The 230686-nt window shown below is 73.1% G+C and carries 202 protein-coding genes, 4 tRNA genes and 2 pseudogenes (2 of these 208 only partly in view); 114 read left to right on the top strand and 94 right to left on the bottom strand.

Going from position 1 to position 230686, the window contains the following annotated elements; translation table 11 throughout:
• Positions 1–572, top strand: partial view of a Na+/H+ antiporter gene (locus KLI87_RS35050; protein ID WP_156220465.1) — the end only. Its footprint begins 994 nt before the window's first position; only the last 572 of its 1566 coding nucleotides appear in the window; the start codon falls outside the window, past its left edge; it ends in the stop codon at positions 570–572.
• Between the two features lie 31 nt (positions 573–603).
• On the opposite strand, the gene KLI87_RS35045 is transcribed toward KLI87_RS35050, so the two are convergent.
• Positions 604–1176, bottom strand: a complete 573-nt coding sequence (locus KLI87_RS35045) for a hypothetical protein (protein ID WP_156220466.1) — start codon at positions 1174–1176, stop codon at positions 604–606.
• Positions 1177–1531: 355 nt separating this feature from the next.
• Between KLI87_RS35045 and KLI87_RS35040 the strand changes: the two genes are divergently transcribed.
• The 3 genes from KLI87_RS35040 (at position 1532) to KLI87_RS35030 (ending at position 1820) form a co-directional block, all read left to right on the top strand.
• Positions 1532–1603 (top strand) — tRNA-Trp (locus KLI87_RS35040).
• Positions 1604–1618: 15 nt separating this feature from the next.
• Positions 1619–1689: transfer RNA gene (locus KLI87_RS35035), tRNA-Ala, on the top strand.
• Positions 1690–1732: 43 nt separating this feature from the next.
• Positions 1733–1820, top strand: a tRNA-Ser gene (locus KLI87_RS35030).
• A 46-nt stretch (positions 1821–1866) separates the two neighbouring features.
• Here KLI87_RS35030 and KLI87_RS35025 read toward each other — a convergent pair.
• On the bottom strand, positions 1867–3198 hold the full coding sequence (locus KLI87_RS35025; RefSeq protein ID WP_214620451.1) for a pyridoxal phosphate-dependent aminotransferase: 1332 nt from the start codon (positions 3196–3198) through the stop codon (positions 1867–1869).
• A 143-nt stretch (positions 3199–3341) separates the two neighbouring features.
• On the opposite strand from KLI87_RS35025, the gene KLI87_RS35020 reads away from it, so the two are divergent.
• From KLI87_RS35020 to KLI87_RS35000, 5 genes are all read left to right on the top strand, one after another.
• Positions 3342–4316: a LysR family transcriptional regulator gene (locus KLI87_RS35020; protein WP_214620450.1), complete on the top strand. Its 975-nt coding sequence runs from the start codon at positions 3342–3344 to the stop codon at positions 4314–4316.
• Between the two features lie 227 nt (positions 4317–4543).
• Complete coding sequence (locus KLI87_RS35015; RefSeq protein ID WP_246250881.1) at positions 4544–5284, top strand: VC0807 family protein; 741 nt, start codon at positions 4544–4546, stop codon at positions 5282–5284.
• A gap of 136 nt (positions 5285–5420) precedes the next feature.
• Positions 5421–6593 carry an Ig-like domain-containing protein gene (locus KLI87_RS35010; protein ID WP_214620449.1) on the top strand — a complete coding sequence of 391 codons (1173 nt, stop codon included), beginning with the start codon at positions 5421–5423 and terminating at the stop codon, positions 6591–6593.
• Between the two features lie 173 nt (positions 6594–6766).
• The gene (locus KLI87_RS35005) at positions 6767–7993 is read left to right on the top strand and encodes an Ig-like domain-containing protein (protein ID WP_214620448.1); all 1227 of its coding nucleotides are present in this window, start codon (positions 6767–6769) and stop codon (positions 7991–7993) included.
• 277 nt (positions 7994–8270) lie between these two features.
• On the top strand, positions 8271–8657 hold the full coding sequence (locus KLI87_RS35000) for an STAS domain-containing protein (protein ID WP_156220470.1): 387 nt from the start codon (positions 8271–8273) through the stop codon (positions 8655–8657).
• Positions 8658–8694: 37 nt separating this feature from the next.
• Here the strand turns inward: KLI87_RS35000 and KLI87_RS34995 are convergent, their stop codons facing one another.
• Positions 8695–9204 carry a DUF664 domain-containing protein gene (locus KLI87_RS34995; protein ID WP_214620447.1) on the bottom strand — a complete coding sequence of 170 codons (510 nt, stop codon included), beginning with the start codon at positions 9202–9204 and terminating at the stop codon, positions 8695–8697.
• 158 nt (positions 9205–9362) lie between these two features.
• Between KLI87_RS34995 and KLI87_RS34990 the strand changes: the two genes are divergently transcribed.
• On the top strand, positions 9363–10439 hold the full coding sequence (locus KLI87_RS34990) for a DUF3533 domain-containing protein (RefSeq protein WP_214620446.1): 1077 nt from the start codon (positions 9363–9365) through the stop codon (positions 10437–10439).
• Here the strand turns inward: KLI87_RS34990 and KLI87_RS34985 are convergent.
• Complete coding sequence (locus tag KLI87_RS34985; protein ID WP_214620445.1) at positions 10436–11671, bottom strand: cell wall metabolism sensor histidine kinase WalK; 1236 nt, start codon at positions 11669–11671, stop codon at positions 10436–10438. The two genes, KLI87_RS34990 and KLI87_RS34985, sit on opposite strands and share 4 nt — an antisense overlap.
• On the bottom strand, positions 11668–12324 hold the full coding sequence (locus tag KLI87_RS34980) for a response regulator transcription factor (RefSeq protein ID WP_214620444.1): 657 nt from the start codon (positions 12322–12324) through the stop codon (positions 11668–11670). Before KLI87_RS34980 ends, KLI87_RS34985 begins: the two co-directional genes overlap by 4 nt.
• A 163-nt stretch (positions 12325–12487) precedes the next feature.
• On the opposite strand from KLI87_RS34980, the gene KLI87_RS34975 reads away from it, so the two are divergent.
• From KLI87_RS34975 to dinB, 7 genes are all read left to right on the top strand, one after another.
• Positions 12488–13030, top strand: a complete 543-nt coding sequence (locus KLI87_RS34975) for a hypothetical protein (protein WP_156220473.1) — start codon at positions 12488–12490, stop codon at positions 13028–13030.
• Positions 13027–14073, top strand: a complete 1047-nt coding sequence (locus tag KLI87_RS34970) for a peptidoglycan-binding protein (RefSeq protein ID WP_214620443.1) — start codon at positions 13027–13029, stop codon at positions 14071–14073. The genes KLI87_RS34975 and KLI87_RS34970 overlap by 4 nt, the downstream gene beginning before the upstream one ends.
• A complete protein-coding gene (locus KLI87_RS34965) occupies positions 14070–14783 on the top strand; it encodes an ABC transporter ATP-binding protein (protein WP_156220475.1) in 714 nt (237 codons plus the stop codon). The genes KLI87_RS34970 and KLI87_RS34965 overlap by 4 nt, the downstream gene beginning before the upstream one ends.
• Positions 14780–15973 (top strand): ABC transporter permease, encoded by a 1194-nt coding sequence (locus tag KLI87_RS34960; RefSeq protein ID WP_214620442.1) that lies wholly within the window; start codon positions 14780–14782, stop codon positions 15971–15973. Before KLI87_RS34965 ends, KLI87_RS34960 begins: the two co-directional genes overlap by 4 nt.
• 97 nt (positions 15974–16070) lie before the next feature.
• Positions 16071–16826: an SDR family NAD(P)-dependent oxidoreductase gene (locus KLI87_RS34955; protein ID WP_214620441.1), complete on the top strand. Its 756-nt coding sequence runs from the start codon at positions 16071–16073 to the stop codon at positions 16824–16826.
• A 30-nt stretch (positions 16827–16856) separates the two neighbouring features.
• On the top strand, positions 16857–17225 hold the full coding sequence (locus KLI87_RS34950; protein WP_156220691.1) for a MerR family transcriptional regulator: 369 nt from the start codon (positions 16857–16859) through the stop codon (positions 17223–17225).
• A gap of 19 nt (positions 17226–17244) precedes the next feature.
• A complete protein-coding gene (gene dinB / locus KLI87_RS34945) occupies positions 17245–18423 on the top strand; it encodes a DNA polymerase IV (RefSeq protein ID WP_156220477.1) in 1179 nt (392 codons plus the stop codon).
• A 4-nt stretch (positions 18424–18427) separates the two neighbouring features.
• On the opposite strand, the gene KLI87_RS34940 is transcribed toward dinB, so the two are convergent.
• Positions 18428–19258, bottom strand: coding sequence for an NAD(P)H-binding protein (locus KLI87_RS34940; RefSeq protein ID WP_214620439.1), 831 nt, complete (start codon positions 19256–19258; stop codon positions 18428–18430).
• A 185-nt stretch (positions 19259–19443) separates the two neighbouring features.
• Between KLI87_RS34940 and KLI87_RS34935 the strand changes: the two genes are divergently transcribed.
• Positions 19444–19833, top strand: coding sequence for a hypothetical protein (locus KLI87_RS34935; RefSeq protein ID WP_308166444.1), 390 nt, complete (start codon positions 19444–19446; stop codon positions 19831–19833).
• Positions 19834–19912: 79 nt separating this feature from the next.
• Here KLI87_RS34935 and hpaD read toward each other — a convergent pair whose 3' ends face one another.
• From hpaD to KLI87_RS34915, 4 genes are all read right to left on the bottom strand, one after another.
• Positions 19913–20926: a 3,4-dihydroxyphenylacetate 2,3-dioxygenase gene (gene hpaD / locus KLI87_RS34930; protein ID WP_214620438.1), complete on the bottom strand. Its 1014-nt coding sequence runs from the start codon at positions 20924–20926 to the stop codon at positions 19913–19915.
• 8 nt (positions 20927–20934) lie between these two features.
• Complete coding sequence (gene hpaE, locus KLI87_RS34925; protein ID WP_214620437.1) at positions 20935–22431, bottom strand: 5-carboxymethyl-2-hydroxymuconate semialdehyde dehydrogenase; 1497 nt, start codon at positions 22429–22431, stop codon at positions 20935–20937.
• A gap of 44 nt (positions 22432–22475) precedes the next feature.
• Complete coding sequence (gene dapA / locus KLI87_RS34920) at positions 22476–23396, bottom strand: 4-hydroxy-tetrahydrodipicolinate synthase (RefSeq protein WP_214620436.1); 921 nt, start codon at positions 23394–23396, stop codon at positions 22476–22478.
• A 106-nt stretch (positions 23397–23502) separates the two neighbouring features.
• On the bottom strand, positions 23503–24933 hold the full coding sequence (locus KLI87_RS34915; protein WP_308166438.1) for a fumarylacetoacetate hydrolase family protein: 1431 nt from the start codon (positions 24931–24933) through the stop codon (positions 23503–23505).
• Between the two features lie 203 nt (positions 24934–25136).
• Between KLI87_RS34915 and KLI87_RS34910 the strand changes: the two genes are divergently transcribed.
• Complete coding sequence (locus tag KLI87_RS34910; RefSeq protein WP_214620434.1) at positions 25137–25874, top strand: alpha/beta fold hydrolase; 738 nt, start codon at positions 25137–25139, stop codon at positions 25872–25874.
• Between the two features lie 49 nt (positions 25875–25923).
• Positions 25924–26616, top strand: coding sequence for a GntR family transcriptional regulator (locus KLI87_RS41750; protein ID WP_214620433.1), 693 nt, complete (start codon positions 25924–25926; stop codon positions 26614–26616).
• 93 nt (positions 26617–26709) lie between these two features.
• Here the strand turns inward: KLI87_RS41750 and KLI87_RS34900 are convergent, their stop codons facing one another.
• Both KLI87_RS34900 and KLI87_RS34895 read right to left on the bottom strand, forming a co-directional pair.
• On the bottom strand, positions 26710–27444 hold the full coding sequence (locus tag KLI87_RS34900) for an SDR family NAD(P)-dependent oxidoreductase (RefSeq protein ID WP_214620432.1): 735 nt from the start codon (positions 27442–27444) through the stop codon (positions 26710–26712).
• Positions 27441–28433: a methyltransferase gene (locus tag KLI87_RS34895; RefSeq protein WP_156220484.1), complete on the bottom strand. Its 993-nt coding sequence runs from the start codon at positions 28431–28433 to the stop codon at positions 27441–27443. Before KLI87_RS34895 ends, KLI87_RS34900 begins: the two co-directional genes overlap by 4 nt.
• A 105-nt stretch (positions 28434–28538) precedes the next feature.
• On the opposite strand from KLI87_RS34895, the gene KLI87_RS34890 reads away from it, so the two are divergent.
• Positions 28539–29531, top strand: a complete 993-nt coding sequence (locus tag KLI87_RS34890) for an aldo/keto reductase (protein WP_156220485.1) — start codon at positions 28539–28541, stop codon at positions 29529–29531.
• A gap of 37 nt (positions 29532–29568) precedes the next feature.
• On the opposite strand, the gene KLI87_RS34885 is transcribed toward KLI87_RS34890, so the two are convergent.
• Complete coding sequence (locus tag KLI87_RS34885) at positions 29569–30945, bottom strand: amidohydrolase (protein WP_214620431.1); 1377 nt, start codon at positions 30943–30945, stop codon at positions 29569–29571.
• Positions 30946–31062: 117 nt separating this feature from the next.
• Between KLI87_RS34885 and KLI87_RS34880 the strand changes: the two genes are divergently transcribed.
• From KLI87_RS34880 to KLI87_RS34850, 7 genes are all read left to right on the top strand, one after another.
• On the top strand, positions 31063–32010 hold the full coding sequence (locus KLI87_RS34880; RefSeq protein WP_214620430.1) for an alpha/beta hydrolase: 948 nt from the start codon (positions 31063–31065) through the stop codon (positions 32008–32010).
• Positions 32007–32804 carry an ABC transporter ATP-binding protein gene (locus KLI87_RS34875; protein WP_156220488.1) on the top strand — a complete coding sequence of 266 codons (798 nt, stop codon included), beginning with the start codon at positions 32007–32009 and terminating at the stop codon, positions 32802–32804. Before KLI87_RS34880 ends, KLI87_RS34875 begins: the two co-directional genes overlap by 4 nt.
• The gene (locus KLI87_RS34870; RefSeq protein ID WP_156220489.1) at positions 32801–34561 is read left to right on the top strand and encodes an ATP-binding cassette domain-containing protein; all 1761 of its coding nucleotides are present in this window, start codon (positions 32801–32803) and stop codon (positions 34559–34561) included. The genes KLI87_RS34875 and KLI87_RS34870 overlap by 4 nt, the downstream gene beginning before the upstream one ends.
• 57 nt (positions 34562–34618) lie before the next feature.
• A complete protein-coding gene (locus tag KLI87_RS34865) occupies positions 34619–35773 on the top strand; it encodes an ABC transporter substrate-binding protein (protein ID WP_156220490.1) in 1155 nt (384 codons plus the stop codon).
• Between the two features lie 61 nt (positions 35774–35834).
• Positions 35835–36707, top strand: a complete 873-nt coding sequence (locus tag KLI87_RS34860) for a branched-chain amino acid ABC transporter permease (protein ID WP_156220491.1) — start codon at positions 35835–35837, stop codon at positions 36705–36707.
• A gap of 19 nt (positions 36708–36726) precedes the next feature.
• Positions 36727–37833, top strand: coding sequence for a zinc-binding dehydrogenase (locus KLI87_RS34855; protein ID WP_214620429.1), 1107 nt, complete (start codon positions 36727–36729; stop codon positions 37831–37833).
• 8 nt (positions 37834–37841) lie between these two features.
• On the top strand, positions 37842–38801 hold the full coding sequence (locus KLI87_RS34850; RefSeq protein ID WP_308166437.1) for an aldo/keto reductase: 960 nt from the start codon (positions 37842–37844) through the stop codon (positions 38799–38801).
• Between the two features lie 74 nt (positions 38802–38875).
• Here the strand turns inward: KLI87_RS34850 and KLI87_RS34845 are convergent, their stop codons facing one another.
• Positions 38876–39583 (bottom strand): hypothetical protein, encoded by a 708-nt coding sequence (locus KLI87_RS34845; protein WP_214620427.1) that lies wholly within the window; start codon positions 39581–39583, stop codon positions 38876–38878.
• A 416-nt stretch (positions 39584–39999) separates the two neighbouring features.
• Here KLI87_RS34845 and KLI87_RS41745 point away from each other — a divergent pair, with 416 nt between their 5' ends.
• The 5 genes from KLI87_RS41745 (at position 40000) to KLI87_RS34820 (ending at position 45670) form a co-directional block, all read left to right on the top strand.
• Positions 40000–41769, top strand: a complete 1770-nt coding sequence (locus KLI87_RS41745; protein WP_173390953.1) for a histidine kinase — start codon at positions 40000–40002, stop codon at positions 41767–41769.
• Complete coding sequence (locus KLI87_RS34835; protein ID WP_156220495.1) at positions 41760–42431, top strand: response regulator transcription factor; 672 nt, start codon at positions 41760–41762, stop codon at positions 42429–42431. Before KLI87_RS41745 ends, KLI87_RS34835 begins: the two co-directional genes overlap by 10 nt.
• A 170-nt stretch (positions 42432–42601) precedes the next feature.
• On the top strand, positions 42602–44362 hold the full coding sequence (locus KLI87_RS34830) for a sensor histidine kinase (protein ID WP_214620426.1): 1761 nt from the start codon (positions 42602–42604) through the stop codon (positions 44360–44362).
• Entirely contained in the window at positions 44359–45354 is a 996-nt protein-coding gene (locus KLI87_RS34825; RefSeq protein ID WP_214620425.1) for a hypothetical protein, read from the top strand. Before KLI87_RS34830 ends, KLI87_RS34825 begins: the two co-directional genes overlap by 4 nt.
• Before the next feature lie 76 nt (positions 45355–45430).
• Positions 45431–45670, top strand: a complete 240-nt coding sequence (locus KLI87_RS34820) for a hypothetical protein (RefSeq protein WP_214620424.1) — start codon at positions 45431–45433, stop codon at positions 45668–45670.
• 89 nt (positions 45671–45759) lie between these two features.
• On the opposite strand, the gene KLI87_RS41740 is transcribed toward KLI87_RS34820, so the two are convergent.
• From KLI87_RS41740 to KLI87_RS34795, 5 genes are all read right to left on the bottom strand, one after another.
• A complete protein-coding gene (locus KLI87_RS41740) occupies positions 45760–48048 on the bottom strand; it encodes an FHA domain-containing protein (protein WP_214620423.1) in 2289 nt (762 codons plus the stop codon).
• Positions 48045–49865 (bottom strand): protein kinase, encoded by a 1821-nt coding sequence (locus KLI87_RS34810; protein ID WP_214620422.1) that lies wholly within the window; start codon positions 49863–49865, stop codon positions 48045–48047. The genes KLI87_RS41740 and KLI87_RS34810 overlap by 4 nt, the downstream gene beginning before the upstream one ends.
• A gap of 252 nt (positions 49866–50117) precedes the next feature.
• Positions 50118–51752 (bottom strand): ABC transporter permease, encoded by a 1635-nt coding sequence (locus KLI87_RS34805; RefSeq protein ID WP_214620421.1) that lies wholly within the window; start codon positions 51750–51752, stop codon positions 50118–50120.
• Entirely contained in the window at positions 51749–52702 is a 954-nt protein-coding gene (locus KLI87_RS34800; RefSeq protein WP_308166434.1) for an ABC transporter ATP-binding protein, read from the bottom strand. The genes KLI87_RS34805 and KLI87_RS34800 overlap by 4 nt, the downstream gene beginning before the upstream one ends.
• The gene (locus KLI87_RS34795) at positions 52671–53375 is read right to left on the bottom strand and encodes a TetR/AcrR family transcriptional regulator (RefSeq protein ID WP_214620420.1); all 705 of its coding nucleotides are present in this window, start codon (positions 53373–53375) and stop codon (positions 52671–52673) included. Before KLI87_RS34795 ends, KLI87_RS34800 begins: the two co-directional genes overlap by 32 nt.
• Positions 53376–53493: 118 nt before the next feature.
• Here KLI87_RS34795 and KLI87_RS34790 point away from each other — a divergent pair, with 118 nt between their 5' ends.
• The 4 genes from KLI87_RS34790 to KLI87_RS34775 are packed head-to-tail and all read left to right on the top strand — an operon-like array spanning position 53494 to position 59836.
• A complete protein-coding gene (locus KLI87_RS34790; RefSeq protein WP_308166433.1) occupies positions 53494–54564 on the top strand; it encodes an iron chelate uptake ABC transporter family permease subunit in 1071 nt (356 codons plus the stop codon).
• Positions 54561–55586 carry an iron chelate uptake ABC transporter family permease subunit gene (locus tag KLI87_RS34785; RefSeq protein WP_156220504.1) on the top strand — a complete coding sequence of 342 codons (1026 nt, stop codon included), beginning with the start codon at positions 54561–54563 and terminating at the stop codon, positions 55584–55586. The genes KLI87_RS34790 and KLI87_RS34785 overlap by 4 nt, the downstream gene beginning before the upstream one ends.
• Entirely contained in the window at positions 55583–56392 is an 810-nt protein-coding gene (locus KLI87_RS34780) for an ABC transporter ATP-binding protein (RefSeq protein ID WP_156220505.1), read from the top strand. The genes KLI87_RS34785 and KLI87_RS34780 overlap by 4 nt, the downstream gene beginning before the upstream one ends.
• 30 nt (positions 56393–56422) lie before the next feature.
• Entirely contained in the window at positions 56423–59836 is a 3414-nt protein-coding gene (locus KLI87_RS34775) for a non-ribosomal peptide synthetase (RefSeq protein ID WP_214620419.1), read from the top strand.
• Between the two features lie 10 nt (positions 59837–59846).
• On the opposite strand, the gene entS is transcribed toward KLI87_RS34775, so the two are convergent.
• Positions 59847–61100: an enterobactin transporter EntS gene (gene entS, locus KLI87_RS34770; RefSeq protein WP_214620418.1), complete on the bottom strand. Its 1254-nt coding sequence runs from the start codon at positions 61098–61100 to the stop codon at positions 59847–59849.
• A 77-nt stretch (positions 61101–61177) separates the two neighbouring features.
• Here entS and panD point away from each other — a divergent pair, with 77 nt between their 5' ends.
• Together panD and KLI87_RS34760 are read left to right on the top strand one after the other, a co-directional pair.
• Entirely contained in the window at positions 61178–61585 is a 408-nt protein-coding gene (gene panD, locus KLI87_RS34765) for an aspartate 1-decarboxylase (RefSeq protein WP_214620417.1), read from the top strand.
• Between the two features lie 2 nt (positions 61586–61587).
• Complete coding sequence (locus KLI87_RS34760; protein ID WP_214620475.1) at positions 61588–63150, top strand: AMP-binding protein; 1563 nt, start codon at positions 61588–61590, stop codon at positions 63148–63150.
• 52 nt (positions 63151–63202) lie between these two features.
• On the opposite strand, the gene KLI87_RS34755 is transcribed toward KLI87_RS34760, so the two are convergent.
• On the bottom strand, positions 63203–64528 hold the full coding sequence (locus KLI87_RS34755; RefSeq protein WP_250904561.1) for a salicylate synthase: 1326 nt from the start codon (positions 64526–64528) through the stop codon (positions 63203–63205).
• 122 nt (positions 64529–64650) lie between these two features.
• Between KLI87_RS34755 and KLI87_RS34750 the strand changes: the two genes are divergently transcribed.
• The 4 genes from KLI87_RS34750 (at position 64651) to KLI87_RS34735 (ending at position 79273) form a co-directional block, all read left to right on the top strand.
• Positions 64651–76638, top strand: coding sequence for a non-ribosomal peptide synthetase (locus KLI87_RS34750; protein WP_214620416.1), 11988 nt, complete (start codon positions 64651–64653; stop codon positions 76636–76638).
• Positions 76639–76738: 100 nt separating this feature from the next.
• Positions 76739–77758, top strand: coding sequence for an iron-siderophore ABC transporter substrate-binding protein (locus tag KLI87_RS34745; protein WP_214620415.1), 1020 nt, complete (start codon positions 76739–76741; stop codon positions 77756–77758).
• A gap of 49 nt (positions 77759–77807) precedes the next feature.
• Positions 77808–79076 carry a lysine N(6)-hydroxylase/L-ornithine N(5)-oxygenase family protein gene (locus KLI87_RS34740; protein WP_156220509.1) on the top strand — a complete coding sequence of 423 codons (1269 nt, stop codon included), beginning with the start codon at positions 77808–77810 and terminating at the stop codon, positions 79074–79076.
• Entirely contained in the window at positions 79076–79273 is a 198-nt protein-coding gene (locus KLI87_RS34735; protein ID WP_156220510.1) for an MbtH family protein, read from the top strand. Before KLI87_RS34740 ends, KLI87_RS34735 begins: the two co-directional genes overlap by 1 nt.
• A 15-nt stretch (positions 79274–79288) precedes the next feature.
• Here the strand turns inward: KLI87_RS34735 and KLI87_RS34730 are convergent, their stop codons facing one another.
• Positions 79289–79933, bottom strand: a complete 645-nt coding sequence (locus KLI87_RS34730; RefSeq protein ID WP_156220511.1) for a GNAT family N-acetyltransferase — start codon at positions 79931–79933, stop codon at positions 79289–79291.
• A 499-nt stretch (positions 79934–80432) separates the two neighbouring features.
• Here KLI87_RS34730 and KLI87_RS34725 point away from each other — a divergent pair, with 499 nt between their 5' ends.
• The 3 genes from KLI87_RS34725 to KLI87_RS34715 all read left to right on the top strand — a co-directional run bounded on the left by KLI87_RS34725 (position 80433) and on the right by KLI87_RS34715 (position 85903).
• On the top strand, positions 80433–81308 hold the full coding sequence (locus KLI87_RS34725; RefSeq protein WP_156220512.1) for a DMT family transporter: 876 nt from the start codon (positions 80433–80435) through the stop codon (positions 81306–81308).
• A 75-nt stretch (positions 81309–81383) separates the two neighbouring features.
• Positions 81384–83471, top strand: a complete 2088-nt coding sequence (gene ligA / locus KLI87_RS34720) for an NAD-dependent DNA ligase LigA (RefSeq protein WP_214620413.1) — start codon at positions 81384–81386, stop codon at positions 83469–83471.
• Positions 83472–83560: 89 nt separating this feature from the next.
• A complete protein-coding gene (locus KLI87_RS34715; RefSeq protein WP_214620412.1) occupies positions 83561–85903 on the top strand; it encodes an SCO7613 C-terminal domain-containing membrane protein in 2343 nt (780 codons plus the stop codon).
• Positions 85904–85927: 24 nt separating this feature from the next.
• Here the strand turns inward: KLI87_RS34715 and KLI87_RS34710 are convergent, their stop codons facing one another.
• Positions 85928–87181 (bottom strand): acyltransferase, encoded by a 1254-nt coding sequence (locus KLI87_RS34710; protein ID WP_214620411.1) that lies wholly within the window; start codon positions 87179–87181, stop codon positions 85928–85930.
• 53 nt (positions 87182–87234) lie between these two features.
• Positions 87235–88440 carry an MFS transporter gene (locus KLI87_RS34705; protein ID WP_214620410.1) on the bottom strand — a complete coding sequence of 402 codons (1206 nt, stop codon included), beginning with the start codon at positions 88438–88440 and terminating at the stop codon, positions 87235–87237.
• A 57-nt stretch (positions 88441–88497) separates the two neighbouring features.
• Here KLI87_RS34705 and KLI87_RS34700 point away from each other — a divergent pair, with 57 nt between their 5' ends.
• Positions 88498–89049 (top strand): CGNR zinc finger domain-containing protein, encoded by a 552-nt coding sequence (locus tag KLI87_RS34700; RefSeq protein WP_214620409.1) that lies wholly within the window; start codon positions 88498–88500, stop codon positions 89047–89049.
• Here the strand turns inward: KLI87_RS34700 and KLI87_RS34695 are convergent.
• The 3 genes from KLI87_RS34695 to KLI87_RS34685 form a co-directional block, all read right to left on the bottom strand.
• Positions 89046–89918: an SAM-dependent methyltransferase gene (locus tag KLI87_RS34695; protein WP_214620408.1), complete on the bottom strand. Its 873-nt coding sequence runs from the start codon at positions 89916–89918 to the stop codon at positions 89046–89048. The two genes, KLI87_RS34700 and KLI87_RS34695, sit on opposite strands and share 4 nt — an antisense overlap.
• A gap of 341 nt (positions 89919–90259) precedes the next feature.
• Positions 90260–90934: a GNAT family N-acetyltransferase gene (locus KLI87_RS34690; RefSeq protein WP_156220518.1), complete on the bottom strand. Its 675-nt coding sequence runs from the start codon at positions 90932–90934 to the stop codon at positions 90260–90262.
• A 111-nt stretch (positions 90935–91045) separates the two neighbouring features.
• On the bottom strand, positions 91046–91507 hold the full coding sequence (locus tag KLI87_RS34685; RefSeq protein ID WP_156220519.1) for a hypothetical protein: 462 nt from the start codon (positions 91505–91507) through the stop codon (positions 91046–91048).
• Between the two features lie 271 nt (positions 91508–91778).
• Between KLI87_RS34685 and KLI87_RS34680 the strand changes: the two genes are divergently transcribed.
• Positions 91779–92318: a hypothetical protein gene (locus tag KLI87_RS34680; protein ID WP_214620407.1), complete on the top strand. Its 540-nt coding sequence runs from the start codon at positions 91779–91781 to the stop codon at positions 92316–92318.
• On the opposite strand, the gene KLI87_RS34675 is transcribed toward KLI87_RS34680, so the two are convergent.
• Positions 92313–93218: a LysR family transcriptional regulator gene (locus KLI87_RS34675; RefSeq protein ID WP_214620406.1), complete on the bottom strand. Its 906-nt coding sequence runs from the start codon at positions 93216–93218 to the stop codon at positions 92313–92315. The genes KLI87_RS34680 and KLI87_RS34675 overlap by 6 nt on opposite strands.
• A 103-nt stretch (positions 93219–93321) precedes the next feature.
• On the opposite strand from KLI87_RS34675, the gene KLI87_RS34670 reads away from it, so the two are divergent.
• Positions 93322–94353, top strand: a complete 1032-nt coding sequence (locus KLI87_RS34670) for a DMT family transporter (RefSeq protein ID WP_374225496.1) — start codon at positions 93322–93324, stop codon at positions 94351–94353.
• On the opposite strand, the pseudogene KLI87_RS34665 reads toward KLI87_RS34670, so the two are convergent.
• From KLI87_RS34665 to KLI87_RS34650, 4 genes and pseudogenes are all read right to left on the bottom strand, one after another.
• Positions 94274–95155, bottom strand: a pseudogene (locus KLI87_RS34665) (anti-sigma factor RsbA family regulatory protein); the annotation flags it as partial. The gene KLI87_RS34670 and the pseudogene KLI87_RS34665 sit on opposite strands and share 80 nt — an antisense overlap.
• A 107-nt stretch (positions 95156–95262) precedes the next feature.
• The gene (locus tag KLI87_RS34660) at positions 95263–96366 is read right to left on the bottom strand and encodes a glutamate--cysteine ligase (protein ID WP_156220522.1); all 1104 of its coding nucleotides are present in this window, start codon (positions 96364–96366) and stop codon (positions 95263–95265) included.
• A gap of 152 nt (positions 96367–96518) precedes the next feature.
• Positions 96519–96692, bottom strand: coding sequence for a hypothetical protein (locus KLI87_RS34655; protein WP_156220523.1), 174 nt, complete (start codon positions 96690–96692; stop codon positions 96519–96521).
• Between the two features lie 2 nt (positions 96693–96694).
• Positions 96695–96904 (bottom strand): HGxxPAAW family protein, encoded by a 210-nt coding sequence (locus tag KLI87_RS34650; protein ID WP_156220524.1) that lies wholly within the window; start codon positions 96902–96904, stop codon positions 96695–96697.
• A gap of 134 nt (positions 96905–97038) precedes the next feature.
• Between KLI87_RS34650 and KLI87_RS34645 the strand changes: the two genes are divergently transcribed.
• The 8 genes from KLI87_RS34645 (at position 97039) to KLI87_RS34610 (ending at position 106048) form a co-directional block, all read left to right on the top strand.
• Positions 97039–98856, top strand: a complete 1818-nt coding sequence (locus tag KLI87_RS34645; protein WP_214620404.1) for a methylmalonyl-CoA mutase subunit beta — start codon at positions 97039–97041, stop codon at positions 98854–98856.
• A complete protein-coding gene (gene scpA, locus KLI87_RS34640) occupies positions 98853–101066 on the top strand; it encodes a methylmalonyl-CoA mutase (RefSeq protein WP_214620403.1) in 2214 nt (737 codons plus the stop codon). Before KLI87_RS34645 ends, scpA begins: the two co-directional genes overlap by 4 nt.
• On the top strand, positions 101063–102043 hold the full coding sequence (gene meaB, locus KLI87_RS34635) for a methylmalonyl Co-A mutase-associated GTPase MeaB (RefSeq protein WP_214620402.1): 981 nt from the start codon (positions 101063–101065) through the stop codon (positions 102041–102043). Before scpA ends, meaB begins: the two co-directional genes overlap by 4 nt.
• Before the next feature lie 78 nt (positions 102044–102121).
• On the top strand, positions 102122–103096 hold the full coding sequence (locus tag KLI87_RS34630; RefSeq protein WP_156220527.1) for a GNAT family N-acetyltransferase: 975 nt from the start codon (positions 102122–102124) through the stop codon (positions 103094–103096).
• 108 nt (positions 103097–103204) lie between these two features.
• Positions 103205–104095 carry a hypothetical protein gene (locus KLI87_RS34625; RefSeq protein WP_214620401.1) on the top strand — a complete coding sequence of 297 codons (891 nt, stop codon included), beginning with the start codon at positions 103205–103207 and terminating at the stop codon, positions 104093–104095.
• Between the two features lie 208 nt (positions 104096–104303).
• Positions 104304–104374, top strand: a tRNA-Asn gene (locus tag KLI87_RS34620).
• 26 nt (positions 104375–104400) lie between these two features.
• On the top strand, positions 104401–104841 hold the full coding sequence (locus KLI87_RS34615) for an HNH endonuclease (RefSeq protein ID WP_214620400.1): 441 nt from the start codon (positions 104401–104403) through the stop codon (positions 104839–104841).
• Between the two features lie 166 nt (positions 104842–105007).
• On the top strand, positions 105008–106048 hold the full coding sequence (locus KLI87_RS34610) for a hypothetical protein (RefSeq protein WP_214620399.1): 1041 nt from the start codon (positions 105008–105010) through the stop codon (positions 106046–106048).
• 37 nt (positions 106049–106085) lie between these two features.
• Here the strand turns inward: KLI87_RS34610 and KLI87_RS34605 are convergent, their stop codons facing one another.
• Positions 106086–107132, bottom strand: coding sequence for a Gfo/Idh/MocA family oxidoreductase (locus KLI87_RS34605; RefSeq protein WP_156220529.1), 1047 nt, complete (start codon positions 107130–107132; stop codon positions 106086–106088).
• A 104-nt stretch (positions 107133–107236) separates the two neighbouring features.
• Between KLI87_RS34605 and KLI87_RS34600 the strand changes: the two genes are divergently transcribed.
• Complete coding sequence (locus KLI87_RS34600; RefSeq protein WP_214620398.1) at positions 107237–108883, top strand: FAD-dependent oxidoreductase; 1647 nt, start codon at positions 107237–107239, stop codon at positions 108881–108883.
• On the top strand, positions 108880–110319 hold the full coding sequence (locus KLI87_RS34595) for an ATP-binding protein (protein WP_156220531.1): 1440 nt from the start codon (positions 108880–108882) through the stop codon (positions 110317–110319). Before KLI87_RS34600 ends, KLI87_RS34595 begins: the two co-directional genes overlap by 4 nt.
• A 22-nt stretch (positions 110320–110341) precedes the next feature.
• Here KLI87_RS34595 and KLI87_RS34590 read toward each other — a convergent pair whose 3' ends face one another.
• Complete coding sequence (locus KLI87_RS34590) at positions 110342–110743, bottom strand: VOC family protein (protein ID WP_214620397.1); 402 nt, start codon at positions 110741–110743, stop codon at positions 110342–110344.
• Positions 110744–110801: 58 nt separating this feature from the next.
• On the opposite strand from KLI87_RS34590, the gene KLI87_RS34585 reads away from it, so the two are divergent.
• Complete coding sequence (locus tag KLI87_RS34585; protein WP_156220533.1) at positions 110802–111350, top strand: MarR family winged helix-turn-helix transcriptional regulator; 549 nt, start codon at positions 110802–110804, stop codon at positions 111348–111350.
• Here the strand turns inward: KLI87_RS34585 and KLI87_RS34580 are convergent.
• Complete coding sequence (locus tag KLI87_RS34580; protein ID WP_156220534.1) at positions 111292–112086, bottom strand: class II aldolase/adducin family protein; 795 nt, start codon at positions 112084–112086, stop codon at positions 111292–111294. The genes KLI87_RS34585 and KLI87_RS34580 overlap by 59 nt on opposite strands.
• Before the next feature lie 127 nt (positions 112087–112213).
• Between KLI87_RS34580 and KLI87_RS34575 the strand changes: the two genes are divergently transcribed.
• Together KLI87_RS34575 and KLI87_RS34570 are read left to right on the top strand one after the other, a co-directional pair.
• Positions 112214–113341 (top strand): helix-turn-helix domain-containing protein, encoded by a 1128-nt coding sequence (locus tag KLI87_RS34575; RefSeq protein WP_214620396.1) that lies wholly within the window; start codon positions 112214–112216, stop codon positions 113339–113341.
• 105 nt (positions 113342–113446) lie between these two features.
• Positions 113447–113776 carry a multidrug efflux SMR transporter gene (locus KLI87_RS34570; RefSeq protein ID WP_214620395.1) on the top strand — a complete coding sequence of 110 codons (330 nt, stop codon included), beginning with the start codon at positions 113447–113449 and terminating at the stop codon, positions 113774–113776.
• 14 nt (positions 113777–113790) lie between these two features.
• On the opposite strand, the gene KLI87_RS34565 is transcribed toward KLI87_RS34570, so the two are convergent.
• A complete protein-coding gene (locus KLI87_RS34565; RefSeq protein WP_156220536.1) occupies positions 113791–114648 on the bottom strand; it encodes an AraC family transcriptional regulator in 858 nt (285 codons plus the stop codon).
• A gap of 115 nt (positions 114649–114763) precedes the next feature.
• Between KLI87_RS34565 and KLI87_RS34560 the strand changes: the two genes are divergently transcribed.
• Complete coding sequence (locus tag KLI87_RS34560) at positions 114764–116203, top strand: alpha/beta fold hydrolase (protein ID WP_214620394.1); 1440 nt, start codon at positions 114764–114766, stop codon at positions 116201–116203.
• Between the two features lie 80 nt (positions 116204–116283).
• Here KLI87_RS34560 and KLI87_RS34555 read toward each other — a convergent pair whose 3' ends face one another.
• The 3 genes from KLI87_RS34555 to KLI87_RS34545 all read right to left on the bottom strand — a co-directional run bounded on the left by KLI87_RS34555 (position 116284) and on the right by KLI87_RS34545 (position 119516).
• Positions 116284–116832: a hypothetical protein gene (locus KLI87_RS34555; protein WP_214620393.1), complete on the bottom strand. Its 549-nt coding sequence runs from the start codon at positions 116830–116832 to the stop codon at positions 116284–116286.
• A gap of 7 nt (positions 116833–116839) precedes the next feature.
• Positions 116840–117397 (bottom strand): hypothetical protein, encoded by a 558-nt coding sequence (locus KLI87_RS34550; RefSeq protein ID WP_156220539.1) that lies wholly within the window; start codon positions 117395–117397, stop codon positions 116840–116842.
• Positions 117398–117461: 64 nt separating this feature from the next.
• Positions 117462–119516, bottom strand: a complete 2055-nt coding sequence (locus KLI87_RS34545; protein ID WP_214620392.1) for a DUF6077 domain-containing protein — start codon at positions 119514–119516, stop codon at positions 117462–117464.
• Between the two features lie 347 nt (positions 119517–119863).
• Here KLI87_RS34545 and KLI87_RS34540 point away from each other — a divergent pair, with 347 nt between their 5' ends.
• Positions 119864–120337 (top strand): hypothetical protein, encoded by a 474-nt coding sequence (locus tag KLI87_RS34540; RefSeq protein ID WP_214620391.1) that lies wholly within the window; start codon positions 119864–119866, stop codon positions 120335–120337.
• Here the strand turns inward: KLI87_RS34540 and KLI87_RS34535 are convergent.
• The 5 genes from KLI87_RS34535 to aceA form a co-directional block, all read right to left on the bottom strand.
• Positions 120316–121368: an ATP-binding cassette domain-containing protein gene (locus tag KLI87_RS34535; protein WP_156220705.1), complete on the bottom strand. Its 1053-nt coding sequence runs from the start codon at positions 121366–121368 to the stop codon at positions 120316–120318. The genes KLI87_RS34540 and KLI87_RS34535 overlap by 22 nt on opposite strands.
• 11 nt (positions 121369–121379) lie before the next feature.
• Positions 121380–122204: an ABC-2 family transporter protein gene (locus tag KLI87_RS34530; RefSeq protein ID WP_308166428.1), complete on the bottom strand. Its 825-nt coding sequence runs from the start codon at positions 122202–122204 to the stop codon at positions 121380–121382.
• An 11-nt stretch (positions 122205–122215) separates the two neighbouring features.
• A complete protein-coding gene (locus tag KLI87_RS34525; RefSeq protein ID WP_214620390.1) occupies positions 122216–123004 on the bottom strand; it encodes an ABC-2 family transporter protein in 789 nt (262 codons plus the stop codon).
• A gap of 136 nt (positions 123005–123140) precedes the next feature.
• On the bottom strand, positions 123141–124652 hold the full coding sequence (locus tag KLI87_RS34520; protein WP_214620389.1) for a M1 family metallopeptidase: 1512 nt from the start codon (positions 124650–124652) through the stop codon (positions 123141–123143).
• 295 nt (positions 124653–124947) lie between these two features.
• Positions 124948–126231: an isocitrate lyase gene (aceA, locus tag KLI87_RS34515; RefSeq protein WP_214620388.1), complete on the bottom strand. Its 1284-nt coding sequence runs from the start codon at positions 126229–126231 to the stop codon at positions 124948–124950.
• Positions 126232–126379: 148 nt separating this feature from the next.
• On the opposite strand from aceA, the gene KLI87_RS34510 reads away from it, so the two are divergent.
• The 4 genes from KLI87_RS34510 (at position 126380) to KLI87_RS34495 (ending at position 131014) form a co-directional block, all read left to right on the top strand.
• Positions 126380–127816 (top strand): helix-turn-helix domain-containing protein, encoded by a 1437-nt coding sequence (locus KLI87_RS34510; RefSeq protein WP_156220542.1) that lies wholly within the window; start codon positions 126380–126382, stop codon positions 127814–127816.
• Positions 127817–127935: 119 nt separating this feature from the next.
• Complete coding sequence (locus KLI87_RS34505; protein WP_214620387.1) at positions 127936–128919, top strand: glucosyl-3-phosphoglycerate synthase; 984 nt, start codon at positions 127936–127938, stop codon at positions 128917–128919.
• Between the two features lie 67 nt (positions 128920–128986).
• Positions 128987–130216, top strand: coding sequence for an acyl-CoA dehydrogenase family protein (locus tag KLI87_RS34500; RefSeq protein WP_156220674.1), 1230 nt, complete (start codon positions 128987–128989; stop codon positions 130214–130216).
• Between the two features lie 588 nt (positions 130217–130804).
• Positions 130805–131014, top strand: coding sequence for a cadmium resistance transporter (locus tag KLI87_RS34495; RefSeq protein ID WP_308166442.1), 210 nt, complete (start codon positions 130805–130807; stop codon positions 131012–131014).
• A 215-nt stretch (positions 131015–131229) separates the two neighbouring features.
• Here KLI87_RS34495 and KLI87_RS34490 read toward each other — a convergent pair whose 3' ends face one another.
• Positions 131230–133356, bottom strand: coding sequence for a hypothetical protein (locus KLI87_RS34490; RefSeq protein WP_214620386.1), 2127 nt, complete (start codon positions 133354–133356; stop codon positions 131230–131232).
• A gap of 289 nt (positions 133357–133645) precedes the next feature.
• Between KLI87_RS34490 and KLI87_RS34485 the strand changes: the two genes are divergently transcribed.
• Positions 133646–133903, top strand: coding sequence for a hypothetical protein (locus KLI87_RS34485; RefSeq protein WP_214620385.1), 258 nt, complete (start codon positions 133646–133648; stop codon positions 133901–133903).
• 257 nt (positions 133904–134160) lie between these two features.
• Here the strand turns inward: KLI87_RS34485 and KLI87_RS34480 are convergent, their stop codons facing one another.
• Positions 134161–134697: a hypothetical protein gene (locus KLI87_RS34480; protein WP_214620384.1), complete on the bottom strand. Its 537-nt coding sequence runs from the start codon at positions 134695–134697 to the stop codon at positions 134161–134163.
• 455 nt (positions 134698–135152) lie between these two features.
• On the opposite strand from KLI87_RS34480, the gene KLI87_RS34475 reads away from it, so the two are divergent.
• From KLI87_RS34475 to KLI87_RS41290, 5 genes are all read left to right on the top strand, one after another.
• Positions 135153–135404 (top strand): hypothetical protein, encoded by a 252-nt coding sequence (locus KLI87_RS34475; protein WP_214620383.1) that lies wholly within the window; start codon positions 135153–135155, stop codon positions 135402–135404.
• Between the two features lie 87 nt (positions 135405–135491).
• On the top strand, positions 135492–135824 hold the full coding sequence (locus KLI87_RS34470; RefSeq protein WP_214620382.1) for a hypothetical protein: 333 nt from the start codon (positions 135492–135494) through the stop codon (positions 135822–135824).
• A gap of 567 nt (positions 135825–136391) precedes the next feature.
• Positions 136392–136757: an SH3 domain-containing protein gene (locus tag KLI87_RS34465; RefSeq protein WP_214620381.1), complete on the top strand. Its 366-nt coding sequence runs from the start codon at positions 136392–136394 to the stop codon at positions 136755–136757.
• A 464-nt stretch (positions 136758–137221) separates the two neighbouring features.
• Entirely contained in the window at positions 137222–139552 is a 2331-nt protein-coding gene (locus KLI87_RS34460; RefSeq protein WP_214620380.1) for an NACHT domain-containing protein, read from the top strand.
• Between the two features lie 484 nt (positions 139553–140036).
• A complete protein-coding gene (locus tag KLI87_RS41290) occupies positions 140037–140171 on the top strand; it encodes a hypothetical protein (protein ID WP_284734269.1) in 135 nt (44 codons plus the stop codon).
• A 63-nt stretch (positions 140172–140234) separates the two neighbouring features.
• On the opposite strand, the gene KLI87_RS34455 is transcribed toward KLI87_RS41290, so the two are convergent.
• Complete coding sequence (locus KLI87_RS34455) at positions 140235–140792, bottom strand: cysteine hydrolase family protein (RefSeq protein WP_214620379.1); 558 nt, start codon at positions 140790–140792, stop codon at positions 140235–140237.
• 77 nt (positions 140793–140869) lie between these two features.
• On the opposite strand from KLI87_RS34455, the pseudogene KLI87_RS41735 reads away from it, so the two are divergent.
• From KLI87_RS41735 to KLI87_RS34440, 3 genes and pseudogenes are all read left to right on the top strand, one after another.
• Positions 140870–141004: pseudogene (locus KLI87_RS41735) on the top strand (chorismate-binding protein); the annotation flags it as partial.
• Between the two features lie 635 nt (positions 141005–141639).
• Positions 141640–142323 (top strand): hypothetical protein, encoded by a 684-nt coding sequence (locus KLI87_RS34445; protein WP_308166445.1) that lies wholly within the window; start codon positions 141640–141642, stop codon positions 142321–142323.
• 80 nt (positions 142324–142403) lie between these two features.
• Positions 142404–142739, top strand: coding sequence for a hypothetical protein (locus KLI87_RS34440; RefSeq protein ID WP_214620376.1), 336 nt, complete (start codon positions 142404–142406; stop codon positions 142737–142739).
• On the opposite strand, the gene KLI87_RS34435 is transcribed toward KLI87_RS34440, so the two are convergent.
• Positions 142730–143917 carry an MFS transporter gene (locus KLI87_RS34435; RefSeq protein WP_214620375.1) on the bottom strand — a complete coding sequence of 396 codons (1188 nt, stop codon included), beginning with the start codon at positions 143915–143917 and terminating at the stop codon, positions 142730–142732. The two genes, KLI87_RS34440 and KLI87_RS34435, sit on opposite strands and share 10 nt — an antisense overlap.
• Positions 143918–144042: 125 nt before the next feature.
• On the opposite strand from KLI87_RS34435, the gene KLI87_RS34430 reads away from it, so the two are divergent.
• Entirely contained in the window at positions 144043–144384 is a 342-nt protein-coding gene (locus KLI87_RS34430; protein ID WP_214620374.1) for a helix-turn-helix transcriptional regulator, read from the top strand.
• Between the two features lie 881 nt (positions 144385–145265).
• On the opposite strand, the gene KLI87_RS34425 is transcribed toward KLI87_RS34430, so the two are convergent.
• The 5 genes from KLI87_RS34425 to KLI87_RS41285 form a co-directional block, all read right to left on the bottom strand.
• A complete protein-coding gene (locus KLI87_RS34425) occupies positions 145266–145940 on the bottom strand; it encodes a DUF6766 family protein (protein WP_156220797.1) in 675 nt (224 codons plus the stop codon).
• 88 nt (positions 145941–146028) lie between these two features.
• Positions 146029–146442, bottom strand: a complete 414-nt coding sequence (locus KLI87_RS34420) for a hypothetical protein (RefSeq protein WP_214620373.1) — start codon at positions 146440–146442, stop codon at positions 146029–146031.
• Between the two features lie 104 nt (positions 146443–146546).
• Entirely contained in the window at positions 146547–146921 is a 375-nt protein-coding gene (locus KLI87_RS34415; RefSeq protein WP_214620372.1) for a hypothetical protein, read from the bottom strand.
• Positions 146918–147907, bottom strand: coding sequence for a condensation domain-containing protein (locus tag KLI87_RS34410; RefSeq protein WP_214620371.1), 990 nt, complete (start codon positions 147905–147907; stop codon positions 146918–146920). Before KLI87_RS34410 ends, KLI87_RS34415 begins: the two co-directional genes overlap by 4 nt.
• Positions 147908–147913: 6 nt before the next feature.
• A complete protein-coding gene (locus tag KLI87_RS41285) occupies positions 147914–148045 on the bottom strand; it encodes a hypothetical protein (protein ID WP_284734268.1) in 132 nt (43 codons plus the stop codon).
• A gap of 35 nt (positions 148046–148080) precedes the next feature.
• Between KLI87_RS41285 and KLI87_RS34405 the strand changes: the two genes are divergently transcribed.
• Positions 148081–148512 (top strand): FAD-dependent oxidoreductase, encoded by a 432-nt coding sequence (locus KLI87_RS34405; protein ID WP_308166426.1) that lies wholly within the window; start codon positions 148081–148083, stop codon positions 148510–148512.
• A 28-nt stretch (positions 148513–148540) separates the two neighbouring features.
• Here KLI87_RS34405 and KLI87_RS34400 read toward each other — a convergent pair whose 3' ends face one another.
• Together KLI87_RS34400 and KLI87_RS34395 are read right to left on the bottom strand one after the other, a co-directional pair.
• The gene (locus tag KLI87_RS34400) at positions 148541–149434 is read right to left on the bottom strand and encodes an LLM class flavin-dependent oxidoreductase (RefSeq protein ID WP_214620369.1); all 894 of its coding nucleotides are present in this window, start codon (positions 149432–149434) and stop codon (positions 148541–148543) included.
• On the bottom strand, positions 149419–149991 hold the full coding sequence (locus KLI87_RS34395; protein WP_308166424.1) for a hypothetical protein: 573 nt from the start codon (positions 149989–149991) through the stop codon (positions 149419–149421). Before KLI87_RS34395 ends, KLI87_RS34400 begins: the two co-directional genes overlap by 16 nt.
• A gap of 72 nt (positions 149992–150063) precedes the next feature.
• Between KLI87_RS34395 and KLI87_RS34390 the strand changes: the two genes are divergently transcribed.
• The 4 genes from KLI87_RS34390 to KLI87_RS34380 all read left to right on the top strand — a co-directional run bounded on the left by KLI87_RS34390 (position 150064) and on the right by KLI87_RS34380 (position 153337).
• Positions 150064–150531, top strand: coding sequence for a MarR family winged helix-turn-helix transcriptional regulator (locus KLI87_RS34390; RefSeq protein ID WP_214620367.1), 468 nt, complete (start codon positions 150064–150066; stop codon positions 150529–150531).
• 275 nt (positions 150532–150806) lie between these two features.
• Positions 150807–150938, top strand: coding sequence for a hypothetical protein (locus KLI87_RS41280; RefSeq protein WP_284734279.1), 132 nt, complete (start codon positions 150807–150809; stop codon positions 150936–150938).
• A gap of 308 nt (positions 150939–151246) precedes the next feature.
• Positions 151247–151780 (top strand): ATP-binding protein, encoded by a 534-nt coding sequence (locus tag KLI87_RS34385; RefSeq protein ID WP_214620366.1) that lies wholly within the window; start codon positions 151247–151249, stop codon positions 151778–151780.
• A 1170-nt stretch (positions 151781–152950) separates the two neighbouring features.
• Complete coding sequence (locus tag KLI87_RS34380) at positions 152951–153337, top strand: hypothetical protein (RefSeq protein ID WP_214620365.1); 387 nt, start codon at positions 152951–152953, stop codon at positions 153335–153337.
• 439 nt (positions 153338–153776) lie between these two features.
• Here the strand turns inward: KLI87_RS34380 and KLI87_RS34375 are convergent, their stop codons facing one another.
• From KLI87_RS34375 to KLI87_RS34365, 3 genes are read right to left on the bottom strand one after another with little or no spacing between them, the layout of a single operon-like run.
• A complete protein-coding gene (locus KLI87_RS34375) occupies positions 153777–154328 on the bottom strand; it encodes an ATP/GTP-binding protein (protein WP_214620472.1) in 552 nt (183 codons plus the stop codon).
• A gap of 40 nt (positions 154329–154368) precedes the next feature.
• A complete protein-coding gene (locus KLI87_RS40680) occupies positions 154369–155181 on the bottom strand; it encodes a DUF742 domain-containing protein (protein ID WP_250904560.1) in 813 nt (270 codons plus the stop codon).
• Positions 155178–155849, bottom strand: a complete 672-nt coding sequence (locus KLI87_RS34365; protein WP_214620364.1) for an RNA polymerase sigma factor — start codon at positions 155847–155849, stop codon at positions 155178–155180. Before KLI87_RS34365 ends, KLI87_RS40680 begins: the two co-directional genes overlap by 4 nt.
• Before the next feature lie 234 nt (positions 155850–156083).
• Between KLI87_RS34365 and KLI87_RS34360 the strand changes: the two genes are divergently transcribed.
• Complete coding sequence (locus KLI87_RS34360; RefSeq protein WP_156220787.1) at positions 156084–156284, top strand: hypothetical protein; 201 nt, start codon at positions 156084–156086, stop codon at positions 156282–156284.
• A gap of 770 nt (positions 156285–157054) precedes the next feature.
• Here KLI87_RS34360 and KLI87_RS34355 read toward each other — a convergent pair.
• The 3 genes from KLI87_RS34355 to KLI87_RS34345 form a co-directional block, all read right to left on the bottom strand.
• Positions 157055–157489, bottom strand: coding sequence for a YdeI/OmpD-associated family protein (locus tag KLI87_RS34355; protein WP_214620363.1), 435 nt, complete (start codon positions 157487–157489; stop codon positions 157055–157057).
• 27 nt (positions 157490–157516) lie between these two features.
• On the bottom strand, positions 157517–157906 hold the full coding sequence (locus KLI87_RS34350) for a VOC family protein (protein WP_214620362.1): 390 nt from the start codon (positions 157904–157906) through the stop codon (positions 157517–157519).
• 124 nt (positions 157907–158030) lie between these two features.
• A complete protein-coding gene (locus KLI87_RS34345) occupies positions 158031–158444 on the bottom strand; it encodes a VOC family protein (protein WP_214620361.1) in 414 nt (137 codons plus the stop codon).
• A 137-nt stretch (positions 158445–158581) separates the two neighbouring features.
• On the opposite strand from KLI87_RS34345, the gene KLI87_RS34340 reads away from it, so the two are divergent.
• Both KLI87_RS34340 and KLI87_RS34335 read left to right on the top strand, forming a co-directional pair.
• Positions 158582–159454: a sigma-70 family RNA polymerase sigma factor gene (locus KLI87_RS34340; RefSeq protein ID WP_214620360.1), complete on the top strand. Its 873-nt coding sequence runs from the start codon at positions 158582–158584 to the stop codon at positions 159452–159454.
• Positions 159451–159927 carry a VOC family protein gene (locus KLI87_RS34335; protein ID WP_214620359.1) on the top strand — a complete coding sequence of 159 codons (477 nt, stop codon included), beginning with the start codon at positions 159451–159453 and terminating at the stop codon, positions 159925–159927. The genes KLI87_RS34340 and KLI87_RS34335 overlap by 4 nt, the downstream gene beginning before the upstream one ends.
• A 107-nt stretch (positions 159928–160034) precedes the next feature.
• Here the strand turns inward: KLI87_RS34335 and KLI87_RS34330 are convergent, their stop codons facing one another.
• Positions 160035–160406, bottom strand: coding sequence for a helix-turn-helix domain-containing protein (locus tag KLI87_RS34330; protein ID WP_156220784.1), 372 nt, complete (start codon positions 160404–160406; stop codon positions 160035–160037).
• A 78-nt stretch (positions 160407–160484) separates the two neighbouring features.
• Between KLI87_RS34330 and KLI87_RS34325 the strand changes: the two genes are divergently transcribed.
• Positions 160485–160895 carry a RidA family protein gene (locus tag KLI87_RS34325; RefSeq protein WP_156220783.1) on the top strand — a complete coding sequence of 137 codons (411 nt, stop codon included), beginning with the start codon at positions 160485–160487 and terminating at the stop codon, positions 160893–160895.
• 219 nt (positions 160896–161114) lie between these two features.
• Here the strand turns inward: KLI87_RS34325 and KLI87_RS34320 are convergent, their stop codons facing one another.
• Positions 161115–161426: a helix-turn-helix domain-containing protein gene (locus KLI87_RS34320; RefSeq protein ID WP_156220782.1), complete on the bottom strand. Its 312-nt coding sequence runs from the start codon at positions 161424–161426 to the stop codon at positions 161115–161117.
• Between the two features lie 187 nt (positions 161427–161613).
• Between KLI87_RS34320 and KLI87_RS34315 the strand changes: the two genes are divergently transcribed.
• Positions 161614–162102, top strand: a complete 489-nt coding sequence (locus KLI87_RS34315) for an STAS domain-containing protein (protein WP_214620358.1) — start codon at positions 161614–161616, stop codon at positions 162100–162102.
• An 869-nt stretch (positions 162103–162971) separates the two neighbouring features.
• Positions 162972–164150, top strand: a complete 1179-nt coding sequence (locus tag KLI87_RS34310; RefSeq protein WP_250904559.1) for an epoxide hydrolase family protein — start codon at positions 162972–162974, stop codon at positions 164148–164150.
• A 669-nt stretch (positions 164151–164819) separates the two neighbouring features.
• Here the strand turns inward: KLI87_RS34310 and KLI87_RS34305 are convergent.
• Positions 164820–165392, bottom strand: a complete 573-nt coding sequence (locus tag KLI87_RS34305; protein WP_214620357.1) for a hypothetical protein — start codon at positions 165390–165392, stop codon at positions 164820–164822.
• Positions 165393–166225: 833 nt separating this feature from the next.
• Positions 166226–166714 (bottom strand): Lrp/AsnC family transcriptional regulator, encoded by a 489-nt coding sequence (locus tag KLI87_RS34300; protein ID WP_156220779.1) that lies wholly within the window; start codon positions 166712–166714, stop codon positions 166226–166228.
• A gap of 128 nt (positions 166715–166842) precedes the next feature.
• On the opposite strand from KLI87_RS34300, the gene KLI87_RS34295 reads away from it, so the two are divergent.
• Complete coding sequence (locus KLI87_RS34295; RefSeq protein WP_214620356.1) at positions 166843–167583, top strand: aspartate/glutamate racemase family protein; 741 nt, start codon at positions 166843–166845, stop codon at positions 167581–167583.
• 355 nt (positions 167584–167938) lie between these two features.
• Here KLI87_RS34295 and KLI87_RS34290 read toward each other — a convergent pair whose 3' ends face one another.
• The 6 genes from KLI87_RS34290 to KLI87_RS34265 form a co-directional block, all read right to left on the bottom strand.
• Entirely contained in the window at positions 167939–168949 is a 1011-nt protein-coding gene (locus KLI87_RS34290) for a hypothetical protein (RefSeq protein WP_214620355.1), read from the bottom strand.
• 405 nt (positions 168950–169354) lie between these two features.
• On the bottom strand, positions 169355–170737 hold the full coding sequence (locus KLI87_RS34285; protein WP_214620470.1) for a rhamnulokinase family protein: 1383 nt from the start codon (positions 170735–170737) through the stop codon (positions 169355–169357).
• A gap of 50 nt (positions 170738–170787) precedes the next feature.
• Positions 170788–171408 carry a lactate utilization protein C gene (locus KLI87_RS34280; protein ID WP_214620354.1) on the bottom strand — a complete coding sequence of 207 codons (621 nt, stop codon included), beginning with the start codon at positions 171406–171408 and terminating at the stop codon, positions 170788–170790.
• Positions 171405–172841, bottom strand: coding sequence for a LutB/LldF family L-lactate oxidation iron-sulfur protein (locus tag KLI87_RS34275; RefSeq protein WP_156220776.1), 1437 nt, complete (start codon positions 172839–172841; stop codon positions 171405–171407). Before KLI87_RS34275 ends, KLI87_RS34280 begins: the two co-directional genes overlap by 4 nt.
• A complete protein-coding gene (locus KLI87_RS34270) occupies positions 172838–173551 on the bottom strand; it encodes a (Fe-S)-binding protein (protein WP_214620353.1) in 714 nt (237 codons plus the stop codon). Before KLI87_RS34270 ends, KLI87_RS34275 begins: the two co-directional genes overlap by 4 nt.
• Complete coding sequence (locus KLI87_RS34265) at positions 173548–174627, bottom strand: LacI family DNA-binding transcriptional regulator (RefSeq protein ID WP_250904558.1); 1080 nt, start codon at positions 174625–174627, stop codon at positions 173548–173550. The genes KLI87_RS34270 and KLI87_RS34265 overlap by 4 nt, the downstream gene beginning before the upstream one ends.
• Before the next feature lie 298 nt (positions 174628–174925).
• Here KLI87_RS34265 and KLI87_RS34260 point away from each other — a divergent pair, with 298 nt between their 5' ends.
• From KLI87_RS34260 to KLI87_RS34205, 12 genes are all read left to right on the top strand, one after another.
• The gene (locus KLI87_RS34260; RefSeq protein WP_156220774.1) at positions 174926–176464 is read left to right on the top strand and encodes a sugar ABC transporter ATP-binding protein; all 1539 of its coding nucleotides are present in this window, start codon (positions 174926–174928) and stop codon (positions 176462–176464) included.
• On the top strand, positions 176464–177531 hold the full coding sequence (locus KLI87_RS34255) for an ABC transporter permease (RefSeq protein ID WP_156220773.1): 1068 nt from the start codon (positions 176464–176466) through the stop codon (positions 177529–177531). The genes KLI87_RS34260 and KLI87_RS34255 overlap by 1 nt, the downstream gene beginning before the upstream one ends.
• Positions 177528–178523 (top strand): ABC transporter permease, encoded by a 996-nt coding sequence (locus tag KLI87_RS34250; protein WP_214620351.1) that lies wholly within the window; start codon positions 177528–177530, stop codon positions 178521–178523. Before KLI87_RS34255 ends, KLI87_RS34250 begins: the two co-directional genes overlap by 4 nt.
• A 63-nt stretch (positions 178524–178586) precedes the next feature.
• Entirely contained in the window at positions 178587–179669 is a 1083-nt protein-coding gene (gene rhaS / locus KLI87_RS34245) for a rhamnose ABC transporter substrate-binding protein (protein WP_214620350.1), read from the top strand.
• A gap of 2 nt (positions 179670–179671) precedes the next feature.
• On the top strand, positions 179672–179995 hold the full coding sequence (locus KLI87_RS34240; protein WP_214620349.1) for an L-rhamnose mutarotase: 324 nt from the start codon (positions 179672–179674) through the stop codon (positions 179993–179995).
• A 14-nt stretch (positions 179996–180009) separates the two neighbouring features.
• A complete protein-coding gene (gene rhaI, locus KLI87_RS34235; RefSeq protein ID WP_214620468.1) occupies positions 180010–181176 on the top strand; it encodes an L-rhamnose isomerase in 1167 nt (388 codons plus the stop codon).
• Complete coding sequence (locus tag KLI87_RS34230) at positions 181176–184283, top strand: alpha-L-rhamnosidase (RefSeq protein ID WP_214620348.1); 3108 nt, start codon at positions 181176–181178, stop codon at positions 184281–184283. Before rhaI ends, KLI87_RS34230 begins: the two co-directional genes overlap by 1 nt.
• Positions 184280–186331, top strand: coding sequence for a bifunctional aldolase/short-chain dehydrogenase (locus tag KLI87_RS34225; protein ID WP_214620347.1), 2052 nt, complete (start codon positions 184280–184282; stop codon positions 186329–186331). The genes KLI87_RS34230 and KLI87_RS34225 overlap by 4 nt, the downstream gene beginning before the upstream one ends.
• A 184-nt stretch (positions 186332–186515) precedes the next feature.
• The gene (locus KLI87_RS34220) at positions 186516–186653 is read left to right on the top strand and encodes a hypothetical protein (protein WP_214620479.1); all 138 of its coding nucleotides are present in this window, start codon (positions 186516–186518) and stop codon (positions 186651–186653) included.
• A 69-nt stretch (positions 186654–186722) separates the two neighbouring features.
• Positions 186723–189923: a family 78 glycoside hydrolase catalytic domain gene (locus tag KLI87_RS34215; RefSeq protein ID WP_214620346.1), complete on the top strand. Its 3201-nt coding sequence runs from the start codon at positions 186723–186725 to the stop codon at positions 189921–189923.
• 752 nt (positions 189924–190675) lie between these two features.
• Complete coding sequence (locus tag KLI87_RS34210) at positions 190676–194050, top strand: RHS repeat-associated core domain-containing protein (protein WP_214620345.1); 3375 nt, start codon at positions 190676–190678, stop codon at positions 194048–194050.
• A gap of 47 nt (positions 194051–194097) precedes the next feature.
• Positions 194098–194289: a hypothetical protein gene (locus tag KLI87_RS34205; RefSeq protein ID WP_156220764.1), complete on the top strand. Its 192-nt coding sequence runs from the start codon at positions 194098–194100 to the stop codon at positions 194287–194289.
• Positions 194290–194507: 218 nt separating this feature from the next.
• Here the strand turns inward: KLI87_RS34205 and KLI87_RS34200 are convergent, their stop codons facing one another.
• The 8 genes from KLI87_RS34200 to KLI87_RS34165 all read right to left on the bottom strand — a co-directional run bounded on the left by KLI87_RS34200 (position 194508) and on the right by KLI87_RS34165 (position 202466).
• Entirely contained in the window at positions 194508–194825 is a 318-nt protein-coding gene (locus KLI87_RS34200; protein ID WP_214620344.1) for an alpha/beta fold hydrolase, read from the bottom strand.
• Positions 194822–195631, bottom strand: coding sequence for an alpha/beta hydrolase (locus KLI87_RS34195; RefSeq protein ID WP_214620343.1), 810 nt, complete (start codon positions 195629–195631; stop codon positions 194822–194824). The genes KLI87_RS34200 and KLI87_RS34195 overlap by 4 nt, the downstream gene beginning before the upstream one ends.
• A 365-nt stretch (positions 195632–195996) precedes the next feature.
• Positions 195997–196863, bottom strand: coding sequence for an FAD-dependent monooxygenase (locus KLI87_RS41275; protein ID WP_214620342.1), 867 nt, complete (start codon positions 196861–196863; stop codon positions 195997–195999).
• Positions 196824–197537 carry an FAD-dependent monooxygenase gene (locus KLI87_RS34185; protein WP_214620341.1) on the bottom strand — a complete coding sequence of 238 codons (714 nt, stop codon included), beginning with the start codon at positions 197535–197537 and terminating at the stop codon, positions 196824–196826. The genes KLI87_RS41275 and KLI87_RS34185 overlap by 40 nt, the downstream gene beginning before the upstream one ends.
• A 29-nt stretch (positions 197538–197566) precedes the next feature.
• Entirely contained in the window at positions 197567–198259 is a 693-nt protein-coding gene (locus tag KLI87_RS34180) for a TetR/AcrR family transcriptional regulator (RefSeq protein ID WP_214620340.1), read from the bottom strand.
• Between the two features lie 716 nt (positions 198260–198975).
• Positions 198976–199734 carry a class I SAM-dependent methyltransferase gene (locus KLI87_RS34175; RefSeq protein WP_214620339.1) on the bottom strand — a complete coding sequence of 253 codons (759 nt, stop codon included), beginning with the start codon at positions 199732–199734 and terminating at the stop codon, positions 198976–198978.
• Positions 199735–200828: 1094 nt separating this feature from the next.
• Positions 200829–201800, bottom strand: a complete 972-nt coding sequence (locus KLI87_RS34170) for an alpha/beta fold hydrolase (protein ID WP_214620338.1) — start codon at positions 201798–201800, stop codon at positions 200829–200831.
• A gap of 105 nt (positions 201801–201905) precedes the next feature.
• Entirely contained in the window at positions 201906–202466 is a 561-nt protein-coding gene (locus tag KLI87_RS34165) for a MarR family winged helix-turn-helix transcriptional regulator (RefSeq protein WP_214620337.1), read from the bottom strand.
• Positions 202467–202546: 80 nt separating this feature from the next.
• On the opposite strand from KLI87_RS34165, the gene KLI87_RS34160 reads away from it, so the two are divergent.
• Positions 202547–203239 (top strand): hypothetical protein, encoded by a 693-nt coding sequence (locus tag KLI87_RS34160; RefSeq protein WP_214620336.1) that lies wholly within the window; start codon positions 202547–202549, stop codon positions 203237–203239.
• A 450-nt stretch (positions 203240–203689) separates the two neighbouring features.
• Here KLI87_RS34160 and KLI87_RS41270 read toward each other — a convergent pair whose 3' ends face one another.
• Entirely contained in the window at positions 203690–203815 is a 126-nt protein-coding gene (locus tag KLI87_RS41270; protein ID WP_284734267.1) for a hypothetical protein, read from the bottom strand.
• A gap of 203 nt (positions 203816–204018) precedes the next feature.
• Between KLI87_RS41270 and KLI87_RS34155 the strand changes: the two genes are divergently transcribed.
• Entirely contained in the window at positions 204019–205677 is a 1659-nt protein-coding gene (locus tag KLI87_RS34155; protein ID WP_214620335.1) for an amidase, read from the top strand.
• Positions 205678–206268: 591 nt separating this feature from the next.
• Positions 206269–206847, top strand: coding sequence for a hypothetical protein (locus KLI87_RS34150; RefSeq protein WP_214620334.1), 579 nt, complete (start codon positions 206269–206271; stop codon positions 206845–206847).
• Positions 206848–207256: 409 nt separating this feature from the next.
• On the opposite strand, the gene KLI87_RS34145 is transcribed toward KLI87_RS34150, so the two are convergent.
• Complete coding sequence (locus tag KLI87_RS34145; RefSeq protein WP_214620333.1) at positions 207257–207667, bottom strand: hypothetical protein; 411 nt, start codon at positions 207665–207667, stop codon at positions 207257–207259.
• A 367-nt stretch (positions 207668–208034) separates the two neighbouring features.
• Positions 208035–209321 (bottom strand): WD40 repeat domain-containing protein, encoded by a 1287-nt coding sequence (locus KLI87_RS34140; protein WP_214620332.1) that lies wholly within the window; start codon positions 209319–209321, stop codon positions 208035–208037.
• Between the two features lie 666 nt (positions 209322–209987).
• Here KLI87_RS34140 and KLI87_RS34135 point away from each other — a divergent pair.
• Entirely contained in the window at positions 209988–210968 is a 981-nt protein-coding gene (locus KLI87_RS34135; protein WP_214620331.1) for a hypothetical protein, read from the top strand.
• Between the two features lie 302 nt (positions 210969–211270).
• Here KLI87_RS34135 and KLI87_RS34130 read toward each other — a convergent pair whose 3' ends face one another.
• The gene (locus KLI87_RS34130) at positions 211271–211879 is read right to left on the bottom strand and encodes a hypothetical protein (RefSeq protein ID WP_214620330.1); all 609 of its coding nucleotides are present in this window, start codon (positions 211877–211879) and stop codon (positions 211271–211273) included.
• A 2-nt stretch (positions 211880–211881) separates the two neighbouring features.
• Entirely contained in the window at positions 211882–212454 is a 573-nt protein-coding gene (locus KLI87_RS34125) for an RNA polymerase sigma factor (RefSeq protein WP_156220756.1), read from the bottom strand.
• Between the two features lie 476 nt (positions 212455–212930).
• Here KLI87_RS34125 and KLI87_RS34120 point away from each other — a divergent pair, with 476 nt between their 5' ends.
• A complete protein-coding gene (locus KLI87_RS34120; RefSeq protein ID WP_214620329.1) occupies positions 212931–213542 on the top strand; it encodes a hypothetical protein in 612 nt (203 codons plus the stop codon).
• 355 nt (positions 213543–213897) lie between these two features.
• Here the strand turns inward: KLI87_RS34120 and KLI87_RS34115 are convergent, their stop codons facing one another.
• A complete protein-coding gene (locus KLI87_RS34115) occupies positions 213898–214296 on the bottom strand; it encodes a hypothetical protein (protein ID WP_156220755.1) in 399 nt (132 codons plus the stop codon).
• Positions 214297–214502: 206 nt separating this feature from the next.
• On the opposite strand from KLI87_RS34115, the gene KLI87_RS34110 reads away from it, so the two are divergent.
• A complete protein-coding gene (locus tag KLI87_RS34110; protein WP_214620328.1) occupies positions 214503–215435 on the top strand; it encodes a helix-turn-helix domain-containing protein in 933 nt (310 codons plus the stop codon).
• Between the two features lie 524 nt (positions 215436–215959).
• Here KLI87_RS34110 and KLI87_RS34105 read toward each other — a convergent pair.
• Positions 215960–216976 (bottom strand): GlxA family transcriptional regulator, encoded by a 1017-nt coding sequence (locus KLI87_RS34105; RefSeq protein ID WP_214620327.1) that lies wholly within the window; start codon positions 216974–216976, stop codon positions 215960–215962.
• A gap of 129 nt (positions 216977–217105) precedes the next feature.
• Between KLI87_RS34105 and KLI87_RS34100 the strand changes: the two genes are divergently transcribed.
• The gene (locus KLI87_RS34100) at positions 217106–218074 is read left to right on the top strand and encodes an NADP-dependent oxidoreductase (protein ID WP_250904557.1); all 969 of its coding nucleotides are present in this window, start codon (positions 217106–217108) and stop codon (positions 218072–218074) included.
• A gap of 138 nt (positions 218075–218212) precedes the next feature.
• Positions 218213–218833 (top strand): TetR family transcriptional regulator, encoded by a 621-nt coding sequence (locus KLI87_RS34095; protein ID WP_214620326.1) that lies wholly within the window; start codon positions 218213–218215, stop codon positions 218831–218833.
• Here the strand turns inward: KLI87_RS34095 and KLI87_RS34090 are convergent.
• From KLI87_RS34090 to KLI87_RS34065, 6 genes are all read right to left on the bottom strand, one after another.
• The gene (locus tag KLI87_RS34090) at positions 218805–219440 is read right to left on the bottom strand and encodes a hypothetical protein (protein ID WP_214620325.1); all 636 of its coding nucleotides are present in this window, start codon (positions 219438–219440) and stop codon (positions 218805–218807) included. The two genes, KLI87_RS34095 and KLI87_RS34090, sit on opposite strands and share 29 nt — an antisense overlap.
• A gap of 4 nt (positions 219441–219444) precedes the next feature.
• Positions 219445–219984, bottom strand: coding sequence for a SigE family RNA polymerase sigma factor (locus tag KLI87_RS34085; RefSeq protein ID WP_214620324.1), 540 nt, complete (start codon positions 219982–219984; stop codon positions 219445–219447).
• Positions 219968–221752 carry a glycosyl transferase gene (locus KLI87_RS34080; RefSeq protein ID WP_214620323.1) on the bottom strand — a complete coding sequence of 595 codons (1785 nt, stop codon included), beginning with the start codon at positions 221750–221752 and terminating at the stop codon, positions 219968–219970. The genes KLI87_RS34085 and KLI87_RS34080 overlap by 17 nt, the downstream gene beginning before the upstream one ends.
• Positions 221749–222552: a dolichyl-phosphate beta-glucosyltransferase gene (locus KLI87_RS34075; RefSeq protein WP_214620322.1), complete on the bottom strand. Its 804-nt coding sequence runs from the start codon at positions 222550–222552 to the stop codon at positions 221749–221751. Before KLI87_RS34075 ends, KLI87_RS34080 begins: the two co-directional genes overlap by 4 nt.
• Before the next feature lie 63 nt (positions 222553–222615).
• Entirely contained in the window at positions 222616–224226 is a 1611-nt protein-coding gene (gene mctP / locus KLI87_RS34070; protein WP_214620321.1) for a monocarboxylate uptake permease MctP, read from the bottom strand.
• 5 nt (positions 224227–224231) lie between these two features.
• On the bottom strand, positions 224232–224474 hold the full coding sequence (locus KLI87_RS34065) for a DUF3311 domain-containing protein (RefSeq protein ID WP_156220748.1): 243 nt from the start codon (positions 224472–224474) through the stop codon (positions 224232–224234).
• Positions 224475–224810: 336 nt separating this feature from the next.
• Here KLI87_RS34065 and KLI87_RS34060 point away from each other — a divergent pair, with 336 nt between their 5' ends.
• From KLI87_RS34060 to KLI87_RS34050, 3 genes are all read left to right on the top strand, one after another.
• On the top strand, positions 224811–226973 hold the full coding sequence (locus KLI87_RS34060; protein ID WP_308166419.1) for an anthranilate synthase component I: 2163 nt from the start codon (positions 224811–224813) through the stop codon (positions 226971–226973).
• Between the two features lie 278 nt (positions 226974–227251).
• The gene (locus KLI87_RS34055) at positions 227252–227398 is read left to right on the top strand and encodes a GPGG-motif small membrane protein (protein ID WP_173390966.1); all 147 of its coding nucleotides are present in this window, start codon (positions 227252–227254) and stop codon (positions 227396–227398) included.
• 80 nt (positions 227399–227478) lie between these two features.
• A complete protein-coding gene (locus KLI87_RS34050; protein WP_156220747.1) occupies positions 227479–228396 on the top strand; it encodes an SDR family oxidoreductase in 918 nt (305 codons plus the stop codon).
• Between the two features lie 19 nt (positions 228397–228415).
• Here the strand turns inward: KLI87_RS34050 and KLI87_RS34045 are convergent, their stop codons facing one another.
• Positions 228416–229378 carry a YafY family protein gene (locus KLI87_RS34045; protein ID WP_214620320.1) on the bottom strand — a complete coding sequence of 321 codons (963 nt, stop codon included), beginning with the start codon at positions 229376–229378 and terminating at the stop codon, positions 228416–228418.
• A 110-nt stretch (positions 229379–229488) separates the two neighbouring features.
• Here KLI87_RS34045 and add point away from each other — a divergent pair, with 110 nt between their 5' ends.
• Entirely contained in the window at positions 229489–230511 is a 1023-nt protein-coding gene (add, locus tag KLI87_RS34040) for an adenosine deaminase (RefSeq protein ID WP_214620319.1), read from the top strand.
• An 18-nt stretch (positions 230512–230529) separates the two neighbouring features.
• Here add and KLI87_RS34035 read toward each other — a convergent pair whose 3' ends face one another.
• Positions 230530–230686: the 3' end of a DUF1266 domain-containing protein gene (locus KLI87_RS34035; RefSeq protein WP_156220746.1), read on the bottom strand. It continues 1076 nt past the right edge of the window; 157 of the gene's 1233 nt are visible here — the last part of the coding sequence; its start codon lies off the right edge, out of view — the gene reads right to left on this strand; it ends in the stop codon at positions 230530–230532.

Below are 230686 nucleotides of genomic sequence, written 5' to 3'. Positions count from 1 at the left end.
CCGGCGGGCGGGAGCTCGGCCCCCGCCAGCGCGTCGTGATCGGCCTCGGCGGGATGCGCGGCGCGATCTCGCTCGCGATCGCGCTGTCGCTGCCCGCCGCCGTCGGGCCCGAGCGCGGCCTGCTCGTGCTGCTCACCGCGCTGGTGGTGCTGATCACGCTGATCGGCCAGGCGCCGCTGCTGCCGCTGCTGCTGCGCCGGCTCGGGCTGGCGGAGTCCGGACGGCGCAGGCACGAGTCGATGATCGCGCGCAGGGCCGGGCTGAAGGCCGCCCTCGCCCGGCTGGAGGAGCTGGCGGAGGAGGACGAGGTGGACGAGCAGACCGCCGAGGCGTTCCGGCAGATGCTGGAGGTCCGGCTGGAGCGCGTCCGCTACCTCCTCGACCGCGAGGAGGGCAAGGAGGAGAGGCGCCCGCCCAACAGCCGCCACGTCCGCGCCGAGCTGGTCGAGGCCCAGCGCGCGAAGCTGACCGCGCTCTACCGCAAGGGGCGGATCGGCGCGGCCACGCTCCGCGAGATCAGCCGGGAGCTGGACTTCGAGGACCCGTTCGTGGTCGGGAAGGCCCGCTCCTAGCGCGTTCCACCGGATCGCCGGGCGAGAGGGCTCAGCGTGCGTAGTGGGGGTCGGCGACCACGGGGTAGTAGGCGTCGGCGTGCTGGACGCGCATCGTGACGACCGGCCCGTCCATCACGTAGTCGGCCTTCACCTGGCGGAACATCGAGTCGCTCGCCCAGGGGTTGTAGAGCCGCCCGACGGTCGCGCCGTAGCGCAGGTGGACGACGTCGTAACCGCCGGAGGGCATCGCCTCCAGCGCCAGGCCGTCGGGGAGGGAGAGCGCGAAGCGGAACTCGGGCGGCGCCTCGGGCCCGTGGATGACCGTCAGCAGCCGGACCCCGTTGTCGGTCGTCTGCGCCACGATGTCGGTGTCGCGGTCCACACCGACGAAGACCCGGAGGCTGGGCCGCAGCACCTGGGCGACCGTGTCGGACGCGGCGACGTCGATGCCGATGTGCAGGCGCTGCCCGTCCCTGGTCGGCACCCAGACGCCGTCCCGTGCGCGCTGGCCCCACGCGACGTCGGGGTTCTCCAGCTCCTGGGGCTCGTTCTTGCCCCGCGCGACGAGAATCCTCGACGCCGCGTTCATCGCGGCGGCGGCCCCGTCCCGTGCATGCCTCATCGCGGGCCCTCTCGCCTTCTTCCACACTCACGTGACGACGCGCGCGTCCTGGTTTGCCACGGGGTGGCCCGGCTGGGCGCCCCATGCCTCGCGGTCGGTGAGTTCGTGACTTTCGCCCCGTGCGTTGTTGGACCTTACACCACCCTTATACGCGCCGGTCGGGCCCCTATCGGAGCCCGACCGACGCGGCCGCGCGGCGGACCGCGAGCAAATGATCAATGACCGGGGGATCGGCACGATCCGCGACTCGAACCCTCCGTACAGTGACCGCCCTCCGTCCGCCGCCGGCGAAAAACACTTTGCCGGAATTCGTCTCCCTCCAGCATCATCGAACACGTCGGGAACGACGGCCCGAAGGGGTGAGCCACCGGTTAGGCGGCTGGTCTCCAAAACCAGCGGAAAGTGGGTTCGACTCCCTCCGCCCCTGCTGAGCGTGATCAACGGGCCTGTGGTGTAACGGAAGCACGCTTCCCTTGCAAGGAAGCGATCAGGGTTCGATTCCCTGCTGGTCCACCCGGCGGCCTCGGCCGCCCGCCGTACGTTCCCGGCGCCGACTGGAGGGTTGGCCGAACGGTAAGGCAGCGGTCTCGAAAACCGGCGTCGAGGTGAAACTCGAAGGGGTTCGACTCCCTTACCCTCCGCCATTTCCGCCTTATGTGGAAAGGGTCTCCCGTATGCGTTGAAGCGCGGTCAGGCCGGGACGGGCTCACCCCTGTCCGCCGTTTCGGCGAGGTCGGCGAGCACCTCGGACAGCCGGTCCAGGCCGGCCGCGATCCAGGGCAGCGCCGCCGGGGCGGGAGAGGCGAGGGCGGCCAGGCGCTGCTCGTCGTCCTCCCCGTACAGCAGGCTCGGCGCCACCCGCATGCGCAGCGCTTCCGCCTCGTCGCCGAACGCGCTGCCGGGCAGGACGCCCACCCCGTAGCGCTCCAGCAGCAGCCCCGTGAGGTCGGCGGACGTCCGGACGCCGTGCCGTTCCGCCAGTTCGCCCCGGAGCGGCCCGAGGTCGGGGTAGACGTAGAAGGCCGCTTCCGGCCGGGCCACCCGCGCCCCGGCGGCGGCGAACCGGTCCGCGACGGCGCCGGTGACGGCCGCGTGGAGGCGGCGGCTCCGGTCGACGTGCTCGACCAGCTCCGGCGGCTCCGCGAAGGCGTAGGCGGCGGCGTGCTGCATGGGGGCGGGCGCGCTCGACCAGATCTCGCTCGCGACGCCGAGGACGCTGTCGCGCAGCGCCCGGCCGAACGGGCCGTCCGGCACTCGGGCGACGCCCAGCCGCCAGCCCCCGGCGGCCAGGCTCTTGCTGAGCGCGGTCGTCACCACCGTCCGCTCGGGCGCGAACCGGGCGGGGGAGGGCACCGCGCGGCCGGAGGCGTGCACCAGGTCGCGGTAGATCTCGTCCGAGACGACGACGAGGTCCAGCTCGCGCGCGGCCGAGCACAGGCGGCGGACGGTCTCCTCGGACGCGAGGGTCCCGGTCGGGTTGTCGGGCAGCGTCACGATCACCGCCCGGACGGTGCGTCCCCGGGCGCGCGCCCGCGCCACCGCGTCGGGGAGCAGGTCCGGGTCGGGCACGCCGCCCTCGCCCGCGACCGTGGGCACGCGGACCGCCTCGGCGCCGGTGAGCGACGCCTGCGCGGCGTAGGACACCCAGCTCGGCGCCGCGACCACCACGTCCCCGCCGAGCGCGGCCAGCAGCGCGAACAGCAGCGGCTTGCTCCCGGGCCCGGCGACGACCGCGGACGGGTCGGTGGGCAGCCCCCGCCGGCTCCAGTACCCGGCCGCGGCGGCGCGCAGCGCGGCGGACCCGGCGACCGGGCCGTAGGCGCCCCGGCCGGAGGCCGCCTCAAGCTCGCGGGTCAGCGCGGGGTGGATGGGGATGCCGGCCTCGCCGAAACCCAGCGGGAGGACGCGCACCCCCTGCCGTTTCTTGCGGGCGACGGCCTCGTTGACGGCGAGGGTCGCCGACAGCGGCACCGGGCGGGGCGCGAACTTCAGCGGCCGGGTGGTCGGGTTCAGGGCAGGCATCGAGAACTCCAGGCGTGACGGAACGACGGCGGACGGTGAGATGAGATCCCCGTGTGCGACCCCGGCCGGGTGTCGCTTCATGCTTTCCCGCTTCCAGCATCATCACAAGCGAGTCTCAGCGATGGTGACCGTAAGCTGGAGTGATGCTGGAGCTTCGCCGCCTGCGGCTTCTCGCCGAGTTCGCCCGGCGCGGCAGCATCGCCGCGACCGCCGCGTCCCTCGGCTACACGCCCTCGGCCGTCTCCCAGCAGCTCGCCGCGCTGGAGCGGGAGGCCCGCCTCCCGCTGCTGGACCGCACCGCCCGCAGCGCCGAGCTGACCGACGCCGGGCGGCGCCTCGCCGCCCGCGCCGAGGAGATCCTCACGCTGGTCGAGGCGGCCGAGACCGAGCTGTCGGCGCAGGCCGACACCCCCATGGGCCGCGTGGTGGTCACCGCGTTCCCCACCGCCGCCGTCGCGCTCGCCCCCGCGCTGGCGCAGAGCCTCGGCGACCATCCCGGCCTGACGTTCGTGCTGCGGCAGACCCGGCCCGGCGACGGGGTCCGGCAGGTGCAGAACGGCGAGGTGGACATCGCCCTCATCGACGACTGGACGGGCAAGGTCCCCGACCAGTCGCCCGCCGTGCTGGAGTTCTTCCACCTGCGCCGCGACCCGCTGGTGCTGGTGGTGCCGTCCTCGCACCGGCTGTCGGACCCGCGGCGTCCCGTCCGGCTGCACGAGCTGCGGGACGAGCCGTGGATGGCGGCGCCGCCGGGCGAGCCGTCCCGCCAGGCCGTCGAGCGGCTCCTGGACACCGTCGGCGGCGCCCGCCCCGTCCCGTGGGAGTTCGAGGGCCTGCACACGATCCTCAGCCTCGTCGCGCGCGGCATCGGCATCACCGCCGTGCCCGCGCTCGCGCTCGCGGCGGGCGACCAGGGTGTGGCGGTCCGGCGCATCCCCGAGTGCGCGCTCGCCCGCGAGGTGTACGCGGTCACGCGGAAGGCGAGCGTCCGCCGCCCGTCCGTGGCGGTCACGCTGCGTGCCGTGCACGCCGCCGCACGTGACGCCGAGCCCGCCCGCCCGGTGCCGGATCCGCCGCCGGAGCCGCCGTCCGGAGCGGGTCCCTCCGGCGGCGCCTGAGGACGGTTCGACCTGGTGGCCGAGCTGGGCGTTGTCCGGATCCGGTCGGGGCCCCCACCTTTACCGGAGCGTGGGCGGAGCAGCGAACAAATCGGGCGTTTCCCCGCCAAAGCGGGTGGACTCGCGGCCGGCATCACGTACCGTGGTGCGAATCGTGACCACGACCGAGTCCACGCACACCGTCGAGCACATCGTCCATGCACACCGATCGGGGAGCGCAGCACTCGATGGAACGACCGGCGAGCACGCCCGCGGACCCGCCCCCGGCGGCGTCCGAGCGGCCCCCTGAGCCGTCCGCAGGCGCCGGGCCGCAGGACACCGGGCACGGAGCCTTCGAGCTCCCCCAGGTCAAGGCACTGCTCCTGCACGCGCTGCCGCGTTTCCTCGAAGGCGTCATCGCGCCCGTCGCGGTCTTCTACGCCGCGCTCGTCCTCCTCGGGCTGAACGGCGCGCTCGTGGCCGCCGTCGCCTGGGTCTACGGCGGCATCGCCTACCGCTACCTGCGCGGCCACCAGGTGCCCGGGATGCTGCTGCTGGCCGCCGTCGGGGTCACGGTCCGCGCGGTGCTCGCCGCGGCCACCCACAGCGCCGTCGTGTACTTCCTGCAGCCGACCCTCGGCACGCTGATCGTGAGCATGTCCTTCCTGGCCTCGGTGCCGCTCGGCCGCCCGCTGGCCAAGAAGCTCGCCAAGGACATGGCGCCGATCCCCGAGGCGTTCCTGCGGCACGAGCGGGTCCACCAGTTCTTCCTGCGCATCTCGCTGCTGTGGTCGATGGTGCTGTTCGCCAACGTGATCATCAGCCTGTGGATGCTGTTCAACGAGTCGATCGGCATGTACCTGTGGTTCCGGACGGGCATCGTCGCCGGGCTCGGGGCGGTCGGTGTCGGCGTCTCGGTCTGGGGCTTCCGGCGCTGCCTCCGCCACGTCAACGCCGAGCCCGCGCGGGCCGGCTCGCCCTCCGCCTGACCCCGGCCCCCCGGGGCCGGGGAGGACCATGGAATTCGGCCCGGCCGACTCCGAACTTTCGGGTCGTACGGGGCGTCTCCCCTAGTCAGATAGGTTTTACCGATACGGGTGGAATCTTTGGACATGGGGGAGATCGGTGGGAGTCAAGGGGCGGTTCGGACTGGTGGCGACCGGTGGCGCGGGCGCGGTGGCGCTGCTCGCGGCCGGCTGCGGCGGCGGCGGGGTGGGCAGGCTCGCCTCCGGTGACTCCAAGACCACCGTGACGATCACACCGGCCAACGGGACCGCCCAGGTCAGGCCGGACGGCACGATCGAGGTGAAGGCGTCCGGCGGCAAGCTGGAGAAGGTCACCGTCCAGGGGAACCAGGGCGCCGCGATCACGGGCCGGCTGGCCGGTGACCGGAAGTCGTGGCGGTCCGGGCGGACGCTGACGCCCGGCGCGTCCTACACCGTCACCGCGCAGGCCCGCGGCGGCGGCAAGACCAGCACGGCGACCAGCGCGTTCACGACGCTGAAGCCCGCCAAGACCCTGTCGATCACCGACATCACGCCGAACCTCAGCGGCGAGAGGGTCGGCGTCGGCATGCCGATCATGCTGCGCTTCAACCGCCCGGTCACCGACAAGGCCGCCGTGGAGCGCGCCCTCCAGGTCACCCCGGACAAGCCGGTCGAGGGCGCCTGGAACTGGATCGCTCCCGACCAGGTCACCTACCGGACGAAGACGTACTGGCAGCCGCACCAGCGGGTCCGCTTCCAGGCGCGGCTGGCCGGTGTGAACGCGGGCGGCGGTGTCTACGGGGCCAAGGACGCCGAGCAGGTCATCACGATCGGCGCCGCGCAGATCACCACCGGCAGCATCGCCAAGCACCACATGACGGTGAAGCGCGACGGCCGCACGCTGCGGACCATCCCGTTCAGCGCGGGCAACGGCGAGACCCGCGAGTTCACCACGACCAGCGGCGTCCACCTGCTGATGGAGAAGGGGAACCCGGTCACGATGGTCTCCCCGGGCCGCCAGGAGGGCGACCCCGGCTACTACAAGCAGGTCGTCAACCACGCGGTCCGCTTCTCCAACAGCGGCGAGTACGTCCACGCCGCGCCGTGGTCGGTCGGGTCGCAGGGCTCGGCGAACGTCAGCCACGGCTGCCTCAACGTCAGCCCCTCCAACGCGAGCTGGTTCTACGACATCATGCAGCGGGGCGACGTCATCGACCTCACCGGCACGAGCCGGCAACTGGAGCCCGACAACGGCTGGGGCCAGTGGCAGATGTCGTTCGAGAAGTGGCGGCAGGGCAGCGCGCTCTCCTGACGGGGCGCCCGCCGTCCCCCGACCGGTGACCCGGCGCACAGGAGCGACGTCCGGTTGCAACGCTTTGATCTCGGAGAACGGCAAAACCCCGGGTCATGGCATGATCGTCGGCTTTTGTCGCTAATGTCTCCCTGATAGACGGTGGGGTTCTGGAGGTTGAGGTGCAGCGGAGCGTGTCCGCAGGTGTCAAGGCCGGCGCTGGAGTGGCGGGGGCCGTGCTGCTCCTCACCACGGCGGCCTGCTCCGGGGGAGAGAAGGACGACGGGGTCACCGTCGGGGGCAAGGCCGACGCGGCCGCACCGCAGGTGACGATCGACCCCGGCGACGGCAACGGCAAGGCCAGGCCGGAGGCGGGCGTGGTCGTGACGGCCACCGGCGGGAAGCTGGAGCAGGTCACAGTCGCGCTCAGGGGCAAGCCGGTCGACGGCGCGATGTCGGCCGACAAGACGAGCTGGAGGTCGCGGACGCTGCGTCCCGGCGCCCGGTACACGGTCTCGGCGGTCGCCAAGAGCCCGCAGGGCAAGGCGACGGCGGTGAACTCCAAGTTCACCACGCTCAAGGCCGCCGCCGAGTTGGACATCGCCGACGTCAGCCCGAACAGCGGCGAGAAGGTCGGCGTCGGCATGCCGATCATCGTCACCTTCAACCGCGCCGTCGGCGACCGCAAGGCCGTCGAGCGGGCGCTGGAGGTGAAGTCGGCCAAGGCCGCGACCGGCGCGTGGTACTGGGTGAGCGACACCCAGGTGATCTTCCGCACCAAGAACGGCGAGTACTGGCAGCCGAACCAGCCGGTCACCTTCACCGCGAAGCTCGCGGGTGTGAAGTCGGGCAAGCAGACCTACGGCGTCTCGGACTACACGCGCCGCTTCCGCATCGGCGACTCGCACATCATCACCGCGAGCACGAAGACGCACCGCCTGGTCGTGAAGAAGAACGGCAAGAAGATCAAGAGCTGGGGCATCAGCGCCGGCCGCGGCGGCCGCGTCGTCAACGGCACCGACACCTTCCTCACCACCAGCGGCATCCACCTGACGATGGGCAAGGAGAACCCGGCGATCATGACGTCGGAGTGGATGGGCGTCAAGCCGGACGACAAGAAGAACGGCGGCTACAAGGAGGTCATCCCGCACGCGGTGCGGATCTCCAACAGCGGCGAGTACATCCACTCGATGGCCTCGACCGTGTGGGCGCAGGGCCGCCAGAACGTCAGCCACGGCTGCCTCAACTCCCCGCCCGCCGCCGCCCAGTGGTTCTACTCGTGGGCCTACCGCGGCGACCCGGTGATCATCACCGGGTCCAAGCGCGGGCTCCCCTGGAACAACGGCTGGAGCTTCTACGAGATGTCGTGGAGCAAGTGGGTCAAGGGAAGCGCCCTCGACCGCACCGTGACCACGGCCTGAGAGCGGCGGATCCAGCGGTAACGACCGGCGGAGGGCGCGCGTCGCGCCCTCCGCCGACGCGTGGGCGCACCGTCCCCGCGGCGTCCGCTACCACCCCACCTGCCCCACGCGCACCTGACCGGGCGGGTAGGAACAGGCCGGTTTCGGACGCGAGGCGGGCCCGGTGATTCCGCGCTCGATACCCCCGTCCCGGCCCCGGCAGGGGACAATCAGGCACTGCGGCAGTCGTCGGGGCGCCCCACCGGGGCGCGCCCCGGGAGAAGGTGGGGGAGGACCGATGACCGCGTGCACCGTCACGTGCCGGGCCGAGGGCGCGCGTACCGTGATCACGCTGGCGGGCGAGCTGAACCTGCCCGCCGTCCAGGAGGCCGAGCGCGCCATCCGCGACGGGCGCCGCGAGCACGGCGAGCACCTGGTGTTCGACCTCGCGCCGCTGCTCTTCCTCGACTCCAGCGGGCTGAGCCTGCTGCTGCGCTTCTACCTCGCCGCCGAGGGGCGCGGCGGCAGCGCGGCGCTGGCCGGGCCGGTGACCGAGCGGGTCGCCCGCGTCCTCCAGGTCACCAACCTCGACCAGCGCCTCACGATCCACCCGAGCCTGCCGGAGGCGCTCGCGGCGCTGCCGGAGATAACCGGGACCAGCCAGGGCCGCCCCTGCGCGCCCTGAGGCCCCGGAGAGCGGCAGGCCGGGCGGGGCGGGCCGGTCAGGAGCGCAGGACCAGCCCGCGCACGAACGCCGCCTGCCCCGCGTGCTGGAGCCCGTCGGAGATCACGCTGACCAGGCGGACGGCGAGGGTGACCGGCGGGTCCCACGCCTCGTCCACCACGCGGCCGAGGTCGCCGTCGACCAGCGAGCCCGCGTAGGCGACGGCCCGGTCGTGGACCGCGTCGTGGTAGCCGGTCAGCAGCTCCGGGGATTCGACCCGGACGGCCGCGACCTCCTCGCGGGAATGGCCGTAACCCGTTTCGGACGGGGCGAAGGGCAGGCCGAAACGGGCCTCCCAGCCGTCCTCCGTCCACACCTGGGGCGTTCCGGCGGCGTCGGCCACATGGTCGTCCTGGACCCGGGTGAGGTGCCACAGCAGCCAGGCGATCGAGTTGGCGTCGGCGTCGGCGCGGAAGTGGAGTTGCTCGGCCGTGAGCCCGTAGGCCGCCCGGTGGACCTCTTCCTGGACCCGGTCGAAGGCGTCGGTGAGCAGTTCAGCACTCGTCATCGACCAGACGCTACCCCGGCACGGCACCCCGCCGCGCGGGCGACGCTCCGTCCGCCCGGGGAACGGGAGCGCCTCTCGTGCATGAGGGTGCATCCGCGCGGATGGAACGCGTGTGCCCCAAGAAGCGCAAGAGGACGCCGACAGGGTAGGTGAGCCGCATGAGCACACGAGCGCCGGCCGGTCCGGAACGCCCCGGGCGCGGCTTCACCGCCGAACTCCGCGACGCGGTCACGCCGCGCTCGATGGCCCTGGTGACGGGCGTGCTGGCACTGCAACTGGGGTTCATCCTGTCCTACATCGGGGCGTTCCACTCGCCGACGCCGCACCGCATCCCGGTCGCGGTGGTCGCCCCGGCCCAGGTCGCGGGCCCGCTGGTGACCCGCCTCAACGGGCTGGACGGAGACCCCGTCGAGGCGCGGCCGGCCGGCTCCGAGCAGCAGGCGCGGCGCGCGATCCTCGACCGCGACGTGGACGCGGCGATCGTCGTGGACCCGCGCGGCAGCACCGACACGCTGCTGGTCGCCTCCGCCGCGGGCCCGGCCCTGTCCAGCACCGCCCAACTGATCGCCGAACGGCTGGAGGGCGCCGAGAAGCGGCAGGTCCGGGTCGTCGACATCCGGCCGCCCGGGGCCAAGGACGGACGGGGCCTGTCCTCGTTCTACCTCGTCATCGGCTGGATCGTCGGCGGGTACCTCGCCGCCGCGATCCTCGGCTTCGCGGGCGGCGCCCGCCCGGCCAACCCGCACCGCACCGTGATCCGGCTCGGCGCGCTCGCGCTGTACGCGGTCGTGTCCGGGCTCGGCGGCGCTCTCATCGCGGGTCCGATCCTCGGCGCGCTGCCCGGCCACCTGCTGCGGCTGTGGGCGATCGGGGCGCTGGTGGTGTTCGCGACGTCGGCGGCCACCGTCGCCTTCCAGGTGCTGCTGGGCATGGTCGGGATCGGGCTGGCGATCCTGCTGTTCGTCGTGCTCGGCAACCCCAGCGCGGGCGGCGCGTACCCGACGCCGCTGCTGCCCACGTTCTGGCGCGCCATCGGGGAATGGCTGCCGACGGGCGCGGCGACCAGGGCGGTCCGGAACGTCGTCTACTTCTCCGGCCACGACATCGCCCGCGCCCTGGGGGTGCTGGCCGCCTACGCCGTCGTCGGGACCGCCGTCGCGTTCGGGGCCTCGCTCGCCCTCCACCGCCGCGAGCGCGCGCCCGGTGGCGGTCCCCCTGGCCGTGAGCCCGCCTAACGGGGGCCTCCCGGCGCGGGACGCGGCGCCCAGGGCCCCGGCAGGCGGACCGTGACCTCCAGCCCGCCGCCCGGACGCGGCGCCGCCGCCACCGTCCCGCCGTGCGCGGTCGCGGTGGCGCGGACGATCGAGAGCCCGAGCCCCGAGCCGCGCTCCGAGCGCACCCGGTCGTTGCCGAGCCGCCGGAACGGCTCGAAGATCGCCTCGATGTCGTAGGCGGGGACGGCCGGGCCGGTGTTGGACACGACGACCTCCGCCCACCCGCCCCGGCTCCCGGTGACGACCGACAGTTCACCGCCGTCGTGGTTGTGCCGGACGGCGTTCTCGACCAGGTTCTGCACGAGCCGCTCGATCAGCACGGGGTCGCCCGCGGTGGGCGCGGGGCCGAGCCGCCGGTCGGCGGTGAGGCCGCGGTCGCGGGCCTCGGCCGCCGCCTGGTCGAGGACGTGCGCGGCGACGTCCGCGAGGTCCACCGGGACGGGGTCCAGCGGCACGTTCTCGGTGCCCGCCAGCGTCAGCAGCCCGTCGATGAGCCGCTCGTGCCGCCCGTTGACGACCAGCAGCGACTCGCCGAGCCGCTTGACGTCGCCGCTCGCGCCGGGGCGCCGCACCGCGACGTCGACGAGCGTCCGGTTGATGGCGAGCGGGGTGCGCAGCTCGTGCGAGGCGTTGGCGACGAAGCGGCGCTGGCCGTCGAAGGCCCGCGCGAGCCGTCCGAGCATCATGTCGAAGGTGTCGGCCAGCTCCTTGACCTCGTCGCCGGGTCCCGCGTAGGCGATCCGCTCGGTCAGGTCGTGGCTGCGCGCCACCCGCCGCGCCGTCTCGGTGATCATGTGGACGGGCCGCAGCGCCCGGTCGGCGAGCAGCCAGCCGATCCCGAGCGCCGCCGCGCCGACCAGCCCGAGCGCGATCGCGCCCCGGGTGAGCAGCGCGTCGAGCGTCTCGCTGCGGGAGGTCTCCGCGGCCCTGCGCACCTCGCCCTGGAACTTCTGGACGCTCACGGAGCCGTTCGGCGGCGCGGGGGGCGTCACTCCCTCGGGGAACGGCTCCGCCCCGGCCGACTCGTAGACCCGGTTCGCCTCGGCGGTCCCCGCCGGTTCGTGGAGGCTGTTCTCGACCAGCAGGTAGGTCAGCCCCAGCAGGACGGTCCCGGCCGCCAGGAACAGGCCCGTGAACAGCAGCGCCAGCCGCATCCGGATCGTCGGCCGCAGCCGCTCGGCGGGCCTCGTCATGGGATCCGGTACCCCACTCCCGGGACGGTTTCGATGACCGGCGGGTCACCGAGCTTGCGGCGCAGCTTCATCAGCGTCACCCGGACGGTGTTGGTGAACGGGTCGGTGTGCTCGTCCCACACCTTCTCCAGCAGCCGCTCGGCGGACACGACCGTCCCGTCCGCGCGCAGCAGCTCGGCGAGCAGCCCGAACTCCTTGCGCGCCAGGTGGAGGGGGCGGCCGTCGCGGTGGACCTCCTGGCGGGCCGGGTCCAGCCGCACGCCGCGGCGCTCCAGCGCCGGCGGCGCCGCCGGGCGGGCCCGCCGGCCGAGCGCGAGGATCCGCGCCACCAGCTCCTCGAACGCGAACGGCTTGGTCAGGTAGTCGTCGGCGCCGAGCCGCAGCCCGTCGACCCGGGCGGGGACGGCCGCGGCGGCGGTGAGCATCAGCACCCGGACGAGGGCGCCCGACCCCGCGACGGCCCGGCACACCTCGTCGCCGTGCACGACCGGCAGGTCCCGGTCCAGGACGAGCACGTCGTAGTCGTTGACGCCGAGCCGCTCCAGCGCGGCGTCCCCGTCGTACACCACGTCCACGGCCAGGGCCTCGGCCCGCAGGCCCTCGGCGATCGAATCGGCGAGCATCCGCTCGTCCTCGGCGATCAGTACGCGCACCTCTGCCGCCCCCACATCCCCTCGTCGTCTGCCGGATCAGCTTCGGGCAACGGGCGTAACGCCGGCATAACGCGAGGTGGTTACGGCGGGGTTATCACCGCGCCGCTGGACTGGCGTGCGCCGCCGGAGCAGGTCCGGCGCGGACGAACGGGAGGCCCGACCGATGCGACGACGACGGATGTTCGCGGCGCTGGCCCTGGCGCCGGTGCTCGCCCTCGGGGCGCAGGCGTGCGGGGGAGGCGACGGCGGCGCGAGCGGGAAGGGCACCGCCAAGGCCGCCGGCGACCAGGAGAAGATGCGCAAGTACGCGCAGTGCATGCGCGACAACGGCGTCGACATGGACGACCCGTCCGGGGACGGCAAGATCACCATGAAGATGTCGGCGCGGCCCGGGGAGGGCAAGAAGGGCTCGGGGCCGATGGACGAGGCCCAGCGCAGGTGCCGGAGCCTGATGCCGAACGGCGGGAGACCGCCCAAGCCGAAGCCGGAGGAGATCGCGAAGCAGCGGGCGTTCTCCAAGTGCATGCGCGAGCACGGCGTCCCGCGGTTCCCCGACCCGGACCCGGACGGCGGGATCCTCCTGAACGCCGGGAAGGGCACGGGGCTCGACCCGCAGAGCCCGGCGTTCAAGGACGCCGAGAAGGCGTGCCGGAAGTACGCCCCGGGCGAGGGGCCGGCCTCCACGTCCCAGGGGGACGGGAATTGAGCAGGGCACGCGTCGTCGCGCTGAGCGCGGCGGGGGTGGTCGCGGCGGGCGGCGCCGGCCTGGCCGCCGCCGGGCTCGGCGGCGGGGAGGGGCCCGCCGCCGAGCACAGCGCGCTGCCGCCCGCCACCGCGCCCGTCGAGCGGACCACGCTGGTCGAGACCCAGCGGGTGGACGGAACGCTCGGCTACGGCACCGCGCGCACCGTCACCGCCGCCGGGCGCGGCACGCTGACCTGGATCGCCGGGCCGGGCACGGTGATCGCGCGCGGGCGCCCGGCCTACCGGGTCGACAACGAGCCCGTGCCGCTCCTGTACGGCCGCCTGCCGCTGTACCGGACCCTCGCCGAGGGCGTCCGGGGCCCGGACGTCCTCCAGCTCGAACGGAACCTGCGCGCCCTCGGCTACACCGGGTTCACCGTCGACACGGGCTTCGGCTCGGGTACCGCCGCCGCGGTGAGGCGCTGGCAGGACGACCTCGACGTCGCCGAGACCGGGAGGATCGCGCCCGGCGCGGTGCTGGTCGCGCCCGGCGAGATCAGGGTGGCCGAGCGCAGGGCGGCCGCGGGCGACCGCGCCGGCGGCGCCGTGCTGACCTACACCGGGACGACCCGCGTCGTCGGCATCGACCTGGACGTGCGGTACCAGCGGCTCGCGAAGGAGGGCACGGGGGTGGAGATCCGGCTGCCGGACGGCGGCACCACCAGGGGCCGCGTCACCGGCGTGGGGAAGGTCGCCAAGCAGGGGCGGGGCGACGACGACCCGACGACGGTCGCGGTCACCGTGGCCGTCCGGGGGCAGCGCTCGCTCGGCTCCTACGACAAGGCGCCGGTCGAGGTGGACCTCACCGCGGACCGGCATGACGGCGTCCTCGCCGTGCCCGTCGCCGCGCTGCTCGCGCGCGGCGACGGCGGCTACGCGGTGCAGGTCGTCCGGGACGGGGCGGTCCGCACCGTCCCGGTGGAGACGGGCGTGTTCACCGGCGGGAAGGTCGAGGTCTCCGGCGCCGGGCTGGCGGAGGGCATGAAGGTGGGGGTGCCCGCATGAGCGCGGTCGTGGAGCTGCGCGGGGTCACCAAGACCTACGCGGGCGGGGTCACGGCCCTGGACGCGGTGTCGCTCGGCGTCGGCGCGGGCGAACTCCTCGCGATCGCCGGGCCGTCCGGCTCCGGCAAGTCGACGATGCTGCACCTGCTCGGCACCCTGGACCGGCCGAGCGCGGGGACCGTCCTCGTCGAGGGGCGGGACGTGTCGCGGCTGAGCGACCGGCGGCTGTCGGCGCTGCGCGCCCGCGCGATCGGGTTCGTCTTCCAGCGGTTCCACCTCGCCGGGGGCGTCAGCGCGCTCGACAACGTCGCCGACGGCCTGCTGTACGGGGGAGTCCCGCTCGCGCGGCGGCGCGCCCGCGCCTCCCAGGCGCTGGAGCGGGTGGGGCTCGGGCACCGGCTCCGGCACCGCCCGCACGAGCTGTCGGGCGGCGAGCGGCAGCGGGTCGCGATCGCCCGCGCGGTGGTCGGCGGGCCCGCGCTGCTGCTGGCCGACGAGCCCACCGGCGCGCTGGACTCCGCCTCGGGGGCCGGAGTCCTGGCGCTGCTGCGGGAGCTGGCCGACGCCGGGACGACGGTCGTGCTGATCACCCACGACCGGGACATCGCCGCGATGGCGCCCCGCCGGGTGGGGATGCGCGACGGGCGGATCGTCCGCGACACCGCGCACGGGGACACGCGGCCGGAGGCACGGGCGGAGGCGGGACGGTGAGGCGGATCGCACCCGCGCGGCTGGGCTTCCGGGACGTGCTGCGGGTCGGCGCCGCCGGGCTGCGGGCCCGCCCGGCGCGGGTCTTCCTCTCGGCGCTCGGGATCGCGATCGGGATCGCCGCGATGGTCGCCGTCGTCGGGATCTCCACCTCCAGCCGCGCGCAGCTCCAGGCCACCCTCGACCGGCTCGGCACCAACCTGCTGACCGCGGGCCCGGGGCGCGACCTGTTCGGCGACAACGCGCGGCTGCCCGCGGAGGCGGTCGGCATGGTCGGCCGGATCCCGGGCGTCGAGTCGGTGTCCGCCACGGGCAAAGTCGAGGGCGTCCACGTCTACCGCAACGACCGCATACCCGAGGCGGAGAGCGGCGGGATCACCGTGCTCGCGGCGCGGCTCGACCTGCCGAAGGCGATCGGGCTGCGCGTCGCGGCGGGCGCCTGGCTCAACGGCGCGACGGCCCGGTACCCCGCCGTCGTCCTCGGCGCGGAGTCGGCCGCGCGGCTCGGCGTGGCCGCCCCGAACACGCAGGTGTGGCTCGGCTCCCGCTGGTTCACCGTGGTCGGCGTGCTCGACCCCGGCGAGCTGGCCCCGGAGCTGGACTCGGCCGCGCTCGTCGGCTGGGACGCGGCGCGCGCGCACCTCGGCTTCGACGGGCATCCCACCACCCTCTACACCCGCGCCCGCAAGGACTCCGTCGGCGCGGTGCGGGAGCTGCTGGCCGCCACCGCCAGCCCGCAGGCACCGAACGAGGTCGAGGTCAGCCGCCCCTCGGACGCCCTCGCGGCCGAGAACGCCGCGGACCGGGCCTTCACCGGGCTGCTGCTCGGCCTCGGCGCGGTCGCGCTGCTGGTCGGCGGCGTCGGCGTCGCCAACACGATGGTGATCTCCGTGCTGGAGCGCCGCGCGGAGATCGGGCTCCGCCGCTCCCTCGGCGCGACCCGGGGGCAGATCAGGCTCCAGTTCCTCACCGAGTCGCAGCTGCTCGCCGCGCTCGGCGGCGCGGGCGGGGTCGTGCTCGGCGCCGCGGTCACGGCGGTGTTCGCGGTGTCGCGCGGCTGGCCGACCGTGGTGCCGCCGTGGGCGATGGCGGGCGGTGTCCTCGCGACGCTGGTCATCGGCGGTGTCGCGGGCCTGTACCCGGCGATCCGCGCCGCGCGCCTGGCGCCGACCGAGGCCCTCGCCGTCCCGTGATCCGCCGGTGGGCGGCGCCGCCGGGCTTGACCTTGACGCCGGGGTCAGGCCCTAGCGTCGGCGGCGTTCCACGAATGATCGGGAGGAGACGCGAGTCATGGGTTCGGGAGCGCTGGAGGGCAGGGCCGTCATCGTGACGGGCGGGGGGACCGGTATCGGGCGGGCGACCGCGCTGGGATTCGCCGCCGAGGGCGCCCGCGTCCTCGTCGTCGGCCGGACGGAGGCACGGCTCAAGGAGGTCGCCGCGGAGGCGCCGGGGATCGAGGTCCACGTCGCCGACGTGGCCGAGGACGGCGCCGCCGCCGGCGTCATGAAGGCCGCGGTGGAGGCGTTCGGGCGCGTCGACGTGCTGGTGAACAACGCGGCGATCATCCGTCCGGCCCAGCTGGGCGCGATCGACCGGGACGCGGCCGAGCGGCAGTTCGACACCAACCTGCTCGGCCCGCTGTTCCTCGCCCAGGAGGCGCTGCCGCACCTGGAGCGGACCGGCGGCGCCATCGTCAACATCACCTCGATGCCCGCGGGGCGGGGCTGGCCGAACAACACCGTCTACGGGGCCGGCAAGGTGGCGCTGGACTTCATGACCCACACCTGGGCGGTCGAGCTGGCGCCGCGCGGCATCCGGGTCGTGTCGGTGGCGCCCGGCGCGACCCGCACGCCGGTCCTCGAACACGCGGGCCTGTCGCCCGAGCAGGTCCAGGCGGTGGGCGAGGAGCTGGTGCAGCACATCCCGCTGGCGCGGATCGCCGAGCCCGAGGAGGTCGCGTGGTGGATCGTCGCCGCCGCCCGCCCCGAGGCCGGCTACGTGACCGGCTCGGTGATCCGGGTGGACGGCGGGATCGGCATCGCCTGAATGGGATCCTGGCGGGACGGAGGTGAGGCGATGCTCATCGGCGAGCTGGCGGTGGCGGCCGGGACGACCACCCGCGCGCTGCGGTACTACGAGCAGCACGGCCTGCTGCACTCCCGGCGGACCGGCAACGGCTACCGCCACTACGACGCGCGGGCGCTGACGCGCGTCCGCAACATCCGGCGCCTGCTGGCGCTCGGCTTCACCAGCGACGACGTCCGCCGGTTCCTGCCCTGCCTCGACGACCACGACCTGACCGAGCAGCGCTGCGCGGCGAGCGTCGAGTTCGTCACGCTGAAGCTGGCGGCCCTGGACGAGCGGATCGCCGAGCTGAACGCCATCCGGGGCCAGCTCCAGGGGTTCCTGGACAGCGCCGGGGAGAACCCCGCGATGACCGGCTGACCCGCGCCTATGCGAACATATGTTCGTGTCCGCCCCCACGATCCTGCACGCCGACCTGGACGCCTTCTACGCCTCGGTCGAGCAGCGCGACGACCCCGCCCTGCGGGGCCGGCCGGTGATCGTGGGCGGCGGCGTGGTGCTGGCGGCCAGCTACGAGGCCAAGGCGTTCGGGGTCCGCACCGCGATGAGCGGCGGCCAGGCCCGGCGGCTGTGCCCGCGCGCGGTCGTGGTGCGCCCCCGGATGGCGGCCTACAGCGCGGCGAGCAGGGCGGTGTTCGCGCTGTTCCGGGCGACGACGCCGCTGGTGGAGGGCCTGTCGATCGACGAGGCGTTCCTCGACGTCGGCGGGCTGCGGGCCGCTCCCGACGCGGTCGCGGCCCGGCTGCGCCGGGAGGTGGCCGGGGAGGTCGGGCTGCCGATCACGGTCGGGGTCGCGCGGACCAAGTTCCTCGCCAAGGTGGCCAGCGGCGTCGCCAAGCCCGACGGGCTGCTCGTCGTCCCGCCGGGCGGCGAGCTTGAGTTCCTGCGCCCGCTGCCGGTGCGGCGGCTGTGGGGGGTCGGGCCCGCCACCGCCGCCAAGCTGGCCCGCTACGGGATCACCACGGTCGGCGGCGTGGCGGACATGCCCGAGGCCGCACTCGTCGCGCTGCTCGGCCCCGGCGCGGGCCGCCACCTGCACGCGCTGGCGCGCGACCACGACCCGCGCCCGGTGCGCACCGGGGCGCGGCGCCGCTCCGTCGGCGCGCAGCGGGCGCTCGGGAACCGCCCCCGGACGCCCGAGGAGCTGGACGCCATCCTCGTGGGCCTCGCCGACCGGCTCGGCGGCCGGCTGCGGAAGGGGCGGCGCGTCTGCCGCACGGTCACGCTTCGGCTGCGGTACGGCGACTTCGCGCGGGCGAGCCGCTCGCGGACGCTCCCGCAGGCCACCGCCGAGACCCCGGTGATCCTCGACGTGCTGCGCGGCCTGCTCGCGGCGGCGCTGCCGGTGATCGAGAGCCGGGGGCTGACGCTGGTCGGCGCGTCGCTCGCGAACCTGCACGACGACCGGGCCGTCCAACTCGCGCTGCCGTTCGAGCGGGGCCGCGCGGTGGACGCGGCGGTCGACGGCGTCCGGGACCGGTTCGGCTCGGCCGCGATCACCCGGGCCGTGCTGCTCGGCCGCGACCCGGGCCCGGAGATGCCGATGCTCCCCGACTGAGGCGTCAGGCGAAGGCGTCGCGGTGGTCGCGCGCCCACGCGGCGAACGTCCGGGCCGGGCGGCCGGTGATCTCCTCGACGGCCCCGGTCGGCGGGAGCGGCGCGCGCACGGCCTCGGCCGCGTGGCGGACGAGCGCCTCGACGACCTCGGGCGGCCCCCACCGCGCCAGGTCCCGGCGGTGCTCCGCCAGGTCCTGGACCTCGAAGGCGAGGCGGCGGCCGAGCGCCTCGCCGATCAGCTCGGCCTGGCGGCGGCGCGTCAGCGTCTCGGGGCCGGTCAGGACGGGCGCCCCGCCCCGGTGCCCGGTGCCGGTGAGGACGGCCGGCGCCACGGCCGCGACGTCCGCCTCGTGGACGGGCGCCGACCGCGACTCGGGGAACGGGTCGCGGACCGCGCCCAGCGCTCGGATCGTCCCGGCCCACTGGAGCGTGTTGGACGCGAACCCGCCCGCGCGCAGGAACGTCCACGGGACCCCCGAGGCGGCGACCGCCCGCTCGGCCGCGCCGTGCGTCCGGGCGATCGGGTCGCCGGAGGTCGCGGACGCGCCCGCGGCGGACAGCAGCACGATGTGCTCGACCCCCGCGCCGGCGGCGCGGCGGGCGAAGCCGTCCAGGCCGCCCCGGTCGGCGTAGGCGAACACCGTGCGGGCGCCCTTGAGCGCCGGGCCGAGCGTCCCGGGGTCGGCGAGGTCGGCCGCGACCACCTCCACCCCGGGCGGAAGGCACGCGGCCGACGGGTCGCGCCCCGCCGCGCGGACGTCGTGTCCGCCGTCCAGCAGCAGGCGGACGAGCTTCCGCGCGATCTTCCCGCGCGCTCCGGTGACCAGGATCGTCATGGCCGCAAGGCTGCCGCCGCCCGGCGCTGGCGGGGTAGGCACGGCCGGGCCTGGGACCCGCGATACCACCCCAGGGCGGGCAGAATGGGGCGGATGGACAGGAGCGAGCTCGCGGGCTTCCTGCGGAGCCGGCGGGAGCGCGTCGGGCCCCGCGAGGCGGACCTCGCGCCCGGCGGGCAGCCGCCCTGATCGGCGACCTCGCCGAGGCGGCCCCGGAGCGGCGCGACACGCTGCGGTGGCTGTTCTCCGGCCCGCTGGAGGGGGACAAGCGCGCCCTGGCCCGCAGGTGCGTGGCGGACCTGCGCGCGAGCGGCCGCTACCCGGAAGACCCGGCCGTCCGGGAGATCGTGGCCGAGCTGTCGGCCGCCAGCCCGGAGTTCGCCGCGCTGTGGGCGGCCCGCGAGGTCGAGGTGCAGCGGACGCTGACCAAGCGCGCCGTCCACCCGGTCGCGGGGGAGCTGGAGCTGGACTGCGAGATCCTGCCGGTGCCGGGGACCGACCAGCGGGTCGTCCTGTACACGGCCGCGCCGGGATCGCCGTCGCGGCGGGGGCTCGAACTGCTCCGCGACGGCTGAGCGGAGGGCACGCGGGAGAGGTGGAGACCCGGCCCCGCACGTCCTGCGGGACCGGGTGGTCAGGTGGGGAGCGGGCGGGTCAGGAGTGCTCGACGATGCCGAGCCCGTCGGCGCCGACCGTGACGGCGGACTCGTCCAACGCGGCCTCGGAGATCGGCTGGATCCGGCCGTCCAGGTCCAGGACGGGGGAGGCCTCCTTGTACCAGGACTCGATCACCGCGTTGCCCCAGAAGTCGCGGCGGCGGTCGTCGTGCACGTTCCACCGGTACGTCTCGTGGTCGGGGTCGCCGGTGTAGTAGTCGGAGGTGTAGATCTCCACCCGGTGGCCGTCGGGGTCGCGCAGGTAGACGTAGAAGGCGTTGGACACCCCGTGCCGCCCCGGGCCCCGCTCGATGTGGTGCTCCTTGCCGAGCGACCCGAAGATGTCGGCGGTGCGCAGCACCTGGTGCGACTCGTGCGTGGCCATCCCGATGTGGTGCAGGCGGGGGCCCGCGCCGCCGGTGAACGCCACGTCGTGCACGGTCTGCTTGCGGAACATCCACGCCGCGTACAGCTCGTGCTCGTCGCCCTCGATCGTCTCCGAGCAGCCGAAGCCGAGCGACCGGTAGTGGTCGTAGGCGGCGGGGATGTCGGGCGTGCAGATGTTGAAGTGGTCGAGCCGGGCGATCTGGGCGCCCTTGTGCAGGTCGTAGCGCTGGATGAGGCGCTCCCCGCGGGCGATCTCGTGGAAGAACTCCACGGTGAAGCCGAGCGGGTCGACGACCCGGACCGCGTCGCCGACGCCGTGCGTGCCGGTCCCCGCCGGGAGGCGCCGGACGGGCCGCCCGAGATCGGTGAAGAACCGCTCGGCCCGGTCGACGTCCTCGGGGGCGCGGACCCGGTAGGCGAGGTGGTCGAGCGCGGCCACCGGCCCGGCCCGCAGCACCAGGGAGTGGTGGGTCAGCTCGTCCGTGCCGCGCAGGTAGAGGGTGGTGGCGTCCTCGTGCTGGACGTGCAGGCCCAGCATGTCGACCCAGAACCAGCGGGACTTCGCCAGATCCGTCACCGCGAGCTGCGTGTAGGCGGAGCGGATCACGTCGGGAGGTGTGCTCATGGGTGCTCCTAGGCGCCGAAGCGGGGCGTGTGCACCTCGCCCAGCATGACGTGCACGATCTTGGACTCGGAGAAGAAGTCGATGCTGTGCGCCCCGCCCTCGCGTCCGAGCCCCGAGTCCTTCACACCGCCGAAGGGAGTGCGCAGGTCACGGACGTTGTGCGAGTTGACCCAGACCATACCCGACTGGACGGCGTGGGCGATGCGGTGACCGCGCCGCAGGTCGCCGGTCCACACGTAGGCGGCCAGGCCGTAGCGGGTGGCGTTGGCCAGCTCGACCGCCTCGTCCTCGGTGTCGAACGCGGCCACGGCCACAACCGGCCCGAAGATCTCCTCCTGGAAGATCCGGGCGTCCCGGGGGACGTCGCTGAACACCGTGGGCTGGAGGTAGTTGCCCTCCGGCAGGTGCGCGGGCCGGTCGCCGCCCGCGACCAGCTTGGCCTCGCGCTGCCCGATCTCCACGTACTCCAGCACCCGGGCGTAGTGCTCGGGGTGGACGAGCGCGCCGACCTCGGTCGCCGGGTCCGAGGGCGGCCCGACCCTGACCTTCTCGGCCCGCTCGGCGAGCCGGCGGGTGAACTCCTCGTAGACGGGGCGCTCCACCAGGACGCGCGAGCCCGCCGTGCAGCGCTCGCCGTTCAGCGAGAACACACCGAAGATCACCGAGTCGAGCGCGGCGTCCAGGTCGGCGTCGGCGAACACCACGACGGGCGACTTGCCGCCGAGCTCCATCGACAGCGCCTTCAGGCCGTCGGCGGAGCAGCGCATGATGTGCCGGCCGGTGTCGGTCGAGCCGGTGAAGGACAGCAGCGGCACGTCCGGGTGGTCGACGAGGGCTTGCCCCGCCTCCTCGCCGATGCCGTGCACGATGTTGACCACGCCCGCCGGGACGCCCGCCTCGGTGAAGATCTCCGGCCACAGGCCCGCCGACAGCGGCGTCCACTCGGCGGGCTTCAGCACGAGCGTGCAGCCCGACGCGATCGCTGGGGCGAGCTTCCAGCTCTCCAGCATGAACGGGGTGTTCCATGGCGTGATCAGCCCGGCCACGCCCGCCGGGGTCCGCACCACGTAGTTGAGCTGCTGGTCGCCGACCCGGAACGCCTCCTCGCCGAGCGCGACGATCACGTCGGCGAAGTAGCGGAAGTTCTCGGCGGCGCGGCGGGCCTGGCCGCGCGCCTGGGTGATCGGCAGCCCGGAGTCGAACGACTCGAACTCGGCGAGCCGGTCCTCGCGCGCCTCGACGGCGTCGGCGATGCGGGTCAGGATGTTCGCCCGCTCCCGGTTGCCGAGGGCCGCCCAGGCGGGGAAGGCGGCGCGGGCGGCGGCGACGGCCCTGTCCACGTCGGCGGGACCGCCCGCCGAGGCGGTGGCGTAGCGGGTGTTGGAGACGGGGTCAATGACGTCGAAGACCGCTCCGCCGGCGCTGTCGGCGAACTCGCCGCCGATCCAGTGCCGGATGTGATCCGGCAGGCCGTCGGGGCGGGCGGGTGCAGAGGGGACGGGCATCGATGCTCTCTTCCGGTTCGGTGGCGGGACGGCGCGGCCGGGGGTCAGATCCCCGCGGCGAGGTCGCCGCCCTGGTCGAGCAGTGCGCGGATGCGCACGAGGGCTTGCTCGGAGGGTGCGGCCAGCGGCGGCCGGACGTGCCCGGAGGGGATCCGGCCGCGCTGCTCCAGCACCCACTTGGCGGGCGCCGGGTTGGTCTCGACGAACAGCAGGTCCACGAGCGGGTGCAGCCGGTAGTGCAGGTCGCGGGCGCCCTCCTGGTCCCCGGAGGTCCACAGCTCGTACATCCGGGCGACGGCGGCGGGCGCGAGGTTGGCGACGGCGCTGACGAACCCGGCGCCGCCGAGGGCGAGCAGCGGCAGGCACAGCAGCTCGATCCCCGACCACACGAGCAGCTCGGGCCCGCACGCGTGCAGCACGCGGGAGAAGTGCTCGAAGTCCTTGGTGGTCTCCTTGATCCCGACGATGTTGTCGAAGTCGGTGAACAGCCGGCTGACCGTCTCCGGCGCGATGTCCACCGACGTCCGGGACGGGACGTTGTAGACGACCAGCGGCAGGTCGGGGAACTCGCGCGCGACCGTCGCGTACCACTGGTAGAGGGCCTCCTGGGTGGGCCGCGCGTAGTACGGCGTGATCACCAGGGCGGCGTCGGCGCCGGCGTCGCGGGCGGCGGCGGTGACCTCCAGGGTCTCCTCCAGCTTCGCCGAGCCGGTGCCGGGCAGGAACGGGACACGGTCGCCGACCTCGTCGGCCGCCGTGCGGATGGCCGCGATCCGCTCGGCGACGGTCTGGCTGCTGGGCTCGCCGGTGGACCCGCCGAGCGAGATCCCGTGCGAGCCGGACTCCAGCTGCCAGCGGATCAGCCCGCGCAGCGCGTCGTGGTCGACGGCGCCGTCCGCGGCGAAGGGGGTCACCACGGGGGCGATGGACCCGCGGATCGTGGACGGGTCGGTGCGGAACTTCACGTCTGCTCCTCGGTCGTGGAAGGTCGGTGGGAGTGGCGGGCGGCGGGCGGCCTGCGGCTGGTCGGCGGCTGGTCGGCGGCTGGTCGGCGGCTGGTCGGCGGCGGGGTCAGCGGCCCTCGCGGCGCCACGCCTCATATGCCTCGCGCCAGCGGGGCCCGAGCGGGTAGAGGCCCTCGACGGGCTCCCCGGCGGCGACGCGCTCGGTGATGAAACGTTCCTGCGCCTCCTGCTCGGCCGAGTCCGCCACGAGGTCCGCGACCAGGTCCGGGGGGACGACGACCACGCCGTCGGCGTCGCCGACGAGGATGTCGCCGGGCTGCACCAGGGCGCCGCCGCAGGCGATCGGGACGCCGGTGTCCCACGGGACGTGGCGGCGGCCGAGCACCGCGGGGTGGGCTCCGGCGTGGAAGACCGGCAGGCCGAGGCCCGCGACCGTCGCGCTGTCGCGCAGGCCGCCGTCGGTGACCACCCCGGCCGCGCCGCGCACCTTGGCGCGCAGCGCGAGGATGTCGCCGATCGTGCCGGAGGAGGAGTCGCGGCGCGCGTCCATGACCAGCACCTGGCCCGGCCGCAGCTCCTCGATGGCGCGCTTCTGGGCGTTCATGCCGCCGCCGCGCGCCTTGAACTGGTCCTCGCGCAGCGGCAGGTACCGCAGCGTGTGCGCGGTGCCGACCATCTTCGCCGCGCCGTCGGCGGGGTGGACGCCGTCGATGCTCATGTGCTGGAAGCCGCGCTTGCGGAGCTGGGAGCTGAGCGTGGCGGTCGACAGGGCGCGCAGCGCGTCGGCGGTCGCGGCGTCCAGCGCGGGCTCGGGCGTGAAGGAGGGGCCCCAGGCGTCGGAGCGGACGCTGTCGTCCACGCGGGGCATCGCGCCCCACGTGGCCAGCGGCTCCTCGGCGACCGTGATCGTGTTGGTGAGCCGCCCGGTGGTGGCCTCGCCGGCGATGACCTCGACCTCGACGGTGTCGCCGGGGGCGGCCACGGACGCGCCGCCGGGGGTGCCGGTGAGGATGACGTCGCCGGGCTCCAGCGTCACCAGCCGCGACAGGTCGGCGACCAGCGTCGCGAAGGGGAACAGCAGCGTGTCGGTGGTGTCGTCCTGGACCGGCTCGCCGTTCACCCACGTCCGCACCCGCAGCGCGGCCGGGTCCAGGCGCCGCGCGTCCAGCAGCCGGGGGCCGATCGGGGTGAACCCGTCCGAGCCCTTGGAGCGCAGGTTGGAGCCCCGGTCGGCGTAGCGGAGGTCGTGCACGCCCGCGTCGTTGGCCGCCGTCACCCAGGCGACGTGCTCCCAGGCGTCCTCGGGGGAGACCCGCCGCGCCTCGCGGCCGATGACCAGGGCGATCTCGCCCTCGAAGGTCATCAGCTCGCAGCCCGCCGGCCGGACCAGCGGGTCGCCGGTCCCGGCGAGCGAGGACGGCGGCTTGAGGAAGTACGAGGGCTCGGCCGGAATCCTGCCGCGCTCCCTCGCCCGCGAGGGGAAGTTGAGGTGCACGGCGATGATCTTCGAGGGCCGGTTGCCCAGCGGGTGCGGCACGGAAGCTCTCCTGTGACGGGACGGAAGCGAACCTCGCGGAACGAGATCAGAGTAAATCGTATATGAAGTCATGCACGATGACGAGGGTGCAATGCGAGTGACTTCGATCGTTCCAAGCGGGCGGGGGCGCGCGAGGGGACGGATCGGCTCCGTACAGTATGATCGCAAATCGTATGCGAAATCCTCTAGGAGGTGCTTGAAGGATGCCTGACACCGCAGGTCTCGCCGTGCGCACGCTGACCCCGGACGCTCCCGCCGAGGCGCCGCCGGTGCTGCTCGTCCACGGCTTCGGCTCCGACGGCGCCGGCGACTGGATCGACACCGGCGTCGCCGCCGCGCTGACCGCCGCGGGCCGCACCGTCATCATCCCCGACCTGCGCGGGCACGGCGCGAGCCCGGCCCCGGAGAGCGCCGCGGAGGCGACCGCGCCGGCCCTGGCCGCCGACCTGCTCGCCGCCGCGGACGCGGCCGGCGCCGCGACGTTCGACATCGCCGGCTACTCGCTCGGCGCCCGCGTCGCGTGGGCCGTCGCGGCCGCCGCGCCGGACCGGGTGGAGCGCAGCGTGCTCGGCGGGCTGAGCCCCGCGGAGCCCTTCACCGCCGTCGACATCGAGGCGCTGCACCGCGCCGTCCGGGAGGGCGCGCAGTGCCCCGACCCGTTCACCGCGGCGATCGCCGGGATGGTCTCCGCGCACGGCGACCGCGCCCCCGGCCTCGCGCTGTGTGTCGAAGGACTCCGCGACACCCCCTTTGCGGGCGGCGCCTGGGATGCGAAGGTTCTTCCCGTCTTCGTCGTCGGCGAGAATGATGAGCTGACACGAGGAATCGACGGCCTCGCCGGGTCGCTCGGCGCCCGCCTGGTCACGGTGCCGGGGGCGCACCACGAGGTGCTCGGGGGCCCGCACTTCCGCGACACCGTCCTGGACGTGCTGGCGAGGTGAGGGGACCGTTGGGAGTCGGGGGTTCGGGGCACAGGATGAGGAGAACCGGGTGAGCACGAAGAAGCAGGACCAGACCAAGACCAAGGAGTCGAAGGCCGAGTTCTGCTACGAACTGTTGCGGTCGCGGATCCTCGCGGGCACCTACGTGCCGGGCTACCGGCTGGTCATCAACCAGCTCGCCCAGGAGACCGGCGTCAGCACGATCCCGCTGCGCGAGGCGCTGCGCCGCCTCCAGTCCGACGGCCTCGTCGAGGTCGTCCGCAACGTCGGGGCGCGGGTCGCGGTCTTCGAGGCCGAGCAGGTCGAGCACACCCTGCAGATCCTCGCGCGCCTGGAGGGCTACGCGACGGCGATCTCCGCCCCGCACATGGCGGCGGCGCAGATCACCCGCTCCCGCGAGATCAACAAGCGGATGGTCGAGGCGCTGGACGAGTTCGACCCGACGGCGTTCACCGCGCTGAACCGGGAGTTCCACTTCTCGATCTACGAGCACTGCCCCGACGGGCACCTGCGCTCCCTCCTGGAGGCGGAGTGGACGCGCCTGGACCACATGCGCCGCTCCACGTTCACCTACGTGCCGGGGCGCGCCCGGCGGTCGGTCGTCGAGCACGGCCACATCCTCGACCTCATCGCCAAGGGCGCCGAGCCGTCGGAGATCGAGCGCATCGCCTGCGCGCACAAGAACGCCACCGCCGACGCCCTCCACAGCGCCCACCCCGGAGCTCCCCACCCCCAGACCTGAGGGCCCCTCTCCCCGCAGGGAGAGGAGCATGAAAACAAACACGCCGTTCCCGCCGGGCGAGGGTGGGGAACGGCGCGTTCGTTTTCGGGGCGGTCAGGTGAGCAGCTGGCCGCCGTCCACCTGGATGACGGCGCCGGTGATGTGGTCGGCCTGCGCCGAGGCGAGGAAGACCACGAGCGGGGCGATGTCGTCGGTGGTGGCGATCTTGCCGAGCGGGATCCGGGACTCCCACGCGGCGCGGGCCTCGGGGTTCTCCATGAGGCCGGCGGTCATCGGGGTGTGGACCGGCCCCGGCGCGACCCCGTTGACCCGGATGCCGTAGCCCGCGAGCTCCAGCGCGCTGGTGCGGGTCAGGGCGTCCACGGCCGCCTTGGTGGCCTCGTAGTGGCCGAGCCCGGCGGTCGGCTGCCGGGAGCCGATCGAGCTGATGTTGACGATCCGGCCCCGGGTGCCGCGCTCGATCATCTGGCCCGCGACGGCCTGGGTGACGGTGAAGGTGCCGCGCAGGTTCACCGCGACGACCGTGTCGAAGACCTCCATGGGCAGCGAGACCAGCGGCCCGCCGCCCGCGACGAGGCCGGCGTTGTTGACCAGGACCTCGACCGGCCCGGCGGTCTCGGCGACCTCGGCCACCCCGGCCGCGACCGAGGCGGGGTCGGTGATGTCCACGGTCACGGCGAGCGCGTCGAGCTCCTTGGCCGCGCGGGCCGCCGCCTCGGCGTCCCGGTCGGCGATCACCACGCGGTCGCCCGCGGCGGCGAACGCGGCGGCGACGCCGCGGCCGATGCCGCTCGCGCCGCCCGTGACGAGGACGACGCGGCCGCTCATCGTGCCTCCGCGATGATGATGCGCGGGCTGCCGGGCAGCTCGCGCGTCTCGACCGGCTCCCAGCCGGCGGCGCTCAGCCAGCCGCGCACCTCGTCCTCGGGGTAGACGACGGTGCCGTCGATGACCAGGTACTCGCCCGCGTGCACGGCGTCCAGGACGCGCTGCTCGGGGTTCGAGTCGAGGAAGAAGTCGAGCAGGACGAGCGTGGCGCCGGGCGCGGCGGCGCGGCGGGCGCGCTCCACGATGGCCTTGTTCTGCTCGGCGTCGAAGCGGTGGACGACGTGCTCCAGCAGGACGAGGTCGAAGCCCTCGGGGACCTCGCCGGTCAGCGGGTCGGTCTGGACGACGTCGATGCGGTCGCCCACGCCGGCGTCCTCCAGGACCTTGCGGGCGAACTCGACCAGCTCGCCGCCCGACAGGAAGGTGCCGTGCGCGTTCTCGGCCGAGCGCAGCGCCTCGGCCAGGAACGAGCCGGACAGGCCGCCGAAGTCCAGGATCCGCGAGAAGCGGGTGAAGTCGAAGTTGTCGGCCAGCATCTTGGCGTGCAGGGCGTTGTAGGTCATGACGCCGCCGAGGAACGTCTGCATCCGGTCGCCGGCGAGGTCGAGCTTCTGCGGCTCGGCCGTGCGGGTCGTGTCGCCGAACCCGAGCCAGTGCCCGTAGCTGATCGCGTCGAGGAAGGCCAGGAACGGCCGCAGGTCGGTCTCCTGCGTGCCGCCCGCGAGGTAGGCGGAGGTCGCGGGGGAGTTGGCGTACCGGCCGTCCTCGCGGGTGAGCAGGCCGAGGCCCGCCATCGTGTCGGCGAGGATCCGGGCGGTGCGCTCGGGGATTCCGGCCCGCTCCGCCAGCTCGGACGCGGTCGCCGGGCCGCCGGCGAGGGCGGCGAACAGGCCCGCCTCGCTCGCCGCGAACAGCTGCTTGGCGGCCATGTAACCGGTGGCGACGCCGAGGATGGCGGACGGGTCGGTTCCCGGGGCGGGATGCGACATGAAGATGTCTCCTTCGCGGTAAAGAATATGCCAGATGCTATACGATCAGTGGTGTCAACGGCCAGGGCGCCGCCCGCGCCCGATCACCCTCATCGGAGGTCAGCGATGGAGTTCGCAGAACGGGCGCCGAGGCGGCGGCTCGGCGTGGACGGCCCCGAGGTCCCGCTCCTGGCGCTCGGGTCCTGGAACACCTGGGACCGGATGGACCGCGAGGACGCGGCGCGCCTCGTCCGGCTCGCGGTGGACCGGGGCGTCGACCTGTTCGACGTCGCGCACTACAACTTCGGCCCGCACGCCGAGAACGCCGTCACCGACGTGCTGTTCGGGCAGGCGGTCGACGACGCCGGGCTGGCGCGCGAGGACTACCTGATCTGCGGCAAGCTCTGGCTCTGGGACTACCCCAATTCCTCCTTCGCCGAACAGATGAAGGTCTCGCTCGGCCGGATCGGCACCGACCACGCCGACATGGTCGTGCTCGGCGACTTCATGGAGCGCCCCGACCTGCACACGGTGGTCACCGACGTCGCCGAGCTGGTGCGGGCCGGGCGCTTCACCCACTGGGGCGTCAACAACTGGTCGGCCGGGGACGTGCTGTTCGCCTGCCGGTTCGCCGCCGCCGAGGGCCTCGTGGCGCCCTCGTTCGCGCAGCTGAAGTACAGCATCGCGCGCCGCTCGGTCCCCGAGGGCGAGCCGTGGTCGAACCTGTTCGAGCACGAGGGCCTCGGCCTCCAGGCCTCGGACGTGCTGGAGGGCGGCATCCTCGCCGGCCGGCTCGAACCCGAGCGCAAGATCGGCGCCGACCCCGGCGGCATCCGGGACAAGATCCGCGCCGCCTACCCCGAGCTGCGCCGCGCCGCCGACCGCTTCGGCGCCACGCCCGCGCAGGTCGCGATCGCCTTCACCCTCGTCCACCCGGCCGTCGCGAACGTGCTGGTCGGGGTGAGCCGGGCGGCGCAGTTCGAGGACAACATGGCCGCCATCGGCCTGGCCGCCCGCCACGGCGCCGAGCTGCGGGACGCCGTGGCGGGGCTGTGGCTGGACCGGGACGTGGTCGACCCGGCGGCCTCCTGGGGCACCGACGCGCCGGTGCCCCGCTGAGCCGCCCCCCTCGTGGGGGGCGGACCTCGCGGGGGCGTCAGACCTCGTGGACGACCCGGCCGTCCAGGACGGTCATCGCCACCGGCAGGGACGGGAGGGCCTGCGGCTCCACGGCCAGCAGGTCCCCGTCCAGCACGCACAGGTCGGCGGCCTTGCCGGCCTCGATGGAGCCCTTCCAGTCCTCGGCGCCGTCCTGCCACGCCGGGGTGATCGTGTAGGCGCGCAGCGCCTCCGCGACCGCGAGCCGCTGGGCCTGCCCGCGGACCGCGCCGTCGAGCCCGCGGCGCGTGACCGCGGCGGCCAGTCCGGCCCGCCAGTCGGGGGTGAGCACCGGCGCGTCGGAGCTGAGGCACAGCCGGACGCCCGCGTCGAGGGCGTCCCGGGTGGGCCAGGCGTCGCGCAGCGCGGCCTCGCCGAGCGCGCCGACGAGCATCGGCTCGGTCGCGACCGGGATGCCCGCCTGGGTGTTCACCCCGATCCCGGAGGAGGCGAGGACGGTGAGCGTCGCGGGCGCGAGGAGGTCGCCGTGGATGACGTAGTGCCGCGCGTCGCGGCCGTCGCGGGCCAGGGCGGCGGCGAAGGCGTCCGCCACGACCCGTGTCGCGCGGTCGCCGGTGGCGTGCACGCCGATCTGGTGCCCGGCGTCGTGCGCCGCGTCGATCATCGCGCGCAGCGCCGCCTCGCGCTCCCCGTCCGACTCGCCGTCGATCAGCAGCGATCCGTGCGACCCGTCGGTGTAGGGGCGGTCGGTCCAGGCGGTGCGCATCGGCGGGATGCCGTCGGCGAAGATCTTCACGCCCGCGACCCGGAACCGCCCGGGGACCTCCGCCGGCGGCTTGAAGTCGCGCAGGCCCTCCTCGAACTCCGCGGCCGAGCTGCGCCCGTCCAGCTCCCCGAACAGCATCAGCGCGGTGACGCGGGCCTTCAGCAGCCCCTCGGCGGCCAGGTCGGCGTAGTCGCGCAGCGCGGCCGAGCCGAAGCAGCCGCTCGGCCCCTCGTCCTCGCCGGGGCCGAGGCCCGGCTCGGTGTAGCTCGTGACGCCGAAGGAGGCGAGCAGGTCCGCGGTCTTCAGAATCGCCCGGCGCCGCTGCTCCGCACCCTCCAGCCGCGTCGGCGCGTCGTGGGTGTGCCCGCCCGTCCCGGCGAGCTGGTCCATGAGCAGACCCGGCCACATCAGGCCGAGCCAGACACCGTGCAGGTGCGAATCGTTGATCCCCGGCAGCACGGTTCGCCCCTTCAGGGGGATGAGCCGCGTACCCTTTCCGACCAGGGGCGCCACCTCGCTCGCGGTGCCGACACGCGCGATCCGCCCATCGCGGACCGCCACCGCCTCGGCCACGCGGTCGTGGGCGTCGACGGTGTGGACCCTTCCGCCGGTGAGGACGAGATCGGCCGTCGTGGATTCCTCGCTCATATCGCGCTCCAAGTCTGGACACCGTCGATGGGATGCAATTAACGTACACGGAATCAGATACGATTTTGGAGTGCCCGACCCGCTTGGGCGGGTACACCGGGCCTTCGGAGGTAAACGATGCCCCTGGATCCCGAGGCGCAGCGGATCATCGACCGCACCCCTGCCGAGGACCCGAACGCCGGTGCCCCGCTCGACGTGGCCGCCATGCGCGAGCAGTTCCGGCTGATGTGGACGCTGCCCGAGGACGAGCGGCCGCCCGTGGGCTCGGCCGTCGACACCACGATCCCCGGCCCGGCCGGGGACATCCCCGTCCGCGTCTACACGCCCGAGGGTGAGGGCCCGTTCCCGACGTTCGTCTGGTTCCACGGCGGCGGCTGGACGATCGGCAGCCTGGAGGAGAACGAGTTCTCCTGCCGGAAGGTCTGCGCCCTGGCCGGCGCCATCGTCGTCTCCGTCGACTACCGGCTCGCCCCGGAGGACCCCTTCCCGGCCGCCGTCGACGACGCCTACGCCGTCGTCACCTGGATCGCCGGGCACGGCGCCGAGATCGGCGCCGACCCCGCGAGGATCGCCGTGGGCGGCGAGAGCGCGGGCGGCAACCTCGCCGCCGTGACCGCGCTCAAGGCCCGCGACCTCGGCGGCCCCGCGATCGCGCTGCAGGTGCTCATCTCACCCGTCCTCGGGCACCCCGACGACGGCCGCGCCTCCTACAGCGAGTTCTCCGATGGTTTCTTCCTCTCCAAGTCGAGCATGGACTGGTTCTTCACGACCTATCCGTCCGACGCGCGCGACCTGGACGATCCCTACCTGCTGCCGCTGCGCGCCGACGACCTCTCCGGGGTCGCGCGGGCGCTCATCCTCGAAGCCGAGTGCGACGTGCTCCGCGACGAGGGCGAGGAGTACGCCAGACGGCTGGAGGAGGCGGGGGTGCAGACCGAACTGGTCCGCTACGACGGCATGATCCACGCGTTCTTCGGGCCGCTCGCCACCGAGCTGTCGGTCGCGAAGGAAGCCCACGCGCGCACCGCCGCGGCGCTGCGCTCGGCGTTCGGCGGCGAGGCATGACCGTTCCGGCACTCGCCCTGGAGGGCGTCGGCGTCGACCGGGCCGAGGTCCCGGTGATCCACGACGTCACCCTCGACGCCGCACCGGGCGCGGTGACCGTCATCCTCGGCGCGAACGGCGCTGGCAAGACCACGCTCATGGACGGCATCGCCGGCCTGGCCAAGGTCAGGTCCGGCACCATCAGGCTGGACGGCACCCCGATCGAGAAGCTCGCCACCTTCCGGCGGGCCAGGGCCGGGCTCGGCTACGTCGAGCAGGCCCGCACCACGTTCCGGACGCTGACGGTCGAGCAGAACCTGCTCGTCTCCCAGTCCGGCGACGGCGATCTCGGCACCGTCTACAAGCTGTTCCCCGAGCTGGACAAGCGCCGCAACCTCCAGGCGGGCTACCTGTCGGGCGGCGAGCAGCAGATGGTCGTGCTCGGCCGAGCGCTGGTGACGGCGCCCAAGGTCGTCCTGATCGACGAGATGTCGCTCGGGCTCGCGCCGCTGGTCGTCCGCCGCCTCATGACCACGGTCGGCGAGCTGGCCTCGATGGGCATCGCGGTGGTGCTCATCGAGCAGTTCGCGAACCTGGCGCTGGCCGCCGGCGACCACGCGCACGTGCTGCGCAAGGGCGGCGTCGTGTTCTCCGGCCCCTGCTCCGAGCTGCGCGGCGACGACGAGCGGCTGCACCGGCTGTACTTCGGCGGGCCGCCCCTGACCACCCCGGGCCCGAGCACCGGCCCTGTCCCCGGTGGGGGGGCGACCCCCGACGCCCCCCGGAACGGCCCTCAAGAGAGCGAGCGCCCATGAACCTCGTAGACAAGCGCGGGCTCGCCATAGGGCTAGGCCTCTCTGTGCTGGCCTGCGTCGCCCTTCCGGCGGTGCTGTCCCCGTACTGGATCTACCTCGCGATCAGCGCCGTGGTCAGTGCCGTGATCATGCAGAGCTACGGCGTGATCGTCGGACGCGTCGGCGTCATGTCGCTGTGCCAGATGTCGTTCGCCGCGATCGGCGCCTGGGTCGTGCTGCGGCTCAACGTCGCGGACGCGCCGGGCGGGTTCTTCGTCTGGCTGGTCCTCGGCGGCCTGGCGGCGGTGCCCGTCGGCGTCGCCATCGGCCTCCCGGCGCTGCGCATCCGCGGCGTCAACCTCGCCGTCGTCACGTTCGGGTTCGCCGTCTCGGCCGACATCGTGTGGAACGCCAACCCGTTCCCCGGTGCCAAAGAGCTGAAGATGCTGGACCGGCCGGAGCCCTTCGTCACCGACGAGTCCTACTTCGTGTTCACGGTGATCGTGTTCACGGTGCTGGCCGTGGCGCTCGGCATGATCGGCAAGTCCCGGCTCGGTCTGTCGTGGTACGAGCTGCGCCACTCCGAGCGGTCCGCCGCCTCGCACGGCGTGTCGGTCGCCCGCAGCAAGCTCGCCGCGTTCGCGATCAGCGCGTTCGTCGCGGGCATCGGCGGCGGCCTGCTGGCCGGGCAGCTCAGCCTGGTGGTGCCGAGCAACTTCGCCATGGGCCAGTCCCTCGCGCTGTTCGCCGTCGCCATCATGATCGGCCCGCACCACCCCGAGGGCGCGGTGATGGGCGGGATCTTCGGCGCGATCATGCCGACGATCATGGAGAAGGTGTCGCTGCCGCAGGACTTCGGCGGCGTGCTGTTCGGCGTCGGCGCCCTGCTGGCGCTGCGCAGCGGGCTGAGCCAGACCGACCTCACCCGGATGCGCAAGCGCGAGCGCGGCGCCCGCAAGCTGCTGAAGGCCGGCGAGGACGCGAAGGAGGCCAAGGAGGCCGAGGGCGGCGCGACCGCCGCCCCCCTCGCCCCCGCCCCCGTCCGGCGCCCCGCCGCCGACCGCAGGCCGTGCCTGGCGGTGCAGGGGCTGACCGTCCGCTTCGGGGAGGTCGTCGCGCTCGACGCCGTCGACCTGACCGTGCCCGAGGGCGCCGTCGTCGGGCTCATCGGGCCCAACGGCGCAGGTAAATCCACCTTCATCTCCGCCGTCACCGGTTTCGTGGCGGGCTACGGGGGGACGGTCGAACTCGCGGGCAAGCGGCTGGACAAGCTCGGGCCGAGTGTGCGGGCCAAGCGCGGCCTGCGCCGCACCTTCCAGACCACCGCGATCGCTCCGGAGCTCACCCAGTACGAGTACCTCGCGATCGGCGCCGGACGCCGGCTGGCGCGCGGCGAGGCCGACGAACTGCTGGAGTTCTTCGGCTGCCCGCCCGGCGAGGTCCCGGTGTCCATCGTCGACGCCGGAACCCGCAGGCTGCTGGACGTGGCCGCCGCGATCGCGGCCCGGCCCAAGGTGGCGCTGCTGGACGAGCCGGCCGCCGGCCAGTCGGCCGCCGAGTCGCTCCGGCTCGGCGACCGCCTCACCCGGGCGCCCGAGGCGTTCGGCGTCTCCATCCTGCTCGTCGAGCACGACATGGAACTCGTGCAGGCGACCTGCGAGGAGGTCACGGTCCTCGACTTCGGCCACGTGATCGCCTCCGGTCCCACCGCCGACGTCCTCGCGGACGCCGCCGTACGGGCCGCCTACCTCGGCGCCGCGGACGTTCCGGCGACCTGACCACCCGCGACCAGACACAACACCCATCCCACCCCGCGAAAACAAGGGCCCATTGCGATGAAACGCACATATGTCTCCGCCGCGGCGGTCGCCGCGCTCACCCTCTCGCTGACCACCGCCTGTAACGACTCCGGCGGCGGCGACGGGCCGATCAAGGTCGGCGCGATCAACGGCATCACCGGGCTGTTCCAGACCCCGGAGGTCCCGAAGGCCGTCAAGGCGGTCTTCGAGGAGGTCAACGCCGCCGGCGGCATCGGCGGCCGCAAGCTGGAGCTGATCAGCAAGGACGACGCGATGGACCCCTCGCGGTCCGGGCAGGCGGCCCGCGAGCTGATCCAGTCCAACAAGGTCGTCGCGCTCGCCGGCTCGTCCAGCGCCGTGGACTGCGGTCTGAACCGCGCGACCTACACCAAGAACAAGGTCGTCTCGATCCCGGCGGTCGGCGTCGACCCGGCCTGCTTCACCAGCCCGAACATCGCGCCGGTCAACCCCGGGCCGTACGCGCTGACCACGGCGATGCTGTACTACGCGTCCGAGACGCTGAAGCGCGACAAGGTGTGCATCGACTACACCGTCCTGCCGGGCAGCGGCGGCGGCATCGAGGGCGCCATCAAGAAGTGGACCGAGATCACCGGCAAGACCCTCGCCCACAAGAACCTCGCGGTGGGCCAGGGCGACCCGACCCGCTACCTGGTCGCCGACAAGAACGCGGGCTGCCAGGCCGTCCTGTACAACGCGACGGTCGGCCCCTGGTTCGCGCAGGCCCGCACGCAGGGCATGCAGAAGACCGACTTCATCCTCGCGGCCAACAGCTACACCGACGCCAACGCCAAGACGATCCCGCCGGACATGACGGCCTACGCGGGCACCGAGTGGCAGCCCTACACCGACCCGACCCTGCCGGGCAACGACCGCTGGGCCAAGCTGGTCGAGAAGAACGGCATCCAGAAGACGGCGTTCAGCCAGGGCGCGGTCATGTCGGCGGACATCTTCGTCCAGGTCCTCAAGACCATCAAGGGCGACATCACCCGCGAGTCGGTGACCAAGGCGTTCAAGGAGATGAAGCCGATCAACTACCCGATGGTCGGCACTCCGTACGTGTTCGGTCCGGGTGACGCGCACAACCCCATCCAGGGCAGCCGCTTCGTCAAGGCCGACAAGGGTGGCTGGAAGGTCCTGCCCGGCGGCTTCACCGTCCCGGGCAAGAGCTGAGCCCCGTTCGCCAGGGCGCGCGCGCGGGGCGCGCGCGCCCGGCCCCACCCGGAGGAACCCGATGGTGAACTCTGTGATCGCCGGGCTGACGAGCGGCGGCGGCTACGCCCTGCTCGGCCTGTGCGTGGTCCTGACCTACCGGCTGGTCGCCGTCGTCAACTTCGCGATGACGGCGGTCGGCGCGATGGGCGCGTTCATAATGGTGTCGCTCACCGACAAGGGCTGGAACGTCTGGGCCGCCCTGGTGGTCGGCGCCCTGTCGGCGGCGCTGCTGTCCGGGCTGCTCGGCGCGGCGCTCGTCCGCTGGTTCGCCGGGCACCGGGAGCGGACGAAGGCGGCCGTCACCGTCGCCCTGTTCGTCGCGCTCAGCGCGATCGGCCTGCGGCTGTTCGGCGGCAACAGCACCGGCGCGCACCGCTTCCCGAACCCGTTCGGCGACCCCGTCTTCACGGTCGGCAGCGTCGTCGTCCCGCAGTCGGTACTGGTCTCGCTGGCGTTCGCGCTGCTGATCACCCTCGCCGTCGGCCTGCTGCTCACCCGGACGCGGATCGGGCTGAAGCTGCAGGCGCTGTCGGAGCGGCCGAGCACCGCCGAGGTCGTCGGCATCCCCGCGCCGCGGCTCGCCGTCGGCGTCTGGGCCGGCGTCGGCGCCATCACGATGCTGGTGATCGTGCTGGTCGCGCCGCGGCTGGGCGGCGACTTCGGCGCCCTGTCCGGGCTGATCAGCACCGCGCTCGCGGTCGCGATGGTCGGCGCGTTCCGCAGCCTGCCGCTGACCCTCGCCGGGGGCCTGATCCTCGGCTGCCTGGAGGGCATGTCGTCCTCCGTGGACTCCATCCAGAAGTACCAGGGCGTCGTGCCCTTCCTGGTGATCCTCGTGCTCCTGTGGTGGCGCAGCCGCCGCGAGGTCTGGGACACCGCCCACAGCAGGTAACGAGACGAGGAGACGTCCCATGCCGGATCTGACGTCGACCAGGGCGGCGGTGCTGCGCGAGCACGGCGCCGTCCTGAGCATCGAGGAACTGCCGCTGCCCGCCGAGTGCGAGCCCGGCGCGGCCGTCGTCCGCGTCGACTGCGCGACGCTGTGCGCGACCGACGTGCACCTGTGGTCGGGGGCGATGTCCTTCCCGGACATGCTGCCGATCGTGCTCGGCCACGAGATGATGGGCACCGTGTGCGCCGTCGGGCCGGGGACGCGCGACGCGCTCGGCCGCACCGTCAAGGTGGGCGACCGCATCGGCTGGTCGGAGTCGGTGTGCGGGCACTGCTACGGCTGCACCGTGCTGCGCAACCCCGTCGCGTGCGCCGAGCGCGGCTACGGGTTCCTGCAGCGCGCCGACCGCCCGCCCTACGCCACCGGCGGCCTCGCCGGGCACAACTACGTGACGCCGGGCGCCCTGAAGGTCGTCCTGTCCGACGACGTCAAGGACACCTGGGCGGCCGCCGCGGGCTGCGCGGTCAAGACCGTCCTGCACGCCTTCGACCGGGCCGGGGGAGTGCGGCCCGGATCGGCCGTGGTGGTGCAGGGCGCGGGCGCGCTCGGGATCGTCGCCACCGCCGTCGCCAGCGTCGCCGGCGCCGGCAAGGTCATCACGATCGGCGCGCCCGACCAGCGCCTGGAGCTGGCCCGGGCCTTCGGCGCCGACCGGACCATCGGGCTGGACGGCGACCCCGACGCCCGGCACGCCGCGGTCATGGAGGCGACCGGCGGGCGCGGCGCCGAGCTGGTCCTGGACCTCGCCGGCGCCCCCGGCGTCGGCGCCGAGGCGGTCAACATGGCCGCGTTCGGCGGCCGCTTCGTCATCGTCGGCAGCACCGGGCCGCAGCCCGAGCAGCTCGCCCTCGGCGCGATCATGGGCAAGGAGCTGAACGTCCTCGGCTCGCTCAACGGCGACGTCGGCGACTACTACCGCTCGGTCGAGTTCCTGCGGACGTTCCAGGACCGCTTCGCCTGGGACGACCTGTTCAGCGCCCCGGACGGGCTCGACGGGGCCTCGGCCGCGCTCGCCGCCATGCAGCGGCAGGAGCAGGTCAAGGCCGTCATCCACCCACACCGATGAGGAACACCGTGTCCACCAGCATTCCCCGCCGCCGCCTCGGCGCGGCCGGCCCCGAGGTGGGGGTCCTCGCCCTCGGCTCCTGGCACACCTACGACCGGATGGACTTCGGCGACGCCGTCGCGATGCTCCGCCACGCCGTGGACGCCGGTATCAACATGTTCGACGTCGCCGTCTACGGGATGCCCGGCCACCCGCCGGTGTTCACCGACGTGCTGTTCTCGGCGATGGTCCGCGCCGCCGGGATCGAGCGCGAGGACTACCTGCTGTCGGCCAAGCTGTGGCTGGAGGGCTATCCCGAGCACTCCATGCGCGACCAGCTCACCAACGCGCTGTTCCGCGCGGGCGTCGACCACGCCGACGTCGCCGTCCTCGGCGACATCCGCAGCGACGACCTGGACCTGCGCAAGCTCGCCGAGGACCTCGCGGAGCTGGAGCGCGAGGGCCTGCTCGGCTGCTGGGGCGTCAACAACTGGTCGGCCTCCACGATCCTGGAGATCCGCGAGCACGCGCTCGCCGCCGGGTCGCCCGGCCCGCAGCTCGCGCAGCTCAAGTACAGCCCGTGCCGGCGCGCCATCCCCGACGGCGAGCCGTTCGAGGCCGTCTTCGCGGCGGGCGTGTCGATGCAGGCCTCGGACGTGCTGGAGGGCGGCATCCTCGCCGGCAAGTCCGGCGCGTCCCGGCAGATCGGACGCGACCCGGGCGAGATCCGCCCGCGCATCCAGGACGCCGCGAAGGGCATCGCGGAGCTGGCGAAGGAGCTGGACGCGACCCCCGCGCAGCTCTGCATCGCGTTCACGCTCACGCACCCCTCCACCAGCACGGTGCTGTTCGGCTCGACCAGCATGGAGCAGCTCACCGCCAACATCGCCGCGCTGGACGTCCTGGAGCGGGTGGGCGCCGACCGCCTCCGCTCGCTGATGGAGCCGTTCTGGGTCGACCGCGGCATCGTGGACCCCGAGGGTCCGTAACCGCGGTCTCACCGGGCTCCCGCGGGCCGGCGGGGGCCCGGTGTCCAGACCGCGCGCGATTCCGGCGGGCGTGCTCAGCCGAGCGGGCGCGCCCCGCCGCGCGGGGGCCGCGGGACGTCGCGCACCCAGCCCCGGTGCCGCCTGCCCGTGAGCTCCAGCCGGACCAGCGGATGGTAGGCGCGCGCGTCGATCCCCTCGTACCCGTGCCGGACGATCGACTGGTAGATGTCCTCCGACACCACGAGCAGCAGCGGCGCCCGCGCCGCCCGCAGCGCGTCCTTGGCCTCCGGGCAGTCCAGCAGCCGGAACGCGACGTCGAGCGCCTCCCCGAAGCTGCCCCTCCCGTCGCTCTGCACCTCACCGGCATGCACGACGACACGGATCCGCATCCGCCGGTCGCGTTCCGGGTCGGGCTCCGGCCCCGCGTTGTGCTCGGCCAGCAGCTCCGCCAGGATCGGCACCATCGGGTGCAGCAGCAGCGTCTTCGGCACCTCGTCCAGCGGGCGGACGAGGACGAGCGCGCCGTCGCCCCGGTCGACGAACTCCTCCCGGTGGCGCTCCTCGATGCCCGCCCGCGCGAACGCCTCCTCCAGCAGCCGGTACAGCGTCCGGCGCAGCTCGGCCTTCACCGGGTCGGTGCGGCTGGTCGAGCCCTCGATGTCCACCGCCATGATCGTGCGGTAGCGCGGGCGCACCCGCGCCGGCGGAGGCGGGCGCCGGGCCCCGCCCCGCGCCGCCTTCGCCATCGTGATGACCGCCGCCGCCTCCATCTGGTGATCCATTCCCCCGTGCTCCTTCCCGTGCTCCCCATGGACAACTGATTCGAGCGTCGCAAAGCCCAGTGGTCTCGGCAATCCAGGCGAACCCGGGCCCGTTCCCGGGGTTTTCCCGGTTATTCGGCGCCGCTTCTCGACGGCGGGGAAATGGCGGGCGAATTCGCCCTGTCCCATGGGGCGCGTTCCGGGTCAAGGGGAACGGGTCCCGAATCCGGCCGGGACAGGGCACACGGGAGCCCGCCCGCGCCGCGCATCGATCGGATAACACCGCTCGCGGCGGCCTCCGGCGTCCATGACACTTCGGGCAAGCCCGCGGACGCGGACGGTGACGGCGCGCCCGCACCCGGGAAAGCACGGGTCCGACCCCCGTGGGTTTCCGGTGGCACGACCGGCCCGCCGTCCCGAACATGGAGAGGGTGGTCGTGGTGATTTCCGGTCCGCGGCGGCGCCGCACGCCCCCGTGGTTCGGTCCGGAGGCGAGGCGCGCCCTCGTCGCCGGGCTCGCGGTGGCGGTGCTGGCGCTGGCGGCCGGATGGCCGTACTGGCGCGGCCACCCGGCCGCCGCCGCGGTCACGCTCGCCGTCTGCGCCGCGATCGCGGCCGAGGGCGTGCTGCTGGCGACCGGCGGGCGCACCCGCCGGACGGGCCTCGCGTTCGTGACCGCCGCCGCCGCGTGGGCGCTGAACTGGTTCGCGAGCTGGGACGCGGGGGCCGGCCCGATGGTCTCGCCGTACGCGCAGGCCGGGTTCTACCTCGCGCTCGGCGTCGGCGTGCTGCTGTACCCGACCGGGCGGCTGGAGTACCTCGCCGACCGGGTCTGGACCGCCGTCGCCTGCGCCGTCCTCACGGCGTGCCCGACGGCGATGTGGCTGACCTCCGAGCCGGAGTGGGCGGCGTTCCGCGGCGACTCGGTGTGGTGGCCCGCGCCGTTCCCCGACCTCGGGCTGTTCCGCGCCGTGCTGCGGGTGTCGTCCGGGCTGTATTTGCTGCTCGCGCTGTCGTTCGCCGTCGTGCTGCTGCTCCGGCTGTCCCGGATGGGACGGCTGGGCCGCGTCCTCGCCCTGCCGGTGACGATCGCGCTGGCGTTCGTCGGGGTGTCGGCGGCGCTGACCCAGAATCCCGTCATGGAGGCGTCCGTCTCGCTGGACGCCCTCCTCGACGTGTACGCGGTGCAGGGCGCGGTCGCCGGGGTCGTCCCGCTCACGCTGCTGGCGTCGGGGCTGCGGGTCCGGCTCGGGGAGCTGTCGGTCGCGGGCCGGATGCTGCGGCTGACGGCGCCGGTGACCGTGGAGCGCGTCCGCGACGCCCTGCGGGACGTGCTGCACGACCCGTCCCTCGACCTGTGGTTCTGGGCGCCCGCGGAGGGGCTCTACGTCGACACCGGCGGGCGCCCCGCGGACCTCGCCGGGGACGCGGCGCCGGGCCGCTGGCGCCGGACGGTGCTGACCGCGTCCGGCGACCCCCTTGCGGTCGTGGAGCTGGGCGGGGCGCTGCGCGACCACGGCTCGCTCGTCGAGGCGGCGCTGGCGGCGGGCGGCCGCGCGCTGGAGAACGCGCGGCTCCAGGCGACCGTGCACGCCAACCTGGAGCAGGTCCGCTCCGCCTATGAGCGCCTGGTGCGGGCCGAGGCGGTCGAGCGCGAGCGGCTGGCCCGCGACCTGCACGACGGCGCGCAGCAGCGGCTGCTGGCGCTGGGGGCGATGCTCGGCACGCTGGAGGCGGTGAGCGCCGACGGAGCGGTGCGCGAGCACGCGCGGACGTGCCGGGGCGAGCTGATGGAGGCGCTGGCCGAGCTGCGGGCGCTGGCCCGGGAGGTGCGTCCGGCGCTGCTGGTGCAGGGCGGCCTGGCCCCCGCGCTGGAGGTCGTCGCCGAGCGGATCGGCACCCGCGTGCGGCTGGAGGTCGCGCCGGGGCGCTACTCCAGTGAGATCGAGTCGACGCTGTACGCGGTGCTGTGCGAGGCGATGTCCTACGCTGTCGAACGCGCGGGGGCGGCGAGGGTGACCGTGCGGGTGCGGCCCGAGGGGGCGCGGCTGGTCGCCGAGGTCAGCGACGACGGCGGGAGCCCGGGCGATCCCGCCGCCGACCTGGCGGGCCTGTCCGGGCGGATCCGGGCGCTGCGCGGGCAGGTGAGTGTGGACGGGGATCCCGCGAGGGGCACGACGGTGAGGATGGTCCTGCCATGCGAGTAGCCGTGGCCGAGGACAGCGGGATCTTCCGGCAGGCGCTGGTCACCCTGCTCACCACGGTCGGCATCGAGGTCGCGGTGTCGGCGGCGTCGGGGGAGGAGCTGCTGGCGCGGGTGGCGGGCGACCCGCCCGACGTCGCGATCGTGGACCTGCACATGCCGCCCACCCACACCAACGAGGGCGTGGTCGCGGCGCGGCGGCTTCTGGAGCGGCACGAGAACCTCGGCGTGCTGGTCCTGTCGGCCTACAACGAGACCCCGCAGGCGATGGAGCTGTTCCGCGACCAGCCGCGCGGCGTGGGGTACCTGCTGAAGGACCACGTCACCGACGTCGACAACCTTCGCTCGGCCCTGGAGCGGGTGATGCGCGGCGAGGTCGTCATCGACCCGGACGTGGTGAGCCGCCTGGTCGAGGCGAGGCACCGCGAGCACGAGCTGGCGCGGCTGTCGGAGCGGGAGCGCGGCGTGCTGGCGCTGATGGCCGAGGGGCACTCCAACGCGGGCATCGGCAGGCGGCTGCACCTGTCCGCGCGCACCGTCGAGGACCACGTCCGGTCCATCTTCACCAAGCTCGGCATCACCTCCTCCGCCACCGGCGGCCCCCAGGACAGCAACAAGCGCGTCCTCGCGGTCCTGACCTGGCTGCGCGCCGCCGAACCCCGCTGAGCGTGCGTCGTGCGATCGCGCGCATCAATCGGGTAACGGGCCTTCGCGTGAACCGGCGGTCTCGGGAAGACTGACGGTGCGAGCCCGGTCGCTCATGGTGACCCGCTCGCGGCCCCCGCCCTCCCGTGTGCCGAGGTCCCTGCGCGGGCCTCGACACGGAAGGGGCCCCGGTGAGGTCCGAGCCCGGAGGGCGGCTGCCGCTGTGGTTCGGCGCGCGGGTGCGCCGCGCGGCCGGCGCGGGCGCCGCCGTCGCCGCGGGCGCGGTGGCCTGCGGCTGGCCGCACTGGCGCGATGCCCCGGGCGCCGCCGCCGTCACGGTGGCGTGCTGCGGCGGGTTCGCGGTCGCCGGCGGCGTGCTGGCCGCCGGGCGCTCCGGCCACCGGACCGGGCTGCTGTTCACCGTCGCCTCGGCCGCCTGGGCGGTCACCTGGACCGCGAGCTGGGACGCCGGCGCCGCGCCGCTCGTCTCGGTCTTCGCGCAGTCGGTGTTCTTCCTCGCGATCGGCGCCGGCGTCCTGCTGTACCCCTCGGGGCGCCTCGGCGCCGCCGCCCGGCTCTGGACGGCCGCCGCCGCGCTGGTGCTGCTCGGCGGGCAGGTGCTGCTGTGCGTCACGTCCCGCCCCGAGTGGAACGGCTTCGCTCCCACCGTGCTCTGGCCCGCGCTGTTCCCCGACCGCGCGGTCTTCGACGGCTCGCTGCGCGTGCTGACGGGGTCGCTGGTCGGCCTCGGCGGGTTCCTGGTGGCGATCCTGCTCGGACGGCTGCCGCGCACGAGCCGCCTGGAGCGCGGGTTCACCGTCCCGGTCATGGCCGCGATGGCGGTGGCCGCCGCGGGCGCCGTGGCGGGCCAGGGGTCGATCGCGGGCGGCGGCGTCCGGCTGGAGGACGTGCTGCGCGTCTACCTCGTCCAGGGCGTCTGCGCGACCGTGCTGCCGCTCGCCTTCCTCGCCACCACGCTGCGGAGCAGGCTCGCGGAGCTGACCGTCGCCGAGCGCATGCAGCGGCTCGCCGACCCGCTGACCGTCGTGAAGGTCCGCGACGCGTTGCGCGGCGTGCTGCGCGACGACACCCTCGACCTGTGGTTCTGGGCGCCCGGGGACGCGGCCTATGTGGACGGGGCAGGGCACCGGGTCCCGCCGCATCCCGGGGGCCCGGGCCGCTGGCGGCACGAGGTGCGCACGTCGGGCGGCGCGCCCCTCGCGACCGTCGAGCTGGCGGCCGCGCTCCGCGACCACGCGCCGCTCGTGGAGGCCGCGCTGGTCGCCGGGGGACGCGCGCTGGAGACCGTGCGGCTCCAGGCCACCGCCCAGGCGCACCTGGAGCGGGCCCGCGCCGCGCGGGAGCGCCTCGTCCGCGTCCAGGCCGCCGAGCGGGAGCGGCTCGCCGCCGACCTCCAGCGCAGCGCCCGGCGGCGGCTCCGCGCGCTGGAGGCGATGCTGGCGGCGCTGGAGGCGGCCGCCGGCGAGCCCTCCGCCCGCGACCAGGCCGCCGCGTGCCGCCGGGAGCTGGCCGAGGCCGTCGCCGAGCTGGACGACCTGGCGCGCGGCGTCCACCCGGCGATCCTCGCCGACGCGGGCCTCGGCCCCGCGCTGGAGCTGGTCGCGGCCCGCGCCCCGGTGCCCGTCCGGCTCGACCTGCCCGCCCGCCGCTTCCCGCCCGAGATCGAGTCGACGCTGTACTTCGCGCTGTGCGAGGCGGTCGCGAACGCCGTCAAGCACGCCCGCGCCGACCGCGTCGACCTGGAGGTCCGCGCCGGTCCCGAGCGGATCGTGGCCCGCGTCCGCGACGACGGCGTCGGCGCGGCGGCGCCGGTCCCGGGCGGCGGCCTCGCCGGGCTCACCGACCGCGTCGGCGCGCTGCGCGGCCGGGTGCGCATCCAGAGCCCGCCCGCCGCCGGGACGATCCTCACGATCACCCTGCCCATCCGGTGATCCCGGGCGTCCGGGTCCGGCCGCGCGGGCGCGCCGACCGCGCCGACGGGGGATGCTCGCCCCACGTACGCGAGTACGGACGGACGAGCTGCGAGGACGCGATGCTGAACCCCGACACCGCCGAGGACGGCGAGGACGACGGCGCGGTCGAGGTGAGCGGCCCGGAGGGCCCGCCGCGCCGGATGCGGCCGGGCGAGCGGCTCACCTTCGGCCGGGGCCCGGACGTCGACCTGGCGTTCGGCGAGCGGAACCGCTGGATGTCGCGCCGCGTCGGGGAGATCACGGTCGAGGCCGGCGGCGTGCGCCTGGTCAACCTCAGCGCCAAGCACGCGCTGGTCGTGGAGGCCGGGACGGTGGGGGAGGACCCCGCGCGGACCCGCCCCGAGCCGGTGCGGCTGCGGCCGAGGCTGCCCGGCGACCCGGCCGAGGCGTGCGTGCTGACGGCCGGGAGCGCGCTCGTCGGGTCCGCGCTGATGATCCGGGAGAACCGGGCCGTGCACGTGCGGCTGCCGGGGCCCGGGCCGAGCGGGGAGCCCGTCCTGCCGGCCCCGAGCGGGAGCCGGTCGAGCACGGTCGCCGGGATCACGATGAACCCCGAGACCCGCCAGTTCATGGTCGCGCTGCTGCTGTGCGAGCCGTGGCTGCGGGACGCCGCGCGGGTGGCGCGGCTGCCGACCGTCCCCGAGATCGGCAGGCAGGCGCTGGAGCTGACCGGGGCGCACTACCTGCTGCGGGTGGTCGACCGGGAGCCCCGCCTCCAGGAGCTGCTCGCCGGGAAGGTCAACGACCATCTGAAGGCGCTGCTGAAGAAGCTGGTCGCGCGGACGCTGCTGCCCGCGGAGGGGACGGTCGGGCACACCGCCGTCGCCTCGGCCCTGATCCACTACGACGTCCTCGGGCACCGCCACCTCGCGCTGTTCGAGGACGCGTACTGGCTGCGCGTACAGGCCAACAAATGGTCCACCTGCATGGACGACGCGTCCACTCCCTGATCCGGGAGCGGCGGGCGGGGCCCCTCCCGGCGGACCCTGGGACGCGTCGGAACGGGCGAACCAGCAGGAGGAGACGATGTTCCGGAGAATCCGGATCCGCCGGGTCCACGGCGCGGCCGCCGTCATCGCGGTCGACCTGCTCACCCGCGTCGGGCTCATCGCCGCGGCCGTCGCGATGGCCGCGGGAGCGGGCGGCGCCGCCTTCCCCCTCGGCCACGCGTACTGGATCGTGGCCGCGCTGAGCGCGGTGCCCCGCGCGGGCGTCGTGGTGCACGTCGACCGCGAGGCCGGGCAGCGGGTGCGAGGGGACAGGTGAGAGCCGACAGGTGAGGAACGGTGGCCGGGCGCCCGTCCCGCTCGGGCTCCCGGCCACCGTCGTCTTCGGCGCCGCCGCCGTCTTCGCCGCTACCGGCGCAGCCTCCGCAGGGTGAGGAACGCCGCGAGGCAGCCCTGGGCGGCGAGGACGAGCAGGCACAGCGCCCAGACGTGCGCGCTGTGCCCCCACAGCGCGTCGGGGCCGCCGTCGCCGCGTCCGAGGTCGACGGTCGAGGCGAGCGCCGCGAAGCCCCACCGCGCGGGCAGCAGGACGGCGGGCCCCGCCAGCAGCGGCTCGCCCGACAGCGGGACGAGCCCGCCGCACAGCGGGAGCTGCAGCGCCGTCACGGCGGCGACCACCGGCAGCGCCCACTCCGGCGCGGGCACGTGCACCGCGACCGCCATCCCGGCCAGGGCGCACACGACGCCGGTGAGCGCGAGCGCGACGGCGACCTCCGGCGTGGCCAGGCCGAGCAGCGCCGCGCCGGACGGCCCCGGGCGCACGGCCCGCAGCAGCACGACGGCCAGGGCCGCCTGCGCCGCCGCCACGCCGCCGAACACCGCGGCCTTGGCGAGCAGGTACGCCTCGGGCAGCAGCCCGGCGGCCCGCTCGCGCGCGTACACGGCGCGCTCGGCGGCCAGGTCGCGCGCGGCGGGCAGCGCGGCCGCCGAGGCCGTGCCGAGCACGAGCACCAGCAGGACGCGGCGGGCGCCGCCGCCCGGGACGGCGAGCCCGGAACCGTCGCCGACGCCGAGCGCGAGCAGCACCAGCAGCGGGGCGACCAGCGCGAGCAGCGCCGTGCCCGCCGGGTCGGCGGCCATCAGCCGGAGCCGCCGCCGCGCGAGGACCCGCGCGTCGCGCAGGGCGCGGCGCCGCACGGCCGGGTCGCGCACCACGGCGCCCGCCGGGACGGCGGGCGGCGGCGGAGGCTGCGGGGCGGCCCCCTCCAGAAGCCCCGAGCGGGCCTCGGCGACCTTCGCCAGGTGGTCGAACACGTCGGCCCACGCGGTGGAGGCGAACCGGCGGCGCAGCCCGGACGGCGGCCCGTGGTAGGCCTCTCCGGCGCCGGGCGCCAGCACCAGCACCGAGTCGCAGCGGTCCAGCTCGCAGGGCTCCCGGGTGGTCAGCACGACCTGCCGGCCCGCGTCGGCGAGCCGCCGCAGCAGCCGTACCATCTCGCGCGCGCGGCCGGGGTCCAGGCCCGCGAGGGGCTCGTCCACCAGCAGCAGCGACGGGTCGGTGATCAGCTCGCAGGCGATCGCGAGCCGGCGGCGGCGGTCCTCGTCCAGCGCCGACACCCGCAGGCCCGCGTGCTCGCCCAGTCCCGTCTCGGCGAGCACGCCCGCGACCGCCGCCGCGCGCCCGGCGCCGCCGATGTCGCGGGGGCGGCGCAGCTCGGCGGCGTAGGACAGCACCTGCCGGACGGTGAGCCGCGGATGGCTCTCGGCCTCGTGCGCCACGACCGCGATCCGCGCGCGGACCTCGGCGTTGGCGTGCACGTCCTGGCTCTCGTAGCGGACGCGGCCCGCCGCCGGGCGCCGCCGTCCCGCGAGCAGCGACAGCAGCGTCGTCTTGCCGCAGCCCGCGGGCCCGACGACCGCCAGCAGCGACGGGCCCGCCAGCCGCAACGTCAGGGCGGGCGCGGGCGGCTCGCCGCCGCCCGCGCGCCGCGCCGGGGGCAGCACGGCCAGGCCCGACGCCTCCAGCCCCGTGTCGGGGGTCGCGGGCAGGAAGTGCAGCCGGTCGGCGATCCGGACGAACCGGGTGCGCCCGCACGTCAGCACGTCCCCGTCCCGCAGCGGCGCGCGGGTCGCGCGGTCGCCGTTGACGAACGTCAGGTTGGCGCTGCCGAGGTCCTGGACGACGTGCCCGCGCGGCCCGAGCACGATCCGCGCGTGGGCGCGGGAGACGAGCGGGTCGTCCAGCACGACGGTGTTGCTCCGGCCGCGCCCGATCGACAGGCTCCGGCCGAGCGGCACCGGCTCGCGGGCGACGCCCTCGGCGCCGGCCGCCTCGTCGAGGTCGCCGGTCGCGGCGGGGCCCGCCGGGTCGGCGACGAGCTCGACGACCGGGCCGTCGCCCGCGTCCCCGAGCCGGACGGCCAGCCCGGCGCCGACGGGCCGCACGGTGAGCCGCGCCCCCTCGTGCCAGGTGCCGTTCTCGCTGTCGAGGTCGCGGACCACCCACCCGCCGCCCGCGCCGTCGCCCCGCACGAGCTCCAGGTGCCGCCGCGACACCCGCGCGTCGGCGAGGACGACGTCGCATCCGGCGCCGCGCCCGACCAGCACCCGGTCGCCGGCGGCGAACTCGCGGGCCCGCCCGGCGGCGGTCACGGTGAGCCGCCCCCGCCGGTCCCGCCGGTCCCGGGGCGCGCTCACCCGCCCGGCAGGGTCGGGGTCGGCGACTCGGTGGAGGGCGGCACGTACCCCGCCGCCGCGACGAGCTGGGCGTCGCCGAGCACGAGCGTGCCGCCGTCGCACCGGGACGCGTCGCCGCCGCTGAACGTCCACCGCAGGGTGAGCCGCAGGACGCCGCGCACGTCGACCTCCAGGTCCTGGGACTTGCCGAGCGTGGTGGTGATCGACTTGAGCTTGCGGGCGTCGCCGTAGAACTCGACGGTCACCTGCGCCTTCGCGGCGGGCGAGTTGTCGTCCAGGCCCGCGAGCCCCTGCAACCGGGTGTAGTGCTGGCCGAGGTCGTACTCGACGCTGCCGGTCTCGTTGCCGCACGGCGAGCCCTCGACGCCGATCGCGTGGAGCTGCGGGTGGCCCGACAGCCGGAGGTTCGCCGCCTCGGTGCCGGTCCTGACCGTGTCGCCGGCGCTGGGCTCGATGTCGGCGAGGTACTGGATCGCCTGCTTGGAGGAGACGGTCAGCTGCAGCGTGGTGGGCAGGTCGGCGCCGGGTTTCGGGTCCTGGGCGAGGACGACGCCGTCGGGCGAGCCGGACGGCGCGGCCTCCCGGCGGATCTGCACGCCCACCGACGGCGGCAGCAGCGCGCGGGCCTGCGTCTCGGGCATCCCGACGAGGTCGGGGACCTGGTTCGGCCCGTAGGAGGCGCGCGCGCTGCTGGGCGGCGGCGACTCCGGTGCCGGGCCGCCCCCGCTCTTGGCGACGGTGGTGGGGCCCGGACCGGGGCCCGTGTCCGAGCCGGGGTCGCGGGTGGCCGCGTACGCGCCCGCCGCGACCGCGCAGACCACGGCCGCGGTGACGGCGGCGATGGCGAGCGTGCGCCCGCGCCGCCCGCGCCGCCCGCCCCGGCGGCCCGCGGGCTCGGTGCCGCCGGAGTCGCGGCCGGGGTTGCGCATCGACAGCGCGGTGTCGGCGTCGTGCAGGGCGGCGACCGGCGCGGGGGGCTCGGTCAGCGTCTCGGCGGCGGGCACGGCCTCCAGGTCGCGGGCCAGCGCCTCCAGCAGGATCGCGACGCGCCCCGCCGGGGCCGGGCGGGCCGCCGGGTCCTTGGCGAGCAGCGCGACGATCAGCTCCCACAGCGCGCCGGGCATGCCGGGCGGCCGGCCGGGCGCGCTGTGCCCGTGGTGCTGGAGCATGACCAGCGTCGAGCGGTCGGCGAACGGCGTCACGCCGCAGCACATCTCGTAGAGCATGATGCCGAGCGCGTACAGGTCGGTGGCGGGCGTCGGAGGCTGGCCGTCCGCCAGCTCCGGCGCGATGTAGGGGGCGGTGCCGACGAGCATCGTCGACTTGCTGCCGGTCTGCTCGGCGATGCGCGCGATGCCGAAGTCGGTCAGCCGGACGGCGGGCGGCGTCCGCCGTCCGTCCAGCAGCACGTTCTCGGGCTTGACGTCGCGGTGCACGACGCCCGCGTCGTGGACGGCCGCCAGCGCCGAGGCGGTCTCGGCGGCGACCGCGCAGGCGTCGCCGGGCCGCATCGCGCCGTGCGCGGCGAGCGGGGCGCGCAGGTCCGAGCCCTCGACCAGGTCCATCACGATCGCGAGGGTCGCGCCCTCCACGACGAGGTCGTGCACCCGCACCAGGTGCGGGTGCACGACGCCGCTGAGGATCGAACCCTCCCGCAGGAAGCGGTTCACGGTCTCCGGATCGCGCGCGAGGGTGTCGTGCAGGAGCTTGAACGCGAGCCGCTCGCCCTCATGGGTCCGCCCGCGCCACACCTCGCCGGTGGCGCCGCGCCCGATCACCTCTTCGAGGATGTACTTGCTGCCCAGAGGGCCTTTCACCGCGGGACTCCTAGGAATTGCCGGGCCGGAGGGAGCCAGAACGCGGCAATTCTCGCACCGCCGCCGTTTTCCCCGGTGACGTTCCGTGGTCCCCGCCGCTGCGCTGACCGACTGCGGTCAGGAGCGTGCTAATTAATTCCTACTTTCAGAGATAAGTCAGGCACTTGGGGGAGTTAGGGAGAACGCGGTCAAGATCCTTTCTTCTTGACGATCTTTCCGGCGATCCTTTCCGCGATCTTTCCTGAGGGCTTTTCAGCCGATGTCGCGGCGGCGGAAGGCGAGCAGCCCGGCCGCCGAGGCGGCCAGCGCCACGGCGGTGAGGGAGGCCAGCGGCAGCGGGGAGAACGTGCCGCCCGGCACGTTGGGGGTGTGGGTGAAGGGCGAGACGTCCATGACGGGCTGGGGGAGCTTCAGCACCGGTCCCATCTGGCCGAGCATCAGGCACACCGCGAGCACGCCCCATCCCGCCTGCGCGGCGCGCGGCAGCAGGCCGAACAGCAGGACGGTCACCCCCGCGACGACCCACACCGCCGGGAGCTGCGCGAGCGCGGCGCCGAACACGCGGGGGAGCTGGCCGTCGAGGTCGCCCGAGCGCAGCCCGTGCGCGGAACCGACGGCGAGGCCGGTCAGGGCGAGCATCACCACCGTGCCCGCGACGGTGACGGCGAGCTGCGACACCGCCCACCGCAGCCGGCCGACGCCGGTCGCGAGCACCGGTTCGAGCCGCTGCCCCGCCTCCTCGGCCCGCAGCCGGAGCACGCCCTGCACCGCGTACGCGGCGGTGAGCAGCGCCATCAGCCCCATCGCGGTGGACAGGAACGCGTCGACGATGTCGTCCTGCCGGCCCAGCTCGCGCAGGCTCTTGAGGGTGGAGTCGCTGTCGCCGACCAGGTCGCTCACCCCGTCGGCGATGCCGCCGATCGCGAGGCCGTACACGAGGAACCCGGCCGACCAGCCCACCAGCGAGCCGCGCTGCAGCCGCCACGCCAGCGCGAGCGGGGTGCGCAGGGACGGCGCGGCGCGGGACGGGCCGGGGCCCGGCGCGAGGATCCCGGCGCCGAGGTCGCGGCGCTCGATCAGCGCGTACGCGGCGGCCGCCAGCAGCGCGAACGCCACCAGCGGCAGCGCCAGCGCGGCCCACTGCTCGTCCGCGTAGGGCCGCACCCGCTGGGCCCAGCCGATCGGTGACAGCCACGCCAGCCAGTGCGCCGACCCGACGTCGCCGAGCCCGCGCAGCAGGAAGCCCGTCCCGAGGACGGCGAGCGCCAGCCCGTTGGCCAGCCGGGACGTCTGGGCGACCTGCGCGGTGACCGCCGCGACGCCCGCGAACACCATCCCCGCCCCGAACCAGGCCAGGCCGAACGCCACCGCGCCCGCCGCCGGCGCCCCGAAGGCGATCATCACGGCCGTGGCCAGGACGGCGAGCGTCCCGGCGGCCGTCGCGGCGACGAGCAGCGCGGCGGTCAGCGGGGCGCGGCGGCCGACGACGCCCGCGCCGACCAGTTCGAGCCGCCCGGTCTCCTCCTCGGCGCGCGAGTGCCGCACGACGAGCAGCACGCACATGAGCCCGACCAGCGCGGCGCCGGTCGCGCCGGTCTGCCATGCCGCGACCCCACTGGCGGTGTGCTCGTTGAGCACCGGCCCGTACATCGCCTTCGTGGACGGGTTGTCGTTGATCCCCCGTGCGAACTTCTCCAGCGCCCCGGGCTCGTCGTAGCCGGTCCGGAAGCTGTACATGGAGCTGGACACGAGCGCGGTCAGCGCGTAGATCCACGCCGGGAGCATGATCCGGTCGCGGCGCAGCCACATCTTCACCAGCATGCCGGTGCCGGCGAGCCGACCGCCCTCCCCGGCGGCGGGCGCGGGCGCGAGGGTGACGGCGGTCATGACGCCTCCGCGGGGGCGAGGTCGTCCTGGTAGTGGCGCAGGAACAGCTCCTCAAGCGTGGGCGGGCGGCTGGTGAGGCTGCGCACGCCCGCCGGGGTCAGCCGCTCCAGCAGCGTCCCGAGCCGGTCGGTGTCGACCTCGCAGCGGACCCGCACGCCCGGCCCCTCCAGCGGGCGGACGTCGAGGTCCTGGACGCCGGGCAGCCCGGCCAGGTCGCCGGGGTCGCCGGCGAGGTCGGCGGTGACGGCCGTGCGGGTCAGGTGCCGCAGCTCGTCCAGCGTGCCGGTCTCGGCGGTGCGGCCCCTGCGGATGATCGTGACCCGGTCGCACAGCGCCTCGACCTCGCTGAGGATGTGGCTGGACAGCAGCACCGTCCGGCCCGCGTCGCGCTCCTCCTGGACCGACGTGCGGAACATCTCCTCCATGAGCGGGTCGAGGCCGGAGGTCGGCTCGTCCAGGATGAGCAGCTCCGCGTCGGAGGCGAAGGCCGCGACCAGCGCGACCTTCTGCCGGTTGCCCTTGGAGTAGGCGCGGCCCTTCTTCTTCGGGTCGAGCTCGAACCGCTCCAGCAGCAGCTCCCTGCGGTCCTCGTCGAGCCCGCCGCGCAGCCGTCCGAGCAGGTCGATGACCTCGCCGCCGGTCAGGTTCGGCCACAGCGTGACGTCGCCGGGGACGTAGGCGAGGCGGCGGTGCAGGGCGGTGGCGTCCTGCCAGGGGTCGCCGCCGAGGAGCCGCGCGGTGCCCGCGTCGGCGCGCATGAGCCCGAGCAGGACGCGGATCGTCGTGGACTTCCCGGCTCCGTTCGGCCCGAGGAAGCCGTGCACCTCCCCGGTCCGCACCGTGAGGTCCAGCCCGTCGAGCGCGCGGGTGGGGCCGAACGTCTTGACCAGGCCGGCCGCCTGGATCGCGTCGGTCGCCTCAGCCGTCGTGGGGGTCGTCGCGTGGGTCACCGTCATCTCCCTTCGCGGCCATCGCCGCCTCGTACAGGTCCAGCCCGGCGTGCGCGCGGGCGACGCTCTCCCGGCTCAGCAGCCGGTCGTCGAACACCTCCAGCACCGCTCGGCGCAGCGGCGGTGCCCCCTCGACGGTCAGCGTGTCGGTGCCGACGACCCGGGACAGGTGCTCGTGCAGCACGACGACGCTCACCGACATCGCGGCCATGGCCGCGGAGTAGACGTGCAGGTCGCGGGTGGTGGGCGCGGCGACGCCCGCCGGCGGGTCCGCCAGGTACCGCTCGGTCATCTCGACCAGGTCGTCGAACAGCTGCGCGGCGGCGGGCGAGCCGTCGACCAGCGCGCGGGCGAGGTAGCGCCGCACCGGCAGGTCGGCCCGCAGCATCGCCTCGTGGAACCCCGGGTCGCCCGCCGCCTCGCTGGTCGACTGCGCGCTGAGCCGCCGCAGGACGTCGAGCGCGTACGCGTCGCACGCCTCGCGCAGCGCGTCCTTGGACCCGAAGTGGTGCTGGACGAGGCCCACCGACACCCCCGCCGCCTCGGCGATGCCCCGGAACGTGGCGCCCCTGATGCCGTGCTCGGCGAACTGGAGGAGCGCGGTGTCCCGGATGCGGGCGCGGGCCGTGAGGTCCTCCGAAGCCGGAGCCCCGCCCCGGCCGGTCGTCGTCATGTTCCCCCCTTCCAATACGTCTGTATGGCAAGCAATATGACTGTATACCATACGAGCGTATTGGAACAGGGTGTGACAGGGTCTTCAGCGGCGAGTTAGCTTAGGCTAGCCTTATCGCGTGCTGTCGTCCGTGCGGAGAACCCCCGTCCCACGCCCCGGAGGCCCCGGGGGCCGCGCGGGTCCGGCGGCCGTCCCGCGCCGCGTCCTGCGCTGGGGCGGGCTGGTGCTGCTCGCCGCCGCGCTGCTGCTGACCGCCGCCGCCAGTCTCGCGATCGGCGCCGAGCACGTCCCGCCCGGAGAGGTCGTCTCCGGCCTGCTCTCGCCCGACGACTCGCAGTCCTCACTGATCGTCCGGGAGCTGCGGCTGCCCCGCACGCTGCTCGGCCTCGCGGTCGGCGTCGCGCTCGGCCTGGCGGGCGCGGTGATGCAGGCGCTCACCCGCAACCCGCTCGCCGAACCCGGCATCCTCGGCGTGAACGGCGGCGCCGCGCTCGCGGTCGTCGCCGTCATGAGCGCGTTCCGCGTGGACGAGGTCCTCGTCTACGTGTGGGCGGCGTTCGCCGGTGCGGCGGGCGCGGCGGCCCTGGTCTACCTGGTCGGCGCGCGCGGCCGGGGCGGGGCGTCCCCGGCGCGGCTGGTGCTGGCCGGCGCCGCCGTCAACGCCGTGTTCACCGCGCTGACCGCCGGGCTGATGCTGCTCAGCCCGCGCACGTTCAACGGCTTCCGGTTCTGGCAGGTCGGCTCGCTCGGCGGGCGCGGCATGGACGTCCTGCCCCGCGTGCTGCCGTTCATCGCCGCCGGCACGGTGCTGGCGCTGCTGCTGGCCCGGCCGCTGAACGCGCTCGGCCTCGGCGAGGACGCGGGACGCGCGCTCGGCGCGCGCCCCGGCCGCACCCGCGCGCTCGGCGCCGTCGCGGTGGTGCTGCTGTGCGGGTCGGCGACGGCGGCCGCCGGGCCGATCGCGTTCCTCGGCCTGGCCGTCCCGTTCATCGTCCGCGCGGCCGTCGGCCCCGACCAGCGCTGGGTGCTGCCCTACTCGCTGCTGCTCGCGCCCGTCCTGCTGCTCGGCGCCGACATCGCCGGACGCGTCGTCGCCCCGGGCGAGCTGGAGACCGGCATCGTCACCGCCTTCCTCGGCGCGCCGCTGTTCATGCTGATGGTCCGCAGGGGAAGGACACGCGACCTATGAGCCGGACCCTGCGGGCCGGGGGACTGTCGCTGCGCTTCGAACCGCGCTCCGCGCTGGTGTGCGGGGTGCTGGCGCTGGTCGCGGCGGGCGCGGCGGTGCTCGTCGTCGGCTCGGGCGAGTTCCCGATCCCCGCCTCCGACGTCGTGCGGGCGCTGCTCGGGCAGGGCGACCGGGCGACCGAGTTCATCGTCACGACGCTGCGGCTGCCCCGCGCCGTCACCGGGCTGCTCGCCGGGCTCGCGCTCGGGCTGAGCGGCGCGGTCTTCCAGAGCATGTCGCGCAACCCGCTCGGCAGCCCCGACCTCATCGGGTTCACCACCGGCTCGGCGACCGGCGCGCTGCTGCAGATCCTGGTGTTCGGCGGCGGCGCGGTCGCGATCACGGTCAGCTCGGTCGCGGGCGCGGTGCTCACCGCGCTCGCGGTCTACCTGGTCGCCTACCGCCCCGGTGGCGGCGGCGTGCACGGCGTCCGGCTGGTGCTGATCGGGGTCGGCGCCGCCGCGATGCTGGAGGCGCTGAACTCCTACCTCATCACCCGCGCCGAGCTGCGCGAGGCCTACGAGGCGGCGTTCTGGCTGACCGGGAGCCTGAACGGGCGCGGCTGGGAGCAGGCCGTCCCGCTCTCGATCGCGCTGGCGGTGCTCGTGCCCGCCGCGCTCGCGCTCGGCCGCCCCCTCGCGATGGGCGAGCTGGGCGACGACGCGGCGCAGGCGCTCGGCGTGCCCGTCCAGCGGACCCGCGCGCTGCTCGTCGTCGTCGGGGTGGGTCTGGTCGCCGCCGCGACCGCCGCCGTCGGCCCGGTCCCGTTCGTCGCGCTCGCCGCGCCGCAGCTCGCCCGGCGGCTGACCCGCCGCGCGGGCGCGCGGCTGCTGCCCGCCGCGCTGACCGGCGCCGCGCTGCTGGCCTGCGCCGACCTGATCTCGCTGCACCTGCCGGTCGCCGTGCCGGCCGGCGTCGTCACCGGCGTGCTCGGCGGCGCCTACCTGGCGTGGCTGCTGTCCACCCGGAAGGGGACGACATGACGAGGCTCCGCGCGGACGCCCTCACCCTCGCCTACGACCGGCGCGTCGTCGCCGAGCGGCTCGGGGTGGAGATCCCCGACGAGTCGTTCACCGTCATCGTCGGCCCGAACGCGTGCGGGAAGTCGACGCTGCTGCGGGCGCTGGCCCGGCTGCTGCGCCCCCGCGAGGGCACGGTGCTCCTGGACGGCGCGCCGATCTCCGCGCTGCCGCCCAAGCGCCTCGCGCGCCTGCTCGGGCTCCTTCCGCAGTCGTCGATCACACCCGAGGGCATCACGGTCGCCGACCTCGTCGCGCGCGGCCGCTACCCCTACCAGGGGCTGCTGCGCCAGTGGTCGCGCGAGGACGAGGGCGCCGTCGCCGAGGCGCTGGAGGCGGTGGGCGTCGAGGACCTCGCCGACCGCGTCGTGGACGAGCTGTCCGGCGGCCAGCGGCAGCGCGTCTGGCTCGCGCTCGTCCTCGCCCAGCGGACGGGCATCCTGCTGCTGGACGAGCCGACCACCTACCTCGACATCGCGCACCAGGTCGAGGTGCTCGACCTGTGCTCGCGCCTGCACGAGGAGGGGCGCACGCTCGTCGCGGTGCTGCACGACCTCAACCACGCCTGCCGGTACGCGACGCACCTGATCGCGATGCGCGACGGCGAGATCCGCGCGCAGGGCCCGCCGGGGGAGATCGTCACGGCCGGGCTCGTCGAGGAGGTGTTCGGGCTGCCGTGCCGGGTCATCGACGATCCGGAGACCGGCACGCCGCTGATCGTCCCGGTCGACCGGCGGCGGGCGTTGACGCCGAAAAACCCCCTCAATTAGGTTAGCCTTACCTAATTCGAGGGGAGTTCCGTGCTGACCTGGGAAGAGCTGCAGAGCGCGCTGGCCGAGGTGCTCGACGAACCCGCCGGGCCCGGCGACAACCTCATCGAGCTCGGGATGGACTCGATCCGGCTCATGCAGTTGACCGGCCGGCTGCGCCGCCGCGGCGTCGAGGTCCGCTTCGCCGAGCTGGCCGAGCGCCCCACGCTGGCCGAGTGGTGGGACCTGCTCACCGAACGCGGCCAGGCCGAGCCCGCGGCGGGCCCGCCGCCGGGCACCGATCCCCTGGACGCCGGCCTCCCCGGCACCGACCTCTCCGACATCGACCTCTCCGATAGCGAGCCGGACGAGCCGTTCCCACTCGCGCTCATGCAGCACGCGTACTGGATCGGGCGCGACTCGGGCCAGGCGCTCGGGTCGGTGGCCGCGCACCTCTACGTCGAGCTGGACGGGCGGGCGATCGACCCGGCGCGGTTCGAGGAGGCCGTGCGGGCGCTCGTCCGGCGGCACCCGATGCTGCGCGTCGCCGTGCTGGACGACGGCACGCAGCGCGTCCTGCCCGAGCGGCCGGGCCCGGCGGTCACCGTCCACGACCTGCGCGAGGCCGCGGACCCGGACGCGGAGCTGGAGCGGATCCGCGCGGAGATGTCGCGGCAGCGGCTGCCCATCGAGGAGGGCCGCGTGTTCGACGCGCGGCTGAGCCTGCTGCCCGGCGGCACCGCGCGCCTGCACCTGGACGTCGACATGGTCGCCGCCGACGCGATGAGCTACCGCGTCCTTCTGGCCGACCTCGCCGCGCTGTACGCGGGGGAGTCCCTCGCCCCGATCCGGTACGGCTACGCCCGCTACCTCGCCGACGACCCGCGCGCCGAGGCCCGCGAGGCCGACCGGCGCTGGTGGGCCGGGCGCCTCGCCGACCTGCCGGGCCCGCCCGAGCTCCCGGTCGTCGCCGAGCCGGGAAACGAGGTCGAGCGCCTGCACCACCGGCTGTCGCCGGAGGACAAGGACCGCCTCCTCGCCCGCGCGCACGCCGAGGGCGTCACGCCCGCGATGGCCCTGGCCGCCGTGTTCGCCGAGGTCGTCGGCGCGTGGTCGGCGACGCCGCGCTTCCTGCTGAACCTGCCGCTGTTCCACCGCGAGCCCGTGCACCCGGACGTGGACACCGTCGTCGGCGACTTCACCGGCTCGATCATGCTGGAGGTCGACCTCACCGCCGAGCTGCCGTTCGCCGAGCGGGCGCGGGCCGTGCAGGCGTCGCTGCACACGGCGGGCGCGCACAGCGACTACTCGGGCCTGGAGGTGCTGCGGGACCTGGCGCGGCTGCGCGGCGAGCAGGTCCTCGCGCCGATCGTCTACACCAGCGCGCTGAACCTCGGCGAGCTGTTCGGCGGCGCCGTCCGCGAGCGGTTCGGCGAGCCCGGGTGGATCATCTCGCAGGGTCCGCAGGTGCTGCTGGACGCGCAGGTCACCGAGGTGTCGGGCGGGCTGCTGCTCAACTGGGACGTGCGGCGCCCCGCGTTCCCGGACGGCGTCGCCGAGGCGATGTTCGCCGCCTACACCGCCGCGATCACCAGGCTCGGCGCGTCCGGCGCCGACTGGGGCGAGCCGCTCCGCGTCGCCGCGACGCCGGAGCAGCTGCGCGTCCGGGCGGCGCTCAACGCCACCCCGGCGCCGCCTCCCCGCACCCTCACCGAGGGCTTCTTCGACCACGCGCGCCGCACGCCGAGTGCGCCCGCGCTGCACTGGGGCGACGGCGGCACGCTGACCTACGGCGAGCTGGCCGACCGCGCCCTGCGCGTCGCGGCCGGCCTCGCCGCCGGGGGCGTCCGGCCCGGTGACCGCGTGTCGGTCGAGCTGCCGAAGGGCCCCGACCAGGCCGCGGCCGTGCTCGGTGTCCTCGTGGCGGGCGCCGCCTACGTCCCGATCGGGGCCGGGCAGCCCGCCGCGCGCCGCGCGCGGATCCGCGCGGGCGCGGCCGTCGCCGCGTCCATCACCTCGGGCGCGGTTCCGGAGGTCGAGCCCGCGGCGGGGCCGGTCGGAGTGCGTCCCGAGCAGGTCGCCTACGTGCTGTTCACGTCCGGGTCCACGGGCGAGCCGAAGGGCGTCGAGGTGTCGCACGGCGCCGCGATGAACACCATCGGCGACCTCACCGCCCGGTTCGGGCTCGGGCCGGGCGACCGCACGCTCGCGGTCTCGGCGCTCGACTTCGACCTGTCGGTGTTCGACCTGTTCGCGCCGTGGTCGTCGGGCGGGGCGGTGGTCGTCCCGGCCGAGGACGAGCGCCGCGACGCCGCGCGCTGGGCGGAGCTGGCGCGCCGCTGGTCGGTGACGGTGCTCAACTGCGTCCCGTCCGTCCTGGAGATGCTGCTGCGCGCCGGCGCCGACCATGCCGGGAGCCTGCGGCTGGTCCTGCTGGGCGGCGACTGGGTGGGCACGCACCTGCCCGGACTGCTGGCGGAGCGCGCGCCCGGCGCCCGGTTCGCCGCGCTCGGCGGCACCACCGAGACCGCGATCCACTCGACCGTGCAGGAGGTGGCGGGCGAGGTCCCGGCCGACTGGCACGCCGTCCCGTACGGGGTGCCGCTGGGCGGCGTCGCGTGCCGGGTCGTGGACGAGGCGGGCCGCGACCGCCCCGACTGGGCGACGGGCGAGCTGTGGATCGGCGGCGCGGGCGTCGCGGACGGCTACACCGGCGACCCCGCCCGCACCGCCGACCGGTTCGTCGTCCACGAGGGCGCCCGCTGGTACCGGACGGGCGACCTGGCCCGCTACCGCCCCGGCGGGACCCTGGAGTTCCTCGGCCGCCGCGACCACCAGGTCAAGGTGCGCGGCTTCCGGATCGAGCTGGGCGAGATCGAGGCCGCGCTGCGCGAGCACCCCGCCGTGACGCGGGCGGTCGCGTTCCTCCACAGGGGGAGCCTGGCCGCGGCGGTCGTGACCGGCGGGGCCGAGCCGGACCGCGAGGCGGTCCTCGCGCGCGCCCGCGACCTGCTCCCCCCGCACATGGTCCCCGAGCTGCTGCTCACGCCGGAGGCCCTCCCGCTCACCGCCAACGGCAAGGTCGACCGCGCGGCCCTCGCCGCGCTGGCCGCCGCCGAGACCGGGGAGGCGGCGCACGTCGAACCGCGCACGCCGCTGGAGAAGGTGTTCGCGCGGATCGTGGCCGAGGTGCTGGGGGCCGAGCGCGTCGGCGCGGACGCCGACTTCTTTGCGCTGGGCGGCGACTCCGTCCTCGCCACCACCGTGGTCGCGCGGCTGCGGGAGGCGCTCGACACGGCGGCGGCGCCCGTCCGCGTCCTGTTCGCCGAGCGGACGGTCGCGCGCGTCTGCCGCCGCCTCACCGAGCTGGAGGAGGCCCCCGGGCGGCTGGAGGCCGTCGCGTCCATCTGGCTGGAGGTCGAGGCGATGACGGAGGCCGAGGTCGAGGCCCGCCTCGCCCCCTGAGCGGTGCCCGTCAGGCGGCGGGCTCGGGATCGGAGCCCGGGGCGAGCGTCGCGGTGCGCAGGCCGGTCAGCGTGAGGGCGAGGGCCAGCGCGAGCGCGGCGCTGACCGTCCCGTAGAGGACGATGGCGGGGCCGGGGGCCAGGTAGCGGCCGAGGACCCCGGCCCCGAGCGCGCCGACCGCGCCGCCGCCGGTCTCCTGCGCCGCCCACAGGGCGTTCACCCGCCCGAGGTGGGAGTCGGGGGTGTGCGACTGGATGAGCCCGTAGCGCAGGATCTCCTCGATCGATGCCACGAACCCGTATCCGAGCAGGATCGCGACGGCGGCGCCCGGATGGCGGGCGAGGCCGAGGCACGCGAGCGCCGCGAAGCCGCTGACCGACGCGACGAGCAGCGCCCGCCCCGGCGCCCGCAGCCCTCCCGCCCACCCGCTGGTCACCGACGCGAGCACCGCCCCGCACGCCGGGGCCGCGTACAGGAGCCCGACCGTGGTGGCGCCGCCGTCCAGGCCGCGCGTCGCGAACGCGGGCATCAGCACCGGGATGCCGCCCGCGACCATGAACAGCAGCCCGAGCAGCATCAGCGACCCCACCACCCGGTGGGACGCGACGAACCGGAACCCGTCGGCGATCGCCTTCAGCGGGTGGCCCGCCGCGTCCTCCCCGCTCGGCTTGAGCACGGGGAGGGAGGTCAGCAGGCCGAGCGTCCCGAACGTGCCGGCGGCGGCCGCCGCGTAGTTCCACCCGACGCCGAACGCCGACACGACGAGCCCGCCGAGCGCCGGGGAGGCCATCGACCCGAGCCGGACGGTCAGCGCGTTCAGCGCCCCCGCCGCGACGAGCTTGTCGGGCGCGACCAGCGCGGGCGTCGCCGCGAGCAGCGCCGTGACGCTGACGCCGGTCGCGAGCCCGTCCCACGCCGCGAGGACGTACAGCGCCGCCGCCGACGGCGACGGTAGGAACGCGTTGAGGGTCAGCAGCGCGAACCCGACCCCCGCCGCCGCCCGCGCGCGCAGCATCAGCCGCCGCCGGTCGTGCCGGTCGGCGAGCACCCCGCCCCACAGGAACCCGGCCAGCAGCGCGGCGCCCTCGGCCGCCGACACCGCGCCGACGTGTACGGTCGAGCCGGTCAGGTCGTAGACCTGCACGGGCACCGCCACCATCAGCATCCCGATCCCGAACACCGAGACCGTGCGGGCGATGAACACGTTCCGGAAGGGCCTGCTGTCGCGCAGCGGGCCGATGTCCATCGCAAGGCGCCTGAGCATCGTCGGGGTTCTCCTCCGCCGGGGGGATAGCTAAGGTAAGCCTAGCCTTAGTTGGTCTTGAGAAAGAGGACGAACCGGTGCAGCGAACGCTGATGAACGGCAAGATCCACCGCGCGACCGTCACGCAGGCGGACCTGCACTACGTGGGCTCGCTCACGATCGACGCCGACCTGATGGAGGCGGCCGACATCGTGGAGGGCGAGCAGGTCCACGTGGTCGACATCACCAACGGCTCGCGCCTGGTCACCTACGCCATCACGGGGGAGGCGGGCAGCGGCGTCATCGGCGTCAACGGCGCGGCGGCCCACCTGGTGGCCCCCGGCGACCTCGTGATCATCATCACCTACGCCGCGCTCGACGAGGCGGAGCGCCGCGAGCACACCCCCCGAGTCGTCCACGTGGACGGCGCCAACCGCGTCGTCGCGCTCGGCTCCGACCCGGCCGAGCCCGTGCCGGGCGCGGCCGCCCAGACGGCGGGGCGGTGACCGTGGAAGGCTTCACCCCCTGGCCGCCCGACCTGGAGGCCCGCTACACGGCCGAGGGCTACTGGGGCGACCGCGTCCTCGGTGACGTCCTGCGCGGCGCCCCCGAGCGCCCGGCGCTGGTCGCCGGTGACGAGCGCCTCACCTACGCCGACCTGGACCTGCGCGCCGCGCGCACCGCGGCGGGGTTCCTGCGGCTCGGCCTCGGCCGCGGCGACCGCGTCGTCGTGCAGCTCCCGAACACGGCGGGCTTCGTCGTGGCGTTCCTCGCGCTGGTGCGGATCGGCGCGGTGCCCGTCCTAGCGCTGCCCGCGCACCGCGCGAGCGAGATCGGCTACCTGTGCGAGCTGTCGGAGGCGCGCGGCTACGTCTGCGGCGACACCGACGGCGACTTCGACTACCGGGAGATGGCCCGCGGCCTGCCGGTCGAGCACGTCGTCGTGGACGGCGAGGCGCAGGAGTTCACCGCCCTGTCCGCCCTCGACGCCGACCCGGTCGAGGCGGAGCGCCCCGACCCGTCCGACGTCGGGGTCTTCCTGCTGTCGGGCGGGACGACCGGGCTGCCGAAGCTGATCCCCCGCACGCACCGCGACTACGTCTACAACCTGGAGGCGAGCGCCGAGGTCTGCGGCTTCACCGAGGAGACCGTCTACCTCGTCGTGCTGCCCGCCGCGCACAACTTCGCGCTCGCCTGCCCCGGCGTCCTCGGCGTGTTCGCGACCGGCGGGACGGTCGTGCTGGCGCCGTCCGGGTCGCCCGACGACGCGTTCCCCCTCATCGAGCGCGAGCGCGCCACCGTCTGCGCGGTCGTCCCGCCGATCGCGCTGCTGTGGCTGGACGCGGCGAGCTGGTCGGGTGAGGACCTGTCGTCGCTGGAGCTGCTCCAGGTCGGCGGCGCGAAGTTCGCCGCCGAGCGCGCCGCCGAGGTGCCCGGCGACCTCGGCTGCCGGGTGCAGCAGGTCTTCGGGATGGCCGAGGGCCTGCTCAACTACACGCGCCTGGACGACTCCCGCGACCTGGTCGAGCACACCCAGGGCCGCCCGCTCTCGCCCGCCGACGAGATCCGCGTCGTGGACGAGGACGGCGAGCCCGTCGCCCCCGGCGAGGTCGGCGAGCTGCTCACCCGGGGCCCCTACACGCTGCGCGGCTACTACCGGGCGCCCGAGCACAACGCGCGCTCGTTCACCCCGGACGGCTTCTACCGCACCGGCGACCTCGTCCGCGTGCTGCCGACCGGGCACCTGGTCGTCGAGGGCCGCGCGAAGGACCAGATCAACCGGGGCGGCGACAAGATCTCCGCCGAGGAGCTGGAGGGCCATCTGCTCGCCCACCCCGCCGTGCACGACGCCGCCGTGGTCGGCGTCCCCGACGCGATGATGGGCGAGCGGACGTGCGCGTTCCTGGTCGTCCGCGAGAAGGAGCCCACGCTCCGCGAGCTGAAGGACTTCCTGCGCGCCCGCGGTGTCGCCGCCTACAAGTACCCCGACCGCGTCGAGACCGTCGAGACCTTCCCGCGCACCCCCGTGGGGAAGGTCAGCAAGAAGGCCCTGGCGGCCCGCCTGTCCTGAGCCGTCCCCGGCGTGCCGCCCCGCGCCCGGGCGGCACGCCGGGAGGCGGCGGTCAGGGGAGGGGGACGACGTGCGGGGCGATGCTGGAGAGCTTCTCGCAGGTCTCCTCGTACTCGCGGTCGGGGGTCGAGCCGAGGACGATCCCGGCGCCCGCGCGCAGCCAGGCGCGGCCGTCCTCGTTGTAGAGGGCGCGCAGCACGAGCGCGGAGTCGAGCGCGCCGTCGTGGGAGAGGGCGAGGACGGCGCCCGCGTACAGGCCGCGCGGCTCGTCCAGGCGGGTGATGGCCTCGATCGCCTCGCGCTTGGGGATGCCGGACGCGGTCACGCCGGGGAACAGGGCGGTCAGCGCGTCCCAGGCGGAGCGTCCGGGGGCGAGCGTGCCGCTGACGCTGGAGCCGAGGTGCTGGACGCTGCCGCGCTCCTTCACGGTCATGAACCCGGTGACGTGGACGCTGCCCGGTTCGCACACCCGGGTCAGCTCGTCCTGCGAGGTGCGGACCGACACCGCGTGCTCGAAGATCTCCTTGGGGTCGGTCTCCAGCTCGCGGCGCGTCCGCTCGTCGGCGTCGTGCCCCGCGCCGAACGCGCGCGTCCCGGCGAGCGGCTGGGTCATGACGCGTCCGGCGGCGTCCACGCTGGCGAGGACCTCGGGGCTGAACCCGGTGGCCTGGAAGCCGCCGAGGTCGAGCAGGAACGACCGCGCCGGGGTGTTGGCCCCGCGTCCGCGCACGTACGTGGAGACGACGTCCACGGGGAACGGCACGTCGAGGCGCCGGGAGACGATGACCTTCTGGTAGCGGCCCGCCTCGATGTCGGCGACGGCCTCCGCCACGCGGGGCTTGTAGGCCCCGGCGCCCACCCGGACGTCGACCGGGGACGGCGCGCCCGGCGGCGGGCCCTCGGCCCCGGCGAGGAGCTTGGCGATCTGCTCCGCCTCGGCGGGGTCGGCCGCGGTCACCCGGGCCCGGCCGCCCTCGACCCGCACCTCGGCGCGCGGCACGACCAGGTGCGCCAGCCGCCCGGACGGGCGGGACGCGGCGAACTCGAACGCGATCCAGCCGTAGGCGTTCCACGCGGGCAGCGGGGCGGCGGCGAACGCCTCCCGCAGCGCGTCCGCCGGGTGGCCCGACCACGGCCTGCTCACCGCGGGCACTCCCGGCCAGCGGGTGCGGACCGTCCCGGCGTCGAGGACGACCTCGCCCAGCGTCCCGCCCGCGAAGGTGTAGGAGTCCGGGCGCTCGTAGACGACGTAGTCGTCGAACAACCCGGAGCCGGCCAGCCGGGCCATGAGGGAGAGGGGCTCGGCGGTGTGCTCGACCACCCGCTCCGTGAGTTTCTGGTCGGTGTGCGCACCGTCGGTGTGCGGACGGATGGACAAGGCGGCCACTCCCTTTGTTCCGAGCCGAATCTCCAAACTTAGGTAAGGCTAACCTTGCAGGATTTTTATAGGCAAGGCTAACCTAACCCGCGGTGGTGAACCCGACAACGAAAGAGTTGAGCGTGCGGGATCAGACGACGGCGGTACGGCGGCGCGAACTGATGCGGCGGATGATGGCGGAGGCCGGGCTCGGCTCCGACTCCACCCGGCTCGCCCCCCGGGGATCGGACGGCCCCGCGCCGCTCTCGCACGCGCAGCAGAGCATGTGGCTGCACCACCGGGCGTTCCCGGCGAGCCCCGCCTACAACGTCTGCCTGCTCGTCCGGATGTCGGGCCCGCTCGACGCCGCCGCGCTGCGCGCGGCCCTGCGCGGCCTGATCCGGCGGCACGCGATCCTCCGCACCACCTATGCCGAGGATGACTCCGGCCCGGTGCAGATCGTCGGCGGCGACGACGCGCTCGACCTCGCCCCGATCCCGTGCGCGGACGCCGACGCGCGCGCGGCCGAGCTGGCGGCGCTGCCGTTCGACCTGCGCCGCGACCGGCCGGTCCGGTTGGAGCTGCTGCGGCTCGGCGAGGACGAGCACGCGCTGGTCCTCGTCGTGCACCACATCGCCTGGGACGGCATGACGTGGGGCTCGCTGTCGCGCGACCTGTCCGCGCTGTACCGGGCGGCGGTGGCGGGCGGGCCGGACGGCCTGCCCGCGCTGGACGTCCAGTACGCCGACTTCGCCGCGTGGGAGCAGGAGCGCCCCGAGAGCGAGGACGACCTGGCCTACTGGCGCGAGCGGCTCGACCCGCCGCCCGCGCCGCTGGACCTGCCCGCCGACCGGCCGCGCGGCGCCGCCGCGTCCGAGCGGGGCGGGCGCCGCGCGCGCCGGTTCGGCGACGCGGTCACCGCGGGCATGCGGCGGCTCGCGGCGGAGGAGAACCTCACCCCGTACACGGTGATGCTCGCCGCCTACGCCGTCCTGCTGCACCGCTACACCGGAGCCGAGGACGTGGCGGTCGGGTCGGCGGTGATGAACCGGGAGCACGCCGGGACCGAGCGGCTCGTCGGCAACTTCGGCAACACGCTGGTGCTGCGGACCGACCTGTCCGGCGCGCCGACGTTCCGCGAGGCGCTGCGCCGCGCCGGCCGCACGTGCGCCGAGGGCTTCGCGCACCAGACGCTGCCCTACGACCGCATCGTGCGGGAGCTGCGCCCCGCGCGCGGGCGGGGCCGGGCGGCGTTCTTCGACACGATGCTGCTGTTCCTCGCCCAGGAGATCGGCGAGCTGGACCTGCCCGGCGTCACGTCGAGCTGGACGCACGTCCACAACGGCACGACGCACTTCGACCTGTCGCTGGAGGCGTTCGTCCGGGCCGAGGGCATGACGGTCGAGGCGACGTTCCGGCGCGAGCTGTTCGACGACGACCGGATCGACGCGCTGCTCGGCCACCTGGAGACGCTGCTCGCCGCCGCGCTGGCGGACCCCGACCGCCCGATCGGCGCGCTGGAGCTGATGGGCGCGGACGAGCGCGCGCTCGTCGAGGCGGCCAACGCCACGCGGCGGGACGTGCCCGACACGACCGTGGTCGCGCTGTTCGAGGAGCAGGCCGCGCGGACGCCGCACCTGACGGCCGTCGAGTCGGAGGCGGGCCCGCTCACCTACGCGGAGCTGGACCGGCGCTCGTCCGCGCTGGCCGCCGCGCTGCGCGGACGCGGCGCGGGCCGCGACACCGTCGTCGCGCTGGCCCTGCCGCGCACGCCCGACCTGCTCGTCGCGCTGCTCGGCGTGCTGAAGGCGGGCGCCGCCTACCTCCCGCTCGACCTGGACCACCCGAGGGACCGCCTCGCCTACATGCTGGACGACGCGCGCCCCCGCTGCGCCCTCGTCACCCCCGAGACCCTCGGGCTGCTCCCGGACGGCACGGAGACCCTCGTCCTCGACGAGGTTCCGGACGACCCGGAACCGTCCACACCGGTACACGCCGACGACCTCGCCTACGTCATCTACACCTCGGGCTCGACCGGTCGCCCGAAGGGCGTGGCGGTCCCGCACGGCGCGCTCGCGAACTTCCTGCTGACCACCCGCGACCGGCTCGGCCTCACCCCCGCCGACCGGCTCGTCGCGGTCACGACGATCGCGTTCGACATCGCCGCGCTGGAGCTGTACGGGCCGCTGCTGGCGGGGGCGACCGTCGTGCTCGCGTCCCGCGACGCGGTCCGCGACCCGAACGCGTTGACGGCGCTGCTGAAGGACGCGACGATCGTGCAGGGCACGCCGTCGCTGCTCGGCACCCTCGCCCCGGAGGCGTTCACGGGGCTGCGGGTGCTGGTGGGCGGCGAGGCGCTCCCGGCGGAACTCGCGGGGACGCTGGAGCGGGCCGCGCACGCGACGAACATGTACGGGCCGACCGAGGCGACGGTCTGGGCGACCGCCGCCGACCTGCCCGCCGCGGGCATCGGGCGGCCGTTCTGGAACACCCGCGCCCACGTGCTGGACGCGGCGCTCCGCCCCGTCCCCCCGGGCGTCCCGGGCGAGCTGTACCTGGCGGGTTCGCAGCTCGCCCGGGGTTACGCCGGGCGGCCCGGCCTCACGTCGGAGCGGTTCGTCGCCGACCCGGCCGGGCCGCCCGGAGCCCGGATGTACCGGACCGGCGACCTCGCGCGGTGGAACCGGGACGGGACCCTCGACCACCTCGGCCGCACCGACGACCAGGTGAAGATCCGGGGGTTCCGGATCGAGCCGGCGGAGGCCCAGGCGGTGCTCGCGGCGCTGCCGGGCGTCGCGCGGGCGGCGGTCGTGGTCCGCGAGGACCGGCCGGGCGAGCCGAGGCTCGTCGGCTACTACGTGCCGGAGGGGGAGCCGGGCGACCTGCGCGGCGCGCTCGCCGCGGCGCTGCCCGAGTACATGGTGCCGTCCGCGCTCGTCCCGCTGGACGCGCTGCCCCGGACGGTGAACGGCAAGCTCGACCGCGCCGCGCTGCCCGCCCCCGAGGACGCGGCCGCCGCCGGGCCGGAGGGCCGCGCGCCCCGCGACGCCCGCGAGGCAGCGCTGTGCGCGATCTTCGCCGAGCTGCTCGGCCGCGACCGGGTCGGCGTCGACGACGACTTCTTCGCCCTCGGCGGGCACTCGCTGCTGGCCACCCGCGTCGCGGCGAAGGCCCGCGCCGCGCTCGGCGCGACGCTGTCGATCGCCGACGTCTTCGAGGCGCCCACGGTCGCCCTGCTCGCGCCGAGGCTGGTCGCGGGCGGCGGCTCGCGCGTGCGCGACGTCGAACGGCCGGAGGGCGACGTCCCCGCCTCGGCGGCGCAGCGGGGCCTGTGGCTGGAGGAGCGGCTGCGCGGCCCGTCCCCCTCCTACGCGCTGCCGCTCGGCCTGCGCCTGACCGGGCCGGTGGACGCGGCGGCCCTGCGCGCGGCGTTCGGCGACGTCGTCGCGCGGCACGAGGCGCTGCGCACGCTGCTGGTGGAGGGGCCCGACGGGCTGCCCGTCCAGCGGATCCTCGCCGCCGACACCCCCGCCCCCTTCACCGTCGTCGACGCGCGCGGCGGGGACGCGGCCCGGCGGGAGCGCGAGGCGGCGTCCCACGTCTTCGACATCGGCGCCGACCTGCCCGTCCGGGCCACGCTGATCCGCGCCGGGGACGAGGAGTGGTCGCTGGTCCTGCTGCTGCACCACGCCGCCGCCGACGAGTGGTCGTTCACGCCGCTGCTCGCCGACCTCGCCCGCGCCTACGCCGCCCGCCGCGAGGGCCGCGCGCCCGGGTGGGAGCCGCTGCCCGTCCAGTACGCCGACTACGCGGCCTGGCAGCGCGGCGCCGGCACCGGGGACCAGCTCGCCTACTGGGAGGACGCCCTCGCGGGGCTGCCCGGCGAGACGGTCCTGCCGGTCGACCGGCCGCGCCCGGCCGAGGCGAGCCACCGGGGCGGGCTCGTGCCGTTCCGGCTGCCCGCCGCCGGGGCGCGCGGGCTGGCCCGCGACACCGGGACCAGCGTGTTCATGGTCCTGCACGCGGCCGTCGCGGCGCTGCTCCAGCGGTCGGGCGCGGGCGAGGACATCGCGCTGGGCTCGCCCATCGCCGGGCGCGCCGACGAGGACCTGTCCGGCCTGGTCGGCGTGTTCGTCAACCCGCTCGTGCTGCGCGCCGACCTGTCGGGCGACCCGACGTTCGCCGAGCTGCTGGAGCGGGTGCGCGCCGCCGACCTCGCCGCGTTCTCCCACGCCGACGTGCCGTTCGGGCGGGTGGTGGAGCGGCTGGCGCCCGAGCGGTCGCTGGCCCGCGGCCCGCTGTTCCAGGTGATGGTCGTCCACCAGCGGCTGGAGGACGTGCGGCTCGCGCTGCCGGGCGTGCGCGCCGAGCCGTTCCTGCCCGAGACCGGCGGCGTGAAGTTCGACCTCGACCTGTACTTCGCCGAGGGCGGCGACGAGGTCGAGGGCTTCGCCGCCTACGCGGAGGACCTGTTCGACCGGGGAACGGTCGAGGGCCTGCTGGACGGGCTGACCACGCTGCTGGAGCAGGTCACGGCGGACCCCGGGCGGAGGCTGTCGTCGCTCGGCGCCCCCGTCGCGCACCCCGACACCGCCCGCGAGCTCCCCGCCGCGACCGCCGCCGCGCTCGTCGAGGCGCAGGCCGCCCGCACCCCGGACGCGACGGCCCTCGTCTTCGGCGGCACCACCCTCACCTACGCCGAGCTGGACGCCCGCGCCGAGGCCCTCGCCGACCGGCTCGCCGCCGCCGGGGCGGGCCCGGAGCGGGTCGTCGCGATCGCCCTGCCGCGCTCGGACGCGTTCGCGGTGGCGCTGCTCGCCGTGCTCAAGACCGGCGCCGCCTACCTGCCGCTCGACCTGGCCTACCCGCCCGCGCGGATCGAGGCGATGCTGGCGGCGGTCCGCCCGCTGCTCGTGCTCGGGCGGGACGAGCCGCCCCGGGACGCGCCGCGCCGCGTCCGCCCCGCGATCCTGCCCGGCCACCTCGCCTACGTCGTGTTCACCTCCGGCTCGACCGGGACGCCGAAGGCCGTCGCGGGCACCCAGCGCGCGCTGGCCAACCGGCTCGCCTGGGGCACCGGCCTGGCCGCGCCGGGCGTCCGCGTCGCCAAGAGCTCGCCCGCGTTCATCGACGGCACCACCGAGCTGCTCGGCGGCCTGGTCGCCGGGGACACCGTCGCCGTCGCCGACGACGCCACCGCGACCGACGCGGTCGCGCTCGCCGGGTTCGTCGAGCGGCACGGCGCCGCGACGGTCACGCTCGTGCCGAGCCTGCTGGCCGCGCTCGCCGAGAACGGGGCGCCCGCGTCCGTCACCACCTGGATCAGCAGCGGCGAGGCGCTGCCGCCCGCGCTCGCCGCCCGCGTCCCCGGCCGGGTCGTGGACCTGTACGGATGCTCGGAGGCGGCGGGCGACAGCCTCGCCGCCCCGCCCGGCGGCGGGGGCCTGGCCCCCATCGCCAACACCCGCGCCCACGTCCTGGACGCGGCGCTCCGCGAGGTCCCCGTCGGGGAGCTGTACCTCGCGGGCGACGGGCTCGCGCGCGGCTACCTCGCCGACCCCGCACGCACCGCCGAGCGCTTCGTCGCGGACCCGTTCGGCCCGCCCGGCTCCCGCCTCTACCGCACCGGCGACCGCGTCCGGCGGCTCCCCGACGGGACCCTGCGCTTCCTCGGCCGCGCCGACGACCAGATCAAGCTGCGCGGGTTCCGGATCGAGCCGGGCGAGGTCGAGGCCGCGCTCGCCGCGCGGCCCGGCGTCCGCCGCGCCGCCGTCACCGCGCACGGCTCGCGCCTGGTCGGCTACGTCGTCGGCGACGCCGACCCCGAGGAGCTGCTGGACGGGCTGCGCGCGACGCTCCCCGGCCACCTCGTCCCGGCCGACCTGGTGGTCCTGGACGAGCTGCCGCTCACCCCGAGCGGCAAGACCGACCGGCGCGCCCTGCCCGACCCGGGGCGTCCCGCCGCCGGGCGCCCGCCCGCCACCGAGACCGAGCGCGTCCTCGCGCGGCTCGCCGCCGCCGTCCTGGAACGTCCCGACGTGGGCGCCGACGACGACTTCTTCCGCGCGGGCGGCGACAGCATCAGCGCCGCGCTGCTGGTCGCCCGCGCCCGCCGCGCCGGGGTGGCCTTCACCGTCCGCGACGTGTTCCGGCTGCGGACGGTCGAGGCCCTCGCCCGCGCCGCCGCGCCGCCGCCCCCGGCCCTCGCCCCGGCTCCGGAGGACGCGACCGGTGAGCTGCCCCTCTCCCCGCTCCAGGAAGGGCTCCTGTTCCACCTGATGCTCGCGGGCGAGGGGCGCGACATCTACGTGCAGCAGGCCGTGGTGACGCTGTCGGGGCCCGTCGACCCCGAGCGGATGCGGGACGCGGCGCGCGCCGTCCTGGAGAAGTACCCCAACCTGCGCGCCGGGTTCCGGACCGACGGCGACCGCGCCGTCCAGTTCGTCCCCGACTCCTTCGAGGTGCCCTGGACCTACGCCGAGGTCGCTCGGGACGGGCTCGACGCGTTCGCCGACGCCCAGCGGGCCGAGCCGTTCGACCCGGGCGCGCCGCCGCTGCTGCGCTTCGCGCTGGCGAGGGTCGGCGCGGACGACCACCGCCTCGTCCTGACCTCCGAGCTGATCCTGCTGGACGGCTGGTCGGGCGGCCTGCTGGTCACCTCGCTGCTGGAGGGCTACACCGACGCCGCCGCCGAGGCGGCCCGCCCCGTCGCGCCGTTCCGCGCGTTCCTGGACTGGGTGAACGGCCGCGACCGCGACGCCGCCGTGGACGCCTGGCGGCGGGCGCTCGCCGGCTTCGACGAGCCCGCGCTGGTCCGTCCCGCCCTCGCCGGGGCGCCCGCCGACCTCGCCGCCGCCGGGGAGACGCGCCGCGTGCTGCCCGCCGGGCTCGCCGGACGGCTCGACGCGGTCGCCCGCGAGCGCGGCGTCACGCCCGGCACGCTGTTCGAGACGGCGTGGGGCCTGGTCCTGATGGGCCTGACCGGACGCGACGACGTGGTGTTCGGCGCCTCGGTGTCGGGCCGCCACCCCGACGTGGACGGCGTCGAGTCCATGGTCGGGCTGCTGTTCAACACCATCCCCGTGCGGGTGCAGGCCAGGCCCGCCGACCCGGCGTCGGCCGTGCTGGAGCGCGTCCAGGCGGCCCGGTCCGAGCTGTTCGACCACGCGCACGTCGCGCTCGCCGACGTGCAGCGCGCGACCGGCCTCGGCACCCTGTTCGACACGCTGTTCGTCTTCCAGAACTTCCCCGGCATGCCGACCGGGCGCGGCTTCGGCCCCGGCGGGGACCTGCGCGTCCTCGGCAGGGAGGTCCGCGACGCCACCCACTACCCGCTCACGGTGGTCGTCGAGCCGGGGGCCGGGCTCCGCGTCATGTACCGGGGTGACGCGTTCACCGCGGCCGAGGCCGAGCGGATCACCGACCGGTACGTCCGCGTGCTGGAGACGCTCGCCGAGGCGCCGGAGACGCCGTGCCACGGCCTCGACCTGCTCGTCCCGGCCGAGCACGACCGGCTGCGGCGCGACTGGGACGAGGCGCGGCACGCCGTCCCCGAGCTGACCGTGGCCGAGCTGCTCGCCGAACGGGCGGCCGAGCGCCCGGACGCGCTCGCGCTGGTGTCGCAGCCGGACGTCCGGCTCACCTACGGGGAGCTGAACGCCGAGGTCAACCGGCTCGCGCGGCTGCTGATCGCGCACGGCGCCGGGCCCGAGCGGGTCGTGGCGCTGGCGCTGCCCCGTTCCGCGCGGATGGTCGTGGCGCTGTTCGCCGTGCTGCGGACCGGTGCCGCCTACCTGCCGCTCGAACTCGACTACCCGGCCGACCGGCTCGACTTCATGCTCGCCGACGCCGCGCCCGTCTGCCTGGTCTCGCACCGCGACATCGCGGCGGGCCTCGCCCACTCCGGCGCCACGATCGCGCTGGACGACCCGGAGACCGCGCGGGCCCTCGCCGACCTGCCCGGCGGGGACCTCGCACCCGACGAGCCGAACGGGTTCGCGCCCGGCACTCCGGGACGCCTCGACCACCCCGCCTACGTCATCTACACCTCCGGCTCGACGGGCCGCCCCAAGGGCGTGGTGACGCCGTACCGCGGGCTGACGAACATGCAGTTCAACCACCGCGCGAACATCTTCGACCCGGTCGTGGCGGCCGCCGGGCGCGGGCTGCGCATCGCCCACACCGTCTCGTTCTCCTTCGACATGTCGTGGGAGGAGCTGCTGTGGCTGATCGAGGGCCACGAGGTGCACGTCTGCGACGAGGACCTGCGCCGCGACGCCGAGGCGCTGACCGCCTACCTGCGCCGCCACGAGGTCGACGTCATCAACGTCACGCCGACCTACGCCCAGCAGCTCCTCGACGAGGGCCTGCTGGACGGCGGGCACCGGCCCCCGCTGGTGCTGCTCGGCGGCGAGGCCGTGCCCGCGTCGGTGTGGGACCGGCTCGCGCGCGCCGACGGCGTCCTCGGCTACAACCTGTACGGACCGACCGAGTACACGATCAACACGCTCGGCGGCGGCACCGCCGACAGCGCCACCCCGACGGTCGGCAAGCCGATCTGGAACACGCGCGGCTACGTCCTGGACGGCTGGCTGCGCCCCGTCCCGCCGGGCGCGCCCGGCGAGCTGTACATCGCGGGGGACGGGCTCGCGCGCGGCTACCTCGGCCGTCCGGGCCTGACCGCCGAGCGGTTCGTCGCCGACCCGTTCGCGCCGGAACCGGCGGGCGGCCGCATGTACCGGACGGGCGACCTCGTCCGCGTCCGCGCGGACGGCAACATCGACTTCCTCGGCCGCACCGACGACCAGGTGAAGATCCGCGGCTACCGCGTCGAGCTGGAGGAGGTCGAGAGCGCGCTCGCGGCCGAGCCCGGGGTGGGACAGGCGGCGGTCGTCGCCGTCGACACCGAGGTCGCGGGCGTGAAGCGGCTGGTCGGCTACGTCGTCCCGGACGGGGCGCGCGAGGGCGCGGCGGGGGAGCAGCTCGCCGAGTGGCGGCAGATCTACGACGCCGAGTACACCGAGATCGGCACCGTCGTGCACACCGAGGAGTTCGCGGGCTGGGACAGCAGCTACGACGGCGCCCCCATCCCGCTCGACGACATGCGCGAATGGCGGGAGACGACCGTCGAGCGCATCCGCGCGCTGCACCCGGAGCGCGGCCCCGGCCGCGTGCTGGAGATCGGCGTCGGCGCCGGGCTGATCCTGACCCGGATCGCGCCCGAGGCCGAGGAGTACTGGGGCACCGACTTCTCCGAGCCGGTCATCGGCAAGCTGCGCCGCGACCTCGGCCCGGACTCGCCCGTCCGGCTCAGCGCGCAGCCCGCGCACGACACCGGCGGCCTGCCGCGCGGCCACTTCGACACCGTCGTGGTCAACTCGGTCGCGCAGTACTTCCCCGGCCCCGGCTACCTGGAGGACGTGGTCGCGAAGGCGCTGGAGCTGCTCGCGCCGGGCGGCGCGCTGTTCCTCGGCGACGTCCGCGACCTGCGCTCGGTCCACTGCCTGCACGCCGCGATCCAGCTCGGACGCGGCGGCGGCGACCTCGCGGCGGTCGACCGGGCCGTCCGGATGGAGAAGGAGCTGCTGCTCGACCCGGCGTTCTTCACCGCCCTGGAGGGGCCCGCCCGGGTGGACGTCCTCACCAAGCGCGGAACGCGCCACAACGAGCTGACCAGGCACCGCTACGACGTCGTGCTGTGGAGGTCGGCGCCGCCCGCGCCGGACACGCCCGCCGTCGAGTGGACCGGCCTGGACGACCTGCGCCACCGTCCGCCCGGCCCGCTCAGGGTCCGCGGGATCCCCGACCCCCGGCTGTCGGGCGAGGTCGCCGCGCTGGAGGCGCTGCGCGGCGGCGCGTCCCCGGACGAGGCGCGCGCGATCCTCGCCGCCCCGCCGGACGGAGTCGAACCCGAGACCCTCCACGAACTCGACCCGGGCGTGGTGCTCACCCCGTCCGACCGGATCGGCCGGTACGACGCGGTCTTCGGCGGCGGCGCCGCGAGCCCGGCCGCGGACCCGGGCCGCCCGCCCGCGTCCTACGCCAACGACCCGGTCGCGGCCCGCGACCACGGCACGCTGGCGGCGCGGGTCCGGGAGGCGCTGAAGGCGCGGCTGCCCGGCTACATGGTGCCGAGCGCGGTCATGACGCTGGACGCGCTGCCGCTGACCGTCAACGGCAAGCTCGACCGGCGCGCGCTGCCCGCCCCCGGCCGGGACGGCCCGCGCCGCGAGGGGCGGCCGCCCCGCACGCCCGTCGAGCGGCTGCTGTGCACGCTGTTCGCCGAGGTGCTGGACGCGCCCGGCGCCGGGATCGACGACGGCTTCTTCGACCTCGGCGGCCATTCGCTGCTCGCCACCCGGCTCGTCGGGCGGGCCCGCGCCGTGCTCGGCGCCGAGCTGTCGATCCGCGACCTGTTCGAGGCGCCCACGGTCGCCGAGCTGGCGGCACGCCTGCACGACCGCGCGGGCGAGAGCACCGCGCCGCGCCCCGTGCTCGCGCCGCGCGAGCGCCCCGAACAGGTCCCGCTGTCGTTCGCGCAGCGCCGCCTCTGGCTGCTCGACCAGCTCCTGCGCGAGGACGACGGGCCGCGCGGCGCCTACCACCTGCCGCTCGCGGTGCGGCTGCGCGGCGACCTGCACCGCGCCGCGCTGGAGGCCGCGCTCGCCGACGTCACCGCCCGGCACGAGAGCCTGCGCACGGTCTTCGCCGAGCACGACGGCGTCCCCTACCAGCGGATCCTGCCGCCGGAGGAGGCCCGCCCCGTCCTGGAGGTCGCGGCGGGCACGCCGGAGGAGTTCATCGCGCGGCCGTTCGACCTCGCCGCCGACCCGCCGCTGCGCGTCGCGGTGTTCCCCGAGGGCGACCGCGAGCACCTGCTCCTCGCGGTCTTCCACCACATCGCGTTCGACGAGTGGTCGTTCGGGCCGTTCGCCCGCGACGTCGCCGCCGCCTACGCCGCCCGGCTGGAGGGGAGGGCGCCCGATCTCGCGCCGCCGCCCGTCCAGTACGCCGACCACGCGCTGTGGCAGCGGGAGCTGCTCGGCGACCCGCTCGACCCGGGCAGCGTCCACGCCCGCCAGCTCGGCCACTGGGCGCGCGCGCTCGCCGGGATCCCCGAGGAGATCCCGCTGCCGGTCGACCGGCCCCGCCCCGGGACGGTCGGCCAGCACGGCGCCACCCACGCGGCCGTGCTGCCGCCCGGCCTCACCGCGCGGCTGCGCGGGGTCGCCCGCGACGCGGGCGCCAGCATGTTCATGCTGTGCCAGGCGGCCGTCGCCGCGCTGCTGCACCGCACGGGAGCGGGCGAGGACATCCCGCTCGGCAGCCCCGTCGCCGGACGGACCGAGGAGGCCGCCGGCGGGCTGGTCGGGTTCTTCGTCAACACGATCGTGCTGCGCGCCGACGTGTCCGGCGCGCCGACCTTCGCCGAGCTGCTCGGCCGCGTCCGCGAGAGCGCGCTGGAGGGCCTCGCCCACCAGGACCTGCCGTTCGAGGCGCTGGTCGAGGCGCTGCGCCCGCGCCGGGTGCCCGGCCGCAACCCGCTGTTCCAGGTTATGGTCGGCTACGAGAACCAGGGCGCCGGCGACGTCGTCTTCCCCGGCCTGGAGCAGCGCGAGGCGCTGTTCGGGCCGGGCGCCGCGAAGTTCGACCTCGATTTCATCTTCCGCGAGGACGCGGCGTCCGGCGACCTGCGCCTGCTCGTCGACTACTCCGCCGACCTGTTCGACGCCGGCACGGTCGCCGCGCTGGCCGCCGGGCTCGTCGCGGTGCTGGAGGCCGCCGCCGCCGACCCGGGCGTGCCGGTCGCCGCGCTGCCCTCCGCCGGGGCCGCGCGCGCCGTGACCGCCGAACGCGTCTCCGCGCCGCGTTCCGGGGTGTCCCGCGCCGCCGCGTCCGGCGGCGACCTGGAGGCGGCGCTGTGCCGGATCTTCGCCGAGGAGCTGGGCGTTCCCGAGGCCGGGCCCGACGACGACTTCTTCGACCTCGGCGGGCACTCGCTGCTCGCCATGAGGCTGGTGCGGCGGATCAGGCGGGAGCCCGGGTGCGCGGGGCTGAAGGTCGCGGCGCTGATGTCCGCGCCGACGGTCGCCGGGCTGCTCGCGCACCTGGAGGGCGGGCGGGGGGAGTGAGAGTCCTCATACGGCCTGACCTCTTGTGGAGTTAGGTGAGCCTAACCTAATGTCTCTGCTCGGAAACCCCCGGCACAACCTGGAAGGACACCGGTCCTCTATGCGCACAACGATGCGGCGTCTGGCCGCCGCCACCGGCGCCCTCGCCCTGAGCCTCGGCCTGGTCACCGCGTGCGGCGACGACGACGAACCCGCGGGCGCCGCGTCCGGCGGCGCGGCCGGGGCCTTCCCCGTCACCGTCGCGCACAAGCTCGGCTCCACCAAGGTCGAGGGCCCCGCGAAGCGGATCGTCGCGCTCGGCGAGGTGGACCAGGACGCGCTGCTCGCGCTCGGCGTCCAGCCCGTCGGGATGACCGAGCTGAGTGGCGTCCAGCCGGACGGGCTCGCCCCCTGGAGCGCGCCGAAGGTCACCGGCTCCAAGCCGAAGCTGCTGAAGGCCGGGGAGGCCGGCTTCAACCTGGAGGAGATCGCCGCGCTGCGGCCCGACCTCATCCTCGCCGCCGGGGACTTCACCATCGACCGCGAGTACGGCAAGCTCTCCAAGCTCGCCCCGACCCTCGCCTACCAGACCGGCCCCGCCGAGGACACCTGGCAGCAGATCACCCGGCAGGTCGCCAAGGCCGTCGGACGTCCCGCCGAGGGCGAGGCGCTGGTGCGCTCGGCCGAGGCGAAGGTCGCCTCGGTGGGCACCGCGCACCCGGAGCTGAAGGGCAAGGGCTTCGCGCTGACCAGCATGTTCCCCTCCGGGAACATCGGCGTGATGAAGTCACCGAACGACACCAGCGTCAAGCTGCTGGAGCAGTTCGGGATGGTGCTGCCCGAGCCGCTGAGCAAGCTGCCGGGGCAGGGCTTCGCCGCCGAGCTCAGCATGGAGAAGGTGTCGGTGCTGAACGTGGACGTCCTGCTCAGCCACTACAACGACGACCCCGCGACGCAGCGGAAGGTCGAGGGCAACAAGCTGTTCGCCCAGCTGCCCGTGGTCAGGCGCGGCTCCTACGTCCCGCTCGACCTGAAGTCGTTCTGGCCGCTGCGCACGCCGACCCCGCTCGCCGTCCCCTACATCGTCGACCAGATCGTCCCGAGGATCGCCAAGGCCGCGAGCGCCGCCAAGCCCGCCTGACCGGCCCGCCTGACCCCGCCTCACCCCCGCCCCGAAAGTGGAGACGCACATGCAGACACCCGTCCATGACGTGGCCGGCATCGGGTTCGGACCCTCCAACCTGGCGCTCGCCGTCGCGCTGGAGGAGGAGCACGGCGCGAACGTGGACGCGGTGTTCTTCGAGAAGCAGCCCCGGTTCGGCTGGCACCGGGGGATGCTCATCGACGGCGCCACCATGCAGGTCCACTTCCTCAAGGACCTGGTGACGATGCGCAACCCGGCCAGCCGCTACTCCTTCCTGGCCTACCTGCACGCCCGGGACCGGCTCGTCGACTTCGTCAACCACAAGACGATGTTCCCGACCCGGCTGGAGTTCCACGACTACCTCGAATGGGTCGCCGCCGCCGTCGCGGGGGACGTCCGGTACGGGACGGAGGTCGTCGCGCTCCGCCCGCGCGACGCCGCGACGCTGGAGGTCGTCGTCCGCCGCGACGACGAGCTGGAGACCCACCTCGCCCGCGACGTCGTCATCGCCGCCGGGCTCGAACCCTTCCTGCCCGAGGGCGTGTCGGCCGGCGAGCGGATCTGGCACACCGAGGACCTGCTGACCCGCCTCGCCGAGCGGCCCGGCTGGACGCCGCGGCGGGTCGTCGTGGTCGGCGCCGGGCAGAGCGCCGCCGAGGCCGTCGAGCACCTGCACCGCACGTTCCCCGAGACCGAGGTGTGCGCGGTCTTCACCCGCTACGGGTACTCGCCCGCCGACGACAGCTCCTTCGCCAACCGCATCTTCGACCCGCGGGCCGTCGACCACTACTACGCGGCGCCGGACGAGGTGAAGCGGCTGCTGTTCGACTACTCCCGCAACACCAACTACTCCGTCGTGGACCTCGAACTGATCGACGAGCTGTACCGGCGGTCCTACGCGGAGAAGGTCGCGGGCGCCGAGCGGCTGCGGATCCTCAACGTGTCCCGGGTCAGGGAGGTGCGCGAGGTCCCGGCCGGCGTCCGGCTCCGCGTCGCGTTCCTGCCCACCGGCGAGACGACCGACCTGGACGCCGACGCCGTCGTCTACGCCACCGGCTACCGCGAGCGCGACCCGTTCGACCTGCTCGGGGAGGCGGGCGCGCACTGCCGCGCCGGCGCGGACGGGCGCCCGCTGATGGAACGCGACTACCGGATCGCCACCGAGCCCGGCCAGGAGTGGGGCGTCTACCTCCAGGGCGCGACCGAGCACAGCCACGGCATCGCCTCCTCGCTGCTGTCCATGACCGCCGTCCGCACCGGCGAGATCGTCCAGTCCATCGCCCGCCGCTCCGCCCGCGTCGCCCAGGAGGCGTGATGACCAACCCGTTCGACGACCCCGACGGCACGTTCCTCGTCCTCGTCAACGACGAGGGGCAGCACTCGCTGTGGCCCGCCTTCGCCGACGTCCCGGCGGGCTGGACGGCGGCGTTCGGGCCCGGCCCCCGGCCCGACTGCCTCGACTACGTCGAGACGAACTGGACCGACATCCGCCCCCGGAGCCTGGCCACCTGACGGGGACCGGCGCCGTCAGGACGCGCCGAGCAGCGGCAGGCAGGCGTCCAGTCCCTCGATCTCGACGGGCACGGCGCGGTGCCGCTCCCAGCCCTCGCGGTCGAGCACGAACCGCCGGTCCAGCCGCAGGACGTCGCGCACGCTGACGCGGTCGAGGCCGTTGTCCCGGTAGCCGAGCTTGCGCGACACGGCGGCCGAGACGGCGTTGTCGGCCATCGCCGCGCTCGTCGCCGACTCGGCGCCCAGCCCGGCGAACGCCAGGTGCAGGACGGCGGCGCGCATCTCCGTGCCGTACCCCCGGCCCTGGTGGCGCAGCCCCAGCCAGGACCCCGTGCCGACCTCGCGGACGACCCGGAACGCCCGCGCGCTGATCCCCTGCGAGCCGATCACCTCGCCGTCCGCGAACACGGTCAGCGACAGCTCCCAGGCGTCCGGCTCCCACTCCGCGAGGACGCGCCAGTGGTACCGCATGACGCTCCGCGCGCGCTCCTCGGGCGGGAGGTCCGTCCACGGCACCAGGAACGGCATGTCGGCCGGGTCGTGGACGCCGCCGGCGGCGAGCCCGGCGAGGGCGTCCAGTTCCTCCAGGTCCGGGAGCCGCAGTTCGAGCCTGGGCGTCCGGAGGCGCAGCCCGTACAGCGGCCAGTGCGTCACGCTCATCCGGCGATTCTGGCGGCCGGGTCGCGGGCACGTCACCCGAATATCGCGGCGGCCGGGCTCCCGGCCAGGGCGTTTCCGGGGGTGTGACGCTTCGGGACGCGTCGGCGCTGTACTGATCGGAGCCGATTTGCGGCGGTTCCGGCGGGCGGCGTCCCTGGGAGGGGAAGCCCGCGGTTCGCCGCCTCACCCCGGTGACCGCCGGGCGGGGCGGCGGGCCCCGCGCGCGGGGGGCGGCCGGCGCGGCGCCCTCCGGCCCGCCCTGCGCCACCCCCCTCCCCGAGGCCGCCGTCGCCCGTGTCCAGAGGTGCCGCTGTGTTCAGAGCGGACACCAGGGGCAGAAAGCAGCAGAAGGTCATGTTTCGGTCCTCGCCCCGCCGCGGCCCCCGGCCGCGCGCGGACGGCGACCGGGCCCGGGGGAGGATGATCACTAGGGGGGTGGTCGGATGGCCCGCGCGGGTGCGCCGGACGCGCGCCGCGGCCGCCCGGCCGGGACGCGCTGATGGCCTGGAGCATCGGGTTCAGCCTGCTCGCGGCGTTCCTGTTCGCCGCGGCCGCCGCGCTCCAGTACCGCGCGGCGCGGCGCGCCGTCCACGGGGGCTCCGACGCGGTCGCCGCCGCCGGGCTGATCCGCAAGCTGCTCCACGACCCGCTGTGGCTGGCGGGGTGGGGGGTGAACCTCGCCGGGTTCATGAGCCAGGCCGTGGCGCTCCACCTCGGCTCCACCGGCCTCGTCCAGCCGCTGCTGGTCAGCCAACTCGTCTTCACGATCCTGCTGGGCTGCGCGGGCAACGGCTGCGTGCCCGCCCGCATGGACCTGCTCGGCGGGACGGCCGTGTCGGCGGGCCTCGCGGTCCTGTTCACGGTGCCGGGCGCGGTGCCGCCCGCGGGTGAGCCGTCCCGGCCCCGCCTGTTCGTCGCGGCGCTCCTCCTGGCGCCGCTCGTGCTCGTCCTCGTGCGCGGCGCGGCGCTGCGGAAGGGGACGGTCCGGGCCGTGCTGCTCGGCACCTGCGCCGGGCTGCTGTTCGCGTGCAGCGCCGTCCTGATCAAGCTGACCACCGCCGACCTCGTCGACCGGGGCGTCGCGGCCACGGCCGTGGACTGGCCCGGCTACGCGCTCGCGGGCACCACCCTGCTCGGCCTCGTGCTGGAGCAGCGGGCGTTCGCGGCCGGGTCGCTGCCCGCCGCCATGACCGCGATGACGATGACCAACCCCGCCGCGTCCTACCTGCTGGCCGTCCTCGCCTTCCACACCAGGCCGCCGCACAGCGCGGCCGCGTTCGCGGCGGTCTCGGTGAGCGCCGTGCTGCTGACGGCCGGGATCGTCGCGCTGTCGCGCTCGGCGGCCGCCGCCCGGCACGCGCCGTCCGGTTCCTGAACGGGCCTGTTCCGGGGGCAGGGCAGGCTGTCCGCTAAGTCATGAAATGTCGTACCTACCAGGCAGGATAGGGACATGACCGAGACTGTGACCCGCGCCGAGATCGCGGACCAGGCCGCCTACGCCGACGCCGTGCGCACCGCCGTCGAGGCGTCCGCCGCCTACTACGGCGAGGGCGACTCGCCCCTGGACGACGACGCGTTCGACCGCCTGGTGCGGGGGATCGCCGCCTACGAGGCCGAGCACCCCGAGCACGTCCTGCCGGAGTCCCCGACCGGCAAGGTCGCCGGGGGAGCGGTGGTCGGGGACGTGCCGCACACCGTCCCGATGCTGAGCCTGGACAACGTGTTCTCCGCCGAGGGCCTGGAGTCGTGGGTCGCGGGCCTGGAGCGGCGCCTCGGCCGCCCGGTCGGGCGGTGGTGCGTCGAGCCGAAGCTGGACGGCCTGGCGATCTCCGCCCGCTACCGCGACGGCCGCCTCGCCCGGCTGGTGACGCGCGGCGACGGCGCCGCCGGGGAGGACGTCTCGCACGGCATCGGCATGATCGTCGGACTGCCGGAGCGGCTCGCCGAACCGGTCACCGTGGAGCTGCGCGGCGAGGTGCTGATGACCCGCGCGCAGTTCGAGGACGCCAACGCCGCCCGCACCGCCGCCGGGGGCCCGGCGTTCGCCAACCCGCGCAGCGCCGCCGCCGGGTCGCTGCGCGCCAAGGACCGCGCCTACCAGGTGGAGATGACCTTCTTCGCCTACGGCGCGCTGCCGCTGGAGGGCACCGGCGAGGACCTGGCCGCCCGGCTGGGGGAGCTGCCGCACAGCGAGATCATGGAGTACGTCGCCGCGCTCGGCGCGCGCACCACCGCCGCGACGCCGGTGCCCGCCGTCACCGCGACCGCGCTGGAGGCCCTGCACGAGCGGGTCGCGGAGATCGCGGCGCTGCGGGCCGAGCTGGACTTCGGCATCGACGGCATCGTCGTCCGCGCGGACGCGGCGGCCGACCAGGCCGAGGCCGGGGTGTCCTCGCGGGCGCCGCGCTGGGCGATCGCCTACAAGCTCCCCGCCGTGGAGAAGATCACGCGGCTGCTGGAGGTCGAGTGGAACGTCGGCCGCACCGGGATCATCGCGCCGCGCGCCGTCCTGGAGCCGGTCGAGCTGGAGGGGTCGGTCGTCACCTACGCGACGCTGCACAACGCCGCCGACATCGAGCGGCGCGGGCTGATGCTCGGCGACCACGTCACCGTCTACAAGGCCGGCGACGTGATCCCCCGCGTGGAGGCGCCGGTCGCGCACCTGCGCACCGGCGAGGAGCGCCCGATCGAGGCGCCGGAGGTCTGCCCGCGCTGCGGCGACGCGATCGACGTCTCGCAGCAGCGGTGGCGGTGCGTGCGCGGCCGGGCCTGCCACGCGGTCGCCTCCGTCCGCTACGCCGTCGGCCGCGACCAGCTCGACATCGAAGGGCTCGGTGAGAAGATCATCGACCAGCTCGTGGACGCCGGGCTGATCACCGACTTCGCGGACCTGTTCGGCCTCACCCGCGAGCAGCTCCTCGGGCTGGAGCGGATGGGCGAGACCAGCACCGCCAACCTGCTCGCCGCGATCGAGGGCGCCAAGGCCAAGCCGCTCAGCAAGGTGTTCTGCGCGCTCGGGGTGCGCGGCACCGGCCGGTCCATGTCGCGGCGGATCGCCCGGTACTTCGCCACCATGGACGCGATCCGCGCGGCCGGCGACGAGGCGTTCCAGCGGGTCGAGGGCATCGGGCCGGAGAAGGCGCCGGTCCTGGTCGCCGAGATCGCCGAGCTGGCGCCGCTGATCGACCGGCTCGCCGCCGCCGGGGTGAACATGGTCGAGCCCGGCGCGACCGGCCCCGCCGAGGAGGGCGAGGAGGGCGAGGAGGAAGCGTCCGGAGCGGACTCCGGCCTCCCGCTGGCCGGGATGTCGGTCGTCGCGACCGGCTCGATGTCGGGGCCGCTGGAGAAGCTGTCCCGCAACGAGGTGAACGAGCTGATCGAGCGCGCCGGGGGCCGCGCCTCGTCCTCGGTGTCGGCCAGGACCGCACTGCTGGTCGCGGGGGAGAAGGCCGGGTCCAAGAAGGCCAAGGCGGACAAGCTCGGCGTCGAGGTCGTCACCCCCGAGGAGTTCGCCGCCCGCGTCGCCGACTTCCTCTGACGGGGTACTCGGGGTACTCGGGGTACTCGGGGTCGATCTGAGTACTTGGACGGTTATGGACGGCGGCGCGTCAACGGCAGTCTCCCGTTATGCCCCTCACCTGCCCCGGCTGCCAGACCCCGCTGCCCCCGCCGCGCCGCGCGGCCTGCCCGAGGTGCGGGCTGTGCCTGGCCGGACCCGCCGCCGCCGAGTTGTGGGTGCTCGACGGCGAGCTGGCCCGGCTGGGGCGGCGCCGCCGCGACCTGCTGGCCTTCCTGTACGCGGCGGCCCCGCCCCCGGCGCATCCGGCCGGGCCGCGGCCGTGGCCGGCGCCCGCGGGCGCGCCCGCGGCCTTCGGCGGGACGGACGCCTCGCGCTTCGCGGTCCGCAACGCGCTGCTGACCACCGGCGGGGCGCTGCTCGGCATCGCCGCGTTCGTGTTCGCCCTGCTGAGCTGGAGCGCGCTCCCCTACGTCGAGCGCGGGGCGATCCTGCTCGCGCTGACGGCCGTGGCGCTGGCCGCCGGATGGGTGATCGCCCGCCGCGGGCTGGCCGCCACGGCGGAGACCCTCGCGTTCGTCGGCCTTCTGCTGGTCGGCCTGGACCTCTACTCCGCCTACGCCCACGGCTTCCTCTCGCTGAATGACGTCGACCCCGCCTGGTACACGGCGGCGTCGTTCCTGGCGGCCGCCCTCGTCTGGGCCGGATACGACCGGCTGACCCCGCTCCGCCTGACCCGCCCCACGACGCTGGTCCTCGCGCAGTTTCCGCTCCCGCTCGCCGTCGCCGGTGCGGACGCCCCTCCGGAGGCGGTGGCGCTCGCCCTCCTCGCGGTGTCCCTCGCCGACCTCGGCGCCCGGCGCTTCTCCACGGTCGCCGCGACCGCCGCGGGCCTGCTCGCGGGCGGTGCGGGGACGGCGGCGGCGTTCGCGCTGACCGTGCCGTCGCTCCCGGGGGCGCCCGCGGGGGCGGCGCTCCTGATGGCGGCCGCCGCGGTCGCGCTGGCCTGGGCGCTGCGCGTGAACGCGGCCCTCGCCGTCGTCGCGGGGCCGGCCGCCTCGATGGCGCTCGCCGCCGCCCTGCCGCTGCCCCTGCGCTGGACGGCGGCGGGCGCCGCGCTCTCGGCCGTCGCCGTGGCCGCCGCCGCGTCCCTCCTGCCGGGCCGGCTGCGCTCCGGCACGCGGATCGGGGCCATGACCGTCCTGGGCGCCTCCGCGCTGTCGATCGCCCCGGGCGCGGCCGTGGCGGTGCTCTTCCCCGGCCGCTACCTGGACGCCCGCTGGGCCGGGGTGGGCTCGCCGGACCTGCTCGACTGGGTCCTGCCCGCCGCGCCCGCCGTCCTCGCGCTGCTGTTCGCCGTACTCCTCGTGAAGGCGCGCGCGGCGGCCCCGCCCCTCGCGCCGCTCGCCGTCCTCACCGCGGCGGTCGCCGCGGACGCGCCGTACCCGGCGGCGCTCGCGCTGGCCGTCGCCTCCGGCGCCGCGCTCGCGGTCTGGGCCGCCCTCGACGGCACGGCCCGTCCCGCCGCGTGCGGCGCCGCCGTCGCCGCGTCCCTGTGGGCCGCCGCCTACGCCCTGGCCACCGAGAACGCCACGCTCGCCGTCCTCGGTGCCCTGACGGTCCTCGCCGCCGCCTGCGCGGCCGCGTTCCCCGTCCTGCGCGATGGCGCGGTCGCCATGGCCGCGCTCGCCCTCGGCGGGTTCGCGGCGGCCGCCGCCCTCGCGGCCGGGCGCCCCGCCCACCACGCCGCGTTCGCCGTGCTCGCCGCGTCCGGTCTCGCGCTGCTCGCGGCGGCGCTGGTGCGAGGCCCCGCCGCCGAGGCCGCGCCGTGGCCCGTCGCCGCGGCGGGGATCGCGATGACCGCCGGGCACGCCGCCCCGCTCAGCCTCGCCCTGGCCGTGACCGGCGTGCTGGCCGCCGCCGCGGCGCTGCGGCCGGACCGCCGCCCCGCCGGGTGGGCGGCGTCCGCGCTGCTGCTCGCGGCGTGGTGGGTGCGGCTGGGCGCGTCCGGGGTCACGGTGCCGGAGATCTACACGGCGCCGGTGTCCGCGGCGCTCCTCGGCCTCGCCGTGATCCGGCGCTCGCGCGGCGCCGCCCGGTCGTCGTGGGCCGACCTCGGCCCGGCGCTCGCGTCCACGCTCGTCCCGAGCCTGCTCGCCGCGTGGGCGGACGCCACCGGACCGCGCCCGCTGCTGCTGGCCGCCGCCGCGCTCGCGACCGTCCTCGCGGGCGCCCGGCTCCGGCTCCAGGCGCCGCTCGTGCTCGGCGGCGCCGTCCTCGTCCTGGACGCGGCGCGCTGGCTCGCCCCCTACGCGGCCGACGCGGCCGCCGGTCTTCCCGGCTGGGTCCCGCTCGCCGGGGCGGGCCTGCTCGTCCTGCTGGCGGGCGCGACCTACGAGCAGCGCATGCGGGACCTGCGGCGGCTCCGCACCGCGCTCGGCCGCCTCGCCTGACGGCGCCTCATCCGCCGGCCGGCCTCACCTGGCATGGGCCAGGCGGCGGCCGAGGCGCTGGGCGGGCCTCTCGACGTAGCGGTGCGCGAGCCACGCCGACACGAGGACGGCCGACACGAGCACGACGTACCAGGCCAGCCGCTGGTGGCCCGGGATCGAGGCGGGCTCGCCGGTCAGCCGCCAGATCACCTGCACGACCATCGGGTGCAGCAGGTAGACCGAGTAGCTCACGAGCCCCAGCCACACGAGGACGCGGGGCATCGCGCGGTGGCGCAGCGCGAGCCCGCCGAGGAAGGTCAGCCACGCGGCGGCGACGGCGATCGACCAGTCCCGGCCGAGCGGCTGCGGGCCGCCGCTCAGCGCCCAGGCGGGCGGCGTCCGCAGCCCCGCGATCAGCACGAGGACGGGCACGACCGCGACCATCGCGGCGCCCGGCCAGGGGCGGAGCCGCCCGTCCTGGACGGCGCGGACGGCCGTCCCCGCGAACATCGTCGCGATGACGCACAGGCTCTCGACCCCGCCGATGCGGCTGTCGAGGATCAGCAGGGTCAGCGCGAGGGTCGCCACGACCGCGACCCCGGTGCGCCGGACCGCGCGGTGCCCGCTCAGCAGCGCGGCCAGCCCCGCGACGAGGACGAGGGCGGCGACGAACGTCGTCCCGCCCGGCCACCGCGAGGCGAGCAGCCCGCTCGGCAGCGCCACCCCGAGGATCGCGGCGGCGACGCCGAAGCCGAGCGCGACGCGGGCGCTGGCGCGGCGCGCCCCGGCGAGGAACAGCGCGGTGACCAGCAGGTAGAACACCATCTCATACGACAGCGTCCAGAGGACGTTGACGGCGTTCGGGACGCCGAGCAGGTCCTGCAGCATCGTCAGGTGCGCCAGCGCGGACGTCCAGGGACGTTCGCCGAGCGCGGCGGGCAGCCCCCAGGAGACCCCCGTGGCGCCGAGCAGCAGCGCCAGGCCGACCGCCACGAGCCACGCCGGGTACAGCCGGAAGAACCGGCCGATCCAGAACTCGCGCACGTTCCCGCGCCGCTCCAGCGAGAACGGCACGACGTAGCCGCTGACGAGGAAGAACACGAACACCCCGTACCGGCCGAAGTCGAACCAGGGGCTCGCCGTGCGGCGGACCTCCGGCAGCAGCACGTCGAGGGAGTGCTCGAACACCACCACCATCGCGGCGAGGCCGCGCAGGGCGTCGAGCCAGCCCATCCGGGACGATCTCACCGGAGGGGCGCCGATGTCGGTTCTGGGCGGGGTCAGAGTGTTCGTCGGCATCCGGGACACCCTAGGGGCCGTTCCTCCCCGCGCCCGGCGCGTCGCCTGAACACTTACTGAACGCTGTGGCTCGCGGCGGTGACCCTGGGTGAGGCGGCCGGACGCAGCAGCACCGGATACAGCAGGGCGGCGGCGACGTGCAGCGCGGCGATCGCCAGCAGCAGCGCGGCGGCGGGAAGCCCCGCCGCGGCGCCCGTGAGCGCCGCCCCGGCCGCCGCGGCGGTGATCTTCAGACCGGCCCCGATGGTGAAGACCTGCGGGCGCGTCCCGGGCGGCGCGTGGTCGGCGCGGAGGCGGAGCGTGGCCGTCAGCAGGGGGCCGTCCATCAGCCCGGCTGTGACGAACGCCACAGTGACGAGGGTGAAGGACGGGGCGAGCGCCGCCGCCGCCAGCACCGCCCCGGTCGCCAGGAGGCTGAGGCCCGCCGTCCGCTCGGCCGACAGCCGCGTGCCGCGGCGGGCGACCGCGAGGGACCCGGCGAGGGCGCCCACGGCGAACGCGGTCATCAGGACGCCGCCGCCCTCCTCGTGCCCCCTGGCGCGGGCGAGGAGCGCGGCGGTGGTGGTGAGCCCGCCGACCCCGACGAACGCCAGGCAGGTGACCATGGTGATCGCGCGCAGCTCCCGCGTCCGCCACACCGCCGCGAGCCCCGAGGTGAGGTCGGCGCGCAGCCCCGCCGCCCGCTCCGGCGGATCGGTGGCGCGGCCCGCCGCGACGAGCGGCACCGCCGCGGTCAGCGCCGCCGCGACGGCCGGGGCGCAGGCGAGCACCAGCGAGGCCGCCCCGGCGGAGACGGCCCCGGTGAGCACCCCGGCCACGGCGGGCCCGGCGACGGAGGCGGCGTTGTAGGACGCGGCGTCCAGCGCGTAGGCGCGGGTCCGCCCGGGGCCCTCCGGGGCGAGCCCGGCGACCAGGCTGGACAGGCCGCCCGACACCACCGGCCCGCACGCGCCCCCGGCGGCGGCCGCCACCAGCACGAGCGCCACCGGCGCCCGGCCGAGCAGCACCGCCACCGCCGCGAGCGAGGCCGCGTAGCCGCAGAGCGCCGCCGAGTAGAAGGCCCGGGGCCGCCGCACCCGCGCCGCGAGCCCGCCCGTCAGCGGCGCGGCCAGCACGTGCGGGGCCATCCAGGCGGTCAGCGCGAACGCGCCCGAGGCTGGGGAGCCGGTCCGCTCGGCGGCCAGGAGCACCACGGTCACCGCCATGCCCTCCTCCGCGAGCCGGGCGAGGAAGGCCACGGCGAGATAGGCACGCAGCACACGGACCTCCTTGTAACGGCTTATAATGAAAAGACGTTACAGGATGGAGGGGGACGCATGGGCGACGGCGGACGGGGCTTCCGGCCGGTGGAGCGGCTCGTCGAACTGGCGAACGCGGTCCGCGAGGATCCGGCGCTCCCGGCGGAGGCGATCGCGGGGATGCTCGTCCGGCACGGAGAGTCGCCCGAGGACGTGACCGGCGCGGCCTTCACCGCCGGCGACGCCCGCGACCTGCGGGCCGCCGTCGTCCGGCTGACCGGCGTCCTCACCGAGACCGACCCCGACCGGGCCGCCGAGGCGGTCAACGACCTGCTCACCGAGTGCGGGGCGCGGCCGCGCCTGTCCCGCCACGACGGGCACCCGTGGCACCTGCACGTCGACCGGGGCGACGACGCGTCCTGGGCCGACTGGCTCCTCGCCTCCAGCGCCCTCGCCCTCGCGCAGCTGTTCAGCGAGGCCGGGCGGCCCGCCTGGGGCGAGTGCGCCGCGTCCGGATGCTCGCGGGTCTTCGCCGGGACCGGCACCGGCGCCGCGCGCCGCCACTGCTCCCCGGCCTGCGCGTCACGCGAGCGCGTCGCCGCCCACCGCAGGCGGCGCGGCGCCCGCTAGGCGGAGGCCCGGACGCCGACCCCGCAGTACAGCAGCGCCGGGCGCGACGGCGGGGGGACCACGCTCGCCGGCCGCGCGGGCGCCGGACGCGCCGGCGGAGCCGGATCGGGAGACCAGCGCGTGAGCGGCACGACGCCGGGCGCGAGCGGGGTGAACGGGCCGAACAGCCGCTCGACCTCGGCGGCGCCGCGCGGCACGAACGGCACCCCGCTCGCCTCCCGGTACAGCCGCGTCGCCTCCGCCGCCTCGGGCGCGAAGTCGGCGGTCGCGTGCGCCACGACCAGCGCGCTGCCCGGCGCGACCGCCTCGCCCAGCGCCGCGACGGGCCCGTGCGGGTCGTCCAGGAAATGCAGGACCGACGACAGCACCAGCGCCACCGGCTCGCGCGGGTCGATCAGCCGCCGCCACTCCGGGCTGCCGAGGATCGCGGCGGGGTCGCGCAGGTCGGCGCGCAGCGCGGCGATGTTGCCGTCCTCGATCAGCAGCGCGCGGGCGTGCGCGATGACCAACGGGTCGTCATCGACGTAGACCACGCGGGAGCCCCAGGTGTGCCGGGCGGCCATCTGGTGCAGGTTGTCGGCGGTCGGCAGCCCGCAGCCGAGGTCGACGAACTGCCTGATGCCGCGCCCGGCGAGCGCCCGGACGGCGCGGGCGACGAACGCGCGGCCCTGCCGGGCGGACTCGGCGGCCTGCGGCAGCACCCGCAGGATCCGGTGCGCGAGGTCGCGGTCGGCGGCGTAGTTGTCCTTGCCGCCGAGGAAGTAGTCGTGGACGCGGGAGATGCCCGGCCGGTGCAGGGCGAGCGTCTCCCTGGGCTCCGCCTCGGGCGCGACCCGCAGGGCGCGGACGCCGAGGGCGGGAACGCTCACGCGAGCCTCGCGGGGTGCCGCTGTGTCGTCATCGCTCGTCACCTGTCGCCTTCGCCGGACGGGAGCATGCGGGGCTCGTCTCCGACGTTAGGCGGCCATGGTCATGGCGCGCCACGCACGGCCGATCGGATGACCGAAAGCCGTCCGGTATCTGGCCGCATCGGGCCAGCGGCGTTTCGGCCACGGACGCGGCGGACGGCGGTTCACCGCAACGCGCAGCAGGAACGCGGCACTGGGACCCGCCATCGCGAGCCCGAAGCCGCTCCGGGCGGACGCCTCCTCCGATTGACCGATTCCGGCCATGACAGCGACTTAACCCGGGACGGTCGCCGCGTGTCGGATCAGCCGGTCTCCCCGCGCTCCCCGGCCGTCCCGCGCTCCCCAGGGGGCTCGGGGTCCCGCCACATGAGCCACACCGGCGGGCAGCCCTTCCCCGGCAGCGCGAGCTCCCGCGTCACCCGGAATCCGAAGCGTTCGTAGTACGGAACGTTCCGTTCCTTGGAGGATTCCAGGTAGGCGGGGACCCCGGACGCGTCGCAGCGGTCCAGCCGCGACCGCAGCAGCGCGCCGCCGAGGCCGAGGCCCTGCGCCGGCGGGTCCGTGCCGAGGACCGCCAGGTACCAGTGCGGCTCCCGGGGGTGGTGCTCCTCGATCGCGCCGAGGGTCCGCAGCGCGATGGGCAGCCGCGTCCCGAAGACGCCCAGCAGCTGTCCGAGCAGCGAGAGCTGCCGCCCCGCCGACACCTTCCAGTGGTCCGGCGGGTCCCAGAACGCGGCGGCCTCCACCGCCCCGTCCCGCCCGGCGGCCTCGCTGGCGGCGTGCGGCAGGTGGACGTGCCGCAGCGCGACGCCGAACAGCCGGCCGAGCCTGCGCACCCGGGACGCCTCGTCCGGGAGCAGCCAGCCCCAGACCGGGTCGTCGTCGAACGCCCGTCCGAGCACGGCGGAGACGGCCGCCACGTCGGCGGCCGCCGCCACGCGGACCGTCGGGGACGGCTGGGATTGCGACGGCGTCATAGGGGGCCTCCTCGGGGAACGCGGTGATCCTCACCGCGCCGCCGTCCCGCCGTCAAGGACGCCGTGTCCCTCCCCGTCCGGGACCGGATCCGCCCGGGGGCGGCCCCGGGATCACTCGGGGATCAGCCGCGCGTGGACGGCGCGCCGCTCCGCCCGCGCGCGCCCCAGCTCCTCCAGCACGAGCGACGCGCCGACGCCGAGGAGCCAGCTGTCCTTGAGCAGCGGGATGCCCTGCTGCGTGGGGCGCACCCCGCCCTCCTCGCGCATCCCCGGCAGCCGCAGGTACAGCCCGGTGAGGCCGCCCGCGAACGCGGTGAGCGCGGCGCCCGCCAGCAGCGACGGCACGAAGGGGGTCATGAGCGCGGCGCCGAGCGCCACCTCGGCGGTGCCGAGCCGCCGGGTGAACTCCCGGGGGTCCTGCGACTCCAGGAACGGGTAGGCGGTCGTCGCCATGCCGTGCGTGCCCTCGGCCACCTCGTCCACGCCCTTGAGCTTCGAGACGCCCGAGTTCAGGACGAAGGCGCCCACGATGAGGCGGACGGGCATCTGGTGCGTGCGGGCTGAGAAGCGCATCGTTCCCCACATGGATCGGACGGGCCGGGCGACACCGATCATTCCCGCGCCACGTCCCTTACACGCGATGCCCCGGTCAAGACTCGGCATCCGCCTCACCACGGCCGACGCCGCGGCGACCGTGCCCGCTACCCCGGCGGGAGCAGGCGCGGGGGCCGCGGTGCTCCCGCCGGGGCAGCGCCGAAGCCTCCGGCCGCCCGACGACGCCGCCCCGACCCGCCCCCCATGATCGGCGCGACCGATCTGGAACCGGAAGCCGGGAGTGGCGAAGATGTCCGTCCTTCAGCGGGAGGCGCCCGCCGCCGCGGGCCGGTGGCGGCCCCGCCCATCCGTCCGCAAGTCGATCCTGCTCGTGCACGTCGCCGCCTCCGTCGCGCTGCTGGGCGAGGTGTGGGGCCTGGTCGTGCTGAACCTCACCGCCACGCTGACCGGCGACCTCGGCCTCGCGGGCGCCGCCTACCGGCTCATGGGCACGCTGGTCTTCGCCGGGGGCATCCCGCTCAGCCTCACCGCGCTGGCCAGCGGCGTCGCGCTCGGCCTCGGCAGCCACTGGGGCCTCGCCCGGCACACCTGGGTGTTCGCCAAGCTGCTCCTGCTGCTCGGCGTGATCCTCTGCGGGATGCTGCTGTTCACGCCCGAGGCGATGGCGGAGGCGATGAGGGCGTCGACACGCGGCGGCGCCCGTCCGGAAGGTCGCCAGTGGGGTCAGGTCGCGGTCGTCTCGGCGCAGCTCGCGATGCTGCTCACCGCCACCGGGCTGTCGGTGTTCCGGCCGCGCGGGCGTCTGCGCTGGACCCGCCGCCGGTCATGACCCTCCGCTCCCGCCCGCCGAGACGGCCTGGAGCGCCTCCACGCACGCCTCCACCGCTGGGCCCGCCCCGCCCGTCCGCCACACCGCGTACACGCGCTGGCGGATCGGCGGGCGGGTCGGCAGGAGCACGACCCCGTCGGGCACCGGGTCGCGGCCGAGGCGGGGGACCAGCGCGGCGGCGAGCCCGGCCGAGACGAACGCGAGCTGGGCCCGGTAGTCGGCGACGTTGCACGCGATGTCGGGCTCCACGCCCTGCTCGCGCAGCGTCTGGACGAGCTGCCGCTCGCAGGTGGTCCCCGCGGTCCAGGCCGCCCAGGGCAGGCCGAGCGGCTCGTCCAGCCCGGCCGAGCGGCGCCGCGCGAGCGGATGGCCGGCGGGCAGCGCCAGGTCGACCAGGTCCGCCGACAGCGGGACGCGCGACACCGACGCGGGCATCGGCGTCGGCGCGGTGTCCCAGCTCTCGACCACCGCGATGTCGAGATCGCCCCGTTCGAGCGCCGGGAAGACGCTGTCCGCCTCGCCCTGGCGCAGCGTCGGGGACAGCGCCGGGTGCCGCTCGGCCAGCACGGCGAGCGCGTCCGGCAGGACGGTGCGCGCCACCGCGATGATCGCGCCGATCCGGACCGGGCCCGCCGCCGCCTCGCGCAGCCCGTCCAGCTCCGCCCGCGCGGCCGACAGCTGCGCCAGCACCCGCCCGGCGTGCCCGGCGAGGACGTGCCCGGCGCGCGTGAGCCGCACCCCCCGCCCGTGCGGTTCGAGCAGCCGGTGCCCGGTCTCCCGCTCCAGCTTCGCGAGCTGCTGCGACACCCCGGACGGGGTCACGTGCAGCGCCTCGGCCGCGCCCGCGACCGAGCCGTGCACCGACACCGCGTGCAGGGCCCTGAGCCGGTCGAGGTTCACCGCCGCCTCCTTCCCGCCATGATGATCACAGTAGTACTACTACCGAATTCTATTGAAGAACATTCGCTTGTGCTAACGGGTTGGAGGGCGGCAGCGTGGACGGGTGCGAACCATCGACCCCCGACTGCTCCTGGCCGCCGGCGCCGCGTTCATCTCGGTGTCGGCGATCCTCGTCGCGCTCTCCGGCGTCTCGGCGGGCACGGCGGCGCTCTTCCGCTGCGCGCTCGCGCTGCCGGTGCTGGCCCCGCTCGCGCTGCGGGAGCGGCGCCGCGCGGGCCCGCGCCGCCGCCGGGGCGTGGACGCGGCGGCCGGGCTGCTGCTCGGCGCCGACCTCGTGCTGTGGGGCGCCGCCATCGGGGAGGTCGGCGCGGGCGTCGCGACCGTCCTGGTCAGCGTCCAGGTCGTGGTGGTGCCGCTGCTCGCCTTGGCTGTGCACGGGGAGCGCCCCACGCGCGCGTTCGCGGCGGCGGTCCCGGTCATGCTGGGCGGTGTGGCGCTGGCGGGCGGGCTCGCCGACACCGGGCCGCAGGCCGCCGGGGCCGTGCGGGGCGTCCTGTACGGGACGGCCGCCGGCATCACCTACGCCGGCTACCTGTTCCTCACCCGGTTCGCCGGGCGCGGACAGCCGCACCGGGCCACGCCGGTGCTGCTGGCGACGGCCGGGGCGGGGGCCGCGTCCGCCGCGCTCGGGATCCCCTGGCAGGGCGTCGACCCCGCCCCCGGCTGGGCGGCGCTCGGCTGGCTCGCCGCACTGGCGATGACGGGCCAGGTGTGCGGCTGGATGCTGATCGGCGCCGGGCTGCCCCGGGTCCGCGCCGAGACCGGCGGCACGCTCCTGCTGCTGCAACCGGTGCTCGCCGTCGTGTTCGGGGCCGTGGTGCTCGCCGAGCGGCCCTCGTGGGCGCGGATCGCGGGCTGCGTGCTCGTGGTGTCGGCCGTGCGACTGGCGGCGGGCCGGCCTTCGGCCAGGGGCTCCGCGCCGGACGAGGTCAGAGCCGCATGTAGACCCGGATCGCGGTCCCGCCCGGACCGGTGTGCACCCGGACGAGATCGGCGAGATGGTTCACCAGCAGGATCCCGCGCCCGCCGTGGGGGCTCATGTGCGCCGGACGGCGTCCCGCGAGCGGGTCGGTGATCGTCCCGGCGTCCCGGACCTCGCACACGAGGAGCCCGTCCTCGGCCCAGATCCGCACCGTCCCCGACCCGCCGCCGTGCACGCAGGAGTTGGAGGCCAACTCGTTGACGGCGATCTCCAGGTCGTCCACCGCGCGGGGCGCGAGGCCGAGCCGGGCCGCCCACCCGCACGCGAAGTCGCGGACGCGGAGCAGCCCGCCCAGGTCGAAGTCCATCCGGTACGCCACCGGCGGCTCGGGCAGCGGCCGGTTGTAGTCGCTGATCACCCGGTGCGGCGCGTAGTCGCCGCTCGCGCTCTCGCCGTCGCGGTCGATGACGACCGGGTGGGTGGCGCGGGCGTCGGCGAGCACGAGCGGGGCGAGCCCGGCGACGTCGTAGGGGCACAGGATCGCGACGTCCCGCCCCTCGAACGCCAGGTTGATCAGCGCCTCGTGCTGGGCGCACGCCGGGTACTCGGTGTCGGAGCGGCCGGGCCAGATCGGCTCGCCGATGATCCGGACGCGGCGCGCGGCGTGCCGGTCGGCGAACTCCCGCAGGACGCCCGGGATGATCCGGCCGGGGTTGCGGCCCGCCTCGGACATGTCCAGCCACGTCACCTCGGCGGCGGCCGCGCCGAGCGCGTCGCGCAGCGTCTCCAGGCGGGGCCCCGGCACCGCGACGGCGACCGGCTCGCCCGCCTCCCGGCCGGCGCGGATGAACGGCACGGTGCCCGCGAGGTACTCCTCCTCGCCGTGGTAGAAGAGCGCGGGATGCGCGAACGGACCCCCGGGCGGGGAGCCCGGGTGCGCGCACGGGACCCTCATCGCACCTTCACTCCGTTCGTACCACTGCGACCTGCTTCCGTCGAGGGTACGCGGTGGCGCGCGTCCAGCGCACGCGCGTTCCCCGGCCCGCGGGGGCGGCGGGGCGCTCAGGCCGGGGCGGGGGAGTCCTCGCGCAGGAGGCAGGAGTCCACGACGTCGGTGAGGCGGCCCCGCCTGCGGTAGGCGGCGCGCTGCCGCTCCGCGCCCGTCCCGCCGGTCATCAGCCGCCGCACGCCCGCCGTCACGCGGTCGAGGTCGCCGGTGGCGGCGAGCGCGGGCCGGACGTGCGCCAGCAGGTCCCCGGCCAGCCGCCGGAACGCCACGGGACGGCCGGTGAGCACGTCCAGGCCCGTCCCGGACAGGCCGTCGCGCGCCGCCAGCCAGTACGCCGCGCGCAGCATCTCCTGGGCGGCCGCGGGCGCCCGCCCGCCCGCCTCCACCGCCTCGGCCGACACCTGCACCAGCGCCCGGGTGAGCGCGGCGAACACGGTCGCGGCGGCGGCGGTCGGGGCGACGTCGGCCAGCCGGACCTCCAGGGTCGGCAGCCGCGCGGACGGCCGGACGTCCCAGAAGATCGTCCCGGTGTCCATCAGCGCGCCGCAGCCGAGCAGCGTCCCGACGAGCTCCTCGTAGTGGGCGTGGGACTCGAAGAACGGCGGCGGCCCCGCCACCGGCCAGCGCGCCCACGTCATCACCCGCCAGCAGGCGTGGCCGGTGTCGCGGCCCGCCCAGTACGGCGAGTTGGCCGCGAGCGCCACCAGCGTCGGCAGCCAGGGCCGCAGGTGGTTGCTGACCTGGACGGCGCGCTCCCGGTCGGGCATCTCGACGTGGACGTGGCACGAGCAGATGCACTGCTCGTCGTCCAGGCCCCGGTACGTCGCGAGGCTCTCGGCGTACCGGGCGCCCGCCGTGATGGGCGCGGGGACGAGGTCGCCGAGCACCGGCGTCCCGGACGCGGCGAGCCGCACCCCCTCGGCCGCGGCGGCCCCGGCCATCGCCGCCCGCATCGACCTGACCTGCTCCTCCAGCTTGGCGAGGTCGTCGCAGGGGGACGTCTTGGCCTCGGCGAGGAAGTCGACCAGCTCCGTGGACACCCGCTCGCCCAGCGCCGGCCGGGCGCCGCGCACCACGGCGGCGGCGCGGGGGACGACCTCGCGCGATCCGGGATCGACGACGAAGTACTCCTCCTCGATGCCGATTCGCAGGGCCATCCCACCACCTCGGAGTCGGGGAGAGACGCACGCGGGCACCTCGCCCTCGACCGTACGTGACCCTCGCCGGGAAAGCACCCGCCGGGGCTGCCGCGCGAGTTGACGAAACGCGCCGCCGGAGGCGGCGTCCCGCGGCGGACCGCGCAGGTGGGTCAGGTGAAGAAGTACATCGACAGGGCGATGAGGTGGGTGACGATCACCACGCCGAAACCGAAGAAGAACAGCATCTTGGCCGGGCCGTGGGGGAAGACGGTGCCGGGCTTGAGCGGCCCCCGCTCGCGCTGGCGCGCCGCGATCCGCTCCTCGATCGGGGGCCGGCCGAACACCGCTACTGCCGGGGGTCGTCGACGACGACGTCGGTCATGATGTCGACGGCGAGCGCGAGGATCCCGCCGAGCACGGCGACCGCGGCGCCGGCGCCGAACACGACCCAGTTCGGGCCCATGACGACGCCCAGTCCGCCGACGGCGAAACCGGCGAAGATGATGGCCACGGCGATCCAGGACTTCGGGCGTCCGGCGTGGCTGCCACTCGACATGCGTTCGTCTTCCCTCTTCACGGTTCCGGCGGGGCTGTGAGCGGAACTCTAGCAACGCCCGTCCCCGCAGGGCCCGGCGGGGTGCCCGCACCCGCGCTCAGCGCGGCTTTAGAAGCTCGCCTACGATCCAGGACATGACGGTGCCGCCTGAGGAACTGGAACTGGCCGCCGCCTTCCCCCCGGCCGAGCGCGACCGGTGGCGGGAGATGGTGCGGGGGGTGCTGCGCAAGGCCGGCGCGGCGACCGAGGACACCCCCCTGGAGGAGATCGAGGGCCTGCTGGCCCGCCGGACCTACGACGGGGTGCCGATCCCGGCGCTGTCCACCCGCGCCGACGCCCCGCCCGGACGCCCCGGGCTGGTGCCGTACGCCGGCCGGGCGCGGGCGGGCGGCGAGGGGCTCGCGGGATGGGACGTCCGGCAGCGCCACGCGGGCGCCGACCCGGCGGCCGTCCGGGAGGCGGTTCTGGCCGACCTGGAGAACGGCGTCACGTCCGTCTGGCTGGAGGTCGGCGGCGCGGGGCTCGCGCCGTCCGCGCTGCCGGAGGCGCTGCGCGGCGTCCTGCTGGACCTGGCGCCCGTCGTCCTGGACGCGGCGGACCGGACGGGCGAGGCCGCCGAGGTGTTCCTCGCGCTGGCGGCCGGCACCGGGACCGCAGTGTCGGGCAACCTCGGCGCCGACCCGCTCGGGCTCCGGGCGCGCACCGGTGCCGCGGGCTCCCTGGACGAGGCGGCGGAGCTGGCCGCGCGGTGCGTCCGCGACTTCCCGGGGCTGCGGGCGATCACGGTGGACGGCACCGTCCACCACGACGCGGGCGGCGGCGACGCCGACGAGCTGGGCGCGGCGGTCGCCGCCGGGGTCGCCTACCTGCGGGCCCTCACCGGCTCCGGGCTCGGCGTGGACGCGGCGTTCGGGCAGATCGAGTTCCGGCTCGCGGTGAACGCCGACCAGTTCTCCTCGATCGCCAAGATCCGCGCGCTGCGGCGGCTGTGGGCGCGGGTCGCCGAGGTCAGCGGCGCCTCCGAGGGCACGGCGGCGCGCGTCCACGCGGTGACGTCGGCGGCGATGATGACGCGCCGCGACCCGTGGGTGAACATGCTCCGCACCACCGTCGCGGCGTTCGCGGCGGGGGTCGGCGGCGCCGACGCGGTCACCGTCCGCCCGTTCGACGCCCGGCTCGGGCTCCCCGACGACTTCGCCCGCCGCATCGCCCGCAACACCCACACCCTGCTGCTGGAGGAGGCGAGCCTCGACCGCGTCGCCGACCCGGCGGGCGGCTCCTGGTACGTCGAGCGCCTCACCGAGGACACGGCCCGCGCCGCCTGGACGTGGTTCACCGGGATCGAGCGGGCCGGAGGCTTCGCCGCCGCCCTGGAGTCGGGCCTGATCGCGGACCGCCTCGCCGCGACCTGGGCGCGCCGCCGCGCCGGCATCGCCCGCCGCGAGGCCCCCCTCACCGGGGTCAGCGAGTTCCCGAACCTCGCCGAGACGCTGCCGGAGCGGGAGCCGGCGCCGCCGCGTCCGGGGGGCGGGCTGCCCGCCGTCACCTACGCCCAGGACTTCGAGGCCCTCCGGGACCGCTCCGACGCCCACGCCGCGGCGACCGGCGCGCGGCCCCGCGTCTTCCTCGCCGTGCTCGGGCCCGTCGCCGTCCACACGGCCCGCGCGTCCTTCGCCGCCAACCTCTTCCAGGCGGGCGGGATCGAGACGGTGACCGGAGCGCCCGGCGAGTTCGCCGCGTCCGGCGCCGCCGTCGCGTGCCTGTGCTCCAGCGACCGCGTCTACGGGGAGGAGGCCGCCGCCGCGGCCCGCGTCCTGCGGGACGGCGGTGCGGTGAAGGTGTGGGTCGCGGGTAAGGGAACCTATGAGGGGGTCGACGCGAACGTGTTCGCGGGCTGCGACGCGGTCGAGGTGCTGGAGACCACCCTCCACGATCTGGGAGTGAACCGATGATCCCCGACTTCGCCGACATCGACCTCGGCGCCGCGCCCCCCGCCGACGAGGCCGCCAAGCGCTGGCGCGGGGCCGTCGCGGAGGCCACCGGCCGCGAGCCCGAGGCGCTGACCTGGGACACCCCCGAGGGCATCGGCGTCCGCCCCCTCTACACCGCCGACGACCTCGCGGGCCTCGACTTCCTCGACACCTACCCGGGCATCGCCCCGTACCTGCGCGGCCCCTACCCCGCCATGTACGCCACGCAGCCGTGGACGATCCGCCAGTACGCGGGCTTCTCCACCGCCGAGGAGTCCAACGCCTTCTACCGGCGCAACCTCGCCGCCGGGCAGAAGGGCCTGTCGGTCGCCTTCGACCTGGCCACCCACCGCGGCTACGACTCCGACCACCCGCGCGTGGCGGGCGACGTCGGCATGGCCGGGGTCGCCATCGACTCGATCTACGACATGCGGCAGCTCTTCGACGGCATCCCGCTGGACCGGATGAGCGTGTCGATGACCATGAACGGGGCCGTCCTGCCCGTCCTGGCCCTCTACATCGCGGCCGCGCGGGAGCAGGGCGTCGAGCCGGAGGCCCTCGCCGGGACCATCCAGAACGACATCCTCAAGGAGTTCATGGTCCGCAACACCTACATCTACCCCCCGGCGCCGTCGATGCGGATCATCTCCGACATCTTCGCGTTCACCTCGCGGCGGATGCCGAAGTACAACTCGATCTCGATCTCCGGCTACCACATCCAGGAGGCCGGGGCCACCGCCGACCTGGAGCTGGCCTACACCCTCGCCGACGGCGTCGAGTACATCCGCGCCGGACGCGAGGCTGGCCTGGACATCGACGCGTTCGCGCCGCGCCTGTCGTTCTTCTGGGCGATCGGGATGAACTTCTTCATGGAGGTCGCCAAGCTCCGCGCCGCCCGGCTGCTGTGGGCGCGGCTGGTGAAGGGCTTCGACCCGGCCAACCCCAAGTCGCTGTCGCTGCGGACGCACTGCCAGACCTCCGGCTGGTCGCTCACCGCGCAGGACGTCTTCAACAACGTCGCCCGCACCTGCGTCGAGGCCATGGCCGCCACCCAGGGGCACACCCAGTCGCTGCACACCAACGCGCTGGACGAGGCGCTCGCGCTGCCCACCGACTTCTCCGCCCGCATCGCCCGCAACACCCAGCTGCTCCTCCAGCAGGAGTCGGGGACGACCCGCGCCATCGACCCGTGGGGCGGCAGCGCCTACGTCGAGCGCCTCACCTACGACCTCGCCCGGCGCGCCTGGGGCCACATCACCGAGGTCGAGCGGGCCGGGGGGATGGCACGCGCCATCGACGAGGGCCTGCCGAAGCTGCGCATCGAGGAGGCCGCCGCGCGCACCCAGGCGCGCATCGACTCCGGCCGCCAGCCCGTCGTCGGCGTCAACAAGTACCGCCCGGACGCCGAGCAGCACATCGAGGTCCTCAAGGTCGACAACGCCGCCGTCCGCGCCCAGCAGATCGACAAGCTCCGGCGGCTGCGCGAGGAGCGCGACGGGGAGGCCGCCGAGGCCGCGCTGGCCGCGCTGACCCGCGCGGCGGGGGCCGCCGCCGACGGCACCCGCGCGCCCGGCCTGGAGCAGAACCTGCTCACCCTCGCCATCGAGGCCGCCCGCGCCAAGGCCACCGTCGGGGAGATCTCCGACGCGCTGGAGCGGGCGTACGGGCGGCACGCCGCGCAGATCCGTACGATCTCCGGTGTGTACCGGGACGAGGCGGGCGGGGCGAGCGACATCGAGCGGGCCCGCGCCGCGGCCGCCGCGTTCGAGGAGGCCGAGGGGCGCCGCCCCCGCATCCTCGTCGCCAAGATGGGCCAGGACGGCCACGACCGGGGCCAGAAGGTGATCGCGACCGGCTTCGCCGACCTCGGCTTCGACGTCGACGTGGGCCCGCTGTTCCAGACCCCCGCCGAGGTCGCCCGGCAGGCCGTCGAGGCCGACGTGCACGTCGTCGGCGTCAACTCGCTCGCGGCGGGGCACCTCACGCTGGTCCCCGCGCTGCGCGAGGAGCTGGCCGCGCTGGGCCGCGAGGACATCGTGATCGTCGTCGGCGGCGTCATCCCGCCCCAGGACTTCGACGAGCTGCGCGCCGCCGGAGCCTCGGCGATCTTCCCGCCCGGCACCGTGCTGGCGGACGCGGCGACCGGCCTGCTGGAGGAGCTGGCCGCCGGGCTCGGGCACGCGCCCCGGTGAGACCGGGGCTGGAGGACTACGCCGCCGGGGTGGCGGACGGGTCGCGGGCGTGGATCGCGCGGGCGATCACGCTGGTGGAGTCCACCCGTCCGAGCGACCGGGAGCTGGCGCAGCGGCTGCTGGCCGAGCTGTCCCCGCGCGCCGGGGGAGCGCGCCGCGTCGGGATCACGGGCGTCCCCGGCGTCGGCAAGTCCACGTTCATCGACGCGCTCGGCACCGCCCTCACCGGGCGCGGGCACCGGGTCGCGGTGCTCGCCGTCGACCCGTCCTCGACCCGGACGGGCGGCAGCATCCTCGGCGACAAGACCCGCATGCAGCGCCTTTCGGCCGACCCGAACGCCTTCATCCGCCCCTCGCCGACCGCCGGGACCCTCGGCGGCGTCGCCCGGGCCACCCGCGAGGCGATGGTCGTCATGGAGGCCGCCGGATACGACGTCGTCCTGGTCGAGACGGTCGGCGTCGGGCAGTCCGAGACGACCGTCGCCGAGATGGTCGACTCGTTCCTGTTCCTCACCCTCGCCCGCACCGGCGACCAGCTCCAGGGCATCAAGAAGGGCGTGCTGGAGCTGGCGGACGTCATCGCGGTGAACAAGGCCGACGGCGACCACAGGCTGGAGGCCGAGCGCGCCGCCCGGGAGCTGGCGGGCGCCCTGCGCCTGCTCCGCAGCGACGAGCGCCGGGCACCGCCCGTCCTGACGTGCAGCGCCAAGGAGGGCACCGGCCTGGACGAGGTGTGGGGCAGGCTCGTCGCGCACCAGGACCGGCTCCGCGAGTCCGGCGAGCTGGAGGAGCGCCGCCGCCGCCAGCAGGTCGGGTGGACGTGGGCGATGGTCCGCGAGCGGCTCCTGGCGGACCTGCGCGCGCACCCGTCGGTCCGGGAGCTGGCCCCCGACCTGGAACGGCGCGTCGCCGACGGCACGCTGCCGCCCGCGCTGGCCGCCGAGCGCATCCTGGACGCGTTCTCGCGGGGGTGCTGAACGGGGTTACCGTCGTCCGAAACCCCCGGTTGTGCCGGGTCGCGGTCGCGGCGCCCCCGGATCCGGTACAAAAGTCGGATGGACGTCATCGCACTCGATGATCCGACGGACGCGCGGATCCGGCAGTGGCACGACGTGCTCATGGCCGTGCACACCGCCGACTCCCCGGGCGACCCGGCGCCCGAGCCGGAGCAGACCGCCGAGCGCCTGCTCGGCGGTTTCGGGTCCCGGCAGCGGCTGTGGGGGATCGAAGGCGAGGACGCCGGGCTGGTCGCCGTCGCGGCGCTCCGGCTGCCCGGCGAGGCGGGCGCCGTCCGCCCGGCGGAGATCGACATCCGCGTCCGCCCCGAGTACCGGCGGCGCGGCCTCGGCCGCCGCCTGATGGCCGCGGCCGCGAACGGCCTGCGCGCCGACGGCCGCACCAGCGTGATCGCCCAGGTGCTCGCGGGGACGCCCGCCGTCCCGTTCCTGGAGTCGCACGGCTTCGAGTGCGTCCTGACCCTGCGGGGCATGCTGCTCGACCTGGCCGACCTCCCGCCCGGACTCGTCGCCAGGCTGCTGGCCGAGGCCCCGGCCGGGTACCGCCTCGTCCGCTGGAGCGGCGTCGTCCCCGACGAGCACGCCTCCGCCCTCGCCCGGGTCAAGACCGCCATGGCCGACCTCGCCGAGTACGAGGGCACCCCGTGGGACGCCGACCGCGTCCGCGAGATGGCCGAGCTGGTCGCCAAGCGCGGCGACGACCTCTACACCGTCGCCGTCCTGGACGGCGACGCGATCGCCGGTTTCACCGAGGTCGTCGTGCCCCTCGGCGCGGCCGGACGCGCCGCGCAGTACGACACGGCCGTCGCCCCAGAGCACCGCGGCCGCCGCCTCGGCATCCTGGTCAAGGCCGCGATGCTCCGGTGGCTCGCGGAGGAGCGCCCGGACGTCCGCGAGATCGAGACCGACAACGTCGGCGACAACACCCCCATGCTCGCGGTCAACGAGGAACTGGGCTTCCGCGTCGAGCGGGAGTCCCGCGAGTACCAGGCCGCCGTGAGCGCCCTCCCCTGACGCTTTCCACAGAACGGCGTTCCAGTAGGCGGGGGCCGCGGGGACGGCGAGGGTTGGTGTCGGAGCGCGACCGGAGGGGGCGCGCCCGGACACCTGGAGGCGGCCCTCATGGGCGAGCGGCTCATCCTGCACCTTCCCGAGACGGTGACCACGCGTTTCCTGGTCGCCACCGACGCGCGGACCGTCCCGGGCCCCGACTACCTGGCGGACGCCGTGGGCGGCGGCGGGGGCCTGTCCCGGGCAGCGGCCACCCTCGTGGGGACACCGGCGCTGACGATCGAACACACACCACCCGGCACGTGCCGGGACCGGCTGCGCACCCTGGGCGGCGCCCCGGACCGCTTGGCGGAGCTGATAGGCGCCGCCCGACATCTAGCGGTCACCACGGTCGCCGACCCCGCCGGCCAGCCCCGGCACGCGCAGGCGACCCGCCTCCTGGCCCGCACCCTGGCGGCGGCGACGGGCGGGGTGGCGGCCGACCTCGACTCGTCCCGGCTGCTGCCGGTTGACGAGGGGCCGCCCACCGAGCCGGACCGGTTCGTCCCGGGACGCGACTGGGTGTCGGTCTTCATCGCCTCCAGCGAGGGCGGCCCGTCACTGCGGGTGGAAACGGCCGGGCTGCACCGCTTCGGACTCCCCGAGGTCATGGCCGGGCCCGTGCCCTACGCGAGCATGCTCACCGCGGCCAACCTCGTGCGCGGCCTGGCCTGGCAGTTACTGGCCGAACACACCGGATGGGCGTCCGGGGCCGCCCCGGGCCGCATCCGCCACACCGCCGCCGAACGGGTGGTCCGCGCGGACGACGTCATGCGCTTCTGGGGAACGAGATCGTCCGGCGGCGGAGCCTTGCCCCTCACGCTCGACTGGACGGCGAGCACGTGCCCCGGCTGCGAGCGGGCCCTCAAGGTCCTCCCACCCGGCGCCGACCCCCCGACCTGGTGGGCCGAGACGGCAGCCGAGGCGATGCCGAAACTGGTCCACGCCGTCCCCGACCCCTGACCACCAAGTCCCACCTCCGACCCGAAGGGCACAGCTCCACGTCCGGGGCCCTGGGGCCGCGCTGCGCGGAGCGGGGGGTGGGCCGTGCTGCGCGGAGCGGGGGGTGGTTTCGGGTGATCGGAAAATGCGTTGCCGCTCGCGGGGGTGGATCGGCACTCTGATGGGGGCTTCCGGGAAATGCCCGGAGGGCAGAGAATTGCCGGACCATTCCTTTGTAGTTCAACGGCAGAACGCCGCACCGTTAATGCGGATATCCAGGTTCGAATCCTGGCGGAGGAGCGGCACGCGGGCTTGGAGGTGACCCGGTGAACGTGCTCGTGCTGAACGCGTCCTACGAGCCCTTACAGAAGGTGGACCTGCGGCACGCCATCCGCATGCTGGTGCGCGAGGTGGCCGTCGTCGAGGAGGCGGAGGAGGGCCGGACCATCGGCCGTTTTCCCGTGCCGCGGGTCCTGAGGCTGGTCAGGTACGTCGCGATGCGGTGGCGGCACGGCAGGCGCCCGCCGTGGAGCAAGCGCGGGGTGTACCTGCGCGACCTGGGCCGCTGCGGCTACTGCGGCAAGCGCGGCAACACGATCGACCACGTCCACCCGCAGTCGCGCGGCGGCGGGGACACCTGGGAGAACACCGTGCTGGCCTGCGGCAGGTGCAACAACCGCAAGGGGAACCGGACGCTCGCCGAGGCGGGGCTCCGGCTGCTCTGGGATCCGCGTGTGCCGCGCTGGGAGGAACTCGTCGGGGGATGACCCGCCCAGCGCCGCGGGGGAGGGGCCGGGCCGCCCGCGGGGCGGCCCGGCCCCTGAGGCGTGTGACGTTCGCGTGACTCTATGTGTTTTTCGAAGCTTATGAGGTGAAATGGGTGATTGTGGTAGCGTGCCGCCAATCTTGAGGTTGGTTATCTAGGAGAGATCTTTGGCGGCCCTCGATCCCCCCGGCAGCACCGCGAGCGGAAGGCCGGAGCCCCCGCCCGGGCGCCGCAGGGCGGCGCGGCGCCTCACGGCGCTCGTCCTCGCCGTGGGGGTGTCGGCGGCGCTGCCGCCCGGCCCCGGGTCCGCCGCGCGCGCCCCCGAGGCGCCGAAGAAGGATCTGAAGAAGGAGTACGCGAAGCTCCAGAAGCGCGCCGAGAAGCTCTCGAAGGAGTACCGCGGCGAACTGGTCTCCCTGGAGCAGGCGAAGAAGGCCGCCGAGCGCGCGGGCGTGGACGCCGAGCGCGCCGGCCAGGACTACGAGACCGCCCGCGCCGACGTCGCGAGGCTGGCCTCCACCACCTACATGACCGGCCGCCTCGACGTGACCTCGATCGTCACCTCGAACGAGCCGTCCGGCGCCATCCGCGACGCCGGCATCATCGAGCACATCAGCCGCAACAACGGCCGCCGCGTCCAGAACCTGGAGGCGCTGAACGCCAGGGCGACCCAGTCCCGCCGCACCGCGACGTCCAAGCTCGACGAGGTGCGCCGCGAGATCGAGGACCTGGAGGGCCAGCGCGCCCGCGTCAAGAAGCTGCTCGCCAAGTACAAGCCCGAGGCGACCAAGACCAAGGCGCCCACCGGCGGCGGGCGCCCGGACGGCGCGAGCGGCGCCAAGTCGCCCATCGTCGGCAACTCCATGACGGCCCGCATGCGGACCGCCCTCCTGGCGATCGACGGCAGGTTCGGGCCGTTCCCCACCATCGGCTGCGCCCGCCCCGGCGACCCGCAGGACCACGGTTCCGGCCGCGCCTGCGACTTCATGGAGAGCGCCGGCGGCAAGATGCCGAGCGCCTCCGCGCAGGCCCACGGCGACCAGGTCGCCCAGTACGTCATCAGCAACGCGTCCCGGCTCGGCATCAAGTACGTCATCTGGCGGCAGCGCATCTACGACATGCGCGGCAGCGGCGGATGGCGCCAGATGGAGGACCGCGGCGGCATCACCGCGAACCACTTCGACCACGTCCACGTGTCGGTCCTCTGACCCGCCGCCGCGCCCGAGCCCCGAGGCGGGGCACCGGCTAAATCTCCACGGTGGTGTTGTCGCGGGCGGAGCGCAGGGCCGCCTCGATGACCTCCAGGCCGGTGATCGCGTCCGCGATCGTGACCGGCGGGGGCGCCTCGCCGCGCAGGGTTCGGGCGACGGCGGCGTAGAAGTCCTGGTAGGCGCCCGGGTCGGTGGGTTCGGGGCGGTCCTCGCCGGGGGTGCCCAGGCGTCCGTAGGACGAGGGCGGCGCGACGCCGTAGCCGGGGTCGAGGGGCGTGCGCCCGGCGCGGAGCGCGGCCTCCTGGCCGTCCATGCCGCCGACCGTGTAGGACGCGCGGCTCCCGAGGACGCGGAAGCGCGGGCCGGGGTCGGCGGCGGTCGCGCTGATCCACAGGTGCGAGCGGACCCCGCCCCGGTGCGTGAGGGCGAGGAACACGTCGTCGGGCACGGCGGCGCCCCGGCGGCGCGCGTCGATCTCGGCGTAGACCCGCACCGGGCGGCCGAACAGCGTGATCGCCTGGTCGATCAGGTGGGGGCCGAGGTCGTGCAGCACGCCGCCCGCGTCGCGGGGGTCGCCGCTCTCCTTCCAGCCGGCGCGCACCTCCGGGCGCCAGCGCTCGAACCGCGACTCGAACCGCAGGACGTCGCCGAGCGCGCCGGAGGCGGCCAGCCGGTACACGGTGCGGTAGTCGCCGTCCCAGCGGCGGTTGTGGAAGGGGATCACCGGCAGGCCGCGGACGGCGCTGAGCGCCGCGAGCGAGCGCGCGTCGGCCGCGGTCGCCGCGACCGGCTTGTCCAGCACGACGGCGACGCCCGAGGTCAGCGCCGTCCGCGCCAGCGGGACGTGCTGCCGGTTCGGCGCCGCCACCACGACCAGGTCGTAGGCGCCCGAGACCTCCCAGAGCCGGTCGGCGCCCGCGAGGACCTTGGCATGGGGGTGGCGGTCCCGGACGGCCTGCTGTCGCTCCGGGTTCCCCGTGACCACCGCGGCCAGCCGCATCCCCGGCACCGAGGCGATCAGCGGGGCGTGGAACACCGAGCCGCCGGTGCCGTAGCCGATCAGCGCAACACGCAGGTCCATGCCCGCATCATGACCGATCGCGGCCCGCCGCGGGGGCGGCGGGGTGCGGACCACCTGGATCGACGTAGGCTTTGGGCGGGGATGTACGGATCGAGGGAGACGCGGTGTCCAAACCTGTCCTGCTGACGGTCGACGACGATCCGGGCGTGTCGCGGGCCGTCGCCAGGGACCTGCGCCGCAGGTATGCCGGTTCGTACCGGATCGTCCGCGCGGAGTCCGGCCCGCAGGCCCTGGACGCGCTGGGCGAGCTGCGGCTGCGCGGCGACGACACCGCCATGCTGCTCGCCGACCACCGGATGCCCGAGATGACCGGCGTGGAGTTCCTGGAACGGGCCATGGACCTGTTCCCGTTCGCCCGCCGCGTCCTGCTGACGGCCTACGCCGACACCGACGCCGCGATCCGCGCGATCAACATCGTGGACCTCGACCACTACCTGCTCAAGCCCTGGAACCCGCCGGAGGAGAAGTTCTACCCGGTGATCGACGCGCAGCTCGACGCGTGGGAGCGCGCCGACCGGCGGATGCCCGGCGAGCTGCGCGTGGTCGGGCACCGCTGGTCCGCCCGCTCCTACGAGGTGCGCGACTTCCTCGCGCGCCACCAGGTGCCCTACACCTGGCTGCTGGACGGCGATCCGGAGGGCGCGGAGCTGGTCACGGCGGCCGGGGAGCCGGAGCTGCCGCTGGTCGTCACCTCGGACGGCGCGGTGCTGTCGGCGCCCTCGGACGCGGAGCTGGCGGGGGCGATCGGGCTGCCGACCACGCCCTCCACCGGGTTCTACGACCTGATCGTGGTCGGCGGCGGCCCGTCCGGGCTGGGCGCGGCGGTCTACGGGGCGTCCGAGGGGCTGAAGACCGTGGTCGTCGAGCGCCGCGCGCTCGGCGGCCAGGCGGGGCAGAGCTCCCGCATCGAGAACTACCTCGGCTTCCCCGACGGCGTGTCGGGCGCGCAGCTCGCCGACCGGGCCCGGCGGCAGGCCGACCGGTTCGGCGCCGAGCTGCTCCAGGCGGGCGAGGTCACCGCGCTGGAGTCGCGCGGCACCGCCCGCGTGGCCCGGCTGTCGGACGGCGCGGAGATCGCCGCGCACGCCGTCATCCTCGCGACCGGCGTGTCGTACCGGCGGCTGTCCGCGCCGGGCGTGGACGACTTCGTCGGACGCGGCGTCTACTACGGCGCCGCGCTCACCGAGGCGCCGTCCTGCGTGGACGAGGAGGTCGCGATCGTCGGCGGCGCCAACTCCGCCGGGCAGGCCGCGGTGCACCTGGCCAAGTACGCCAAGAAGGTGCACATCATCGTCCGGGCGGACGGCCTGGAGAGGTCCATGTCGCACTACCTGGTCGAGCAGATCGCCGCCACGCCCAACATCGAGGTGCACACCGGCAAGACCGTGTGCGGCGCGGAGGGCGCCGACCGGCTGGAGCGGCTCACCGTCCAGTGGCCGGGCGGGCTGCGGACGATCGACGCGCACTGGCTGTTCGTGTTCATCGGCGCCGAACCGGGCACCGGCTGGTTGGACGGCTACGTCGAGCGCGACGCGCGCGGCTACGTGCTGACGGGCCCCGACCTGGTCGCCGGGGGCCGCCGCCCGGCCCGCTGGCCGCTCGCCCGCCAGCCCTACCACCTGGAGACCAGCGTCCCCGGCGTGTTCGCCGCGGGGGACGTCCGCTCGGAGTCGATGAAGCGCGTCGCCTCCGCCGTCGGCGACGGCGCGATGTCCGTCGCCCTCGTCCACCGCTATCTGGAGCAGGCATGACCGAATCGGGCCGGGGCGCGGGCACGGCGACGCCGGAGGAGCTGCGCGGGCTGTTCCTCTTCGAGGACCTCGACGAGGAGAAGCTGGCCTGGCTCTCGGTGTGCGGGGCGGTCGAGGAGCTTCCGGCGGACGGCGTGATCTGCGCGCAGGGCGAGCCCGCCGAGTTCCTGTACGTGCTGCTGGACGGCGAGATGGTGATGTCCCAGAACGTCCGGGGCCACATCGTCGAGATCAACCGGACGTCGCGGGCGGGGACCTACGGCGGCGCCGTCCAGGCGTACCTGGACGACCAGATCGAGCAGAAGTACCAGCACACACTGCGGGCGACGCGGCCGAGCCGGATCTTCGTGCTGCCCGCGCGCAAGTTCGGCAAGGCCGTCCGCAAGTGGTTCCCGATGGCGACGCACCTGCTCGCGGGGATCTTCTTCGGGATGAGCAACCTGCGCCGCACCGTCGACCAGCGCGAGCGGCTGGCCGCGCTCGGCACGATCACCGCGGGGCTGACCCACGAGCTGAACAACCCGGCGGCGGCCGCCGCGCGGGCCAGCGCGGAGCTGGGCGACCGGCTGCTCGGGGCCCAGCGGAGCCTGGCCGACCTCGCGGCGCGCGGGGTCGACTGCACGCATCTGGGCGCGCTGGTGTCGCTGCGCCCGGCGCTGCCCGGCGCGCCGGCCGGGCGGCGGAGCCCGCTGGAGGTCAGCGACGCCGAGGACGAGCTGGGCGACTGGCTGGAGGAGCACGACGTCCCGGACGCGTGGGAGCTCGCGCCCGGCCTGGTCGCCGCCGGGGTCGGCATCGAGCAGGCCGAGCAGGTGGCGGAGGCGGCGGGCGCGCACCTGCCGGCGGCGGTGCGGTGGCTCGCCGAGGTGCTGGAGGTCGCCCAGCTCCAGGCGGAGATCTCCGAGGCGACCGGGCGGATCACCGCGCTGCTGGACTCGGCGCGCCAGTACTCCCAGCTCGACCGCGCCGCCTACCAGCGTGCCGACCTGCGCGAGCTGATCGAGAGCACGCTGACCATGCTGCGCCGCAAGATCGGCCCGGACGTGGCGGTGAAGACCGACTTCGACGCGGACCTGCCGCCGGTGCCCGTCTACGCGGCGGAGCTGAACCAGGTGTGGACGAACCTGATCGTCAACGCGCTGTACGCGATGGGCGGCGAGGGCACCCTCACGGTCCGGACGGCGCGCGAGAACGACCACGCGCTGGTCGAGATCGGCGACACCGGCGTCGGCATCCCCGAGGAGAACCTCACCCGGATCTTCACGCCGTTCTTCACCACCAAGCCGGTCGGGCAGGGGACGGGCCTCGGCCTCGACATCTCCTGGCGGATCGTCGCCGACCGGCACGGCGGCGACATCCGGGTGGAGTCGCTGCCGGGCGACACCCGGTTCCAGGTGCTGCTGCCGCTCACCGAGCCCGACCTGCCCGACCAGTAGCCGGGGCGCCCCGGAGGGCGGCTCAGTAGGACTGGAGTTCCAGCAGGTTGCCGTCGGGGTCGCGCAGGTGGGCGGTGCGCAGGCCGGGCCCCCAGTCGGGCCGGTCCTGCGGCGCCGTGACGGCGTCGGCGCCGAGGTCGCGGAGGGCCTTGGCGGCGGCGTCCACGTCGTCCACGCGGAAGACGAGCATGGAGCGGTCGCGGCCGACCGCGGCGGGCAGGTGGGCGGTGCCGACGGTCCCGGCGATGCGGGCGCGGCCCATCAGGACCAGCAGGCACTCGTCCTTCAGGTCCCAGTTGGCGTACTCGGCCTCGGGCAGCAGCTTCACCGGCCGGATGCCGAGCAGTTCCTCCAGCGCGTCGGTGTAGAAGCGGGCGCACCGGTCGAAGTCGTCCACCAGCAGGCGCGGGTAGAGGGCGTCCATCTCGTGCTCCTATTCGTGGGAGTCAACCAATTATTGGCGATCCCCTACGATAGCCCCCATGGACGATGACGACGCCGGGGGTCTGCCTCCGCGCCTCCTCGGGATCACGACGTACGTGCTGGCGCGGGTCGCGCGCGTCGGCCGGGAGCGGATGCGCCAGATGATGGCCGAGCACGATCTCGGCCTGTGGCACTTCGCCGTCCTGGCCGCGCTGGACGACTCCGGCCCCGTCTCGCAGCGCGACCTCGGAGCCCGGCTGCGCGTCGACCCGAGCGACCTGGTGGAGGTCGCCAAGCGGCTGGAGGGCGCCGGGCTCGTCCGGCGCGACCGCGACCCGGCCGACCGCCGCCGGTACGCGGTCGCGCTGACGGCCGCCGGTCGCGCCGAACTCGACGCGGTCACCGCCCGCGCGGCGGGGCTGGACGCCGCGCTCCTCGCGCCGCTCGACGCGGGGGACAGGGCGGCGCTGGAGCGCATCGTCCGGGTCCTGCTGGCGCACCACGACCCGCCGCCCGCCGTGCCGCCCTCCGAGGGGCCGGGGGAGACCGTCAGTCGAAGAGGTCGGGCTGCTCCCGGACGATCTGGTCGTGCAGCGGCTGGTAGTTGATCCAGCCGACCAGGTCGTTGCCGATCTGCTCGTGGGTGCGGACGGCGTTGTCGTGCTCGATCGGGACGACCGGCCCGGCGGCCTGCGCGAGCAGCTGCACCTGGCACGAGCGTTCCATCGTGATGAACCACCAGGCGGCGGCGTCGACGGTGTCGCCGACGGTCAGCAGCCCGTGGTTGCGCAGGATGACGGCCTTGTGGCCGCCGAGGGCGGCGGCGATGCGCTTGCCCTCCTCCAGGTCGGTGACGACGCCGGTGTAGTCGTCGAACAGCCCGTGGTCCTGGTAGAACGCGCAGACGTCCTGGGTGATCGGCTCCAGCCTCCGGCCGAGCGCCGACAGCGCGCGGCCGTGCGTGGAGTGGCTGTGCGCGGCGGCCACCACGCCCGGCCTGGCCTGGTGGATCCGCGAGTGGATCGCGAACGCGGCCTCGTTGACGTGGTAGCGGCCCTCGACGACCTTTCCCTCGTGGTTGACGAGGATCAGGTCGCTGACGCGGATGTGCTTGAAGGACATTCCGAACGGGTTGACCCAGAAGTGGTCGGTGCGCTCGGGGTCGCGGGCGGTGATGTGCCCGGCGACGCCCTCCTCGAAGCCGAGCCTGCCGAAGATCCGCAGCGCCGCGGCGAGGCGCTCCTTGCGGTGCCGCCGCTCGTCCGCGACGTCCTCGAAGCTCGGCGGCAGCCGGAAGATCAGGTCGGTGGAGAGTTCGTCGAGGAACTTCTCGTCATCGGACATCGGCGGACTCCTTGGCTCGGCTTCCCTCCAGAGAACACCGCCGCGGCGACCGGACGCTAGGGGAGGGCGGCCCAACGACCACCCGCCCGGTTGTCCGCAGTGGACAACGACGGCGCAGAATGGGGGCATGGAGCCCGGTGAGGGCGACCGCTTCCTGCGGTTGCTGATCGAGCGCGGCGCCGACCCGGCGGTGCTGGAGGCCACGGTCCGCGCGGCGCGGGGCAGGTCGGCACCGGTCGCGGCGCTGCCGGAGGAGGAGACCAGGCGGCACGCCCGCGCGCTCGTCCGGGGCGTCGTCGCGGCGCTGGAGACCGGCGGCCCCGGCGCGGACGTCCTGGCGGCGGCCGAGCGGCTCGGCGCGGACCGGGCGCGCCAGGGCGTGCCGGTCGCGGCGTTCCTGGACGGCTTCCAGGCGGGCCGCGCCCACCTCGTCCGGACGCTCGTCGCGGACGGGCGGCGCCTCGGCGTGCCGGAGCACCTGCTGCTGGACGGCGTCACCCGCGTGGACGAGATCACCACCGCGCTCGTCCACCGGATGGTGCACGCGCACCGGGTCGCCGAGCTGGAGACGGCCCGGACGGCCCGCGAGGCCCACGTCCAGACGCTCCGGCGGCTCCTGCACGGGGAGCCGGCCCCGGCGCTCGCGCCGCTCGACCCGGCGGGGGCCTACCACTGCGTCGTCTCCGACGTCAGCGACCCGGCGGTCGCCGCGCGGCTGGAGGCGCGCCTCACGGCGGCGGGCCCCGGCCTGTGCGGGCTGGTCGACGGGCGGTTCGCCGCGCTGGTCGCCCGGCTTCCCCTCCCGTCCGGGGACGGCCCGCTGCTGGTGGCCGCGCCGCCCACCGCGCCCCGCGACGTCGCGCCGGTGTACGAGCTCGGACGCCGCGCGCTGCGCGCCGGGACGGCGGCCGGGCTGCACGGCATGCGGCACCTCGCCGACCTCGCGCTGCCGACCGCGACCGCGGCCGAGCCCGCGCTGGGAGGCCTGCTGGCGGACGCGCTCCTCGGCGGCCTCGACCCGCGCGACCCCTTCCACCGGGAGCTGGCCGCGACCGCGCTCGCCTACCTCGACCACGGCGGACGGATCGCGCCGACCGCCGCCGCGCTGCACGTCCACGCGAACACGGTCAAGTACCGGGTGCGCCGCGTCCAGGAGCTGACCGGCCGCCCGCTGCTCGATCCTCCGGCGGGCGCGGCGGTGACGCGCGCCGCGAACTGGTGGTGGGCGCTGCGGCACTGGCTGTCCACCGGTTGAGGGAGCCGGTTGAGGGAGCATGGCCGGGTCCGGGCGAAGGGGGGCGCGGCCGGGCGGCCGCGGACGGGATCATGGGAGGATCGGGGCACCGAGAGGAGATCGCCGATGCCCTACGTCCTGCTCGCGCTCGCCATCGCCTTCGAGGTCACCGCGACGCTGGCGATGCGCGGCTCGGAGGGCTTCACCAGGCTCGGCCCGGCGGCGATCGTCGTGGCCGGGTACCTGATCTCGTTCGTGTTCATGGCCAAGGCCCTGACCTCGCTGAACGTCGGGCCGGTGTATGCGATCTGGTCCGCGCTCGGCACGATCGGCGCCTTCGCCGGCGGCGTGCTGCTGTTCGACGAGCCGGTGCGGCCGCTGACGGTCGCCGGTGCGGTGATCATCGTGCTGGGCGTGATCGTGATGAACCTCGGCGGCGGCGTGAGCCAGGGCTGACCCGGCCGGTCGGGTCAGAGTGCCTCGGGGCCGGTGGTGACGAACTGCGGCTCGAACCGGCCGGCGAGCAGCTCGGTGGGCGAGCAGCCCGCCAGCGCGCGGACCTCGCGGTTGAGGTGGGCCTGGTCGTAGTAGCGGCAGGCGACGGCGATGTCGGAGAGGGTCGCGCGGCCCGTGCGCATCAGGTCGACCGCGCGCTGGAACCGCAGGACGCGCCCCATCACCTTGGGCGGCAGCCCCGCCTGCTCGTGGAACCGGTGGGTGAGGTGCCTGCGGCTCCAGCCGACCTCGTCGGCGAGCCGGGCGACGGACGCGGTGCCCCGGCTGCGCGCGAGCAGGTCCCAGGCGCGGGCGACCTCCGGGTCGGGGTCGGGCCCCTCCTCCAGGCGGCGCAGCAGGAACCCGTCGAGCAGGTCGAAGCGCTCGCCCCAGCCGGGGGCGGCGCCGAGCCGCTCGACGAGGCGGTCGGCGGCCGGACCGAGCAGGTCGGCCAGCTCGACGGCGGTGTTGGTGACGCGCGCCATCGGGACGCCGAACAGCGTGTAGGCGCCGAGCGGGGTGAGGTCGAGGTGGATGCCGCGCTGCCCGCCGGGATGGACGTAGCCGCCGTGCCCGTCGTGCATGCCCGCGACGAACGACCCGTACTCGCGGCCCTGGACGCCCGGGTCGGGGACCTCCAGGAACAGCGGCGGCCCCAGGTTCACGATCACGACGGCGGTGCGGGTCGGGAGGGTGCGCATCCGGCTCGGCCGGACGTCCCGCTCCCAGTAGCCGACATAGGAGCGCAGGAACGGCCGCAGCGCGGGATGCGGGCGGTCCCGGGCCCGCCACCAGCCGCCCTGGTCGGTGATCTCGAACGGCCTGTCACTCATCCCCCCAGTACTACCATCCGCCCCAAAGGGGACATGTCAGGACTGCCCGGCGGGTGGAATGGCCGTTTCCGGCGAGAAACGTGGTTCCGGGACGGGCCGGGGCGATGATCTCCCCATGCGATCACGTCCCATCCCGGTGCTCGCCCTCACCCTCGCCCTCTCCGCATCCGGAGGGGCGACGGCGGCCGCGACACCCCACGCGTCCCCGTCCGCGCCGACGGCGGCGTCCGCGCCGGCGCTCACCGACCCCCGCCCCTGCCCGAAGCAGCCGGGCTTCACCTGCTCGACGCTGACCGTGCCGCTCGACCACCGCGCACCGCGCAAGGGCACGGTGAGGTTGCAGGTCGCGACGGGCGGGAACGTCACCGCGCCCAAGGGCGTGCTGCTGTTCCTGACCGGCGGCCCCGGGCAGCCCGGCGTCCCGTTCATCTCGCGCATATCCCAGCAGCGGATGCCGGAACTCGCCAAGAACTACCGCTTCGTCACGATCGACCAGCGCGGTACCGGCGAGTTCGGCGCGATCGACTGCCCCCGGCTCCAGGCCGAGGTCGGCGGCACCGACATCGAGGCGCCGAGCCCTGGCGCGGTCGCCGAGTGCGCGGGCATCCTCGGCGACCGGCGGCACTACTTCACGACCGAGCAGACCGTCGGGGACCTCGACCTGCTGCGCCGCGCGCTCGGCGTCCAGACGATGACGCTGGACGGCGTCTCCTACGGCACGATGACCGCCGCGAGCTACGCGGCGTTCCACCCGCGCAACGTGCGCAGGCTCGTCCTGGACTCGGTGCTCCCGCACGTGGACCCGCAGGGCGACGACATGCTCTACCTCACCGGCCTGCGGGCGACCGCGCGCGTCCTGCGGGACGCGTGCCGGACGGCCCCCGCCTGCGGGTTCGACCCGGCCGAGGACCTGGCCTGGCTGGCCCGGCACCGCGCCGACCACGTCCGCATCTGGGACATGCTCGTCGGCTATGAGTTCTCCGACCCCACCTACCGCGACCCCGACCCGGCCGGATTCCCCGCTGGATCCGGCGACGTGGTGTCGGCGTTCCACGAGGCTCGGCACGGGAACCCGGCGCGCCTCGACCGGCTCCTGAAGCTGCTCGACTCCGGCGGCGACGACCCCGCCGGATACAGCGCGGGCCTGCACGTCGCCACGATCTGCGGCGACGGCCACTTCCCGTGGGGCACCTCCGAGGCGCCGCTCGCGGGGCGCCAGGCGAGCCTGGACCGGACGCGCCGGCACCTGCCCGCCCGCGCGACCTGGCCGTTCACGGCCGCCTCCGCCGCCGGCAACGGATTCGTGCAGGACTGCGTCCACTGGCCGCCGGCGCGGCACACCGCCGAGCCGAGGCGGCTCACGCTGCCGCCCGTGCCGGTCCTGCTGCTGAACGGCGACCGGGACCTGTCCACGCCGCTCGAATGGGCGCGGGAGGAGCTGCGCTACGCGCCGCGCGGCGAGCTGGTGGTCGTGAAGGGCGCGGCCCACTCCATCCAGAACCGCGAGCGCGGGACGCGGGGCCGCGAGGCGGTCTACCGGTTCCTCAACGGCTGACCCTCAACGGCTGAGCTCGGCCGATCCCGCGTCGCGGTCGGCCCCTGGGCTGGTGGGGGCCGACCGCGGCGCGGCGGTCATCATGTTTCGAGGATGTGGTCCAGGAGGCTCCGGTAGGAGCGGAGGGCCAGGCGCAGGCGCTCGGTGTCGGGCGTTCCGTCCCCGCCGGAACCGAGGGGCTCCGACAGCTTGCGGCGGTGCTCGGCGAGGGCCCGCGCCAGGGCCTCGGTGATCTCCTCCGCGAGGCCGTCGGCCTTGCGGACGGCCTCGGCCGGATCGTCCACGAACCCGGCCTGGACGCGGTGCCAGCGCTCCTTGAACCGGCCCGCCTCGGCGGGGTCCAGGAGCCCTGCGGGCTGCCTGTCGGGCTGCTCCGCGGGCGGCCTACCGGTCTGCCTGCCGGTCTGCCTGCCGGACTGCCCCGCGGACTGCTCCGCGGGCGGGCCGGAGGGCGTCGGCTTCGGGACGCGCAGGTCGGGCGCGGTGTCCCGGCCGGCCTCCACGTCCGCCCCGGCGGGCTTCGGCGGGGGACCGGCGACGTGCGCGTCGCCGGCGGCGGGCGGGGCGGTGATCCCGGTCGCGCGGGCCCGCTCGCCCGCGGCCGCTCGTGCGGGGGTCTCGTTCGTCATCGCGCGGTCAGCTCCTCGGGGTCTCGGCGACGCCGTGGCCCGCCGGTACGGCGAGGAGGTCGTCGAAGAGGGCGCGGTAGTGGACCATGGCCTGCCGCAGGTCCTCGGTGGTGGCCTGCCGGCCCTGGGCGCGCTCGCTGATCTCGCGGCCGCGCCGGTAGTGGTCCAGGGTGCGGGCGTGCTCCACCGACAGGTGGGCGGCCTGCTCGTCGAAGCCGCGCGTGGGGTAGCCGCGCTCGCCCAGCACCACGGTGACGAGGCGGTCCGCCTCCTCGACGGCCTCCTGCGGGGCGTCGACGAAGCGCTCCTGGACGCGGAGCCACTGCTCCTTGTACTGGTCGCGCCGCTCGGGCGCCAGGTCGTGCAGCTCCAGGTCGCGGTGGGCCTGCTCGCGGGACCTCAGCTCCCGCTCGGCGGCGGCGCGGCCGCCATGGGCCTCCAGCGCCCGGTCGTACTCCGGGCCGAAACGCCGCTTGAGCCGCTGGGTGCGCGACCACGTCCAGGCGAGGTACGCGACGGCGGCGATGATGACGACGGCGATGACGACCATGATGACGGTCGGCATTGTTCCTCCAACATCCGTGGGGTCGGACGCAACGCCGATGCCCCCACAGACGCGGTCGAAACGGTCACCCTCCCGGCCGGAAGGCGCAGACGAGGTCCCCGATGCGCCGCCGGTCGCCGTATCCGGCCTGGTCGAGCAGCCGAAGCGCGCGCCGGTCCCGGGGTGTCACGCAGGCCACGCTCACCCCCACGCGCCGGAGCGCCGCCCGCATCTCCTCGGCCGTCGGCTTCCGGCTGTAGGGGGAGCGCACCGCGACGCTCAGCATCTGCCGGTCGGCGATGAAGTGCGGGGGCGCGGGGATCATCGACAGGTAGTGCGGGTTGGGGTTCGCCGCGTGCACGCGCGCGGTCAGCATCGGCACGGCCCGCATGTACACCACCGGCATCAGCACGACCGTGCCGGGTCTGGCGGCGCGGACCACCTCGCGCGCCGTCCCGACCTGCTCGGCGGGCACCTTCCAGGACGGCCGGTCCGCGACGGTCGAGCCGCTCGCCTGCGACCACACCGGCGTGCCGCCCACGACCAGCGCGACCGCGAGCGCCACGGCGGGCGCCGCGGCGGCGGCGACGGCCGCCGCGCGGGACCGGAGGACGTCCGGGACCGGCACGGAGGCGAGCAGGCCGACCAGGGCGGGCGCGGGGACGATCCACATCGTCCGCCACAGCACCTGCCCCGCGTCCGTGGCCCGCGCGGCGGCCGTGAGCACCCCGGGCAGGACGAGCAGCGTGAGCAGCGCCGCGATGCCCATCCCGACGAGCGCGGGGACGCCGCGCCGGGCCGTCCACGGGGACAGCCACAGCGCGCAGCCGCCGAGGACGCCGAGCGTCCCCTGGAGCAGGACCCACTGGTAGCTGACCGGGCCGTCGTGGACGGCGCCCTCCACGATCGTCTTGCCGTGCAGCAGCACCACCCCGAGCCCGGACGCGATCGGGTACGCCGCCGCGACGCACGCCGCCAGCGCGGTGCGGATCCGTCCGGCGGCGAGCAGCGGCAGCACGGCGGCGCCGACCGCCAGCGGGATCACGAACGCCGCCGACGAGGTCAGCCCGACCGCCGCGATCCCGGCGGCGCCGAGCAGCGCGAGGTCCCCGCGCCGCCGCCGCTCGGCCCACCGGGTGAGGTAGACGTACAGCAGCGGGATCAGCGCCGACACCATGACGGCCTTGCCCTGCCACATCCGCAGCAGGTGGAAGGCGCCGAGCGAGGCGCGCGACTCGCCCGCCCACAGCAGGTAGACGGCGGCCACCGCGAAGCAGAGGGCGGCGCGGCGCGGCGTCCACGCCCGCACCAGCCGCCATAGCGACCACACCGCGAAGAACGTGACCAGCGGCAGCACGCCGTACCACAGCAGCGAGGACGCGGGGACGTGCAGCACCCGCGCCAGCGCCCCGGCCAGCACCTCGAACGACGACACGGGCGGCTCGCCGGCGATCTCGTCCGTCGCCCCGGCGCTGAAGATGACGTCCTTCAGCGGGATGCGGCCCGTCGCGGCCGTCGCCACCGAGCGGGACACGAAGTAGGCGTCGTCGCCGTCGGTGTTGACGATGAACAGCGACGCGATCGCGAACCCGGCGCCGGTGAGGAGGGCGAGCGGCGTCCCCCAGCGCAGGTCCGCGTCGTCGGTGCCGTCCGCGTCGGGTCCGGGCGCGGGGTCCGGGTCGCGCGGGCCCGGACGGCTCAGCAGCCACGCGCCGGTCGCGGCGACGGCGACCAGTCCCGGCAGCCACGCGCACCACCACGGCACCCCGGACGGGTGCAGCCCCGCGCACACCCCCGCGACCAGGCCCGCCCCCACCGCGACGGCCGGAAGGGCCCGCCGGACGGGCCCGGGACGGTCGCGCCAGACCGGCTCCTCGGTGTCGTGCCAGAGCGGCCCGACCGCCCACCACCCCGCGCGCCGCGCGTACAGGGCGCCGAGCACGGCCGCCGCCGCCGACCACGCGACCAGCAGCGCCGTGGTGGGCGGGTCGAGGAGCAGGCCGGCGTGGTAGACGAGCGTCCACACGGCGAACAGGACGACGGCGCCGTCGGTGAGGCCGTCGACGAGCCCGGTCGCCCTCCGGGCCGGCGAGCGGCCGCCCTCGGATCCGCCGATGACCCGCTCCGTCAAGTCGATCACTTGTCCCCCGTGTGCGCGCGTGTGCCGCTCTCGCCTTTGTATCCGCCGAAGAGTCTCCGGGCGTTCACAGGCGCGCCGCCGAATATTCTGATCTTGGTTAGTTCGACGCCCGGTAGGCCACGGGAGTTTACGGCCCTGGTGAAGCGGCCGTCGTCGAACGGCTGACGTGGGGCGATCGTGCGGAGGCGGGCGCCGGTGCGGTCACCTTCGCCCCGCGTACCCCGGAATCACCCTGTGATGCGACAAGTCCGGAATCACTGCGATGCTCCGTTTCGGCGTGTTCTGATGGTCCGGTACGCGAGCCACGCCCGCCCGGCGCGGGCGCGTCCAGAGGGATGTGATGCGCGGTGCGCCATGCGTTCGGCTTCGTCCTCGGCGTCCTGCTGACCCCCGCGCTGGTCTACGGCGCGGCCTGGGGCTACGCGCAGGCGGGCCGGTCCTTCGACGGGACGGGCCAGGAGATCACCGACCGCACCCGCATCTACGGGGCCTTCGCCCTGCTCGCCGCCGTGGGCCTGGTGATGGGCGTGGTCATCGTCGCGCGGTGGGCCTCGCCGCTGGTCTCGCTCGTCCCGGCGCTGGCCCTGCTCGGCGTGTCCGCCTACTTCCTCGTGGACCCCGGGCGCGTCCTCGACCTGCCGGGCAAGGTGCCGCCCTCCGGCGACATGGACTTCGGCCTGCGCATGCTGCTCGGCTCCGGCGTCTACGGGATGATGGGGTTCGCGCTGCTGATGCCCACCTGGGCGCCGCGCCGCTGGGGCTCGGCCCACGCCGACGAGGACGTCTTCGACTCCGACCACTACTCGACCATCGAGCGGTGATCCGGCCGCTCCGGCGGACCGCTTGGGGGGCCGTCCTCCCAGGGGAGGTCGGCGGGGCACGTGTAGGCGTGGTCGCCCCGGTAGAGTCCGGCGAGCACGTCCTCGATGCCCGCCTCCCGGAGCGCGATGTCGCGGACCTCGTGCCGCCGCGCCAGCGCCGCGACCACCGTCGCCGCGTTCGCGGCGCTCGGCAGCCGCAGCCACTGCCGCGGCCCCTGGACCCGCTCGGCCTCGATCCGGCCGAACTCCGGGTCGTCCAGCACGATCGGCGGCCCCGGGCGGGCCAGCTCGGCCACCAGCACCCGGTCGGCGTCGACGGTGCGGCGCAGCTCGTCCAGCCCGCCGTCGTAGGCCAGCCGCCCGTGGTCGATGATCAGCACCCGGCGGCAGAGCCGCTCGATGTCGCCGAGGTCGTGCGTGGTCAGCAGGATCGTGGTGCCGCGCTCGGCGTTGATACGTTCCAGGAAGTCGCGGACGGTCGCCTTGCTGACCACGTCCAGGCCGATCGTCGGCTCGTCCAGGACGAGCAGCTCCGGATCGTGCAGCAGCGCGGCGGCGAGGTCGCCGCGCATCCGCTGCCCGAGGCTGAGCTGGCGGACCGGGGTGTCCAGGAACGGGTCCAGCTCCAGCAGCTCGGACAGCTCGGCGAACCGGGCCCGGTGCGCGGCGGGCTCCACCCGGTACAGCCGCCGGACGAGCGTGAGGCTGTCGCGCAGCGGCAGGTCCCACCACAGCGTCGTCCGCTGCCCGAACACGACGCCGAGCCGGCGCGCGAGCGAGGTGCGCCGCCGCGACGGGTCGAGCCCGCACACCCGCAGCGTCCCCGACGACGCGGTGAGGATCCCGGTCAGCATCTTGATCGTCGTGGACTTGCCCGCGCCGTTCGGGCCGAGGTACCCGACGAACTCGCCGGGCTCGACGGCGAACGACACCCCGTCCACCGCGCGGAGCGTCGTCCGGCCCCGCCGCCGCAGGCCCCCGGTCCGCGTCCGGACGGTGAACGACTTGACGACGTCCTCGGCCTCGATCATCGGCACCGGCCTCAGCTCCCTGTCGATCGGTAGTGCCGCAGCCCCGCCCGCCACGCGACCGCCGCGGCCGCGCACACGGCGGCGGCGACCGCCGGGGACGCGAACCGCGCCGCGCCCGGCAGCGCGAGCGGGTCGGGGCGGTCGAGCACGTACAGCGCGGGCTGCCAGTTGACGAACGCCAGCGGCACGACGAACGTCACGCCGCGGACGAAGTCGCGGGCGAACACGGTCATCGGGTACTGGGTCAGGTACGCGCCGCCGTAGGTGAGCGACTTGGTGGCGCCGTGGCTCTCGACCAGCACGAACTGCACCGCGCCGCCCAGCACCCACAGGCCCGCAAAGATCAGCGCCCCGCACAGCACCATCATCGGGACGAGCGCCAGCCGGCCCGGCGTCCACGGCACGTCCGCGTTCGCCAGCGCGAGCGTGAGGATCGTTCCGGCCGGGAGCAGCTTGCCGAGGCGGCGGGGCGAGAAGTCCTCCGTGGCGACCTGGATCAGCGGGCTCACGGGGCGGACGAGCATGGCGTCCAGCGTCCCCTCCCGCACGTGCTGGCCGAGCCGCTCGGTGCCGCCGAGCAGGATGTCGGAGATCGCGAACGACAGCGCGCTCGTCCCGTACAGGAACAGGACCTCGGACGCGCCGAACCCGGCGATGCGCGGCGCCCGGGTGAACAGCAGCCCGATCGCCGCCGCGTCCAGCCCGCTCACGACGGCGGTGGCGGTGGCGAGCAGCACCATCGACACCGGGTACTGGGCCGCCGCGCGGATCCACGTCCACGCCAGCAGCGCGTAGGTCGCCAGCGGACGCGCCGCCGCGCGGCCCGCCTCAGCCACCGCGGATCACCTCAGCCACCGTGGATCACCAGCTTGCGCCGCGCCGCCCGGGTCAGCAGCGCTCCCGCGGCGAGCAGGGCGGCCGCCCACGCCGCCTGGAACGCCAGCGCGCCGAGCAGGTCGGTGCCGGTGTGGCGGCCGAGGAAGACGTCGGCGGGGACCTGGAGCTGCGCCGCCCACGGCAGCGCGTGCGCGACGTCGCCGAGCCGCCCGGGGAAGACGACGAGCGGCAGGGTCATCCCGGAGAAGAACAGCGACATCACCAGCATGACCGCGTTCAGCCCCCGGTCGTCGTGCAGCCAGAACATGCCGAGCGCCACCACGTAGCGCAGTCCGAACCCCACCAGCGCGCCGAGCAGCACCGACGCCGCGAACGCCGCGAGGCCCGCCGGGCCCGGCCAGCTCAGCGGGAACACCAGCGCCCCGGCCAGCAGCGGCGGCCCGCCGCGCAGCACCAGCGACCCGGTCGCGCGGCCGAGGTCGTCGGCCAGCCACCAGCCCTGGAGGCCGACCGGGCGGTGCAGGTCGATCGCCACGTCACCGGTGCGGATCCGCTGCGCGAGGTCCATGCCGCCGAAGATCTGGAGCGGCCCGATCAGCGCCTGGGTCAGGAAGCAGAACGTGACGGCGTCGTTCACGTCGTAGCCGCCGAGGACGGGGCGCTCGTGCCAGAGCGCTATCAACACATAGGCCCGCATGAACCCGAACCCGGTGTTGGTCAGGGCCTCGGCGAGCGAGGCGGCCGCATAGGCGGTGTGGCGACGGAACCCGTACCACCACACCCACGGAAGGACCCCCACCCGCCGAGACCCTAGGGCGGATCACCGCCCGGATCCACGTAATTTCACACAGACCGTCCGGAGCCGGTCAGCCGTCCGGCGCCGGCCCCGGCCGGTCCGTGCTCAGTACGCGTTTCCGCTCTTGCCCGGGTCCTGCTCAGCCCTTCGGAAGCTCGGGCTTGGTGGGCGAGTAGATCCACTCCTTGAAGAACTGCGTGAGGTCCTGGCCCGACACCTTCTGGGCCAGCGCGGTGAACTGCTCGGTGGTGGCGTTGCCGTGCCGGTGCTGGGCGACCCACGTCCGCAGCAGCGTGAAGAACTTGTCGTCCCCGATCCTCTCGCGGAGGAACTGCAGCGCCATGGCGCCGCCGCTGTAGACGCGGGCGTTGAACATGGTGTCGCGCTGCGGGTTCGCGGTCACGACCGACCAGAACGGGCTGCCCGGCGCGTCCGGGAACGGCCGGGAGTTGTAGGTCGCGCGGGCCGCGTCGTGGACGGTGGCGCCGCCGTGCTTCTCGGCCCAGTACCAGCCCGACCAGGACGCGAAGCTCTCGTTCAGCCAGACGTCCTGCCAGCGCTGCGGCGACACGCTGTCACCGAACCACTGGTGCGCCAGCTCGTGCGCGATCGTCCCGGTGTTGCGGACGGCCGAGTACACCGGCTTGCCCTGCGTCTCCAGCGAGAACCCGAGCGGCTGCCCGTTGAAGCGCGCGTCGTCGCCGATCGCGCCGGTGGTGCTGAAGGGGTAGGGGCCGAAGGTCTTGGCCCACAGGTCGGTGGCCTCGCTGGTGGTGCTGTAGAAGAAGTTCAGCGCGTCCGGCTGGGCGGCGAGCAGCGCGGGGTCGACGGCGGTGTAGTTGCGCAGGCCGCCGGGCGTCCGGCCCTCCCTGATCTCCCACTTGCCGATGTCGATCGTGGTGAGGTAGCTCGCCATCGGGCTGTCCTCGCGCCACTTGAACACGCTGGCCTCCGCGGCCGAGCGGCGGCGGCTGAAGGACGCGACCGTGTTCTCGGTGCCGGTGAGCAGGCCGTTGGCGACGACCCGCAGGCCCTTCGGCACCGCGATCTTGTAGTCGTAGGTGGCCTTGTCGCTCGGGTGGTCGTTGACCGGGAACCAGGTGGACGCGCCGTTGGGCTCGCCGCCCACGAACGCGCCGTCGGGGGTGTGCAGGAACCCGTAGGGCGAGCCGAACACGATCGGGGAGCCCACGATGGTCTGCGGCACGCCGCCGTAGGTCACGACCGCCGTGAACGTCTTCCCCTTCCGCAGTCCCTTGCGCGGCGTGATGATCAGCTCCTGCCCGCGCCGCTTGTAGTCCGCCTTCTGCCGGTTCACCTTCACTCGGTCGACGTCCAAGCCGGACAGGTCGAGGTCGAAGCTCGACAGGTCCTGGGTGGCCTTGGCCGTGATCGTGACGGTGCCGTCGAGCTGGTCGTAGTCGGGGTCGTAGCGCAGGTCGAGCGAGTAGTGCTGGACGTCGTATCCGCCGTTGCCCTCAAGCGGGAAGTAGGCGTCGCCGACGCCGGGGGCGCCGGGTGTGTAGCGGCCGTTGCCCGCCGCGGAGGCGGGGGCCGCGAGCGCGACGACGCTCACGGCGGCGACGGCGAGCGGCAGCATTCGCCCGGGGGTCGCCCGGGGCGTCATGAACCGGGGGTGGCGCAGCGCCATCTGAGGATCCTCTCGTGAGTGATCACTAGCGTGCCTAATTTGCCCGGATCAATGGCTGTTGTCGAGGAAAGTGCCGAATCTGGCCTTCCAGATGTGGCCGCAGGTGGGAACGTGCCAGAAGGCCCCCGCGGGTGTAGGTGCGCGGGGGCCTTCGGTTCGGGGGAGGCCGGACCCGGTGTGGTCCGGCCTCGTACGAGGCGGTCAGCCCGTCAGGCCGACCCGTGAGGTCAGCCCAGTGAGGTCAGCCCAGTGAGGTCAGCCCAGTGAGGTCAGCCCGTCCGGGCGGCTCGCCGGGTCAGTGGAACTGGCCCTCCTCGGTCGAGCCCTTCAGCGCCGTGGTGGCGGAGTCGGGCGCGATCGCGGTGCTGACCAGGTCGAAGTAGCCGGTCCCGGCCTCGCGCTGGTGCTTGACGGCCGTGAAGCCCTTGTCCGCCGCCGCGAACTCGCGCTCCTGCAGGTCGACGTAGGCCGTCATGCCCTCGCGGGCGTAGCCGTGCGCCAGGTCGAACATCCCGTAGTTCAGGGCGTGGAACCCGGCGAGGGTGATGAACTGGAACTTGAAGCCCATGTGGCCGAGCTCGCGCTGGAACTTGGCGATGGTCGCGTCGTCCAGGTGCGCCTTCCAGTTGAAGGACGGCGAGCAGTTGTAGGCGAGCATCTGGTCGGGGTACTCGGCCTTGACCGCCTCGGCGAACCGGCGGGCCTGCTCCAGGTCCGGCGTGCCGGTCTCCATCCAGATCAGGTCGGAATAGGGCGCGTACGCCCTGGCGCGGGCGATGCAGGGCTCGATGCCGTTGCGGACGCGGTAGAAGCCCTCGGCGGTGCGCTCACCGGTGAGGAACTCGCGGTCGCGCTCGTCCACGTCCGTCGTGATCAGTGTCGCGGCCTCGGCGTCGGTCCGCGCGATGATCAGGGACGGGACGTCCGCGACGTCCGCGGCGAGGCGGGCGGTGTTCAGCGTCTTCACGTGCTGCGAGGTCGGGATCAGCACCTTGCCGCCGAGGTGGCCGCACTTCTTCTCGGAGGCGAGCTGGTCCTCCCAGTGCACGCCCGCGGCGCCCGCGGCGATCATGCCCTTCATCAGCTCGAAGGCGTTCAGCACGCCGCCGAAGCCCGCCTCGGCGTCGGCGACGATCGGGGCGAGGAAGTGGGTGTCGCCCTCGCCCTCGGCCCACTGGACCTGGTCGGCGCGCAGCAGCGCGTTGTTGATCCGCCGCACGACCGCCGGGACGGAGTTGGCCGGGTAGATGCTCTGGTCGGGGTAGGTCTGGCCGGCCAGGTTGGCGTCCGCCGCGACCTGCCAGCCCGACAGGTAGATGGCCTTGAGCCCGGCCTTGACCTGCTGGACGGCCTGGAGCCCGGTCAGCGCGCCGAGGGAGTGGACGTAGTCCTCCTCGTGCAGGAGCTTCCAGAGCCGCTCGGCGCCGAGGCGCGCGAGCGTGTGCTCCTCCTGGACCGATCCGCGGATCCGCACGACGTCCTCGGCCGTGTAGCTCCGCTCGACGCCGGCCCAGCGCTCGTCGGTGTCCCACCTGTTCTGCAGCTCGTCGGCTGCGCCCTTGAGGCGACTGTCGCTCATCTGCTTGCCCTTCCGTGTCGTCCCCTGGGTGCTTGGCACGACTATGCCCCGGTCACACGGCCTGAAGGTGACGGCCATGGCAGAAGAACATCAAAAATTCCGCTATCATGAAGCGGTGACGACCTTGCGGCCAGAAGAACCCCTCAACTTGACGAGCGACGTAGATCTCGTCACGTTCGGGCAGCGGCTTCGCCATCTCCGGCGCGGCCGGGGCATGACGCTGTCGGACCTCGGTGAGCGCGTCGGGCGCGCCCCGTCCCAGCTCTCACTGCTGGAGAACGGGCGCCGTGAGCCCAAGCTGTCGCTGCTGCAGGCGCTGGCCGCCGCGCTGGAGTGCCCGGTGGAGGAGCTGCTGCGCCGCCAGCCGCCGAGCCGCCGCGCGCAGTTGGAGATCGAGCTGGAGGAGGCGCAGCGCGACCCGCTGTACCGCACGCTCGGGCTGTCGCACCTGCGGGTCGGCAAGCGGATGCCGAACGAGGTCATCGAGCACATCCTCGCGCTGTACCGGGAGCTGCGGCGCAGCCGCACCAAGCCCGCCGCCAGCCCGGAGGAGGCCCGCAAGGCCAACGCCGAGCTGCGCCGCCAGATGCACGAGCGCGGCAACCACTTCGCCGACATCGAGGGCGTCGCCGCGCAGACCCTCGACGCGGTCGGCTACCGGCGCGGGGCGGTGTCGCAGGGGCTGCTGATGACGCTGGTCGGCCACTTCGGGTTCAGCCTCCAGTACGTCCAGGACCTGCCGCGCTCGGTCCGGTCGGTCACCGACCTGCGCAACCGGCGGATCTACCTGGAGCGCGAGCAGCTCGGCATGCACACGCCCCGCACGATCCTGCTCCAGACCCTCGGGCACATCGCGCTGGACCACGACCAGCCCCGCGACTTCGCCGACTTCCTGCGCCAGCGCGTCGAGGCGAACTACTTCGGCGCGGCGATCCTGATGCCCGAGCGCAGCGTCGTCCCCTACCTCCAGGAGGCCAAGGCCGCGCGGGAGCTGTCGGTGGAGGACCTCGCCGACGTCTTCGCCGTCTCCTACGAGATGGCCGCGCACCGCTTCACCAACGTCGCGACCCACCACCTCGGCCTGGAGCTGCACTTCACCAAGAACGACGAGAACGGCACCATCTACAAGGCCTACGCCAACGACGGCCTCGCCTTCCCGCAGGACGCCGACGGCGCGATCGAGGGCCAGCGGATGTGCCGCCAGTGGGCGGGGCGGCACGTGTTCACCGCCGAGGACCGGTTCTCCGTCTACTACCAGTACACCGACACCCCGAACGGCACCTACTGGTGCCTGTCGCACATCGACCCCAGCCACGAGCGGGACTTCGCGATCACGCTGGGCGTCCGGTTCGAGGACTCCCGCTGGTTCCGGGGCCGGGAGTCGACCCGGCGGGTGAAGTCGGCGTGCCCGGACGGCGACTGCTGCCAGCGGCCCCCCAAGGAGCTGTCGGACCGCTGGGAGGGGATGGCCTGGCCGTCCGCGCGGGCGCACTCGCACGTCCTGTCCGTCCTGCCGCCGGGGGCGTTCCCCGGCGTGGACGACGCCGACGTCTACGAGTTCCTGGACCGGCACGCCGCCGAGTGACCTCCGCGCCCGGGGGCGAGCACTCCGGATCGCGACGAGGGTGAATGATCTGGGAGGACCCGGTGTTTCCTCTAGTGGGGACGCCTCACCGGGGGCCGTCCGCAGGGGAGGGAGAGCGCGTGCTGCCTGAGGTCGCGACGTGGTTGCGCCGCCGTACGAGCGCGGCGGACGACTGGCCGCCGCACGTCCTGCTGGCCGCGAAGGGGGCCGCCAGGATCAGCGTCGTGCTGCCCGCGCGCGACGAGGAGGCGACGGTCGGCGCCATCGTGGCCGCGATCCGCACCGACCTGGTCGAGCGGGTCCCGCTCGTCGACGAGATCGTCGTGGTCGACTCGCGCTCCACCGACCGCACCGCCGCCGTGGCCGCGGCGGCGGGCGCCGAGGTGGTCGCCCAGGACGACGTCCTGCCGGGGCACGGCCGGATGTCCGGCAAGGGCGAGGCGCTGTGGAAGTCGCTGGCCGTCACCTCCGGCGACCTGGTCGTGTTCATCGACGCCGACCTGCGCGGCTTCACCTCGTCCTACGTCACCGGTCTGCTCGGGCCGCTGCTCACCGACCCGTCCGTCGCCTACGTCAAGGGCTGCTACGACCGCCCGCTCGTCGAGGGCGACCGGTCGGTCGAGGGCGGCGGGGGACGGGTGACCGAGTTGGTCGCGCGCCCGCTGATCAACCTGCACTGGCCGCAGCTCGCCGGGGTGATGCAGCCGCTCGGCGGGGAGTACGCGGGCCGCCGCGCGCTGCTGGAGCGGCTGCCGTTCGTCACCGGCTACGGCGTGGAGCTCGGCCTGCTGCTGGACGTCTTCCAGGACGCCGGGCTCGACGCGATCGCCCAGGTCGACCTCGGCCGCCGGGTCCACTCGCACCAGTCCACCGAGGCGCTGGGGGAGATGTCGGGCCAGATCATGCTGACCGCCTGGTCGCGGCTGGAGCGGCACGGCCGGATGGTCCCGCTGGAGGCCCCCGCGACCGCGCTCACGCGGTTCCGCCGCGTCCCGGACGGACACGACGCGCGCACCAGCGACGTGGCGGTGGGGGAGCGGCCGCCGATGGCCGGTATCCCCGGTTACGCCGCCGCGCGGTCGTTCTCGCCCGGCCGGGGATGAGGCCCCCTTTCCTCCGACATGACTGCTACCGTTGGTAACAGCCGTATTGGAGGAAGGGTCGAATAGCATGACGAGCGCCGAGTCGACGCCGTTCTCGCTGGAGCCGAGCGAGGACGTCCGCCAGGTCCGCGACTGGGTCCACGAGTTCGCCCGGGACGTCGTCCGCCCGGCGGCACGCGAGTGGGACGAGCGCGAGGAGACCCCCTGGCCGCTGATCCAGGAGGCGTCCAAGATCGGCCTCTACTCGCTCGACTTCTTCGCCGCCCAGTGGCTGGAGCCGAGCGGCCTCGGCATCCCGGTGGCCTTCGAGGAGCTGTTCTGGGGCGACGCCGGGATCGCGCTGTCGATCGTCGGCACCGGCCTCGCCGCCGCGTCGGTCGCCGCCGTCGGCACCCCCGACCAGGTCGGCGAGTGGGTGCCCCAGATGTTCGGCACCCCCGGCGAGGTCAGGCTCGGCGCCTTCTGCGCCTCCGAACCCGACGCGGGCAGCGACGTCGGCTCGATCCGGGCCCGCGCGGTGTTCGACGAGGCCAAGGACGAGTGGGTGCTGAACGGCACCAAGACCTGGGTGACCAACGGCGGCATCGCCGACGTGCACGTGGTCGTCGCCTCCGTCCACCCCGACCTCGGCAGCCGCGGGCAGGCGAGCTTCATCGTCCCGCCGGGCACGCCGGGGCTGCGGCAGGGGCAGAAGTTCAGCAAGCACGGCATCCGCGCCTCCCACACCGCCGAGGTGATCCTTGAGGACGTGCGCGTCCCGAGCCGCCTGGTCGTCGGCGGCAAGGAGCGCTTCGACGAGCGCGTCGCCCGCGTCCGCGAGGGCCGCAGCGCCAAGGGCCAGGCGGCGATGAAGACCTTCGAGACCACGCGCCCCTCCGTCGGCGCGATGGCCCTCGGCGTCGGCCGCGCCGCCTACGAGTACGCCCTCGACTACGCCCGCGAGCGCGAGCAGTTCGGCCGCAGGATCGGCGACTTCCAGGCGATCGCGTTCAAGCTCGCCGACATGCGCTGCCGCCTGGACGCGGCCCGCCTGATGGTCTGGCGCGCCGCCTGGATGGCGAGCGCCGGCCGCGACTTCGAGGGCGCCGAGGGCTCGATGGCCAAACTGATGGCCTCGGAGATGGCCGTCCGCGTCACCGAGGAGGCCATCCAGATCCTCGGCGGCAACGGCTACACGCGCGACTACCCGGTGGAACGCATGCACCGCGACGCGAAGATCTTCACCATCTTCGAGGGCACCAGCGAGATCCAACGCCTGGTAATAGGCCGAGCCCTGACCGGCCTTCCCGTCAGATAGCCCCTGACCTGCGCGGGCAGTCGCCTCGTCAACGACTCTCCCCGGCCACCAACGCGCCCTCTCCACCCCCAGGACCGCGGCTCTCCCTCCGATTGGGAGACGTTTGGGAGACGATCACCTGAAGGTGGGGCTGCGCGACGGCCCGGCGCGCGGCGAGCAGCTCGTTCAGTACCGGCACCGGCGAGGTCGGGTAGATCGCGAGCCGCTCGTCCAGAATCGCCTCCCACCGCGCCTGGAGCCGGGCCCGCAGTTGGTTCCTCATGAGCGGGGAGAGGTGCGCGTAGGCGCCGCCGATGCCCGGCATCGAGTGGCCGAGACGGTCGTGGGTGAGGATGGCGGGGGGTGCCGATCTCGTCCAGCCACACCCGGTGCGAGTGCCGCAGCTTGTGCGGGGTCAGGCCCTGTTTGATCGGCAGCCACGAGGCCAACTCCGGCTCCCACATGTGACCGGCCGCGCGGACGGCGGCGATGCGCGGCCGGTGGGGGTGCGTGCCGCCGCTGGGCGAGGTGCACGCCTGACCGGCGACGGCACGGCAGCGGGGGCAGTCCACCGCGCGGGCGTCGACGACGGGCTGGTCGTAGCGGGGGATACCTTGCACCACTGGTGGCGACAACATCGGCGTCGACGTGGTGGTGTTCCTGGTACTGCTCGCGGTGTGGATCGCCGCCGGCCGCTACTTCGCCACCCGCCCGCCCATCGCCAAGGCGCTCAGCCGCTGGGGCCACATCCTGATGCCCGTCGTCCTCATCGGCATCGGCCTGCTCATCCTCATCGAAGGCGGTGCGTTCGGCCTCTAGCCCTGACCACCAGTAGACCTGACGGTCGACCACCGGGCAGGCCTACCCGTACGGGCCAGCATCCCCATGCGGGGTCGATGCTGGGGTGTTGCCGAGGCTCATCGACAAAGGTTGCCTCTAGACGCGGACGAAACCAGCTGGAGGTCGGTTTGAGTGTTTGTGGGGACGATGGAGCGGGGCGATGGGGTCTTTCACTGAATACGGTTGCGGGCGGATCAGCCCCAGCCGTCCAGGTTGCGTTCAATTCTCCGCAAGTCGGATCTGGCTTCTTCCATGGCGCGGCTGGCCGTCATGAGAAGAGAGGATTTGCGGATCTTTTTGGCTCGGGTCTCCAACCAGGCTTGTTTGCCTGCTTTTTCAGCGTCCCGGACGGCTTGCTGGCCGCAGCAGGTACGGACGAACGGCGTCAGGCTGCCTTCGCGGCAGGCTCTCAGGTCGCCGAATTGCGCGGCCAGATTGAAGGTGGCCTGCCAGGCGGTGGCGTAGTCGGGGAGGTCCGAGCAGGGTTCCGGATGCTTTCGTTTGAGGTGACGGGTCGGGAGGGTGAGAAGTTTGCGGGCGGATTCAGGGAGTTCGGATTCTAGGGCGTAGTCGGCGCCCAGATACTCGTCGGGGTCGACGTTCGCGAGCCACCATTCCGCATTGGTGAGTTGGGTCAATGTCTCCAGCACGACCGGTGGGATCTTGTCGTCCCGCCAGCGCCTGCGGACGAGTTCTGTGCGAATCTTATTCGCGCGGCGGCGCGACTGGGGTGTTCCGGTGAGCCGGGGGAGTTCGGTGAAACGGACCGTCGTCGCGAATTCCGTAAGTTCTTTTCGCAGGTCGTCGCGGTGGTCGATCCACCAGCGCGCCTCGGTCAGGCCCGTGAGGGCGGTGATGAGGCGCGTCGGGGGACCGTCGGGCCAGAGCTCGGCGATGGCGTTGGCGCGCAGTTTCCGGGCCCACTGCTCCTGCTTCGGCGAACCGATTATCCGGGGGAGGGCTTCGTCGTTCCACAGGCCGGCGCCCGGGCCTAACGCCTCGTCGAGGCGGTCGCGGTTCTCGATCCACCAGCGTGCGTCCGTCAAGGAGGCGAGGGCGGCCAGCGACTCGGGCGGGGTGTCCGCGCCCCAGCGCCGCTTGACGTAGGCGGCGCGCAGGTTGCGCGCCCAGGCCTGCTGCTTCGGCGTGCCGATCAGTGCGGGCAGGCCGGACGTGCCGTGCTCGGCGGCCCGGGTCCGGGCCGCCAGGTCGGCGATCCGCGGACGCGCCGAGTGGTGCCCGCCGTACCGGACGAGGGCCTCCGCGGCCTCGCCCAGAACGGTCGCCCGCGCCCGGTCTCCGGCGTGAGCCATCATCCAGGCCAGCGCGATGAGCGCCTGCGGGTGGTAGTCCTGATCGGTGACGGCGTCCAGGATCGCGTCAGCTCGGTCGGCGAGGGCGGCGGTCTGGTCGGCGGTGGCGCGGCCGACCGCCGCGGCCGCCAGTACAGCGAAGATCCGTTTCTGGTCGCCGGGGTCGGCCGGGTAGCGCGCCAGCGGCTCGGCCCACTCATACGCACCCCAGGCGTGGCCCGCTCCACCCGCCATGACCGCCTCGGCGAGCATCGTCGCGGCCCGCGCACGCCGGAACGGGTCAGCCCGGTCGGAACGCGGACGGACGGCCGCGATCTCCCCCAGGGCCACGTCCAGCCGGGCGAGACGGTCGGCGTCGGAGACCGCGTGGCGCAGAGCCGCGGCACGGTCCGGCTCACCCGCGGCGGCGGTCGACACCGCGAGCCCGGCCACGGCGCGCGACCGGTGGTAGGGCTGGGGGACGGACCGCGCGAGTGCTTCGCCGCGCGCGGGGTCGGCACCGCCGGAGACCAGAAGCGGCAGCGCCTTCATCGCCCAAGCGTCCGACGACGGGCGGCCAATGGCGGCTGCACGGGTCAGCGCCCGCTCGACCATCCCGCCGGCGCCGGGGCGGTCGCCGCGGAAGGTCAGCACCCGCGCCCACGCCAGCAGGAGCAAGCCTTGGAGGTAGGGCGAGTCGATCACCCGGGACTGGGCGTAAGCCGACCGGATCGACCGGTCCGCCCGGTCGGCGTCGCCGGACAGGACCGCGAGCCAAGCCAGGTCCGTCCACGCCCAGGCGGCGTCGTACGGTTCGCGCATCTGGGCCGGCCGGATTCGGGCCGAACGCAGCAACTCCTCGGCCCGGTCCGGCTCACCCGCGGCTGCGAGAGGGGCGGCCAGCGCGGTCATCGCCTGCACCCTCTGGTACTCGGGCAACGAGCGCGCCAGCGCCTCGGCGTGGTCGGCCGCGCCGAGCGCAGCCCGGAGGGCGGGCAGGTCGGCTGGGACCTCGGTGTACTCGCCCATCGGAGCTCCGGATCAGGTGGAGAGGACGAGAACGAGGGCGGAGCCGTCCAACATCGACAAGCCGAGGAGCGGCATGGCGAAATCACTCATAGGAGCAATACGACCAAAAATGGTCGGTGCTCCACAAGGGAAACCCGCCACCGGGGCACAGAGATTCCGGCGAAACCGAACGAGGAACTAGTGAGGCGGCTTCGGGGCCGAGGTTCGCCTCGTACCGGCACGTGGAGCGGGCAGGGGCCCTCGCCGTCCGGCTTACCGAAGGCGGAGGTGACCAGCCAGGGAACAACTCGTGGCGGCGGACCGCCTGGCCTATCCGGTGGTGCAGCCGGGTCAGCTCGTCGTCGGCCTGCAGTCGGGTGCTGGCTTCCAGTGCGCACGCACAGAACCGGTTCGCCTTTGTCGGGAGCGTTGGTCCACTCCGGCGCGTGCGGCACGGAACTGGGTCGCCGTGCTGATGTGCGCGGCGGTGCCCGGGGTGCTGATGGCCAAGGCTCTGCCGTGCTGCAGAGCCAAGGCCTGCTGCATGTGGGTGATGGCGGTGTTGTAGCGGTCGATCTCCCTGGGCAGATACCAGCGGTCCTGGGCGTCGGCAGAGAAGCGCGGGGCGCGGGTGATTCTCTCCCGCCTGTGCGCTCATTCAGGGGGGCCGCCGATTGTCGAGCCAGGTCCAACGCCTGCTCCTAACTGCACAGGCCTGGTCCGCAGCGGCCGCTCTCGCCAGCCGGGTCACGGTTGCTCCGGGTCTTCCCTGTTTCTCGGTCGCGACGGTCGCGTGGCGCATCCGTCCTTTTCGCGTCCTGCTTGTCAGGACCGGCGAAAGTCGGCCTCAATGCAGGTACGCGCATAGCGGCTGCGCACTTGTAGGATTTTCGCATGGTGTGTTCGCTTCGGCCATATTTGAATCAAGTAGCTGTCGATGACGTCACCTCCAAAGCCGTCCGCTTCGGCTTTGTCCATGTTCTTGGCATGGTAGCGGATGCGGTAATGGCCGGGGCCGTCGGGGAGGGGAGGGAGGATTTTGAGGTATCCGAGTCCCCAATGGCTGTGCAGAGCGATGACTCCGTCACGTGATTCGAAGGGAAGTTCGACAACATCTTCGTATTCGTGCAGTCGTGCGCCCGGGTCGGAGGAGGACATCTCCACGGCGAGACGGACGATGCCGTCATTCCTCCCGGTGACAAAGTTTGCGCGTTGTGCGGCGGACTCGGCGATTCCGATTCTGACGGTCCCTTCCTCGCCTGCCAGGATGGGGTTGCATCCCTCTTCGATCAGGAAGAACGCGTGGTAGTTGACTCCCACTTCAAGCGTAATCGTTTCCGGCATTTCGAAGTCCTTGGTCAAGGCGCGGCTTCCGCGGCCCGTGTGGGGCCGCGGAAGCCAAGGTCATGCTCCTGTGGCGAGGCGCCGTAGCGTAGAGATCATCTCAGGGGCAAGATGCAATCACTGGAAGTTGGGCACGTGCCCGCCTCGTTTCCGAGATCTCCGGTGCCTTTGTGTAGTCGCCGGCAAGCCGCAGTCGAGCTCCAGCCTCGCCGCCGGTACCTCGCCTGAGCCTGGTGTTCGTGCGGGTCGGTGGCGAAGGGCGGCCCGTTGCCCGTCCTGGGAGCAGAGCAGGGCGGCCGCCATTGACTGCTTGCGGCGGGGTTCGCCGTCAAGCGGCGAACTGCGAGCCGGACGCGCGAGGCCTCCTGGGTGCACCTCACGCCGATCTCACCGGACGGTGGGACGATCACCGTCACCGGAAGGCAACGTAGCCCGACCAGCACGCTCGGGGGTGCGGCGGTGGGTGGAGGAGCGTGACGGGGGCGTCCATGGCGGTGGTGAGGGCACGGGTGGGGCTGGCGGTCGCTAACGGGCTGTACGGGTATTGGCCGCACGCCCCCTACGACCGCATCGTCGCCGCCTGCTCGGTCCGGACCGTTCCGGAGGCGTGGCTTGCGCAGACCGGGCCGGGCGGGAAGATCCTCACCCCCTTGGCGGGGTGGCTGTACGGCTACGCCCGCGTCCTGCTCACCACCACCGGCACCGCCGAAGGGCCCGCGCTGTAGGGACGACCCGCACCCGGCAACCCCGCCGACTGGAACGCCCTCACCGCCGGCGCCCCAGATCGACCGGCTCGCCACGGCCCCGACCGTATGGACGAGCCGACCGAGGAGGGCTTCTTCGCACGCTTCCTGGCCCAACTCGCCGCCCCGAACACCCAGCAGCTCACCGACCCCGACGGCAACACCGTGCATTTGGTTGACGTCACCACCGGGTCGTCCGTCACCCTCACCCCCGACAGCGCTCCTGGCGGCACTTCGGGCGGGCCGTCGGAAGGGCGGGGCTGGCGCGTCCGCCAAGCCGGACCGCTGCGGCTGTGGGAGGGCCTCGTGTCTTCCCTCCGGGTCCTCAACCTCCTGGGCCGCTCGGCGAGACCGGCGATGAGGAATTCGCCGGTCGACTCGTCGACGTGGCAGCCGCGATGAGCCGCGAATACGGTGCCCGCCATGACACCTTGGCCTGAGCTGACCTTCCGACGCCTGGAACCAGCGCGGGCACGCGCCATCGATGGCCTGGTCGAGTCTCTCTACTTCGACGCCTACACCCGTTCAGGCCGCGGGTTCGACCTGGTGGTCGCCTGCCGCCCCGGCGGGGCGGCGGGGCGGCGGTCGGGCAGAGCTCCAGAAGTCGCCGCCGACCGGGGCCCGGTGGAACACCTCGGCGATGGAGCGGACGGCTCCGCAGGCGGCTTGGCCGCCGTGCTGCGGCCATCATCCCGGCGTCGCTCGGATCTGTGGCATTGATGGCGATTTGATGCCCCTGGCATTCGCATTCACGACGAATGTCCCCCCGAGGCGCCGCACGAACCAAGGCCGCCACCCCCTTTGGGCGTTATGCGCCTTGATCGCCCGGGGCTCCTTGCCGTCGCCTTGACCGTCGCCGATTCCGCCCGGCGCAATCGCCACGAAAGAGGGAAAGCCTTGGCGAACGCTTTGCCCCCTCGCCGCGACTCACCTTAGAAGGGACACCACCATTCGCCAGGAGGAGAATCCATGAAACAGCACCACAAAGTCGCGGCGGTGATCGCGTCCGGGATCGTCGGCGTCGGAGCGATCAGCGTGCCCGCCGCGTCGGCCACGGAGCGGCCGGCGGCCGCGCAGCACGCCGCGGGCATCCAGGCCGCCCACGCGATGGAGAAGGTGATCTCGCGGGGGCGGCTGGCGGTCTACAAACGCCCCACGACCAAGTCCGGGATCGCCGGGTGGCTGAAGTCGGGCCAGATCATCAGCATCAGGTGCTGGGATGAGGGCGGGCGGGTCCACGGAAACCGGCGGTGGTACCGCATCGCCAAACCATCCGGGTGGGTGTCGGCCTACTACATCAGGGCCACCCGGGGCCGCCCCGCCAGGCACTGCTGAGCCTCGCCGCGCGACGAGCGGCGCGGCACGTTCGCCGGCGCGGGCGGGCCGGGCCCCGAGACCTTCCGTATGCGCATCGACCACGGGCGCCAGACCATTGCCCACCCGGACCTACCGGGGTTGCGTTCACGCTCGGGTGGCTATCACCGGCCCGCCGGGCGTCGCCCGGCCCGGCCGCAGACCGGCCGATCAAGTGGAGGTCGTCGGGATCTGCGGAGGCACCTTGGTGCTGGAGATCGGCACGAGACACCGGTCCCTCCGCCGTGCTGGTGGTCGGCGACTCGGCCCCGAGATGGGCGGCCCGATGTCGCGGACCGCGCCGCTTTCTCGCCCTCGGCCACGACATCAAGTCGTTATTGTGACCGTGAGAAGCCGGAACGTTGGTTCGCGTTGCTGACGGTCAAATGAACTTCGGCGGCGGGCGGCCAAGATCGGGTGACCGGCGGCCACGGAAATGATGATTGATGATCGGGCTGCAGCCCGGTCGGCTGAGACCGTTTGTGGACGTGGTGCCCGTGGTCGCGGGCGAGGGGCCCAGGATGGCGGGCATGCGCAATGGCAGGGCCTGGTGGCCGTGGCTGGTTCTCCTGGCGGCGGTGGCCGGGGTGCTGGTGCTGGCAGCGGTGACGTTCGCCCCGTTGACCGGCAAGGACGGGTTGCAGGTCTCGGCGAACCGCGCGCAGCTCACCGGAGGGTTCGTGCTGGCCGCCGCGGTGCCGCTGATCTCGGTATGGTGGTGGGCCCGGCGGCGTACCCGCGAGCTGGCCGCGCGGGCCGTCCCCGCCCCCGACGCGCTGACGAGCGCCAAGGAGTTGCTAGCCGAGCTGGTGGCCGAGCAATGGAAGGACGAGGCGCGGCTGCGGTCCTTGGACGATCCTGATCCGATCCCGGTGCGCTGGCGCACGCCCGCGTCCAGCGAGCACACCCCGGCGATCATGGACCATCCCGCCCTCATCGACCCCACCGCCGCGAGTACGCCCGGGGGCGGGTTGTGGTGGACGGCCTCCAGCGCCGACATCGCCGCGCTCACCACCCGGTTCCGGCGAACCCGGCGGCGGCGCCTGGTCATCCTGGGCGGCCCGGGGGCGGGCAAGACCACCCTGGCGGTGCAGCTACTGCTGCACCTGCTGGCCACCCGCCCGCAGCACCCCGGCGAACCGGTTCCCGTCCTACTCCCGATCGCCGGCTGGGACACCGAACGGCACCCCCGCCTGCACGACTGGCTCACCGAACGGCTCCTGGCCGACTATCCCGCGCTGCGCGCACCCGGACTCGGCGAGGACGTGGTGCGGGCACTGGCCGCCCGCGGCCATCTCCTGCCCGTCCTGGACGGCATGGACGAACTCCCTTTACCCGCCCAGGCCGCCGTCATCGGCGCGCTGAACCGGTCGCTGGGCGGCGAGGACCAGCTCATCCTCACCAGCCGCACCGCCGAGTTCACCCAGGCGGTCACCCAGGCCGGAGACGTGATCACCTCCGCGGCCGTGCTGGAGCCCCGCCCACTCGACCCCGTGGCCGCCGCCGACCACCTGGAAACCTGCCTGCCCCCCGCACCCGGCCCGACCTGGCAGCACACCCTGACCTCGCTGCGGCACGCGCCGCCGCCCGGCCAGCGTCCCCCCGGCCATCCGGCAGCGGCGCTGGCCGAGGTCACCCAGACCCCGCTGGGACTGTGGTTGCTGCGCGCCGTCTACCTCACCCCCCGCACCGACCCCAGCCCGCTCACCGACCCGGCCCGCTTCCCCACCGCCGACGCCCTGAAGGCCCACCTGCTCGACCAGCTCGTCCCCGCCCTCATCACCACCCGCCCACCCTCAGGCAACCCCGCCGACCCCTTCCGCCCCCGCCGCCGACACGACCCCGCAAAGGCCCGCCGCTGGCTGGGCTACCTGGCCCACCACCTCACCCACCAACCCGGCCCCGCGGGAACCGGCACCGGAACCCGCGACCTGGCCTGGTGGCGCCTGGCCGCCACCACCCGCACCATCACCCCCACCACCCGAATCACCCTCGCCCTCCTGCCCACCGCGGGCGAACTCACGGTCGAGCTCGCGCTCGGGTCCCCGCTCGGGCTCGCATTCGGGCTCCCGTTCGGGCTCGTGCTAGGGCTCATGGGCGGGCTGTTCATCTTTGCCACCGCCCGGACCTGGGCACAGGACCGACCGGGCTATGCCAACCTGCGCGTCCGGCAACGCACCACCGAACTCCTACGCGAACTCGCAGCCAGGCTCGTGGGCGGGCTCGTGCTAGGGCTCGCAGTCGGGCTTGCGGCCATGCTCGGGACTGACCTCGCCGGCGGGCTCGCGACCCCGGTCAAAGACGGGCTCGCCGGCGCGCTCGCGACCGTGCTCGCCTTCGGGCTCGCTGACGGGCTCACTCAGTGGGCACAGACACCTGCGCACACACGTCACGCCCAGACCCCCATGGGCAACTGGCACGCCGACCGGACCCTGAACCTGTTCCGCGCCGCCAACAGCGGGCTCATGACCGGACTCGGGGTCGGGCTCACAGTCGGACTCCTGTACGAGCCCGCAGCCGGACTCGGGTTCGGGTCTACGCTCGGGCTCCTAGCCGGCCTCGCGGTCGGGATCACCGATGGTGAGCACCGGGCGTGGCTGGCATACCTGGTCGCCACCTACCAGCTCGCACGGACCCGCCGTCTGCCGCGCCGGCTGATGCCGTTCCTGGACGACTGCCACCGCCTCGGACTGCTGCGCGCGGTCGGCCCGATCTACCAGTTCCGCCACGCCGAACTCCACGACCACCTCGCCGCCACCTATCCGCCCCCCGCCTAACTCGGCAGCGGTCCTGGCGCGGCTCGAACCGGCCCGGCCGACACCGTGCCCGTGCTCACGCGCGTGGGCCATCAGGAGGCGCTCGCAGCTCGGCGCGCGACCTGGAGCCGCCGGACGATCATGCGTTGCGGGTCCGTCCATCAGTAGGGAGGGGAGGCGAAAAGAATGGAGGACCTGTGACGGCACTGATTCAGAGCGCGATGATCAGCCTCAGTCTGCCCGCGGCGGCGAGGGCCATCCCCGCTCGGCTTTTGAGCCACGTCAGGGCTGAGTGTCGGATCGTGGTGGCACCGTTGGCCGCGGAGAGTCGGATGGTGGCGCTCCGCGGCATGTGGATGTGGGGCCTTCCCGCCGCGAGCATCGCGTGGAAGACGACGTAGCGGCGAGCTCCCGGGCGCGAGGTCAGGGCGCGTCTTGGCGAGGGGTGTTGGGACCAGGTGGCGGCGCTTCGGAAGAGGGCCGCCAAGTCGACTACCAGGAGGCCATGGTGACGATCGCGATCGAGGACCTGCGGGATGCGATCTTCATCGGCGGCTGGCTCACGCAGGGCGACGGCAGTACACCCCTGACCGGCAATGACCATGTCGAGTTCCTGACCGCCACCGCCGGAGGAGGCTGACCGCCATCCCGCAAGCCTGACCGCCGCCAATACTCGGATCGCCCGGCCCACGAACCGTGCCGTTCACTCTTCCCGTACCTCTTGCCAGTCGGCGCAGGTGATGACCTCGAACCCGCGACTGGGGAACACGGCGTCCATGAAGAAGTCGTGCATCACCGCGTCGCCATCGGCGCAGCCGTCGCGCAGGACGGTCACCCGGTAGCCGCGGTCCGCCGCGTCGTAGCACGTCGCGGCCACCATCGCGCTGGTCGCGACCCCGGCGACCAGGATCGTGTCGACGCCGCCGGCGCGGAGCACGAGGTCGAGGTCCGTGCCGGCGAACGCGCTGGCGCGGCGCTTGAGCACGACGACGTCTTCCTCGGTGACCGGCAGATCGATCTCCGCTCCGGCCGATCCCTCCAGGAAGGCGTCCCCGGCCTCGTAGAACGACCTGAACATGGCATTGCCCGGCGGGAGGTCGGCCCCGTTGGGGCGGAAGGCGAAGTGCACGAAGGCGACGAGCGCACCGGCCGCGCGAGCGCGCGGGAGCAGCTCCGTGAGCGGCGGTACGACCTGCCGGGCGAACGGGTAGCCGCTCGTGATGCCCCGCTGGACGTCTCCGATGATCAGTGCTGTGGTCATGACAGGCTCCCGGTGAGTCGTTCCATCCGCCGTCCCGTGGTCGGTAGGACGGTCATGCTGGCCACTATGATGATCGCGTGGTGGCGGCCCGCGCAGTGCGACGCCCCAGGCGGGACGCGGCGCTCCGCCGCGAGCTGGCGGTGAGCGAGAAGGACCGCACCGAGAACCTCATGATCGTCGACCTGGTCCGCAACGACTTGACCATCGTGTGCGCCGTGCGGTCGCGCGATGATCGCCGCGATCGCTGCGGCCTCACCGCAGGCGGTGGGCCAGGCGCGGTCAGCAGAGAGCGGGCGTGGTGGGGGAATGCGATCGGTTCGGGCCGGCCCGCCCGGAAGGCACTCCTTGGGCCTCCGCCCCCCACGTGGCCGCTCCCCGAGCCTGCTGCAGGGGCGGTGTGGCCGGGGCCGGTCACCGGCTCGCCGATCCGCGCTGGCGGCGCGCGAGTGAGGTGGCGGTGTCCGTACTGTCGCGTCATGGCGGGTGAACGGCGGGGCGGGCACCGGGGTGGGCCGGGTTGGGTGGTGAGTTCGCTGTCGGGGACGGTGGTGCAGGGCCGCGATATCACCGTGCAACTCCCGCCTCAGGTGCCTTCCGGGCTGAACGGCTGGCGCGCTCCGGCGCCGGAGTCCGTCGGCCGCGCCGACGCCTTGGCCGATCTGCTGAAGGTCCTCGCGCCCATCCCTACCGGCGACAGGTCAGGCGGAGCGTCGGTGGCTGGCGCAGGTGCCGGGGCGCGGGTGACGCTGGTGGCCGCGGCGGTGGCGGGCTTGGGCGGGATCGGCAAGACCGAGCTGGCTGTGCAGGCGGTCCACATCGCGGTGGGCAGGGGCTGGTTCGCCGGTGGGTGCTACCGATCGACCTGCACGGCTACGCACCCGACACCACCCACCGGCTCACCGCCCAGCAGGCGATCGCGAACCTGCTGCGCGGGCTGGGCGTCCCCGATGAGATGGTTTCGGCCGCCTTCGATGAGCGGGTGCGGATGTACCGAGCGGTCCTGACCGCCTACACCGCCGCGAGCGCTCCGGTCCTGGTGGTGCTGGACAACGCCTCGCCCCAGACCGACGTCCAAGCGCTGCTGCCCGGAGCGGGACATGCGATCGTGACCTCCCGCCACACCCTCGGTGACCTGCCCGCCCTGCTCCTGGACTTGGAGGTCCTGTCCGACGCCGATACCGCCGAGCTGCTGGCTCGGTTGCTGGCGGCCAAACGCCCCGGCGACACCCGCGCCGCCGAGCACCCCGACCACGCCGCCGCTGCCTGCGCAGGTCTGCCCCTGGCGATCCACCTGGTCGCCGCGCTGCTGGCCACCCATCCGGGCATGCCGCTGGCGGTGATGGCCGAGCGGCTGCGCGACGAGGCCACCCGTTTGGAGCGCATCGACAACGATCGGCCGGGGCTGCGGGCCGCCTTCACCCTGTCCTACCAGGCGCTTTCCGCCGACCAGCAGCGCATGTTCCGGCTGCTCACTTGCAACCCCGGCCCCAGGTCTCCACCGCTGCGGCCACCACGACCGCGTGACTGCTAGAGCCCGAGGGCCACCGCCTGCTGGAACGGCTCGCCGAGGCGCACCTGATCGAACCCGGTGACCCCTACGGCTGGCGGCGCATGCACGATCTGGTCCGCCAGTACGCCACCATCATGGGCGAGCAGCACGCCGGTACCGACCACCGCGACGGGGCCCTGGACCGCCTGCTGACCTACTACTCCTTGACCTTGTACGCGGCGACCTCGCATCTGGCGTGGAGTGCGGATCCGGCCGCGCGGGGCGGAAGCTGTGACCTTCAATGGTTGATGGCGTGGTGGTATCAGGGCGCTCTTTGTCGGGATCCCGGTGGCACTGACGAAATCTCGGTCGGACAAGGCCGCTACCTGCGGCGATGTGCCAACTCGACCTCACTCTGCGACCAGCACCACCGGGTCGGGGTCGAGCGTTACGCCTGAGCCTTCTCCGGGGTGGAGGGGGTCGGCTGGGGCGCTGCGGGGGCGCGGTGGCGTGTGGTTGTCAGATGGTAGAGCAGCGCCAGGATCGTGACGCCGGCGGCGGGCAGACCCAGCGCGGCGGGCACCATGGCAAACCACTCCTGGGCCAGTCCGCCCAAGCCGCCGCCAAGGGCGATCCCGAGGTAGATGGCCGAGGAGTTGAGGCCGAGGAGAACCGGTGCCGCGGCCGGGCTGAGGGCGATGAGTCGGTGCTGTTGGGGAACGACGACGACGCCCAGGGCCGCGCCCCAGATCGCGGCCCATACCAGAGTGGACACGAGCGTGGCGGTCGCCACCGAAGTGAGGCCAAGGGCGATGGCGGCGATGATGAGAGGCCCGGTCAACACCTGTGCGGGGTTGTACCGGTCGACCAGTCGCCCGGCGATGATGTTTCCGACCAGAATGCCGATTCCCCAGGTCAGCAGGATGACGGTGAGCAGCGATTCGGAGCCGCCGGTCGCATCCTCCAGGGCCGGGCCGATGTAGGTGTAGAGGGTGTAGGCGCCGAGGAAGACCAGTGAGGTGACGGCCAGCAGCGCGAGGACCCGGCCCTGCTTGAGCGGGCGCAGCCGGTCGCCCAGTGTGGCGGCGGGGAGCGTCACCTTTGGCAGTCCTATGGCGATTCCGAGGAGCGCGGCGAGGCCGATCCCGGCGACGGCCCACAGGGTGATGTGCCAGTCGGTACGGCCGATCAGCATGCCGAGGGGGAGGCCCAACGCCGTCGCCAGCGTGAGGCCGCCCAACACGAAGGCCAGGGCCCTGCCGCGGCGTTCCGGGGGCGCGATGGCCCCCGCAGTGCTGGAGGCGGCGGAGTTGATCATCCCGGCCCCGACCGCGGTGACGACGCGAGCGATCATCACTACCTCGTAGCTGGTCCCCAGGGCGGTGACAGCGTTGCCGACCACGAAGATGCTCAACGCGATCAGCAGCGCGGAGCGCCTGTCCAGTCCACTGGTGAGCGCGCCCATGACGGGCGCCGACAGGGCCATCACCAAGGCGAACACCGTGACCAGTTGCCCGGCGGCGGGAGTGGAGACCTGCAGGTCGGTGGCGATGGCCGGGAGCAAGCCGGCGATGACGTAGCTGTCGGTGCCGACGGCGAATGTCGCCAGGGCCAGCGGAAGTAGTCGTTTCAACACCGGGCGGTGCCGCCTTTCCAGAGGAACCTCAGAAGTACCGAGCGGAACCCTAGGCGATACATGGATACTTGTCCATATATCCATTAGTTGGTAGCGTGCGGGTGTGCGGAACCCAGGAGGCGGCGATGCGTGAGGTGTCACAGCCGGCGACCGAGGCCATCCGGCTGGTGGAGGTGCTGCGCGCTCTGGCCGATCCGGTGCGGCTGGACCTCGTCCTGCGGCTCGACCGGATGGGCGAGGACTTCTGCAACGCGATCGGCGCCGAAATCGACGTGCATCAGACGACGCTGTCGCACCACTACCGGGTGCTGCGCGAGGCCGGCGTGACGTGGACGAAGGTGCAGGGTCGATCCCGGCTGGTACGGCTGCGCCGAGAGGACCTCGACGCACTGTTCCCCGGCCTGCTCGACTCTGTACTGAGCGCTGGCCGCCGAGCACGCGATACCGCAACCACCAGCACCGTCTAGGCGCCGTAGACGTAGGCTCCCCGGCACTCGGTGTTGGGAGGCGTTCGGTCCGAGCAGCGAGCGGTTCGGGTCACGTCGAGTGATCAAGCACACGCTGACGCCATTCACGCCGTTGTCGCGCCTTTCCTGAGGCACCACCGCAGGTCACGGCAATAAACGACGGCTATCGCCGGGCCCTCTGGTCAGCACGAGCGGAGCAGGTCTTGCAGGGCGCTCTTCTCGGCTTGGTCGAGGTGCAGCCGGCGGTACTTCATATCGCCCCAGGAGCGCGCGTAGACGCAGTGGAAGGAGACCAGCGGTCGCTTCTACTGGGCCGGGCCTTGTCCTTCTTGGCCTGGTTGACGTGGTCGGTGACCGCCTTCAGGAAGGTCCACAAACGGCTGGTCGGCGCGGATTCCTCGCCACCCGACCCTGCTGTCAGACCAACCAGATCCTCAACAGGAACCGCACCGAGGTGTCGGAGATCACCGAGGCGGGGGAGGTGATATGGGCCCGCAGCAGGTCGCGCGCCGACGGTGTGGGCTTGGAGGCGGTACCTGCCGGGCCCGCCGAGGTGGATCCACCCGTCGGCCCGCTGGTGAGGGTCTGCAACTGGACCAGGGGTTGCCCGCCGAGCGGCCCGCGAGACGAAGTGGGGGATCCCCTTGCGGAGCACCCGGGTGCGGCCCTTGTGCTCTTCGATGCTGAGCGGATGACCCCGGGTTCCATGCGGTCGGTGTGGAGGTGGTCGACTTCGTGGCTGGTCAGCGCCTCGCTGAAGACGGTGAGGGTGCGGGTGCCGTCCAGGCGGGCATGTTCGACCTTCAGGCGGTCGTGGGGGAGGAGTCCGCGCACGTCGAAGTGGCCGTCTGGTGGCCGATGCTTCGCGGCCAGCTGCGGGGTCAGCCTTCGATACCGGTGGCCTCGTGGGAGGTTCCGACGGGCTTGGACTCGGGTGAGCCGCGTTGGCGCAGGTAGATGCTGAAGGCGGCCATGGAGGCGACGGCCAGGAACTCCGACTGCCAGTTCTGCAAGGTCCGGTTCCAGAAGTCGGCAGAGGTCACGTAGCCCGTCCAGGAGACCGGGTCTTGGTAGTCGGCGAGCTGTTCGGCGTTGTAGGCGACGCGGCCGGCGATCGACTGGGCCAGCCATGACGCCAGGAAGATCAGCCCCATCGCCAGGCCGAGGGAACGGGCGAAGACCGCGCCGCGCAGTCCACCGATGGCCGCCCAGCGGGGTGAGCCGCCGGTGGCGTGACGGCCGACGTGCTGGTCCTGGTCGGACTCCTCGCCGGCCCTGCCGGGTGACTTGGACTCGGGTGAGCCGCGTTGGAGCAGCCAGACGGTCATGAAGATGTAGAGGAAGAACTGCAGGTACTCCGATTGCCAGTTCTCGGCGACGTCGACTCCGAACTGGGACGATGAGAGGTAGCGCAGCAGCGAGATCTCGGCCCCGGACTGGACGAGCGCCTGGTTGTTGTATTCGTGCCATCCCGACAGCGCCTGCCCGACGAGCGCGAGCAGCAGGATGCCCAGGAAGAACAGGGTGAGCGAATTGTCGCGAACGAACCGGCGCATCGTCGTCACCGCCCCATCAGCCCGATGGCCATCACGTACGCCAGCCCGCTGACGATGATGAGCATGGTGAGGGCGAAGACGGCGCGCATCAGGCTTCCACCTCGCAGTCGTAGGGGCCCTTCGGCTGCGGCTCGCACCCGGCCGCGGTCACCTTCCAGCCGCCAGGAAAACGCGCCAGGAAAACGGTGTCGTCGCTCAGATGTGCCTGCGCCCGTTCGCCCCATACTTGAACACCCGTGATCGCCCCTGATCCCAGATTCAGGCCCGTGACCTGTGCAGCACACTGCTCTCCGCCCGATTCCAGGCTCTCGGCGGCGTCGGGTGCCAAGGCCCCGCACACGCCAGGTCCATCGTGTCGCTGAACCGCGCTGACGAAGGTCTGCACGGCCTGGCGTAGATCGCGGTTGTCACCGGTACGATCGCAGGCCCCGCAGACCATCACCGCAATCACCGCGACGGCGAGCACCCGTCGCGCCGGTACGTTGACAGCGAGAACAGCCATCTGAGCTGCCTACCCCATGATCGGCAGCTCATCCCGACGGCGGGACCACCGCGACCGCGGGCGAGCGGGTCTCAGTGACCGGTGGATCGGACGCATGAGGGCGGTCAAAGACGGCGCGGAAAGGGTGAGTCGGGGGCGGTCACGCCGCGTTCGAGCAGATCGACGTAATACGCGGCGACGGAGGTGGTCGTGGAGTCGTCGAACGATGACGGCCGGTGGACGAAGGCCACCCGCAGGCCGCCGTTCTCGGTGACCAGAGTATTGACCATCAGTGTGCAGAGCGACAACTCGAAGGTCGCTGTGTCCTGGACGACGGGGTCCCACGGCGGCGGCACATTGGGTTGACGATCGGCGCCGGGCCGGCCGCCTCCGTGATTCACCAGCATCTCGAAGATCGGATCGTGCTCGGTGTTCGGGCCGACTTCGAGTGCGGCCGCCAGGTGTTCGAAGGGGACGTCCTGGTTGGCGTGCGCGCTCACCCAGACGTCGCGGGTGCGCTGGACGAGTTCACGAAACTGAGGGTGTTCGGTGAAAGGTCCACCCTCAGGGCGACGGTGTTGAGGAAGCAACCGACCACTTCTTGGAGGTCCGGTCGTGGACGGTCGGAGACGATCGCGCCGATGACGACGTCCGTTCGGTCCGTCATGGCGCCCAGTGCCGCGCACAGGGCCGCGGTGACGACGATGGCCGGACTCGCACGGGCTCGCCAGGCCATCTTCGTCAACGCCGCATTGGACTCGGCCGACAGTTCCACCGTCGTTTCCCGGCCCAGCGTTTCGTTCGCTGCCGGGTGCGACCGATCGGCGGGCGGGCCGGGGCGCCGGTACCCCGCCAGCGCCCGCTTCCAGTAGAGCGACCGCGGTTGCACGAGATCGCTTTCCAAGAGCCGCCGCTGCCACAGCGCGTAGTCCCCGTACTGGACCGCGAGGGCGGGCAGTCGCGGAGTCCGCTCGGCGCACGCGGCGGCGTAGAGCTCGAAGAGGTCACGGGCGATCACGTCCATCGACCAGCGGTCGGTGATGATGTGGTGCAACACCAGCAGGACACCGGTGTCGTGATCGTCCAACTCGGCGGTGACCACCCGCAGAAGCGGCGGAGCCGACAGGTCGAACGGCTCGGCCGTGGCCTGCCGAACGGCGTCCTCCGGGTGTGCGCCCGCCCGGGTGACGGGAACGGTCGCGTCCTTGTCGACCCGCTGCGCGGGGGTGCCGTCGGGCCGCCGGACGAATCTCGTCCGCAGGATCTCGTGCCGCTGGACCAGACCGGCGAGCGCCGTGGAAAGCACCTGGTGGTCCACGGGCCCGGGAACCCGCCAACCTCCGGTCACGTGATCCTGGCGCTTACCGGCGGCATCGAACCGGTCGTGCCACCACAGGCGCTCCTGCCCCGCCGACAGAGGGAACTCGGTGGGCCTGGGGGAGTGAACGATCGGATGGGGGTTCGCCGGGCGTTCGTGTTGGGGCATCGGGCCTCAGGCCAGTGAGCTGGTCTCGGCGAGGGCGTGCTCGACGGCGGCGGCGATGGTCTCGACACTGCGGAAGGTGGCCTCGTTGAGGTGGCTTTCGGGGAACTCGATGGCGAAGCCGTCCTCGATGGCCAGCATGAGACCGACAGAGCTCAGGGACAAAGCAAGTCGATGTGTTAATCATCGGCAATGGAGCTCTGGGGATGTTTCTCGCCGCGGAACTCGCCGAACGCGAGATCGGCTCCGTCGCGGTCGTCGGACCGGCCGACCGGAGTGGCGGCGGGAGCCAGGCCGCCGGAGCCATGCTGGGTTGCTTTGGGGAAGTGACCTCGGAAACACTGCGGACCGCAGCCGGACGGGCCCGGTTCGAGATCGGGATCGCCGCACATGATCGCTGGCCAGAGGTACTGTGCAGGCTCGAAGAGTTCTCGCCGACGTCTCACGCCTTGCAGACGGCCACCGACACGCACGTCGTCCTCAACGCCATCGGCTCCGATCTCGATTCGATCAATTACGCCGCCATCATTGACGCCCTCGACGTCTACAAGAAGCCTTGGAAAGAGATCGAGCCCCATGACATACCGGGCTACAATTCCGGTAGTTGACAAGGAGTGCGGCCCGTCGCATGGACGGTTAGGCGAAGGGCCACGCGGACGCGGCGGTCTCCTGGCGCAGCGGGGGCAGGACCTCGTGCGCGAGCCGCTCGACCTGCTCGGCCATGCCGGGACCGGCGGGCATGAAGTTGAAGGCGTTGAAGCCGATCCCGACGAAGCCGAGGAGCCGCTCGATGACGGCGTCCGGTGGCCCGCTCACCAGGCCCGGATCGTTCTCGACCCGCTCGCTGATCCGGACGCCGACGTTGTAGGCGCGGGTGATGCCGGCCGGGTCGCGTCCGGCGTCCTCGGCGGCGGCCGCGATGCGCTCCAACATGACCCGTGCCCTCTCGGGCGGAGCGAAGCCCAGCGATGGGATCCAGCCGTCGGCGAGCCGTCCGGTGAGGTCGAGCGCGCGCGGGCCGAACGTGCCGAGCCAGATCGGTATGTCGCGCTCGGGCTTGGGTTCGAGGTCGGCGGCGTCGACGTGGTGGACGCGGCCGGCGTGGGTGAAGACCGGCTCGCTCCACAGGCCGCGGGCGATGCGGATCGCGTCCTCCAGGCCGTCGACCTTCTCCCGCGGCGTCGGGACGGGAATGCCGAAGGAGCGGAACTCCTCGTCGGAGTAGCCGCCGCCGAGCCCGAGGATCAGACGCCCGCCTGAGAGCCGGTCGAACGTCTCGGCCATCTTCGCGACCATGGCCGGGTTGCGGTACGGGACGCCGAGGACGCGGGTCGCGATCGTGATCGTGATCGTGCTGGTCGTGGCGGCGATCCAGGACAGCATCGTCCAGGTCTCCATGGTCGGGTGCGCGGTGCACGGATGATCGGAGGCGGACACGAAGTCGAAGCCGAGCCGCTCGGCCTCGCGTGCGCGGGCGACGGGGTCGGCGCCGGGCGCCGCCGACGTGGAGACGTTCAGGCCGCAACGCATGGTCGTACCTCCAGCTTGGAAACGAAGAACTGCGCGATCGGGCCGATGCCGACCGCGTACAGGACGGTCCCGATCCCGACCGTCCCGCCGAGGAGCCAGCCGAGCAGGAGCGCGGCCGCCTCGATCGCGGTGCGCACGGCCCGGATGGAGTGGCCGCGCGCGGCGAGGCCGGTCATGAGGCCGTCGCGCGGTCCGGGACCGAACCCGGCGCCGATGTAGAGGCCGGTCGCCGCGCCGTTGCCGATGATCGCGACGGCCAGTAGCGAGATCCGCCAGCCGAGCCCGGACGGCTCGGCGACGACCCCCAGCGCCGCGTCGGCGGCGAGGCCGACGACGAGGACGTTGCTGACCGTGCCGAGGCCGGGCCGCTGGCGCAGCGGGACCCAGAGCAGCAGGACGGCGGCGGCGGTGAGGTTGACGATCCAGCCGAGCGGGAGCCCCGTCCGTGCGGCGAGGCCCTGGTGCAGGACGTCCCACGGGTCGAGCCCGAGGTCGGCGCGCACCATCAGCCCGATGCTGACGCCGAAGAGGGCGAGCCCGCCGTACAGGTGACTCACCCTCCGCCATCTATTTGACATGTCAAAAAAACTACGAGCCGAGTATGTGACATGTCAACTAGAGTGTCCGGCATGGACGAACCACGCTGGCTCAACTCCGACGAGGACCGCGCCTGGCGCGGCTACCGGCGCCTGTCGCTGCTGCTCGGTCGGCAACTCGCCCGGGACCTGGCCGCCGACTCCCAGCTCTCGGAGGCCGACTACGACGTCCTGTCCAACCTCGGCGAGACGCCGGGCGGGCGGATCAGGCTGACCGATCTGGCCGCGCACATGCGCTGGTCGCCGAGCCGCCTGTCGCACCAAGTGGCACGGATGCGGCAACGCGGCCTGGTCACCCGCGAAACCAGTCCGGACGACGGCCGCGGGTCGGTCATCGTCCTCAGCGACGAAGGACGGCGGACGATCAAGGCCGCCGCGCCGCGGCACGTCGAGTCCGTCCGCCGCCACTTCATCGACCTGCTGACGCCCGCGCAGGTCCAAGCCCTCGCCGCGCTGAGCGACACGGTCGTGGAGCATCTCGTCAAGGCCGAGTCCGAGTGAGCCCTCGCCGGCAGGGGTGCGTGTTCTGGAACAGGCGCTGAGGAATCCGCAGACGGCCATTAACCGCCCCGGCGGCGCCCGCCCTGGTTCTACGAGCGACTGCTGGCCCCATCCTGCGAGTTAGTGGTGGCCCCGTTGTGTAGCCGGGCCTGTCGGTGCAGGCGCTGGACCGACAGTACGGGGTGTATCGCCGGACGGTGCGTGAGGCGTCGGCGTGGTCGGCGCCGCATAAGAAGCCGCCTCCGCGGTCGTCGCGATTGGATCCGTTCAAGCCGGTGAGCGACCAGATTCTGCGGGCGGATCCGGATGCCCCGCGCAAGCAGCGGCATACGGTCCGGCGGATCTTCAACCGGCTGGTCGCCGAGCAGGTGATGGAGAGTGCCTCCCACCCCACCGTCTGCAACTAAGTCGCCTGGCGCCGTCGCAGATCATGGCGGAGGCGGGCCGAGGGCCGCCGCCCGAGGTGCTGATCAATCAGGTCCACCGGCCCGCTGTTGAGGCCGAGGTCGATTTGGTGCGAGTTCTGCTGTCAGGGCCTGGAAGCGTTCTATTGCCGACCGGGCAAGGACGGCGCTCACCGAGCCGACGCCGCACCGCCACGACCACCTCCATCGACGCCTGGAGCCGACCGGCATGGGCGCACGTCCCCGGCCGGACAGCGGCTGACCGTTGACAGCTCGACCAGACCAACACCCAGACAGATAGCCTCCTCTGCATGGCCGTGCCCGAGAACTCAGACGTTCCCATCGGGTCGCTCCCGGCACCCCAACCCGGCGTCGTCGTCATGATGTGCGGTCTGGCCGGATCCGGGAAGACCACCTACGCGCGTCGCCTGGAAGCCCGCGGCTACATACGTTTGTCGGTCGATGAGATCATCTGGCGGCGCATCGGCCACGACGCCGCGCTACTCGACCCCACCGAGCACGAACAGCACCAGGCCACCGCCGACCAAGAGCTCCAGGAAGAACTCATCCGGCTCATGGCGGCCAGACAACCCGTCGTCCTGGACAAGAGCTTTTGGAACCGAGCCACCCGCGACCGCTACAAGGCCTTGATCGAAGGACACGGCAGCACCTGGATCCTGGTCTATCTCAAGGCCGACCCCGACACACTCCGACGGCGCCTGGCCATTCGCAACGCCCAAGACGGCCCGAGCAGCGTCACCGTTTCCCCCGAGCTCCTCGACCGCTACCTCATGAGCTTCGAAGAACCTCGCGACGAAGGCGAACACACCATTCTTCAATCCTGAAAGACGCCCCACTATGCGAGCTGAAACACCGAGCCAACCGACCCGCCGGTCAACGTGCGAGATCGAGTCGATCTCTACGGCAGGGCCAGTTCACGTTCAACCTCGCTAAGTGGGGTCAACTCACACCCGTATCCGGAGCCAACGTTCGTTCGCCGAATCATCCCCCCTCGCCCACTCCGCCATCTACTCGTCGGTGTCGATGCCCTACCTGAACGCGACGAGTACGTGGTCCGCCTCCACCGATTCCTCACAGCCCAGCAGGACCCTGAGCAGCGCAAAATCCTGCACCGGTGCACGATCTGGCAAACAGCCAGACGCCTTCGCCGACGCAACAAACAGACGTTCTGTCACCCCGCAGCGGCTCAACGCCACCAGTCACCGATCCGCCCGGCAGGTGGTCCAGCCCCCGGCCATCCACCTGCGGGTAACGTCTCCAGCTTGTCAATTTCTCTCGCAGGGCTCGCCGCGCATCCTTGCGGATTTCTATCAGCGGGTAGGAGGAGAACTGGCCAATGGTCCCCGCCCGGCAGCGTATGGATATAGCGCGTCACTTAACAATGGCAGGCGGCGTCGACCTGCCCGGGGTGGAGGGTACGCTTCAGTGGCACCTGGGCTAGATTTCCTTCCGCCTCGCGCATCTGTCGACGCAGGTAGGGGTATTCCTCGGGGGGATGCGCAGTGGATCGGGCGCTCGGTGCTTGTGGCGCGGAGGGAACCCTTCGACCCACGGCGGTATCCAGCCCGGTTTTCACCTTGGTGGCGAGTACTGGGACAATGCGCTGACCACCCCAAGCCCGGCCAGGAAGCCTAGCGGGCCCCGGCCCGATAGGGCGGGCAAATGCACCGGGGCGAGTTTGGACTACGCCGATGCCCCCCGTTTTGGTAACAATATTGGCCCATGGATGCGCTCACCTGCCGAACGCCGGTCGACCCCATCGCTCCTGGTTCGTACCACCGCTTCACCTTGCCACGCGCTTGCTGCGTGTACGGCACAACGGGCTTCTCACCTCGCGATACGTCTTCAGCAACAGCAACGTTCTATACCAGGGCGGTCCCCGCTGCGGACTTGCGCTGATCCAGACGGCCGGTTTAGGTCTTTGGCCGCGCATGAGGCCGCATTGGCGGTTGTATTTCGGAGTCAGTCGATCGCGGCCCCGGGAGGCCTGCGCCATGAAAGAGCTCATCGCCCCGCTGGCCTGGATCGGGATCATTGCATTCCTCGTCTGGGGCGTCAGGAGGATACGCCGCGAGCGGGCGGCACAGCATGCGGCCCGCGAGGCCCTCCGGCAACAGGCCGTGGCGGAACTCCGCCGTTTCGACGGGCAAGACGGCCACCTCGCCCGCGTCGAGCAGGTCTACCAACGCGCCAGGACCGGCGCCAAGGCGATCATCGTCTGGGACGCCAACGGCACCTCGCAGGACGCCTGGTTCCACGACTGGCCCGGCATCCCCGTCGGGGCCTACCTGCTCTTGGCCGGCACCACGGGCTACGGGCCCCACAATCACAACCCCAACGTCTACTACGTCCACCCCGACCAGGTCCTCACCGTGATCTGAGCCGACCGGACCTCGGTATGAAACGGCGAGGGCCGCGGCACGCCGTTCGAGCACGTCGGCGCACACCAACCTCCGCGCGCATCGCCGCCGGATGATCAGCGCGACAACTGGCGAGGTCTACCCGAGTCGCTCCTGCGAGGGCGGCCCTTGTGAGTCACTCAGCTCAAGCCGCTTGACGCCTCCCGTGCCCTGACCACCCTCACCTGCTCCTGCGACCTGGCCCCGCCGCCTACGGGAAACGACACCAACGCGCCACGACGTGGCCAGATCGCGCACGCGCGGCAGCGCATCACCCCAGCCGTGGGGACGTCGCCGCTGGGTGGTCGAGCGATCGTGGCGTGCCTGGCCGACCGCGGCCTTTTGCCAACGCAAGGCCGAACACGTTCTGTCCTTGGTCGGCAAGGCTCACCCGCCGCCGGTTCGCCAAAGGAAACGATCTCTAAGGTGGCAGCGAGGCATGCAGCGACATGACGTGCTGGGCGAGGGCGATGAGGACCTGCTTGGCCGACTCGCGGTTGCGCGCGTCGCACTCGACGATCGGCACGTGCTGGCCGAGGGCCAGGGCTTCACGGATGTCATCTTCCGGGTGCTGGAACTGGCCGTGGAACCCGTTGACGGCGACGATGAACGGGAGTCCTGCGCGTTCGATGTAGTCGATCGTGGCGAAGCAGTCGGCCAGGTGGTGGGTGTCGACCAGCACGACCGCGCCGATCGCGCCGCTGACCAGGTCGTCCCACATGAACCAGAACCGGTGCCGGCCGGGCGTGCCGAACAGGTAGAGAATCAGCTCACGGCCCAGCGCCACGCGGCCGAAGTCGACGGTGACCGTGGTCGTGGTCTTGTCGGGCGCCGCCGACAGCCCGTCCATGTCCGCGCTCGCGGTGGTCATGATGGCCTCGGTCGTGAGCGGAAGAATCTCCGCCACCGACCCGACGAAGGTCGTCTTGCCGACGCCGAGGCCGCCGCCGATGACGATCTTCACCGAGACCAGGTCCGGGTCCTGCGGCCCTGGCCCCGGCGCCGGCGGGCGGTCAGAGTTTGCGAAGTCCACCGAGCACCCTTTCGAGCAGGCCGAAGTCCGGCTGCACACCAGGGGTTCCCGACTGGTGCAGTCGCAGGAGCCCTTCAAAGATCATGTCGGCGACGAGGACGCGGGTGACCCCGATGGGGAGCCGGAGCAGGGCCGACACCTCCGCGACCGAATGCGCCGACCCGCACAAATCCATGATCGCCCGGTACTCGGGCGTCATCCGGGAGACCTCACTGGAGGGCACTGCGGTCACCAGGGCTTCGAGTGCCAGGTCAACGCGGGGCCTGACCCGGCCGCCGGCGATCACGTAGGGGCGCACCAGCGTGGCTTCGGTGGAGTCGCCCACCGCTACCAATGAGCGGGAGCCGCCCCGCGCGGCCGCCGCGGAGAGGCCAAAGTCCGGGCTGCCGACTCCTGAGGGATCCTCGACTTCGCCGGAACCCACACCGAGCACAGTGTCGATCTCACTCTGGGTCAGCGGCCGCTCGGCCGCCGCCGCGCGGATGAGAAGTGCGGCATAGAGTTCGATCTCGTCCAGTGCGATGCGGTCGTGTACGTGCAGATCCACCTGTTGCCGGTGCGTGCGTGCTCGCTTCTCGGGCGAGCGGTGGACTCCTTGCCCGTCGGGTGGGCGCTCGACACCCCTCTGCTCAGGTGCCGGCCCGCCGGAGTCGGTGCGGAGGTCGGCGCGCTGGACCGCTGCCTCGGCGAGGTCGCCGGAGGTGCGTTTCCGCAGCTTGGCCGCTGCCGGATCGCCCAGGGAACTTGCCTCCAGCAAGGCGTTGAGCCGTTCCAGGTCCAGGCCATCGCTCATGATCGCTCTCCCCTCTTCCGACGGAAGCGATACAGCGCGCCCTCGACGGAGCGGGCTGTGGCGCCCTCTCCGATCAGCTCGGCGATCTCGGCGTGGTTGTAGCCCAGGGTGGTCAGGACGAGAGCGGCTCGCAGGTTGTGGTCTGGCAGGCTCGCCAGCGCACGGTCGGCATGGTCGCGGTCGGCCATGAGGTCCTCAGGCCCCGGGCGGGTGTCCGGCCAGCGTTCGTCGAGTTCGTCGGCGCAGGATCGTAACCCTTCAGAGGCTCGCAGCCACTTCTTGTAGGTGTCGGGGAACTGATAGGTGCAGTGGCCGATGAAATAGGTGCGCAGGCTCGCCCCCTTTCCCGGATCCCAATGGCCGCTTCGCAGGCGCTGCTGGAACGAGCGGGTCGCGACCGCGACTGTCTCCAGGGCCAACTCCAGTTGGTCGTCCTTCGACCAGGCGCTGATGGGGGGACGCGGTAACTTGATCCCTTTCTCGGCGCATCGCACAAAGATCATCCCCGTGTGCAGCCAGGCAGTGAGGACGGCGATCGCGTAGGCCGCCATCTCCTCGGCGAATCGGGTGTACACCGGCCCCGCGAAGCCGTGGGCGGCCAGGAACTCCACCAGTTCTTGATCGGCTTTGTGGCGCGCACCGTCGTCGTCCTCGGGGACATCACCCATCGACACCTCATCCACCCGATCGGGGCCCGGGGGCAACCCGGGAGCCGCTGCACGGGGCCTTCCGCGAGCCGCTACACCAGCCCTCTGCCTCCTCCAGTCATAGGCGTCAGCGAGCACCGACCCCACGCCATCGCGGAAAGTCGTCCCAACACGGCCAGCGCATGGGCTCACGATGTCGAACGGTCCTATGCGTTCAACAGGAAGGCACCGACCCTCGACTTGAAGGAGCCGTTCATGACCACACCCGAATCTGACAAGCCCCTGGTGACCGTCCGGGCCGCGCTGGTGCTCACGCTCGGTGTGCTGGTCGGCGTCGGCGCGGGCCTGCTTGCAGGCGCTGCTGGACGCGGACTTCCCGAGTCCGTTTTGAGTGGCTGCGCCGCAGCAGCGGCAGGGCTCCTACTGTTTCACCAGCTCATCGCTAAAGACGAGTAGCCGCCGGGAGTTGCGCCATGCGGCGTCAGCGCCCTCATGCCCGATGAGTGCTTGTTCCAGGTGGCTAGCGTCGGTCTTGACCGATTTCGCGCCGCTGAGGCCCTTGAGGTTCGCTTGGACTACCGCACGAGGTTGCTCGTCGAGCCCGGGGCGACGTGCCGTCCGGCAGCGATGGCGACGGCGCGTCCCTCGGAAGGCTGGAACACGCGATCATTCCCGAACAGCTGGTGCGTGGGGTCGATGGCGCCGGCACCGTGGGCGCGCGGACGAGATGCTCGGTCCGGTCGGTCATCGAGGACCCCAGGCCCTGCTCGACGACCTGACCGGTCCGCTTGATCGTCCAACATCTCCGCCCGAGCCCACCCATCCACGCCGCGGTTCCTGGGACGGGAACAGCGCGGTGGCCGTCGCCGTGGGGGCGTCCGCATCGAACCGGACGTCGAGTTGGGCCATGAGGAACGCCGCGGCAAGGGCCGTCTGGCCCAGCGACCGGCAGGACACCTGGGCGGCGGTGTCGCTCACGCCCTTCTCCCGGACCGCGGCGAGCGCAGCTGCTTTCTGAACACCTTCGTCGGAGCGTCCGGGACATGACGCAGCGGATTGGATCACGTCTTGCGGTCGCTCCTTGCGCACGGTTCTCTCGGCCCGCAGATGTGCCTCGCGGACCGCCCTCGCCGGTTGCGTGCGCGGGGATGCGTGGCGCCTTTTTGGAGCTTGAGCAGGGCCCCCGCGCGGCGAATCTCATGGTGACGGAGTCGTCGCCTCGGGTTTCAGCTTCGCAGGGCGGCGATGGCCTTCTCGATACGCCGCTGACGCGTCTCGGGCTTCTTCGCGCTTTCGATGGCATGGACGTGCTTGCGCTTGTGGCTCGGCGCGAGAGCGTCGTAGGCGGCGCGCGCGGACGGGTCCTCGTCGAGGGCGCGGGCGAAGTCCGCGGGTTCGACGACGACGCGCGGCTCGGTGTCGAGCTCCAGGTCGACCTCGACCTCGTCACCGACCGCGACCCCCGCCGCCGCTCGGTTGGCGTTGCTGAGGCCGAGCAGGTGGCGCCCTCGCATGATCGCCACGCGGCTCTTCCAGGAGTGCCCGTTGATGGTGATCGTCACCGGCGGACGCGCGCCCCCGCCGAGCGCGTCCACCACCTCGGGTGGGATTTCCAGTCCTCGCATGGGCTCGGGCGGCTCGACGAGGGTGCGGAACTTCACAACGGGCTCCTTGCCGATCGGTGTTGTTCAGGATGCATAGGTGGTGACCTTCCACAGGTAGCCGTCCGGGTCGCTGAAGTAGCCGAAGTACCCGCCCCACGGGGCGGCGGCCGCCTCCCTGACCACGCTGCCGCCGGCGGCGACCGCGTTGTGCATCATCTCGTCCACAACTTCCCTGGAATCGGGGTTGAAGTGCAAAGAGACCCCACGGAATCCGGATCCCCGCGGAGAGACACCGGCGTCCTGTGCCGCTGCCTCCCATTCGTAAAGGGCCAGCCGCGAGGAACCCTCGCCCAGGACGAACGAGACGAAGTGGCGGGTGTCCTTGTCGATCTCGCAGCCCAGGCGCTCGTAGAACCTCTTGGCGCGGACCAGGTCGTCGACGCCGAGCATGATGGTGCTCACCTGAAGTGACACGGTTCTCTCCTGTGGTTTCGGGGGACGGTTCGGCGCCGGCACGATTCCGTGTCGACGCCGAACCCGCTCGTGCGCGCCGGTCACGCGGTGGTGGCCGCCCGGCGCTCTCGCCTTTCCTGGACGGCTATTCCGCGTATGGCTGGTCGGCTCCCTGGGCGCTGTAGGCGAGGCTCCAGATGTAGCCGTCCGGGTCCGCGAAGGTGCCCCCGTACCCGCCCCACGGCAGGGCGGCGGCGGGCTTGAGGATCGTGGCGCCGGCCTTCTCCGCCTCGGCGATGATCTCGTCCACCCGCGCCTCGCTGCGGACGACGTAGGTGAGGACGAGCCCGCTGAAGCCGCTGCCTTCCGGGCTCACGCCCACCTGGTCGGCCAGGCCGTCACGGCCGTAGAAGCCGACGGGGGAGGCGCCGTCCGACTCGAAGAACACCGAGATGCCGTAGTCGTCCTTGATCGTCCAGCCGAGCCCTTCGGTGTAGAAGCGCTTGGCCGCCTCCATGTCCCGGACGCCGAGGAGGATCGAGCTGACGTGCGCTTTCATGTCTGTCTCCTTGATACTTGAGGTGTTCGTGTCGTCTGGCCCGGCGGGCCGGACGGCCAGGGCTGGGCCCGGTCGTCACATCGGCGTGGGTTCGCCGGTCAATCAGTAATGACCGGCCGGACGGAGGAATGTGACAGATGGTCGAGCGGGATTGGGTGGGCGAGCGGTTCGCCGAGCATCAGGACCGCCTGCGTGCGATGGCCTACCGGATGCTCGGCTCGTCCGGCGAGGCCGAGGACGCGGTGCAGGAGGCGTGGCTGCGGGTCAGCCGTGCCGACACCGGCCAGGTGGAGAACCCGGGAGGGTGGCTGACCACGATCGTCGCCCGGGTCTGCCTGAACATGCTCGAAGCGCGCCGGAACCGGCGTGAGGACGCGGCCGGAGCGCTACCGGCCGAGCCCCAGGCGGTTCACCCGAGCATCCGCCCGACCGGGCAGGACGGCCCCGAGGACGAGGCGGTGCTGGCCGATTCGGTCGGTGTCGCGCTGATGGTGGTGCTGGACGCGCTGGCTCCGGCCGAGCGGCTGGCGTTCGTCCTGCACGATGTGTTCGCCCTGTCGTTCGCGGAGATCGGCACCATCCTCGACCGTTCCCCGGCGGCGGCCCGGCAGCTCGCCAGCCGGGCCCGGCGGCGGGTGCAGGGAGCGGCGGGCGCGACCGACGCCGCGCGGTCCGCGAAGCGGGAGATCGTCGAAGCCTTCCTGGCCGCCTCCCGGGGCGGGGACTTCACCGCCCTGCTGGAGCTGCTCGATCCGGACGCCGTCGTCGGGGAGCTGCGCGGTGGCCGGGAGGTGGCGGACTTCTTCGCCGGACGGGCTCAGGGCGCCCGCCTCGCGCTGGTGGACGGTGTTCCGGCGGCCGTCTGGTCACATCTGGGCCGCCCCAAGGCGGTCATCACCTTCACCGTCGGCGGCGGCAAGATCACCCGCATCGACGTCGACACCGATCCGGATCGGATCCGGGACCTCGACATCGTGGTCCTGCCCGCCGACGGCCAGGACCGGCGTTGACCCGCGCGGAGATCACGTTCTCGTCGTGCGCCTTGGCCGTCCGCGACCTGGACGAGGCACTCGGCTTCTCCCGTGACGTGCTCGGCTTCGAGGTGCGCGCCGACGCGGATCTCCAAGGGCGGCGGGTGAGCGTGGGCCCGCCTTCGCAGCCTGAGGTGTGGATCCTCCTCCAGTTTCCCGGCGCGGACCCGGTGATCTCACCGGCCGATCGGCGGGCGATCGTCGATCTGGCGGCCAGCAGCCTGCTGGGCCGCCTCGTCTTCGTGACCGACGACTGCGACGCCGCCTTCGAGCACATCGAGGCCGCGGGCGCCGAGGTGGTCCAGGAGCCGATCGACCGGCCCGACGACGTTCGCGACTGCGCGTTCCTCGATCCGTCCGGCGACATCCTGCGGTTCACCCAGTCGCGGCAGGTGAACCGGCGTCGCGCGGCGGGCCAGGCCCACGCCGCCACGGATCCCCGGGCATCCTGAGGACGACCCTTACCACGCAGCACACCGACCTGCGCCGTCCGACGGTGCGTGGCGGCATGTGTCGCCCCGGCGGAGGGATCGGGTGGGCGCTCGGTGGTCGCCCCGGGTCATAGGCCCGCCTCCTCCCGCTTGTCGAAGCCTTCGCGTGCGCGTTCGACCGCGGGCATGTGCTGCGAGGCCCATGCCAGCAGCACATCGATGGGCTGCCGGAAGGTCTTGCCGAGCGGCGTGATCTGATACCTGATCGCCACGGGGCGGGTGGAGACGACCTCGCGCTCGACCACGCCGTTCCGTTCGAGCCGCCGAAGCGTCGCGGTCAGCGACTTCTGCGTGACCTGGGGGATCGCTCGGCGCAGTTCGTTGAAGCGGCACGGGCGTTCGCAGAGCTCGTTGAGGACGCTGAGCGACCACTTGTCGAGGACCTGGTCGAGCAGCTCGCGGTGCGGGGCGTCGATGCGGAGTTCGTCGGCGGTATCCATGGCGAAACCTGGTCTCGTTGAAGTGTCTTTCTTCTACTAGGTAGCTTACAGATACTTACTCTGAAGAGGGAGAAGACCATGACCGTTCAGCACTTCACGCCGGAAGGCATGCTGCAGCCCGTCCCGTACCACCACGTCGCCGTGGGCACCGGGACGAAGCACGTCCACATCAGCGGTCAGGTCGCACGCAAGGCCGACGGGACACCGGTCGCGCCCGGCGATCTGGCCGGGCAGGTCGCCCAGGCGCTGCGCAACACCTCCGTCGGACTGGCGGGCGCGGGCGCGTCGTTCGCGGACGTGCTGCGCCTGACGTTCTACGTGACCCGGTGGAGTCCGGAGAAGATCGACGACTTCATGGCCGGGGTGGAGAGCGTCGCCGAGGAGATCGGACTCCGGTTTCCCACGCCACCGGCGTCCCTGATCGGCGTCGAGTACCTCTTCGAACCGGATGTACTCGTCGAGGTCGAGGCGACCGCCCTCCTCGACTGACCGGCGCGTGCCGTCCGGTCTCGCCTGGACGCGGACGCTCCGGGAGACCGGTCGGGCCCCTCGGAGCGTGTCGTTGGTGCCTGTCCAGACAACCCCGAAGCCGGGGACTGTCGTCGGGGACGACCTGCGCGTCACGTGCCTGCTCTGGCGGCTCGGCGACGGGGGTTGGCAACACAGGTGGTGGCGCTCCTCCCGGAAGCGCCGCACGCGTGGGTGTGGTCAGGGGGTGCCGCGGTCGGCGAACAGGTCGATGAGGTCTTCGACGTCGTGGTTGGCCTCGGTCGGGTAGCGGAAGGGGCGGTGGGCGTTGATGGTGTAGGTGTTGCGGCGTCCGACGCGGGTGCGGGTGAGGTAGTCCGCCTCTTCCAGGTCGTTGATGATGAGCTGCGCCGCGCGTTCGGTGATCCCGATCTCTTGGGCCACCTCCCGGACCCGCAGGTCGGGGTCGCGGGCGATCTGGATCAGTACTCGCGCGTGGTTGGTCAGGAACGTCCAGGGCTTGGCGTCCGGCCGGGTCGGCGTCCTGTCCATCCGCTCACTCCTCCTGTACGCACCCGGCCCCCTCTGCCCGCCGGGAGGCGACAGAGTGTGCTTCCCGGCAGGTGCGGAGCTTGTTCACCCAAGATTCTATGAGAAAAATTTGACGAATAGTATTTCATGTAACACTCTTGGGGTGTCCGACTCGTCCGCTGCCTCATCACCGCTGGGAGGGTGTTCCATGCTGGTGCGACCGACCGAACCGCCGCTGGAGGCGACCTCCAGCCCGACCCCACCCGCGGGTGCCCCTACGGCGCCTCCCGGGGCCAGGGCGCTGAGGGTGCAGACCGGTCGCTACGGCCGCTACACGCTGCTGCAGATGTCGGGCCGCCTGACCGCCGACACCGCCGTGACCGCCGAGGCCCAGATCCTCACCACGATCGTCCTCGCCCCCTCACCGCACCTGGCGCTGGACCTGTCCGAGCTCGACGTGGTCGACCTGCACGGCGCGCACCTGCTGACCAAGACCCAGTTCGCCGTCCGCGCCGCCCGCGGCACCCTGCACCTGATCGCACCCGCTAACGCCCCCGCCCGCGACGCGCTGAGCCGGTACCTGCTGCACTGCGTCGTCCAGCGCCGCGAGGACCTCCCCCTCCTGGCTCCCCTCACCGCCCCTTCGGACCTCGGCTCCCTGTCGCCGCTTGACGCGCTAGAAGGATCGACTCTCTAGCGGCGTGCGGGCGACCGTCCCGGGACCGGCCCCTCAGGCCGTACGCACGGCTCGGGCGCCTTGGCGGCCGACTCCAGGGTTTTGGTCGTCTTCCCGACCCCACCCTTCTGGGCGAGCACCCTTCCGGGACCGTACCGCGCCGTTGTGTCGTGACGCCGTCGTGCCGCTGACGCGGTCACGAGGAGGACCAGGCCGACAGCGCCGTCGCCCCGTCCACCGCGCCTTCCACGCTCGGACACCAGGTCGGAGGCCGTGTCACCGCGACGAGGGGCAGGGCGACGCCGTTTCCACTGCCCCAGGCCATAGCGGATTCCGGCCCTCCTGGCCGCGCTCTACGGCCACGCGTGGTCGGTTCGGCGCTGTTCACTTCGGCGGGGCGCAGGAAGTCACCCTGCCCGGCATGTGGAGGGCGACGGGCAGTTCCAAGGCCCGGGTGTCCTGGTGGCCGGCCACTGCGGTGCGGCTGGGCATGATGGCCGCGCGGACGGCGACGCCGTGTTCGCGGGCGGCGGCGATGGGGCGCGGGTGAGACGTTCGAGTCCGGTGGGCCGAGTGCTGGGCGCGGCAATGCATCGCGTCCGCAGGTACCCGCGCAGACCGGCGGCAGCGGGCTTAGGGACTCAGTCGCCAGGTAGGAGGCGCCTGGCCTGGGAAGTAGCGGGGGGGGTGTCCGGGTTACGCTGTTCTGCCGCCGAGTTAAGGACAGCGCAGTGACCGAGATAAGGCCCTCCTGTACCTAGATCCCGCGGGCTGACTGGTCGTAGCTGCGGCCAGGTGCGGCGCCTGGACGGCCATCCTCGGCGATGGCCGCCTAGCGGGCCTGGTCGGCTCGCGAGTCCAAGCCGGTTCTCCGATGATCAGGAGGTCTCATGGCCATGAACCGTCCAACCAGCGACGTGCACGCATTTGAAGCCCATGCGCCTGAAGCCGAACTTGAGGATCTGCGTGCGCGACTGGCCGCGGCGCGACTGCCGGAAGCCGAGACGGTCCATCACGCCGCGTCCGGCCCTCGCCGATGGGACCAGGGCGTCCCTCTCGCCGACCTCGTCGATGTCGTGAACTACTGGCGCGCCGGCTACAACTGGCGGGCGTTCGAAACGCGCCTTAACCGGATCGGCCAGTTCCGTACGACCATTGACGGTTTGGGAATCCATTTCCTGCGCCGCCGATCCGCGCGCGCTGAGGCCACTCCTCTGATCTTGACGCACGGTTGGCCGGGCAGCATTGCTGAGTTCGTCGATGTGGTGGACGAGTTGGCGGATCCGAAGGATGTCGATGCGCCGGCGTTCCACGTCGTGGTCCCGTCGCTGCCAGGCTTCGGGTACAGCGACAAACCGGCAACCGCCGGGTGGGGGATCGAAAAGATCGCGGCCGCTTGGGTGGAACTGATGGGAAGGCTCGGCTACGGCAAGTTCGTAGCCCACGGCGGCGACTGGGGAGGTGTGATCACTACGGTCCTCGGCGGCAGGTTCCCGGCGCACGTTCTCGGCATTCACACAACGACCGCGCAGGCACCGCCCGGGTTGGCGACGGGCGGGCTGACGGCGGTCGAGCGCAAATGGGCTGAGGAAACCCGCGATTTCTGGGCCGGGCCCAGCGCGGCGTACGCGAAGCAGCAGGCGTCTCGACCGCAGACCATCGGCTACTCGCTCGTCGACTCACCGGTCGGGCTGCTCGCCTGGATCCTTGACAAGTTCGCCGACTGGACGGATACCGAAGATAGCCCGTTCGAGAGAATTTCCAGGGACCGAGTCCTCGACGACGTCACGCTGTACTGGCTGACGCGGACCGGCGCGTCGGCGGCTCGCATTTATTATGAAAGCCACCTTTCGCTCGACCCCGAGCTTCGGGTCGACGTCCCCTCGGCAATCAGCGTCTACCTCCACGACATCGAGAAGTCTCCGCGCGCCTGGGCGCAGGAGCGGTACCGAAATATCGTCCGATGGAGGTCGCCCGAAACCGGGGGACATTTCCCATCGCTGGAGGTTCCCGAGTACTGGGTCAAGGATCTGCAAGAAGGCCTCGCGGCGGTGCTGGCCGCCGATTGATCTGATTCCACCTGGGTCCAGGGCCTCAGGCACCGGATCGAACTCGGAGGCCGTCGAGCTTGAACATTCCGCCGTGACGGCGTCGAGCGCAACGACGTCGAACAGCGGGAAGAACTGCCACCGACGGGCCCGGAGCGGCCGACCACGCTGGTCAGGCCCTGCTCGGCTGGTTTGGCGATGCGCAGGATTCGACGGCACTGCCCGTCGCCTCAGCCAGTCTTTTTGCCTAACCTGGGTTCGCTAGCCAGCCATGACCGCGGCCGGTGGGCCGTCGACGCTGCTTTCGGGCCTCGGCTTGGTGGACCGGTCAGATATGGCGCTCGGCGGGGCGGGATCACCGCCGGACGGTCGGCACGGTGCGACTCCAGGCGCTGCCGACTCTCGAACTCCAGGCCCGCTACTTCACTGATTCGGCGCGGGCACATGGGATGTGGGGCGCCGAACGCGCCGCGCCGCAGGGGACCCGGGCCCGGCCAGCCGTCCGGAGACTCGTGAGGGGACTGCTGGTCTCGGGCCGAACCCCGCCCCCGAATCGCGCCCGCTGTCGCCCTCGGCAGGGCACCAGACCGAGTAGGTGAGCCGGGGCCGTGGGTTGCTCGGGTCATTTGATGTTGGTCGGATTTGGTGACGGAATTTTTTGGCTTGGTCGCATTACATCACACGAAGGGCTCACAGGTGGTTCAACCGGAACCACTCCCACGGCCCGATCTCGGTCGCGCGTGCGCGGAGCATCCCGTTGCGGTCGCCATCGTAGTTCAGCTCGGCCGACACGAACTTGCCGTTGGCCTGCGACTTGAACGCGTAGAGGTCCCGGGACGGGCTGTAGTACAGGTTGAACTTCTCCCATTCGGCGACCACGTCCGCCCGCGCGCGGAGCATCGCGTAGTTTTTCCAATCATAGTTGAGCTCGGCCGAGACAAATTTCTGGTTGGCGTCCGACTTGATCATCCAGACCGCGCCGGACGCGGACAGATCGAACCGCTCCCACTCGGCGGCGACGTCCGCCCGCGCGCGGAGCATGCCGTAGTCGCCGCGACCGTAGTTGAGCTCGGCCGACACGAGCCTGCCATTGGCGTTGGACGTGATGGTGGAGCCGGCGAGTCTCTTGCCGAAAGGCGAATTCGCCGCGGTCACCAGCACGAGGTGGTCCTTGGTGGCGGCGGACGCGCCGGTGGTCGTGACGGAGCCCAGCAGTCCAAGGGCGGCCACCATGATCGTGGCCCTGATCATCAGGCGACGCATGAAGATCCTCCTCGTCCGGGTGGCCCCCGGCGTCTCCGGGGGCGGCACCGCACCGAATGCTCAACGATCAAAGGAGGATGTGCAATAGACGGTTTCATTGATGAGCATCCATGGTGTCCACTTGTGGACCCGTGCGGCTTGTATCCACCCAGTCCGGCGGGATGGCGCCGTCATTCCCATGACCGAATGCGGTCCGCCGGGAACGGTCCTTTCTCTTTTGAGTCATATTTGCATTATCGGTGGTCACCGAATTCGCGGCCCACGTCGGTCTGGAGGTCTGGGATGGAAGGCGCCATCGCACGGGTCATCCCCGAGGGGGTGAACAGTCGGACTCGTCCCTCTCGGAGAGCGCACGGGGACAACCACACCCCCTCCGAAGCCGTCAGCACACCCCGCTCAACAACCTCCGCACTCTCGGCAAAGCCACGACCTTCACGATTTGCACACGAGTACGGACGAGGGCCGGCGGTAGGGCGCACAAGTACGGAACCAGGAATATCCAAATCTCACTGCAAGCAACCCCATAACGCCGGGTCACCGTGAGCGCGACCACGGGAATTGGCAGACCGGGCAGCAGCGTCCGCCGCCGCTCATCGAGGACCGGATTGCGGCCGGACAACGCCGCGGCGACCCGGTCAGCCGCGCCGGCTGCGGTCGGAGGGTCGGTGCTTACAGGCCGATGCTGAGCCCGGCCGTGCCCCCGCTCGTACCTGGACGTTCGGGTCGCCACCGGTCACGGCTCAGCGGCTGGCGGTCCCGGGAGGGTTCGCGGCGTCCTGGAGTGCCGGTGGCCCGGCCCGGTGAGGCAGGTGCCGGGCGTGGCGGTCGGTGGTCTAGGACGTGGGCGTCTGTAGCAGCCGTCGGAGCAGAGGAGTGGTCCGGTAGGCGACGATCTCGCGGGTGACCAGTGACGTTGTGGTGCGTTCGACGCCAGGGATGGCGAGCATCATCCCGGCGATCCGGTACAGGTCATCGGCGTCGGCCGCGACGGCCTGCACCATCAGGTCGGTCGGGCCGCTCACGCTGTAGACCTGGAGCACTTCCGGGATGTCGGCCAGGGCCTCCGCGACCTCGTCGAGCATGCGTTGCACCACCTGTACGGCGGCGAAGACCGTCAGCGGGTGGCCGAGCCGCCGGGGGCTGATCCGGCGTTCGAAGGACTCCAGACCGCCGCCCTCCTCCAGCTTCGCCAGCCTGGCCTGCACGGTGTTGCGTGAGAGGCCGGTCTGGTCCGCCAGCGCGACGGTGGTGGAACGCGGGCGTTCGATCAGCGCCAGAAGCAGGCGGGCATCCATCACATCGATCCGGTCACCGTTTGGCATTCTGCTCGTCCCCTCACGCTGCGATGTCTGGCTCTACGCATAATGCTCAATCTGAAGAGCATATCTTGTGCACTACGGCGCTTCGTGTTGTGCTTTGCGAGCATTACGCACGGATCGTGGGGAGAGCCATGAAGCATCTCGGCATCATCGCGCACAGCGTCGAAGGTGCGGCGCTCTGTTTTCAGGCGTTCTGCCGGGAGGGCTTCCGGGAGCTCGGCCCCCACCAGCACCCCGATGTCAGCCTCGACTGCATCGCCATGGGACGCAGCATGTCCCACTGGGACCAGGGCGAATACGGCCTTATCCGCTCGATACTCGCCGAAAGCGCACAGCGGCTCGCCCACGCGGGCGCGGACTTCTTCGTCTGTCCCGACAACACCGCTCACATGGCCCTCGAACTGCCGGGAGATGCCCTCGCGCTTCCCGGCCTGCACATCGCCGACGTCGTCGCCGACCGCGCGGCGCGCGACGGACGCGAGCGCGTCGGCGTCCTCGGTACCAGGTATCTCATGGAGGGGCCTGTCTACGACAGGGCGCTCGCGGATCGGGGGATCGCCTCGGAGGTCCCCCGGGCCGAGGACCGGGAGAGGATCAACACGATCATCTTCGACGAGCTCGTCAACGGCGTGTTCACCGAGAGCTCGCGCCAGGAGTACGTGCGCGTCATCGCGGATCTGGCAAGCAGAGGCTGCGACGCCGTGGCCCTGGTCTGCACGGAGATTCCGCTCCTGGTGACGCCGGACGGCTCCCCGCTGCCGACCCTCGATTCCACCCGCCTGCTGGCCGGCGCCGCGTTCGACGCCGCCATCGGCCGCATCGCCCTTCCTTCCTGGCGTGGCGGCCCCTCTCGGCCCGGCGCACCTCGCTGACCAGCCGGAGCACCGCGGTGGCCGAGCAGTGGCAGGACGAGGCGCGGCTGCCTGCGCCCGCCCCCCGGCGATGACCAGGGCCAGCCGATACCGGGTCTCCTTCTGAGTTCGCTGCTCCCACCTCAGCGACCTCCAAGGAGGAGCCCCATGGGGAGGGCGCCTCGCCACATCGACCCGGGGAAAGCGGTGGGCCCTGGCCAGGGGGCAGGGACGCTCCTACAGGGTTAGGTGGCGCGGGCGGGTACCACGTGCTCGTTCAACGGGCCTCCCACCCGGCTGGAGCATCCAGGTGGTGCCGATGTCGCCGTGTTGGACGTCGGGCTGCTCGGTGTCAGGCGTGTACTGCGGCTTCGGCTCATTGTTGGGGCTGGAGCAGGCCATAGAGCCTGCGGATCTCCTGGTCGTCGGCGATCAGGGGGAGTGTGTCGAAGGTCAGAGTCCAGTCGGTCAGCCGGCCGTCGCGGTATCCGAACCGCTCGATGATGCCGAAGGAGGTGGTGCGGTTCTGGCTGTTCACCGTCCCGAACCACTCCTGGTAGGTGGCGGCGGGGGTGCGCACCCTCTGGCCGGGGTCGAGCCTGGCGCCGGGGGCGTTGCCGAAGGTGCCGAACAGTCGTTGCAGGTAGGCGAGCTTGGCGGCGCGGGTGCGCAACCGGCGGCCGTCGAGTCCGGTGCCCGACAGCGCGGCATCGCCCGTGGAGTCCGCCAGGGCGGCTGCGTCCCGCCGGTTCCAGGCCGCGGCCCGGCCGGGGATGTCGTCGGGGCGCGCGGAACCCTTGGCGAGTGCGGCCGTGCCGCGGCGCCGGTCGGTCACGTCGGCGAACAGGTCCCTCAGGGTGCCGTCGAGCGGTTTGAACCAGCGGAACCGGTCGTAGTAGCGCCGCCCCTGGACGACGTCGCCCCTCTTGTTCAGGACGACCCGGTAGATCGCCGGGTACTCGACCCTGTTCTTGTTGAGAACGGCCCGGTTGTCCGCGCCGTACATGACGACGTTCCGGTCGGCGGCGATGCGGGTGGGCCGGAAGTTGAGCGAGGGGACGAGCCCCAGCGATGTGCGGATCGACTTCTCGATGTTCGCGCGCCCCTGGACGGGAACGGCGGCGGCCTCCCACAGGGTCGCGTTCTGGTCCCACATCTCCCCGTAGGCGGCGACCCGCTTGTCCAGGTCCCTCTCATCAGGCGAGTCCGGGGTGGTGTAGGTCGGCATCGCCCCGAACCGTGTCTGCCGGTCGATGAACTTCTGGGCGGCGGGCGTGACCCTGCCCTCGGTCACGGGCGGGGCATCCGCCTGAGCCGGAACGGCGAGCACCACCGGGACGGCGGCCACGGCCGCGGCCACAAGGGCCTCTACTGAACGCCTGGTCACTGACACTCCTCGCGGATGAGAACGGGTATGGGGAAGACGCTCGTCAGCCTGCCGAACGGTCAGTTGAAGATCCATTACCCGGCGGGTAATCCAGCACGACGCACCCCACCGCGGGGGGTGTGTGCGTCGACCACGGCGCGAACGACAGCGCGGTCCGCGACACGAGTCGGCCGGGTCCTGGCCGCGCCCGGCTCACCGACCGAGGCGAGGAAGCCATGGCCGTCCTCGGCGGCGTCTTAGGACGCGCCCGATCTCCTCCGGTGCGCCTCGTCGTCCGACGAGCGGAGTATTGCCGGGACGCGTCCCTGCGTCGCGGGTCGCACGACCCCTTTGTCCCAACCCATTGACCTGCGGGGCTTTCGCCTTTGCCGCCGGTCCCTTCCGTCAGCTGACCAAAAGGTCATTTCACCGTGCCGGGGAGGCGAGGAGGGCGGCGGCCTCGTCCCAGCGGTCCGTGTCGCCGGACGGGGCGAAGCGGCGCAGCGGCTGCGTCCCGGCGACCAGCGCCCGTGACTCCGCGAGCCCGCCCGCCGCGCCGTGCGCGCGGGCCTGGGCCAGCACGTTGCCGAGCGCGGTCGCCTCGACCGGCCCGGCCACGACGGGGAGGCCGCTCGCGTCGGCGGTGAGCCGGCAGAGCAGGTCGTTGCGGCTGCCGCCGCCCACCAGGTGGACGACCTCGACGTCCCGTCCGGACAGCGCCGCCGCCTGCCGGATGGCGGCGCGGTGCGCGAGGGCGAGGCTGTCCAGGACGCATCGGACGGTCGCCGCGCGCCCCTCCGGGACGGGGAGGCCGCGGCGGCGGCAGTGCGCGGCGATGCGGGCGGGCATCCCGCCCGGCGGCAGGAACTCGGGGTCGCCCGCGTCGATCAGCGAGCGCAGGCCGGGGACGTGCGCGGCCTCGGCGAGCAGCGCGGGGAGGTCGGGGTCGCCCCACGCGCGCAGGCATTCCTGGAGGAGCCACAGGCCCATCACGTTGCGCAGGTAGCGGACCGTCCCGTCGACACCGCCCTCGTTGGTGAAGTTGGCCTTGCGGCTCTCCTCGGTGAGGACGGGCGCGTCCAGTTCGACGCCGACCAGCGACCACGTTCCGCAGGAGATGTAGGCGAACCGGTCGGTCGTGGCGGGGACGGCGGCGACCGCGGACGCCGTGTCGTGCGACCCGACGGCGACGACCGGGAGGCCGGGGTGGCCGGTCTCGGCGGCGACGTCCGGGCGGAGGACGCCGATCGGCGAACCCGGGTCGCGCAGCGGCGGCAGGATCCCGGCGGGGAGGCCGAGGCGGGAGAGCAGGTCGTTCGACCAGGCACCGGTGCGGACGTCGAGGAGCCCCGTCGTGGACGCGTTCGTCCGCTCGGCGCCGGTCTCCCCGGTGAGCCAGTACGCGAGGAGGTCGGGGATGAGGAGCAGGGTGCGCGCCCGCGACAGGTCGTCCGCCGCGAGCTGGTAGATCGTGTTGAACGGGAGGAACTGGAGGCCCGACGCCTGGTAGAGGAGGTCGTCGCCCACCTCGGCGCGGATCCGCTCCATCACGCCGTCGGTGCGCGGGTCGCGGTAGTGGACGGGGTTGCCGAGCAGCGCGCCGCTCCCGTCCAGCAGCCCGTAGTCGACGGCCCACGAGTCGACGCCGACCGAGGCCAGGCCGGAGGGGGCGGAGCGCAGGCCGTCCAGGATGTTCCCGTACAGGCCGAGGACGTCCCAGTGCAGGGTGCCGTTCACCCGCACAGGGCGGTTGGGGAAGCGGCGGAGCTCGTCCAGCTCCAGGGTGCGGGGCCCGACGCGCGCCGCCATCACCCGCCCGCTGGACGCGCCGAGGTCCACGGCCGCGAAGGTCGCCTCGCTCACGCGACGACCAGCACGTCGAGCGTGCGCGGGCCGTGCACGCCCTCCACCCGGGACAGTTCGATGTCGCTGGTCGCGGACGGCCCGGACACGAACGTCAGCGGCCGGAGCGGGTCGAGCCGCTCCAGGGCGTCCGGCACGTCGGGGGCGATCTGCTCCGCCCGCACGATGATCAGGTGGTGGTCGGGCACGAGCGACAGGGCGCGCGGCCCCTGCGCGGGGCCGTGGTCCAGGATGATCGTGCCCGTCTCGGCGATCGCGGCCGCGCAGCCGGTGACCGCGCCCGCGAGGCCGTCCAGCGCGGCGACCGAGGGGTCGCGGACGAGCGGGGCGCCCGCCCCGGCCACCCACTCCGGCGGCAGGTCGGAGGGCACCCCGTACGATCCGGGCCGGGCGGCGAGGCACTCCGCGACCGCCCCCGCCACGCCGGACGGCGCGACGCGCCGCACGGTCGCGCGGTAGTCGGCGACCCGCTCCGCGAACAGGTCGAGGACGTCGCCGTCGTGGTGCCGCCGTCGGTACGCGCGGTCGATCCGGCCGTAGGACGCGGCGACCTCGGCGGCCGGACGCGTCGGCGTCACCCGCTCGATCCGGCGGAGGATCTCCTCACGTGCGCTCATTCTCCCTCGCCCCCGTTGGTCCGGGCCCACCAGGCGCGGAACGACTCGGGCGGCGGCACGGGCGCGTCCCGCGTCTCGGTCCACGCCGACAGCGGGCCGGGCAGCCGCCGGATCCGGCCGCCGCGCCCGACCAGCCTGCGGGACGCCGACGCCCCGCGCTGGGCGAGCGCGAGCCGGGTGGGGGAGCGCAGCGTCCACCCGGCCGCCGCCATCGCGACCCTTTCGAGGGGATGGCGCGGCCCCTTCTCCACCGCCCGCGCCCGCAGGTGGACGAGCACCTCGGGGATGTCGATCGCGACCGGGCACGCGTCGAAGCACGCCCCGCACAGCGACGAGGCGTAGGGGAGGGAGGCGTCGACGTCCGACCCGATGCCCCTGATCTGCGGGGACAGGATCGCGCCGATCGGCCCCGGATACGGCGAGCCGTAGGCGTGGCCGCCCGCGCGCTGGTAGACCGGGCACACGTTCAGGCACGCGGAGCAGCGGATGCAGCGCAGCGCCTGCCTGCCCACCTCGTCGGCCAGGGTCGCGGTCCTGCCGTTGTCCAGCAGCACGAGATGGAAGTCGCGGGGCCCGTCGCCCGGGTGGACGCCCGTCCACGCCGAGGTATAGGGGTTCATCCGCTCGGCCGTGGACGAGCGCGGCAGCAGTTGGAGGAACACCTCAAGGTCGCGCCAGGTCGGGACGATCTTCTCCACGCCCATCACCGAGATCAGCGTCTCGGGGAGCGTGAGGCACATCCGGCCGTTGCCCTCCGACTCCAGCACGACCAGCGTCCCGGTGTCGGCGACCGCGAAGTTCACCCCCGACACCGCGACCTTCGCCGACAGGAACTTGGCCCGCAGGTGCCGCCGCGCGGCCTCGGCGAGCGCGGCGGGGGAGTCGGTCAGCCCTTCGGGCGCGTCGTCCATCGCGCGCAGGAAGATGTCGCGGATGTCGGACCTGTTCCGGTGGATCGCCGGGACGAGGATGTGCGAGGGGCGGTCGTCCCCGAGTTGGACGATCAGCTCCGCCAGGTCGGTCTCGTGCGCGGTGATCCCCTCCCCGGCGAGGAACTCGTTCAGCCCGATCTCCTGCGTCGCCATCGACTTGACCTTGACGACCTCGCTCTCGCCGGTCGCCTTCACCAGGTCCGCGACGATGCGGTTGGCCTCGGCGGCGTCGCGCGCCCAGTGCACCGTTCCACCGGCGCCCGCGACCTTCTCCTCCAGCAGCCGCAGGTAGTGGCCGAGGTTCTCCAGCACGTGGTCCTTGATCTGGCGGCCCGCCTCGCGGAGCGCGGGCCAGTCCTCCAGCTCGGCGACCGCGTCCGCGCGCCGCCCCCGGATCGTCGTGGTCGCGCGCGCCAGGTTGGCGCGCAGCCGGGGGTCGGCCACCGCGCGCCGCGCCGCGTCCGGAAACGACGGCATCCCGACGTAGGTCGGCATCGTCATAGCGGGTCCTCCTCAGTGGACGCGAGGATCTCGGCCAGGTGCACCGTCCGGACCCCGGCGCGTGTGCGGGTGAGCGCTCCGCCGATGTGCATCAGGCACGAGTTGTCGGCCGCGCACAGCGCCCCGGCCCGCGTCTCCCGGACGGCGGTGACCTTGTCCGCGCACATCGCCGCCGACACCTCGGGGTTCTTCAGCGCGAACGTCCCGCCGAACCCGCAGCACTCCGCCGCGTCCGGCAGCTCGACCAGGTCGATGCCGCGCACCTCGCGCAGCAGCCGCAGCGGACGGTCGCCGACCCGCAGCATCCGCAGCGAGTGGCACGTGGGGTGGTAGGTGACGCGGTGCGGGAACGACGCGCCGACGTCGGTGACGCCCAGCACGTCCACCAGGAACTCCGTCAGCTCGTACACGCGGGAGGCGACCCCGGCGGCGCGCGGCGCGAGCCGCGGATGCCAGTCGCGGACCATCGCCCCGCACGACGCGGACGGCGTCACGATCGCGTCGTAGGGCCCGAACGTCTCCGCGAACCCCTTCACCAGGGGCAGGGCCTGCCGCCGGTAGCCGGTGTTCAGGTGCATCTGCCCGCAGCACGTCTGCCCGGACGGGAACTCCACGTCGTGGCCGAGCCGCCGCAGCAGCCGCACGACCGCCCTCCCCGTCCCCGGGTAGAGGGTGTCGTTCACGCAGGTCAGGAACAACGCGACCCTCACAGCGCCAACCTCACGATGCCGTCTCCCCCCTCGGACCGGCTCGACTCGCGGACGACCAGCTCCGGCTGGAACATCACCTGCTGGTGGGCATGCCCCACCGGGTCGTCGCACTCCTCCAGCAGGAGTTCGGTCGCGATCCGGCCGAGCTGGTAGGTGGGCTGCCGCACCGAGCTCAGCGGGACGGCGGCCGCCGCGGAGAACTCGATGTCGTCGTACCCGATCAGCGCGATGTCAGCCGGGACCCGGATCCCGGCCTGGAGCAGCACCCGCAGGACGCCGAGCGCGAGCAGGTCGTTCGCGCAGAAGATCGCGTCCGGCAGCGGCGCCCCGGCCTCCAGCATCCGCCGCGCCGCCTCCTGCCCGGCCCGCGCGTTCATCGCCCCGACCGGGATCTCGCGCAGCGCGTCGCGGCCGAGCCCGGCGGCGCGCAGCGCCCGCAGCGCGCCCTTGCGCCGGTCCGCGCACTGCCGCAGCACCGTCGGCCCGGTGACGAAAGCGATCGTGCGGGCGCCCGCGGCCAGCAGCTCCGCGGTGGCGAGCTCGCCGCCCGCGACGTCGTCGACGGCGACCGAGCACTGGTTCGCGCGCGGCGTCGGATGGTCGAGCAGCACCACCGGGACGTTCCGCTCGCGCAGCCGCCCGGCCGCCGCGCCGTCGTCGCCGACCGGGGTCAGCAGCACGCCGCGGACCCGCTGCTCGGCGAACACCCGCAGGTTGCGCAGCTCCCGCTCGTCCGACTCGCCGGACGAGGACAGGATCACCGCGTAGCCGCGCTCGCTCGCGGTGTCCTCGACGCCGCGGGCCACGTCGGTGAAGAACGGGTTGGCGAGGTCGAGGACCATCAGCCCGATCGTGCTGCTGTGGCCGGCGCGCAGCGTGGACGCCGACCCGTTGCGGACGAACCCGAGCTCCCGGATCGCGTCCTCGACCCGGATCCGGGTCGCCTCGGCGACCCGCTCCGGCCGGTTGAGCACGTTGGACACGGTGCCGGGCGAGACGCCGGCGTGCGCCGCGACCTGCTTGATCCCGACCGTCCCGCGCGCCGCGCCGGGACGGTCGGTGCCGTCTGTGCTCAATCTGTGTGCCCCCGGTCCGATCGCTGATATCGGCTCACTTTGGGTCATCGCATTAAAACGTGTCAACCCCGCCGACCGTGCGCTGGAGGCCGATAGGCGGGTGGCCGGTGCCGGTCGCGAACGATTTCGAAGTACTCACAGGCCCTTACTGCGCCGGGGTTTCCGGCGATCTTGGGCGACCCCGGCGGAAGATCGGCTCTTGACGGGTGCTCTGGCTCACATCTAGCGTCCTCCGCAACATCCTGTTAAAACGTTTTTCATCCCAGCGTCCTGGAGCTGCCTCCCGAGGAGGGCCCTGATGACAGCACCCGCGCGATCGGCGCCGCCGACATTGGCGCTGGTCAACGTGAGTAAATCGTTCGGCGCCGTGCGCGCCCTCCAGGACGTGACGCTGGAGCTCCACGCGGGTGAGGTGCACGCCCTGGCCGGGGAGAACGGCGCGGGCAAGTCAACGGTCGTAAAAACGTTCGCAGGCGTGCACCGGCCGGACGCGGGCGAGGTCCGCGCGGACGGCGCCGCCGTGACGTTCGGCGGCCCCGCCGACGCGCGGGCCGCCGGGGTCGCGGTCATCTACCAGGAGCCCACGCTGTTCCCGGACCTGTCGGTCGCCGAGAACATCTTCATGGGCCGCCAGCCCCGCGCCGGTCTCGGCCGGATCGACCGCCGCGCCATGCACGCGGAGACGGCGCGGCTGTTCGAGCGGCTCGGCGTCCCGCTCGACCCGCGGCAGCCCGCCCGGGGGCTGTCGATCGCCGACCAGCAGGTCGTCGAGATCGCCAAGGCCATCTCCCGGGACGCCCGGGTGCTGATCATGGACGAGCCCACCGCCGCGCTCACCGGCCAGGAGGTCGCCCGGCTGTTCGCGGTGACCCGCACGCTGCGCGAGCAGGGCTGCGCGGTGCTGTTCATCTCGCACCGGCTGGAGGAGATCTTCGAGCTGTGCCAGCGGGTCACGACGCTCCGCGACGGCGGCTTCGTCGGCACCGACCTCGTCGCCGACCTCACCCCGGACGACCTCGTCCGCCGGATGGTCGGCCGCGACCTCGACGCCCTCTACCCCAAGCAGGACGTGACGCCCGGCGAGACCGCGCTGAAGGTCCGCAGGCTGACCCGCGAGGGCGCGTTCACCGACGTGTCCTTCGACGTCCGGCGCGGCGAGATCGTCGCGCTGGCCGGGCTGGTCGGCGCCGGCCGCAGCGAGGTCGCCCGCGCGCTCTTCGGCGTCGACCGGTGGGACGCCGGGACCGTCGAGGTCGACGGCCGCGCCCTCCCGCCCGGCAGCCCCACGGCCGCGATGTCGGCGGGGCTCGCGCTCGTCCCCGAGGACCGGCGCCAGCAGGGCCTCGTCATGGGCATGTCCATCGAGCGCAACATGGGGCTCACCCAGCTCAAGGCGCTGCGCCGCGAGAGCGGGCGCGGCGGCCTGATCTCCCGCCGGGTCGAGCGGGACCGCGCCGCCGACTGGGGCCTGCGGCTCCAGCTCAAGTACTCCCGCCTCACCGACGCCGTCGGCGTCCTGTCCGGCGGCAACCAGCAGAAGGTCGTCCTCGCCAAGTGGCTCGCGACCGAGCCCGCCGTCCTGATCGTGGACGAGCCGACCCGCGGCATCGACGTCGGCACCAAGGCCGAGGTGCACCGGCTGCTGTCCGAACTGGCCGCCCACGACCTGGCGGTGCTGATGATCTCGTCCGACCTGCCGGAGGTGCTGGGCATGGCCGACCGCGTCCTCGTCATGCACGAGGGCCGCCTCACCGCCGAGATCCCGCGCGCGGACGCGACCGAGGAGACCGTGATGGCCGCCGCGACGGGCCGTCCCGGCAATGGAAAGGCGGCGTGATGACCGTACTGGCGGAGTCCCCGGCGCGGCCGGGAGCGGGCGGGCCGCCGGGCGGCGGGCGGCGGCTGGTCGAGATGGTGCTGCGCGCCCGGGAGCTGAGCATCCTCGGTGCGCTCGCCGTCCTCGTCGTCGGGACGACGATCGCGAACCCGCGCTTCCTCTCTGGGCAGGGCGTGAAGGACATCTTCCTCAACGCCTCGATCCTGGTGCTGCTCGCCGTCGGCCAGAGCATGGTGGTCGTCACCCGCAACATCGACCTGTCGGTCGGGTCCGTCGTCGGGCTCGTCGCGTTCAGCGCCGGGAGGTTCGCCTCCGGCGGCGACCGGAACATCGTGCTCGTGCTGCTGGTCGGCGTCGCGATCGGGCTGGTGTGCGGGCTGGTGAACGGGCTGCTCGTCAGCTTCTGCCGGGTGCCCGCCCTCGTCGTCACCCTCGGCACCCTGTACGTGATCCAGGGGCTCGACTACCGCATCGCGCACGGCGACCAGATCGGCGCGGCGGAGCTGCCGCCCTCGGTGCTGGAGCTCGGCAGCGACGGCGTGCTCGGCGTCCCGTACCTGCCGGTCATCACCGTCGTGGTGATGCTGGCGGTCGGGTACTACCTGAGGTCCTACTCGTCCGGACGCGAGTTCTACGCGATCGGGTCCAGCCCGGAGGCGGCGCTGCTCGCGGGCGTCCCGATCCGCCGCCGCGTCCTCACCGCGTACCTGGTCAGCGGCGCGCTCGCGGGCCTCGCCGGGGTGCTGTGGCTCGCCCGGTTCGGCACCGTCGTCGCCGACGCCGCGCACGGCTGGGAGCTCAAGGTCGTCAGCGCGGTCGTCGTCGGCGGCATCGCCATCACCGGCGGCGTCGGCACCGTGTACGGCGCGGCGCTCGGCGCGCTGCTGCTCACCACCATCGGCAGCGTGCTGGTCGTGCTCAAGGTCGACTCGTTCTGGCAGGACGCGATCACCGGCGTCCTGCTGCTGCTCGCCATCAGCGTCGACCGGCTGCTGGCGCTGCGCGTCACCCGGGCGCTCAAGCAGCGCTCCCTGGAATCCACCGCGCACAGGGAGGGACGGCCATGAGCCGCATCGGAGGCATGCTGCGCTGGGAGAGCGCCGTCACCGCCCTGCTGGTCGCGGTGTTCGCGGGGGGCGCCGGGTTCTCGCCCGACTTCGCCGGCGGCGACAACCTGTCGTTCGCCCTGGACGACCTCAGCGAGATCGCGCTGATCGCGCTGCCGATGACGCTGCTCGTCGTCTGCGGCCAGGTGGACCTGTCGGTCGCCTCGATCCTCGGCCTGTGCAGCGCCCTCACCGGCAAGCTGTGGGACGCGGGCCTCGCCATCGAGATGATCATCCCGCTGGTGCTGCTCGTCGGGGTCGGCTGCGGCCTCGTCAACGGGCTGCTCGTCACGCGGCTCGGGCTGCCGTCCCTCGCCGTCACGATCGGCACGATGACCCTCTACCGGGGCCTCGCGTACGTGACGCTCGGGACGGGCGCGATCTCCGAGTTCCCGGCCGCCTACACCGACCTCGCGACGTCGTCCGTCCCGGGCACGCCGATCCCGTACCCGATCGCGCTGTTCGCCGTGCTCGCCGCCGTGACGGGGACCGTCCTGCACGCCACCGGCGCCGGACGGTCGCTGTTCGCGATCGGCGCGCAGGAGGACGCCGCCTACTTCGCCGGCATCCGCGTGAAGCGCGCCAAGCTGGTCCTGTTCGTCGTGTCCGGGCTGGTGGCGGGGTTCGCGGGCGTCGTCTACACGCTCCGCTACGGCAGCGCACGCGCCGACAACGGCCTCGGACTCGAACTCACCGTCATCGCGGCGGTGCTGCTCGGCGGCATCGACTTCGACGGCGGCAAGGGCACGCTCGGCGGCGTGATCGCCGCCGTCCTGCTGATCGGCCTGCTCCGCAACCTGCTGATGCTCAACGACGTCTCCACCGAGGTCCAGTCGATCGTCACCGGGCTCCTGCTCATCGTCAGCGTCCTCACCCCGCGGCTGATCGCCGTGGCGCGCGAGGCCCGGGGCAGACGGCGGGGCGCGCGAACCGCGGCCGCCGCCCTGCCCTGACCCGGCGCCCGAGCCCCCCGCCGCGACCCACCCCCGGAAGAAAGAACCCTGAGAGGCACCCTGATGACCATTCGTCTGCGCGCCCCGCGGCTGGCCGCGGTCGCCACGGCCGGCGTCCTGGCCCTGAGCCTGGCCGCCTGCGGCGGGACCACGAAGGACTCCTCGTCGGCGTCCGACGCGGGCACCTCCGGCGGGACGGCGTCGGCCGACCCGAACGCGCCGCTGAAGAAGGGCCTCAAGCTGGCGTTCCTGCCGAAGCAGGTCAACAACCCCTACGAGACGATCGTCGACGACGCCGGCATCGCGGCGGCGAAGGAGTTCGGCGGCGAGGCCAAGGAGGTCGGGCCGTCCGACGCGTCGGCGTCCTCGCAGGTCTCCTACATCAACACGCTGATCCAGCAGCGGCACGACGCGATCCTCATCGCGGCGAACGACGAGAACGCGGTGTGCGGGCCGCTGAAGCAGGCGCGGTCCAAGAAGATCAAGATCGTCGCCTACGACTCCGATACCAACCCCCAGTGCCGCGACCTGTTCATCAACCAGGCCGGCTCGGAGGAGATCGGCCGCAGCGAGGTCAAGCTCCTCGCCGAGCAGCTCGGGCACGAGGGCGAGATCGCGATCCTGTCGGCGACGGCGAACGCCACGAACCAGAACACCTGGATCAAGTTCATGAAGGACGAGCTGGCGAAGCCCGAGTACTCGAAGATGAAGCTCGTCAAGGTCGCCTACGGGGACGACGACGACCAGAAGTCGTTCCAGCAGACGCAGGGCCTGCTCCAGGCGTACCCGAACCTCAAGGGCATCATCTCGCCGACCACGGTCGGCATCGCGGCGGCGGCCCGCTACATCTCCGCCTCCAAGTACAAGGGGAAGGTCGCCCTGACCGGCCTCGGCACGCCGGACCAGATGCGCAAGTTCGTCAAGGACGGCACCGTCAAGCAGTTCGAGCTGTGGGACCCGAAGAACCTCGGCTACCTCGCCTCGTACGCGGCGGCGGCGCTGTCGTCCGGGCAGATCACCGGCGCGCAGGGCGAGAGGTTCAAGGCGGGCAAGCTCGGCGAGCGCACGATCGGCGCCAACGGTGAGGTGATCCTCGGCCCGCCCACCGTCTTCGACGCCAAGAACATCGACCAGTACCACTTCTAGAAGTGAACGGGAAGCGCGTCTGCTTCCTGCTGAAGGTCAGGCAGGACCGCCTGGAGGAGTACGAGCGGCGTCACCAGGCGGTCTGGCCCGGCATGCGGGACGCCCCGCGCGACTCCGGCTGGCACAACCACTCCCTCTTCCTACGCGATGACGGCCTCCTCGTCGGCCACCTGAAGACCGACGACTTCGAGGCCGCCCGGGCGGCGATGGCCCGCACGAAGGTCAACGCCCGCCGGCAGGCGGAGATGGCGCCGTTCTACGAGGACCTCGACGGCCGTCCCGATCAGGGGATGCGGCCGCTTCCTGAGGTCTTCCACCTGGATTGAGAGGTCAAGTGCCCGTGGTTGACACCAGCGCGGTGAAGGGCGCCCTGCGCCGCCAGCAGATCGAGACCCCCTCGTGGGCGTACGGGAACTCGGGGACCAGGTTCAAGGTCTTCGCGCAGGAGGGCGTCCCGCGCACCCCGTGGGAGAAGATCGACGACGCCGCGCAGGTGCACCGGTTCACCGGCGTCGCGCCGACCGTCGCCGTCCACATTCCCTGGGACAGGGTCGATGACTACGCGGCGCTCGCCGCGCACGCCGAGGAGAGGGGGGTGCGGATCGGCGCGGTCAACACCAACGTCTTCCAGGACGACGACTACAGGCTCGGCAGCGTCACCAACCCGGATCCGGCCGTCCGCCGCAAGGCGCTCGGCCACCTCCTGGACGCCGTCGACATCATGGACGCCACCGGTTCCCGCGACCTGAAGCTGTGGTTCTCCGACGGCACGAACTACCCGGGCCAGGACGACGTCCGGACCCGCCAGGACCGGATGGCCGAGGCGCTCGCCGCCGTCTACGAGCGGCTCGGCGACGGCCAGCGCTTCCTGCTGGAGTACAAGCTGTTCGAGCCCGCGTTCTACATGACCGACCTGCCGGACTGGGGGGCGTCCTACGCGCACTGCGTGAAGCTCGGCCCGAAGGCGCAGGTCGTCGTCGACACGGGGCACCACGCTCCGGGCACGAACATCGAGTTCATCGTCGCGTTCCTGCTGCGCGAGGGGAGGCTCGGCGGGTTCGACTTCAACTCCCGCTTCTACGCCGACGACGACCTGATGGTGGGCGCGGCCGATCCGTTCCAGCTCTTCCGGATCATGTACGAGGTGGTGCGGGGCGGCGGCTACGACCCGGACACGGGGGTCGCGTTCATGCTCGACCAGTGCCACAACATCGAGCCGAAGATCCAGGGCCAGATCCGCTCGGTGATGAACGTCCAGGAGGCGACGGCGAAGGCGCTGCTCGTGGACGGCGACGCGCTCCGCGCCGCGCAGGAGGCCGGCGACGTCCTCGACGCGAACGCGGTGTTCATGGACGCCTACAACACCGACGTCCGCCCGCTGCTCGCGGAGCTGCGCGAGGAGATGGGCCTGCACCCGGACCCGGTCGCGGCGTACAGGGCGTCCGGCTACTTCGAGAAGGTCCGCGCCGAGCGGACGGCCGGCCAGGCGGCGGGATGGGGCGCGTGATGATCTCTCGAAGAGGCTTCCTCGGGGCCACGGCCGCGACCGGCGTCGCGCTCGGCGTCCCCGCCACGGCGCGGGCGGGGTCCGGCGGCGGGATGCGGGTGACCGCGCTCGACGTCCAGGACGCCCCGAACCCGCTCGGCATGGACGAGCCCGCCCCCCGGCTCGGCTGGCGACTGGTCTCGCCGCGCCAGGGTGACGCGCAGACCGCCTACCAGGTCGTGGTCTCCTCCGGGCGGGACGTCGTCTGGGACAGCGGCCGGGTCGCCTCCGCCGAGACGCGCAACATCGTGTACGGCGGTCCGGAACTGGAGCCGGGCCGCCGGTACGAGTGGAAGGTGCGCGCCTGGGACGCGGCGGGCCGCACGTCGGGATGGGGCGACCCCGGCTGGTGGGAGACGGGCGTCGGCGACTGGGGGACCGGCTGGATCTGGCCGGGTTCCACCGTCCCGGTCTGGGACGACTTCCGCCTGGAGGCCGACCTCACCGTCACCGAGCTGGCGTTCGGCCTGTTCTTCCGCGCTGACGGCGGGTCCAACGGCTACATGTGGCAGCTCTCGGAGGGGTCGCTGCTGCGGCCGCACAAGCTGGTGAACGGCGCCTGGACGGTCCTGAAGAGCGTGCCGATCCCCGTCGGCCAGGTGATCGGCACCCCGCTGAAGGTCGCGATCGACGCGCGCGGCGCCACCATCCGCACGTACGTGGACGGCGCGCTCGTGGACACCCTGTCCGACGGCACGTTCGCGTCCGGCACCGTCGGGCTGCGCACCGACGGGCGCGAGGCGGGCGTGCTGCGGCGGATCACCGTCACCGGCGGCGGCCCGCCGCTCGACGACGACCTCACCGGCGGCGCGCCCTACCGGTGGAGCGCGGGCGCGGTCGCGGACGGCGAGCTGCGGATCACCGGCGCGGTCGCCTTCCCCCGGCCGTACAACCCGCTGCTGCGCAAGGAGTTCACGCTGCGGGCGCGCCCGTCGCGGGCCCGCGCGTACATCTGCGGGCTCGGCTACCACGAGCTGTTCATCAACGGCGAGCGTGTCGGCGACCACGTGCTCGACCCGGCGTGGACCGACTACGCGCGCCGCGTCGGCTACGTCGTCCACGACGTGACGCACCACCTGGCCAAGGGGCGCAACGCGGTCGGGGTCGCGCTCGGGCGCGGCTGGTTCGCCGGGATGGGCACCGGGAAGATGGGGCCCGGCGATCCGGCGCCGGAGCCGGGCACGGGCTGGGACGGCCGCCAGCGCCTCCTGTTCCGGCTGGTCGCGGACGGTGCGGCGATCGTCGGCGACGGCACCTGGAAGACCACGCCCGGCCCGTCGTACTCGGGCGCGGTCACCCCGGACACCGAGCACTACGACGCCCGGCTGGCCGTCCCCGGCTGGTCCTCCCCGGGCTTCGACGACGCGGCCTGGACGCCCGCGAAGCCGATCCGGACCGCCGGCGTCGAGGTGCGGGCCCAGGCGATCGAGCCCATCAAGATCACCGACTCGCTCCGCCCGGTGAAGATCACCAATCCGGCGCCGGGCGTGCACGTGTACGACTTCGGCGCCAACATCGCGGGCGTCGTCCGGCTGAAGGTCCGCGGCCCGGCGGGCACCGAGGTGCGGCTGCGGCACGGCGAACGGCTCGACGCGGACGGCACCGTCCACCCCGGCGGACGCGACCAGACCGACACCTACGTGCTGAGCGGCAAGGGCACGGAGGTCTGGCAGCCGTCGTTCAGCTACAAGGGCTTCCAGTTCGTCGAGGTGCGCGGCTACCCGGGCACCCCGGGACGCGACGCGCTGCGCGCCCTGCGCCTGCACACCGCCGTCGCCGGCGCGGGCCGCTTCAGCTGCGCGAACGACCTGCTGAACCGGATCCACGAGGCCGCGCGCTCCACCCTCCTCAACAACCACGTCTCGGTGCCGACCGACGGCTCCATGGAGGAGAAGCTGCCGTGGACGGGCGACGCGGGCCTCATGGAGGACTCCGCCTTCGCCAACTACGACATGCGCCGCTTCTACACGAAATGGCTCGCCGACATCCGCGACACGCAGGGCGAGGACGGCGACATCGCCTCGTGGGCGCCGCAGCCGCGGCCGGGGTTCCGCCGGCCGTCGCCGTCCTGGGCGAACCAGTACGTCGCGACCGTGTGGAACCTGCACCGGTACTACGACGCGCCCTGGGTGCTGGCCGAGTACTACGACTCGCTCGACCGGTACGCCGCCTACGAGGCGGGTCGGCTGGACGGCAGGGGCCTCAGCACCGACGAGTGGGGCGACTACACCGCGCCGTCCGCGCAGAACGCCGCCGTGAACGCGCTGATGGGCACCGCGTACGTGCACCGGACCCACGTCCAGCTCGCGGAGATCGCCGCCGAACTGGGCAAGGACGCCGACGCGCGGCGCCTGCGCGGCAAGGCCGCCGAGCTGTCCAGCGCGTTCAACGCCGCGTACCTGGACTCCGGGCGCGGCCTGTACCGGGCCGACGACGAGTACCGGCAGACGCCGAACGTGCTGGCGCTGGCGTTCGGGCTCGTGCCGGCCGAGCACGTCGCCGCGGTGGTGGCGAACCTGGTGCGGGACGTGGCCGAGACGCGCGGCGGCCACCTCGACACCGGCGTGCTCGGCACCAAGTACCTGCTGCCGGTGCTGTGCGACCACGGCCACGCCGACCTCGCCTACCGGGTGGCGACGCAGACCACCGAGCCGAGCTGGGGGTTCTGGTTCGCCAACGGCGCGACGTCGCTGTGGGAGATGTGGCACCTCGGCTCGCGCTCGCGCGGCCACGGCTTCCTCGGCACGGTCGAGGAGTGGTTCTACCGGTACCTGGCGGGGATCGAGCCGGCCGCGCCCGGGTTCCGGCGGATCCTGATGCGCCCCTGCCTGCCCGCCGGGCTGGCCCGCGCGGAGGCGTCGATCGACACCGTCCGCGGCCGCGCCGCCGTGGGCTGGCGGCATTCGAACGGGCGGTTGGCGTTCCGCGCCGAGGTGCCGGTCGGCGCCGTGGCCGAGGTGCGCCTGCCCGCCGGCGCCGTCGCGCTGGACGGCGCGCGGCGGCTCGGCCCCGGCCGCTTCGAGGCGGGTCCGGGCATCCATCGATTCCAGGTGAGGAGAGGCCGATGACGGGCAGTCCGCCCGAGGTCGGGCAGCTGATCGAGCGCGCGCACGCGCTCGGGTCCGACCCGCGCAACACCAACTACGCCGGTGGGAACGCGTCCGCCAAGGCGGTGGTGGAGGATCCGGTGACCGCGTCGCCGGTCGAGCTGATGTGGGTGAAGGGCTCCGGCGGCGACCTGGGCACGCTGGCCGAGGAGGGGCTCGCCGTCCTGCGGCTCGACCGCCTGCGCGCGCTCGCGAACGTCTACCCGGGCGTCGAGCGCGAGGACGAGATGGTCGCCGCGTTCGACTACTGCCTGCACGGGAGGGGCGGGGCGGCGCCGTCCATCGACACCGCCATGCACGGCCTCGTGGACGCCGCGCACGTCGACCACCTGCACCCCGACTCCGGCATCGCGATCGCGACGGCGGCGGACGGGGCGGAGCTGACCCGGCGGATCTTCGGCGGCCGGGTGGCGTGGGCGCCGTGGCGGCGCCCCGGGTTCCAGCTCGGCCTGGACATCGCCGCGATCAAGGAGGCGAACCCGGAGGCGATCGGCGTCATCCTCGGCGGCCACGGCGTCACCGCGTGGGGCGCCACGAGCGAGGAGTGCGAGGCGAACTCGCTCGACATCATCCGCACCGCCGAGGCGTACATCGCCGAGCACGGCAGGGACGACCCGTTCGGCGAGGTGGTCCACCCGGCGCTCCCGGCGCGGGAGCGGCGGGCGAGGGCGGCGGCGCTGTTCCCGCTGCTGCGCGGGCTGGTGTCCACCGACCGGCGGCAGGTCGGGCACTTCACCGACTCCGATACCGTGCTCGACTTCGTCGCCCGCGCCGAGCACCCGCGGCTCGCCGCGCTCGGCACCTCCTGCCCGGACCACTTCCTGCGCACCAAGGTCGCGCCGATGGTGCTCGACCTGCCGCCGGACGCCCCGCTCGACGAAGCCAAGGCGCGCCTCCGCGAACTGCACGCCGCCTATCGCAAGGACTACGCCGCCTACTACGCGCGGCACGCCACCGCCGACTCGCCGCCGATGCGGGGCGCGGATCCGGCGATCGTGCTCGTCCCCGGCGTCGGCATGTTCTCCTTCGGCGCGGACAAGCAGACCGCGCGCGTCGCGGGCGAGTTCTACGTCAACGCGATCAACGTGATGCGCGGCGCGGAGGCGCTGTCGTCGTACGCGCCGATCCCGGAGGCGGAGAAGTTCCGCATCGAGTACTGGGAGCTGGAGGAGGCCAAGCTCCGCCGCAGGCCGGAGCCGAGGCCGCTGGCGGCGCGGATCGCGCTGGTCACCGGCGGCGGGTCCGGGATCGGCGCGGCCACCGCCCGCCGCCTGGCCGCCGAGGGCGCCTGCGTCGTCGTCGCCGACCGGGACGCCGCGGCGGCGGAGAAGGTCGCGGCGGAGATCGGCGGGTCCGCCCTGCGGCCCACCGACGCGGCCGTGCCCGCCGCCGCCGACGTGACGTCCGAGGACGAGGTCGCCGCCGCCGTCCGGGCCGCCGTCCTCGCGTTCGGCGGCGTCGACCTCGTCGTCAACAACGCCGGGCTGTCGATCTCCCGGCCGCTGCTGGAGACCAGCGCGCGGGACTGGGACCTCCAGCACGACGTCATGGCGCGCGGCTCGTTCCTCGTCTCCCGCGAGACCGCCCGCGTCATGGTCGAGCAGGCGATGGGCGGCGACGTCGTCTACATCGCGTCGAAGAACGGGGTGTTCGCCGGGCCGAACAACATCGCCTACGGCGCGGCCAAGGCCGACCAGGCGCACCAGGTCCGGCTGCTGGCCGCCGAGCTGGGCGAGCACGGGATCCGTGTCAACGGCGTCAACCCCGACGGCGTCGTCCGCGGCTCCGGGATCTTCGCGGGCGGTTGGGGCGCCGAGCGCGCCGCCGTGTACGGGGTGGAGGAGGAGCGGCTCGGCGAGTTCTACGCCCAGCGGACGCTGCTGAAACGCGAGGTGCTGCCCGAGCACGTCGCCGCCGCGGTCGCCGCCCTCACCGGCGGGGACCTGACCCACACGACCGGCCTGCACGTCCCCGTGGACGCGGGCGTCGCCGCCGCGTTCCTGCGCTGACCGCGCCCGCCGCAGACCGGTCGCCGCGGGGAGCCCGGCCGGCGGCCCGGACCGCGCGGCCGCGGCGCCCACACCGCCGCGGCCGCACCGTCCCGTCCGGGCCGCCGGCCTTCCCCGAAGGGCCGGCTCGACCGAAGGGGCGGCCCAGGGCCCCCATCCCGACGAACGACCACGAGGAGGGGACATGCCGGACGACACGCCCCGGCCGCCGGTGAAGGTCGGCCTGGTGGCGGGGGGCCTCGGCGCGTACTGGCCGCAGTTCCCCGGCCCGCTGCCGCGGCTGAGAAGGTCCGCCGAGCGCGTCGCGGACTCGTCCACGTGAACCCCTGACGGACGACGACCCGCTCCCACCTCTCGACCTTCGTTCCAACCAGCGCTGAGGAGCACGTTCATGAGCGAGTTGTCCAGGAGAAGGTTCGTCCAGGCGGGCGGGACCGCCGCCGCGGCGGTCACCGCGGGCGGCGCGATCGCCGCGCCCGCGGCCGCCGCTCCCGGCCGCGCGGCGGCGCGGACGCTGCGTCCCGCCGACCTGCGGGTCGACCACCGGCGGTCGCCGCTCGGCATCGACGCGGCGCGGCCGACGCTGGGCTGGCGGTTCGCCGCCGGGCCGCGCGACGCGGTGCAGGCGGCCTACCAGGTGCGGGTGGCGAGCACGGACGACCGGCTCGCCCGCCCCGACCTGTGGGACTCCGGCAAGGTCGCGGGCGGCGCCGTGTCCGCCGTCTACGCCGGGCGGGCGCTGCGGTCGCGTGAGCGGGCGTCCTGGCAGGTCAGGGTGTGGGACGGGCAGGGCCGCGCGTCCGCGTGGAGCGAGCCGTCCCACTTCGAGATGGGCCTGCTCGCCGCCGCGGACTGGACGGCCCGCTGGATCGGCCACCCCGCGTGGGCGGGGGAGCCGCGGCCGAAGTCCGCGACGGTCGCGTTCCCCGCCAGGACGGCGCGGTACGTCCGGCTGAACGTGACCCGGCTCGGCCTGCCGATCAAGGAGGGCTGGCCCTACAAGGTGTCGCGGCTGCAACTCGCCGAGGTGGAGGTCCGGGACGGCGCGTCCGGCGCGAACGTGGCGCTGAGGGCGGCGGTGGCCGCGTCCGAGAGCTACACCGTCGGCGGGCAGTGGGAGCCGAAGGCCGTCACCGACGGCTCGCTGACCAGCGACGACGCCCCGTTCGGCTACACGAGCATGGAGCGCCGGGACCAGGCGCTCGCCAGCCCGGTCTGGCTCAGGATCGACCTGGGGGAGGAGCGGCGGTTCGACCGCGTGGTGCTGTATCCGCGCACCGACGCCCTGACCGACGACGAGAGGACGCCCAACTTCCCCGAGGACTTCACGGTCGAGACGTCCAACGACGGCATGGCCTTCGACACGGCCGCCACGGTCAGGGGACAGGAGGCGCCGCCGCCGCTGCACCGCCTGCCGGAGGCGCTGCCCGTCTTCGAGCGCGGCTTCAGGCTGGGGAAGCGGGTGCGGACGGCCCGCCTCTACGCGACCGCGCTCGGCGTCCTGGACGTCACCGTGAACGGGCGCCCCGTCAGCGACGCCGTCCTGGAACCGCCGTACAGCACGTACAAGAAGCGGCTCGTCTACTCCGCCTACGACGTCACCGAGCTGCTGCACCGGGGCGGCAACACCGTGCGGGTCGAGCTGGGCCCGGGGATGGCGCACGTCCCGCCCACCCCCGGCCGCTACGAGAAGCTGACCCGCTCGGACGGCAAGCCCGCCTTCCTGGCCCAGCTCGACATCACCTACACCGACGGCACCCGCGAGACCGTGGCGTCGGACGCGTCCTGGCGCGCCGCGCTCGGCGCCACGACCTTCGCCAACTGGTACGGCGGCGAGGACCACGACGCCCGCCGCGTGCCCGGGGACGGCGACTGGACCGACGCGGTCGAGGTCGCGTCCCCCACCGCGAGCCTCGCCGCCCGCACGTCCCCGCCGATCGAGCCGGTCGCCGTGCTGCGCACCCGGAAGATCACGCGGCCGAAGGACGGCGTGTACGTCGTCGACCTCGGCGTGAACTTCGCCGGGTGGCCGAAGCTGCGCGTCCGCGGCCCCGCCGGGACGACGGTGACGATGCGCCCCGGCGAGCTGCTCGCCGCGGACGGCACCGTCAGCCAGCACACGACCGGCTCGCCGATCTGGGACACCTACACCCTGTCCGGGCGCGGCACCGAGACGTGGCATCCGCGGTTCGTCTACCACGGCTTCCGCTACCTGCAGCTCGAAGGGCTGCCGTCCGCACCGGACGACGGCACGGTCACCGGGATCGTGCTGCGCGCCGCGAACGAGACGGCGGGCACGTTCACCAGCTCGCACGGCCTGCTCAACGACATCCACAAGATCATCGACCGGGCCGTGCAGAGCAACATGTACTCCGTCCTGACCGACTGCCCGCACCGGGAGAAGCTCGGCTGGCTGGAGCAGGCCAACCTCGTCTTCCCCGCCGTCGCGCGCAACTACGACGTGGCCGCCTACTACGGCGACCTCGTCCGCAACATCGCCGAGGCCCAGACCGAGGACGGGCTCGTCCCCGACATCGCGCCCGAGTTCACCGTCTTCGGCGGCGGGTTCCGGGACGACCCCAACTGGGGCAACGTCATCGTGTTCGCGCCCTGGCAGATGTACCGCGCCTACGGCGACACCGCGACGCTGCACGCCTATTACCCGAACATGGTCCGCTACGTCGACTACCTGTCCCGCAAGGCGAGCGGGCACCTGCTCGACCACGGCCTCGGCGACTGGATCGCGTTCGACACCAGCACCCCGAACGGCGTCACCGCGACCTTCGGCTACCACCGGGCCGTCTCCGCGCTCGCCCGCATCGCGAAGGTCGTCGGCCGGGAAGCGGACGCCGCGAAGTACGACGCACTCGCCAAGGACATCGGCGACGCGTTCAACGCCAGATACGCCACCGGCGACACCTACGGGTCGGGCAGCCAGGCGTGCGACGCGTTCGCGCTGGACATGGGGGTCGTCCCGGCCGCGAGACGGGACGCCGTCCTCGCCCACCTCGTCGACTCGATCAAGGCGAGGGGCTACCACCTCACCGTCGGCGAGATCGCGCTGCCGTCGGTGTTCCACGTGCTGTCCGCGGCGGGACGCGACGACGTCGTCCACGCGTTCGCCACGCAGACCGGCAACCCCAGCTACGGGTACCAGGTCGTCCACGGCGCGACGTCGCTGACCGAGAACTGGGACGGGCCCACCTCCGGCCTCTCGCAGAACCACTTCATGCTCGGCGCGATCGACGAGTGGTTCCACGCCGGGCTCGCGGGCCTCGGGCAGACCGACGACTCGATCGGGTTCGAGACGCTGCTCGTCCGGCCGGCCGTCGTCGGCGACGTCACCCGCGCCGCCGCGACCTACGAGACGCCCCGCGGCCGGGCGGCGTCCTCGTGGCGGCGCACCGGCCGGAGGCTGCGGCTGGACGTGACCGTCCCGCCCGGCGCGAAGGCCCGCGTGGAGTTCCCGCTCCTCGGTGGGAACTCCAGGCCGAGCGTCCCCTCCGACGCCCGCCGGCTCGGCGTCCGGGACGGCCGAGCCCTCTTCGAGATCGGCTCCGGCGACTGGAGGTTCGAGAACACCGCGTCCTGACCGCGGAGGTTCCGGTGGGCCGCGCGGGGACTCCCCAGCGGCCCACCGCCCGGTCGATCCCCTATTCGGGCCTACACGAATCAGCGCCGGGGTCTGAAGGATGAAACCCGCCCGCGATCACGGCCGCGGCGACCGATGCGGGGCTGTATCTGGTTGGACGCGAGGCCGAAACAGGCGGCTGAGGTGGGCTTTTCCATGTATGGCCGGAAGTGCGGTCACTTTTAGTCATGGACCGTAACGGAGAAGGAGGCTTTACTGATCCAGTTCGATGCTGGACTATTGATTTTGCGGTTCCTCCCCATCTCGCCTAGCTTTTTCGCTCCCCCTGATATAACGGCCTTCTCCTCCTGGTCCCTCTCCGTCCGGCCTTCGCGACCCGTGTTTTCGTTTTGACTCCGCCCTTCTGGGACCCGTTCAGATGAAACGGGCGGGGCGCGTGTTTTGTGCTATGACCACTTCGTGTCGCCTCGTCCTCACGGTGGGGTGACTTGTAGGCATGTTCCCTGGTGCGGACGGGCGAGGGACGCGCCCTGCTTCTAAGGCTGCATGCCGACGTGCCGCCGCGTCCATTACCCCCGCCCCTCGACCTTCAAACGGGAACCTTTTTCTCCCGGTGACCCTGCCGCCTTCTTCGCTGGCGCAGCGTGCCGCCGTTGACTCTCCTCGCCATGCCCGTGCTCGCGAAAAGTGTGCTGGGTCAGGTGAGGGGCCGACTGCTCGTCCGCTTACCAACAGGAAAGGATCAAGCCTTCATGTCCCAGCGTGTTTTAAGATGTGTCGCCGTTTCGGCGCTGGCCCTTGCCGGCCTGGGAGTACCCGCCGCCGCTCAGGCGCAGACGCCCGCCGCGGCCCAGCCGTACCGGTTCCAGCATCTGTATCCCGAACTCGGCTCGCCCCACGCCGGTGCCCCGAAGCTGGGACCGTCGAAGCGGGCGGGAGTCCGGCTGGTCAGCCCGGGCACGGTCGGGGACCCGGCCGGAACGAAGATCCCCGCACGTGCGCCGTCCGGGGCGGGCGACGCAGGGCGGCCGACGGCGAAACCCGCCGCGGCGGCGTCCGTGCCGGTGGGGATCGGTCCGGTGCGCAACGGCACGTTCCTGTCGTTCGATCTGGCCGACTACCTGCAGTTGAAGGTCAATGTCGGGTCGGGCAACGCGATGGTGCGCACCACCGACATGTCGCTGCCGGGGATCGGCGGCAACGTCACGGTGGGTGCGGCGTACAACAGCCTGCTGCACGCCGCCGGCGTGGGCACCGGCGTCATCTCACCCGGCTGGCGCACCCGGCTCGGGCAGGACGTGCGGCTGTACAAGAACGGCGACGACTCGGTCACCATGACCGGCCCGGACGGCACGTCGGGCGTGTTCACCGTCTCGGGGACGGGCTATTCCACGCCCAAGGAGTTCAAGGGCGATCTGGTCTCCCAGTCCGGCGGCGGGTGGAGGTACACCGACCACGGCTCGGGCGCCCGGTCGTACTTCAACGCCTCGGGGCTGCCCACCAAGCTCGAAGACCGCAACGGCAACACCACCGACTTCGGCTACACCTCCGGCAACATCTCGACGATCACCTACAGGCCCGAGGGCGCCGCGTCCGGCCGGGTCATCAAGGTCGGGATCTACAACGGCGTCCGCATCACCTCCTACACCCAGGACGAGACCGGCGGCGGCGAGCGCATCGCGGTCTACAGCTACGACGGATCGGGGCGGCTGACCCAGATCCAGGAGCCGGCGGGCGAGGTCGCCAAGTTCGGCTACGACGGCTCGGGCAACCTGAACTCCATCACCAACGGCAAGGGCGCGGTGACCCGGCTGGCCTACGACGGCGATCACCGGGTGCTGTCGGTGACCCGGGTCGGGCAGTCCGCCGACCAGGTGACCAGGCTGGCGTACGCCTCCGACACCCAGTCGCAGGTGGCCGACCCCAACACCGACCAGTCCAAGCCCGTCGCGGACGTCCCGCACACCACCTACACCCTCAACGACAACGACCGGGTCACCAAGGCCGTCGACCCGGCCGGCAAGACCCGTTCCAGGAGCTACACCCCGTTCAGCGACATCGCCTCCTTCCAGAACGGCAACCAGGGGTTGACCAGCAACACCTTCGGCGCCAACAACGGCGAATCGCAGACCAGGTCCGCCTCCCCGACGGGAGCGTCGGCGTCGCTGACCTATGGCAACGCGCCAACCAGCCAGAACCCGACCGCCGCCTACCAGCCCTCGGCCGGATCCGACACCCAGGGCAACTCCACCGCGTTCACCTACGACGGGCCCGGAAACCTGAACTCGGCCAAGAACGCGCTCGCCGCCGAAGCCAAGGTCACCTACAACTCCGACGGCACCGTCAAGAACTCCACCGACCCGGGCAACGGCTCCAACGACTCCGTTTACGGCTATGACGGCGACCACCAGCTCACCTCGGTCACTCCGCCCACCGGCAACACCTTGAAGAAGAAGACCTTCACCTACGACGGATACGGTCGGCTGGGCACCGCGACCGACGGCAACGGAAAGAAGACGACCTACACCTACGACGCCAACGACCGCGTCCTGAGCGTGGCCTATTCGGACGGCACCCCGACCGTCTCCTTCACCTACGACCAGGCCGGGAACATCAAACTCCGCACCGATGCGACGGGCACCACGACGTGGTCCTACACCCAGCGCAATCTGATGGCCGCCCGCCAATCCACCAGCGGCGGCGGGGAGATCGACTGGCAGTACGACCCGGCCGGGAACCTGGTCAACCAGCTCAGCCAGCCGGGGACGCTGCACTACGTCCACTCCGTCCGCAATCTACTGGCCGGCATGACCGACTACTCGGGCAAGAAGTGGGAATTCGACTACGACGACGACGGCAACCGCACCCACACCTACTTCAACAAGACCTCCGACACCGCTTGGTCCATGCACACCAAACACAGCTACGACGACTCCGGCCGCATCACCCGCGTCGTCACGACCCGCGCGAGTGACGACTCCAAAATCGTCTCGGACGTGTCGTACTGCTACTCCAAGCGCGGCACCGGGACCTCGTGCGACACCGCGAAGGCCGCCGACACCGGGCTGCGGCAATGGTCGAAGAACAACGTGTCGGGCACCATCAGCGACTACACCTACGACAAGGGCAACCGCCTCACCAAGGCCACCAACACCGCGGGCCACGACTACACCTACGACTACGACGAGCGCGGCAACCGCACCACCGTCACCACCGACGGCACCCAGTCCCAGTCGCTGACGTTCAACTCCGCCAACCAGGCCACCACCGCCGGTGAGAGCTACGACGCCGCGGGCAACCTCACCGCCACCACCGGCTCGGGCGGCCTGAAGGGCACCTACAACGCCGCCGAGCAGACCACCCAGCTCACCAAGGGCACCACCACGATCCCCATCACCTACGCGGGCACCGACCAGGCCGAGATGGTCACGGCGAAGGGCGCCGCCCTCGTCTACGGACGCACGGGCGCGACGAGCGCGGGGATCCTGTCCTACTCCAACGGCAGCACCTCGGTGTGGATGATCCACGACAGCACCGGCACCCCGCTCGGCTACTCCGACGGGTCCAACCCCTACGCCTTCGGCACCGACGGCCTCGGCTCCACCACCTCGATCGTCTCCCCGTCGGGGAACCAGGCCGCCGCCTACACCTACGGCCCCTACGGCGAGACGACCGCCGACACCGGCTGGCAGGCCGCCATCAACCTCATCCGCTACACCGGCGGCTTCCAGGAGCCCAACACCGGACTGCTCAAACTCGGCCGGCGCTACTACGACACCGGCCGAGGCCGCTTCACCCAGCAGGACGCCATCAACACCATCGGAGACCCCGGCAACGCCAACCGCTACGCCTACTCCGGAGACGACCCCACCAACAACGTCGACCCCACCGGACAGAGCTTCCTCAGCTCGGCCCTGAGCGTCGGAACCAAGATCGCCGGCGCTGCCGCAGCCTGCTGGGGCGGTGCGGAGGCCCTCACCGAAGCCGCCGCGCCGGCCGAGTTGTACATCAGCGCCATGGCCCCCGAAGCCGCACCGGAGATCGCGGCCGGCGTCGCCGTCACCGGATGTGTCGCCGGGGTGGCCAGCAGCCAGTACCTCGGGAAGAACGCCCTGACGCTGCCCTAAGGAAGAGAAGAATGCCACCAGAGAGAACGCCTCGTCCTCCGCGCTCCATGCTCTACAAGGGCGTGGCGCCGATCGCGGCCGTCGGTATCGTCTCGCTCGTCGAGGCGACACTGATCTGGACCGGAGTATCCGCCGGGGACTGGACCATCGCGACGGTCTGCCTCCTTGCCGGAGTACTCGCGTTCGGGGTCACGGGCCGCATCTTCTGGGTTGTGAGACGCGCGGAAAGGAACCGCTAGTGCGGCGAATGGACGCGGCGCGGTCGGCGACCGGTGGCTGAACGTTCGGTAATCGAGGGCCCTCTCCGGTCACCGGAGAGGGCCCTCGAACATGCCGCGTTCGGCTATCCAGAAACGGTGCGGCGTAGGGTCGGGAGCGCCTTCGGGCACTTCGCTCGCTCGGCTGGATGCGCCGCACGTGCCCTCCGCTGATCGGGTGAATGATGTCTGTCGCGGTACTAGGAAACCGCACCTTTGATCCAGGTAAGGATCTCCGCGTTCGTCCTGGGCGCGCTCTTGTGCAGTTGCACGTTGTGGCCGCTGTGCGGGACGACGATGACCCTGAGGTTCGCCTTGTCGGAGTAGTACGGCCGCTCGTGGGCCAGCATCGTGGCAGGGGTGCAGACCTCGGCGGTGCAGTATCGGTCGTGGTCCCCGACGACGAGGAGGACCGGCACCTTGATCGAGCGGGAGCGGGCCTGTGCCGGAGGGAGGTCCACGCTATCCGAGTCGGCCGCGGTGCTGAGGTCCTTGAGCCGTTCGTCGGCCTCGATCACGGCCGGGTCGGTATCGGGAGCGTAGTAGAAGAACCGCCGCATTCCGGCGTTCGTCGTGAGATAGCCGGGGTCGCTGACCCTGCCGCGGAATTTGGGTCGTCCATCGCCCTGATCTCGAACTGGACGTCCTCTCCAGGACCCTCGCCCCCCGGTTCCTCTTGGCGGACGACGTGGCTCACGCTGGTGAGTACGTAGGCGTCGACGTCGTCGCTGTACTTCGCGGCCTGGGACCAGGCCATGGACGATCCCAGCGAGTGGCCGACCCACACGACCTTGTCGAAGGCGCCGCCCTTGATCTGACCCGTGCGCAGTTTGGTGATGACTTGGTGGATGGCCTCGGTCCCGGAGTCGAGGGTGTACCGGGAACTGGGCGGCAGAGTGCTTCTGCCCGTGGCGAGCCGGTCGATGTTGAACGTGGAGAAGCCGTTTTCGAGGGCCTTGGAGACGTACGAGTAACGGGGGGACTTCACCGGCATGTCGTAGTAGCTGTGGTTGTAGGTGGAGCCCGGCACCAGCAACTGCACGGTCTTGCTCGTCCTGGTGCGGTGGCGGGGCCGGCAGAGCTCACCGTATATATGAGCGTTCCCCACCTTCCGGACCGACACCGGTACCTGCACTCCGTGACAAACCGCGTTGGGGTGCCGATTCCGCACACTGCTCGGAACGGTGTGCGTGATGGTGGAGCGCGTGCGGGCAGGCGTGTCCGCCTGGGCGGGGGCGGTCGGCGGCACGACGATCACCACCGCGATACCCGCCGTCAGCGCGGCAGCGAGTGCCGTGTTCCTCTTCGAAATGGTTGCGGTCATGGTCATTCTCCAGAAGGCGCGAAGAGGTGATGGAGGGGCATCGGCCGGGTCACTGGGTGCTGCGGTCCGGCCGCGATCGCTTGATCCGAGTCGGTCCGGAGCCGGCTGTCTGCCCAGCGTGGCCGGGAAACGGTCAAAGGTGCGCGCGGATGTGCGGACCGTGGCGAGCTGAACCCGGGCCGCGAACGCTTGGTCGCTCTCGAATGACCCCGCGTCCCGAAAGGTTTCGGGGTCGGCTTCGCCAGTGGAATGGTCGCTCGATTCGGCAGAGGGGCGAGCAGTTCGCCGCCTTCGCCGTGTGCCGCTCTGAAGATGAGGATTCTGCCGGGCCGCACATGGCTGCCTCCTCGCTCTCTCGTGCACCGTCATTCGAAGGAGCCGGGGTGGTTCTGCGGGTCGCCGAACCAGCGGGCAGCGGCATGCTCGAATGTGTCCAGGCCCGGGGGCTCTCCACCGGCCCAGGCCACCACGCCATCGGGGCGCACGAGCACGGCGGTGAACCCAAGGTCGTCGCGCGCCGGGCCGGCCGCGTACTGGAGGCGGCCCCTCCACCTCTCGGCGGCACGCCGCAGTGCGCCGTCGGCGCGGAAGTCGAGCAGCACGCCCCGGCCCCGGCGCAGCAGGTCGCCGAGGCGAGTGCCGCCCTCGAAGTGGAAATCGGGGGCGGTGCCGCCGACGATGGGGTGGGCGTCGCCCAAGTCGTAACGGTCGAACAGCCCGGCCGTCCTCCGGTAGGCGAGGGTCGTCCCGTCCGTGGTGCTCAGCAGCTCGTGAACCAGCTGCCGCAGCGCGAGGGCGTTGGGGCCCGGCTTCATGGTCGCCACCTGGGCGCGTGACCAGTCGAGCACCGCGGCGCCGACGGGGTGGCGCTCGCTCGTGTAGGTGTCGAGCAGGCCTGCGGGCGCGGTGCCCTGCACGGTCGCGGCGAGCTTCCAGCCCAGGTTGGCGGCATCACCGATGCCGAGGTTGAGGCCCTGGCCGCCGAGGGGGGAGTGAATGTGCGCGGCGTCGCCGGCCAGCAGGACGCGCCCCTTGCGGTACGTCGTCGTCTGCATCGCCCGGTCGGTGAAGCTCGACGCCGCGTGCACATCGGTCAGCGTCACGTCCGTCCCGGTGACGCGACGCAGGACTTCCTGGAGGTGCTCGCGGGTCAGCGGCTTCGAGCGGTCGAACGCCCCGCCGTCGAAGTCCATCATCCCCAGGTGCCCCTCGAACGGCGTGCGCAGGTACATGCGTCCGGCGTGAGGTTGAAGCCGAGCGGCAGCCCCCCGGGATCGGCGAAAGCGACCTTGGCGACGTAGCCGGTGAACAGCGGCTCCGTACCAACGAACTCGAAACCCGCCAGGCCCCGCACCCTGCCGCGTCCACCGTCGCACCCCACGAGATAGCGCGCCCGGTGCTCCTGGCCGCCGACCGTCACGGTGACGCCCTCATCGTCCTGCGTGAAGGCCGTGACGGAGCTGCCTCGAAGGACCTTGACGCCGAGCGCAGTGGCGCGCTCGGCCATGACCGCGCGCACCGCGTCCAGACTGGTCACGAAACCCTCCATCGCCGGGCCGGGCAGCCGGAAGGGAAACGAGGACACGTCGATGTCGGCCGCGCTCAGGCCCATGCCCGCGAAGTGGCTCACGTCGCGGGGGGCCGGCGCCTCGGTCGCCGCGGGTGGCGCGCCGACCTTCGCCGCATCGGCGCCGGAAGCCCTGATCACCGCATCGAGCAGGCCGCGGCGGTCGAACGCCCCGGCCGAGCCGGCGCTCAGGCCGCGCAGTCCGAGCGGGAGCGCCTTCCACGGCGAGACGGCCTCTTCGTCCCGCTCCAGGACCAGGACGGAACAGCCGCCGAGGGCGAGCTCGGTGGCCAGGAACAAGCCGATCGGGCCGCCGCCCGCGATCACCACGTCAGGCATGAGACGTTTCCTTCCGAAGCGCCGGACGGTCATCTGAGCTGGGTGAGGCCGGTGAGGATGACGGCGATGCCCATGAGGAACTGCTCGCGGTCGTCGTGCTCGCCCGCCTGGCCGATGACGGCGTGCATGAACGGGTAGACCTCCGGGTCGAGGTCCTGCCAGGCCGCCATCGTCGCGTCGAGGAACTCGACACGGTCGGGCTCGACGGTTGCTGTGTCACCCTCGATCCGGGCGTTCTGGCTGACGGCCCCGAGGATGAAGTGCACCAGCGTCGAGGCTGCGGCGAACCAGGAGGTCTGGGGCACGCCCAGCGCGCCGACCTGGCGGCCGATCCGCTCGAAGATCTCCACCGTCACGGGACCGAACGGCTTCCGGACGATCTGCAGGGTCAGCCGCGTCGCGAGCCACCGATGCTCGGCGATCGCATCGAACAGAGCCAGCGCCACGGCACGAATCTCGTCCTCGGGCGAGGACCCGGCCCGCGCGGGCTCGGCTGCCAGCGCGGCCGTGACGAGCGTTTCCGTCGCCGTGTCCAGCAGCTCGTCCCGGCTACCCACCCGGTAATAGATCGCTCCCGATCCCGTGGACAGGCGCTCAGTGAGGGCCCGCGTGGTCAGAGCGCCCTCGCCACCCGCGTCGAGCAGCTCGATAGCGGTGTCGATGATCCGCTCCCGGGAGAGCACCTGATTTCGCCGCTGGGGTCGGGGAGGTCTCGTCGCCATGTCTCCACCATGGCATATTTGGATCGGCGCACCAAATTAGTTCAGCGATCCAAACCTACGGTTGCCAGCCAGCTGCTCTGTGTCACCACAAGTCGCCACATCAGAACGCCTGACGTGCGTGGCTCCAGCCGTCCGCCATACGTGACGAGGTGATGGGGCCCACTCTCAGCAGAAGCCGTCCGAGGCTCACGGGTGCCAGGAAGGTGAGAGCGCTCGTGCAGAACCCGGTCGCTCTCTCAACCAACGCGTTCCGGCGGAGCGCTCCGGCAGCGCCAAGCGAAGCGGAGCCCAGTCGCCAGCACACGGACACTCAGCATGCCGACCCGCCCGACGCCAGGGCAGAACATCAAGCTTCCACCTAGTCAAGAAATCGACCCTGATGCAGGGAAACTCATCGTCTACCACTGAAGAAGCAGATGCGACCGACCTGGTTCAGACCCGCCGGGGCGCCCGCAGGACAATGCGCCATGCCCCCACTCGGCGAGCGCTCCAGCGGCCAACAGATCCGACCGACGCTTAACCCGTGAGGGGTGCGGTCCAAAACGCCGCAGATACCCCGTGCGCGGCCATTCGCCGAGACGTAGGGAATGGGCTGTCGATCCAGGCGGCCACTAGAGGGTCTGGATTAGGGATTCAGGCTGGGATCTCGCCATTATGGTCACGGCTTTCCCGCCGTCTCGGCAAATACCTACCGTGGGGAAGCGGCGACGGCGGGGCTAGGGGCGTTCAAGTGTCAGGAGCGGCTCAGCGGACACGGGCACCGGCGCGCCGGGATCTGCGGCGACAGCCTGCTCCAGGCGGCGGAAGCCGACCGCCTGCTCGTCGGGACTGAGTTGCGCGAAGAACGAGCCGGTCCGCAGGCGCAGCCGCTCAAGCATGTCCCCGCGAGTGCCGGAAGACGGCTCGGTGACCGTGCTGAAGTCGGCGACGCGCCAGCCAGCCGAGGTGAACATCGCGATGACCTCGCCCAGCGGCTGGAACAGCGAAGCGTCCACCTCAAAGCCGCGGGGAAAGTGCTCCAGCCACCAGTACCGGGGATGGTGGTCGCTGAAATTCGCACGCATGAGCAGCCGCCCGCCTGGCCGGAGCACCCTGGACAATTCCCGGATCGCGCCCGGCTTGTCCTGGACGTGATGCCAGGACAGGAACATCAACACGTAATCGGCGCTGCCGGGCTGCACGGGTATGTCCTCGGCGGAACCCGCCAGATACCGCACACCTGGTGGCAAGGACTGCATCTGCGCATCCTCGCGCATGCGTGCGGACGGCTCGATGCCGGTGACCGGCCCGAACGCTCGCGCCAGCGCAGGGGTGAATCTGCCGGTCCCCGAACCGACGTCCAGCCCCGCCAGCGGACCCCGTGCGGGCAGCGCCGCCTCGAAGGCACTGAGCCATGCCTGTAACTGTTGCTCGGTGAGCGCACGGCTGCGCGCGTACTCCCGGTACTGCTCGGTGTCGTAGTCGATCCGCCTCATCGCTGCTCCTCTGCCGGCCGGGGCTGCTGGCGAACCCGCCCACCGAATATATCCATCAGATATATCGGGACGATATATAGGGTCGAGCTGTGCCGCAAGCCGAGCATTCCTGTCGGGCGGGGCTGCAACGTGATGACCTCGTACAAGGCGCGAAATCCCAGGTGCGTGGCGGGCGCCCGTAACCTGCCCGAGGGGTCCGGACCGGAGGGCGACCGACCGCCTCGCGAACCCACCGCTGGAAGGGGTAGTGCATCGCCCACCAGGCCGAGCACCTGGCTCTTCCAAGGGAGGACCGCTCTTAACCTCCCTATCGCCTGCCTTCTCCTGAAATGGGTCGACGGGACTCCACCGCGAACACCCGCCTCCTGGCGGAACCTGAACCGCAGGCCCGCCGAGCGAACATCCGCTGTCGAAGGAAGCGCTCCAGGCCGACCTGAGACCAACTTTGGAGGAGGTGGGCGGCAGTGCTCAGGCGAAACGTGCCTTCGATGACCTGTGTGTGCGTGCGCGCTGCGGACTCGACGACACGTGCCGATCATCTGCCGGTGACCACACATGGCGACGAACCTCCTGGACCCGCCCTCGGGAGGCGTGCTGCTGAACTTCGAGAACGCGTGCCTGCGACCAGCGGCCGTCGACCTCGGGCGCCGCCTCAGCCCGAGGCCGCCAGCCCGTCCCCCCGGGCGCACTAGGAGGGATTGCCAAGCAGATCACGGCCAGTGCTCGCCTTGGAGTGGCTGCTTGGCGTGGTCTCACCGGAGATCCGGTCCTTCGGTGGCACCTAGCCAGAACGCCGGTGTCATGAAGAGCCCGTCGAGCTCCTTGGGCGGCGGGAAGTGCCGCATCTGGGAGGTCGGCTCGTTGACCCATCCGAGATGGCCCCTTTAGAAGACCCATACATGGCAGCGGTTCTCGCAGGCCGATGCCTAGCGTCATCTTCATTGCGCGAAGCAGGGGATAGCCGTGCCGGGGGAGAGGCGCATCGGACAGTCCGGGAACATCGATGTCCGGGGGGGAGTGCGCGAGCCGAGCTGGTTTCCTACGGCAGCGTGGCGGTTGGTCATCAGCATGTTCCCCGCGCGGCGGAGCGGGATTTATCTTGTCCCGTCCAGGCCGTTCAGGAAGACGATCAGTTGGTATTTCACCGCGTGGGGCCGTTCTTGCTGGGTCCAGTGGCCGCAGCCGGGCAGGATCACGATCGAGCGTAGATCGGTCAGTCGGGCCTTCATCGGTTCGAGGGTTCCGAGCCGGTAGGCGGAGTCCATGTCGCCGGTGATGTAGAGGGCGGGCTGGGTGATGGCGCCCGTGCCGAGTTCGGGCAGGTCGAACCAGTCAGCGTCGAGACTGCGGTAACGGTTCAGGGTGCCGGTGAAGCCGGTGCGCTCGTACTCCGCCGTGTAGTAGTCCAGGTCGTCTTCCTCCAGCCAATACGGCAGCCGGTCCGGCATCGGCAGCGCGTCGAGGAATCCCGCACCGGCGGGGGTGCCGGTGAGCCATCTCGGCACCAGGTCCGGCTCGGCATCGCCGGACTGGGCGGCGAACACCCTCAGCAGCGTGGCGCGCACGTCGGCTTCCAGCTCTTGTTCCGGTACTCGTGGCTGCTGGAAGTAGTTCACGACATTGAATTTGCCTGGGTTGTGTTCGGCCAGCATCTGCGTCAGCGGCATCGGCGGCTTGGGGTGGTAGGGCACTCCGAGCGCGATGATCGCCCTCACCCGCTCCGGGTGTGCCTCGGCCAGCGCCCATGCAAGCAGCGCCCCTTGATCGTGACCGACCACGGCCGCCTCGGACACCTCCAGCGCGTCCATCAGTCCGGTGATGGCGGCCATCATCGTGCGCATTCCGTACGCCTCGACCTCGACGGGGGCGCCGGTTCGTCCGTGACCGCGGATATCAGGGGCGATGGCGCGGTACCCGGCTTCGCCCAGGGCTGTCATTTGGTGCCGCCACGAATAGGCAAGCTCCGGGAAGCCGTGCAGCAGTACGACCGCAGAACCCTCCCCGGCCTCGGTCACATGCATGGCGATGCCATTGACCGTGACCGTGTGCTGCGTTATCTGTGGCACCTGTTTCGCTCCGCTCGGTCAACGTTTCAGGCGGGTCGGAGATCAGTGTCTGGCGGGTTTCGATCATGGCCGCTGCCTGTCCTCACGGGTGTCACCTCGCGCGTTCTACGCACTTCCGTTCGGATCGGGCGTCGGTGGAGTCTCGGGAGGGCGCGGGTCGCGGGGGCGGTGTGTCCGGTCGGGACGGATCCACCGGTAGCCCGGATGGATTCCGGGTGTGAGCCCCTGCTGCTCGGCGATGCGCCCAAGCAGCGTTCGCAACTGCCGGTGTTCGTCCGGGGACAGCGCCTGGCAGATCTGCTGCTCGTGAGCCGCGGCGGCCTCGCGGAGCTCGGCCAGCAGTGCGACGCCTGATTCGGTCAGGTGCAGTGCGTACAGGCGCCGATCCCGGGGGTTCCGTCGCCGCTCGATCAACCCGCGTTCCTCCAGCTCGTCGGCGAACGGGACGAATCGGCTCGGCGGCATCCCGAGGGCGTCGGCGAGTTCGCGCTGGCTCCGTCCGGGAGTGTCGGCAACCAAGCGCAGGAGGCCCGCCTGCGCGGGAGTCAGATCGAGCCCGTCGATCCGTTCCGCGAACCGGCCGGCTGCGTGCGCCCCGAGCTGAGCCAGCAGGAAGGCCGCCCCTCCCTGGGGGCCGGGCCCGCCACCCACAGCATTCATGCTCATGGGTACATCATACCTGCTTGACAATCGTTCTACAGTGTAATCATTATCCGCTGTATAGGAACGATCGAGGAGCATCGACCATGTCCACCACTTCCTCCCCACGTCCGACCGCGGCCGCCCGGCGCCCGCAGTCGGGTCCGCCGCTGCTGGCGCCCGTCCTGGCCTTCGCCGCGCTGACCGTCGCCTACGTCGTCGCCAGCCGCTCCACCCCCCACCCGGACGCCTCGGGACTCGACGTCCTGAAGTACGCCGATGCGCACCGCACCACGATCAAGGTCGGCACCTTCCTGCTCTTCTCCGCCGCGGTGCCCCTGGCGATCTCATCGGCCGTCCTCTACCGCCGGTTGCGCGCGCTGGGCATCACCGCGCCAGGCTCCGCGATCGCCTTGGTCGGTGGAGTTCTGGCGACGATCGCGCTGACCATCAGCGCCATGACCGCCTGGACGGGAGGCAGGCTCCCGGCGGACGCCGACTCCGCACTCGCACGCGCCCTGGCCGACCTGTCGTTCGTGTCCGGCGGCCCCGGCTACGCGGTGACGTTCGCCTTGCTCGTCGCCGGGATCTCCGTGCCGGGCCTGCTGGCCGGCCTTCTGCCGCGTGCCCTTGCCTGGACGGGGCTCGTCCTCGCCGCCGTCGGAATGCTCTCCGCGCTCACCCTGCTGGCGTCCGGCTTCAGCTATCTCCTGCCCGTCGTCCGGTTCGGCGGCACAGTATGGCTGGTGGCCGCTGCGGCCTTGATGCCGCGCACCCGTCCCCGTACCGCTCACACATGACAGCCCACGCCGCTTTGCCGCTCCCTGGACCGCCCACCCAAGGAGCCACCTCGAACACGCGGCACCGCGCGGTCCCAGCAGTAACTCCGGCGATCAGGTCCGGGTCCTCTGAGGCCCCATCGCCGACGTAGGAGCACCCTCGCTAGGGGAGGTCGGGTGGTCAGGGTCGGCTGATCAGTGGGATCCGGTAAGCGAGGACGGGGCCTGGCGAAAGCCGGGCCCGGGGTGCTGTTGCAGTAGGCGCGGTTCTACTCGGCGACTCCTGGCCGCCGCCGTGACCGATGACACCGATCTCCCACTACCGGCCATCGCCGTCGAGCGCGGCCACGGATCCTCGGTCGAAGTGCGGGGTGAAGCCGGGGGCGTCTGCCGGGCATCCGGGACAGGCCGTGGGGCAGGACGTATTCCAACCACAGCCAGGACGAGCCCTGCCGGAAGGGTGCGCATGGCCTACCGGTCGACCCGCTGCCCGCTGAGGGCGAGCCGGGCCCGCAGTTTCTGTTCACCGGCGGTGCGGCGGACATAGAAGAACTGGACGATCGCCGGGACGCGGAAGCCGTCGCGTTCGGTGTCCACATAGAACGGGACCGGTTCGGGGGTGGCGTTGTCGTCGGGGCGGGTGAATGACCGGCTGTGCAGACAGCGCCCTGGTGGGTAGCCGCGCGGATTGCCTCGGGCGATAATCAAGGCGGCCCCGCCAGCGGCCGGTCGTGATCGGCAGGGTCGAACGGTCGTCCGTGTTGTGCGTCGAGGCGCCGATCGGCGCCGGGGAGGCCGATGTGGCAAGGCGAAGGCGGAATCTGCGCGCCCCGGCGGCGGCCCTGGCAGCCGGTATCGTCGTCCTGACGCCGCCCATGGTCGCGGTCGGTGCGGCGACGGGCGGCGTTGCCGCCGGCGACCGGACGACACCGGCCGACGTCGGTAGGTGGGTGGTGAACATGGACGCCACCGGATTACGCGGACTGCTCGCGAGCGGTCGGGTCACCTCGGTGAAACTCGTCAGGGCCTATCAGGCGCGCATCGACGCCTATGAAGAGGCGTACGCCGCCCAGCCCGGTGTCAACGCGGTCATCCGCCGGGACCCCACGGCGATCGCCGACGCCGCCCGGCTCGACGCCGAACGCCGGCGGGGACACGTCCGCGGTCCGCTGCACGGCATCCCGCTCCTGATCAAGGACAACTACGACACCGAAGACCTGCCCACCACCAGCGGCTCGCTGGCGCTGCGGCACTGGCGCGCCGCCGACGACGCTGAGCAGGTCGCGCGGCTGCGCGCGGCAGGCGCGATCATCGTCGCCAAGACCAACCTCCATGAGTTCGCCGCCGGTGTCGAGACCATCAGCTCCCTCGGCGGGCAGACCCGCAACCCCTACGACCAGACCCGCAACCCGGGCGGCTCCAGCGGCGGCACGGGCGCCGGTGTCGCGTCGGGCTTCGGCGCGGCCGGCCTGGGCTCGGACACCTGCGGTTCCATCCGCAGCCCGGCGGCGCACAACAGCCTGGTCGGTCTACGGCCGAGCCTGGGGCTGTCCAGCCGCGACGGCATCGCGCCCCTGTCCGCCACGCAAGATGTCGGCGGCCCGATCGCCAAGTCGGTCGGCGACATCGCCCTGATCCTGGACGCGACCGCCGGGTATGACCCGGACGACCCGTCCACCAAGGCGTCCATCGGACGGATCCCCCGCACCTACACCGCCGCCCTGAACGGCACCGCCCTGAACGGCACCGCCCTGACCCACGCTCGCATCGGCGTGTTCACCGACTACTTCGGCACGACGAAGCCCGCGCAGGCGACGTCGGCGCTGGTCCGGACGGCCACCGCGGACATGGCGGCGCGCGGCGCGACCATCGTCGAGCTGCCCGCCCAGCCCGAGCTGATGTCGGCGGTGGACGGTTCCAGCGTGTTCGCCGACGAGACGGAGCGCGACCTCAACCGCTACCTGGCGGCGCCGGGCTCGCGGTTCCCGCGCTCGCTGGCCCGCCTGGAGCCGCCGACCGACATCGTCACCCTGGCCGACATCGTCACCTCTGGGCAGGTCACGCCCACGGTCCTGAAGCGGCTCAAGGAACGGCTGGGCACCTCCACCGGTCCGCAGAAGGCCTACCACCAACGTTTGGCACGGCGCAGAGAGGCGCAACGGCTGCTCCACCTGCTGCTGAAGCGATACGACTTGGACGCCCTGGCCTACCCGGCGGTCTCCCAGCCCGCCGCGCTGATCGGGCAGCCCCAGGTGAACCTCAAGAGCTGCGCCCTCGCCGCCAACACCGGATTCCCCGCCCTGACGGTCCCGGCTGGGTTCACGCCCGACGGCATGCCGGTGGGAGTCGAACTGCTGGGACGGCCGTTCAGCGAGCCGAAACTTCTCGGACTGGGGTTCGCCTACGAGCAGGCGACCCATCACCGCCGACCACCGGTGAGTACCCCGCCCCTGAAGTGAACCGCGTCGCCACGAGGCCCGTCCGGCTCCGGGCCCAGTTAGCGCGTAAGACGTTGTGAGCGGCCGTGCCGCGGAGGTCCTCATCGGTGGACGGACGGGCCCTTCCCGCCGGTCCCCCGGAACGAAGATCGCGCGAGCTCCGTGGGCGGGGCCGATGGCGGACGTTTGGGAGCGTGGTCACGGGACGCCGGTGACCGGCCTGAAGGACATCGGAGACGGCCTCGCAGTTCTTGGCAGGTCAGGGACCGCGTGGCGATCGGGCGGCCGCGTACTCCCGCTTGCCGTGTGGCGGCGGCCGGGCGACAAGCGTCCATGCGCCACGTGACGGCATGAGTCCGGTTCTGCGTTGGAGGGTCTCCCGCTCCGTCTCGACGGCCGGGTTCTCGCAGGTCCCTTCCGACGATTTTCGCGGGCGGCCCAGACTTTGCCTGACCTGGCCGGTTGGGCGGGGACGCACCGGGTAAGGCATGCCTGAAATAGGATACTTCGACCTGGTCAGGGAGGTTTCTCGTGACTGGGACTGAGGGTGCTCCGCGCACCCGTATGTCAAGGACGATGAGGGCCCCTCGCAGCCGGGGCATGCTCAGTGGGTTGCTGCTGGTGCCGCTGGGGGTGTGGGGCGGGCTCATCCCGTTCGTCGGCCCCTACTTCGACTTCGGGTTCGGCTCCAGCAACGCCTGGGACTACAACACCGACCGGTTGGTGCTGTCCATCCTTCCCGCGGTCGCCGTGATCGTGGGTGGACTGATCCTGTTGATCAGCGCCAACCGCCCCGTCGCCTTCATCGGATCCTGGCTGGCCATTCTGGGCGGCCTGTGGTTCGTGGTGGGCACCACGATCGCCCCGCTGTGGGACGCCAGTCCGGGCGCCGCGCTCGGTGGCCAGACACGCCGGATCGCCGAACAGCTGTCGTTCTTCCAGGGCCTCGGCGCCATCATCATCATGCTGGCGGCGACGGCACTGGGACGGTTCCTGGTGGTCGGCGTCCGAGAGGCGCGCCGAGCAGCCGCGGAGCGGGCGGGGACGGAAGGCGTCGCCGCGGAAGGCACTCGCCAGGGTTCCACCGCCGCTCCGGTGTGGGAACGCCAGGAAGGCCCCCGCCGTGACGCCCAGGAACCGCCGAGGGACGCTGAGCACGCGAGGCATGCGGGCCCGCATCACCGGCGCTGACCTGGACGGACCCGTATTTTGGTTACAGTGAGCCGCGCGTAACGGTGTTGGGCATGGCTTCGGCGGCAGCGCTCACGCGTTCACATTGCCCTCGATGAGCCCCTTATAGGTGGGTCTCGCGGGTGGTGGTCCCATTTGGCCAGGGCGGGCATCCCGCCCTGGCTATAGGAGTGCAGCCGACTGGACTGGCCACCGGCGAAGGCCACGCACGTCAGGCCCCAGAAAGCCCCGCTCAGTCGAGTGTGGTGCGACGTTTCCACAGTTCAGAGCGCCACGGCTCTCGACATGCTTCGCGAGGACGGTCAGTCAGGGGCTACTTACCATGGACGCGGTTGTGAACGCCACGCATACCGCCGAATAGGAGCCGAGGAGCCGGGCAGTCACCACGCGATCGAGTTTGATCTCGATGTCAGGGTCGCGCTTCTGGGCGATGTAATGACGCGGCATCCGACCGCGGACCGGGAACGGCCAGAAGGTTGGCCCCCAGAAGCGCGGCGAGGCAGAAGGGAGCCGCTAGGTAGTACTTCCACGAACTTTTCCGCCTCTCGATTTCGGGCCTCAGATCCTCGGGGTAGTCCTCAAGCTTGTACAGCCTCGGAAACACCACGATGGCCAACAGCGAAGCCCCGATCGCGATGATCCACCATCCCGCCTCAGGGATCGAGAACAGGGGCGGTGAAGGGGCTTGCTGGGCGATGAGAGGGCTGGAGCGCAGGATGGCTGGCATCGAAGGACGACCTCCGGGAATGCGGTGACTGCGGCACATGCGCCCCTGCAACACCGACCACAGACTTCCCGGCACACCCTGCGCGTCCTTCACGCATTGTCCAAGATCATATTCCCGTTATGCGCGGGACGCCGGCGCCGAGCCGCGTTACCCAGACCTCCAGTAACAGGCGCCCGGACGGCCGGGAGCGTCGCGGCAACCGGCGGCGGTCATGGCCGAGACGAGGCGCTCCAGTTCGTCCTGTGTCGTGCGGCTGAGCGTGCTGGAGCCCCGTGCGCGTTCTTCACGATCCGCTCCGAGGGCCTCGGGTGCAGGGACTTGTCGAGCCGGGACCGACGATCGCGAGTTTCCCGGTCATCTGCCGCCGGGCTTCCCTTTTCCAGATCGCTGTGGACGCCCGCCAGCGTCCAAGCAGTGTCCCCCGACGGTCCTTCGTCGGCGGTGCTGGCTGTGGGCGTACTCATTCCAGGTGCCAGAGAGCGATGCTCTTGGCCTGGAAGCCGATGGTGGCCACGGTGCGCCCGTCGGGGCTCAGGGCGAACCTGTGGATGGTCCTGGTTCCAGGTTCGGTGACGGTGACGCTGCCGAAGCGGTCCACGGAGGGCGGGGTCCCCGGGGTGGTGGCGGTGGCCAGCTTCTTGTGGGTGGCCGCGTCCCAGAAATGCAGGCCTGAGTAGTCCGAGGTCACGACGGTGCGACCGTCGGTACTGAAGGCCAGGCCGGTGACGGAACCGATGTGGCCGCCGAGCGGTCGGCCCTGTTCCTTGCCGGTGGCGGCCGCGAGGAAGCGGACCTCGTAGGAGTCGCTGTCGATGGCGAGTGTGGCACCGTCCGGGCTGAACACGAGGTGCTGGGCACCGCCGGAGACGTCGAGCGACGGGCCGGCCCGCTGCTTGCGGGCGGCCACGTCCCAGATCTTCACGCCCTCGAAACCGGACTCATCGACGCTGGCGAGCGTGCGGCCGTCCGGGCTGAAGACCATGATGCGGGCCTCGGCGCCCTCTAACTGCAAAGGCGGCCCGATCGGCCTGCGGGTGACCCGATCGTAGAAGCGGATCTCGTCGTCGCCGAACCCACCGGTGGCGAAGGTCTTGCCGTCCGGGCTGAAGACGATCGTTGACAGGTTCTGGAGCCTGTCGTCCGCAGGCTTGACGATCTGCACGCCCTGCGGGCGCAGTGTGGCGACATCCCAGAACTGGGCCCGTTCCTCTCCACCGGCCGCCAGCGTGCGGCCCTCGGGACTGAAGGCCACGGTCTTGACGACGACATCCGGGCTCTGGACGGGTGTGGCCCGCTCCTTGCGGCCGGCCACGTCCCACACTCGCAGGACGCCGTCCCGGGAATCGAGGGAGGCCAGGTTCGTGCCGTCCGGGCTGAAGCGGAGGGTGTCGATCTCGCCGCGGTGCCCCTTCAGGGTGCCGAGCTTCCGCAGGGTGGGACGTGCCGGGATGGCGGCGGGTGGGGGCGCACGAAGGGGCGCGGTGGTGATGGCGGTAGAGCCGCGGCGGGTGCTCGTCCTGGCCTGCTTCGCGTCGCCGTTCCCGCGACCGCCGGAGACCACGGGCCCGGCGGGAACGGCTCTGGCCGCGAGCAGGGCGCCCGCCCCAATGAGCAGGCGGCGCCGCGTGACCAACCATGCCTCCGCCGCGGGCTGCCCCGGCGGTGCGGCCGGCTCTTGCCACGGGCGGTCGCCTTCGTCGCCCGGACCATCGTTCCCGGCCTCTGCGTCGTGTGGCAGCTCGTCCATGTCGGCTCTCCCGTGCGGATCGGGCTCGTTCTCGCTGTGCCCGACGCACGGTAGAGGCGCGGCGCCGGGACCGGTCTCCCGCAAGCGGTGACTCGACTCTGTGACCTTGCAGAAGAGCCGGCACCAGGGGGCCAGCCATGGGATAGGGAGCTTGGGAGGGGAAGGGGAACGCGCTGCAGCCGTCTTCCTCTCAGACGACACATTCATGCCCGCCGCTTCGACCGTTTCTGTCAGCGGTGGGAGCTACCTGGTGGGCGGTTTGATCGCCGTACCGCCCCCGGGGCGCCGCACACCGGGCGAGGCTGATAGCGGCCTCAACTCGGGTGCTGGTTCGGCCTGGGAAACAGGAGGTTTCTACGTTGGCGGATATTCGCATGGCCTCCTCGCCTCAGATGGGTAAAACCATTGCCGCGGGCGATACCCGCCGCTGATCAGGTTGTGGTGCTTCGGTGCCCTGCCGGCTGTCCGGTTCCGGTCAGTGAGAGCTGATGGACGGTATTTCTCGATTGCTGGGGCTCGGGGTGATCGACGAGGCGGCGGGGGCTGGCTTCCTGGGCAACTTGCCTGGGCTACGAGGTCGGTTTTATTTTCAATCAGATGTGCGAGCCGAGCGCAGCGGTGCACTGTGCATGCAACTGTCGGGGGCGTGTCCTACGATCAGCCGCCATGTCCCTCCTCATCAGCCGCCAGGGTCCGGCGAGCCACCCGGAGAATCTGTCGCGGATCGTGCTCTTACTGACGGGACTCCAGTCCCTGTCAGCGACGTTGGCGCTTCTCCTTGCGGGCGGTTATGCCGCCCACACATGGATCACTGACTGGGCGTGGTCCTGTGAACTGGACCAGGTCGCCGCCCCACTGCTCTTCACCGGCTGCGCGGTTGTAGCGCTCGGTCTGGCCAGAGGCCGCCGGGCCGGTGTCGCGATCGCGGCTGTGCTTCCCGCCGCCACCCAGGCGTGGATGCTGTTGTGGCAGGCACCGCTGTACGACTGGCCCATGCAGGTGTTCGTGATGCCGCTCGGCGAGCTGACCGGGACGCCTTACCCGGCGATGATGTTCGCCACTGATCTGTTGGCGATGTCGTCGATCCCGCTGGGCGTGCTCGCTGCGGCGGTCGCCGTCCTTGATGCAAGGTATGCCGGACGTGAGGCAGGAAATGTTCGCCATTGGCTGCCCTCGATGATTCTCGCGATATTGGCGATCGGCGCGCTGGGAATGTATGAGCTGTCGTTCTGGATCGCTGAACTGGGCGACCGCAAGACCCTGTTGTTCATCAGTGGCCCGGCGGTGCGCGACAGGGCGTTGGCGGTGGCCGGAGCCGCAACGGTGGCCGTGCTTCTCGATATTCTGGCGGCGCATTCGGAAGGCTGGTGGGGCAGATGGGCGCCAGGTGCCGCGAGTGTCGTCCTGCTGGTGCCCGCTGGTTGGGATGTGTGGGAGCAGGCGCGGGCGCTTCTGGCTCCGCAAGGCCAGTCCTACTCGATTGAGGGAGCTCTTTCCGTGAACGACTGGACCAATCCGGTATCGAGGGGCTTGAACATAGCGGCGTGGCAGGCGACGGCACTGGTCCTGGCGCTCGCCGTGCTGCTGGGAATCGCGAGGCTCTCCCACGTGATGCGGAGATCGACTAGCGCCATGGACGCCGTCTGATCAATTCATTCACTGAAGAAGAGCTGCACCCGAATGACATGATGTTTCCATGCAGAAAAGGGCGAGGTCGGGCGTGATTCTGGTCGGTTACTCCGTGAGCGTGTTTACCGGCGTTGTTCAGCCGGAAATGGACTGGAGAAGCGTGTGTTCGCTGGCCGGCGCGGCGGCACAGACCGGCACTCGCGGCTTCGGCGGGTTGGGTCGCTGGGCCTGCGGGGAGTAGCGGCGCGCGCGATGGCGGGTCGGCCCAAGATGTTCGCTTCTGGGGTGCGTGTGGGCCTGACCCGCCACCGTGCGATGGGTCAGCCGCCCACGCTGCCGTCCGGCAGTTGAGTCACCTTGGGCGGCGCCGGGACCAGGACGCAGGGGGCGACGTGGCCTGTGGCGGTGCCGACGAACATCGATCCGACGGATGCGCCCTTGCCGAAGCTGGTGAAACTGACCTCAAGCACCAGCGTCTTTCCGGGCCCGACACGGTCGGGATGGAGGCGGTTGAAGCGCCCCTCGCCGTCCTCGTCCTCAGGCTCCCCCGTGAGGATCGAGCCGTCGCTGGGGGTGATGGACCCGCGGGGCGTCCGGCAGCGCTTGTCGTTGGGCACGAAGTCGACGACCGCGGGCACGCCCAGCCCGCGCAGCCTGGAGGCGATGATCTCCGGATGGCGGTAGTCGTGGATGTAGATCCGGATCGAGCCGTCGGAGTCCCGGACGACCGCGTTGGCCTGAGGCGCCCGGTCACCGGTCAGCACCGGGATGCCGATCGCCAGTCCCGCTGCGGTCGCTGCGGCGGCGGCCACCAGTCCCAAACGCCGCCACCGGACGGACCGGGGGTGGGTGTCCGCCGGCGCCGGTGCGGTCCGCGCGGCGACGACGGCCTTGAGCTCCGTCAGGAGCCGTTCTTCGAACCTCTGCATGATCACTCCTTCGAGAAGGCGAGGGCGGCGGACTGGGCGGGCAGTGCGGCACGCACCGCCTTGCGGGCCCGATGAAGCCGGACGCGGGCGGTGACGGGCCGGATCCCCAGGGCGGCGGCCGCCTCGGTGACCGTCAGTCCGTCCACCGCGATCAGTTCGAGCAAGGCGCGGATGCCTTCCGGAACGTCGGAGAGCGCCTCGTAGACACGCCGTCCGGCGCTCTCGGCGTCGATCCGCTCCTCCAGGCGGGCGATGTCGCCGGCGTCCAGCAGCCGCCGCCCGGCGATCCGTCCCACGGCCCGGTACTCTCTTGCCGCCCTACGGTGCTCCGTGGCCACCACGTTGCGCGCGATCCCGTACAGCCAGCCCGACTCGCTGCCCGCCGAGGGCCGGTAGGTGTGCGCGGAGTCGATGACCGCCAGGAACACCTCCGCGGTCAGGTCGGCCGCGGTGTGCGGATCACCGACACGGCGCGCGATGAACCGGCTGACCTGCTCGACATGCTGCCGATAGAACTCTTCGAAGGCGGCGGTATCCGAACCGATGCGCCTGAGGGCGCTCCCGGACTTGGCCATGCTTTCTCCTCTCGCGGCTACACCCCTACTTGGCGCGGCGTCGGAAAGGCGTTACCGAGGCAGCTCGCCGGCCGGTCCGCTGGGTCGGTGACCGGTCACCGGCGTGGCAGCGGGCCCCTGGTCGGTGTCGCATGCGCGCGACTTCGGGCGTGCGGTGGAACGCAGACCCATCATGTGTCCTGGGCGTGAGGTGGTGCGCCGAAGGCCGGGAGGCAGCGGTCATTCGCTCGCTCACTTCGACAAGGGCAACGTATCCATCGAGCCTTGTGGGAGCGCCCTGGAAGAACCATGTATTTATGGACGCGCTGTGCCAGCACTATTGCCGATCTCGGCGTCGGGATGGCGAAGTCCGCGGGCGGAACTTGGGCCACCTGGAGACCGGTCAGGAGCGCAGCGGCGACGCAGGGGGCCGGCTTGTGTCGCCAACTCCGAGGACCGGCCCCACGGCGCAGCCGACACCGCGATACGGTTCGAAAGTGATCAGCGACGGAGGGGCTCGGCTCGGAAGGCAAGCCGCGGACCGTCTGATCCAACTCGGCTGCTGCGTGATCGAGGCGGGTCTGACCGAAGCGGAGTTCGCTCGCATCGAGCATGAATATGGGTTCGAGTTCGCCGACGATCACCGTGCCTTCCTCGCCGCGGGGCTGCCGGTCCATCAGCCAAGGAAAGAGACGCCAGGCGTAAGGTACGCGTGGGAAAGACCTCTGCCAGACTGGCGCAACGGCGACCCCGATGAACTTCGCCGGCGCCTTGATCTGCCGATCGAACTCCTGCTCCAGGACGTCGAGCACGGGCTCTGGGAAGCGGCCTGGGGAGAGCGGCCGGTCTCCGGCGAAGCGGCCGTGGACCTGGCGCGGTCGTGGCTGGACGGGGTGCCAAGGATGGTCCCTGTCTATGGGCACAGGTTCCTGCCCGCAGGCCGCGGCGGCTTCGGCCACCCGGTCCTGTCGATGTGGGGTGGCGACATTATCTACTACGGCGCTGATCTGCTCGACTACATCGACCAGGAGTTCGAAGAGCCCCGACCCGCGCACCCCCGCGACTGGGCGCCTCAAGCCACCGTGCCGTTCTGGCGCGACTATCTCTGACCACGCCCACGCTTGAGTAACCGTCCCCGAGCAATACCATCCGCCTCCCATGGCCCGCCCGAATGGGTGGAACCGCAGGTCAGGCTGTCGAGTCCGTGTTGGGGCGGCCACCGTTCGCGGCTCCGGGCTTACGCTCCCGTATTGCTGTTCGTCTGAACACGAATGAAAAGCGGGTGCGACCGTCCCCAGAACCGGGACGGTTCTGGGCACGGACTGCTCGCGTGCCCTTTGGATAGTGGGGGACGAGCGTGAACAACTGGCTCCTCAACGACTCCCGCCGGACGGTGAGACGGCCGTTGAAGGCGGGGGGAGGTGTTGCGTTCGTCCTTCCGTCGGGAAGGGCGGGCGTCGACGGTCAGACTCGGGCTTTTCGGCCGAGGGGGGCGCGGCGGCGCATGGTCGGCCCGTCGGGGACGGTGGGCAGGGACGCGCGGGCGCGCAGCCAGGCCCGGTGCTGCCGCGCCGCCTCCGCCGAGGGCAGTTCCAGGACTGTGGCGATCTGCTCCAGGCTCAGCCCCGCCCGCTCGGCGGCCTGCCAGACCCGGTACTCCAGCCGGTCGGCGTCCAGCCGCGCCGCCTGCGCGACGACCAGCGCCGCCGCGAGGTCCGGGCCGGTGGCCTGGCCGCCCTCCGCTGCCGCGACCGTCTCCTCCGCCGCCTCGATGTCGGGCAGCGGGACCTGGTGCTCCTCCCACAGCAGCCCCGCCGCCGCGCGGGCGAAGCGGCCGGTGAGATGCGTGCGCGCCGCACGCACCAGCGACGGTGCGGGGACCGACGATGCCGGAGCGTCTGACCGCTCGGTCTGCTCTGCCGTGTCCGGCCATGCTGCGCCACTGTCCATGCGTCGACCTCACCACCGGGCCGCACGGCCGCGCAGCGCAGCGAGCGCATGGTCATGGCCACAAAACGCAGACCGGTCGCGCATAATGGGACGGACCGGTCGGGCTGAGCAGGAGATTCATGCCAACCTTCGCCTTCGACAGCGACGATCTCGGACGGACCGAGGCGTTCCTCAACCAGGCCTACGCCAAGATGCGCATCGGGGGCGACACCCGGTCCTCCCGGACGCAGATCCTCCGCGACGCCGCGGGAACGGTCAGCGTGGACCGGCTCGATCTCAACCACAACATGAGCTACGACGTCACCCCCCTGGGCAGGCTCTGCCTGTGCACGGTGCAGTCGGGCACGATCCGCAACCGCGTCGCCGGTGATGCCGAGGACGTCTACGGGCCGGGGGACACGGTCGTGTTGGCGCCCCCCGACCGGCCGTACGAGGGCGAGGTCCAGCGGTCGCGCTACGTCATCACGATGCTCGACCCCGGGCTGCTCGCGGACGTCACCGGCGCCGAGGAGCCGGTGAGGCTCCTCGATCACCGGCCCGTCTCCGCCGATGCGGGCCGGAGGCTGGCACGCACCATCGAGCACGTGCGGGGGGACCTGCTGGCAGACCCTCAGGCGACCGAACTGCCGCTGATGCTCTCCGCCGCCTCCCAACTGCTGGCGGCCACCGTGCTCTCCACGTTCCCTAACAGCGCCCTCACCTCCGACACCGGGGGATCGCGCGACGATCGCCCCGTGTCCGTCCGCCGCGCGATCTCCTTCATGGAGGACAACACCGCGAACCCCATCAGCACCGCCGACGTCGCCGCCGCGGCGCGCGTCAGCGTCCGGTCCCTGCAGTACGCCTTCCGCGCGCACCTGGGCACCACGCCGATGGGACACCTGAGGCGGGTACGGCTCGCCGCCGCCCACGCCGACCTACGGGCCGCCGATCCGGCCACCACGACCGTCACCGGTGTCGCGACCCGCTGGGGCTTCCTGCACGCCGGACGTTTCGCCGCCGCCTACAAGGCCGCCTACGGGCACCCGCCCAGCGGCACGCTCCGCGACTGACCGGCCCCTCAGATCGGCGTGACCCGGAGCGATGGTCCGCCACGCCGGGACTTCGCGGCAGCGTACGCGGCCGAGATCGTCCTCCCACCCCACCCCGGCGGGACGGTCCCGAAGCGGAGCGGCTCCCTCGTTACTGAGAGTGTTGATTAGCCTACTCTTGACGACTAAGTCTTTTCCTCGGGCAGGAAGGAACACCTCGTGATCGCCACTCCGCCAGGGCATCGGCGATGGCGTTGCTGGCGGCCGCGGCCCGCTCAACAGGCCGTTGCGCGTCGCGTCCGCCTTCAATCGCTCGGCCTTCGTCGCCTGTTTCCCAGCCGGGACTGCACCGGTGCCCCCAGCACGATCTCCCCGGGGCAGATGTCCAGATACTCTCCGCGCTTCCCCGTCGGCTCCGTGGAGGCACGTCGCGCGCGATCAAGCGGTCTGCGGTCGAGCCCAATCCCCAGGGGATGGTCACCAACGGCCTACTTCGCCCTGGTCGGAAGCTCTGCGGGGAGCCGACTCGCGCGAACGCTTACGGGTCAGGTCGAGAGTGACCGGTCCTTCGACGCTCTGCCGCTACCGCGTCGAATCGTCGGCGGGTGGGGGCGGAAGGTGCGGCGGTAGGCCTGGGGTGTGACCCCGATGGCCGTGTGGAGGTGCTGGCGCAGGGAGACGCCGGTGCCGAAGCCGGCGCGGACGGCGACCAGGTCGACGGGCCAGTCGGTGGTCTCCAGCAGGTGGCGGGCCAGGTCGACGCGCTGGCGGATGAGCCATTGGCCGGGGCTGGTGCCGGTCTCGTTGCGGAAGCGGCGGGTGAAGGTGCGCAGGCTGACGTTGGCGTGGGCCGCCATGTCGGCCAGGGTGAGGGGCTCGGAGAGCCGTTCCATGATCCACGCCTGGGTGGGGGCGGTGCCGGGGGCGGCGGGGTCGGGGACGGGGCGCCGGATGTACTGGGCCTGGCCGCCGTCGCGCCAGGGCGGTACGACGCAGGAGCGGGCGACCTCGTTGGCGGTGTCGCTGCCGTGGTCGCGGCGGACGATGTGCAGGCACAGGTCGATACCGGCGGCGACCCCGGCCGAGGTGAGGATCTCGCCGTCGTCGACGAAGAGGACGTCGGGGTCGATGCGGGCGGTGGTGAACATGCGCTGCAGGTGGTCGGCTTCGCGCCAGTGGGTGGTGGCGGGACGGCCGTCGAGCAGCCCCGCGGCGGCCAGGACGTAGGTGCCGGTGCAGATCGCCACGATCCGGGTTCCGGGACGGATGGCAGCCAGAGCCTCGCGCAATGCGTCCGGCAGGCGGCCCTCCTCGCGGATCGGCCCCAGCGCGTTGGAGGGCGGGATGACGACGGTGTCGACGGCGGCCAGCAGGGAGGCGTCGTGGGAGACGGTGATCTGGTAGTCGGCTTCGGCGCGGACGGGCAGGCCGTCCACGCTGCACGTGGTCACGGAGTAGAGCCGTTCGCCGCTGCCGTCGCGGGCGGCGCCGAAGATCCGCGCGGGGATGCCGAGCTCGAAGGGGACCACGCCGTCCAGGGCCAGAACGCCAACGCGGTGCATGACCCGATCCTTTCATTGCTTGGCCATCGGGCCACTACTCGGGGGGTCTCCGCCGGGGCAGTCTTGCGAGGTGCCCAGGAGAAGCCGGCACGACCTCTACGAACCCCTCGTTGAAGAGAGCACGTCATCATGAAGCACGCCATCATCCCTTCGACCATGCGCGCCATCTCCCAGGACGCCGCCGGAGCACCGGACGTCCTCAAGGTCATCGAGACGCGGCGCCCCGTCCCGGGCCGGGGCGAGATCCTGGTCCGGGTGCACGCGGCGGGCGTGAACCCGGCCGACTGGAAGACCCGCGACCGGGGTGTGTTCGCCGACGGCGCCGAGCCGCCGTTCACGCTCGGCTTCGACGTCGCCGGGGTGGTCGAGGCGGTGGGCGAGGGGGTGACCCTCTTCCGAACGGGCGAAGACGTGTACGGGATGCCGTGCTTCCCGCACCCGGCGGGTGCCTACGCCGAGTACGTCGTCGCCCCGGCCCGGCATTTCGCGCCGCGTCCGAAGGGCCTGAACCATATCCAGGCCGCCGCGCTGCCGCTGGCCGCGCTGACCGCCTGGCAGGCCCTGGTGGACACCGCGAACCTCCAGCCCGGCCGGCGCGTCCTGATCCACGCCGCCGCCGGAGGCGTCGGCCACCTGGCCGTGCAGATCGCCAAGGCCCGCGGCGCCTACGTCATCGGCACCGCCAGCGCGGGCAAGCACGAGCTGCTGCGCTCGCTGGGCGCCGACGAGCTGATCGACTACCGCACCGAGGACTTCGCCGAGACCGTCCGCGACGTGGATGTCGCCCTGGACTCCCTCGGCGGCCCCAACTGGGCCCGGACCCTGCGGACGCTGCGGCCCGGCGGCACGCTGATCTCGATCCTGCCGCTGGACCACGCCTTCCCCGCCGAGGAGGCCGAAGCGGCGGGGATCCGGGCGGTGTTCATGCTCGTCGAACCCGACCATGCGGGGTTGCGCGAGATCACTTCCCTGGTCGAGGACGGCCGCCTGCGCGTGATCGCCGACGCGGTCTTCCCCCTCGAACAAGCCGCCCAGGCCCACATCCTGGGGGAGACCGGCCGCACCACCGGCAAGATCGTCCTGTCCGTCGCCTCCTGACCCGCCCCATGGCGTCCTTGGCGAGCTGGACGCCGCTTCTGAGCTGCCCGGGTGTCGCGTGCCAACTCGGCGGTGAAGAGGTACTCCTCTCGATTCGCCCGCCCGCCGGTGGCGCGGGGGGCGGGTAGGTTCGAGATCATGGCGGTGGGCGCGGGACGTGATCCGGAGCGCCGCCGCGCGCTGCTGGAGGCCGCCGACCGGGTCATCCGGCGGGAGGGGCCGGCCGCGTCGATGGCCGCGATCGCCGCCGAGGCCGGGATCAGCAAGCCGATCCTGTACCGCCACTTCGGCGACAAGGGCGGGCTGTACCGGGCGCTGGCCGAGCGGCACACCCGCGCGCTGATCGAGGTCCTGCGGGGCGAGTTCTCCCGGGACGCCCCGATCGGCTCGCGCGCCCGCGCCACCGTGGACGCCTACCTGGCGACGATCTCGGCGGACCCCAACCTCTACCGGTTCCTCGTCCACCGGGCCGGGGCGCGGGGCTCGGCCGCGCACGGCGCGATGAGCGCGATGATCCGGGACGTCGGCCGGGAGCTGGCCGAGATGCTGGTGGCCGAGGGCGAGTCGGTCGACCCGACCCGCGCGCACGTGTGGGGCCACGCGATCGTCGGCATGGTGCGGACGGCGGGGGACTGGTGGCTCGACCACGACCGCGAGGTGCCGAGGGCGGACGTCGTGGACGGCCTGGTCGAGCTGATCCTCGGCGGGCTCCCCGCCGCCGCGTCCGGGCCTACCCGCCCGCGGCGGGGAGCACGCTGAGGGCGACCCGCTGGGCCCGCTCCTCGTCCACGCCCTGCCCCTTGAGGGACACGAACCCCCACGCCCCGGGCTTCCACTCCCACGCCAGCTCCACCGCGCCGGGCCGCAGCACGGGAGAGGGAAGGAAGTAGGCGCGGTGGCCGTGCACGTCGGGCGCGCGCCGTCCCGCCGGGGGGCGTCCGCCGCTGCCCGGCGGCAGCCCGCCCGCCGGGTACATCTCCACGATCCCGTCCGCGCGGAGCGCGCCGCCGGGGTGCTCGACCCGCAGCGTGATCCGCTGGACGTCGCGTCCGGGCCGGTAGGACTGCGGGGCGAACCCGCCCGCCGACCCGACCGTGAACGCGTGCCGGCGCGCGTCGAACCGCTCCACCGACGCCACGGGCCGGGGCTCCGGTCCGGGACCGGCCGCCCGCTGCGCGAGGGCCGCCGAGACGGCGATCGCCGCGATCGCGGCGGCGGTGGAGGCCGCGGCCGCCGCGCGGCGGGCCCGCACCCGGCGGCGCCCCGACCGGACGGCGCGTCCGGTGTCCACGGCCCCGCCGGCGGGAGCCTCGAAGCCGCGCAGCGCCCCGAGGAGCCGCACGGCCTCCTTGTCCTGGTCGTCCATGGTGTTACTCCTCTCCCCGTCCGGTGGGGAACGCCGCGTCCCGGGCGCCCATCAGGGCGCGCAGGCGGGCGAGGCCGTGCGCGGTCTGGCTCTTCACGGTGCCCTCCGAGCAGCCGAGGATCTCCGCGACCTCCGCGACCGGCAGGTCGCACAGGAACCGCAGGACGAGCACGGCGCGCTGCTTGCGCGGCACCCGCTCCAGCGCGGCGCGGACCACGGCCCGGGTCTCCACGTCCGGCCCCGGCGCGGACGCCCGGCCCGGCGTGTCGGCGGGCGCGCCCGTCAGCCGGACCCGCGTCCAGGCCAGGCGCCGCTCGCTGAGGAACACCCGCACGAGCATCGCGCGGACGTACCGGTCGGTGTCCTTCGCCGCGCGGGCGCGCCGCCAGTGCACGTAGAGCCTGGTCAGCGTGGTCTGGACGATGTCGTCGGCGCGGTGCGCGTCGTGGCACAGCAGGTGCGCGATCCGCCGCAGCCCCGGCAGCGCCCCGGTCACGTACTCCACGTACTCGCCTTCGTCGACGGGGTCACCTCCCCGCGCCATCGAGAAGGGGACGGACGTCCCACACCCACACGCCCCCCTCGTACCTGCCGGGCCCGAGCAGCTCCTGGAGGACCTCGCGCAGCACCCGGTGGCGCTCCGCCGGGCCGAGCACGACCGCGTCGGCCTTCCAGTAGGCGAGGTCGGCGCGGGCGGCGGCGCGGTCGGCGTCCCCGACGACCGGCGGGTCCTCCTCGTCGCGCGCCTTCGCCAGCAGGTCGGACGTCGGCCGCCGGGGCGCGCCGTACCCGCCCTTGCGGTCGGATCCGAACGGGCCGATGAAGTAGCCCTCCGGGACGGGGAACCCCAGCCCGGCCTCGACCTGCCAGTGCAGCGGCGTCGCGTCGGGGACGTCGGGCAGCGGCGCCGGGACCAGCGTCCGGCCCGGGCGGACGTGGTGCCGCCACGTCCCGTCGGTGAAGAACGCCGGGACCGGCGGACGGTCGTGCGCGGCCAGCGGCTTGGGCGCGATCGGCACCAGCGCCTGGGCGAGGACGACGCCGCACAGCATGCGGGCCCGCCGCCCCGCCGGGGCGGTGGCGAGGAACCGGTCGGTGCCGAGCGCCAGCAGCAGCCCGACCGCCGGGACGCACACCAGGACGAACCGCGACTCGATCACCGACTCGAACAGGGGAAGCCGCGACACGAGGCGCCACGGTCCCGGGATCCCGGTCTCGTATCCGTCCACGACCACCTCGCGGCCGAGCGACAGCAGGGCGGCGCCGCCGATCACCACGCCCAGGGCCCGAGCGAGCGCGTCGCGCCGCAGCCAGACCAGCAGCGCCGCGACCAGCAGCACGAGCGGCCAGCCGAAGAACGCGTTCTGCTCGGTCGGGCTCGCGTCCAGCGGCCCCGGCACCGCCTGGTGCCCCGCGAGCGACTGGCGCGCGAACGCGGTGAGCTCCGTGACGTCGTTGCCGGACGGGTTGTGCACCAGCCCGTCGTAGCTCTGCCCGCCGAAGAACTGCCAGACCAGCGCGTACGTGGTGAGCGGCAGGAACACCCCGGCGGCGACGCCGAGCCCGGCCGCGAGCCGCCGGGCCGCCGCCCGTGCCGCCGCCGGGCGCAGCGCCGCGTACGCCGCCGCGAACAGGGCGAGCCCGGCCGCGGCGAGCAGCAGCACCTCCTCGCCCAGGTAGATCTGGTACGCCGCGAGCAGCCCGAGCGGCGCGCCCTCGCGGACGGCGCCGCCCTCGCCCCGGGCCAGCCGGACGAGCCGTCCGATCATGAACGGGATCGCGGCCAGCACCACGAAGTTGGGGTGGGCGTTGGCGTGCGAGACGAGCGGCGGCGCGAACCCGCAGAACCCGCCGCCCACCGCGGCGGCGGCCCGGGACGCCCCGAGGTGCCGCTGGAACAGCCGGTACCACGCGGCGGCGCTCCCGCCGAGGCCGAGCGTCAGCACCAGCGCCCACGTCACCGAGGGGCCGAAGGCCAGCGTCACCGGCGTCAGCGGCACCGACACCCCGAGCATGACGGTGTTGCCCATCAGGTTCACGCCGGACGGGTAGTTCTGGAGCGTGGTGAAGAACGGGTCGTCGAGGTGGGTGACGGCGCGTGCCGTGACGGCGAAGAACCACTCCCACTGGGTCTGGTCCTGCCCGCCGTCGACGAGGTAGCGGTCGCCGGGGTCGATCCACAGCCGCCCGAGGACGGCGACCGCGGCCAGCAGGAACCCGGCCGTGACCGCGAGGTCGGCCCGCCACCCGCCGAGCCGCCACCGGGAACGCGCGCCGTCCACGCCGGGCCGGGTGCCCACGTCCGCCGTCACGCCGGCACCCGCCCCTCCTGGATCTCCCTGACCGGGGCGGACTCCCGGGGCGGCGGGACGAGCCGCACCGGCCCGAGCCGCAGGCCGATCAGGACGACCTCGGCGAGCACCTTCGCGTAGTCCACCGGACGGATCTTGGACCCCGGACGGTGCGTCCACCGGACCGGGACCTCCGCGACCGGCCACCCGAGCCGGGCGAACAGGCCGAGGATCTCGACGTCGAAGCCCCAGCCGTCCACGCGGGCCACGGCGAACGCGGTGCGGGCCGCGGCGCCGTCGAAGAGCTTGAAGCCGCACTGGGTGTCCTCGACCCCGCGCACCGCGAGCGCCCGGATCAGCGTCCGGCCGAGCCGCGCGGGCGCCAGCCGCAGCGGGTGCCGGCGGACGCGGGCCCGCGAGCCGATCGCCGCCGCGCAGCGGGGGCCGAGCGCGGCGCGCAGCCGCCCCAGCTCCTCGACGGGGGTGGCGAGGTCGGCGTCGGTGACCAGCACGAGCCGCCCGCGCGAGGCGAGCACGCCGGTCCGGACGGCGTGGCCCTTGCCCCGGTTGGCGGGCGTGCGCAGCAGCCGGATCCGCGGGTCGCGCCGGGCGGCCGCCCGGACCTGCCGCGCGGTGCCGTCGGTGGAGCCGTCGTCGACGACGATCAGCTCCCAGCGGTCCGGGCCCCGGTCGAGGTGGTCCCGGACGGCGCCGAGGGTGCGCGGCAGGCGCGCCAGCTCGTTGTGGGCCGGGATCACGACCGACAGCTCGACGGGGTCGCGCGGTGCGGCGCGCGAGGGGAGGCGCGGTGAGGCGTTCACACCTGGGAGACCCCGCCGGGCCGCCGTTCGGTTGTATGACATGGGTCACATGTCAGGCGCGGATCAGGTGCTGCCCGCCAGCTCGATCGGCTGGACCTTCGGGTCGCCGGCGTCGGCGAGGTAGTCGTCCGGCCGGGTGGCGTCCACGCCGTCGGCGAGCCGCGCCGCGCGGCAGACCGCGGTGCCGACGACGGCGACGGCCAGGTTGACGGCCAGGGCCAGCATGCCGACGTAGACCGTCATCCTCGTGTCGAGGCCGAGGTCGCTCAGCTTGTAGGCCGAGCCGCCGAAGTGCTCCTTGCCCTTCGCCGGGTTCGGGATCCCGTACAGCATCCACAGGCCCGCCGCCAGGCCGGCCGCCCAGCCCGCCAGCAGCGCGCCGCGGTGGAACCAGCGGGTCACGAGCCCGAGCGCCACCGACGGCAGCGTCTGCAGGATGATGACGCCGCCGATGAGCTGGAGGTCGATCGAGAACTCGGGGTCCAGCAGCAGGATGCAGGCGACCGCGCCGACCTTGACCACGAGCGAGACCAGCTTGCTGACCGTCGCCTCCTGCTTCTCGGTCGCGTCCGGGCGGAGGTACTCCTTGTAGATGTTGCGGGTGAACAGGTTCGCCGCCGCGATCGACATGATCGCCGCCGGGACGAGCGCGCCGATGCCGACGGCCGCGAACGCCACGCCCGCGAACCAGTCGGGGAACATCTTGTCGAACAGCAGCGGGACGACCGTGTTGGTGTCGGGCTTGCCGTCGGTCACGACCGGCTTCACGCCCGCGTCGATCGCCATGAGGCCGAGCAGCGCGATCAGCCCGAGCACCAGGCTGTAGGCGGGCAGCGCCGCCATGTTCCGCTTGACCACGTCGCGGTTCCGGCTCGCCAGCACGCCCGTGACGCTGTGCGGGTACAGGAACAGCGCGAGCGCCGACCCGAGCGCCAGCATCGCGTAGTTGAGCTGGTTCGTGCCGTCCAGGAGGATCCCGTCGCTCGGCGCGGGGGACTTGGCGAACTTCGCCTGCGCGGAGTCGAAGATGTCGCCCCAGCCGCCGAGCTTCGTCGGGATGTACAGCACCGCGACGATGACCACCAGGTAGATCAGGACGTCCTTGACGAAGGCGATCAGCGCGGGCGCCCGCAGCCCCGACTGGTAGGTGTAGGCCGCCAGCACCACGAACGCGATGACGATCGGCCAGTGCCCGTGCACGCCCATCGACTTCAGCACGGCCTCGATGCCGACGAGCTGCAGCGCGATGTAGGGCATGGTCGCGACGATGCCGGTGACCGCGACCGCGAGGGCCAGCGTCGGCGACCCGAACCGGGCGCGGACGAAGTCGGCGGGGGTGACGAACCCGTGGACGTGCGACACCGACCACAGCCGGATCAGCACGAGGAAGACGATCGGGTACATCACGATCGTGTAGGGGACGGCGTAGAAGCCCGCCGCGCCCGCGCCGAACACCAGCGCCGGGACGGCGACGAAGGTGTAGGCGGTGTAGAGGTCGCCGCCGAGCAGGAACCAGGTGATCCAGCCGCCGAAGCTGCGGCCGCCGAGGCCCCACTCGTCCAGGCTGTCCATGTCGCCGGGCCGGCGCCACCGTGCCGCGACGAAGCCCATCCCGCTGACCAGCAGGAAGAGCGCGCCGAACACGATCATCTCGGTGAGGTGGTCGCTTGACACGCCGCTCAGCCCCGCTTCCGGGTCATGCGGTACACGAGGACCGTGCAGACCACGCCCAGGGGGATGAACGCGAACTGCATCCAGTAGAACGCGGGGAGGCCGCCGAGGCGGGGATCGTCGTCGTTGTACAGGAAGGTCAGCAGCGGCACCACGGCGGGGACGGCGAGGAGCCAGTTCCAGCGGCTGCGGTCGGAGCGGGCGGGAGGCGGCGGCGGGGTGCGGTCCGTGCCGGGTTCTGTCGAGGCCAAGGGGCCCTCCTCGTCACGTGCGGTCGAGCGCGCGGCCCGTCCCGGGACGCGGTCCGGGCCATGATCGAAGCCGGGTGAGCCTATCCCCGGGCGGTCACGGGCCGATCTCGCTTCGTAGGCCCCCTGGTCACGGGCCGGGTTCCGGGGAGTACGCGCCGTCGCGGGCGCGCCCGCCGTGGTAATCTCGCCGTATGCGAACCGCGACCTTCCAGTGGTGGTGGCGCCGCTGAGGCGGCGCCGGTTCGTGTACGTTCCAGACCAAGGCGACCGCCCTCCCGGCGGTCGTTTCGTGTGTCCTCCGCCGGTGCAGGGCCCTATCGATGAGGGGCCACCACGGTGGAGACCGTCTCACAGCAGCCGATGACCAGCGAGTTCGTCACGGCCGGGGGCATCGGCGTGACCCGCTCGGCCACGCCGGTCGATTCCGAGCGCAAGTCGGCGGTGCTCAACGCGCTCGTCACCGCCGTGGGGGAGCGGCGCGGCGGGGTGCTCAGCTCGGGCATGGAGTACCCCGGCCGCTACAGCCGCTGGCACATGGCCTACGTCGACCCCTGCCTGGAGATCGTCGCGCGCGGCCGGACCGTCACCGTGCGCGCGCTCAACGGGCGCGGCCGGGTCGTGCTGCCCGCGCTGCTCCCGGCGCTGCGCGCGACCGGCGAGGTCAGGGCTGACGAGCCGGACGTCTTCGCGGTGTTCGTCCCGCCCACCGGGGAGTTCTTCGCCGAGGAGGAGCGCAGCCGCCAGCCGACCGTGTTCACCGCGCTGCGCGCCGTCGCGGACGTCTTCCGCTGCGACGACCCGCGGCTCGGCCTGTACGGCGCGTTCGGCTACGACCTCTCGCTCCAGTTCGAGCCGCTGCGGACGCGCCTGGAGCGCCCCGCCGACCAGCGCGACCTCGTCCTGCACCTCGCGGACGAGATGGTCGTCGTGGACCGCAAGCGCGAGACCTCGCACCGCCTGTCGTATGAGTTCGAGGTCGGCGGCGCGAGCACCGCCGGGCTGCCGCGCGCCACCGAGCCGACGCCGGTGCCCGAGGCGGCGGCGGAGCTGCCCGCGCAGCCGGTGCCGGGCGTGTACGCGCGGATGGTCGAGGAGGCGAAGGAGCGGTTCGTCCGCGGCGACCTGTTCGAGGTGACGCCGGGGCACGCCATGTACGGGCGGTGCGACGCGCCCGCCGTGTTCTTCGAGCGGCTGCGCGAGACCAACCCGGCGCCCTACGAGTTCATGTTCAACCTCGGCGACGGCGAGTTCCTGGTGGGCGCCTCGCCGGAGATGTTCGTCCGGGTCACCGGCGACCGGGTCGAGACGTGCCCGATCGCCGGGACGATCCGGCGCGGCGGCGACGCGCTGGAGGACGCCGAGCAGATCCGCGCGATCCTCACCTCCGCCAAGGACGAGTCGGAGCTGACGATGTGCACCGACGTGGACCGCAACGACAAGTCGCGGATCTGCGTCCCCGGGAGCGTGCGGGTGCTCGGCCGCCGGCAGATCGAGCTGTACTCCCGGCTGATCCACACCGTCGACCACATCGAGGGGCGGCTGCGGCCCGGGTTCGACGCCCTCGACGCGTTCCTCACCCACATGTGGGCGGTGACCGTCACCGGCGCCCCGAAGGCGTGGGCGATGCAGTTCATCGAGGACCACGAGGAGTCGCCCCGCCGCTGGTACGGCGGCGCGGTCGGCTTCATCGGGTTCGACGGGTCGATGAACACGGGGCTGACGCTGCGCACCGCGCAGATCCGCGACGGCGTCGCGACGGTCCGGGCGGGCGCCACGCTGCTGTACGACTCCGACCCCGACGAGGAGGAGCGCGAGACCCACCTCAAGGCCAGCGCGCTGCTCGGGGCGCTCGCGGCGGCGCAGGCCGAGACCGGCGCCGCCCCCGTCGAGGAGGCGGAGCCGGCAGCCGAGCGGCCGGGCGAGGGCCTGAAGGTCCTGCTGGTCGACTACGAGGACTCCTTCGTCAACACGCTCGCCGACTACTTCCGGCAGGAGGGGGCGGAGGTCGTCACGCTGCGGCACGGGTTCCCGGCGCGGATGCTGGACGAGCACGCCCCCGACCTGGTCGTCCTGTCGCCGGGGCCGGGCCGTCCCGAGGACTTCGGCGCCGCGGCGCTGCTGGACGCGCTGGACGAGCGCGACCTCCCCGTCTTCGGCGTCTGCCTGGGGCTCCAGGCGATGGTCGAGCACGCGGGCGGCGACCTGGCGCTGCTGCCCGAGCCCTCCCACGGCAAGCCGGGACAGGTGAAGGTGACCGGCGGCGGCCTGTTCGAGGGGCTGCCGGACGAGTTCACCGGCGCCCGCTACCACTCCCTGCACACCACGCCCGACCGGCTGAAGGGGTTCCAGGTGACGGCGCTGACCGGCGACGTGGTGATGGGGATCGAGGATCCGCGCCGGCGCCGGTGGGCCGTCCAGTTCCATCCCGAGTCGATCCTGACGGCCTCGGGCGGGGCCGGGCACCGGATCGTCGCCAACGTGCTGCGGCTCTGCCGCTGACCGGGCGGTCACCGCGGTCCGGGGCCTTTCGGGCGGCGGCCCTAGTCCCGAGGCACTAGCCGAACGGGCCGGAAATGGTTCCGTGGTCCCTACCGTGCGGGGGCCCGGGACGGAAGACTCTGTGACGGCAAGAGTGCCACGTTTCCGTGACACGTGTTTGACCGCTGTTATCCCCCACGGAGGGGGGAGGCGTCCCCCCTCCGTACCAAATCCGTGTTTCGGATGACCGAAACAGGTGCGAGTGTTTTGCCGGGTTTGTAGAGGGGATCCCCCTCAGCATGATGACAATCCTGTGGCTCATCGCGGTGATCCTGGTCATCGCGGGCATCTATGTGATCCTCGCGCGGCGCGACCTCATCTGGGGCGCCGTCCTCATCGTCGTCGGCCTGCTGGTCGGCCCCGGTGGCGTCAGCATCTTCACTTGACCGAAATTCCCCCCGGAGACGGGCGGGGCCACGAGAAACCCTGACGTAACCTGTCAGGTTTCGGTGCCAGCCTGGTCTTCATGAACCGTGCACTGACTGGAAAGATCGCACTGGTCGCGGGGGCCACGCGGGGCGCGGGGCGCGGCATCGCCGTGCAGCTGGGCGCCGCCGGGGCGACCGTGTACTGCACCGGACGCTCCACCCGGGAGCGCCGGTCGGAGATGAACCGTCCCGAGACCATCGAGGAGACGGCGGAGCTGGTGACGGCCGCGGGCGGCGAGGGAATCGCCGCCCCGGCCGACCATCTCGACCCCGACCAGGTCGCCGCGCTGGTCCGGCGCGTGGACGCCGAGCAGGGGCGGCTGGACGTCCTGGTCAACGACATCTGGGGCGGCGACGGGCTCTTCGAGTTCGGCAAGCCGCTGTGGGAGCAGTCGCTGGAGGACGGCCTGCGCATGCTCCGGCTCTCCATCCACACCCACGCCATCACCAGCCACCACGCGCTGCCCCTGCTGATCCGCGAGCCCGGCGGGCTCGTCGTCGAGGTGACCGACGGGACCGCCGAGTACAACGCGAAGTACCGCAAGGAGGTCGGGTTCTTCTACGACCTCGCCAAGAGCGCCGTCATCCGGATGGCGCTCGCCCAGTCGGTGGAGATCGCCCCGTACGGGGCGACGGCGCTCTCGCTGACGCCGGGCTGGCTGCGGTCGGAGGGGATGCTCGACAACTACGGCGTCACCGAGGAGACCTGGCGCGACGCGGTCGAGAAGGTGCCGCACTTCGCGATCTCCGAGACGCCCGCCCTCGTCGGACGCGCCGTCGCGGCCGTCGCCGCCGACCCCGAGCGGGCCCGCTGGAACGGGACGTCGCAGTCCAGCGGCGGCCTGGCCAAGGAGTACGGGTTCACCGACACCGACGGCAGCCGACCCGACGCCTGGCGCTACATCACCGAGGTCGTGGAGCGGGACCTGCCCGCCGACGTCACCGGGTACCGGTGACGGCCGGCGCGGGGGCGCCTCAGCCGTAGAGCGCGGCGAGGCGGGCGGCGGCGCCGGCCATCCGGGCGCGCAGCTCCGGCGGCTCCAGGACCTCCACCTCGGGCCCGAGCCGCAGCAGCTCCGAGAACGCGACGGCCACCGACTCGACGGGCAGGGTGGTCACGACCCATCCCCGCTCGTCGGGCGGTCCCGCCGCCTCCGCCGCCCGCTCCGCCGCGTACTGCTCGACGGCCCACCGCAGCCCCCGCATCCCGGCCGGGCTGAGCCGCACCGTGACCTCGCCGCCGAGCATCGAGCGCACGAACGCCGCCGCCTGCTCCCGCCAGTGCGCGGCCAGGTCGAACGACTCGTCGCGCTCGAACCGGTCGCCGGTGGGCCGGACCGCCGTGACCCGTTCCGCCCGGTAGGTGCGCGGCCTGCCGTCCACCCGCGCGACCAGGTACCAGATGCCGTTCTTCAGCACGAGCCCGTACGGCTCGACCGTCCGGACGACCTCCCGGTCCTTGCGGTAGCGCAGCTCGACGACCTCGTCCTCCCACACCGCCCGCGCCAGCTCGCGCAGCAGCGGCGGCGGCCCGGCCTCCTGGAACCAGCCCGGCGCGTCCAGGTGGAACCGCTGCGCGGCCCGGGCCGGCGCGTCCCGCAGCGACGCGGGGAGCGCCGCGAGCACCTTCAGCCCCGCCGAGGCGACCGCGCCGCCGAGGCCCATCTCCCCGGCCGGACCCGGCAGCCCCGACAGGAACAGCGCCTCCGCCTCCTCCCGGGAGAGCCCGGTCAGCCGCGTCCGGTACCCGCCGACCAGCCGGTACCCGCCGTGGCGGCCCTGGTCGGCGTACACCGGGACGCCCGCCGCCGACAGCGCCTCCACGTCCCGGTAGACGGTCCGCTCCGACACCTCCAGCTCGCGCGCCAGCTCGGCCGCCGTCATCGTCTCCCGCGACTGCAGGAGCAGGACGAGCGAGATCAACCGGGAAGCCCTCACGCTCCCATCCTGGCACCCGCGGCGACCATCCCGTCCATTCTTGACAATCTGGTGTGAGGTTCCGCGGTTTCTCCTGTCGGCCACGGCCCGGCGGCTGTTAGTTTCGCGGCGTGCTCACCGAAAACCCCTCCATCGAGGCGTTCATCGACGCCCTCCCGAAGGTCGAGCTGCACGTCCACCTCGTGGGCTCGGCCTCCGTCCCGACCGTCCTGGAGCTGGCCCGCCGCCACCCGGACGGCCCCGTCCCGCTGGACGAGCGCGAGCTGCGCTCCTTCTACCGGTTCCGCGACTTCCCGCACTTCGCCGAGGTGTACGAGTCGGTGTCGAGCCTGGTCCGGACGCCCGAGGACGTCGCGACGCTCGTGCTCGGCACGGCCCGCGACCTCGCGGCGCAGAACGTCCGCTACGTCGAGCTGACCGTCACCCCCTACACCCACCAGCGCGCGGGGATGCCGATGCCCGCGATCACCGAGGCGCTCGACCGCGCCGTGCGGGAGGCGCGGGAGGCGCACGGCGTCCGCGTCGCCTACATCTTCGATATCCCCACCGAGTTCGGAGCCGAGGCGGCGCGCCGCACGCTCGACCACGCGCTCACGCATCCGCCGGAGGCGCTGGTCGGGTTCGGGCTCGCGGGCATCGAGCAGTGCCGCCCGCCGCACCGCGACACCTACCGCGAGGCGTTCGCGGCGGCCCGTGCCGCCGGGCTGCGCAGCCTCCCGCACGGCGGCGAGATGAGCGGGCCCGAGATGATCTGGGAGAACATCGAGGGGCTGCGCGCCGAGCGGATCGGGCACGGCATCAGCTGCCTGGACGACCCGCGCCTGGTCGCCCACCTGCGCGAGACGCAGATCCCGCTGGAGGTGTGCCCGACCTCCAACGTGTGCACCGGCCAGGTCGCCTCCCTCGCGGAGCACCCGCTGCCGCGCCTGCTGGAGGCGGGCCTGTTCGTCACGCTCAACAGCGACGACCCGCCCATGTTCGACACCACGCTCACCGGCGAGTACCGGGCGGCGGCCGAGGTGTTCGGGCTCGACCGCGCGGCGCTGGCCGCCCTCGCCCGCAACGCGGTCACGGCCTCGTCCCTGGACGCCGCCGCCCGCCAGGCGATCATCGAGGAGATCGACGCGCTGTGACCCCGCCCCCTGGCGGCCCTACCCCCAGGACATGCGCCGCCAGGGGCTGGACGGGTCCTCCGCGAGCACCCGGTGGCCGGTGAGCGACCGCTCGTACCACTCGCCGAACTCGCCGTCGTCGAAGCGCAGCATCCGGCCGAGGACGTACCCGGCGGAGAACGACTCCCACGACGGG

This window comes from Actinomadura sp. NEAU-AAG7 (genome assembly GCF_018603865.1).
GTDB classification, from domain to species: domain Bacteria; phylum Actinomycetota; class Actinomycetes; order Streptosporangiales; family Streptosporangiaceae; genus Spirillospora; species Spirillospora litoris.
This window is presented reverse-complemented; position numbering and strand designations above follow the sequence as displayed.

Coding starts and splice junctions, on each gene's coding strand:
- KLI87_RS35045 (WP_156220466.1), bottom strand. CDS start 1,176: ATGAGGCATGCACGGGACGGGGCCGCCGCCGCGATGAACGCGGCGTCG.
- KLI87_RS35025 (WP_214620451.1), bottom strand. CDS start 3,198: ATGCCTGCCCTGAACCCGACCACCCGGCCGCTGAAGTTCGCGCCCCGC.
- KLI87_RS35020 (WP_214620450.1), top strand. CDS start 3,342: ATGCTGGAGCTTCGCCGCCTGCGGCTTCTCGCCGAGTTCGCCCGGCGC.
- KLI87_RS35015 (WP_246250881.1), top strand. CDS start 4,544: ATGGAACGACCGGCGAGCACGCCCGCGGACCCGCCCCCGGCGGCGTCC.
- KLI87_RS35000 (WP_156220470.1), top strand. CDS start 8,271: ATGACCGCGTGCACCGTCACGTGCCGGGCCGAGGGCGCGCGTACCGTG.
- KLI87_RS34995 (WP_214620447.1), bottom strand. CDS start 9,204: ATGACGAGTGCTGAACTGCTCACCGACGCCTTCGACCGGGTCCAGGAA.
- KLI87_RS34990 (WP_214620446.1), top strand. CDS start 9,363: ATGAGCACACGAGCGCCGGCCGGTCCGGAACGCCCCGGGCGCGGCTTC.
- KLI87_RS34985 (WP_214620445.1), bottom strand. CDS start 11,671: ATGACGAGGCCCGCCGAGCGGCTGCGGCCGACGATCCGGATGCGGCTG.
- KLI87_RS34975 (WP_156220473.1), top strand. CDS start 12,488: ATGCGACGACGACGGATGTTCGCGGCGCTGGCCCTGGCGCCGGTGCTC.
- KLI87_RS34965 (WP_156220475.1), top strand. CDS start 14,070: ATGAGCGCGGTCGTGGAGCTGCGCGGGGTCACCAAGACCTACGCGGGC.
- KLI87_RS34955 (WP_214620441.1), top strand. CDS start 16,071: ATGGGTTCGGGAGCGCTGGAGGGCAGGGCCGTCATCGTGACGGGCGGG.
- KLI87_RS34950 (WP_156220691.1), top strand. CDS start 16,857: ATGCTCATCGGCGAGCTGGCGGTGGCGGCCGGGACGACCACCCGCGCG.
- dinB (WP_156220477.1), top strand. CDS start 17,245: ATGTTCGTGTCCGCCCCCACGATCCTGCACGCCGACCTGGACGCCTTC.
- KLI87_RS34940 (WP_214620439.1), bottom strand. CDS start 19,258: ATGACGATCCTGGTCACCGGAGCGCGCGGGAAGATCGCGCGGAAGCTC.
- hpaD (WP_214620438.1), bottom strand. CDS start 20,926: ATGAGCACACCTCCCGACGTGATCCGCTCCGCCTACACGCAGCTCGCG.
- hpaE (WP_214620437.1), bottom strand. CDS start 22,431: ATGCCCGTCCCCTCTGCACCCGCCCGCCCCGACGGCCTGCCGGATCAC.
- KLI87_RS34910 (WP_214620434.1), top strand. CDS start 25,137: ATGCCTGACACCGCAGGTCTCGCCGTGCGCACGCTGACCCCGGACGCT.
- KLI87_RS34900 (WP_214620432.1), bottom strand. CDS start 27,444: ATGAGCGGCCGCGTCGTCCTCGTCACGGGCGGCGCGAGCGGCATCGGC.
- KLI87_RS34895 (WP_156220484.1), bottom strand. CDS start 28,433: ATGTCGCATCCCGCCCCGGGAACCGACCCGTCCGCCATCCTCGGCGTC.
- KLI87_RS34890 (WP_156220485.1), top strand. CDS start 28,539: ATGGAGTTCGCAGAACGGGCGCCGAGGCGGCGGCTCGGCGTGGACGGC.
- KLI87_RS34885 (WP_214620431.1), bottom strand. CDS start 30,945: ATGAGCGAGGAATCCACGACGGCCGATCTCGTCCTCACCGGCGGAAGG.
- KLI87_RS34880 (WP_214620430.1), top strand. CDS start 31,063: ATGCCCCTGGATCCCGAGGCGCAGCGGATCATCGACCGCACCCCTGCC.
- KLI87_RS34875 (WP_156220488.1), top strand. CDS start 32,007: ATGACCGTTCCGGCACTCGCCCTGGAGGGCGTCGGCGTCGACCGGGCC.
- KLI87_RS34870 (WP_156220489.1), top strand. CDS start 32,801: ATGAACCTCGTAGACAAGCGCGGGCTCGCCATAGGGCTAGGCCTCTCT.
- KLI87_RS34865 (WP_156220490.1), top strand. CDS start 34,619: ATGAAACGCACATATGTCTCCGCCGCGGCGGTCGCCGCGCTCACCCTC.
- KLI87_RS34860 (WP_156220491.1), top strand. CDS start 35,835: ATGGTGAACTCTGTGATCGCCGGGCTGACGAGCGGCGGCGGCTACGCC.
- KLI87_RS34855 (WP_214620429.1), top strand. CDS start 36,727: ATGCCGGATCTGACGTCGACCAGGGCGGCGGTGCTGCGCGAGCACGGC.
- KLI87_RS34845 (WP_214620427.1), bottom strand. CDS start 39,583: ATGGATCACCAGATGGAGGCGGCGGCGGTCATCACGATGGCGAAGGCG.
- KLI87_RS34835 (WP_156220495.1), top strand. CDS start 41,760: ATGCGAGTAGCCGTGGCCGAGGACAGCGGGATCTTCCGGCAGGCGCTG.
- KLI87_RS34820 (WP_214620424.1), top strand. CDS start 45,431: ATGTTCCGGAGAATCCGGATCCGCCGGGTCCACGGCGCGGCCGCCGTC.
- KLI87_RS34805 (WP_214620421.1), bottom strand. CDS start 51,752: ATGACCGCCGTCACCCTCGCGCCCGCGCCCGCCGCCGGGGAGGGCGGT.
- KLI87_RS34795 (WP_214620420.1), bottom strand. CDS start 53,375: ATGACGACGACCGGCCGGGGCGGGGCTCCGGCTTCGGAGGACCTCACG.
- KLI87_RS34785 (WP_156220504.1), top strand. CDS start 54,561: ATGAGCCGGACCCTGCGGGCCGGGGGACTGTCGCTGCGCTTCGAACCG.
- KLI87_RS34780 (WP_156220505.1), top strand. CDS start 55,583: ATGACGAGGCTCCGCGCGGACGCCCTCACCCTCGCCTACGACCGGCGC.
- entS (WP_214620418.1), bottom strand. CDS start 61,100: ATGCTCAGGCGCCTTGCGATGGACATCGGCCCGCTGCGCGACAGCAGG.
- KLI87_RS34745 (WP_214620415.1), top strand. CDS start 76,739: ATGCGCACAACGATGCGGCGTCTGGCCGCCGCCACCGGCGCCCTCGCC.
- KLI87_RS34740 (WP_156220509.1), top strand. CDS start 77,808: ATGCAGACACCCGTCCATGACGTGGCCGGCATCGGGTTCGGACCCTCC.
- KLI87_RS34735 (WP_156220510.1), top strand. CDS start 79,076: ATGACCAACCCGTTCGACGACCCCGACGGCACGTTCCTCGTCCTCGTC.
- KLI87_RS34730 (WP_156220511.1), bottom strand. CDS start 79,933: ATGAGCGTGACGCACTGGCCGCTGTACGGGCTGCGCCTCCGGACGCCC.
- KLI87_RS34725 (WP_156220512.1), top strand. CDS start 80,433: ATGGCCTGGAGCATCGGGTTCAGCCTGCTCGCGGCGTTCCTGTTCGCC.
- ligA (WP_214620413.1), top strand. CDS start 81,384: ATGACCGAGACTGTGACCCGCGCCGAGATCGCGGACCAGGCCGCCTAC.
- KLI87_RS34715 (WP_214620412.1), top strand. CDS start 83,561: ATGCCCCTCACCTGCCCCGGCTGCCAGACCCCGCTGCCCCCGCCGCGC.
- KLI87_RS34710 (WP_214620411.1), bottom strand. CDS start 87,181: ATGCCGACGAACACTCTGACCCCGCCCAGAACCGACATCGGCGCCCCT.
- KLI87_RS34700 (WP_214620409.1), top strand. CDS start 88,498: ATGGGCGACGGCGGACGGGGCTTCCGGCCGGTGGAGCGGCTCGTCGAA.
- KLI87_RS34690 (WP_156220518.1), bottom strand. CDS start 90,934: ATGACGCCGTCGCAATCCCAGCCGTCCCCGACGGTCCGCGTGGCGGCG.
- KLI87_RS34685 (WP_156220519.1), bottom strand. CDS start 91,507: ATGCGCTTCTCAGCCCGCACGCACCAGATGCCCGTCCGCCTCATCGTG.
- KLI87_RS34680 (WP_214620407.1), top strand. CDS start 91,779: ATGTCCGTCCTTCAGCGGGAGGCGCCCGCCGCCGCGGGCCGGTGGCGG.
- KLI87_RS34660 (WP_156220522.1), bottom strand. CDS start 96,366: ATGGCCCTGCGAATCGGCATCGAGGAGGAGTACTTCGTCGTCGATCCC.
- KLI87_RS34650 (WP_156220524.1), bottom strand. CDS start 96,904: ATGTCGAGTGGCAGCCACGCCGGACGCCCGAAGTCCTGGATCGCCGTG.
- KLI87_RS34645 (WP_214620404.1), top strand. CDS start 97,039: ATGACGGTGCCGCCTGAGGAACTGGAACTGGCCGCCGCCTTCCCCCCG.
- scpA (WP_214620403.1), top strand. CDS start 98,853: ATGATCCCCGACTTCGCCGACATCGACCTCGGCGCCGCGCCCCCCGCC.
- KLI87_RS34630 (WP_156220527.1), top strand. CDS start 102,122: ATGGACGTCATCGCACTCGATGATCCGACGGACGCGCGGATCCGGCAG.
- KLI87_RS34625 (WP_214620401.1), top strand. CDS start 103,205: ATGGGCGAGCGGCTCATCCTGCACCTTCCCGAGACGGTGACCACGCGT.
- KLI87_RS34605 (WP_156220529.1), bottom strand. CDS start 107,132: ATGGACCTGCGTGTTGCGCTGATCGGCTACGGCACCGGCGGCTCGGTG.
- KLI87_RS34595 (WP_156220531.1), top strand. CDS start 108,880: ATGACCGAATCGGGCCGGGGCGCGGGCACGGCGACGCCGGAGGAGCTG.
- KLI87_RS34590 (WP_214620397.1), bottom strand. CDS start 110,743: ATGGACGCCCTCTACCCGCGCCTGCTGGTGGACGACTTCGACCGGTGC.
- KLI87_RS34585 (WP_156220533.1), top strand. CDS start 110,802: ATGGACGATGACGACGCCGGGGGTCTGCCTCCGCGCCTCCTCGGGATC.
- KLI87_RS34580 (WP_156220534.1), bottom strand. CDS start 112,086: ATGTCCGATGACGAGAAGTTCCTCGACGAACTCTCCACCGACCTGATC.
- KLI87_RS34575 (WP_214620396.1), top strand. CDS start 112,214: ATGGAGCCCGGTGAGGGCGACCGCTTCCTGCGGTTGCTGATCGAGCGC.
- KLI87_RS34570 (WP_214620395.1), top strand. CDS start 113,447: ATGCCCTACGTCCTGCTCGCGCTCGCCATCGCCTTCGAGGTCACCGCG.
- KLI87_RS34565 (WP_156220536.1), bottom strand. CDS start 114,648: ATGAGTGACAGGCCGTTCGAGATCACCGACCAGGGCGGCTGGTGGCGG.
- KLI87_RS34560 (WP_214620394.1), top strand. CDS start 114,764: ATGCGATCACGTCCCATCCCGGTGCTCGCCCTCACCCTCGCCCTCTCC.
- KLI87_RS34555 (WP_214620393.1), bottom strand. CDS start 116,832: ATGACGAACGAGACCCCCGCACGAGCGGCCGCGGGCGAGCGGGCCCGC.
- KLI87_RS34550 (WP_156220539.1), bottom strand. CDS start 117,397: ATGCCGACCGTCATCATGGTCGTCATCGCCGTCGTCATCATCGCCGCC.
- KLI87_RS34535 (WP_156220705.1), bottom strand. CDS start 121,368: ATGATCGAGGCCGAGGACGTCGTCAAGTCGTTCACCGTCCGGACGCGG.
- KLI87_RS34520 (WP_214620389.1), bottom strand. CDS start 124,652: ATGGCGCTGCGCCACCCCCGGTTCATGACGCCCCGGGCGACCCCCGGG.
- aceA (WP_214620388.1), bottom strand. CDS start 126,231: ATGAGCGACAGTCGCCTCAAGGGCGCAGCCGACGAGCTGCAGAACAGG.
- KLI87_RS34500 (WP_156220674.1), top strand. CDS start 128,987: ATGACGAGCGCCGAGTCGACGCCGTTCTCGCTGGAGCCGAGCGAGGAC.
- KLI87_RS34490 (WP_214620386.1), bottom strand. CDS start 133,356: ATGGGCGAGTACACCGAGGTCCCAGCCGACCTGCCCGCCCTCCGGGCT.
- KLI87_RS34470 (WP_214620382.1), top strand. CDS start 135,492: ATGGACGAGCCGACCGAGGAGGGCTTCTTCGCACGCTTCCTGGCCCAA.
- KLI87_RS34465 (WP_214620381.1), top strand. CDS start 136,392: ATGAAACAGCACCACAAAGTCGCGGCGGTGATCGCGTCCGGGATCGTC.
- KLI87_RS34460 (WP_214620380.1), top strand. CDS start 137,222: ATGATCGGGCTGCAGCCCGGTCGGCTGAGACCGTTTGTGGACGTGGTG.
- KLI87_RS41290 (WP_284734269.1), top strand. CDS start 140,037: ATGGTGACGATCGCGATCGAGGACCTGCGGGATGCGATCTTCATCGGC.
- KLI87_RS34455 (WP_214620379.1), bottom strand. CDS start 140,792: ATGACCACAGCACTGATCATCGGAGACGTCCAGCGGGGCATCACGAGC.
- KLI87_RS34440 (WP_214620376.1), top strand. CDS start 142,404: ATGCACGATCTGGTCCGCCAGTACGCCACCATCATGGGCGAGCAGCAC.
- KLI87_RS34430 (WP_214620374.1), top strand. CDS start 144,043: ATGCGTGAGGTGTCACAGCCGGCGACCGAGGCCATCCGGCTGGTGGAG.
- KLI87_RS34425 (WP_156220797.1), bottom strand. CDS start 145,940: ATGCGCCGGTTCGTTCGCGACAATTCGCTCACCCTGTTCTTCCTGGGC.
- KLI87_RS34420 (WP_214620373.1), bottom strand. CDS start 146,442: ATGGCTGTTCTCGCTGTCAACGTACCGGCGCGACGGGTGCTCGCCGTC.
- KLI87_RS34410 (WP_214620371.1), bottom strand. CDS start 147,907: ATGCCCCAACACGAACGCCCGGCGAACCCCCATCCGATCGTTCACTCC.
- KLI87_RS41285 (WP_284734268.1), bottom strand. CDS start 148,045: ATGCTGGCCATCGAGGACGGCTTCGCCATCGAGTTCCCCGAAAGCCAC.
- KLI87_RS34400 (WP_214620369.1), bottom strand. CDS start 149,434: ATGCGTTGCGGCCTGAACGTCTCCACGTCGGCGGCGCCCGGCGCCGAC.
- KLI87_RS34390 (WP_214620367.1), top strand. CDS start 150,064: ATGGACGAACCACGCTGGCTCAACTCCGACGAGGACCGCGCCTGGCGC.
- KLI87_RS34385 (WP_214620366.1), top strand. CDS start 151,247: ATGGCCGTGCCCGAGAACTCAGACGTTCCCATCGGGTCGCTCCCGGCA.
- KLI87_RS34380 (WP_214620365.1), top strand. CDS start 152,951: ATGAAAGAGCTCATCGCCCCGCTGGCCTGGATCGGGATCATTGCATTC.
- KLI87_RS40680 (WP_250904560.1), bottom strand. CDS start 155,181: ATGAGCGATGGCCTGGACCTGGAACGGCTCAACGCCTTGCTGGAGGCA.
- KLI87_RS34365 (WP_214620364.1), bottom strand. CDS start 155,849: ATGGGTGATGTCCCCGAGGACGACGACGGTGCGCGCCACAAAGCCGAT.
- KLI87_RS34360 (WP_156220787.1), top strand. CDS start 156,084: ATGACCACACCCGAATCTGACAAGCCCCTGGTGACCGTCCGGGCCGCG.
- KLI87_RS34345 (WP_214620361.1), bottom strand. CDS start 158,444: ATGAAAGCGCACGTCAGCTCGATCCTCCTCGGCGTCCGGGACATGGAG.
- KLI87_RS34340 (WP_214620360.1), top strand. CDS start 158,582: ATGGTCGAGCGGGATTGGGTGGGCGAGCGGTTCGCCGAGCATCAGGAC.
- KLI87_RS34330 (WP_156220784.1), bottom strand. CDS start 160,406: ATGGATACCGCCGACGAACTCCGCATCGACGCCCCGCACCGCGAGCTG.
- KLI87_RS34325 (WP_156220783.1), top strand. CDS start 160,485: ATGACCGTTCAGCACTTCACGCCGGAAGGCATGCTGCAGCCCGTCCCG.
- KLI87_RS34320 (WP_156220782.1), bottom strand. CDS start 161,426: ATGGACAGGACGCCGACCCGGCCGGACGCCAAGCCCTGGACGTTCCTG.
- KLI87_RS34315 (WP_214620358.1), top strand. CDS start 161,614: ATGCTGGTGCGACCGACCGAACCGCCGCTGGAGGCGACCTCCAGCCCG.
- KLI87_RS34310 (WP_250904559.1), top strand. CDS start 162,972: ATGGCCATGAACCGTCCAACCAGCGACGTGCACGCATTTGAAGCCCAT.
- KLI87_RS34305 (WP_214620357.1), bottom strand. CDS start 165,392: ATGCGTCGCCTGATGATCAGGGCCACGATCATGGTGGCCGCCCTTGGA.
- KLI87_RS34300 (WP_156220779.1), bottom strand. CDS start 166,714: ATGCCAAACGGTGACCGGATCGATGTGATGGATGCCCGCCTGCTTCTG.
- KLI87_RS34295 (WP_214620356.1), top strand. CDS start 166,843: ATGAAGCATCTCGGCATCATCGCGCACAGCGTCGAAGGTGCGGCGCTC.
- KLI87_RS34285 (WP_214620470.1), bottom strand. CDS start 170,737: ATGGCGGCGCGCGTCGGGCCCCGCACCCTGGAGCTGGACGAGCTCCGC.
- KLI87_RS34280 (WP_214620354.1), bottom strand. CDS start 171,408: ATGAGCGCACGTGAGGAGATCCTCCGCCGGATCGAGCGGGTGACGCCG.
- KLI87_RS34275 (WP_156220776.1), bottom strand. CDS start 172,841: ATGACGATGCCGACCTACGTCGGGATGCCGTCGTTTCCGGACGCGGCG.
- KLI87_RS34260 (WP_156220774.1), top strand. CDS start 174,926: ATGACAGCACCCGCGCGATCGGCGCCGCCGACATTGGCGCTGGTCAAC.
- KLI87_RS34255 (WP_156220773.1), top strand. CDS start 176,464: ATGACCGTACTGGCGGAGTCCCCGGCGCGGCCGGGAGCGGGCGGGCCG.
- KLI87_RS34250 (WP_214620351.1), top strand. CDS start 177,528: ATGAGCCGCATCGGAGGCATGCTGCGCTGGGAGAGCGCCGTCACCGCC.
- rhaS (WP_214620350.1), top strand. CDS start 178,587: ATGACCATTCGTCTGCGCGCCCCGCGGCTGGCCGCGGTCGCCACGGCC.
- KLI87_RS34230 (WP_214620348.1), top strand. CDS start 181,176: ATGATCTCTCGAAGAGGCTTCCTCGGGGCCACGGCCGCGACCGGCGTC.
- KLI87_RS34225 (WP_214620347.1), top strand. CDS start 184,280: ATGACGGGCAGTCCGCCCGAGGTCGGGCAGCTGATCGAGCGCGCGCAC.
- KLI87_RS34220 (WP_214620479.1), top strand. CDS start 186,516: ATGCCGGACGACACGCCCCGGCCGCCGGTGAAGGTCGGCCTGGTGGCG.
- KLI87_RS34215 (WP_214620346.1), top strand. CDS start 186,723: ATGAGCGAGTTGTCCAGGAGAAGGTTCGTCCAGGCGGGCGGGACCGCC.
- KLI87_RS34210 (WP_214620345.1), top strand. CDS start 190,676: ATGTCCCAGCGTGTTTTAAGATGTGTCGCCGTTTCGGCGCTGGCCCTT.
- KLI87_RS34205 (WP_156220764.1), top strand. CDS start 194,098: ATGCTCTACAAGGGCGTGGCGCCGATCGCGGCCGTCGGTATCGTCTCG.
- KLI87_RS34195 (WP_214620343.1), bottom strand. CDS start 195,631: ATGACCGCAACCATTTCGAAGAGGAACACGGCACTCGCTGCCGCGCTG.
- KLI87_RS41275 (WP_214620342.1), bottom strand. CDS start 196,863: ATGTACCTGCGCACGCCGTTCGAGGGGCACCTGGGGATGATGGACTTC.
- KLI87_RS34185 (WP_214620341.1), bottom strand. CDS start 197,537: ATGCCTGACGTGGTGATCGCGGGCGGCGGCCCGATCGGCTTGTTCCTG.
- KLI87_RS34180 (WP_214620340.1), bottom strand. CDS start 198,259: ATGGCGACGAGACCTCCCCGACCCCAGCGGCGAAATCAGGTGCTCTCC.
- KLI87_RS34175 (WP_214620339.1), bottom strand. CDS start 199,734: ATGAGGCGGATCGACTACGACACCGAGCAGTACCGGGAGTACGCGCGC.
- KLI87_RS34165 (WP_214620337.1), bottom strand. CDS start 202,466: ATGAGCATGAATGCTGTGGGTGGCGGGCCCGGCCCCCAGGGAGGGGCG.
- KLI87_RS34160 (WP_214620336.1), top strand. CDS start 202,547: ATGTCCACCACTTCCTCCCCACGTCCGACCGCGGCCGCCCGGCGCCCG.
- KLI87_RS34140 (WP_214620332.1), bottom strand. CDS start 209,321: ATGGACGAGCTGCCACACGACGCAGAGGCCGGGAACGATGGTCCGGGC.
- KLI87_RS34135 (WP_214620331.1), top strand. CDS start 209,988: ATGTCCCTCCTCATCAGCCGCCAGGGTCCGGCGAGCCACCCGGAGAAT.
- KLI87_RS34130 (WP_214620330.1), bottom strand. CDS start 211,879: ATGCAGAGGTTCGAAGAACGGCTCCTGACGGAGCTCAAGGCCGTCGTC.
- KLI87_RS34125 (WP_156220756.1), bottom strand. CDS start 212,454: ATGGCCAAGTCCGGGAGCGCCCTCAGGCGCATCGGTTCGGATACCGCC.
- KLI87_RS34110 (WP_214620328.1), top strand. CDS start 214,503: ATGCCAACCTTCGCCTTCGACAGCGACGATCTCGGACGGACCGAGGCG.
- KLI87_RS34105 (WP_214620327.1), bottom strand. CDS start 216,976: ATGCACCGCGTTGGCGTTCTGGCCCTGGACGGCGTGGTCCCCTTCGAG.
- KLI87_RS34100 (WP_250904557.1), top strand. CDS start 217,106: ATGAAGCACGCCATCATCCCTTCGACCATGCGCGCCATCTCCCAGGAC.
- KLI87_RS34095 (WP_214620326.1), top strand. CDS start 218,213: ATGGCGGTGGGCGCGGGACGTGATCCGGAGCGCCGCCGCGCGCTGCTG.
- KLI87_RS34090 (WP_214620325.1), bottom strand. CDS start 219,440: ATGGACGACCAGGACAAGGAGGCCGTGCGGCTCCTCGGGGCGCTGCGC.
- KLI87_RS34085 (WP_214620324.1), bottom strand. CDS start 219,984: ATGGCGCGGGGAGGTGACCCCGTCGACGAAGGCGAGTACGTGGAGTAC.
- KLI87_RS34055 (WP_173390966.1), top strand. CDS start 227,252: ATGATGACAATCCTGTGGCTCATCGCGGTGATCCTGGTCATCGCGGGC.
- KLI87_RS34050 (WP_156220747.1), top strand. CDS start 227,479: ATGAACCGTGCACTGACTGGAAAGATCGCACTGGTCGCGGGGGCCACG.